Raw genomic sequence first — 227,926 nt, 5'->3', positions numbered from 1 at the left:
GAACTGCGCCGCCTCACGGACTCCTTCAACACGATGGTGGGCGTGGTGCGCCGCGCCCTGGAACGCCAGCGCTCCTTCGTCTCCGAGGCCTCCCACCAGCTCCGCAACCCCCTGGCCAGCCTGCGGCTCTCGGTGGAGAACCTGGCCCCCTACCTGAAGGGGGCGGACGCCCGCGAGGCGCACGAGATCGCCATCGACGAGGCCACCGCCATGAACCGCATGCTCAACTCGCTGCTGGCCGCGACCCGGCTGGAGAGCGTGACCGGATCCGAGGTGGTGGAGGTCGCCGGACTCGTCGACACCCGGGTGGCGCGCTGGAACGCGCTGGGGGAGTCGCGCGGGATCGAGGTGACCACGGACCTGCCCGACCTGCTGTGGGCGCACGCCCCGGCGGGCGGCCTGGGCAGCATCCTGGACGAGCTGGTCAGCAACGCGCTGCGGCTGTCCGGCGGCACCCGGATCGAGGTGCGCGCGGAGGACGGGGAGCAGGTGCGCGTGGGTGTGCTGGACAACGGTGTGGGCCTGCCGAAGGAGGAGCGGGAGGCCGCCCTGGACCGGTTCTGGCGGTCCCCGACCCAGCAGAACACCGAGGGCACCGGCCTGGGCCTGCCGATCGTCGCCGAGCTGGTCCGTGAGTCGGGCGGTCAGCTCAGGCTGGGCGACGGACTCGCTGACGGGGACCGGCCCGGGTTCGGTGTGGTGATCACACTGCCCTCGGCCCCGCCGCCGTCGGTGGAGGACCGGCCGGGCTGACCCCGGCCGCCTCGGACGCGGGTTTGTTGTGCCGGTACCACCGTTCGGCCCCGGCGTGCAGCGGAACGACCCCCGTCGAGATGCCGGTCCGCACGTTGATCTGCGCGGCCTCGGGGCGCTGCTCGGCCAGGCGTGACGCCCCGGTGTAGACCGTGTCCGTCACCGCGTACACGAGCTGTTCGGGCAGGTCCTCCCGGCACAGGAGCAGGTTCGGGATGGACATGGTGGGGCAGGCCGGGATCCCGGTGTAGGTGGTGGCGGGGATGGTCGCCGGGAAGTAGGACTCCGGGTACACGGTGACCATCTCGTTGGCGGGTCCGGTCAGGTCGACCAGGCGCAGCGGCAGCTGGTCCGCGAGGTCCGCGATGGCCGGGGTGGGCAGCCCGGTCAGGGAGAACATGGCGTCGATCTCCCCGGCGGCGAGCGCCTCGGCGGAGCTGGCCTGGTTGATCCGGACCGCCTCGGGGCGCACGCCCGTCACCTCCGCGATCTGCCGGGCGGTGAACTCGGTCCCGGAGTTGACCGCGCCCACGGAGACCCGCAGGCCCTCGATGTCGGAGAGGGAGCGGACGGGGGAGTCGGCGGGCACGAGCAGGTGCACGAAGCTGTCGTAGAGCCGCCCCACCGCCTGGATGGTGGAGCCCTGCGTGACGACGTCCGTCGCGAGGATCGAGTCCAGGTTGGCCAGCCCGAGGTCGGCGTCGTCCGAACCCAGGAGGGTGAGGTTGTCGTGTGAGGCCCCGGTCTCGACGGTCTCGACCCTCTGGTCGGGCAGCCGTTGGTCGAGGAGCCGGGCCAGGGCCCCGCCGATCTCCCGGTAGACGGCGCCGGCAGGGCCGGTGGCGACCACGATCCGGTCGATCCCCGGCGCGGGGTCTTTTGTGCAACCGCTCACGGCCGTGGTGGTGAGCGCCCCGAGGGTCCCCAGGAGCACTGCACGTCTGGTCGGTCCGGTCGATCGCATACCCGCAGCTTAGGCGGGGTCGTGTAGGGGGAGGGAGGCCGAGGGCACCTCACCGCGTGTTCCAGGACACATACCCAACGTCGTCCTATGTCAGAGGAATCCCAAGAAATGGAGAGTTACTTTGCACACATGACGGTGTGAGCTCACCATCTGGGGAGTTGAGAGGTAACTCGGAGGTCATCCTGCGGCAATCCGCAGATCACACCTCCGAATACGGGCACTCCGCAGCGTCGGCGCCCAATGGAGGAGGTACCCATGACTGTCCAGAAGGACGTCGAAGCTCCCGACGGTCCGTCGGTCCAGAACGAGGAGGACTCCTCGTCGGGCATGACCCGAGGCCGTCTGATCGGGCTCATCGCCGGTCCGCTGGTCGGCCTGGCGATCTTCCTCGCCATGCCGGAGATGCCGCTTCCGCTGGGTGAGGGCGAGACCGAGGCGGTCCTGTCCGTCAACGGCGCCGTCGTCGCCGCGATCACCGCGTGGATCGCGATCTGGTGGGCCACCGAGGCCCTGCCGATCCCGGTGACCTCGCTGCTCCCGCTGGTGCTCTTCCCGCTGATGGTCGAGGGCGCCGCGATCGGGGATGTCGCCTCCTCCTACGGTTCCGACACGATCTTCCTGTTCATGGGCGGCTTCATGCTGGCCCTGGCCATGCAGAAGTGGAACCTCCACAAGCGCATCGCGCTGACGATCGTCTCGAAGGTCGGCTCCAACACGGTCGGTCTCATCGCGGGCTTCATGATCGCCACCGGGTTCATCACCATGTGGGTGTCGAACACCGCCACCGCCGTGATGATGCTGCCGGTCGGCCTCTCCGTGATCGCGCTGATCACCCAGTTCCGCGGCGGCCGCACGGACGCGAACTTCGCCACCGCCCTGATGCTGGGCATCGCCTACTCGTCGTCGATCGGTTCGGTCGCGACCCTCATCGGCACCCCGCCCAACGTCCTGATGGTCGGTTACCTCAAGGACAACCACGACATCAGCATCGGCTTCGGCCAGTGGATGATGGCCGGTGTGCCGCTGGCCGCCGTGTTCATGCTGATCGCCTGGTTCGTGCTGACCCGCCTCTTCAAGCCCGCCGTCAAGAAGGTCGAGGGCGCGCAGGAGCTCATCTCCGAAGAGCTGGCCAAGATGGGCCCGATGTCCAAGGGCGAGAAGCTGGTCCTGGCCGTCTTCGCCTTCGCCGCGCTCTCCTGGATCTTCATCCCGATGATCGCGGACCTGGGCCCGGTCGCCTCCGTCGCCCCGTGGCTCGGCGGCGTCACCGACGCCGGTATCGCGATGACCGTCGCGGTCCTGCTCTTCCTGATCCCCGTGAACCGCAAGACGCAGCTGATGGACTGGGAGACCGCGGTCAAGCTGCCCTGGGGCATCCTGCTGCTGTTCGGTGGCGGTCTGGCCATCTCCGCGCAGTTCACCGCGACCGGCCTGAGCGCCTGGGTCGGCAGCCAGGTCTCCTTCCTGTCGGGTGTCCCGGTCTGGGTGCTGATCCTGGCCGTCACGGCGCTGGTCCTCTTCCTCACCGAGCTCACCAGCAACACGGCCACCGCGGCCACGTTCCTGCCGATCATGGGCGGTGTCGCGATGGGCATGGACATGGACGTCCTCGCCCTCGTGGTCCCGGTCGCGCTCGCCGCCACCATGGCGTTCATGCTGCCGGTCGCCACCCCGCCCAACGCGATCGCGTTCGGCTCGGGCTACGTCAAGATCGGGGAGATGATCAAGGGCGGCCTCTGGCTCAACCTGACGGCCCTGTTCCTGGTCCTGGGCACCATGTACGGCCTGATGACCTGGGCCCTGGGGATCTCCCTGTAGCCGTCACAGCCACGGGCCGCCCGGAGCTGAGACCGGGCGGCCCCTTCCCCGGGACGGTGGCTCCGCCTCCCCGGAACCGTCCCGGAACTCCCGAGAGCGCCCCTTCCCACCCCGTCACCGTTCACCGGGGTCAGGGAGGGGCGCTCCCTTCGTCGCTCAGATCCTCCGGTCCCGGCCCGCGCCGAGCGCGACCCCCGTCTGGACCAGCGCCAGGCCGCCCACCAGGACCAGCACGAGGTCCGTGGCGCCGGTGAGCTGGATGAGGACACCCGCCGCGATCGGCCCGCACGCGGCGAGCAGGTAGCCCATGGACTGCGCCATCCCGGACAGCCGGGTGGTCTCCGCCTGGGTGCGGCCGCGCAGGCCGATCAGGGACAGCGCCACCACGATGGAGCTCCCCGTGCCCGCGCCCGCCACCATGATCCACAGCGGCCCCCATGCCGGGAACCACAGCAGACCGGCCATGGCCACCACGATGAGCAGGCTCACCGCCAGGCAGGCGGGGCGCTGCTCCGAGCGTCGGCCCATCAGGGTCGTGATGGCCAGCCCGGCCACCACCCCGGTGATCTGGAACGCGAACAGGTGCCACCCGGCGGTCTGCGCGCTCACCCCGCGCGCCGCCTCCACGCTCGGCAGCCAGTTGATCAGGGTGAAGTAGGCGGTGGACTGGAGCCCCATGAACGCGGTGACCAGCCACGCGGTCGGTGAGCGCCACACCGACCCGGCCGGTTCGGCGGGGGAGTCGGCTGAGGCGGCGACGGGCACGGGGGAGGGGACCCAGCGGACCCGGGCCGCCCAGACCAGCAGGGCGAGCACCACCGGAACCGCCCACAGGGCCAGCGACGCCCGCCATCCGCCCGCGAGCGCCGCGAGGGGTACGGAGAGCCCGGCGCCCAGGGCGGCGAACCCGGTCATCACCGAGGAGGACACCCCGGTGAACAGGGCGATCCGCCTCGGGTGGTCGCGCCGCAGGATCACCGGGACGAGCACGTTCCCGAACGCCACGGCCGCGCCGATCATCGCGGTGCCCAGCCACAGGGTGGCCAGGGTCGGGAGGGAGCGGACCACGATCCCGGCGGCCAGGAGGGCCAGGGCGGCCAGGACGACGCGGTCCACCCCCCACCGGGCCGTGGGGCCGTGGACGACCGACGAGAAGAGGGCGAAGCCCAGCAGCGGAAGCGCGGTGAGCATCCCCAGGGCGCCGTCGGAGAGCCCGGTGGTGGTGCCGACGGCCTCCAGGACGGGACCGACCGAGGTCAGGGCCGGGCGCAGGCAGGAGGCGATCACCAGCACCGAGCCCAGAGCCAGGGCGGCGCGCGCCCAGGAGCGGGTGGGGGACTGGGTGGCGGGGGCGCTCACGCGGTCCCGCCCGGCCGGGTCTCGTCCTCGACGACGGCGCTGATGAACCCGAGCTCGTCGGCGAGCTCGACGGCGATGGCGCGGGCGTGCTCGGGGGAACCGTCCTCGACCGCGGCGAGCAGGCCCTCGTGCAGGTCGTTGAGGCCCTGCACCTCGGGCAGGGAGGTGGTGCGCCGGATGGACTCCACCACGTTCTCCCGGAGCGCGTCGTAGAGCCGGGTGAGCAGCGGGTTGTGGGCGGCCTCCACGACGGCGCGGTGGAAGCGGGAGTCGGCGGCCACGTAGGCGTCCACGTCGTCGGCGCGCTCGGCCTCGGCTCGGGCGGCGACGGCCTCGCGCATGGCGTCCAGGTGGGCGTCGGTGCGGTGGCGCGCGGCGCGTTCGGCGGCGGCGACCTCCAGTACGGCGCGGACGTCCAGGACGTGTTCGAGGTCGGTGCCGCCGCTCTGGGCGAGCAGGCCGGTGAGCTCGTCGCTGGCCCGGACGTAGGTGCCGTCGCCCACGCGGGGCTCCAGCAGCCCGGCGGCGGTGAGGGCGCGCAGGGCCTCGCGGACGGTGCCCCGGCTGACCCCGAGCTCCTCCGCGAGGTGCTTCTCGCCGGGGATACGGCTGTGGACGGCCCAGGCCCCGGTCGTGACGCGCTCCCTGAACTGCCTGCTGACCTGCACGACCAGGGGTTCGGCCCGGGTGGGCTGGGTCATGGACGTCACGGTGGCCTCCTGGTTGTCCGACATTTGCACGGGGAGTCTAGGGATCCGGTGTCCGCGCCCACAAGGGTGCCCCGGGGCGTTCGTCCCGGGACGGGGGTGTGCGACAATCGCCCCGGCCGCACACCACTCTCCACCTTGGAGGTCTGTGTGCTGCCCGCACTCGGAACCGACGCCGTGCCGCCCGCTCGCCGGGCCCCGACCGAGTGCCCGGACCGCCCGCCGCGCCGAGGGCTCTGACCCCGGACCGGCCGCGCCCGTCTCCCCTTCGCCGCCCGACGGCCCTTCCGCACGCGAGCCCTCCGGGGCGGTCGCCGCCGTGCCCGGACCCGTATTCATCCGATGATCCGAAGGAGTGTCCACCAACGTGACCAGTACCGAGCCCGAAGAACGGACGACCGCCCCCCGAGGGGCCGTGTGGTGGGGGCCGCTCCTGGCGGCGGCCGCCACCCTCATCTGGTCCGGGAACTTCGTCATCGCCCGGGTCGTCTCCGGGGAGATCCCACCCGTCCAGACCGCCTTCTGGAGGTGGGCGATCGCCCTGGTCGTCCTGCTGCCGTTCGCGGCCAGGGGGCTGTGGGAACACCGGCGGACCATCCGGGAGCGCGCCCCCTACATCGCCCTGGTCAGCCTGCTCGGCGTCACGCTCTTCAACACCCTGATCTACGTCGCGGGGCACACCACGTCGGCCACCAACCTCGCGCTCATCGCGGCGGCCTCCCCGGTGGCGATCGCGGTCTTCGCCGTGATCGGCGGGGAACGCCTGTCCCCGCTGCGCGTCACGGGCATGGCCGTCGCCCTGGCGGCCGTGGTCGGCCTGATCACCAAGGGCGACGTCGGGGTGCTCCTCACCATGGACCTCGCCACCGGCGACCTCTGGATGCTCGCGGCCATGTTCACCTTCGCCGGGTACTCCGCGCTGCTCAGGCGCAAACCCCAGGGGCTGCCCGCCGTGGTCTTCCTCGCCGCCACGGTTCTCTTCGGGCTGGTCATGCTGCTCCCCGCGCAGATCGTCTCCGTGACGACGCAGGGCGGCTTCACCCCGACACCGGGGAACCTCGCGGCCCTGCTCTACATCGGGGCCGCCTCCTCGGCGCTGGCGTTCTTCCTGTGGAACAGGTCCGTGGAGATGATCGGCGCCACCCGCGCCGGGGTCCTCTACTACCTCCAGCCGGTCTGCGTGGCGGCCCTCGCGTACCTGACCATCGGGGAACCCGTCACGGGAGCCCAGGCGGTCTGCGCGGTGCTCATCGTGGCCGGGGTGGCGCTGTCGTCAGCGCGCAGGTGACACGACGGAGCCCCGCCACGGGTGTGACGGGGCTCGTGAGGTCGGTGCCTAGTCCTGCGGGGCGCGACGCGGACGGCGCGGGCGGGAGGACCCACCCGAGCGCGGGCCGCCGTAGCCGCCACGAGGACCGCCCTGACCGCCGCGCGGACCGCGCTGACGGTTCTCCCGGCGCGGCTCGGCGGGCAGGCTCACCGGCACACCGGACGGGGTGCGGGCGCCGGTCACGCGGGCCAGCTCCGGGTCCTCGGCGTGCACCTGGGCGATCTGCGGCTCGATCCGCGCGCGGTACATCAGGCGGGTCATGTCGCGGCGCTGGTTGGGCGTCACGAGCGTGACCACGTTGCCGGACTCGCCCGCGCGGGCGGTACGGCCGCCGCGGTGCAGGTAGTCCTTGTGGTCGGTGGGCGGGTCGATGTTCACGACCAGGTCCAGGCCGTCCACGTGGATGCCGCGCGCGGCGACGTTCGTGGCGATCAGCGCGGTGACCGTGCCCTCCTTGAACTGCTTGAGGGTGCGGGTGCGCTGCGGCTGGGAGCGGCCGCCGTGCAGCGGTGCCGCCCGGACGCCGCTGGCCAGCAGGTGCTGCGCCATCCGGTCCACGGCGTGCTTGGTGTCCAGGAACATGATGACCTGGCCGTCGCGGGCCGCGATGTGGGTGGCGGTGGCCTGCTTGTCCGCGTGGGACACGTGCAGGACGTGGTGCTCCATGGTCGAGACCGCGCCCTCGGACGGGTCGACCGAGTGCACCACCGGGTCGTTGAGGAAGCGGCGGACCAGCTGGTCCACGTTCCGGTCCAGGGTGGCCGAGAACAGCATGCGCTGACCGTCGGACGGGACCTGCTCCAGGATCGCGGTGACCTGCGGCATGAAGCCCATGTCGGTCATCTGGTCGGCCTCGTCGAGCACCACGGCCTCGACCTGGTCCAGGACGCAGTCGCCGCGCTCCATGAGGTCGCGCAGACGGCCGGGCGTGGCCACGACCAGTTCGACGCCCTGGCGCAGGGAACGGGCCTGGCGGTGGATGGGCATGCCGCCCACCACGGTCGCCATGCGCACCCGCACCGAACGGGCGTAGGGCGTGAGGGAGTCGGTGACCTGCTGGGCGAGCTCGCGGGTCGGCGCCAGCACCACGGCCAGCGGGTGCCGCTCCTCGGCCTTGCGGCCCTCCAGCCGGGCCAGCAGAGCCAGGCCGAAGGCGAGGGTCTTGCCCGAGCCCGTCTGGCTGCGGCCGAGGACGTCCCGCCTGGCCAGCGAGTTCGGCAGCGTGGCCGCCTGGATCGTGGAGGGCGTGGTCAGCCCCTGGCGGGCCAGCGTCTCCTTGAGCGGAGCGGGCATGTCCAGGGCCTGGAAGTCGTCCACCGGGTCGAGCCCGGGGTTGACGGTGGTCGGCAGCGCGAACTCGCCGCCGGAGAAGCGCGAGCCGCCGCCGGGGCGGCCCTGGTTGCCGCCGCCGCGACGGGGACCGTCGAAGGAACGACGGGGACGCGGGCGGCCGTAGGAGCCGGAGCCGCCGCGGGAACCGTTGGAAGTGCGGTCGCGACGTGCGTTGGTACGGGGATGGTTCACAGATGACCTTTCGCCGACGACATAGGCCGGGTCGGAAGTCCACAGCAGTGCTTCGGCGAGTGACACCGAGACTGCGTGGGGGAAAATACTTCGATATCCACGGCCCACACGTAGCGCTGGGGGTCGTGGCGGACGAACCGGTGCCTGTCGGAGAACGACTGCCAGATGACCGGCTCTGGAACGGCAACGCGGAGAACGCCCGAGAACACGGGCACCGCGATGGCAACCTCACGAACCTAGCACACGGCCTCCGAGCCGACGGGTACCGCGCCCTGTGGGACTGCGCACCATACGACGGAGGGCCCCGCCGTCCGCTCGCGCGGAGGACGGGGCCCTCGGCCGTCGACTAGGAGTCCTTCTCCGTGGCGGCCAGGTCGTCGAACCTCGTGTTCTCGGTGGGTCGCACCCCGGTCAGGTAGCCGGCCCGGGCGATGGCGTTGCCGCCGACCGCCGCCGTGGCCAGCTGGATGAGCAGGGCCAGGCCGATCTTGACCGCGTTCTCCACGGACGGGTAGTGCAGGAGCAGACCGAGCAGCACCAGCGCCGTCCCGAGTCCGCCCGCGATCCCCACCCCGCTGAGCCGGGCGTAGAAGTCCTGGAGGCGGAGCAGACCGACCGCCCCGACCAGGAACACCAGGCCGCCGGCGACCATGCAGGCCACCCCGGCGACGTCCAGCGGGTTCATCGCTTACCTCCGGTGATCAGGCGGGCCAGGGACAGGGCGGCGAGGAAGCCGGTCAGCGCGCACACCAGGACGATGTCCACGACCAGCTCGGTGTCCAGCCGGAAGCCGAGCATGGCGACCAGCCCGACGAAGCCGAAGAAGATGATGTCCGAGGCGGCGCCCCGGTCGGCGGCCGAGGGGCCGGTCAGGATGCGGTAGGCGGCGATGGCCATGGCCAGCACGATCGCGGCCAGGCCGATGTCGATGAGCTGCATCAGTTCCGTTCCCCCTCAACAGGGACGCTCTCCGGCGGGCCCGCCGGGCGGGTGACTCCCAGGACGCGGTCCTCCATGGCGTGGATCTCCTGCTGGAAGGACGCGCGGTCCTCCACGTACAGCCCGTGCACCCACAGGGTGGCGGGTGAGCGGCGCACGGCCACCGTGACCGTTCCCGGTGTCAGGGAGATCAGGTTGGCCAGCAGGGTGAACTCCAGGTCGGTCCGGCAGCGCACCGGGACCTCCACGAAGGCCGGGGTCGCGGAACTGCCCGGGGTGACGATGTCCCACATCACCTGGAGGGAGGTCTTCACGATCTCGGCGCCCGCGTAGAAGGGGAACCAGAGCACTCGCGGTGCCCACATCGGGTGGATCATCGTCCCAGCACCGCCTCGACGTATCCGGAAGTGTCCATGAGCCCGTTCGCGGCCTGTGCGCTGAGGTCGAGCAGGACCTGGGCGCCCAGACCGATGCCCAGGGTCGTGGCTGTCAGGATCAGGCCCGGCACGATCAGCGCCGTCCGGATCCTCGGTGTGGTGCGGGTCGCGGTGGCGACCGCACCGTTGGGGTCGGCCGAGACGGGGGAGACGTCCTCGTCCGGGGCCTTGCCCCAGAACACGCCGCCCCAGATCTTCAGCATCGACATGAGGGTGATCAGGCTGACCGCGATCATCACCGCCATGGCGGTCCACTGGGCGTCATCCACGGCCGCCACGACCAGGGTGAGCTTGGCGACGAACCCGGAGAACGGCGGCAGTCCGGCCAGGGACAGGGCCGCGCCCATGAACACCAGGGCCAGCAGCGGCTCCCGCTTGGCGATGCCGCCGAGCCGGTCCAGCGCGCCGGTTCCGTAGGTGTGCTCGATCGCGCCCGTCGACAGGAAGAGCGACGCCTTCACGATCATGTGGTGGATCAGGTAGAAGATGCCCGCCATGAGCCCGAGCTCGGTGAACAGGGCGACCCCGAGCAGGATGTACCCGATCTGGCTGATCATGTGGAACACCAGGATCGAGCGGGTGGTGCCCTCACCGACCGCGCCCATCACGCCGATGAGCATGGTGAGGGTGAAGGCCACGACGCCGATCCACAGGAACTTGGCGTCCCCGTCGAAGACCAGCGCGTACAGGCGGTAGATCGCGTAGATCGCCACCTTGGTGTGCAGGCCGGAGAACAGGGCGGTGATCGCCGGGGAGGCGGCCGGGTAGGTGCGGGCCAGCCAGCCGTGCACCGGGACGACCGCGGCCTTGATCGACAGGGCGAGGATGACCACGCCCATGCCGACCGCGACCATCGGGTCGTCCTTCGCGGCCCCGGCCAGCTCGCCCATGTGCACGGTTCCGGCGGCGGCGTAGACCAGCGCCACACCCGCGAGGAAGATCGTGGACGTGAGCAGGTTGACCGTGACGTAGATCCGTCCGGCGCGCAGCCTGCCCATGGCACCGAGCATCGCCAGCAGACCGTACGACGGCAGCAGCATGACCTCGATGAACACGAACATGTTGAAGATGTCGCCGGTGAGCAGCGCACCGGACACACCGGCCGCCAGCACCAGGACCAGCGGGGAGAAGAACGACCGCCGGTCGTCCCCGGTGGCCATCGCGAACGCCGAGCACACCAGTGCCAGGAGCGAGGTGGTCCACAGCATGAGCGCGCTGAAGACGTCGGCCACGAACGGGATGGCGACCCCGTTCTGCCACAGGCCCACGTTGTGGGCGAACACGGCGCCGTCGCGGGTGAGCCAGACGAGACCCGAGGCGCCGAGCAGCGACACCGCGGTGGGCAGGAGCAGCAGGGTCCGGCGCAGCCACAGGGGCCCGCGCAGGACGATCAGCAGTCCGGCGCCGACCAGCGGCACCGCGACGAAGAGAGGCAGCAGCGCCGCGTTCATGAGGCGTCCTCGGTGTCGTCGTCGCTGCCGGAGGCGGCGAGGGTGAGCATGTAGATCGCGATGGAGAAGGCGATCACGATCGCGGTGAGCACGAACGCCTGGGGCAGCGGGTCGGCGGCCGTCGGCGCGGTGCCGAACTGGAGCAGGGGCAGGTCACGGCGGAAGATGCCGCCCGCCGACATGATCAGCAGGTTCACGGCGTGGCCCACCAGGATGAGGCCCAGGACGATACGCACCATGCCGCGCTGGAGCATCAGGTAGACGCCTCCGGCGACCATGACGCCGATGGTGATGGCGAGGGTCATCGCTTGCCTCCCGTGGTGGAGCCGTCCAGGTCGTGTGCGTCGGTGTCCGGGGACACCCCCGTGTCGGACCCGGGCGGGGCCGAACCGTCGGAGCCAGGGCTGCCGCGTTCGAGCCCCAGCTCGTTGAGCGCGGTGAGCAGGACGCCCACGACCGCCAGGTAGACGCCGATGTCGAAGACGAACGCCGTCGTGAAGTGGAAGTAGTCGCCCCAGGCCAGCGGGATCTCCGCGTGCAGCGGCTTGAGGAACGAGCCCTCCAGGTAGCCCAGGAACCCGGAGAACGCGGCCACCAGCACACCGGTGCCGATGATCGCGGGATAGGCCAGGCGGATACGCGCCGCCTTGTCGCTGGCCGCCGAGAGGTAGGTCAGCGCGAAGCCCGCACCGCCGACGAGACCGGCGATGAACCCGCCGCCGGGTTCGTTGTGGCCGCGGAACAGCAGGTACAGCGACCAGATGACCAGGAGCGGCATCAGGAAGCGGCCGACCGTGCGCATCAGCACCGTGTTGTCGGCGGGGTCGTGCGCGGCGTTGGTCGGGCCCACGACCACCTGGCGCGAGGAGTGCACCGGGAGCAGGTCGCTGGACCGGATCACCGCGATGATGATCAGGCCCGCCACACCGAGGACGGTGAGCTCGCCCAGGGTGTCCAGGGCTCGGTAGTCGACCAGGATCGTGTTGACCACGTTGGTGCCGCCGGTGTCCTCCGGGGCGTTGGCCAGGAGGTAGTCGGCCACGGGCGAGAGCTCGCGCCGACCGGTGAGGGCGTAGGCGCCCAGACCGGCGGCCAGACCGGCGCCGATCGCGATCGCGGCGGTCAGGACGGTGCGGCGGCGCCGGACGCTGTGGAAGCGGCGCGGCAGGCGGCGCAGCACCAGCACCGCGACGACCACGGTCAGGATCTCCACCAGCAGCTGGGTGAGGGCCACGTCGAAGGCGCCCAGGAAGAACAGCCACAGGGCGACGGTGAACCCGGCCACGCCGACCAGGGCCAGACCCGCCATCCGGGAGCGGGTGACCACGGCGGCTCCGACGGCCACCACCATCAGGCCCACGAGGAGCCAGTCCAGGCCCAGTGAGGTCTGCCCGGCCGGTGGCGGCAGGTCCAGGCGGAACACCACGGCGACCAGGGCCAGCGCGATGATCAGCACCATCGGCACACCCAGGTGGAAGGCGGGGGAGTCGGTGCGGGTGAGGTCGCCGGTGCGCCTGCCCACCCGGATGACGCCGTCGTACAGGGCCTCGAAGACCCGCACACCGGTCACCGGTACGAGGTCGCGTCCGGCCAGTGCCTCACCGGAACGGCTCCGCCAGGACAGCAGGGCGCCCAGGCCGATCGCCAGCGCGGACATGCCGAGGGCGGCGTTGACCCCGTGCCACAGCAGCAGGTGCGCGTCGGCCGCCTGGTGGGTGGCGTTCAGGGCCACCTCGTTGACCAGCGGGTCCAGGGCCGGGACGGTCAGACCGAGCAGCACACCGCCCAGGGACGCGAGGATCGCCGGGAACCAGAAGCTGGAGCGCGCCTCTGTCGCGGCGCGCTCCTGGGAGTCGCCCCTCGGCTCACCCCCGAACGCCCCGTACACGAACCGGAAGGAGTACGCGAAGGTGAACGCTGCCGCGGCGACCGCGACGGCTCCGGCCACCGGGCCGAACCACGCCGGGCCGGGTGCGTGCAGCAGCGACTCGAAGAGGTTCTCCTTGCTGATGAACCCGAGCAGCGGCGGGATGCCCGCCATGGAGAGCGCGGACAGGGCGGCGACGGTCGCGGTGACCGGCATCCGCCGACGCAGGCCGCCCAGCTGGCGCAGGTCACGGGTGCCGGTCTGGATGTCGACCAGGCCGACCACCATGAACAGCGCCGACTTGAACAGGGCGTGCGCCACGGTGTGGACCGCGGCCGCGACCAGGGCGGCGGGGGTGCCCACACCGATCACCGCCACCAGGAAGCCGAGCTGGCTGACGGTGGAGAAGGCGGCGAGCCTCTTGAGGTCGTGCTGTTGCAGGGCGAAGACCGCGCCGATGACGGCGGTGGTCAGACCCAGGGTGATCAGCAGCGTGTTCCACACCATCAGGTCACCGAAGGCGGGCGTGAAGCGCATGGCCAGGTAGATCCCGGCCTTCACCATCGCCGCCGCGTGCAGGTAGGCGCTGACGGGCGTGCTCGCCGCCATGGCGTCCGGCAGCCAGTAGTGGAACGGGAACTGCGCCGACTTCGTGAACACGGCGACGGCGACCAGGACGGCCACCAGCGACGCGAACCCGGTGTCCTGGGTCCAGGAGGTGTCCGCCAGGATCGCGCTCAGCTGGGTGGTGCCGGTGCGCACGATGAGCAGCACGACCGCCGCGAGCAGCGCGAGGCCGCCCATGGCGGTGAGCAGGAACGTGCGGATCGCCGGGCGGCTGGCCGACACCCCGGACAGGCCGATCAGGTAGAAGGACGCGATCGTGGTGAGCTCCCAGAACACGAAGAGCAGCACCACGTCGTCGGCCAGGACCAGGCCCGTCATCGCCAGGGCGAAGAGGGACATCAGGAAGTAGAAGCCGAGGCGGCGGCCGGGCGGGAAGTACCGGGTCGAGTACGCCATGATCAGCGCGCCGATGCCGGTCACCAGCATGGTGAACAGCCAGCCGAGGCCGTCCATGCGCAGGTGGAGGGAGACCCCGATCTGGGGCATCCAGGGCCGGGAGAACTCCAGCGGGACCCCGGCGCCCAGCACCTGCGGGGCCTGGGCGGCCACGAGCACGGTGAGGCCGAGGAACACGGCGGCGACGGGCCAGCCCGCGTTACGTCCCAGCAGTCTGTCCAGTAAGGGTGTGCTCGCCACGGTCAGTGCGAGCACGATCATCAGAAGCAGCAGCACCACGCCACTGTCCTTTCACGGCGTTGTGCCGCGCGACGGAGGCATGGCGGGCCCAGGGGGCGACCGGTGCGGTACGCGCGGCGACACGGATGGGGAGCGGTTCGGAACGCGTCGGAGGGACGCGGTCAGCCGGGTCCCGGCGGGCAGGAACTGAGTTCGCCGTGCGCGTTGGTGCCCCACGAGGTGGTGTAACCGTTGGTGCCGTGCGGGCGGGGGTTCCCGACCGGGAGCTTGTGGCGCTCACCGAAGCGGCTTCTGCGCAGCGCGCGCGAAGGAATCGCGCTGGTCCTCGTCATTACGGTGTGCTCCGGACATGGGTCGTAGGGACGCCGACCAGTCTTCCCGGCACACCATTGGCGCGTGTGGCGCCGCGCCCATGTTCGTCGATGGTGCCGCATATGTCCAGTTCCGGCCATGTTTCACCAGGGACAGACGGTGCCGACGAGCTCGGAGCGCTCCGGTCAATATAGCCCCTGAACAGGTACTATGCCCAGGGCTGTCGAATCGGAGGTCGAAGCCCCGCCCACGGTTGGCCGGACCGGGGGAACGCGCGTAGAGTGCCGGTCAGGTGTGCCGGGAAGACTGGTCGGCGAAGCGCTCATCCCTACCCGAAACCAGGTGCGCCCATGCCGGAGACCACTCCCCACGGAGCTCGTGTCTACCGTTCCGAACTCGCGGAGCGGACCGTCCGAGGATGGTGCAGGGAGCGGCTCGACGAGTACCCCGACCTGGTCTTCCTGCCGGAGATCGCCACGTCGATCGGCCCCACCCGCGCCTTCCGGATGCCCGGTGGGCCCGGAACCCCCGTGGTCGTGCTCAGCGGCACCAACTTCAACAGCGCGCTCAGCGCCTCACCCGCCTCCGACATGACGGAGGAACGGGACGTCTACCTCGTGGACCTGCCCGGGCAGCCCGGGCTCAGCTGCGGCGTGCGCCCCCGGGGACACCGCGCCGAGGCGTACGGCAGATGGTTCGACGAGGTGCTGCCCGAACTGGTGGACCGCCCGGCGGTGGTGCTCGGCCACTCCCTGGGCGCGGCGGTCGCCCTGGCCTCGAAGCCCCGTGACCTGGTCAAGGGGATGGTCCTGGTGAACCCGGCCGGGCTCACCAACGCGGCGACCCCGCCCGAGCTGATGCGGGTGACCCTGCCCTGGATGATCGGTCCGCGCGACGACAAGAGCACGAGGCTGCTCAACTTCATGAGCGGACCCGACTTCCGCCGCCCCCTCCACCCGTTCGCGGCGTGGATGACGATGGTCGGCAGGTACTGCCGCACCAGCCTCGCGCCGGGGCCGCTCCCCACCGAGTCCCTGCTGGCCTGGCAGCAGCGGAACGTCACCGTGGCCACCGGTTCGGACGACGTGTTCTTCTCCCCGGCCCGCCTGCACGGCCCGGCCCGCCGGTTCCTGGACACCGATCTGCACGTGCTGGAGAAGGCCGGTCACCTGGCCCCCTACGAGTTCCCCGAGCAGGTCCGCGAACTGGTCCGCCGGGCCGCCTGACCCGGGTGGAACCGTCCCGGTTCGGGGAAGACTCACCGCATGGGATTACGGAACCACATCGTCGGACTGGACGAGATCCGCCGTGACATGGGGACACTCGTGGGAGGCAAGGCGGCCAACCTCGGCGAGATGGCCGCCGCCGGGGAGCGGGTCCCCGCCGGATTCTGCGTGACCACCGCCGCGTACGCGTCCGGCACGGTCCCCGCCGAGCAGGTCACCCGCGCCTACGAGGCACGGGGCGGGGGCAGGGTCGCGGTGCGCTCCAGCGCGACCGCCGAGGACCTGCCCGACGCCAGCTTCGCCGGACAGCAGGACACCTACCTCGACGTCGAGGGCGCGGACGCCGTCGTGGACGCGGTCCGCCGCTGCTGGGCCTCCCTCGACAACGAACGGGCCGTCGCCTACCGCCGGGCCAACGGGATCGACCGGGCCGACGTGGGCATGGCGGTGGTCGTGCAGCGCATGGTGGACTCCGCCACCGCCGGGGTCATGTTCACCGCCGACCCGCTCACCGGCACCCGTACCCGCACCGTGGTGGACGCGGTGCGCGGTTCGGGCACCGCGGTCGTGGACGGCTCGGTCGAACCCGACCACTACACGGTCGACGACGGGCACGGCCCGAACGAGGACGGGGGCTGCCTCACCCGGGCCCAGGTCGTCGAGCTGGCCGCGACCGGGCGGCGCCTCCAGACGCTCTTCGGCTCCCCGCAGGACGTCGAGTGGTCCCACGACCGCGACGGCACCCTGTGGCTGCTCCAGTCCCGCCCCGTCACCACCCTCTTCCCGCTGCCCCCGCAGGGCCTTCCCGACCTGCCCCGCTTCTACATGGAGACCGGGCACATGCAGGGCATGCTCCGCCCCTTCACCCCGCTCGGCCTCTCCCTGCTCCAGCAGGTGTGGACCCGCTGGTGGTCGGGGGCCGGGGGCGCCGCCGGGACCGTCGACCCCGACCCCGACCCCCTGATGGTCGGCGTCGGTGGTCGGCTGTACGCCGACCTGTCCCCCCTCCTGAGGAGCGCTCCGCTCCGGCGGAGGGTGGCCCGGGGCATGGACGTGTACGGACCCCGGGTGCGCGCGGCGGTGGAGCACGTGCTCGACGACCCGCGCTTCGCCCCCCGCCCCGGACTGCCGTTCTCCGCGTCCACGGGGCTCAGGGTCGCCGCCACCCTCCTGCCCGCCGCCGTGCTCGGCGTCGGGTACGCCCTGGCCCGGCCCCGCGCGGCCCGGGACCGCGCCCACGCCGCCGTGGCCCGTCTGCGCACCCTGCGCGGCCCGGGAGCCGGGACGAGCCCGGCACGACGGTGGGACTGGATCCACGGACCGGCCTTCGACGCGATGCTCGGCCGGGACCTCATGGCGGTGATCGGCCCGGTCTTCGCCGGGATCGTCACCGGCACGGCCCCGGCGGCCCTGCTCGGCGGCGTCGCCACGAAGGCGGAGACCGACACCGTCCTGGGCGGTCTGGCGCACAACGTCACCACAGAGATGGACCTGGCCCTGTGGCGGGTCGCCGAACGGGCCCGCACCCATGGAGACCTGTTCACCGGCACGCCCCCGGAGGAGCTCTCCGCCCGGTACCTGCGCGGAGAGTTGCCCGACATCGGCTTGGACGCGTTCCTGGACGCCTACGGGCACCGGGCCGCCGCCGAGGTGGACATCGGTGTCCCGCGATGGCGCGAGGACCCCGCGCCCGTGTTCGGGACGGTCGCCAACTACCTCCGGCTCAAGGACCCCGACCAGGCGCCGGACCGCAGGTTCGAGCGGGCCCGGGCCGTCGCCGAGACCAAGCTCGCGGAGCTCGGTTCCCGGGCCGTGCGGAGCCGCCCGGTGCGCGGGACGATCGCCGTCTTCCTCATGCGCCGCTCCCGTGAACTCGCGGGCATGCGCGAGTACGCCAAGTTCGCCTGGCTGGTGCCGTTCGCGGAGATACGCCGCCAACTGCTCCTGGTCGGGGAGGACCTGGCGGACGAGGGACTGCTGGCCGGGGCCGACGACGTCTTCTTCCTGCGTGTGGACGAGGTCCGAGCGGCCGTGGAGGGCGCAGACCAGCGGGAGCTCGTGGCCGGGCGCCGCCGCGTCCACGGACGGGAGCTGCGCCGCCGCACGGTGCCGGGGACCCTCCTGACCGACGGCACCGACGTGGAGGCCACGCTTCCCGCTCCGGCCTCGGAGCGGGGCGGGCTGCCGGGGATGCCGGCCGCGCCGGGCCGGGCCGAGGGGCGTGCCCGCGTGGTCCTCGACCCGGTCGGCGCCCGGATCGAACCCGGCGAGATCCTCGTGGCCCCCACCACCGACCCGGGCTGGACCCCGCTGTTCATGACCGCCGCAGGGCTGGTCTCCGAGACCGGTTCACCGATCGCGCACGGCCCCACGGTCGCCCGCGAGTACGGGATACCGGCGGTGATCTGCGTCCGGAACGCCACCACCGTGATCCGCACCGGGGACCTGCTGCGGGTCGACGGCGCCACGGGGACGGTCGTCGTGGTCGACGGGACGGCGGACCCCGGCGCGGGGTGAGGGACCCGACCGCGTCGGTACCGGAAGATGACGTGGAGTTGGCGCGGCGCCGGGGGTCCGTTAGGGGACCGGTGCCGACCATGGAGGTCGGGCCGGTCGGCCCGACGCACGAGCGCTCAGACGGAGGGACGGCCATGACAGAGCCCGGCTACGAGGACGGGACGGACTTCGAGGACGCCGACCGGGGGTTCGTCGGCGCGCTGGTCCCCGGGGTGGTGCGCGACGACCGGGGCCGGGTGGTGTGGGACGGTGACGCCTTCGGGTTCCTGGAGGGCGAACGCCCCGACTCCGTCCATCCGAGCCTGTGGCGCCAGGCCCGGCTGTGCGCCCGGCAGGGCCTGTACGAGGTCACCGAGGGCGTCTACCAGGTCCGGGGCCTGGACCTGTCGAACATGACGCTGATCGAGGGCGAACGCGGTGTGGTGGTCGTCGACCCGCTCGTCTCGGCGGAGACCGCCGCGGCCGCCCTGACCCTGTACCGGGAGCACCGGGGCGAGCGGCCCGTGACGGGACTGCTCTACACGCACTCGCACCTCGACCACTTCGGCGGCGCCCTCGGGGTGATCGACCCGGAGCGGGACGACGTGCCCATCCTCGCGCCCGAGGGTTTCCTGGAGCACTCCGTGGTGGAGAACGTGTACGCGGGCCCCGCCATGCTGCGGCGCGGCATGTACTACTCGGGCGCCAACCTGGGGGTCGGGCCCGACGGGGCCGTCGGCATGGGGCTGGGGGCGGCGGTCTCCACGGGCACGCCCAGCCTGGTGCCGCCCACTGTGGACGTCACCCGCACCGGCCAGGAGGAGGTGGTGGACGGGGTCCGGTTCGTCTTCCAGATGACGCCCGGGACCGAGGCGCCCTCGGAGATGAACTTCCTGCTGCCCGACCACAGGGCCCTGTGCATGGCGGAGAACGCCACCCACACCATGCACAACATCCTCACCCTGCGCGGCGCGGTGGTGCGCGACGCCCGTGTGTGGTCCCGCTACCTCAACGAGGCCGTCCAGCTGTACGCGGACCGGGCGGACGTGCTGTTCGCCTCCCACCACTGGCCGACCTGGGGCCACGACCGGATCGTGGGATACCTGTCCGAGCAGCGCGACCTGTACGCGTTCATGCACGACCAGACCCTGCGCCTGCTCAACCGGGGACTCACCGGCCCGGAGATCGCGGAGGAACTGCGGTTGCCGGAGGGGCTGGAACGGGCCTGGAGCACCCGTGGCTACTACGGTTCGCTCTCCCACAACGTGAAGGCGATCTACCAGCGCTACCTGGGCTGGTACGACGGCAACCCCGCCTCGCTCTGGGAGCACCCGCCGGTGGAGAGCGCCCGCCGGTACGTGGACACCATCGGGGGCACGGACACCGTGGTGGCCAGGGCCCGCGCGTACGCGGACGACGGGGACCCGCGGTTCGCCGCCCAGCTGCTGCGGCACGCGGTGTTCGCGGACCCGTCGCACACCGGGGCGAGGGAGCTCCTGGCCTCGGTGTTCCAGCGGCTCGGGGAGGGCGCCGAGAACGCGACCTGGCGCAACTGCTACCTGACCGGCGCGAGCGAGCTGCGCGAGGGCGTGGTGCACACCGGCCTCGGGTCGTCGAGCATGGCCGCCATGCTCACCGTCACCCAGCTCTTCGACACGGTCTCCATCCGGGTGGACGGCCACCGTGCCGCCGCGCTGTCCGTGGTCATCGACTGGACCCTGACCGACCTGGGGGAGTCGTACCGGACCCGGGTGTCCAACGGGGTCTTCGTCCACTGGCCCACCGAGGGGGAGGGCGACGGGGACGCGGACCTGACCCTGCGCCTGACCAAACCCCGGCTCCTGGCCCTGCTCGCGCACGGGGACACGGAGGGGATCGACCACGACGGGGACCTGGACGCGGTCCGGCGGGTCATGGAGGTGCTGGACCGGCCCGACCCCGACTTCGCGATCGTCACCCCCTGACCTCCTCGGGCCACGCGAGGACACCCGGACACGACGTTCCGGGGGAGGGCGGCGCCGGTCCGGGCCGCCCTCCCCCGTGTGCGGTCAGACCCCGGAGTCGGTCGTACGGGCCAGGTGGCGGTCCTCCACGTCCGAGATCCGGTGGGCGAAGGACACCGCGACGATCGAGACCACGGCGGTGAGGCTCAGGTACACGGCGATCGGCACCCACGAGTCGTCGAACCGGGACAGCAGCCAGGTCGCGATCAGCGGCGCGGTGCCGCCCGCGAGCGCCGCGCCGATCTGGTAGCCGAGGGTCACCCCCGTGTAGCGCACGCGCGTGGAGAAGATCTCCGAGCTCAGGGTGCCGATGGTGGCGGTCACGGGCGCCCACAGGACACCCAGGCCGATCACGGTGGCCAGGATCAGCATGAGGTTGCTGCCGGTCCCCAGCATCAGGAAGTACGGGGCGGTGAACAGGCCCAGGGCGGCGGCGCCGACCAGGTAGACGCGCTGGCGGCCGAACGTGTCGGAGAGCCGTCCCGCGAGCGGGATGCACACGGTCGCCACGACCGCGCCGATGGTCACCGCGTTGAGCGCGGTCGTGTTGTCGAAGCTCAGGGTCCCGGTCGCGTAGCTGACCACGAAGGTGCCGAAGACGTAGAAGGGCGCGGTCTCCACGATCTTCGCGCCCACGGCGACGAGCACCGCCCGCCAGTGGTGGCGGAAGGTCTCCGCGACGGGCAGCTTGGCGACGTTCCCCTCCTCCTTGGCCTGGCGGAAGGTGGGGGTCTCGTCGATCCCGGAACGGATCCACAGACCCAGCAGCACCAGGAGGACGCTGGCCACGAACGGGACCCGCCAGCCCCAGGTCTCGAACTGGTCGTCCGGCATCAGCGACATGAGGGTCAGCGCGAGGCTGGCCAGCAGCATCCCGGAGGTGATGCCCATCTGCGGCACGGATCCGAAGAAGCCGCGACGGTTCTCCGGGGCGTACTCGTAGGCGAGCAGCAGCGCCCCGCCCCACTCCCCGCCGATGCCCAGGCCCTGCACGATCCGCAGGAACACCAGGAGGACCGGCGCGAGGATCCCGATGCTGTCGTAGGTGGGCAGCAGCCCGATGAGCATCGTCGCGCCGCCCATGAGCGACAGCGTGATGATCAGCGTCTTCTTCCGGCCGATCCGGTCACCGATGTGCGAGAACAGGACGCCGCCGAGCGGTCGGATGAAGAACGTCAGCGAGAAGGTCAGGTACGACAGCATCAACGAGACGAGCGGGTCGTCCGAGGGGAAGAAGAGCTTGTTGAAGACGAGGGCGGCGGCCGTGCCGTAGAGGAAGAAGTCGAACCACTCGATCGTGCTTCCGGTCAGACTGGCCACCAGGACCTTGGCCCTGGGTGGGCGGGCCTGCGCGTCGGACGCGCTCGTGCTCTCGGGACTCATGGACGGGGCTCCAGACGGGGACGGGTTCCACGGGCGGAAGGCAGAGCCCGTGAGTACGGCCTGGAGCCTAGGAGCGGGTGGCGCCCGTCACCGTTGTCCGAACCGACGACAAGCCGGGCGGGGCGGTGTCGGCCGCGACAACGCGGCCTCGCACGGGGATCACCGCAGGTCGGCCGTGATCTCGGGGAGACCTGAGGGCGGCCGGACCGCGACCCGTCGCCGGTCACACCCGCAGGCTGACCGACGCCAGGAGCCGCTGGTCGGCGTCGTCCAGGTCGAGCCCGGTGAGCGCGCAGATCCGCCGGATGCGGTGGCGGAGGGTGTTGGGGTGGACGTGCAGACCGGTCGCCGCACTGGTCACGTCACCGAAGGCGTCCAGGTAGGCCGCGAGGGACCTGCGCTGCTCGTCGTCGAGGGAGTCCAACCGCTCGTCGCGCAGGTGGGGGCGCTCCGCGAGGTACTCGACCACCTCACGCAGCACCACCGAGGAACGCGTCTCCTCGTAGTCGGCGACCAGCCGGTCGGGGTCGTCCGCGATGACCTCCAGGACCCGGCTCGCGTGCTTCTTCAGCGCGGGCACCCCGCGCATCCGGGGCGCCACCCCCGCCACGGAGCCCTGCACCGGGGTGCCGTGGTGCTGGCGCAGCATCCCCACCAGCTCCCGGACCCACGCGAGCGGCGCCTGCCCGGAGGGCGTGGGCAGCAGGACGTAGAGGAGGCCGCAGGCCGGGATGACCAGCGCGTTCCTGCGGTAGGCCGCCGCGTACACCGAGACCACCTCGGCGGCCTGGTGCAGCCGCCACGGCTGGTCCACCTCCTCCTCCCGCAGGGCCAGGGCGATCACCGAGACAGGAGTGGCGGGGTCCACGCCCAGGTGCCGGGCGAGCGCGTCGGTGTCGAAGGCGCCGGTCAGCAGCCCCATGGACAGTTCTCCGGTGTCGTGGCCGGTGGCGCGGGCCCCGCTGTTCACGCGTGACACGTGGACGGCGGCCAGGCGAGCCGCGCCCCGGAGCACCTGGTCGCTGGTGGGAGACAGGGGACGGTCGGCCTGCTGCACCCAGATGCTCCCGAGGGGCCGCTCCCCGGCCCGGATGCCCACCACCCTCCTGCGGGAGGCGCCGAGGTCGGGGCGTTCCGCGACCTCGACGACCTCACCGGCGCGGATGCGCTCGTCCACGCCCCACGCGCGCAGGTGCGCGATGAAGGACGCCGGGCAGTCGCGGCCGAGGATGGTCTGCTGGCGCAGCTCGTCGGCGCCCTCGTGGGAGGCCGAGTAGGCCAGCACCCGGTTCGCGCCGTCCTCGATGCTGACGATCCCGCCGGTCAGCGTCGCGACGGTCTGGGCGAGGGAGAACAGGTCCCGGTGCCGGTCCTCGGGGTCGAAGGAGTCCAGCGCGGTCCGGGCGAGGGCCGCGAACTCCGCGGCGGCCAGGGCGGGGTCCACGGAGAGTACGGCGAGGTCGAGGTCGCGCAGCCCGTCGTCGGGCGTCCCGGGTACGGCGACGGCGCTCGCCCCGCCCCGCACGGCCCGCCGGGCGAGCGTGACGGCCTCGGCGCCACCGGCCGGGGCGACGACCAGGGACCCCGGGGGCACCGGGTCGTCGGGGTGGGCCACCACCACGGAGTGCACCAGGGCGTCCAGCCCCCGGGGCGCCGAGACCAGTCCGTGGACCGGGCCCTCCAACGCCTCCATCAGGGACTTCACGGTCGGTCCTGGTCTGCTCACGATCATCACCTGTCGGGTCCGGGTGGGTTTCGGACCATTGTGCGCCTCCGCCGGACCTGGTCTGACCAGGCCCCCGCCCGGATCGGGCCCGGTCGGCCTACGCGTCCAGCAGCTGGGTGACCGTGTGCTCCCCGATGGCACCCAGCAGCGGGTGCTCCGGGGCGCTGGCGCACAGCAGGGTGGAGTACAGGAGCGCCCAGGCGCGGGCGCGGTCCCAGGTGGGGGAGTCGATCCCCCGGCGGCGGTCCAGGCGGGCGCGCAGACGGGCGCGGTCCTCGGGGCCGAAGGCCAGCCAGGCGGCGGCGAGGTCCGAGGCGGGGTCGCCGGAGGTGAGGTCACCGAAGTCCAGGACCGCGACGAGGTCGAGGCGGCCCCGCTCACGGGTGCGGTCGACCGAGCCGACCAGGAGGTTGGCGGGGTGCGGGTCCCCGTGCAGCCAGAGCGCCGGACCGGCCCACTCGGGGGTCGGGAGCAGCTCCTCCCACAGGGCGAGCAGTTCCGGGGCGCGCGGGTCGGGGCTGGCGGCCAGGCGTTCGCGCACCCGGGCGTCGCGCTCGCGCAGGGGCACCCCCCGGACCGGGTTGCGGGGAGCGTCGACCGGAGCGGGCACGTGCAGCCGGGACAGGAACAGAGCGAGGGGTTCGACCAGGTCGGAGCGTTCGTCCACCGGGACCTCGGCGGCGGTGCGGCCCTTGAACCACGGGACGACCGACCAGTGCCAGGGGTAGCCGTGCCCGGGTCGGCCCACCCGCACGGGCACCGGGACGGGGACGCCCACGCGCCCGGCGATCCCGGGCAGCCAGCGCTGTTCGTTCAGGACCAGCGCGGCGGCCGCCGCCCGCCGAGGCATGCGCACGCACAGGTGCTCGCCCAGGCTGAGGAGGGTGTTGTCCCAACCGTGGGAGACGGGGGCGACCGGCAGATCCGCGAGGTCGGGGTGCTGCTCCCGCAGGAGCCGGCGGACGAGGTCGGGGGTGACGGTCACTTCGGCCGGAGGGGTGCTCACCACCCCAGTATCCCGGGATCAGTAGTAGACGGCGAGCGGTCCGTTCGGGCCGTCGACGACGGTCACCGGGGTGTCGAACACCCGGGTGAGGACGTCGTCGGTCATGATCTCCGCCGGGGTGCCGAACTCGACGACCGCCCCGTCCTTGACCGCGCAGATGTGGTCCGCGTAGTGGCCCGCGAAGTTGATGTCGTGCAGCACGATCACGATCGTCCGGTCGAGCTCGGCCGCGGCCCGGCTCAGGTGCTTCATCATCTGCACCGAGTGGCGCATGTCGAGGTTGTTCAGCGGCTCGTCGAGCAGCACGTACTCGGTGTCCTGGCACAGCACCATCGCCACGTACGCGCGCTGGCGCTGGCCGCCCGACAGCTGGTCGAGGTAGCGGCCCTCCAGCTCGGTGAGGTCCAGGAAGTCGATCGCGCGGCTGACCACCTCCTCGTCGGCCACCGTCAGCCGCCCCCTGGAGTGGGGGAAGCGGCCGAAGGCGACGAGCTGGCGTACCGTCAGCCGGGTGATGAAGTGGTTCTCCTGGCGCAGCACCGAGACGACCTTGGCCAGGTCCTTGGAGGGCGTCCTCGCGACGTCGTACCCGGCGATCTCGATGGTGCCGGCGTCGAGGCCGAGCAGCCGCCCCACCATGGTGAGGAGGGTGGACTTCCCGGCGCCGTTCGGGCCGACCAGGGCGGTCACACCGCCCCGGGGGATCTCCAGGTCCACGGGGCCGATCGTGACCTCGCCGCCGTAGTCCTTGCGCACGCCTTCGAGGGTGATCACAGCCGACCCTTTCTGAGGATGACGAACAGGAACACCAGGCCGCCGACGAACTCGATGATGATCGAGACCACCCCGTTGGCGTAGAAGACGTTCCGCATGACGAAGTAGGCGCCGCTGAGCACGACGAAGCAGGTCAGCGCGGCGACCGGGAACACGTACCGGTGGTCGTACGTGTCGGCGAACTGGTAGGCCAGGGTCGCGACGAGGAAGCCGAGGAAGGTCATCGGGCCCACGAGGGCGGTGGAGACCGCCATGAGCACCGACACCAGGAAGAGCACCCGCATGGTCTCGCGCCGGTGGTTCAGGCCCAGCCCGGTGCAGGCGTCCCGGCCCAGCGCCACGATGTTCAGGCGCCGCGAACCCAGCACCAGCAGGGTCGCGGCCACCAGGCACAGCGGGATCGCCACGGGCAGGTACGAGGCGTCGGCGTTGGAGACGTTGCCGAACAGCCGCGCGGCCAGCACGTCGAACTCGCTGGGGGTGAGCAGGCGCTGCATGAACGTGGAGACCGACGCGAGGCCGCCGCCGATGATGATGCCGATGAGCAGCATCACCTGGAGGTTGCCGTAGCGGCCGGACAGCAGCCAGCCGTACAGCAGCATGGCGAACCCGACCATCAGCGCGATCTGGAGCAGGAACTGCGGGAGGCCCGCGACGGCGAGGACGCCCGCGACGCCCAGGAAGTACACCGCCGAGGTCTGGACGGCGACGTAGAGCGCCTCGAACCCCATGATCGACGGGGTGATGATGCGGTTGTTGGTCACGGTCTGGAAGCTCACCGTGGCGATGGCCTGGCAGATCGCCACCACGGCCATGACCACCACGTTGGTGGCCCGCAGCTCCGCGATGCGCCAGAACCCGTCCGAGCCCACCGGCATCGGGTTGTCCCAGGCCAGCAGTCCGAAGGCGAAGCCGACCGTGAGGACCACGAGGACCGAGACGACGATCCGGTAGCGGAGGCGGGCGCGCGGTGTGGGCAGGGTCCGGGAGGTCCGCGCCCGGGGAACGGTCGACTCAGCCACGGCGGCGCTGCCTCAACAGGAGAAGGATGAACACCACGGCGCCGACGACGCCGAGGATGAGGGACACGGGAACCTCGAAGGGCATGACGATGGTCCGGCCGACCAGGTCGCACACCGTGACGATGCCGACTCCGAGCAGGCACACCCACGGCAGGTTCCCGCGCAGGTCGTCGCCACGGAACATCGAGACGATGTTGGGGACGATGAGCCCGAGGAACGGCAGGTTGCCCACCACCACGGTCACCACGCCGGTCGCCACCGCGATGAGGGTGGTGCCGAGCAGGATGACCCGGTTGTAGTTCAGGCCGACGTTGGTGGAGACCTCCTCGCCCAGACCGGCGACGGTGAACCGGTCCGCGACGACGAACACCGCGACGGCCACGACGGCCACGATCCACAGCGGTTCGTACTGTCCGCGCAGGACCGAGGTGAAACTGCCCGCGAACCACACGCCGAGGTTCTGGAGCATGTCGGTCTGGAGCGCGACGAAGGTCGACACCGAACTGACGACGGCACCGAGCATGATGCCCACGATCGGGACGATCAGGGAGGAGCGCAGGGTGACGCGGCGCAGGAAGAGGAAGAACACCATCGTGCCGACGAACGCCGCGAGGATCGCCCCGGCCATGCGGGTGCCGATGCTCGCGCCCGGCATCAGGATCATCACCGTGAGCAGGCCGAGGCCCGCCCACTCGGTGGTCCCGGTGGTGGTCGGCTCGACGAAGCGGTTCTGGGTCAGCAGCTGCATGACCAGTCCGGACATGGCCATGGCGGCGCCCGCGAGGACGAGGGCGACGGTGCGCGGGATCCGGGTGATCGCGAACATCTCGCCGCCGTCGTCGGCGCCTCGGATGTCGTACACACCGGTGGCCAGGGACAGCGCGAGGAGGGCGCCCACGACGGCGACGCCGATGAGCAGCTTCCAGTCGAACAGCCGCCCCTTGTGCCGGGTGCGCGACGGGGACGGGGTCGCGGGTGTCACGTCCGGGCACCCCCGGTGCGGGGGCACGCGCCGACGTACCCGGTGGCGTCGGCGCGTGCTCCGGGGTCGAGCGTGATCAAGCCCGGGCCTCCAGGGCGTCCGCGAACGCGTTGAAGAACTCGGTGTAGGTCTGGATGCCCTCGTTGGTGTAGGTGTCCACGGGCATGTGGACGATCTGCTCGTCCTTCACGGCGGACACGCCGGAGAGCGCCTCGGAGCTCGACAGGATGTTCTCGGCGGTCTCGTACCCGGCCTCGTCGGCGGCGACGGCGGCGTCGCGGTCCATCACGAGGATCCAGTCGGGGTTGGAGTCGGCGATGGCCTCGACGGAGATGTCGTCGCCCTGGTGGTCGTCGCTGGCGCCGTCGACCTCCAGTGCGGGGGTGAGTCCGAGGATGTCGAAGGCCGGGCCGAGGGTGCGGCCGACGCTGGGAGCCAGGTAGCCGATCTCGCCGCCGGAGGTGGTGACGGCCATGACGGTCAGGTCCTCGTCGTAGGCCGCCTGGACGCGCTCGACGGCGGCGTCGAAGTCGTCCGTGAGCTGGGCGGCCTCGTCCTGCTTGTCGAAGACCTCGCCGAGCACGGTGACCTGGCGCTTGAGCTCGGCGTCGAAGGGCTCGCCCTCGCGCGGGTCGAGGTCCAGGACGGCGGCGTCGGGGACCAGGGAGGTGATGTCGTCCTGGTACTGGGTGAAGCGCTGGCCGTTGACGACGAGGTCCGGCTCGGCGGCGACGATCGCTTCGAGGTCGGGCTCGTTGTGCGTGCCGATGTCGATGATCGAGTCGTCCTGCGTGTAGCCGATGGTGTCGGGCATGAGCGACACGGCGGCGGCTGACAGCTCGACGTCCCAGTCGGAGAGGGTCTCGAAGGTCCGGTTGTCGAGGGCGACCACGGACGCGGCGGGGGAGTTCACCGTCTGCGTGCCGTTGTTGTCCTCGATCTCGACCGTGGCGCCCCCGGCGGAGGAGTCGTCGGTGTCCGGGGTCTCGTTGGAGCAGCCCGCGATGACCAGGGACGACGCGAGAATGAGTGAGAGCGCCGTGACGGGACGGCCGGGGGACTTCATGGTGGTTCTCCTCCAGGTCTAGGGATGAAGGAGAGCCTAACCTAACCTTTATTTTGGAATGTACTCGGGTGTCCCTTTTGAGAGGTTGACCTCAGTCTTACGCGCCCGTGACCTGCGTTTTCCCGGAGGGGCGGGGTCTAGCGCTGGCCGCGCTCCCGGGACCGCGCGGACTCGGTGTGTGAGTCCGGTTCGCGCTCGGGCAGCGGTACGGCGGCCAGGATCTCCTTGGCCTCGTTGTACTCGGCGTTCGGCATGGCCCGCAGGGCGCTCACCATCTCCTCGTCGGCGCCCGCGTCCAGGGCCGCCGCGACCGCCTCGTCCCGGGTCAGGGGAAACCCGAGCCCGTCCAGGACGTTCCGGAGTCCGTCGAGACCGCGTTCGACACCCATTGTTCGTCCCCCCGAGACCGCCGTGCCCCCTCGGGGTGCGCGGCTACCCTGACCTGCTCGGACACAGGTGGGACTACCCGGCGGCGCGGGGCCTCAACCGTGGGCGGCGGCGAGCGGGGTTGAGCTGAACAATGGTTGAGGTTCTAGGGTCGGCCACACGGCACCGAACCTGGAGGACACCGTGACCACCGAAGCCCCCCGACGCGCGACCTGGCGGGACTGGACGGCGCTCGCCGTGATGACGCTCCCCCTGCTGATGGCCGCCACGGACATGTCCGTGCTGTTCATGGCGCTGCCCTCGATCGCCGCCGACCTCGCCCCGGGCAGCACCCAGATGCTGTGGGTCCTGCACGCGGGGGAGTTCGTCGGGGTGAGCCTGGCCCTCACCATGGGCTGGCTGGGCCGCCGGGTCGGGCGCCGCCGCCTGCTCATGGCCGGTGTGGCCGTCTACGGGCTCGCCTCCCTGGTCGCGGCCTTCGCGCCCACCCCCGAGGTCCTCATCGCGATGCGCGCCCTCATGGGGACGGCGGCGGCCACGATGTCACCGAGCATCTTCGGACTGCTCCGGGTGGTCTTCACCGACGCCCGACAGTTCTCCGTGGCCGTCGCGGTGGTCATGAGCTCGTTCTCCGGCGGGATGGCCCTGGGGCCGCCGCTCGGCGGAGCGCTCCTCGAACACTTCTCCTGGGGCGCCGTCTTCCTGATCAACGTGCCGGTCGCCGCGCTCCTGCTGCTGGCCACGCCCCTGCTCCCCGGGGGCCGTGAGCGGGTGGAGGGGAGCGTGGACCTGCCCAGCGTCGCGCTGTCCATGGGCGCGATCATCAGCGTGGTCTTCGGACTCCAGGAGATCGCGGACCGGAGCGCCTCCGGATCCGACACCGCCGTGTGGCCCCACCTGCTCCCGGTCGCGGCCGGACTGGTGCTCGGCGCGCTGTTCGTCCGCAGGCAGCTGCGCCTGCCCGAACCCCTCATGGACGTGCGCCTGTTCGCGACCCCCGCCTTCACGGTCTCCCTCGGCGCCCTGCTGCTGATGCTCCTGGGCTACGGAGCGGCGGACATGCTGCTGGTCCAGTACCTCCAGACCGCCCTCGGCCTGTCACCCGCCGAGACCGGCGCGCTGATGGTCGTGCCCGCGCTGGCCTCCATCGCGGGCGGTCTGGGCGCGCCCGTGCTGACCCGCTGGATGCGGCCCTCCGTCGCCATGGGAGGCGGCCTGCTCGTGGCCTCCGTCGCGGGTGCGGCCCTCGCGCTCATGGTGGGCCGGGTCGGCGTCGCCGCCCTGGTGGCGGCGGCCACCGTCATGGCCCTGGCGCTCGGACCGCTCTTCACCCTCGGCGTGAACCTCATCGTGGTGAGCGCCCCGGTCAGCAGGGCCGGGTCGGCGGCGGCGATGTCCGACGTGTCGGGCGGTCTCGGCGGAGCGCTCAGCATGGCCCTCCTGGGCAGCATGGCGGCTGTCGTCTACCGGCGCGGTCTCGACGGCGCCGGTCCGGACGGGGTTCCCGGACCCGCGCTGGAGGCGGCCGGTGAGAGCGTCGGCGGTGCCGTGGGGGTGGCCGAGGGCCTTCCCGCGGACCAGGCGCAGCAGCTCCTGGAGGCGGCCTTCGGGGCCTTCACCACGGCGGTGCAGACCGGCTACGGCTTCGGCGCGGCCCTGCTCGCCCCGACCGGGCTGGCCGTGCTGTGGCTGCTGCGCCGTACCCGGCTCGACGCCTCCGAGGACGTCCCGGAGAAGAGGGAGAAGGCCCCGGACCCGGCCTAGGGCCGCGAGGCGGCGCGGATCAGGCGGAGCTGACCCACCTCGGAGACGTTCTTCATCAGCTCGCTGTTGACCCACGCGGCGGTGTGCGCGTTGGTCTTGCCCTCCGCGCCCTGCCAGGGGAACGAGGCGGGCCGGTCCAGGTCCATCTCGGACAGAGCGTCGATCCAATCCAGCCCCATCCCGCGCAGCCAGTCCGCGGCGCCCTCCTCGCCCGGCCACCGGATCTCGGCGCGGTCCTGCGGGGTGCGTCCCAGGGTGTGGTCGAGGGTGACCGTCCACCACCAGCCGATGTGCCAGGTCAGCCAGGCGATGGTGGGTACCGGTACGGGGTCCGGCTCGCTGTCGGCCCAGTCCGGGGTCCACATGCCGCCGGGCCCGCGGCGCAGCGTCCAGCAGAGTTCGGCGGGTTCCCAGAGGTAGTCCTCCGGCTCCAGGCGCTCCAGGTGGTACTCGAAGAGCGCCCAGGTCAGGTCGTACTGGTCGCGTAGAAGGTCGCGGCGGTAGTCAGGCATGCGCCCAACCTGTCACACCCGTCACCGGGCGCACACTCCTTTTCCCGCCCTCCGTCAACCCGGGAGTCGTTCCGGGTACGGGGGCGGTCGGGGACCGGTCCGCCGGGGTCCCCGACCCCGGGTCATCCCTCGGCGGCGGCGGTCTCGACCCCGGCCAGCAGGCTCGCGCGCTCCTCGGGGCCGATGTGGCGCCCCCGGATCACCACGGCGTGGATCCGCGTGGTGTTGCGGATGTCCGCCAGCGGGTCGGCGTCCAGGACCAGCAGGTCCGCGACCCTCCCCGGCTCGACCGTGCCCGACCACGACTCGCGCCCGAGGAACCGCGCCGGTTCGACGGTGGCCGTCTGGAGGGCGCGCAGGGGGGAGAGCCCGGCCCCCACCATCAGCTCCAGCTCCTCGTGCAGTCCGAACCCCGGGAGGACGCCCGGGGTCTGCGGGTCGGTCCCGGCGAGCAGGCGGACCCCGGCGTCGTCCATCGCGGCGACGGCGGCCCGGCGCAGCTCGAACAGCACACGGCGCCGCGCCGACTCCTCCGTGCCGCGGCCCTTCAGGTACATCGACTCCAGCACGTACTCCCACATGGTGGTGGTGTCCGGCGGCATGTACCGCAGGCGGGGATCGGTCAGCCGCACCCGCTCGGGCAGGTCCAGGGCCTGGTGCATGGCGAGGGTGGGGCAGTAGGCGACCTCGTTGGCGGCCATCCGCGCGAACACGGAGGCCGACTCGGCCGGGCCCTGGGTGTGGGCCGCCTCCCACTCGACCTCGGTGACCTGGTGGAACCAGCTGGAGTAGTAGGTGTCGGGTTCGAGGCGGATCCGGGCCATCGCGGCCTCCATCGCCTCCGGGTTCCGCGAGAGCGAGGGCCAGAGACCGTGGACGTGCTCGAAGGAGCGCTGCCCCGACTCGATCTGCTCCACGAGGGGCACGTGGTCGGAGCGGTGCCCGGCCACGGGGAGGTCGAGTCTTCGGGCCTCGTCGATGATCGCGTGGTAGCACTCGGCGTCGAGCCGGGAGTACACCTTGACGAAGTCGGCCCCCGCGTCCCGGGACTCGTGGACCGCGCGCCTCGCCTCCCGGGCGTTGGCGACGACGGTCGGCGGCTCCGGGTTGGGGGCGTCGTCCCAGAGCGAGGGCGCGCCGTCGATCAGGTTCCCGGCCATGGTCCAGCGCGGCCCGAGCAGGTCGCCCGCCTCCACACGGTCGCGGAGCCGCCGCAGCTCGTCGGAGCCCCACATCTCCCGCACGGCGGTGACGCCGTTGAGGACGTACAGGGCGGGGATGACCCGGTCGGCGCCGTTGCTGTGGGTGTGCGCGTCGGTGAGGCCGGGGAGCAGGTACCGGCCGGTGAGGTCCACGACCTCGGCCCCCTCGGGGACCGGGGTCACGGACGTGGGGGCGACGGTCGTGATCACGCCGTCCCGGACCAGCACGGTGTGGTCGCGGAGCGGCGGGGCCCCGGTCGCGTCGATGACGGTGGCGTGGGTGTAGGCCCTCATGGGCGCTCCTGTGGGGTCGCGGGTCAGCGGGGCGTGCGCAGCATCGGGAACATCGGCGGGCCGTCCGGGAAGTGGACCGGGTCGCCGAAGGGCGTGAAGCCGTGGCGGAGGTAGAGGTCCCGGCTGCGGGGTGAGCTCGCCTCCAGGTAGACGGGCAGGTCGGCGTCGTCGAGGCGCTGGCGGAGCATGGCGCTCCCGACACCGCGCCCGCGAGCCCGGTCGAGGACGCCGATCATCGGCAGGTACAGGTGCGGTTCGGTCGGGTGCCGCGCGGACACGAGCTCGCCCATGACGGTGAGCCGGTCCGCGTAGGGGGCGAACTCCTCCGGCGGATCCTCGTCCCAGGGGGCGCCGTGGCCGGTCCCGTCCTCGCGGATCCAGGCGGACACGCCGTCGCCGGAGGAGTCCACCAGCACCCGGTCGGTGGCCATGGCCTGGTCGACGAAGGCCCGCGTGACCAGCGGGAGCGCGCGGGCCCGGCCCTCGGGGTCCGGGAAGAGCCAGACGCTCACCGGGTCGAGGTCCATGGCGCGGGCGAGGAGGGAGGCGGCGTCGCCCTCCCGCCCCTGGTCCAGTTTCGTGATCTCCATGGCGTGATCATACGTATGTATATGACGTTTGTACAAGACGCTTGTATGAAAAATGGCTAGTATCCAGCTATGGGACACAAGGAACAGCTGCTCGAAGGGGCCAAGCGGTGCCTCTACGACAAGGGGTACGCCCGCACCACCGCCCGGGACGTCGTGGCCGCCTCCGGTGCCAACCTGGCGTCGATCGGCTACCACTACGGCTCCAAGGAGGCCCTGCTCACCGCCGCGATGATCGAGGCCGTCGGTGAGTGGACGGAGCGGGTCCTGGGGTCCCTGCGTCCCGAACGGACCACCCCGCTGGGCCGCTTCGAGGAGACGATGAACCAGCTCGCCCGCGCCTACCCCGAGGTGCGGACCATGGTGGCCGCCAACTTCGAGGCCCTCGCGCAGCTGGAGCGCCAGCCCGAACTGCGGGAGCGCCTGGTCCGGGGGCACGCGCTGGCGCGGCGGGCCCTCGTCGCCCTGGTGCTCGACGTCCCGGAGGCGGAGGTCACGGCGGAGCAGGAGAACGGGCTGGGTTCGCTGCTGCTCACGATGATGCCGGGCACGATGGCCCTGTTCCTGGTCGACCCGGACGGGGTGCCCGACGGCACCGGCCTCGTCGAGGGCATGCGCACCCTCGTCGGATCGGAGGCGGGGGCGGCTTCTTGACCCCATGTGTAAGTCTCTGCTTACATGTTCGCCGTGGATGTCATGGAGGCGATCGGAGAACCGAACCGTCGGCGCGTGGTCGAGGTCCTGTCGGCGGGCGAGCGCTCGGCCGGTGAGATCGCGGCCGGGTTCGACATCAGCCGACCGGCCGTCTCGCAGCACCTCGGGGTGCTGGTCGAGGCCGGGGTGCTGCGCGTGCGCAGCCAGGGGCGGCGCCGGCTCTACTCGGTCAACGCGTCCGCGCTGGACGAGGTGGGTGACTGGCTCGAAGCCCAGCGCGGCCGGTGGAACACCGCACTGGACGCCCTGGAACGGGCGATGGACGAAGGAGAGTCATGACGGCCCAGGTCCCGAACCCGCTGCGCGGCACGCTGGGAGTCGGTCCGGAGGGTGTGTTCCGGATCCGCTTCGAACGGGTCCTCGCCCACTCCCCGGAGCGCGTCTGGGCGTGGATCACCGACCCCGAGCGGCTGGAGCGCTGGCTTCCCGGCTGCGCGGTCGACGCCCGTGTCGGGGGTGCGGTCCGCTTCGACTTCGGTGACGAGGGCGCCGCCACCGGAGTGGTCAGCGAGGCCGTTCCGCCGGGAGACCCCGGGGTGCTCGCGCACAGCTGGTGCTGGGAGGGGGTCCCCGACTCCGTGGTCCGCTGGACCCTGGAGGCCGCCCCCGAGGGAACGCTGCTCACGCTCGTGCACGGCGAGCTCTCCCCGGAGCCCGCCGCCGACTTCGCCACCGGCTGGCACGTCGTGCTCGACGCCCTGGCGCTGGCCGCCGGTGGCGAGCCCACCGACGCCGCCTGGGGTGCGGCGGGCGAGGTCGCGGCGCTCTACGCGGATCCCTCCGCGTCCCCCGGTCCGACCGGCTGAGTGGTCGTCCGCTCGCCCCTCCTTCGGTGTGCGATTGACGATAGTGTGTGAGGCACACTATCGTGTGACGCATGAAGGACGATGAGCTCCTGGCCGGACACCTCCAGGAACTGCGGAGGGGCACGGTCGTGCTGGCCTGCCTCTCCACGCTGGAGCGTCCCCACTACGGATACGCCCTGCTGGAGACCCTGGAGAGGAACGGGTTCCCGGTGGACGGCAACACCCTCTACCCGCTGCTGCGGCGGTTGGAGAAACAGGGGCTGCTGACCAGCGAGTGGAACACCGAGGAAGCCCGGCCGCGCAAGTTCTACGAGGTCAGCGCGGACGGCCTCGCGGTGCTGGAGCGGATGACACACGAGTGGCGGGTGCTGGACGACGCGATCCGCGCCCTCGGACAAGGGGAACACCATGAGTGAAAGCGGTACCGCACCCACCCTCACGGACCGCTACGTCTGGTCCGTGACCCGCCACCTGGGTCCCGACACCGGACCGGACGTGGCCCGTGAACTGCGCGGCTCCATCCAGGACTCGGTCGAGGCCAGGATCGGAGCCGGGGAGGACCCCGAGCACGCCGAACGGGAGGCGCTCACCGAACTGGGCGACCCGGACCTGCTCGCCCGTGAGTACGGGGACCGGCCCCGCCACCTCATCGGCCCGGGCGTGTACCCGGAGTACGTGCGCCTGCTCCGGGGACTCCTGGCGGTCCTGCTGCCGCTCACCCTCGGCCTGGCGCTCGCGGAACGGTTCGTGTCCGACTCCGGTGACCCCGGTGACGCCCTGCTGGGCCCCCTGGTGGCGCTGATCGCCGTCACGGTGCACGTCTGCTTCTGGGTGACCCTCGTCTACGCGGTCGTCGAGTGGGCGCGCCCGGCCGAGGCGCGGGACCGGCCCCTGCTCCCCTGGGACACCGGGCAGCTGCCCGAGGAGACGCCCGGGCGCCGGGTCGGAGCGGCGGCGACGCTGTTCCACGTGGCCGTCACGGCCCTGATGATCGCCCTGCTGAACTGGCAGTTCCTCGGCGTCTCGAACCCCGCGCAGCAGGTGCAGGTCCTCAACCCGGAGCTGGGCCTGCCCTGGGTGGTGCTCCTGGTGGGCCCGCTGGTGGCCGAGATCGTCGTGGCCCTCGCGGTGTGGCGGACCGGCCGCTGGACCCCGGCGCTCGCGGTGGGCCACGTGCTCGCCAGCGCCACCTGGGCGGTCGTCGCCGTGTGGCTGCTGCTCCAGGAACAGCTGATCGTCCCCGACCTCCCCGAGCGGTTCGGCGCGGTCTTCGGTGTGCCGGCCGACTGGTCGGTGGCGCCCCTCCCGCTCGCCGTCGCGGTGATCGCCCTCAGCGTGTGGGACATCGTCTCCTGCCTGCGCGGGATCCGCCGCTGATCCGGCCCCGCACACACGGAGGGGCCCGGGTGGACGGCGAACGTCCACCCGGGCCCCTCTCGGTCTGACCGCCTGCACCCGGCCAGCTCCGCCGAGGCGGTCTACAGCAGGAACAGGCCGATCACCCAGATGGTGACGAAGGCGGCGACACCCTCGATGGCGGTGGCCAGCGTGAGCGTCCGGTACGCGGTCGCGACCGGGATGCGGCTCAGCTGCGAGGCGACCCAGAAGAAGGAGTCGTTGGCGTGCGAGACGACCATCGCGCCGGCGCCGATCGCCAGCACCGAGAGGACCATGCCCTCGGTCGAGTCCAGACCCAGCGAACCGAGCATGGGGGCGAGCATCGCGGACGTGCTCACGATCGCCACCGTCGAGGAGCCCTGGGCGGTCTTGAGGGCGGCCGCGATCAGGAACGGCACCGCGAGGCCGAGGCCCAGGGTGCTCAGGTTGTCCGACAGGAACTCGGTCAGCGGGGAGGCGGCCAGCACGCCACCGAAGGCGGCACCGGCACCCGTGATGAGCAGGATCGGACCGGCCAGACGGACCGCGTCGTAGATCTGCTCGTTGAAGCGGGCGAGCTTGCCGTGGCCGCGCAGCAGCGTCACCGAGGCGAGCAGGCCGAGCGCGAGCGCGATCACCGGCGTGCCGAGGAACGCGACGACGTCGAACAGGGTGCCGTCACCGATGGGCTGGGACGGCAGCTTCACGACCGAGCCGACGCAGATGAGCACCAGCGGGAGCAGGATCGGGAAGAAGGCCAGGAACCCGTTGGGCAGGCGGCCGTAGCTCGCGCGCAGCTCCTCGTAGGACTGCCCGGAGATGTCGGTCTCGGTCTCGGCGGGCAGCGGCGTGAACTCCTTGCGGGAGTGCATGCTCGCGAAGATCAGACCGGCGATGGCGGCCACCGCGGCGACCGGCAGACCAATGGCGATGATCATGCCGAGGTTCTCGGTGACCCCGATGTTCTCGGCGGCGGCCAGCGGACCCGGGGTCGGCGGGACCAGGGTGTGCGTGGCGTACAGACCGGTCATCAGCGCGATCGAGGTGGCCAGCGCGGACACCCCGGTGCGCACGGTGATGGCCTTGCGCAGCGAGTTCAGGATGACGTAGCCGGAGTCACAGAACACCGGGATGGAGACGATGTAGCCGATGAGGGACATCGTCAGGTTCGGGAACCGGGTGCCCAGGACCTTGATCAGGCCCTCGGCCATCGCGATCGCGGCGCCGGAGCGCTCCAGGATCACGCCGATCATCGTGCCGAACAGGATCACCAGACCGATGTTGCCGAGAGTGCCACCGAACGACTCGGTGATGGTCGGAACGATCTCGGCCAGCGGCATCCGGTACATGAAGGCGCCCAGGATGGCGGCGCCCATCAGTGCCAGGAAGGGGCTGATCTTCCACCTGGCGGTGGCGAGCACGATGCCCGCCACGAGCAGGAGGAGGATGGCGAGGTTAATCACGGAAGTTGTTCCTTAGGGGTGGCCGAGTCAGGTCGGCCTGGATGGTGAGGGAGGACTCGACAGCAGTTGAACGCTGTCCAGGTGATGGCGGAGACGGCCTCGTCCCGCATCTCGGCCAGGGTCCGGGGCCCCTGGGCGATCGAGAACGCCGCCGTGATCCCGGAGCGGCGGAGCTCGTCGGGGCCGACGGAAACACTTCCGGCGATCACCACGACGGGCACGTTTTCTGGGGTGAGGCGGCGGACCGCGTCGACGACCTTCCCGCCCAGGGACTGACTGTCGAAGCGGCCCTCGCCGGTGAGCACGAGGTCGGCGCGGGAGAGCAGCTCCTCGGCGCCCAGGACCTCCGCGACCATCCGGGAACCGGGCAGGACCTCGGCACCGAGCAGGGCCGTGAGCGTGACGGGCATGCCGCCCGCCGCGCCCATGCCGGGCACGTGCCGGAGGTCGTCGCCGGTGCTTTCGGCCAGGACGTCGGCCAGCCGGTCCAGGCCCGCGTCGAGGACGCGCACGTCCTCGGGGTCGGCGCCCTTCTGCGGACCGAAGACGGCGGCGGCGCCCCGGGGGCCGACCAGCGGGTTGGTGACGTCGCACGCCACCCGCCAGCGGACGGAGCGGGCGCGCGGGTCCAGCCGGTCCAGGTCGAGGGAGGCGAGGTCGCCGAGGCGGCCGCCGCCGTCGGGCAGCTCGGAGCCGTCCTCCGCGAGGAAGCGCGCGCCGAGCGCGCTGAGCATGCCGGTGCCGCCGTCGGTGGAGGCCGAGCCCCCGATGCACAGGAGGATCTCCGCCACGCCCCGGTCCAGGAGCTCGGTGACGAGGCGGCCGACCCCTCGGCTGCTGGCGGTGCGCGCCTGGAGGGGGACGTCGGCGACGCCGGGCAGGCCGTTGGCCTCGGCGGCCTCGATGACACCGGTGGTGCCGTCCGGGGAGACACCGAAGCGGGCCACGGTGGGGCGGCCGAGGGCGTCGGTGGTGTCCACCGTGAGGGGTTCCGTGCCCCAGGCGCCGAGCAGGGCGTCGAGGGTGCCCTCGCCGCCGTCAGCGAAGGGGAGGGTGTCTACGGACACGGGCAGGCCGCGGTCCGCGTACGCGTCGCGGACCCCGTGGGCCATGGCCTCTGCGACCTCGACGGCGGAGGCGCTCCCCTTGAACGAATCGGGGATCACCACGACCCGGACGGCCGGGGGCTCGTCAACGGTCTCGTCATGCTCATGCAACTCGGTGGACATGAGCGAGATCATAGAATCGGATTCGGTGCATTTCGACGGTGTAGCGCCCAGACTTCCTGCGGCTTTATCCGGGAATTATAGGCGAAATGCCCAGTGCTGCCTCGGCGTACAGGCAGATGTGCACTGTGGTCAGGTCATCGGGCCGCCGGATGTCCAGGCCCGTTGCCTCCCGGATGCGGTCCACACGCTGGAGGAGTGTGTTGCGATGCACAAAGACGGCGTCGGCCGCCTCGCGCATGGACACCGCCGAGGCCATCGCGGAGACGGTCCGGCGCTGCGCCGCGCTGAGGGGCGCGGTCCGGGCCGACATGCGGGAGAGGGTCCGCCGGGACAGGTGCGCCACGGCCACGGCCACCTCCCGCGACCAGGGCTCGGAGCGTTCGATGCTGGGGATCAGCCCCGCGTACCGGCACAGCGCGCGCGACTCCTCGGCGTGGGCCATCAGCGTGTCCACGTCGTCGGTGGCCGGGGTGCGCGTGTGGCGGCTGTCCCGGGGCAGTTCCAGGGAGTCGGCGGCGGGGAGGCGGCCGGTACCGATGATCCAGAGCGCCCCGTGCAGGACGGCCGCCCGCCGTCCGCTGACGCCGTTCACCCTGGCCGCGGCGGTCTCGGCCAGCTGCGGGGGAGCGACCCCGCCGCCCGGCCTCGGGGTGGCGGACGCCCACAGGGCCAGCGACCACGGCGCCGGGAGCCCGGAGGCGGCCAGCCGCGCCCTGGCGTCGTCCGAGCGGGTCGTGCCGGAGCTCAGCGCCGCCACGAGATCGCGGCCCTCGGTGTGCCTCCTGCTCACCGCGTCCTGTTCGTACTCCTGGGAGATGAGCAGCTGCACGGTGAGCGCGACCACCCGGGCCAGGTCCTCGACCTCCCTCGGGTTGCCGGTGACCCCGACGACCCCGCGCAGCTCTCCGTCGATCATCAGCGGCTCGTTGGCGCCGGGACGGTCGGAGGTCCCCGGCTCGGGGACCGTCACCAGCACGCTGCGCCGTTCGGCGATCACCCGCTGGGCGCCGTGGTGCAGGCTGCCGACCCGTGAGGGGTCCATGCACGCGATGATCGTGCCGTGCTCGTCCATCACGTTGATGTTGTGGCTGATGGTCGGCGCGATGAGGTCGACCACCCGTTGCGCGAGGTCGCTGCTCAGCGGAGCCCGCCGACGGTCTTCGGTCATGTCCGCAAGACTATCCCCGCGAGCCCCGAACGCCCCGGTACGCGCCACCTTCGACCCGTTGGGGACGCTCTCGCCACGATGGTGCGCGAAGCCCCGCCCTCAGGGGGCTTCCGAGCTGAGCGAACGGGTCCACCGGAGCCACCGGGTCCACAGCAGGGCCTGGCCCACGGGCACGGCCAGGGAGGCGCAGAGCAGGGCCAGCGAGAACAGCCACTCGCGGGAGCCGTCCGGGCCGTAGACGCGGTGGGCGGCGCCCGCGTCCGTCGCCGCGACCGGCTCGCCCACCAGGCAGGTCCCCGGCCCGGCGGCGTGCAGGTCGACGCTCCGGGGCGCACCGCCGGAGTCCGGGGCGAAGCTCCCGCGGCAGACGCACGACGTGTGCCCGGGGTGCTGGACGCAGGTGAGGTCGGCGGCGGTGAACACCCCCGGCGTCCCCTCTCCGCGCGCGGCCCTCAGCCCCTGGTCGAGCCCGGACACCCCCACGTGGGCCAGGGCCGCCGCCAGGAGCAGCAGGACCAGGGCGAACGGGACGGAGGGGCGCCGGGGCGCACCCGTGACGCCGCTCGGCACGGTCATCCCTCCTCCCCGCGCGCGATCCGGAGGGCGAGCGGCACGGCCGTCGCGCACAGCGCCGCCGCGACCAGCCACACCGCGCCGTAGCCGCCGGTCAGGTCCCGGGTGAGGCCGCCGAAGACCGCCATGGCGCCCGCCCCCGCCTGGTGGGCGGCGCCCACCCACCCGAAGACGACGGCTCCGTCCACCCCGAAGATCCGGCGGCACAGCAGGATGGTCGGCGGCACGGTCGCCACGTCCAGGAGGCCGAAGACCACCACGAAGGCGACGAGCGCGGCCCCGGCCTCCGGGCCGAACAGCGCGGGCAGCGCCACCAGCAGCAGGGCACGGCCGCCGTAGTAGAGGGCCAACAGGCGGCGGGGATCGACCCGGTCGGTGAGCCAGCCGGACAGCACGGTGCCGACCAGGGAGAACACACCGACCAGCGAGACCAGCGCGGCGGCCGTCGTCACCGCCATGCCGTGGTCCCGCGCGGCGGGGACGAAGTGGGTCCACAGGAGCCCGTTGGTGCTGGCCCCGCACACCGCGAACGTCGCCGCGACCACCCAGAACCGGCGGTCCCGCACCGACGCGAACAGGACCCGGACCGTCCGCCGCGCGGCCCCGTGCTCCGGCTCGGGCCTGGGCACGTCCGCCGTGGCGCCGTAGGGGCGCAGCCCCACGTCGGCGGGGTGGTCACGCAGGACCAGGGCCACGAGGAGCGCCGTCGCGGCGGCGGCCAGGGCCAGCGTCACCACGGCCGGACGCCACCCCTGCTGGTCCACGACCCACGCCAGCGCGGGCAGGAAGACCAGCTGGCCGAAGGCGCTCGCCCCGGTCAGCGCGCCGACCACCAGGCCGCGCCGCTCCGAGAACCAGCGGTGCGTGACGGTCGCGGCGAAGGTCATCGCCAGCGAGCCGGTCCCCGCGCCGACGAGCACCCCCCAGAGGAGGGTCAGCTGCCAGGGCGCGGTCATCACCGTGGTCAGCCCGGCCCCGACCACGACCACGCCCAGCGCGGCCACGGCGACCCGGCGGAGGCCGAAGCGGTCCATCAGCGCCGCCGCGAACGGCGCCACCAGGCCGTAGAGGAGCATGTTGACCGAGGCGGCCAGTCCGATCGCGCCGCGCGACCACCGGTACTCGGCGTGCAGGGGATCCACGAGGAGCCCCGGCATGGCGGCGAAGGACGCGGCGGCCACGATGGTCAGCCCCGCCACGAGGGCGATCACCCAGGCGCGGTGGACGGGGGCGTGTCGGCGTCGGTTCCGGGCGGCGTGCGGGCGGTGGGGAGCGTCGGTCCTGGAAGGCATGACACCAGGCTCGTGCCCCAGGTCAGAGACGGACAGTGACCCGAAGGACAACAACCGAAAGAATCGGGCCATAGGATCGCGGTATGAGCGTCTTCGTCCGCCCCGGCCGCCACCGCGTGGCCGTGTTCGTCCGGCACGGGGTGCTGCCCATGGAGGCCGGGATCGTCCACCGCCTGTTCGGCCGGGCCCGGGGCGCGGACGGCCAACCGCTCTACGAGGTGGTCACCTGCGCCCTGGAACCCGGGGTGGTCACCACCGACACCGACCTCACCCTCAACGTCCGCCACGGTCCCGAGGCCCTCGACGACGCGGACACCGTCGTCCTGCCCGCCGCCGAGGAGGACTACGCCGAGCGCCCGCACGACCCGCTCCGCCCCGAACTGGCCGCCGCCCTCGCCCGCGTCGGAGCGCGCACGAGGGTGGCCTCCGTCTGCTCGGCGGCGTTCGTACTCGCCGCCGCGGGCCTCCTGGACGGCTGCCGGGTCACCACGCACTGGATGTCCGCCGCATACTTCCGCGCGATGTACCCGCACGTCGAACTCGACCCTGACGTGCTCTACACCGACAACGGGCGGGTGCTGACCTCTGCGGGGGTCGCCTCCGGCACCGACCTGTGCCTGCACATGATCCGTACCGACCACGGCGCCTCCGTCGCCAACGAGGTGGCCCGCAACACCGTGGTGCCGCCGCACCGGGACGGCGGCCAGGCCCAGTACGTCCGCCTGCCCGTGCCCGACCCGGAGCGGTCCGCCACCGCCCGCGCCCGCGCCTGGGCCCAGGAGCACCTGCACCTCCAGCCGAGCCTGGCCGACCTCGCGGAGCGGGAGTCGATGAGCGTGCGCACGTTCACGCGCCGGTTCCGGGAGGAGACCGGCCTGTCCCCGGGCCGGTGGATCGCCCTGCGCAGGCTGGACCTGGCACGCGAGCTCCTGGAGGGGACGGACCTGCCGGTGGAGCGGGTCGCCGTCCGCGCCGGGTTCGGCACCGCCGTCTCGCTGCGCCAGCACACGCACGCCGAACTCGGGGTCTCGCCCAGTGCCTACCGCCGTACCTTCCGGGGCCCCGGCACCGCCCCCGCGCGCCCCTGAACCCCGGGCTCCGCGAACCCGGAACCGCCGTCTTCGGTTCTGATCCGCGAAGACGTGCGGGGTTGCCGACGAGAGTGGGCATGATCCCGACATGGATCGACTCCTGCCCCCGACATGGCGTCCCGCCAGCGAAGCCGAACTAGAGGCCGCCCTGAACGAGGGCGCGTTCACCGAGACCCCCAAACGCGAGGCCAAGCAGCAGCTCCGCGGCTCCAAGGACCAGGCCAAGGACATGGCGTCCTTCGCGATCGACGGCGGGCTGATCGTGGTCGGCGTGCGGGAGGTCAAGGCCGAGGGGCGCTTCGAGCTGGCACCGGTCGAGTGGGTCGACCAGATCCTGGAGACCCCGGCCCGGATCGCCGCCTCCTCCTGCGACCCGCCGCTCCAGGTGTCCGTGGAGTGGCTGGAGAGCGAGCTGCCCGGCCACGGGTACCTGCTCATCGAGGTGCCCGCCTCCCCGCTCGCCCCGCACATGGCGGGCGGCGCGTACTACGGGCGCGGCGACCGGGAGAAGCGGCGCCTGCCCGACACCGAGGTGGAACGGCTCATCCGGGCCAGGGACACCTCGCTGGACGTGGTGCGCACCGCGCTGCGCGAACAGGTGGAGAAGGACCCGTTCCCGGAGGGGGCGCTGGCGCACCTGCACGTGGTCGCGCTGCCCTCGCGGCGCATCCCGGGGATGTTCAAGGCCTGGACCGCCGCCGAGGACGCGCGGCCGCTGCTGTTCGACCTGGTCCGTGACGGGGTCTCGCGGCGGACCCGGGAACGGGCCGGTGCGGCCGCCCGGGTGTCACCGGTCTTCGGGGAGCTCGTCTCCGGCTTCCGCACCGCGGGCGGCGTGGGGATCGCCACCCAGCTGTCCACGTCGTCGATGGTGGTGCGGGAGGAGCGGGACCTGCGCTTCGTCGTCCGTGAGCGCGGCGAGGTGTCCCTGTACTGCGGGCGGGCCGCCGACCGGCACGACGGCCGGTACCTGTTCTTCGACGGCGCCCTGGCCTTCCGGGTCCGGGCCTTCCTGGACCTGGTCGCGAGCCTGTCCGAGGACGCCGGGTACGGGGGCAGCTGGGACGTGGGAGTGGCCGTCACCAACACCCACGGGGTGTCCTCGTGGGACGGGGAGCGCGCCTCCTCACCGGGCACGGAGTACGACGCCGAGCGCTACGAGCAGGTCACCCGGGTGCCGCAGCTGGAACTGGAGAAGCCCGGCAGCGCCACCGACCGCCTCGTCGGGGAGCTGCTGCGGTCCCTGGGCAACGCCTCGGCCCACACTGACCTCCTCGCTGATCCGGAGTGACATTCGTGGGGTGAAGTCATGACACTCCGTCACTGTTGGTCGTCCGGAACACGGTGGATCCTGGAGGCGGACGCGCAGGCAGGGTCCGGCCCCCCGGCACCCGGCCTCCGGAGAGCAACGAGAGGAACGACATGGCCCCGCTCGCCACGGACCCCATCGAGACCACGTCCCGCACCGCCGAGGCGGAGACCCCCGCCGAACCGTCCGTCGACCTCAGGCAGGAGGTGATGAAGGGGGTCGGAGGTCCGGTCGGGATGCTGTGCTCCGTCCTGCCGGTCGTGGTCTTCGCGCTGATCGTCCCCTTCTTCTCCCTGCTGGCCGCGATCGGGGGCGCGTTGGCGGCCGCCCTGGCGCTGACCGTGTTCCGGATCCGGCGCGGCGAGAAGCTCATGTCCGCGCTGGGCGGGGTCTTCGGCGTCGCCGCGGCCGGGGGTGTGGCCGCCGCGACCGGGTCGGCCAACGACTTCTTCCTGATCGGGATCTGGGCGTCCCTGGTCGGCGCGGTCGTCCTGTTCGTCTCGCTCGTCGTCCGCCGACCGCTGACCGGGGTCGTCTGGAACGCCGTGCACGGGGGCGGCCACGCCTGGCGCGAGGACCGGTCCGCGCTGCTCGTGCACGACCTCGCCACCGTCGCGGTGACGGTCATGTTCGCGGGCCGGTTCGCCGTACGGCAGTGGCTCTACGTCGCCGACTCCACGACCTGGCTCGCGGTCGCGGACACCGTGACGGGCCTCCCGCTGACGGCGCTGGCCGTCGTCGTGGTCGTCTGGGCGTTCCGCCGCTCCAGCCGTCGGCTCCTGGACTCCGGGGTACGGGGCTGACCGGACGCCGCTCAGAGCTCCGACAGGGGCAGGGCACGGGTGGCGGTGATGGTGGGCAGCGCCCCCGGGGCGGACCGCCGGACCCGCCCGTGCACGGCGAGCAGTTCCGAACCGAACACCGCGCCGGCGGAGCGCCGCTGGGCCTCGGAGAACAGGACCACCTCGATGACCCCGCTGCGGTCCTCGATGCTGGTGAAGACCACACGCCTGCCGGAACGGGTGGGCGGGGTCTGGGTGCAGACCCGCACCCCGGCCACCAGGACCCGGGCGCCGTCCGGGAAGCGGTGCAGGTCCCGGGCCAGGACCAGGTTCCGGGTGGAGGCCAGCCTGGCGAAGTCCTCCGCGTGGGCGTCCAGCCGGTGCCCGGAGAGCTCGTAGCCGAGGGCACGCAGCTCCTCGGTGACGCGGTCGGCGTGGGTCATCGGGGCGGCCGCCCCGGCGGGCACGGTCTCGGGGGTCTCGTCCAGGGAGAGCTGCCCGGGGGCGTCCCCGCGCCGGTGCTGGGCCTGGGCCAGGGAGTGCGCGTGCACGAGGACGTCGCGCCGGTCCGGGGCCCCCGGGGCGCCGGTGACCCCGGCCAGGGCGTCCAGCCCCCCAGCCAGGACGAGGTTGTCCAACGCCTCACGGGACAGCGACCCCCGCGCGAGGAGGTCCCGCAGACCGGTGAAGGGGCGCCGCGCCAGCAGGAGGTCGAGTTCGGCCCCGGTGACGGCGCCGAGGTCGGCCAGGGCCGGGCGCAGCCCCCAGCGCTCCCCGACCGGTTCCACGCCCCAGTGCCGCTGGGAGGCGTTCAGGTCCAGGCCGAGCACCCGCACCCCCATGCGGCGGGCGTCGTTGAGGAGCACCCGGCGCGGGTACATGCCGGGGTCGTGGGTCATCACCCCGGCGAAGAACGCGGCGGGGAAGTGCCGCTTGAGCCACGCGCTCTGGTACGTGGGCAGGGCGAACGCGGCCGCGTGGGCCTTGCAGAAACCGAAGTTGCCGAACGCGGCCACCAGCCGCCAGGTGTCGTCGACGGTCCGGGCGTCGTGCCCCCGCTCGGACATCAGGGAGCGCACCTGTGTCTCCACCTCACGGCGGCCCTCCTCGGTGCCCAGCGCGCGCCGCATGGCCTCGGCGCGGTCCAACCCGCATCCGGTCATGGTGTCCACGGCGTGCAGGAGCTGTTCGTGGAAGAGCAGGGCCCCGCCGGTCTCGGCCAGCACCGGCGCGAGGTCGGGGTGGGGCAGCCGGGGCGGCTCGGAGCCCTCCCTGGCCCCGAGGTAGGCCGAGACCATGTCGGTGCCCATGGGTCCGGGGCGGAACAGGGAGATGTCCGCGATCAGGTCGGGCACCCCGTCCGGGCGCAGCCGGGACACCAGCTCCCTCTGCCCGGGGGACTCGATCTGGAAGCAGCCGAGGGTGTTCGAGGCCGCGACCATGTGCGCGGTGGCGGGGTCCCCGTCCGGCAGGGCCTCCAGGTCCGGGCGCCGCCCCGAGGTGCGGTCGATCTCGTCCAGGGTGTGCGCCAGGGCCGACTGCATGCGCACCCCGAGGACGTCCAGCTTGAGCAGCCCGAGGTGTTCCACGTCCTCCTTGTCCGCCTGGACCATCGGGTACCCGGCGCCGGAGGGCTGGGTGGGGACCCGGTCGCCCATGGCGTGGTCCGAGAGCACCAGCCCGCACGGGTGCATGGCCACGTGCCGGGGCAGGCCCGACAACCGCTCCGCGAGGGAGAAGAGCCTGCGCACGTGCTCGCTGTCCAGACCGTCCAGACTCCGCAGCTCCGGGAGCTCGCGCGCGGTCTCGCTGATGCGGGAGGCCCGCACCCGGGGGAAGACCGAGGCGATGCGGTCCACCTCCACCGAGGGCAGCGACAGCGCCGCCCCGGCGTCCCGCAGGGCGCTGCGGGCGCGGTAGGTCTCCATCATGGCCACCGTCGCGCTGGCCCCCGGGTGGGAGGCGATGACCGCGTCGTAGGCCTCCAGCCGCCGGTCGGACTCCACGTCCAGGTCGATGTCGGGCAGGCCGGGGCGGCTCGGGGTGCAGAACCGTTCGAACAGCAGGCCGTGCTCCAGGGGGTTGATCGCGGAGATGCCCAGCAGGTGCACGACGAGGCTGCCCACCGCGGAGCCCCGGGCGAAGCAGCGGATCTGCTTGTCCCGGATGGCCTGGGCGGCGTCGGCCACGGTCAGGAAGTAGCTCTCCAGCCCCAGACGGGAGATGACCTCCAGCTCGTGCCGGACCCGTTCGTCCGCGCGGCGGTCCCCCTCCAACCCGAGCAGGGCGGCGCCCCCGGTGACCCGGCCGCGCAGGTCGGCGGCGGCCTGGGGGCGTTCCGGCAGGTGCAGGCGGCCCCAGCCCAGGTCGGCGACGGGATCCAGGGCACAGGAGCTGCCCAGGGCGAGGGTGTGCGCGACCAGACGCCGGGCGCGTGTGCGGTCCCCGCCGCACACACCGACCGCGATCCGGAACATCTCCTCACCGGTGGCCAGGTGGGCGCTCTCGGTGCGCGGCGCGGGGCGGTAGCCGCCGGGGGCGTGCTGGCGGATGCGGTCCAGGGCGAGGGCCACCCCCGCCGCCTCGGAGGTGGGGTAGCGCACGGCGTTGGTCAGCACGGCCAGGAGGTGCTCCTCGTCGGCCAGGCGCACCATGTCCCGGGCGGTGCGGCGCTGCCCGGAGGCGCCGTGGTCGTGCGGGGCCAGGGCGAGTTCCACACCCACCCTCCGCCAGGCGGTCACCAGGGCACGGGCGTGCAGGGGGCGGTCCTGGGCCACGGCGCGGCCCACGTCGGAGTCGGGCCCCAACAGGACCACCAGGCCCTCGTGGTGCTCGGCCAGCTGCTCCGGGAGCACGGCCACGGGCCCGGGAGCGCGGTGCACGGCGGTGACCAGGCGGCACAGGCTCGTCCAGCCCGGTGCGCCCCGGGCCAGCACCACGATCCGTCCGCCCTCGGGGGAGGCGAGCGCGAGGTCCACCCCCAGAGCGGGGCGCACCCCGGTCCGCTCGCAGGTCCGGATGTGCTCGGCGACACCGAAGAGCCCGTCCCGGTCGGTGAGGGCCAGCACGGGCTGGCCGTCGAGCGCGGCGCGCTCGACCAACGCGGCGGGAGGGGCGGTGCCGTGCCGGAAGGAGAACGACGAGGCGGCGCGCAGGTGCGTGAACACCGGTCCTCCCCTCTCTGCGTGTGTTCACAGTCAGAGGGGAAGGCACTGCGATCGAATGCGTGTTCGATAACTGTAGCCTGAACTGGGCCAACGACAAGTCAAGAGGTTCCTGGGGGTGGGCCTGGCAGGATGGCCGCGAGGGCGGAACCGCCCCGTGAGACCGGAGGTCCCCGTATGGCTGGCAAGTTCACCGAGCTCGCGTTCGACTGCGCCGACCCGCACGCGCTCGCCCGGTTCTGGTGCGCGGTCCTCGACTACGAGGTGAAGGACGACGACGAGGAGGAGGGCTTCGTCTCCATCGGCGCCCCCGGCGAGGCCGGGGCGGGCCCGGTGGCCCCGATGCTGACCTTCGCGCGCGTGCCCGAGGGCAAGACCGTGAAGAACAGGCTGCACATCGACGTCAACCCCACCGACAGGGAGCAGGACGAGGAGGTCCGGCGGCTGCTCGACCTGGGCGCCCGGCGCGCCGACGTGCCCCAGGACGACTTCAGCTGGGTCGTGCTCCTCGACCCGGAGGGCAACGAGTTCTGCGTCCTCTCCACCCGCCGCCCCTGAGGGACACGTCGGCCCCTCCCGGCCCGGGGCACGTCGCCCCGGGCCGACCGCCCGCACTAGGCGGTCGAGGACCGTCCACCCAGGTGGCGGGCCAGGAAGCGTTCGAGCGTGCCGTACAGCTCGACGTTGCTGTCCGTGTTGACGAACCAGTGGCCCTCGGTCTCGTTCAGCAGGTACTCGACCTCGGCGCCCCGGGAGCGGAGCGCGTCGGCCACGCGGTCCGAGTGGCGGCGGTCGACCCGGACGTCGTTGGCTCCGTGGACCAACAGCACCGGAGCGGTGATGTCGTCGACCCGGCTGATGGGCGAGCGGGCGAGCATCTCGGCCTCCTGGCGGGGATCGTCCGGATCACCGATGTAGCGCAGGTAGCTGTTCTCGACGCCCCGGCGGGCGAACGGGACGACCGACCGGACCAGGTCGACCAGATCCGACATCCCGGTGTAGCTGACCGCGGCGGCGAACCGGTCGGGTGTGAACGCGGCCCCGACGAGCGCCGCGTAGCCCCCGTAGGAGCAGCCGTAGACGGCGACCCGGTCCGGGTCGGTGTGGCCCTGCCCGACCGCCCAGTCGAGCGCGTCGATCAGGTCGTCGTGCATGCGTCCGGCGAACTGCCCGATCGCGGCCTGCGTGTGGGCCTTGCCGTAACCGGTGGAGCCGCGGAAGTCGACCTGTAGGACCGCGTAACCGCGATTGGCCAGGAACTGGACCTCCGGGTCGTAGCCCCAGCTGTCCCGATACCACGGTCCGCCGTGTACCAACAGCACGGTGGGTAGGGCACGCTGTTCGACCCCGGTCGGAAGGGTGAGGTGGCAGGGCAGGGGCAGGCCGTCGCGGGCCGTCAGCGTGATCGGGGCGACCGGGGCGAGTCGGTCCGGGTCCAGGTGCGGGAACGGCCGGAACAGGCGGCGCGCCCGCCCTGTCCCGTGGTCGTAGGACCAGGTGACCCCGGGATCGCGGTCGTGGGTGAAGTCGACGACCCAGCGCTGGGCCGTGGTGTCGCAGGACACGTGGGCCGGGTCGCCGTCGGACAGCTCCTCAAGTCGGGGCAGCACCGCGGCGAAGTGCGGGTCGAGCGCGTGGATCTCCTGACGTGCGCCGAGGTAGCGGGCGCCGAGGAGGTCCCCGGTGCCCGGGTGCAGGATGAGCGAGGACGGGAAACGCGGGTCGGCCTCGGGGCGGGGGGTGTCCAGGTCGAACTCGGGGTGGCCGTCCACCTCCGTCTCCTCGCCGGTCTCCAGGTCGATCCGGACCAGGCGGGTGCGGTCCGATCCGCGCGCGGATCCGGTCCACAGTCCCTCGCCGTCGGGGGTGAGGGCCACGGGCAGGAGCCCGAAGGGGGCGTCGGTGCCGGAGAACCGCGCGATCGGGCGCCGGTCACCTCCGAGCCATTCCGAGAGCACGTGGTCGCCCCCCTCCTCCATGGTGAAGGCCAGCAGCCGGTGCGGGGTGCGCAGCCAGCCCAGGACGTCGCCGGGGTTCTCCGCCACGCCGGTCAGTTCTCCGGTGTCCAGGTCGAGTTCGAAGAGGTCGATCAGGTCGGGACGGCGCAGGTTGAGCTGGACGTGGGCCGTGCCGGGCCGACCCGGCGAGAGTTGCGTGCCGAGCAGCCGTACGCCCTCGTAGGGGGTCAGGTCGACCGGGGGCTCCTCGGGCCGGGTCGTGTCGACACGGTGCAGGTGCCAGTTCTCGTCGCCGTCGGCGTCCTGCTGGAACAGCAGGTAGCGGCCGTCGGTACTCCAGTGGAAGGTCCCGACGTCGCGCCGGGTGTCCGAGGTGACGCGTCGGGCCCCCGGGGCGTCGGGGTCGGCCCAGTCCGAGTCCAGGTCACGGACGAACACGTTGAGCCGGTCCCGCCACGGGGCGAGGTAGGCGACCTTCGTGCCTCCCGGCGACAGCACGGCACGACTCCGGGTCGGCGGGCCGAAGAACTCCTCGACGGCCAACAGGGTGGGAGCGGTCATGGTGGATCCCTACGGTCGGGTGGGTACGGGCACCACCCAGTCCAGACCCCGACGTCGCGTCCGACTCAAGCCCCTTCGTCGTGGCGTGGGTCACGTTGGGGCCCGTTGGGCTGGTTCAGTCGCTGCTGGAGCTGGCGCAGTGCCCGCAGCTGCACGGGCCCGAGGTTCCGCTCGTTCAGCTGCTCCAACAGCTCCGGGGCCCGGGCGTCCAGCTGGGGCAGGTCCGCGAGTTCGGCCATGATCGGTTCGACGTGCGTGAAGAGCGCGTCGACCACGGACGCGACCTCGTCGTCGGGGGAGTCGGGTTCCAGCGCGTAGAAGCGCGCCGTGACGTGCGGGGGCACGGTCAGACCGCCGAACAGGGAACGGAACGCCGCCGGGCCGAGCAGGTGCGCGGCCAGGACCAGCTGTTCGTGTTCGTGCCGGGCCATGTCCGTTGGCGTCCCGGCCTCGGGGGCGGGGTGCCACGCCGAGAGCTCCGGGGGCAGGTCCGGCGGGGTGCCGCCGCGTCGCAGCACGGCGATGTCGGCCCGGCGTCGGGTGAGCCGTTCGATCTCCGCCGAGGCCCGGTCGTCGAGCTCGTCCAGGAGCTCCTCCCCGGCCGCCGGGTCGTCCAGCACTGAGGGCAGGACGGACAGGGGGACACCCAGCGAGGCCAGCCTCGTGACACGCAGGAGCCGGACGAGGTGGCCCACCTCGTAGCGCCGGTAGCCCCCGCTCGATCGCGGCGGCTCGGGCAGCAGCCCGATCTGGTGGTAGTGGCGCAGCGTGCGGACGGTGACCCCGGCCAGCGCGGCGAGCTCGCTACTCAGCAACGGGCGGCTCCTTCGCTGAGGGTGGGTCCCCGGACACTGTCGCGCGGCCTTTCCCGGAAGCCGTCGAGCCCCGCTGGGAAGATCGCACACGATCCCGAGCGGGGTCCTCCCTGTCTCCCGACGAGGTTTGACTCTCGATCACGCTGTGGGAACGAACAGAGGACCGATGCGGCGATGGTACGGACACCGGGGGGGCTGACTTTCCGTCGGCTCGGCTGTTCACCAGACCTACGTGCACCGCTCACCTCCCCCGACCTGGCACTCATCGGAGCCGAGTGGTGGTCGCGGCGGGTGGCCGTGACCGGACGCCGCAAGCGCCTGCCGCTGCGGTAGAGTTGACCCGGCGACGGCCGGGAGTCAGGCTCCAGGTCGCACGCGGGCCTCTAGCTCAATTGGCAGAGCAACGGACTTTTAATCCGTGGGTTCAGGGTTCGAGCCCCTGGGGGCCTACAGAGAAACCTCAGGCCGAGCGTATGTGTCCCGCTCGAACCTGGGGTTTTTGATTACCCAGGACCTGGCAGAGGTGAATGCGCACCACACCGTGGCCAGAACTCCCGTCCTGCGGAGGACTATTCGTCGTCCTGAGGCGTGTAGAGCATGATCCAGTGGTCACGCTCGGGGTCATGGAGCATCTCGATCTCGAATCGGGCCCACCCGTGGGCCGGGTGGCGCATCTGTTTGATCTCGGATCTCGAAACGCTGACTTCCCCGTTCTCCCAATGGTCGCGAAAGCTCTGGCTGGTCGCGGTGAGCTCGGCGAACAACGAGCGAAGGTAGTCGTCCTCGGGGTACCGTCCGAGCGCCGTGCGGAGTTCGGAGGCCGCGACCCGCAGGAACCGCTCCCCACCGTCGCTTCCGAGCACGTGCGACAGAACGGTGGTCGTGAAGGCCTGGTAGGCGATGTTGCGCTCGAACCGACCGACGCCGGTCAGGGGCCCGAGCAGCTCTTCCGCGGCCTTGTTGCGTGCCAGGAGATCGAGTCGTCCGTCATGCACGGTGACCGGCATCGTTGCGTCGAGGCCACGCAGGAGACGCAGCAAGCCGGGTCGAATGACGGAGGCGGGAGAGGGCGGTTCCGGCGGGGGCTCACCACCCAGCCGGAAGAGGTGATCGCGTTCGGCGTCCGAGAGCGCGAACGCCTGTGCCAACGAGGTGAGTGTCTCGCGCGACGGACGGGGCACCCTCCCCTGTTCGAGGCGCGTGTAGTACTCCACCGAGATACCCGCGATATCGGAGACCTCCTGGCGGCGAAGCCCCGGAACCCGCCGACGGGACGCCCGCACACCGCCTCGCGGCTCCGGCGGACCCATCGCGGCCCTGCGCCGCCTCAGGTACTCCCCGAACTCGGTCCGATCGCTGCTTGACATACCACCCATTGTCCCCGTCGTCCCGCCCTGTGCGGTGGTACAGCATGGCCCTGCCGGTACCAGCCTCAACGTGGCCTTCCTCCCCGGTTCGATGTTCCGCATCATCGAGAGTGCACCCGGTTCGTACGGAACCCGCTCCCGCGTGGAACACCATGATCGGAAATCCTCATGAATGACGAGACACGAGCACCCGCCACCCACACCGGGCTCGACACCGCCCGGGAGTTCATCCGCGCCGTCGAGGCCAAGGACATCGAAGCCGTGGCCCGAACCCTGGCCGACGACGCACGGCAGTTGTTCATGCACACCCGAAGTGCCACGGCCCCCGACGGCGTCGCGGACGTCATCGCTGGTCGCAGACGGGGCTTCTGCGTCGCGGACGTGAAGGGCAGGAGTGAGGTCCTCGCTTACACGCGCGCCATCTTCGACAAGTTCACCCCGCTCCTGTGGCGCGACCACACATGGCGCGTCTCACCCGATGGCGGCGAGCTGTTCTTCCACGGCATCGGTGACATGGTCGTCGCACGCACGGGCCAGCCCTACCGCAACACCTACGTGATCCGGTTCGACATCGAGAACGACCGGATCGTTCTCATGGCCGAGTACGGAAACGCCTTCATGTACGCCGGTCTGGGTGTCCGCCCCAACGGGGCCGAGTTCCGGGGCCTGCTGCGCGCGATGGGACGTATGGTCTCGCCACGACTCTCCGCCCGGTCGGGCCGATGATCCTCCCGTCCTGAACAGCTCGGTGTCCCCCGCCCCAAGGAGGCCCTCGACCTACAGCCCACACCCCTGACCAGCAAAGGTGTCGCGGCCCAGAGAAACTTCCTCCAAGAAAAAAGCCGTGTTATCCCAGATCAGGTCCGGATTCCGCGCTCCAGGGAGATGAATTGCGCGGAGCGGGGGCTTTCAAGGCTGGAGAGTGGGCACAGGAGTGTCGGTGCCGATCGCTTCTACGAGAACTGACGACTTCCTGTAGATTTGGCTCGAGTACCAGGATCACCGTGGGCCAGAGAGGAACGGCTGCCCCCTCACGGCGTCCGTCGGCGACGACGCATCTCCATCCCCGACCAGCACCGCTGGAATGGCGAATTCCACTCGAAGGACGAGGAAGAACGATCATGGCACGTATCAGCAGAGACAACTTCCACGGCGGGTACCGGGTCACCGGGCTGGAGCACGACATCGCCAAGGCACGAGCGAACGCCCAGTACGAGCAGGATATGAGCCACATCGCTGGACGGGTGGTCAACGCCCCAGGCGACGCTTTTGTAGGCGCTGTACGAACGACCGGAGGCATTGCTGCCGGTGGTGTCGGTTTCGGGGTCAGAATGGTACGCGATCTGCGCTTCCGCTACATCATGCAGGCGGTGCTCCACTTCCCCATGGCGTTCATCGTGGTGTTCTTCCTCGCCTCCACCAGGATGTCCCAGACGTTCGGGCAGGGTGCCCTGGTCGGGTTGATCGTGGCCGTGGTGTGGACCGCTGCGTACATCATCCTGCGCACGCGCCCGAAGCTGCGCCGACTGAACCAGTACTGAGGTCCGGGGAATCTCTCCGGACCGGCGCGGCAATACCGCGGCCGACGTAGGACATCCCAGTTCTTGGGCTGGGCTGTGGACCGCTCTCCGGGAGGGCGGAGTTTTGGCGTGGGCGGCGTTGTCGTCTCTTTCTTGCGCAAAATCATCACACATTGGCGAGAAGGGCCATTTGGGGCACGATAAAAGCCGTGGAATATCGCTTGAAATAGAGCGACAGGGGCTCGAACCCCGAACCCGCGGACTGAAAGTCCGCTGCTCTGCCGGTTGAGCCCGGGCCCTGTGGCGTGCCCCGCTGATCGGGGGAACGTCACGCAAGACGGGAGCCGTGCATCAGAGGATTCGCCTGTCACCACACGCATATGGGCGCCCCGGTGGTCCCGCCTCGAAGGTCGTAGGGGAGTGAGATGATCACCGGGCGTCGGCGGGGTGTGTCCCTGGGCGAACCCGGAGGGTCCGACCCTGAGGGGTCCCTGGGGTGCGTAAAAATACACATGGAGAAATATTGCGCGGACTGCAACCGTTGTTCGTGTAAGGGGAGGACCTATGGGGCTGCGAGAACGCAAGAAGCTGGCCACGCGCCGGGCTCTGCGGGAGGCCGCCGTGCGCCTCACCCTGGAGCGCGGTCTGGAGAACGTCACCGTGGAGGCGATCTCGGCCGAGGCCGACGTCTCGCCCCGGACCTTCTTCAACTACTTCGCCACCAAGGAGGACGCGCTCCTCGACGACGTCCCCGTCTCCCTCGACGAGGAGGCGCGTGCGGCGTTCGTGTCCGGAGGCCCCACCGGCGTGTTCACCGAGGACCTCGGTTCCCTGCTGATGGCCTCCCTCCTCGTCTCGGGCGACCTCGGCAAGCAGCGCGCCGACATCGCTCTGCGCAGACAGCTCGTGGACCGCGAACCCCATCTCCTGCCCGGTCTGCTCAGCCGTTTCCACGACGTCGAGCGGAGTGTGGCCGCGGCGATGGCCGAGCGCGAGGGGGTCGCAGCCGAAGACGCGCGCTCCCAGGTGGCGGCGGCCGCCGCCATGTCCGCCATGCGGCACGCCATGAGGATGGTTCCGGAGCAGGCGGAGGACGGGATCGACGCGTTGCGCGTCCACCTCGAAGAGGCCTTCCGGACGCTCGGTGAGGTCTTCGCCCCCGAGCGCTGATGTGCCCCACGTCTCAGGAACGCCCCGGCGGCCGGTGCCGTCGGACCCTTCGGGGGCGGAAGTCAGGGACCGCCCAGGGCTGTCCCCGATGGGAATCGTCGGCACCGGCGGGCAAGGTGGAGGTATGAACGAGAACTTCGCCACCAAGCGACTCCAGCGCAGCGAGACCGATCGCTTCCTGACCGGCGTTTGCGGGGGCATCGCCGCCTACACCGGTGTGGACTCCACGATCATCCGGATCGTCTTCGTGGTCCTGGCCCTGCTGGGCATGGCCGGTATCCCGATCTACGTCCTCGCCTGGCTGCTCATGCCGGCCGAGAGCGAGCGGCGTTCGCTGCTGGAGCAGATCATCCGTAACTTCCAGGGAAAGTCGAGTGAGAACTGATGTGGACCCTGCGCGCACACCCGGGTTGGCAGCGGCGTGAGCTGTGTGCCCCACGGGACGAACGAGAGACCGACCAGGCCCGCGAACAGCCCGCGGAGCACCGCGGCGAGCGCTAGGCGCTCTCCGACTCGGTGGCCTCCATCCGCTCCGCGACCTCCCGGGACATCCGTGCCCACGGGACGGAGAGGCAGATCGCGGAGAGCAGGGCGAGCAGCCCCGCGGCGGCGATCACCGTGCTGGTGCTGGTGAGCTCCACGAAGTAGCTGGACAGCAGGATGCCGATGCCCTGCGCGGCCTGGAGCCCTGAGGCGACCAGGCCGAAGGCCAGTCCGCGGCCCTCCTTGGGCACACAGAGGACGAAGGCCGCGTTGGCCACGAACTGGTAGGAACCGGCCGCCCCGCAGAGGGTCAGGGCGGCGATCATCATCCACAGCGGCATCTGGAACACCCAGAGCAACAGCGGCACGCAGGTGAGTATCGCCAGCGGGCCGAGGAGACGCGTGCGGGTCGGCGGGGGGATCAGCCGGGTGAGGACGAAGCCGCCCACGAGCGCCCCGATCGACTGGCCCGCCATGATGAACCCGGCCGCGGCGGGCCCGGCGCCCGCCTCGGTGGCCATGGGGTTGGCCAGCCCGTAGGGGATCGAGTACAGGCCCGCGAGCCAGGCGAGCAGCGCCAGGACGCGCAGCTTGGGGTCGCTGAAGACGAGCTTGGCGCCGTCCCTGGTCATCGCCAGGAGGCCGGGGCCCTTCTCGCCGCCCTCCTCGCGCACCGGAGCCGGACGGGCCTTCACACCGAACCTCAGGATCAGCGCGGACAGGACGAAGAGCACGCCCGTGGACATCAGGGTGACGTTGGGGCTGACGAACGTGACGATCACACCGCCCGCGATCAGCCCGAGGAGCATCCCGATCTGCGCGGTCAGCTGGATGATCGCGGTGCTGGCCACATAGCGCTCGCCCTGGACGATCTGGCTGAGCAGGGCCGCCCGAGCGGCCGAGAACGGGATCGACGGCAGGATCGAGACGAAGAGCAGCGCCCAGACCGCCCAGACCGGCATACCCGGTATGCCGACGATGACGATGACCACGGCCCTGATCACGTCGCAGGCCACCATCACCTGGCGGCGCGGCAGGATGTCCGCGAGCCCGGAGAACAGCGGGCCGGCGAGGATCGGCGGCAGGAACATCACGGCCAGCGTGATCCCGGCCGCGAAGGCCGAGTCCGTCAGTTGGTAGACCAGGACGCTGGAAGTGATGTTCAGCAGGTTGGTGCCGATCATCGACAGGGCGTGGGCCAACCACATGGAGCGGAACTCGGCTATCGCCATGACGTCGCGGTAACTGCTACGCCATTTGTTGTCCTGCTCCTTCGGAGATTCGTGGTCTCCTCCGTCAGCGGCCTTGTCGAGGCTCGGATTGCCCACCAGGCACTCCCTTACTGTCACAGGGGTGAATCACGCTGTGTCGTGCCCCCATGACCAACGGTTCCGGAAGAGCGTCGGACTGGCAAGCGGGTTGGGGGAATTCGTGTCTGATTCGTTGCTCCGAGTAATGTCTCCCGATGTGATTCGGTATCGCCCCCGAAGCTCGCTGTCCGGATCGTTTTCCCAGGTGGATGCCGATGAGGGGGAGTGTCGTGTGCTCCCCGGGGGCGCCGGGTGGGAGGGGGCTTCCGTTACTCGCCGGAATGGTGACACGAATGTCTCGAATGCCGGAATTTATGGGATCGTCGGATCTCTATTTCTCCGAAATGTCGCTCTGGGTGAGCGTCAGCCCCATCCGAGTTGGGTGAGGCGGGCGTCGTCGATGCCGAAGTGGTGCGCGATCTCGTGGATGACGGTGATGAGCACCTCGTCCACCACCTGGTCGGGGGTCTCGCACATCGCGCAGATGTTGCGTCGGTAGATGAAGATCTGGTCCGGGAGCACCCCGAAGTAGGAGTCCCCGCGCTCGGTCAGCGGAATCCCCTCGTACAGGCCGAGCAGGCCCTCCGGAGACTCCTCCGCGACCGTGATGACCACGTTGTCCATGAGCCGGGCCAGCTCCGGCGGGATCTGGTCCAGGGCGTCGGCCACCAGTTCCTCGAAGTCCCTGCGTGTCAGTTCAACCACGCCTGCCATTGTGCTGCCTTGACGGGGTGTCGAGGAAGAGACATAACACTCTGGACGGGAGGAAACATTGGGAACGGCTCCAGTCAACGGCATGATGGTGGTGTGTTGTCTTGGGGAGAGATCCGCGCATACGACTACCGGGGGGCCCTCGAACGGTCCCGTGTGACCCTTCGCCGGTGGCGCGCCGGACGTGCGTGGCGGTGGAGCTGCGTCGTCGTCGCGGGACTGGTCGGGGGCTGGCTCGGGCTGGCCCTCGGCGGCCAGGTGGTCACACCGATCGGACCTGCCGACGTCACCTTCTCCCTCAGTCCCCAGTGGCACGGTGAGACCGTCGTCAACGTCGCTCCGCTGGGCCAGCTGGCCTTCGACACCCACACGGCGCCCCTGAGACTCGAGGCGACCATCACCGACATCCGCCTCTCGGCGGCCGAGGAGATGTTCGCGGACCCCGACGCCATCAACCGCATGGCCGCGGGGATCGGTGCCGACCTCACCAGCGGTGTGACCGCCCTGCTGCTGCGCTCGCTGCTCGTGGCGACCCTCGGCGCGGCCCTGATGGGCCTGCTGCTGTTCCGCAGCGGCTGGCGCGCCCTGGCGAGCGGGGCGACCTCCCTGCTCGTCCTCGTGGGCTTCGGCGGCCTCGCGGGGCTCACCTTCAACCCGAGCGCCATCGCGGAGCCGCGCTACACCGGGCTCATCGCGGGCGCCCCGCAGGTGGTGGGCAGCGCCGACGACGTGGTCAGCAGGTTCAGTGAGTACCAGGAGCAGCTGGCCGGGCTGGTCGGCAACGTGTCGATGATCTACGAGGCCACGTCCTCGCTGCCGGTGTACGACGACGACGAGTCGGTCATCCGGGTGCTGCACGTGTCCGACATCCAGCTCAACCCGGCGTCCTGGAGCATCATCAGCACGCTCCGGGAGCAGTACGGGGTGGACGTGGTCGTGGACTCGGGCGACCTCACCGACCGAGGCAGCGCGGCGGAGGACGTCTTCGCGGAGGAGATCGGGAAGCTGGACGTGCCCTACGTGTGGGTGCGCGGCCAGCACGACTCCATGGGCACCCAGCGCGCGGTGGCGGCCCAGTCCAACGCGGTGGTGCTGGACGGGGACGTCGCGGAGGTCGGCGGCCTCACCTTCTACGGGGCGGGCGACCCCCGGTTCACCCCGGACGCCACCCGGCTCAACCCCGACGCGGCGGGGGTCGCCGCGCTGGGTGAGGAGCAGGCGGCGTCGGTCAGGGGCGGCGGGGACGACGTGGACGTCGCGATCCTGCACACACGCACCCAGGCTCGGCCGTTCGACGGAGTGGTGCCGCTGGTCCTGGCGGGCAACGAGCACCTGCGCTCCACCGAGCTCACGGACCTGGGCACCAGGTTCCTCGTCCAGGGTTCCACCGGCGGCGCCGGACTGCGCGGCCTGGATCACGGATCCGGTCGGCCGACCCCGTACCAGGCCTCGGTCCTGTACTTCGACGCCGAGACCGGTCGCCTCCAGGCCCGTGACGACATCGACCTCGGGGGGATCGGGCTCACGTCGGCGCAGGTCGAGCGGCACATCGAGGCGGACCCCGACCGGCGGATCGGTGAACCGGAGGAGGAGGACGAGGACGCGACACCCACGGAGGAGGCCTCATAGGCCCGCGTCGTCGCAGGTCACGAAGGGTTTCGGTCGGCGGGGGCATTCGCTTTGGCGTTGGTGGGAATCTCCCCTATGCTTAGGCTGTCTACACGGGCCCCCATCGTCTAGCGGCCCAGGACGCCGCCCTTTCAAGGCGGTAGCGCGGGTTCGAATCCCGTTGGGGGTACGAAGCGGTTCAGAGCACTGCCGGGCGTCTGGCAGAATGAGAACCGCAGCGACACACACGGCCGCGAGGCCGGGTGTGACAACTGAACAAGGTCCTGTGGAGCAGTTAGGAGTGCTCGCCACCCTGTCAAGGTGGAGGCCGCGGGTTCAAATCCCGTCAGGACCGCGTGCGTCGCCGAGGGAATCGGCGCCGCGGCTAGGTAGCTCAGTTGGTACGAGCGTCCGCCTGAAAAGCGGAAGGTCGGCGGTTCGACCCCGCCCCTAGCCACAGCGCTTCGACATGTGAAAAGGCCCCGCCACCTGTGAGAACAGGTGGCGGGGCCTTTTGTTGCGTCGGTGGGTGCCTACGGCCAAGGCGCGTCCACGTCCACCCCGCCCTTGTCCCTAGGTCCTGTCGGTGGACGCCGATAGCGTGCACGGCGAACACGCCCCCGGAGCCAGGAAGCGGGAACATGCAGCGGATCGAGCGCCACAGCGTCGACGAGGACAGGATCGTCCGAGCTCTCGACGACTTCCACGAGCGGGTCCGCGATCACTACATCGGCCTGAGGGACGGTTCGGGGCTGAAGGCGATGCGGACCATGGCTCTCGACCTCCACGGCCACGTGGCCGCCCGCTCCGTGGCGGACCCCGCACTCGGATCCGACCGGTCCTTCACCCAGGAGGTACTGACCACCGCGGCCGAGGCCTACTTCGGTGTGCTCAGCCTGGGCATCTGCCCCGAAGGCGATTTCGACGTCCCCTTCCCGCTCGTCGCCGGCAGGCTCACCAACCTGGCCGACAACTCCGAGGACAACGTCGACTACGAGTGCGGGATCGACCTGGCCCCCGGCCCCGACGCCTGGGTCGAGGCGTTCACCATGCTCGTGGTCAGCGGACACATCTGGGAATCGTCCCGGGTGTTCGGGCCCATGTTGCGAGGGGACCACGCACCGGAGATCCGCGACGGAGTCCCCGGCTCCTGGTTGGAGACCGACCTCGACCCGGCGGACCTGGCGCAGATGGACGCGCTGTGCGTGTACCTGAACGACACCTTCCCTCGGCACCCCTGTCCCGTGCTGTGCAAACCCGGCGCCGAAGAGCGCGGTCAGGCGGCCCGGGGGCTGGACGCCGTGGGTGAGCTGGGACCCGAGCAGCGCCTGCTGCGCGTTCTGTTGGAGGACGACCAGTCGGCGTTCGAGCGGGCACTGGCCGAACACCTGGAGAGCCACCGCGAACTGATGGAGGCCGACGCTGACGCCGTACCCGGCACCCTGCTGCCGGTCGGGGTGATCGCACTGGCCGCACTGGCGGTGCAGGTACACGGCTGGAAGCTGGCAATCACCTCGGACTACCTTCCCTCGGCTCTGCTGCACGCTCCCGAAGGCGCCCCCGAGGTTGCGGCCCTCTGAGGTGACGGCGCTGCCCGCCGGTCACCAGGTGACGCCGTGCCAGCTCACGTGGTGGTCGGTGTGGTCGGAGTCCTTCGTGCACCAGTAGGTGGTGCCGTCACGCAGCAGGAAGCGGTCGCAGGCGATCCCGGCGGCGCGGTCCTCGGCCAGCACGTCCAGGAGGTGCTCCGGGCTCTCGGGGAGGCGCCCCGGCTCTCCGAAGCTCTCCAGGCCGTCCAGGAGGAGCTCCTGGCGGGTCCGGTGCGGGGCCGGGTCCCGGTCCGTCAGGATCACCAGGGCGGTGGCGTTGTCGGTGCTCTCCGCCTCGCGGGCGGCGTCCACCAGGACCCGCACCAGGGTGTCGGGGTCGTGCGCGTGGTCGGCCACGAGTTCGGCCATCAGCCGTTCGTCCACGTAGTCGTGGACGCCGTCGCACGTGAACAGCGTGAGGTCGGCGGCGGGCGCGGTGGTGGTGCCGACGTCGTCGACGTCGGCGGTCGCCACGGAGGTGGTGACCGCGTGGTCGCAGGTCCGGGCGAGGTCGTCCGAGGCCCACCGGTCGCGCAGCTCCTGGCCGCGCGTGTGGTCCCGCGTGTGCTGGCGCAGGCCCTGGCCGGGGCTCCAGGTCCAGACCCGGCAGTCACCGACCCACGCGATGTCTATGGGGTCGTCGGGGGCGTCCTGGCGGGCGTGCGCCATCACGCAGTCGGTCCCGGGGTGGATGCGGGTGATCGCCCGGGCGGCGGCCAGGACGGCGTCCACGGCCTCTCCGGGAGCGGAGGTGGCGGTGTCGGCGGCGAGCTGCGCGGCCAGTGCGGTGTCGGGGTGGTCACCGAACCCGTCGGCCACCGTGGCCCGCCAGCCGTCGGAGGCGGACTCGACCTGGTGGGCGCAGGCGTCCTGTTGGCACGGCCGAGGGCCCTGGTCGGTGTCGGTGGCGATGACGGGGGAACTCATGCGCGCTCCTTCAACCGGTTCGGGTGGCCCTCACCCAAGGACGATGGGACCTGGGAAGATGCTCGCAGACGGGGGTTTGGTTCGCGGAGGAAGGTCACGAACGGATGAGGGCCGGTCCTCCGCCGGGATTGTCGGGTAGTGTCCGTTGACGTGAACCACGCGACCGCCGCAGACGGAACCCGAATCTGGTACGACGTCCACGGTGCGGGGGAGCCCCTGGTACTGATCCACGGGCAGTCCCTCGACCACGAGATGTGGGACGGGGTGTACGAGGACCTCGCCGAACGCCACCGGGTGGTGCGCGTGGACCTCAGGGGCACCGGGGGGAGCGACGCCCCGCTGGACCGCGCGTACAGCATGGAGCTGCTGGCCAGGGACGTCCTCGCGGTCCTGGACGACCTCGGGGTCGGGCGCGCGCACGTCTACGGTTTCTCCATGGGCGGGAAGGTCGCCCAGACCCTCGCCGCGATCGCCCCCGAACGGGTCGGCGCACTGGTGCTCGGCTCCACGGCTCCCGGCGGGGAGCACGAGGTGGAGCGTCCCGAGCACGCGTCCCTGGCGCTGCGCAAGGCCAGCGGTGACGAGGGGCGCGGACTCATCGGTCCGCTGTTCTACACGCCCGAGTGGGCGATGGCGCACCCGGAGACGGTCACCCGTGTGCTGCCCCGCAACCCGCTGCGCGCGCAGCGCCGCCACTACGAGGCCAGCCTCAGGCACGACGGCTGGGACCTGCTGCCCCTGGTCCAGGCCCCGACCCTGGTGGTGCACGGCGAGGACGACGAGCTCACCCCGGTGGGCAACGCCGAACTGCTCGCCGAGCGCGTCCCCGACGCGGAACTGCTGGTCCTGCCGGGCGTCCGCCACGGCTACCTGCACGAGGCCGCGCCCAAGGCCACCGAGGCCGTCCTGGCCTTCCTCGCCGCGCGCCCCCTGGCCCCCGCCGACCGCTGACGCCGGGGCCTCAGTGTCCGCGGCGGACGAGGGCGGCGGCGCGGGGGAGCAGGGCGACCTCCTCGGCGGAGAGGTTGGGATCGTCCCGGCGCAGGGCGACGGCGTCGTCGACGAGCCGGGCCGGGTCACCCTCGGCGCTCCGGAGGTAGGGGTCGAGGCAGGCCTCGGCCAGGTCCGCCAGAGGGCGGGGGCCGCAGAGACCGGTGAGAGCCAACAGGAGGGCGGTCACCGCCAGGTCGAGATCGGGCTCCCCCTCACGGGCGTTGGTCCAGTCGATGACCACGGGGCCCCGTTCGGTGAGGACGACGTTGCCCGGGTGCAGGTCCAGGTGCAGCAGGCGGCCGTTCCCCGTGCCGGGCAGCCCGTGCAGGCGGCCGTGGAGCTCGGCCAGTGCCTCGCCGGTCTCCTTGGCCGAGAGTCGCCCCTCCAGGGCAGCGTCGAGCATCGTGGGTCCGTGCAGGCGCTCCATCTCCAGTTCGACGCCAGCAGCCCGGTGCACCTCGGGCACGGGGAAACCGTGCCCGGCCGCGTGCGCCATGGCGGCGGCCTCGGGTGCCGTGTCCTGCGCTTCGCGGTACCGGCGCAGCACCCGGTGCTCGTCGAGTGCGAAGACGTCGGCGTCGCGTCCTGAGGCCAGAGGGGTGGGAGAGGACACTGTGACTCCTGGGTCAGGCGGGTGGGAACTCCGTGCGGAGCCGGTCCAGTTGGCGGCGGTCCCGCTTGGTGGGGCGGCCCGCGCCGCGGTCCCGGCGGATCACCGGGGCGGTGGCCTGCGGCGGCTGCGCCGGGGTGCGGTCCACGTAGCAGCGGGCCGCGACCGGGGCGCCGACCCTCTTCACGATGACGTGGCTCACGTCGACGATCCGTGTGGTGCCGTGCAGGCGCACCCTGATCTGGTCGCCGACCTTCACCGCCATGGCGGGTTTGGCGGGGCGGTCGTTGACGCGCACGTGCCCTCCGCGGCAGGCCTGAGCGGCGTCGGCGCGGGTCTTGGTGAGGCGTACCGCCCACAGCCAACGGTCGACCCGCGTGGAGTCGGGGCCGGAGGGAAGGGGGGCGGACGAGTCGCTCACGCGGGGTCCTCTCACGGGTTCGGGTGGGTCGTGAGCCACTCTAGGTCGACCTCGGTACGAAGTGCTCCAAAGTCGCGCTAGAGTTGTTCTTGCAACGAGGTCCTGTGGAGCAGTTAGGAGTGCTCGCCACCCTGTCAAGGTGGAGGCCGCGGGTTCAAATCCCGTCAGGACCGCATCATCGAAGGCCCGGTGTCCCAGACACCGGGCCTTCGTCGTTGTCTGGGTGACAGGGGGGACAGTTGTGAGCTACCGGTACGCCACCGAGCGTGCGGACCACTCGGCCTTGGCGAGCGGGCAGGTGTTGCGGTCCGCGCCCGGATACCCGGGGTTCCCCGTGAGACTGGCGAGTGAGCTCCTCCAGCGGGCGATGGTGCACGTGGAGGGCGACCGGGTGCGGCTGTGGGACCCCTGCTGCGGCAGCGGCTATCTGGTGGCCGTGCTGGGGCTGCTCCACCGCGACCGGCTCACACACGTGCGCGCCACGGACGTGGACGGTGACGCGGTGGGTATCGCCGCGCGCAACCTGGAGCTGCTGACCGCCGAGGGCCTGGCCGAGCGGGAGCGGGAGCTGCGCCGCTCGGCCCGGGACTTCGGCCGGGTGGCGTTCGTGGAGCGGGCCGAGGCCGCCCGCGACCTGGCCGCCGGGTTGGCCGCCATGGGCGGCGACCTCCCGCACGAGTCCGGGGTGGCCGACGTCTTCACGGCCGCCGACCCCGTGGACGCGGACCTCGTGATCACGGACGTCCCCTACGGGGAGATGACCCACTGGGAGGGGAGCGTCCCCGACGACCCGATCCGGGCGCTGCTCGCCTCGATGGGGAGGGTCCTGCCCCGGAGCGCGGTGGTGGTCGTGACGGCGCGGACCCGCCGGGTGCCGCTGCCGGAGGGCGTACGGGCGCTGGAACGGGTGAAGGTCGGCAACCGGTCGGCGGTCCTGGTCCGCGCCCGGGACCTCGCGGCGCTGTGAACCTCAGGTGACGTCGCGGAAGGCCCGCGTGGTGTACAGCGCCACGACCAGCGCGACCACGGCGAGCAGCACGAAGCCCAGCGTGTACGCGCCCGTGGCCTGGTACACCACGCCCATGAGCAGCGGCGGGAAGTAGCCGCCGAGGCCTCCGGCGGCGCCGACCAGGCCGGTGACCGTACCCACGCGGGACGGGTCCACGAGCTTGGCGACCAGGGCGAACACCGCGCCGGTGCCCAGGCCCAGGGTCAGCGCGATCAGCACGAACGACAGGCCCGCCGGGAACTCCGCCGGCGGGTGCAGCGCGAGGACGACGGCGAAGGCGCACGTGCCGAAGAAGGAGATCAGACAGACCCTCACCGGTCCGATCCGGTCCGAGAGGACGCCGCCGACCGGACGGGCGACGACCGCCGCCACGGCGAACCCGGCGGTGCGCATGCCCGCGTCGGTCTGCGCGAAGTCGTAGGCGGTGGTCAGCAGGGTCGGCAGGTAGGTGGAGAAGGCCACGAAGCCGCCGAACACCAGCGCGTAGAGCGCCGAGGCCTGCCAGGTGGCCCTGAGGCCCAGCGCCTCCCGTAGGCGGGGCAGGGCGGGTTCGGTCCGCGGACTCCACTCGGGTGAGTTCCGGGCGAACAACCACATGACGGCGGCCATCGCGGCGAGGGCCACGCACATGAGCAGGTGGGTGGTGAACACGCCCATCGCCTCCACCAGGCGCGGGGTCAGGAAGGCCGACAGCGCGGTGCCGCCCATGCCCGCGCCGAACACGCCCGTGGCGAACCCGCGCCGGTCGGCCTGGTACCAGGCGTTGACGAACGGGATGCCGATGGCGAAGGAGGTGCCCGCGATCCCGAGGAAGAAGCCCCAGACCAGCAGCATGGGGTACGAGTTCGCGGACAGCCCGACCAGGAGGGTCGGGACGACGCTGAGCAGGCAGACGGCCGTGAACATCACCCGGCCGCCGTAGCGGTCGGTCAGGGTGCCCACCGGGATACGCCCCAGAGAGCCCACCAGCACGGGGAAGGCCACCAGGATCGACGTCTGCGTGGGCGTCAGGCCCAGGTCCTCGCTGTAGCTCCGTGACAGCGGGCCGATCAGGTTCCAGGCCCAGAAGGTCAGCGCGAACGCCGCCGTGGCCAGGGCGAGGTTGCCGCCCGCGGTTCCGGAACGGGTCGTCCGCTCCCCAGCTTCCGCACGCATTACGGCTCCTTCGTCAGTCGGTCTGCGGCGATTGTCGCCCCCTGCGGTGTGGGAAACGTGACATCCGTGCCGGAACAGGCATATTCATTAACGGAATGTGGTCGGAGCTGGGCTTTGACTCCGTGCTCCGGGCAACGGTCGGGCAAACGAGGTGTTTTCCTTATGGCGGCACGGAGTAAACGCACGGGAGCGGGCGACAGCCTTCTCCGGTTGGGAAACTACCTGACCCGTTCGGAGCCCCTGGACGGGGACCGTGCCCAGGTCAGACACGGTGGGCGTGAAGGTGACGTGTTCTACCGGGACCGCTGGAGCCACGACCGGGTGGTGCGTTCCACGCACGGCGTGAACTGCACGGGATCCTGTTCCTGGGATGTTTATGTCAAAGACGGAATCATCACCTGGGAAACCCAGGCGACGGATTATCCGTCGGTCGGTCCGGACCGCCCCGAGTACGAACCCCGGGGTTGTCCGCGCGGCGCCGCCTTTTCCTGGTACACGTATTCTCCGACCCGGGTGCGCTACCCCTACGCGCGCGGCGTGCTCGTGGAGATGTACCGGGAGGCGCGCGAGCGGCTGGGCGACCCGGTCCTGGCGTGGGAGGAGATCACCACCGACCCCGAGCGGCGCCGCCGCTACCAGCGGGCGCGGGGCAAGGGCGGCCTGGTCCGCACCACCTGGGAGGAGGCCCTGGAGATCGCGGCGGCCGCACACGTCCTGACGATCAGGGAGTACGGCCCCGACCGGATCGCCGGGTTCTCGCCCATCCCCGCGATGTCGATGGTCTCCCACGGCGTGGGCGCCCGGTTCGTCAACCTGCTCGGCGGCTCGATGCTGTCGTTCTACGACTGGTACGCGGACCTGCCGGTGGCCTCCCCGCAGGTGTTCGGTGACCAGACCGACGTCCCCGAGTCCGGGGACTGGTGGGACGCCGCCTACCTGGTGCTCTGGGGTTCCAACGTCCCGGTGACCCGCACCCCGGACGCCCACTGGATGGCCGAGGCCCGCTACCGGGGCCAAAAGGTCGTGGTGGTCGCCCCGGACTTCAACGACGCCGCCAAGTTCGCGGACGAGTGGCTGGCACCGCACCCGGGCACGGACGGCGCCCTGGCGATGGCCATGGGGCACGTGATCCTCAGGGAGCGCTTCGTCGAGCGACCCACCCCGCGGTTCACCGAGTACGCGCGCACCTATACGGACCTGCCCTTCCTCGTGGCCCTGGACCGCAGGGACGGCCGGTTCGTGCCCGGCAAGTTCCTCACCGCCTCGGACCTGCCCGACAACACGGACGGGGCCAACCCCGACTGGAAGCCCGTGTTCTGGCCGGAGGGGGAGGACGGGCCGGTCGCCCCCAACGGCACCGTCGGCCACCGCTGGGGCGAGGACGGTGCGGGGAAGTGGAACCTCGACCTGGAGGGCCGCGTCCCCGAACTCACCTTCTACGCGGAGGGGGCCGAGGCGGCGGAGGTCGCCCTTCCCCGCTTCGACACCCCCGACGGCACGGCCGAGGTCGACACCCGGGGCGTCCCCGTCCGCAGGGTGGGCGGCCGCCTGGTCACCACCGTGTTCGACCTGGTCCTGGCCCAGTACGGGGTGTCCCGCCCCGGCCTGCCCGGGGTCTGGCCCTCCGGGTACGACGACCCGGAAGCCGCCTGCACCCCGGCCTGGCAGGAGGCCCTGACCTCCGTCCCCGCCGAACGGGCGGTGCGCATCGCCCGCGAGTTCGCGGACACCGCCGAGGCCAGCGGCGGCCGGGCCATGATCGTCCTGGGCGCCGGGACCAACCAGTGGTTCCACGGTGAGAACGCCTACCGCGCCTTCCTGTCCCTGCTGCTGCTCACCGGCTGCCAGGGGGTCAACGGCGGCGGCTGGGCGCACTACGTGGGCCAGGAGAAGTGCCGCACGGCCACCGGCTGGGCCGCCTACGCCTCGGGCATGGACTGGTCGCGCCCGCCGCGCTTCATGGCCGGGACCGCCTACTGGTACTCCCACACCGACCAGTGGCGCTACGACACCTACCGGGCCGACGCCCTCATGTCGCCGCTCGGGCCCGGGCGGGTCCGGGGGCAGCACACCGCCGACCTCGTGGCGGCCTCCGCCCGCATGGGCTGGATGCCGTCCTACCCGACCTTCAACCGCAACCCGATCCGGCTCGGCAAGGAGGCCGCCGAACGGAACAGGGACCCCGCCGAGTACGTGGCCGACCAGCTCCAGGACGGCACGCTCCGGTTCGCGGCCGAGGACCCGGACGACCCGAAGAACTGGCCCCGCACCCTCACGCTGTGGCGGTCCAACCTGTTCGGGTCCTCCGCCAAGGGCAACGAGTACTTCCTGAAGCACCTGCTGGGCACGCACTCCAATCTCCGGTCGGAGCCCGCCGGACCGGACGACCGGCCCGAGGACGTGACCTGGCGGGAGGAGGTCCCCGAGGGCAAGCTCGACCTGCTGCTCACCCTGGACTTCCGGATGACCAGCTCCACGCTGCTGTCCGACATCGTGCTGCCCGCCGCCACCTGGTACGAGAAGCACGACCTCTCCACCACGGACATGCACCCCTTCGTGCACGCCTTCAACCCGGCGATCGACCCGCCCTGGGAGACCCGCACCGACTTCGACGCCTTCCACGCGCTGGCGAAGGTGTTCAGCGAACTGGCCGCGGACCACCTGGGCGAGGTCACCGACCTGGTCGCGGTGCCCCACCAGCACGACACCGAGGGGGAGCTGGCGCAGCCGCACGGGGTCCCGACGGACTGGAAGGCGGCGGGGGAGCGGCCGGTCCCCGGGAGGACCATGCCGAACATCGTCCCGGTCCGCCGGAACTACTCGGCGGTGGCCCAGAAGCTCGCGGCCCTCGGCCCCCTGGCCGAGGGGAAGGGGCTCCCCGTCAAGGGCGTGTCCTTCACCCCCGACGAGGAGGTCGAGTGGCTGCGCCAGCGCAACGGGACCGTGCGCGGCGGGGTCGCGGACGGCCGCCCCTCCCTGGACACCGACGTCAAGGCCTGCGAGATGATCCTCGCGCTGTCCGGCACCAGCAACGGACGCCTGGCCGCGCAGGGGTTCGAGCGGCTGGCCGCGCGCACCGGCACCGACATGGACGAGCTGATCCACCACGCGGAGGGGCGCCGGGTGGTCTTCGACGACGCCCGGCACGGTCCGACCCCCGTGGGCACCAGCCCGGAGTGGTCCGGCAAGGAGGCCGCCGACCGCCGGTACTCGCCCTTCACCATCAACGTCGAGCACGACAAGCCCTGGCACACGCTCACCGGACGCCAGCACTTCTACCTGGACCACGACTGGATGCACGAGTTCGGTGAGGCCCTGCCGGTCTACCGGCCCCCGCTGGACATGGGCCGCCTGTTCGGGGAGCCCCGGATCGGCCCGACCGGGCAGCGCGAGGTGGTCGTGCGCTACCTGACCCCGCACTCCAAGTGGTCCATCCACTCGGAGTACCAGGACAACCTGCTCATGCAGACCCTGTCCCGGGGCGGCCCCACGATCTGGATGAGCGTGGCCGACGCCGAGGCGATCGGGGCGGCCGACAACGACTGGGTCGAGGCGGTCAACCGCAACGGGGTCGTCGCCGCACGCCTGGTGGTCTCGCACCGTATGCCGACCGGGACGGTGTACATGCACCACGCCCAGGAGCGCACCATCGACGTGCCGAAGACGGAGACCACCGGCCGTCGGGGCGGCATCCACAACTCGCTCACCCGCCTGCTGGTCAAGCCGACGCACCTGATCGGCGGCTACGCCCAGTTCACGTACGCCTTCAACTACCTGGGACCGACCGGGAACCAGCGCGACGAGGTCACGGTCGTGCGCAAACGGACGACGGAGGTGCGTTACTGATGGCGGGGCGGAGCAGGGAGCGGACGGGCGGAGCCACCCGGGACTCGGCGGGGCGGCCGATCGGCCGGGTCATGGCACAGGTCGCCATGGTCATGAACCTCGACAAGTGCATCGGGTGCCACACCTGCTCGGTCACCTGCAAGCAGGCGTGGACCAACCGGAGCGGCGTCGAGTACGCGTGGTTCAACAACGTCGAGACCCGGCCCGGACAGGGGTACCCGCGCACCTACCAGGACCAGGAGCGGTGGAAGGGCGGCTGGGTCCGGCGCCCCGACGGTCGGCTCGTGCCGCGCGCGGGCGGCCGGATCAGGCGGCTCGCGACCATCTTCGCCAACCCGGTGATGCCCTCCATCCAGGACTACTACGAACCCTGGACCTACGACTACGAGACCCTGACCAACGCGCCCCTGGGCGACGACTTCCCGGTGGCCAGCCCGCGCTCGGCGCTCACCGGCAAGCCCATGCGGGTGAGCTGGAGCGCCAACTGGGACGACGACCTGGGCGGCGGCCCCGAACTCGCCTCCCAGGACCCGATCGTGCGCAGGCTCGGGGACAGGGTGAAGCTCTCCTTCGAGGAGACCTTCATGTTCTACCTCCCGCGCATCTGTGAGCACTGCCTCAACCCGACCTGCGTGGCCGCCTGCCCGAGCGGGGCGCTGTACAAGCGGGTCGAGGACGGCATCGTGCTCGTGGACCAGGACCGCTGCCGGGGCTGGCGCATGTGCGTCACCGCCTGCCCGTACAAGAAGATCTACTTCAACCACAGGACGGGCAAGGCCGAGAAGTGCACCTTCTGCTACCCGCGCGTGGAGGTGGGTATGCCCACCATCTGCTCGGAGACGTGCGTGGGGCGCCTGCGGTACCTGGGGGTCGTGCTCTACGACGCCGACCGGGTGGGCGAGGCCGCCGCCGTCGAGGACGAACGCGACCTGTACGAGGCGCAGCTGGACGTGTTCCTCGACCCCGCCGACCCGGCCGTGCGCGCGGCCGCCCGGCGCGACGGCGTCCCCGACCGCTGGGTGGAGTCCGCCGGCCGGTCCCCGATCCTCGCCCTGGCCAAGCGCTTCCGGGTGGCCCTGCCGCTGCACCCGGAGTTCCGCACGATGCCGATGGTCTGGTACGTCCCGCCGCTGTCGCCCGTGGTGGACGCGCTCACCAGGACCGGCCACGACGGCGAGGAGGCCGACCACCTGTTCGGGGCCATCGACGCCCTGCGCATCCCGATCGAGTACCTGGCCGAACTGTTCACGGCTGGGGACACCGGACCCGTGGACCTCGTGCTGCGGCGGCTGGCGGCCATGCGGTCGTACATGCGCCGGATCAACCTCGGCCAGGAGCGCGACGAGTCGATCGCCGAGGCGGTCGGGATGACCGGGGCGGAGATCGAGGACATGTACCGGCTGCTGGCGCTGGCCAGGTACGACGAGCGCTACGTCGTGCCGACGGCCTTCGGGGTGGACGAGGCCGACAAGGGGGTCATCGAGGAGGTCGGGTGCAGCCTCGACTTCGACGGCGGCCCCGGGATGGGCGGGATGGGCGACGTCCCCTTCGGTGAGGCCTCAGGGCGCCCGGACGCGGCCACGGTGGAGACCTTCCACGCCCTGCGCGACCGCCAGACCGGCGAGGGCGGGCCCGAGGGGCCCGCGACGGACGGCCGCGTCAACCTGCTGAACTGGGACGGCAACGGTCGTCCGAGAGGACTCTTCCCACCCCGACCGGGTGGCGGTACCGACGACGGCGGCGGGCGGGGCGGGGTCCCCGGGCCGCTCGAAGGGGGTCGACCATGAGCACCAACACCAACACCAACACCGACGGCACGGACGGCGTGTCCGGCGAGGGTCGGGTCGGGGACGCGTTCGGCGCCCGTCCGGTGATCCCGAGCCAGGACGGCCGCGACCCGGACGGGCCGGGGCGGACGGGCTGGCTCGGCGCGGGCCGGGCCACACGCAGGGCGCACGCCCGGGCGGTCACCCACCAGGCGGCGTCGGTCCTGCTCGGCTACCCGGACGCCCTCTTCTTCGAACGGCTCCCGCTGGCCGCGCGCGCCGCCGCCGAGCTCCCGAAGAGCCAGTCCCGGACGCTGCTGCTGGAGTTCTGCGAACACGCCTCCAGCACTCCCGAGCTGGAACTGGCCGAGCACTACGTGGACGTGTTCGACCTGCGCCGCCGACGCGCGCTCCACATGACCTACTACACGGACGGCGACACCCGGCGCCGTGGCCACGCGCTCGCCGAGATCAAGCGGGTCTACAGCGAGGCGGGGTGGCGGGTGCACGCCCGCGAGCTGCCGGACCACCTGGCGGTCATGCTGGAGTTCGCGGCCCGGGGGGACGCCGAGGCCGGGCAGGAGCTGCTGGTGGACTTCCGCTCGGGCCTGGACCTGCTCTCCCGGTCCCTGGAGGAGCACGGAACGCCCTACGCGCGGGTGGTCGACGCGGTCCGGTACACCCTGCCGGCGCCCCGGCGGGCGGACGAGGAGCGCGTGCGCCTGCTCGCCCAGGAGGGTCCGCCCGCCGAGGACGTGGGCATGGAGCCCTACGGCGCGCGCCCCCGGGTCCCGCTGCCCCTGACCGACGTGACCAGGCGACCGCGGTGAACCCCGGGACGACCGGGCCGGTGGACCTCGTCCTGTGGGGCGTGCTGCCCTACGTGGTGCTGGTGCTCGTGGTGGGCGGGCTGGTCTGGCGCTACCGCTACGACCGGTTCGGCTGGACCACCCGCTCGTCGGAGCTGTACGAGTCCCGGCTGCTGCGGATCGGCAGCCCGCTCTTCCACTTCGGCCTGCTCGTGGTGATCGTCGGGCACGTGGTGGGCCTGCTGGTCCCGGCCACGTGGACCAGGGCGCTGGGGGTCTCCGACACCGCGTACCACGTGACCGCGCTGTCGATGGGGATCGTGGCGGGCGTGTGCACGCTCGCCGGGATCACCCTGCTCATCTGGCGCAGGCGCACCACCGGACCGGTCTTCAGCGCCACCACCCGCAACGACAAGCTCATGTACGTGGTTCTGGTGCTGGCGATCGTGACCGGTCTGGGCATGACCGTCTACTTCGCCGGGGTGGCGCTCGCGGGCGGGCACTCCGGCGACTACCGGGAGACGGTGTCGCCGTGGTTCCGGTCGATCTGGATCCTGCGTCCGGACGTCGCCGCGATGGCGGCCGCCGAGGCGCCCTACAAACTGCACGCGCTGATGGGCCTGGCCCTGTTCGCGCTCCTGCCGTTCACCCGGCTCGTGCACGCCTTCAGCGCGCCCGTCGGCTACCTGTTCCGTCCCTACGTCCTCTACCGCACGCGCGACCCGCACTCGCCCGCCTCCGGGCAGGCCGTGCGGACCGCCCGTCGGGGCTGGTGAACCGGCCGTTCCACGCCGCGCCGCCCATGTGAACCGACCAGGAGAACCGTCATCATGGAGCTGTTCCCCGCGTTCCCGCTCGACGAGTGGTACGACACCAAGCAGACCCTGCACCGCTTCGAGCAGATCGTCGGCAAGGTCCGGCTGGCCCACAGCCCGCGCCGCAACCACTGGTGGAACGTGCCCTTCCACCTGACCGGCAGCGGTGTGACGTCCCGTCCGATGGGGCTGGTGGACGGTAACCCGGTCTTCACCGTGGACTTCGACTTCGTCCGACACGAACTGGTGGCGTCGAACCTGGAGGGGCACACCGCGACCTTCCCGCTCCAGGGACACAGCGTGGCCTCGTTCTACCTCCAGTTCCAGTCGGCCCTGGACAGCCTGGGGGTGGACGGCAGCATCCCGCGGGCCACCCCCTTCGACCTCCCGGACTCCGGCCGCCCCTTCGTGACGGACCACCAGCACGCCACGTACGTGCCCGAGCACGCCAACCGGTACTGGCGGATCCTGAGTCAGGTGAACCTGGTGCTGGAGGAGTTCGCGTCGTCCTTCTCCGGCAAGACCAGCCCGGTGCACCACTTCTGGCACACGTTCGACATCGCGGTCACCCGGTTCTCGCCGCACCGGATCCGGCAGCCGGAGGGTGCGGGCGGCCTGGTGCGCGAGGCCTACTCGCGTGAGGTGGTCAGCTTCGGGTTCTGGTTCGGCGACGACGCCGTGCCCGAACCCTGCTTCTACGCCTACGCGGCGCCCGAGCCGGAGGGGCTCACCGAGGAGCCGCTCAGCCCCGTCGAGGCGGAGTGGCGGACGAGCGGGCAGGGGCACCTGGCGCTGTTGCGCTACGCCGACGTCCGCGAGCAGCCCGACCGCCGGGCGGCGGTCCTCGGGTTCCTGGAGAGCGCCTACCGTGCCGGGGCGGGGCGGCTGGGGTGGGACGTGGACGCCATGGCCTGTCCGGGCGGGGTCACCGACCCCCACCTGGCGGGGCACTGACCTCCTCGGGAGGGTGTACGCGGGTGGGTCCGGCAGGGAACATGACATCCTGTGGGGCCCACGACGCGCGCACCACGCGCGTGTGACACGCACGAGGCAGGGGAAGTGGCCATGGAGTTGTCCGTCGTCGACGTGCCGGAACGATCCCGCTACGAGGTGAGCGCCGACGGCAGGGTGGTCGGCTTCTCCGCCTACCACCTCATATCCGAGGGGGTCCTGGCCCTTCCGCACGTGGAGGTCGAGTCCGCCTTCGAGGGCCGGGGCGTGGCCAGTGAGCTCATGCGCCGGTCCCTGGACGAGATCCGGGAGCGGGGGCTGAGGATCGTGCCCGTCTGCCCCTTCGCGCGGGCCTTCCTCAAGCGCAACCCGGAGTACGCGGACCTCGTTCACGAGGGCTGATACGACCGGGACAACCGAATAACGGAAGTATCACCATCCGGGTACAGTGCGGCCCGGATGGTGTTTCGTGCCCTTTCCGGGGCATGGGTCGGCGGTTGTCCTCGTTTGGAGCGAAGGAGCCCCACCCCCGTGCTACTGGCAGACGCAGTACCCACCCTCGATGCCCGCGTCACGGACGCGATCGGCACGTTCAACGACGACTTCTTCTGGGCCTGGGTCCTGATCCCGCTCCTGATCGTGGTGAGTGTCTACATCACCGTCCGGAGCGGCCTCGTGCAGTTCCGGATGTTCCCGGAGATGTTCCGGGTGCTGAAGAGCAAGCCCGAGGTCGCGCCCGACGGCAAGAAGGCCGTCTCCTCGCTTCAGGCCTTCTTCATCTCGGCCGCCGCGCGGATCGGCACGGGCAACATCATCGGCGTCTCGATCGCCATCTCCCTGGGAGGCCCCGGAGCGGTCTTCTGGATGTGGGTGATGGCCCTGGTGGTGTGCGCCGCGAGCTTCGTGGAGTCCACGCTCGCGCAGCTGTACAAGGTCCGCCACTCGGCCGGGTACCGGGGTGGGCCCGCCTACTACATCGAGCGCGGGCTGGGGCAGCGCTGGCTCGCCGTGGTCTTCGCGGTCATCCTCATCATCACCTTCCCGATGGTGTTCAACGCGGTGCAGAGCAACACCATCACCAACACGATCGCCAACTCGGCGGGTGAGCTGGGCGCGGAGACCAACCTGGTGTTCTCCGTGGTCGTCGGTGCCCTGCTGGTGGTCCTCACCGCCCTGGTGATCTTCGGCGGCGTCCGCCGGATCGCCAACACCGCACAGGCGCTGATCCCCTTCTTCGCCGGGCTCTACATCGTCATCGGCCTGATCGTCATGGCGCTGAACTGGCAGCTCGTGCCGGGCATGTTCGCCTCGATCATCCAGAACGCGTTCGGCCTGGGCGAGTTCGCCGCCGCCGCTCTGGGCGTGGTGATCATCCAGGGCGTCCGACGGGGCATGTTCTCCAACGAGGCCGGTCTCGGTTCCGCGCCGAACGCGGCGGCCAGCGCCTCGGTCACGCACCCGGTCAAGCAGGGCCTGGTGCAGACCCTCGGCGTCTACGTGGACACCCTGGTGGTCTGCTCGGTGACCGCCTTCATCGTCCTGCTCGGCTACCAGGGGACCCTCGACGGCACCATGGAGGGCGACCTCACCCAGATGGCCCTGATGGCCATGCTCGGGCCCTGGGCGATGCACCTGATGACGCTCATCATCTTCCTGGTGGCGTTCACCTCGGTGCTCGGCAACTACTACTACGGCGAGTCCAACGTCGAGTACCTGACCGGCAACGGGAACGTGCTGTTCGGCTACAAGGTGGTCTTCCTCGTCGCCACCTTCCTGGGTTCGCTGGGGTCGATCGACCTGATCTGGACGCTGGCCGACACCACGATGGGCCTGATGGCACTGGTCAACCTGATCGCCATCGCCCCGCTGACGGTGATCGCCTGCCGTCTGCTCAAGGACTACACGGACCAGCGCAACCAGGGGCTGGACCCGGTCTTCACCAGGGACCGGATGCCGGACGTGCGCGGGGTGGAGTGCTGGGAGCCGGCCGAGGACGCCGAGGCCCGGGAGAAGGAGGGCCTCTCCTCCTGACCGGGTGCTGACGGGGGGCTGACGGGGGGCGCGTCCGAGCGGTTCGGGCGCGCCCCCGCGTTGTTTCCCAGGGGCCCCTGACGGCTCAGACGGCGCTTGGTTCACTCCCGAAAGCACACAAATCCCTAACGGTAGGAGCTTTCAGGCATCCGTGTTCTTTCGGTCACCGCGGATCATCGCTAGTGTGCTGGATCACAGTTGTGGCGGTCAGAGTTGTGCCTCGCGAGGGAGTCCGATGTCCATCGTCTCAATCGAGCCCGCCACCGCCGAGCGGTGGGATGACCTGGAGAACCTGTTCGGACCGACCGGAGCGTACGGGCACTGCTGGTGCACGTTCTTCCGAAGACGCGCCAAGGACCACACGGCGAGCGTGTCCTGCGACCGGTCCACGCGGGGTCTGGACAACAAGGAGGAGTTGCGTCGACTGACCCTGGACGGACGGGTTCCGGGGCTGATCGCCTATGACGGGGACGGCCCCTGCGGCTGGGTCTCGGTCGCTCCGCGGGAGGACTTCATCCGCCTGTCCCGCTCGCGGACGCTGCGTCCCGCCGATCCCGACGAACCCGGGGTGTGGTCCCTGGTGTGCTTCTGGCTGCCGCCGCGCAGGCGCAAGCGCGGGATGGGCAGCCGTCTGCTGGACGGCGCGATCGAGTACGCCCGCGCGGGCGGGGGGAGGGTCCTGGAGGCCTACCCCGTGGACACGGCGGGCGGGCGCGCCCCCAGTGCCGAGGTCTACACCGGCACGGTCGAGATGTTCCGCAGGGCCGGTTTCACGCTGGAGGGGCACCACCTGAGTGAGCGGGTGGTGGCCCGGCTGGAGCTCAAGGCCGAGTAGTCCACCCACGTTTCCCCGTCCCCCACGTTCCCCCGTCCCCGCCTGAGTCCCCCGTCCCCCACGTTCCCCCGTCCCCCCTGAGTCCCCCGTCCCCCACGTCCCCCCTTCCGTTCCTTTCCTCCTCCGGCCGCCCCAGGCGGTGGCCGACAAACGGGGGGAGGGTATCCGGAACACGACTTCTCCCGGTCAGCGCGGGTGTGTCGCCGTCGTGGCGGCCCCGGGGTGTCCGATGATCCAAGGGGTCCCCGCGCGCGTCGCGGGGCCCCTTCGCGTGCGCCTGCCCGCCCGTGGCAGGGGTTTGATCGGCGCTTGGTACCCCCCTGGGGTAAGCTGGGCTGCGCGTTCCGAGTCGAGGCGTCGCCGGTGTTTGACAGATGCATACCCCAGGGGGGTATATTGGGCCTCGTTGGAACGCGAGTCCGCGCACCGGCGCGGCAGAACCCACCAGGAGGCAGGAATGGCCAGCACCGCCGTCTACACCGTCGAGGGCATGAGCTGCGGACACTGCGTCAACTCGGTCACCGAGGAGGTCAGCGGGGTCTCCGGAGTCACCGACGTGCAGGTCGACCTGGAGAGCAAGAAGGTCACCGTCACCGGCGAGAGCCAGATCGACGACGCGGCCGTGCGCGCCGCGATCGACGAGGCCGGGTACGAGGTGGCGAGCTGACATGGGTGTGACCACGAAGCTCGCGCTGTACGCGGTGGGTCTCGTGGTCGTGTTCGTCGCGGCGTTCGGGGCCGGCACGCTGGTCGGCCCCGTCCTGCCGGACCAGACCGGAGGGCACGCGGAGAGCGTGGAGTCCCCGGTCCCCGCCGAACAGGACCACGACGGCACCGAGCGGGACCGCGTCGACGACGGCGTCGACCACTAACCATCCTGGAGCGGCATATGAGTAGCAGCAAGACGGCGTCCGCCGCGGTGGAGCCGGTGGAACTGGCGATCGGCGGGATGACCTGCGCGGCCTGTGCCAACCGGGTGGAGAAGCGCCTCAACAAGTTGGAGGGTGTCACCGCCACCGTCAACTTCGCGACCGAGAAGGCCCGCGTCACCTTCGAGGGCGCGGCGATCCCGGTCGAGGACCTGGTCACCCAGGTCGAGAAGGCGGGCTACACCGCCGCCGTGCCCCGGACCGACCCCGAGGCCGCCGCCGGGGCGTCCGAACCGGCCGACCCCACCCAGGCCCTGTGGAACCGCGCCCTGGTCTCCATCGTGCTGTCCGTACCCGTCATCGCGATGGCGATGGTCCCCGCGCTCCAGTTCACCTACTGGCAGTGGGCCTCGCTCGCGCTGGCCGCGCCGGTCGTGGTCTGGGGCGCGCTGCCCTTCCACGTCGCCGCGTGGAAGAACCTCAGGCTGGGCACCGCCACCATGGACACCCTGGTGTCCCTGGGCGTCACCTCGGCCTTCCTGTGGTCCCTCTACGCCCTGTTCCTGGGCACGGCGGGAACCCCGGGCATGACCCACCCCTTCGAGTTCACCATCGCCCGCACCGACGGGTCGGGCAACGTCTACCTGGAGGTCGCGGCGGGCGTCACCTCCTTCATCCTCCTCGGCAAGTTCTTCGAGGCGCGCTCCAAGCGGCGCGCGGGGGCCGCGCTGCGCGCGCTGCTGGAGATGGGCGCCAAGGAGGTCGCCGTGCTGCGCGGCACGGGCGCCGCCGCCCGTGAGGAACTGGTCCCCGTGGACCAGCTCGCGGTCGGTGACCGGTTCGTGGTCCGCCCCGGCGAGAAGATCGCCACGGACGGCGCCGTGGAGGAGGGCACCTCAGCCGTCGACATGAGCATGCTCACCGGCGAGTCCGTCCCGGTCGAGGTGGCGCCCGGCTCCGCCGTGGTCGGCGCCACCGTCAACGCCGGCGGCCGCCTGGTCGTGCGGGCCTCGCGGGTCGGCTCCGACACCCAGCTCGCGCAGATGGCGCGCCTGGTCGAGGACGCCCAGAACGGCAAGGCCGCCGTGCAGCGGCTCGCCGACCGGGTGTCCGGGGTGTTCGTCCCCGTCGCCATCATGATCGCCGTCGCCGCCCTCGGTTTCTGGCTCGGCACCGGCGACCCGGCCGGGGCTGCCTTCACCGCCGCCGTGGCCGTGCTGATCATCGCCTGCCCCTGCGCCCTCGGCCTGGCCACCCCGATGGCCCTCATGGTGGGCACCGGGCGCGGTGCCCAGCTGGGCATCCTGATCAAGGGCCCCGAGGTGTTGGAGAGCACCCGGCGGGTGGACACCGTGGTGCTGGACAAGACCGGCACCGTCACCACCGGCAAGATGGCCCTGGCCGGGGTCACCGTCGCCGAGGGGGAGGACGAGGCCGAGGTCCTGCGCCTGGCGGGCGCCCTGGAGAACGCCTCCGAACACCCGATCGCCCGCGCCGTCGCCACGGGGGCCGTGGCGCGGGTCGGGGACCTGCCCGTCCCGGAGGACTTCGCCAACGTCGAGGGCCTGGGCGTGCAGGGCGTCGTGGAGGGCCACGCCGTCCTCGTGGGCCGGGCGGCCCTCCTGGAGGAGTGGTCCCAGCCCCTGACCGACGACCTGACCCGGGCCATGCGGGCCGCCGAGGCCGAGGGCCGCACCGCCGTCGCGGTCGGCTGGGACGGACGGGCCCGGGGCGTGCTGGTGGTGTCCGACACCGTCAAGCCGACCAGCGCCGAGGCGGTGCGCCAGTTCCGCGACCTCGGGCTCACCCCGATCCTGCTGACCGGCGACAACGAGGCCGTGGCCCGCTCGGTCGCCGCCGAGGTGGGCATCGACGAGGTCATCGCGGAGGTCCTGCCCAAGGACAAGGTGGACGTGGTCACCCGGCTCCAGTCCGAGGGCCGCACGGTGGCGATGGTCGGTGACGGGGTCAACGACGCCGCCGCGCTCGCCCAGGCCGACCTGGGGCTGTCCATGGGCACCGGCACCGACGTCGCCATCGAGGCCAGCGACCTCACCCTGGTCCGGGGGGACCTGCGGGCGGCCGCCGACGCGGTCCGGCTGTCCCGGCGCACGCTCGGCACCATCAAGGGCAACCTGTTCTGGGCCTTCGCCTACAACACCGCGGCGCTGCCCCTGGCCGCGATGGGCCTGCTCAACCCGATGCTCGCCGGGGCGGCGATGGCGCTGTCGAGCGTGTTCGTGGTGACGAACAGTCAGCGGTTGCGCCGGTTCCGTCCACTGACCGGAACCGGTCAGATCGACACTTAGTAGTGGCAATGTGACGCAGGTCTCGCATCCATCGCGGGCGGGCCGCTAGGGTTGCGCCGAGTCCCACCCCCTGTGGGGCTCCGCGTCGATCCGGGCGGCCCGCCCGCGCGTTGTCGTCCCCCAACCGAACACGAGAGAGGACGTCCGCTCCGCAGCCGCCCCCGCACAGCCGAGGTCCCTCCCGTGACATCTGGATGCCCCCGCGCGAAGCTGTACCACCACGAAGCGCGACCCGACCCCTACGCCGTGTACGAACGCATGCGCGCCGAGCACGGACCGGTGGTCCCGGTGGAGCTCGAACCCGGTGTGCACGGGTGGCTCGTCACCGACTACACCACCCTCATCGCGTGGTCGCGGGACACCACCACGTTCGGGCACGACGCCCGCCTGTGGAAGGACTTCCACGAGGGCCGCGTCAGCGCCGACGCGGCGGTCCTGCCCATGATGGCCCCCCGCCCCAACGCGCTCTTCGTGGACGGGACCGAGCACCAGCGCTACCGCAGGGCGATCACGGACAGCCTCGGCGCGATCAGCTCCGACCGCTGGGTCGAGGTCACCGCCCGCTACGCCAACGGGCTCATCGACCAGTTCTGCGAGCGCGGCCGGGCCGACGTCCTCAACGAGTACGCCCGGATGCTCCCGCTCCTCGTCATCAACGAGCTGTTCGGGTTCGACCGCGACCAGGGCGTGCGCTTCGTCGAGGCCATGCGCAACCTGTGGCTGGGGGTCGACACCGAGCGGTCCAACTCCCAGGCCGAACTGGCGCTCTCCGAGGTGGTCACCGCCAAACACCGCGAACCCGGCGACGACGTCACCACCCGCCTGATCCGGCACCGCGCCGCGCTCACCGACGAGGAGGTGATCATGCAGCTCCTGCTGGTGGTCGCCGCCGCCAACGAGCCGACCGCCAACCTCATCAACGCGGGCGTGCGCGAGGTCCTGGCCGACCCCAACGCTCCGACCGACCGCGCGCCCTCCCCGACGATGCTGGCCGACATCGTCGACCGGGTGCTGTGGCGCGACCCGCCCATCACCAACTACCCCGTCATCTACCCGCGCGTGGACGTGCCGCTCGGCGGCGGCCGCACCATCGAGGCGGGTTCCCCGATCCTGCTGGGCTTCGCCGCGGCCAACCGCTTCTACGTGGAGGAGAACGCGGAGCGGATGGAGGAGTCCCGCAACCGGGCCCACGTGGCCTGGGGCGCCGGGCCGCACCGCTGTCCGGCGCGCGAGGAGGCCACCACGATCACGATGGTCGCGCTGCGCACCCTCCTCGACCGCCTGCCGGGGCTCAGGGTGGAGGTGCCGCCGGAGGACCTGCGCTGGCAGCTGTCCGCCCTGTCCTGGATCCCCGTCACCCTTCCCGTGCAGTTCACCCCCCAGATCCCCCCGCCCCCCACCCCCGTCGAAGGAACTCCATGGACCGCGTCAGACTCGCGCCCGGAAACCTCCGCGCGCAGAGCACCCACCTCCGGAAGATCGCCCCTGTCGTCCCTGTCCGCCTTCCTGGTGAGGTTGACGCGTGGGTCGTGACCACCCACGAGGCCGTCAGCGCGGCCCTGGCCGACCCGCGCGTGCAGAAGGACAAGAAGTACTGGACCGCCTTCAACGCCGGGGAGATCCCGGCGGACTGGCCGCTGATCTCGTGGATCATCAACGAGAACATGCTGTCCAAGGACGGTGAGGACCACACCCGTCTGCGTCGGCTGGTCTCCAAGGCCTTCACCCCGCGCCGGGTCGAGCTGCTCCGCGAGGGGGTCGTCGCCATCGTCGAGTCGCTCCTGGACGACCTGGAGAGGGCGGCCGAGGAGAGCCCGGACGGGGTCGTGGACCTGCGCGCCGTCGTCTCCCAGCCGCTGCCGCTCACCGTGATCAGCGAGCTGTTCGGGGTGGACGAGGCGACGCGGCCCCGGCTGCACGGGCCGGTCGGCGTCTTCTTCGACCAGAGCGTCACCCCCGAGGAGGCGATGGCCACCTTCTTCGAGCTGTGGGGCGTGCTCACCGAACTGGTGGAGACCAAGCGCGCCGCACCCGGCGACGACCTGACCACCGCCCTCATCGCCGCCCGCGACGAGGAGGACCGGCTCACCGAGGACGAGCTCATCTGGAACCTGGTGCTGTTCATCAGCGCCGGATACGAGACCACGATGAACCTGATCTCCAACGCGGTGCGGGCGCTCACGAACCACCGCGACCAGCTCGACCTGGTCGTGGCGGGAAAGGTGGAGTGGTCCAGGGCCGTCGAGGAGGTGCTCCGCTGGGACCCGCCCGGCCAGTACGTGCCGATGCGCTACACGACGGAGGACCTGGAACTGGCGGGGGTGCCGGTCCCCAAGGGCGAACCGCTCCTGCTCGGCTACGGCTCGGCCAGCCGGGACGACGCGCGCCACGGGCCCACCTCCGAGGAGTTCGACGTCACCCGTGAGGACAGCTCGCACCTGTCCTTCTCCCACGGCCGCCACTACTGCCTGGGGGCGAGCCTGGCCCGGATGGAGGTGAACGAGGTGCTGCCGCGCCTGTTCGCGCGCTTCCCGGACCTGGACGTGGCGGTGGACGACGCCGACCTGGTCCCGGCCCCGTCGATCATCGCCTCCGGGGTCGACGCCCTCCCGGTCCGGCTGCGCTGACCCTGCCCCTCGATCCCGTCGGAGGTCACCCCGGTGGCCCCGGCGGGATTCGCGCATGTCAGGGATGATTCCGGGGGATGTGTGACCGACGGCAACGGGGTTGGCACCTCCGGGAGAGCACCGAGGAGCGGGTCCCGCCTCCTAGACTCGGCAGGGTCCCCCGACCTCCTCCCGACGACCCCCTGCCCTGTCCCGCCCTCCTCCCACGGAAGGCCCCCTCCCCCGAAGAGGATCGCGCGCACATGAACAGTTCGGAATCCGACCCCGGCCGTGTCCTGGTCAACCGGTACCGCCTGGACGAGGTCATCGGCGCGGGCGGCATGGGCCGGGTCTGGCGCGGCACGGACACCCTGTTGGACCGCCCGGTCGCGGTCAAGGAGCTGACCACGCCGCCGAGCCTGCCCCCGCACGAGGTCGACGTCCTGCGCACCCGCATGATCCGCGAGGCCCGCAGCGCCGCCCAGCTCAGCCACCCCTCCATCATCACCGTGTTCGACGTGGCCGAGGAGGACGGCCGCCCGTGGATCGTGATGGAGCTCGTCCGGGGGCCCTCCCTCGGGGACCTCATCAAGGACGAGGGAGCGCTGGAGGTCCCCCGCGCCGCCAACGTCGGTGAGCAGATGGCCGCCGGTCTGGCCGAGGCGCACGACCGCGGCATCGTGCACCGCGACATCAAGCCCGGCAACGTGCTCATCGCCGGGAACGACCGCGCCGTCCTCACCGACTTCGGCATCGCCCACCTGGACGGTTCCACCCACCTGACCAGCACCGGACTGCTGATCGGGTCACCGAGCTACCTCGCCCCGGAGATCGCGCACGGCCGCGCGGCCACCCCCGCCTCCGACATGTGGGCGCTGGGCATCACCCTCTACCAGGCGGTGGAGGGCGCGCTGCCGTTCGACCGCCCCACCCCGATGGCCACCCTGACCGCCATCGTCACCCAGGACCTCCCGGAGACCCCCAACGCGGGCGCGCTCCGTCCGGTCCTGGAGGCCCTCACGGAGAAGCGGCCCGAGGACCGGCCGTCGGTCAACGAGGTCCGTGCCCTCCTGCGGGAGATCCGGGACTCCGGTTCGACGAGCACCACCATGCTGGCTCCCTCCCTGGGACCGGCTCCGGAGGACCCCTCGGAAGGGAACCGGGTCACCGACCAGGGCACCGCGCACCGCGCGGTCGGCGCCGCCGAGGCCGCTCCCGCACCCGCGCCGCCGCTCGCCGACATCCCCCGGCGCCCCCGGGAGCACACGGCCGGATCACGGGGCCGGACGCTGCTGGTCGCGGCGGCCGCCGTCGTCCTGCTGCTGGCGGTCGGCGCGACCACGCTGTTCGTCAGCATGAACCGTTCGGACGACGCCGACGCCGGGCTGGCCGGTTCCAGTGAGGAACAGGCCGCCGGAGGCGCCCCGGAGGAGGATCCCGCCGAGGAGGGCTCCGAGACCCCCGCCGAGGGCGGGGACGGCGCGGACGAGGAGGCGGCGGAGGAAGAGGAGGAGCAGGAGGACGACCAGTGGGACTTCCTCGACCGCCACGAGGACTCCAGCGGCTTCTCCGTGGACGTCCCCGGGAACTGGGAGGTCGACCGCCAGGGCCACATGGTCTACTTCCGCAACCCGGACGGCGGATACCTGCTGGTCGACCAGACGGCCAACCCCAACGACGACGCCGGTGACGACTGGCGCGACTTCGAGCCGACCGGCCGTCAGAACTTCTCCGGCTACTCGCTGATCGGTATCGAGGACGTGGACACGGCCTGGGCCGACGACTACGTCAGCGCCGCCGACTGGGAGTTCACCTTCAGCGGCCGCGACGGCGAGATGCACGCCATCAACCGAGGCTTCCACACCGAGGACGTCGGATACGCCCTGTTCCTGGTGAGCGCCGACGAGCAGGACTACAACCACGAACTCCTCGACCGCATCTCCGAGTCCTTCGAGCCCGCCTCCTAGGAGCCCGGGGGCAGGACGGCCGAACCGGCGCCATGGTTGAAGCCGCCCGCCTCGTCCCGCGTGAGCGAGGGCGTGGGCGGGTGGCCGCGCAGGTGTTCGATCGCGCGCTCCAGGTCGGCCAGGAACAGGTCGGCCATGTCGTGGCTGAAACCGTGCCGCACCAGTACGCGCTGGATGACCTCGTCCTGGCGGCCGGCGGGCAGCGGGTAGGCCGGGACCAGCCAGCCCCGGGTGCGCAGGCGGTCCGCCAGGTCGTACAGGGTGAAGGGCTCGTCGCCGACCATCCGCCACGCCACGGCGCTGATGCCCCGGTCCGGGTCGCCGCCGTGGATGATCTCGAACGGACCCATCGCGGCCACCCGCTCGGCCAGGTGCCGCGCGGTCTCCAGCTGGGCCCCGTGCACGAGCCGGTAGCCCTCGTGGCCCAGACGGACGAAGTCGTAGTACTGCGAGATCACCTGCCCGCCGGGGCGCGAGAAGTTCAGGCTGAAGGTGGCCTCGGTCCCGCCCAGGTAGTTGACCTGGAACACGAGGTCCTCCGGCAGGTCCTCGGCGGTGCGCCAGACCGCCCAGCCCGCGCCGAGCGGGGCCAGGCCGGTCTTGTGCCCGGAGGCGTTGACGGAGCGGACGCGGGGCAGCCGGAAGTCCCACACCAGGTCGGGGTTGGAGAACGGGGCGACGAACGCGCCGTTGGCGCCGTCCACGTGGATGCGGATGTCGTGGCCGGTGCGCTCCTCGAACCGGTCGAGGGCGGCGGCGATGCCCCGGACGTCCTCGAACAGCCCGGTGAAGGTCTGACCGAAGTTGCAGACCACCATGATGGTGTTCTCGTCGCAGTGGCGGTCGACGTCGTCCGGTTCCATCAGGTACCGGTCGCCGCGCAGGGGGACCTGGCGGAGCTCGACGTCGAAGTAGCGGGCGAACTTCTCCCAGCACACCTGGACCGGACCGCAGACGAGGTTGGGCCGGTCGGCGGGTTTGCCCTCCGCCGCGCGGCGCCGGCGCCAGGCGAACTTGGCCGCCAGGCCGCCGAGCATGGCGGCCTCGCTGGAGCCGGTGGTGGAGGTGCCCGGGGCCCCGGCCGGGTCGGGGGAGTGCCACAGGTCGGCCAGCATGCGCACGCAGCGCTTCTCCAGCTCCGCCGTCTGCGGGTACTCGTCCTTGTCGATCATGTTCTTGTCGAGCGACTCGTCCATGAGCCGGTGCACCTCGGGCTCCACCCAGGTGGTGCAGAAGGTGGCGAGGTTCATCCGGGAGACGCCGTCGAGTATGAGCTCGTCGTGGACCAGCTGGTAGGCCACCCGCGCCTCGGTGCCCCGCCGGGGGAAGCCCTCCTTGGGCGCGCCGTGGCGCATCAGCCGCTCCGCGTAGACGTCGGCGTCGCCCTCGTGATCGCCCATCGATCCCCCCTGTCACCGTGACCGGTCACCAGTATGCGATCCGGAACCCCGATGAGCTGGGAGGACCCGCGCGGGGTCACCCCTCGTCGATGAGTCTGGCGTCGTGCACGAGGAGGGCGATCTGCACGCGGTTGTTCAGGTCCAGCTTGGTCAGGACACTCGACACGTGGGTCTTGACCGTCGGCACGCTCAGGAACAGCCGCGCGGCGATGTCCGCGTTGGACCGCCCCTCGCCCACCGCCACCGCAACCTCGGTCTCCCGCGCGTTCAGCAGTGACAGGCGGGCCCGGGCCCGGTCCGCGCGCCCTCCCTGGTCGCTCTGGGCGACCCGGTCCATCAGCCGCCGCGTGACGTTCGGGGACAGCACGGGAAACCCCCGGGCCACCCGCCGGACCGACTCCACGATCTCCTCCGGCGGGGTGTCCTTGAGCAGGAACCCGGCCGCCCCCGCCCGCAGGGCGCGCAGCACGTGTTCGTCGGCGTCGAAGGTGGTGAGCACCAGCACCTCCGGCGGGTCGGGCAGCGCCCGCAGCCTCTCGGTGGCGGTCAGCCCGTCCACCGTGGGCATGCGGATGTCCATCAGGACCACGTCCGGGGCGTGCCGCTCGACGAGCTCCTGGACCGCCGCCCCGTCCTCGGCCTCCGCGAGCACGCGCACGTCCGGGGCGCCGCCCATCATCATCACCAGGCCGACCCGCACCAGGGCGTCGTCGTCGACGATCACCACACCGATCCGACGGTCCACGTCCCGCTCCGTTTCGCTCATGAGGGCCACGGTAGCCAGGCGGACAGGCGCCAGCCACCACCGGCGGTCGGGCCGTACTCCAGGCGGCCGGAGGCGAGGGAGACCCGCTCGGTCAGGCCGACCATGCCCTGACCGCCCCCGGGCGCCTCCGGGGCGCGGACGGCGGGTCCGTTGCCCACCTCCACGTTCAGCCCCCGGCCCGGGGACCCGGAGATCCGCACGGACGTGCGGGCGCCGGGCGCGTGCTTGCGGGCGTTGGTCAGCCCCTCCTGGACGATCCGGTACGCCGCGCGCCCGGTGCGCTCGGGGACCTCGCCCGAGTACTCCTCCACGAAGTCCACCCCGGCTCCGGTGTCCCCGGCCTCGGCCACCAGCTGGGCCAGGTCGGCCATGGTGGGCTGGGGGAGCTCGCCCACCGGGGCGCGCAGCACGCCGATCACCTCGCGCAGGTCCTGGAGGGCCTGGTGTGCGCTCTCCCGGATCACCCCGGCGGACCGGGCGACCTCCTCGGCGGGGGCGTCCGGCCGGTACTCCAGGGCGCCAGCGTGCACGCTGAGCAGCGACAGCCGGTGCCCCAGGACGTCGTGGATCTCCCGGGCGATGGACTCGCGGACCCGGTGCTGGGCCTGCTCGGCGCGCAGCTGCGCCTCGGCCTCGGCGTGCGCGGCCCGCTCCCGCAGGGAGTCGAACAGCTGGCGCCGGTGCTGCACCGACAGGCCCCACCCGGCGGCCGCTCCCTGGAACACCGCGCCCAGCAGGAACGTGGTCACCACGGGGGTCCCGTACGGGTCGGGGTGGACCAGGGCGCCCACGTAGGAGGAGAGGAAGCTCAGACCGAGCACCGTGAGCCCCACCCTGGGAGGGCGGTGGACGCACAGGGAGAACAGGGCGACGAGCATCGCCCCTCCGGCCAGCGGGAACACCCCGGAGACCACGACCAGGCCCACCGCGATCCCCACCGGCCAGCGGCGCCGCCACCACAGGGACGCGCAGCAGGCCAGGGCGACCAGCTGCTCGGTGACGCGCAGGGGGTCGGGCGGGGTCGGGGGCGGGGGTTCGCCGGGCAGGGTCACCGCGCCCAGGAGCCCGAAGCCCAGGGCGGTCAGGAACATCAGGGTGTCCACGACCCAGTCCCGCGCGCCGCGCCGGTACCGCTGCCGGGAGGAGGTCGTCTCGTTCATCGTCTCGGAGTCTAGGGAGTGGAGGCCGCGCAGGTGGGGGGACGGGGCGGACTCGATACCGAAGGCCGCGCGGGACGCTACTTTGGTCGTGCGGGGACCACCCCCGCGGCCGATCCGCCGGAGGGGAGCCGCTGCCTAGGGTCGTGCCATGCGCACCGCACTCCAGGGCCTGGGCGCCCTCCTCACCCTCATGGGGATCAGTGGGGCCGTCGACCACCTCTGGACCCAGCCGATCCTCGGGATCGTGCTCAACTCCTTCAACCGCCTGGTGGTCCGGAACGTCGCGGCGCTCCAGGAGAACGCCCTGCTCGCCAACCTGGGGCTGGCCGCCTGCGGGATCGTCCTCGTCGTCGCCGTGGAGTCGCTGACCGCCTCCCGGAGGCGCGGCTGAGGGGACGGTGTCCGGGTGGTTCCACCGTTTCGCGCTCGTTCCGCCCCCGGGAGTGGGTACCGTCAGCAGGCGGAGCACCCGCGCGTGAACCTGGGGGATCACCCGATGAGCACACTGGTCACCGGCGCCACCGGACAGGTGGGTCGACGTGTCCTGACCGAACTGCGCAGACGCGGCCTGCCCGCCGCCGGTGCCTCCAGGGACGGTGAGGTGCGGCTGGACTGGACCGACACCACCAGCTGGGAACCGGCGCTGAAGGGGGTGGAGAGCCTCTTCGTGACGGTTCCCATGGCCAGCGGGCTGGCCGACCGGGCCGGGGCCTTCCTGGAGAGGGCGGCCGGGGCGGGGGTCCGGACGGCGGTGCTGACCACCGCGATGGGGACCGAGGACGGGCCGCCCGACTCCGAACAGCGCGTGTTGGAGCGCCGGGTCCGCGAGCTGTTCGACCACTGGACGGTGGTCCGCCCCAACTGGCTGGACCAGGACTTCACCGAGGGCCTCTTCGCCCGGCTGGCGCGCTCGCGCAACGGGCGGCTGGAGCTTCCGCTGCGCAAGCGCGCGGAGGTCAGCTTCGTGGACGCGCGCGACGTCGCCCACACCGTCGTCGCGGCCCTCACCGACGACTCCCTGCACGGGCGCGAGTACACGCTCACCGGCCCCGCCCCCGTCTCCTTCCGCGACTTCGTGCGGATGACCAAGGGGACGGAGAGCCCCGTGTGGCGGTACAAGAAGGTCGATGAGGCCGGGTTCTACTTCCGGGCCACCAACATGGGCTGGTCGGACCGGTACGTGGACACCCTCAACGAGCGGTTCCGGGCCGTCGCCAACGGCCGGGCCGCCGTGGTCACCGAGGACGTCCGCCGAGCCCTGGGCCGCGACCCCGTCCCCGTGGCCAAGTTCGTACGCGAGTCCGTGCACTGACGCGCCGGACGCCCGCCTCCCCGGTGCGGGAGACGGGCGTCCGGGCGGGGCGGCGGCCTACTTGAGGAGCTGGCGGGCCATCACCATGCGCTGGATCTGGTTGGTGCCCTCGTAGATCTGGGTGATCTTGGCGTCGCGCATCATGCGCTCCAGCGGGAAGTCCTTCACGTAGCCGGCGCCGCCCAGCAGCTGCACGGCGTCGGTGGTGATCTCCATGGCGGCGTCGGAGGCGAAGCACTTGGCGGCGGCGCCGTAGAAGGCGAGGTCGTCGTCCCCGCGCTCGGACTTGGCGGCGGCCACGTAGACCATCTGCCGGGCGGTCTCCAGCTTCATGGCCATGTCCGCGAGCATGAACTGGATGCCCTGGAAGTCGGCGATCGACTTCCCGAACTGCTTGCGCTCCTTCACGTAGGCCACGGCGTGGTCCAGGGCGCCCTGGGCGATGCCGACGGCCTGCGCGCCGATGGTGACGCGGGTGTGGTCCAGGGTGCGCAGGGCGATCTTCAGGCCCTCGCCCGGCGCGCCGACCATGCGGTCACCGGGGAGGTGGACGTCGTCGAAGAACAGCTCGCGGGTGGGGGAGCCCTTGATGCCGAGCTTGCGCTCGGGCTCGCCCAGGGTGAACCCGGCGTCGTCGGCGTGGACCACGAACGCGGAGATGTTGCGGCCGCGCCTGCCCTCGGGGTCGGTGACGGCCAGGACGGTGTAGTACTCGCTGACACCGGCGTTGGTGATCCAGGACTTCTGGCCGTTCAGGACCCAGTCGTCGCCCTTGGGGGTGGCCAGGCTGCGCATGGAGGCCGTGTCGGAACCGGCCTCGCGCTCGGACAGGCCGTAGGAGAACATCGCCTCGCCGCGCGCGACCGGCGGCAGGTAGCGCTGCTTGACCTCCTCGGAGGCGCCGAGGATCAGCGGCATGGTGCCGAGCTTGTTCACCGCCGGGATGAGGGAGGAGGAGGCGCACACGCGGGCGACCTCCTCGATGATGACGCAGGTGGCGAGCGCGTCGGCGCCCACGCCCTCGTAGTCCTCGGAGATGTGCGCGGCGTGGAAGTCGGTGGCGACCAGGGCGTCCAGGGCGTCCTGCGGGAAGGCGGACCGCTCGTCCACCTCGGCGGCGTGCGGGGCGATCTTGTCCTCGGCCACGGAGCGGACCGCCGCCCGCAGTTCCTCGTGCTCCTCGTTGGTCTTGAACAGGTCGAAGTCGCCCATCACGCTCTCCTCGGTCTGGCACCGCGTGCCTGAATATGGCATTCGGTGCCAGGGTAGGAGATGATCGGGACGAAGTACACAGACGGGGTCGGATACCTTGGCGCCGGGAAGGGGAGGTGGGCGTGGCGACGACACGTGTGTCGACCCGCGAGGCCGTGCTGGCGGCCGTGCGACTGTTCACCGACGAGGGCTTCGACGGCACCACCATGGACGGCATCGCCGCCGCCACGGGCGTGAGCCGACGCAGCCTCTTCCGCAGGTTCGGCTCCAAGGAGGACCTCCTCTTCGCCGAGCACGACGAGCTCTTCGAGACGGTCGTGCGCTACATGGACGCCTCCCCCGCGCCCCCCGCGGACACGGTGGCCGCCGCCGCGCGCCTGGTCTTCCAGGGCTACGTCCGCGACCCCGAGATCACCGTCCCCCGGTACCGGCTGGTCCGCGCCCACCCCCGGCTGCGGGACCGGGAGGTGGCGATGACCGCGCGCTACCAGGCCGCGTTCAGCCGCTACCTGGCCCACAGCGCCGGGGAGGACCGCCCGTCCCTGGAGGTCGAGATGGTCGCCGCCGCCGTCATCGCCGCCCACAACCACGTGCTGCGCGGCTGGCTGCGCGAGCCGGACGACGGACGGGTGTGGGACCGCTTCGACGCGGCGATGACCAGGGTCACCGACCTCGCCGCGCCCCTGCTCGGCGGCCCCGGCGGCGCGCGTGGGCGGGCTGCCGACGCCCGAGGGGAACGGGTCCTCGTGGCGGTCTACCCGCGCGGAGCGGACACCTCCGACCTGCTGCGACGGGTCTCCGAGGCGGTCGAGCGGGACCGCTAGCCCGATCGGGTCCCAGCCACGTCCGCGCGCGCGTAGGCTGGACGGGGCCGAAAGCAGGGCAGCGAACGAGGCGGGGCGGACAGCGCAGATGAGCGTGGACACGGCGGGAGCGACCAAGCAGGAGTCCGAGGTCGCCCATGAGGCGGAGCGGCGGCGGACCTTCGCGGTCATCTCGCACCCCGACGCCGGTAAGTCGACGCTCACCGAGGCGCTGGCGCTGCACGCCGCGGCCATCTCCTCCGCCGGCGCGGTGCACGGCAAGGGCGACCGCAAGGGCGTCACCTCGGACTGGATGGACATGGAGCAGGACCGGGGGATCTCCATCACCTCGGCCGCGCTGCGCATCGACTACGACGACCGCGTCCTCAACCTGCTGGACACCCCCGGCCACGCCGACTTCTCCGAGGACACCTACCGGGTGCTCTCGGCGGTCGACTGCGCGATCATGCTGCTGGACTCGGCCAAGGGCTTGGAGCCGCAGACCCTCAAGCTCTTCGACGTGTGCCGCGCCCGCAGGATGCCGGTCATCACGTTCGTCAACAAGTGGGACCGCCCGGGCCGCGAGCCGCTGGAGCTCCTCGACGAGATCGAGCAGCGCATCGGCCTGCGCCCGACCCCGCTGAACTGGCCGGTCGGCATCGCGGGCGACTTCCGCGGCCTGGTCGACCGCACCAGCGGCACGTACACCAAGATGACCCGGACCCCCGGCGGCGCCCAGAAGGCGATCGAGGAGGTCCTGGACGCCGACCGCGCCGCCGAGGTCGAGCTGGACGCCTGGGAGCAGGCCCAGGAGGAGATCGAGCTCCTGGAGGCGCTGGGCGCCGACTTCGACCACGAGTCCTTCATGGCGGGCGAGTCCTCCCCGGTGCTGTTCGGCGCCGCGCTGTCCAACTTCGGGGTGGGCCAGCTGCTGGACACGGTCGTGGGCCTGGCCCCCGCGCCGTCGGCCAAGGTCGACGACAAGGACCGGCCGCGCAGGGTGGAGCAGCCCTTCTCCGGCCAGGTCTTCAAGATGCAGGCCAACATGGACAAGAACCACCGGGACCGGATGGCGTTCGTGCGGGTCAGCTCGGGCCGGTTCGACCGGGGGATGGTGCTCACGCACGCGCCCACCGGCCGCCCCTTCGCCACCAAGTACACCCAGGCCGTCTTCGGCTCGGACCGCTCCACCATCGACACGGCCTACCCGGGTGACGTGATCGCCCTGGTCAACGCGCACGCGCTGGCGGTGGGGGACACCCTCTTCGACGGCCCGAAGGTCGCCTTCCCGCCGATCCCCAGCTTCGCTCCCGAGCACTTCGTGGTGGCGCGCGCGGTGGACGCGGGCAAGTACAAGCAGTTCCAGCGCGGTATCGCCCAGCTCGACGCCGAGGGCGTGGTGCAGGTGCTCACCTCCGACGTGCGAGGCGAGCAGGCCCCGGTGCTGGCGGCGGTCGGCCCGCTCCAGTTCGACGTCGTCAGGCACCGGATGGAGCAGGAGTTCCGCAGCCCGATCGAGGCCTCCCCGCTGGAGTACTCGGTGGCGCGGCGCACCGACGAGGAGTCCGCGCCGACCCTGCACTCCCTGTCCGGGGCCGAGGTCCTGCGCCGCCGCTCGGACGGTGAACTGCTGGTGCTGGTCCACAACAAGTGGCGGCTGCGCGTGATCGAGCGGGACCACCCGTCGCTGTTCATGCAGGCGTTGCTCGCCGGTGGTGTCGACGAGGGCGAGTAACGCCCCGTCACCCGCTGTCAACGCGGGGGTCGGATTCTCCGGCATTGCGCGAAGTCATTGTTTACCGGCGGTGAATGCCGGTCACCCGTTGTCGACTTCGGTCACGTTCGGTGCGCCATTCGCGGTGCCTCGTTCGGGCCCCTCGGCCCGGACGTGACGAGAGGGACGAATACCACGTCGGGGAAGAGTGTGAACTCTCGTGCGCGGGGCACATACCGAGGTCCCCGGAGCGCCGGGGGACGGCGCCCGCCGAGTCGCCGCCGCACCCGGACCGGGGCGGCAGAGGCCAAGATCACCGAGTCGGGGGTGCCCCGCCTCAGCCCTTGTGATCAGGGCGAAGGTACTCTGATAGCAGGCCGCTAGGGCGTGTTCGAACACCTGGCCGCACCGAGTTCTGTTCGGGTATGTCCGCATCTGTGAAGTGCGGGCCGAAGGACGGGCCCACGTGCGTCCCGCGTGGGGTTCGGTGCGCCCAGGGGACCGGTTCAGGAGACCAGGGACGGGTGGCGGGAGAACCCCGCCGGCGTCCGTGAAGTCTCAGGGCGATCACGGCGTTATCGACGTTCGGCAAAGTCTGTAAATCTTCACTCGGTGGTAATTCTGATCACGTCTGGGTATGTGTTGCATGTCACCTGTTCGTGAATCGGTGAAACTTATATGATTTTGCTTAACCGTCGTTTAACAAAACAGAACAATAACGAGTGAACAAGTCGCGGCGGCGGATCGCCTCGCGTCTGACGCACCTCACGTATCCCCCGCCTGGAAAGGTTGACCTCGGGCATGAGCGATGACAAAGAGCGCACGGTGGAGCTCCACTACGAGGGCGGCGTGCTGAAGCTGCCGGTTTTCACCGGTACCGAGGGTGAGAGCACCATCGAGCTGAAGACCCTGCTGGGGTCGACCGGTATGACGACCCTGGACCCGGGGTTCGGCAACACCGCTTCGTGTAGCTCGAAGATCACCTACATCGATGGGGCCGCGGGCATCCTGCGTTATCGCGGGTACCCGATCGAGGACCTCGCGGTGCACAGCACCTTCCTTGAGACCGCCTACCTGGTGATCTACGGCGAGCTGCCGGAGCCCGGCCAGCTCAAGGAGTTCTCCGAGAAGCTGCGCGACAACGCCGACATCCCGGCCGAGATGGGCGCCTTCATCGACGCGATGCCCCGCAACGGGCACCCCATGTCGCTGATCGCGAGCGCCGTGAACACCCTCGCCGCGTACTACGACGACAGCGTGGACCCGGACGACGAGGACCAGGTCGAGCTCGCCACGATCCGGCTGATGGCCAAGCTGCCGACGATCGCGGCCCGCATCTACCGCAACTCCATCGGTGAGACGCCGATCGAGCCGGACTCCTCGCTCGACTACGTCGACAACTTCATCCGGATGACCTTCGGCGACAAGGCTCCCACCGGTGAGCTCGGCGAGCTGTTCAACAAGGCCGTCGGCATGCTGCTGGTGCTGCACGCCGACCACGAGCTGAACTGCTCCACCGCCACCGTGCGCGTGGTCGGTTCCTCCAAGGCCGACATCTACGCCAGCGTCGCCTCGGGCGTCAACGCCCTGTCCGGCCCCTCCCACGGCGGCGCCAACCAGGCCGTCCTGGAGATGCTGGAGGAGATCCGCGACTCGGGCATCTCGATCGAGGACTTCCTGGAGAAGGTCAAGGCCCGCGAGATGCGTCTCATGGGCTTCGGCCACCGGGTCTACAAGAACTTCGACCCGCGCAGCAAGGAGATCAAGGTTCTGGCCAGCCAGATCCTCGACCGCCACGACAACCCCGACGAGCTCTTCGCGCTGGCCCTCAAGCTCGAGGCCGCCGCGCTCCAGGACTCGTACTTCACGGAGCGCAAGCTCTACCCGAACGTCGACTTCTACACCGGCGTCATCTACCGCACCATGGGCTTCCCGAGCAACATGTTCACCGTGCTGTTCGCCATCGGCCGCCTGCCCGGCTGGGTCGCCCACTACCGCGAGCAGCTGACCGACCCGGCCTTCCGGATCGCCCGCCCGCGTCAGCACTACGTCGGCTCCGCCGAGCGCCGCTACCCCGGCCAGGGGTAGCCCCCGCCGCAGTGCCCCGACCGCCCGCCCACGTCACCGACGAGGGCGGGCGGTCGTGTGTCCGGGCCGACTCGGCGCGTACTCCGCACCACCTCGTGCCAGGTGAAGAACTTCCCTTTCCGTGTATTTTGCGTACTTTCTGTCATCCGTATGCGACGTTGAGGGAAGTTGCAGAGGGTGACCCCGCATCGCGCGGGACCCACACGAGGAAGGGGGCCTGGTCATGGTCCGGTACGCGTTGACAGGCGACATACTCGGAGAGCTGAGCCGGCACTGGTGGGTCCTGGTCGTACGCGGTGTGCTCGCGGTGGTCTTCGGTCTGGTGGCCCTCGTCTGGCCGGGCGCGAGCCTGCTCGCCCTGGCGATCATCTTCGGTGTCTTCGCTCTGGTGGACGGGGTCGCGCTCGCGTTCACCGCCTACCGCGCCGCCCCGGGGAGCCGGATGCCGCTGGGCGTCCAGGCCGGTCTGAGCATCGTCCTTGGTCTGCTCGCCCTCACCTGGCCGATGGCCGCGGTCATCGCCATCGTCTTCCTGATCGGTGCGTGGGCGATCGTCACCGGTGTCGCGGAGATCGTCACCGCCGTGCGCCTGCGCGCCCGCATCAGCTCCGAGTGGCTGCTGATCTTCGTCGGCGCCCTCTCGGTGATCTTCGGCCTGCTGATGTGGTTCTGGCCGCTGGCGGGCGCCGAGGCGATCATGCTGGTCGTCGGTGTCTACGCCATCGTGTTCGGTGTGGTCATGGCGGTCGCGGGCTTCCAGCTGCGCGGTGCCTCGGACGGCGCGGTGACCACCGGTGAGCAGGACACCGTCGCGGACGCCGGCCTCGACGACGCCGACGACGCCGAGGACGGGACGGAGGCCGCCGAGCGGCCCGGAGCGGAGGCCACCGGTGACGCCGACCGCCCGGTGAGCGCGTTCGACGAGGGGTACGCGGGCGGCTACACCGACGGCTACCGGGGCGAGGGACGTGACACCGGGCAGGAGCCCGGGGACGACGAGACGGCCGCGCCCCGCACGGGACGCCACCGGGCCCCGAAGGACGGCCGGAACGACCCCGGGACCCCGTAGGAGGGACGGAGCGGCTCAGCCGCCGCTGACGAGGAGGGGGCCGCGCCGGTCGACCTGGCTACCAGGGACGACCAGCGCGGCCTTCTCCTTCTGCCATGCCAGGAAGTGCGGGCTCCGCCGGTGCTCCGCCAGCGCCGCCTCGTCCGCGAACACCTCGTACACCCAGAAGGCGTCCGGGTCGTCGGGGGAGCCGACCACGTCGAAACGCAGGCATCCGGGCTCGCCCCGCAGGGCGTGCGCGGCGTTGCGGGAGATTCCGGCGAGGAAGTCCTCGCGGCGGCCGGGCAGGGCCCGGACCGAGATGACCAGTACGACGGGGGACGGGGACACGTGGGGCCCTTCCTGCTGGGGGGCGCCTCGAAAAGGCGCTGGACGCCCGGGGGAGGGCTGCCCTAGCCTAGGCCGCATGTACTTCCAGCAGATCTACGGCTAGGACCGGGCGTCCCCGACGCTCCGCGCCGCCCCCCGAGGGGACCGGCGCCCCTCAGGCCTACCCGTAGACGACCCCTGGAGAAGTACCTTGACCCGCCGCCTTCACATCGCCATGGTCGGCGTCCCCGCCGTGAGCCACGTCCTGCCCAGCCTGGAGATCATCCGGGAGCTGGTCGCCCGGGGCCACCGCGTCACCTACGCCAACGACCCCGTGGACCGCGTCGGCGAGCTGATCGCCTCGACCGGCGCCGAACTCGTCCGCTTCACCACCACGCTGCCCACCGGGGACGAGGAGTGGTCCGAGGATCCCGTCGAGGGGATGGACACCTTCCTCGACGACGCGATCAACGCGCTGCCGGTCCTGCGGGACGCCTACGACCACGACCGGCCGGACCTGTTCCTGTACGACATCGGCGGGTACGCCGCACGGGTCCTGGGCCTCGAATGGGGTGTTCCCTCCGTCCAGCTCTCCCCGACCTACGTGGCCTGGGCCGACCACGGGGACACCGTCATGACGTGGCTGCGCGGCCTGCCCGGAGCGGCCGAGCACTTCGCGAAGTTCGACGCCTGGCTGGCCGAGAACGGCGTCACGGGGCTGGACCACGCGACCTTCGCCGGGGCCCCGGACCGGGCCCTGGCCCTGATCCCGCGCGAGATGCAGCCCTTCGCCGACACCGTCCCGGACACGGTCACCTTCGTGGGACCGTGCCTGGGGGCGCGTGAGGACCAGGGCACCTGGCGGCGGCCGGAGGGGGCCGAGCGGGTGCTGCTGGTGTCCATGGGATCGGCTCTGACCCGGCTGCCCGCCTTCTACCGTGAGTGCCTCCGGGCCTTCGGTGACCTGCCCGGGTGGCACGTGGTGCTCCAGGTCGGCCGGTTCGTGGAGGCCGAGGAGCTGGGGGAGGTCCCCGCCAACGTCGAGGTGCACCCCTGGGTGCCGCAGCTGGACGTCCTCCGCCAGGCGGACGCCTTCGTCACCCACGCGGGGATGGGCGGCTCCAGCGAGGGCCTGTACACGGCCACGCCGATGATCGCGGTGCCCCAGGCGACCGACGGCTTCGACAACGCCGACCGCCTCCAGGCGGCCGGTGTGGCCCGCCGGATCGACGCCGCCGACGCCACCGCCGAGGCGCTGCGCACCGCCCTGCTGGAGCTGACCTCGGACCCGGAGGTGGCCGCGCGTCTGGCCGCGATCAGCGCCCGCCTCCGGGAGGGTGGTACCTCGTACGCGGCCGACCTCGTGGAGGCCGAGGCCGGGGTCACGGCGTAGCCCCCACCCCCTCCGTCACGGCGGTGCGCCGCGCCCCCTCGGGCCCGGCGCACCGCCGTGTCGTTCCACTCCGTCCGCCTCGCGGCCGCTCCTCACCGGCCGCGCTCACCAGGAGGAACCACCATGGACCACCTCGTCGTCGTCACCGGCGGCCCGGGTTCGGGCAAGACGACGCTGATCGACCACCTGGCCGGGCTCGGCCACCGGCGCACGGTCGAGGCGGGCCGCGCGATCATCCGCGACCAACGGGAGATCGACGGCCCCGGCCTGGCCTGGCGGGACGACGCCCTCTTCGCCGAGCTCATGCTGGCCTGGGAGATGCGTTCGCACCGCGAGGCCGCCGGGCTCGACGGGCTGGTCCTGTGCGACCGGGGCGTGCCCGACCTGGTCGGCTACCACCGTCTGCGCGGGCTGCCGGTCCCCGACCACCTGTGGGAGGCCGCCCGCAGGTTCCGCTACCGGCGCACGGTGTTCGTCGCGCCGCCCTGGCCGGAGATCTTCACCGGTGACGCCGAGCGCCACCAGTCCCACGAGGAGGCCGAACGGACCTTCGAGGCGATGTGCGCCGCCTACCCGGACTGCGGGTACGAACTGGTCACCCTGCCCCGCGTCCCCGTCGTCGACCGGGCCCGCTTCCTCCTGGACCACCTGGCCGCGCCGGACCGCTAGGGCTCCAGGGACATGCCCCGGGCGTTCAGGAGATCGCTCAGGATGTCGGTCCCGGTGGGGCCCATACCGTGCAGTCGCAGCAGGTCGGTCTCGCTCACGCCGTCCAGCTGTTCGAGACGCGTGTACCCGGCCCGGTTCAGGGCCCTGCGGGCCGGGGCGCCGATACCGGGGAACTCTTCCTCTGTTCTGTCCATGCCGTTGTCGTACCCATCGCATGGGATGCCTGAGATGACATGTGTGTTGCGTTTGTGGCCGCTCGTGGCCGTAAAACCCTGAGTCCCTTGTGGTTCCGGAAGGGCGCGGCCACACTCTTGTCTAGACCAAAGGAGATGACGGAGCGGCTCACGGTCCGCTGGAGGTGATTCGTCGGGTGGGGTGGGACGCGGAGCCGGGTGCGACGCCGATGAGCTGGGAGGTGCTCGACCACGCTCTCAACGGCGTGCGGGGCGAGGCGGACCGCATCAGGCTCCGCCTCGCGGACCTGGAGCAGCACGTGGGATACCGGCTGCTCAGGGACGCCGACCTGGTGGGCGGGACCCGCGAGCGGTGGGAGCGCGCCGACGTCCGCCTCCACCGGCTGTGGACGGTCCACGACGCCTTCGCGCTCGTGCTGGACCGCGCGAACCACGTCCGTGAGCTCGGCGGCGAGGACCCCCAGAACGAGCTCGCCTTCCTGCTCAGGGGCGAATCCGTCACCCTGTCGCTGGAGCCGCGGTCCCTGGCCGAACGCGGCCTGCTCGACCCCGACACCGAACGCATCACCACGGCCGACGCCGTCGCGCGGATGTCGGCCGACTACGAGGCCGCCACGGAGGTCATCTCCGCGGTGGAGACCGCCTGGGACGTCCTGCACCCACGGCTCGCGGAGCTGGAGAACATGTGGCAGGAGGTCTGCACCCTCTCCGACCAGGTGGAGCTGGACGAGGACGAGCACGAGGAGCTGCGCGAACAGCTCTTCCGGGTGGGGGAGACCGTCCGCCGCGACCCGCTCTCCCTCGTCGTCGGCACCCGCGTGGACACCTCGTCGCTGGGCCACCTGAGGGGACTCCTGGTCCGCACCCGGGGCGAGCTCCGCGACGCGCTGAGGATGCGCGACTCCTACACCCAGAGCGTCGCCCACCTGGTCTCGGCCATCGACGACGTCGAACAGGTCCTGCGGCACGCCCGTGAACTGCGCGCGAGGGTCGTCGCGAAGATCTCCGAGCCCGTGGCCGCCGACGTCCCCGACCCGGTCCCGGGGCTGCGCGCCGCCCTCATGGAGATGGACGTCCTGCGCTCCCGGAGCGACTGGCGGGAACTCGGCGCCCGCCTGGGCCGGGTCCAGCACGCCGTGCACGAGGCCAGCGACGCCGCCCACGGGTGCGAGGCGAACCTGTCGGAGCTCTTCGCGCGCCGGGCCGAGCTCCGGGGCCGCCTGGACTCCTACCGGGCCCGCGCGGTCCGCCTCCGCCTGGCCGAGCACGAACGGCTCACCGGACTCCACGGACGCGCGCACGGGGAACTGTGGAAGGCCCCCTGTGACCTGAGGGAGGCCACCAGGGCACTCAACGCCTACCAGAGGTCGCTCGGCGAACTCTCGGGAGACGAGACCCCGGAGGACAGAACCACACCCGGCGTCGGAGCGTCTGACGCCGAGACTGATGGTGGTGTGACCTAGATGACGATGTGCACTTCCCCCGACTGCGAGGGCCGGATCGAGGACGGCTTCTGCGTGGTGTGCGGCCTGGCTCCCGTGGACGTACGTGCGTCCTCCTCGCCCGACCCGTCGGCGCCCCGCCAGCCGGTGGGCGTCGCGCGGGGCCACGCCGTCTGGACCCCGGACCCCCGGGACGAGCGGACCCAGCCCTCCTTCGGGGCGCCCCACCGCGCGCCCGGCCCGCGGCGGCGCTCGGGTGGCTCCCGCGCGTCGTCCGGTCCCACCTCCGGACCCACGTCCGGGGCCTCCTCCTCGGGAGGTTCCTCACGGGGCTCCGGCAGCGACACCGTGCACTCCCACCCGATCGGCTCGGGTGACATCCGCCTGTCCGGCCGGTCCGGCCCGTCCGGCTCGGGAACCCTCGGAACGTCCGCGGCCGAGGGCGACGGCTCCGGCCGTGGTGCCCGGCGCGGCATGCTCGGCGCCGGTCTGATCCGGGTCCCCCTGGTCCCGACGCACGACCCCTCCGAGGCGATCATGACCAACCCGGTCGTGTCGGAGAAGAACCGGTTCTGCGGCAACTGCTCCGAGAGGGTCGGCCGGTCGCGCGGCGAGCAGCCGGGCCGCACCGAGGGGTTCTGCCGCCAGTGCGGCACCCACTTCTCCTTCACTCCCAAGCTGGTCGCGGGTGACGTGGTGGGCGGCCAGTACCGGGTGGTCGGCTGTCTGGCCCACGGCGGCCTCGGCTGGATCTACCTGGCCCGGGACCTCAACGTCAACAACCGCTGGGTGGTCCTCAAGGGCCTGCTCAACGCCGGTGACGCCGAGGCACACAAGGCGGCCGCGGCGGAGCGCGCGTTCCTCTCCGAGGTCGAGCACCCCAACATCGTCAAGATCATCAACTTCTCGCAGCATCCGGACCCGCGCACCGGCATCCCCGGCGGCCACATCGTCATGGAGTACGTGGGCGGCAAGTCCCTGCGGCAGCTGCTCGTCGAACGCCGGGAGAACGGATCCGCCGACGAGGTCCTCCCCCTGGGGCAGGTGATCGCCTACGGCCTGGAGTGTCTGCGGGCCCTCGGCTACCTGCACTCCAGGGGCCTGCTCTACTGCGACTTCAAGCCGGACAACGTCATCCAGAGCGAGGAGCTGATCAAGCTCATCGACCTCGGCGGCGTCCGGCGCATGGACGACACGCTCAGCCCCGTCTACACGACCCCCGGCTACCGGGTGCCCGAGGACGAGCTGCGCGGACCGGGCCCCACGGTGAGCGCCGACCTCTACTCGGTCGGCCGGGCCCTGGCGGTGCTCAGCTTCCACTTCAGCTTCATGCGCCAGTACCCGCACAGCATCCCGGCCCGGCACGAGGTGCCCCTGCTCCAGCGGTACGAGTCCTACGACCGCTTCCTGCGCCGGGCCACCGGCATCGACCCGGAGGCACGCTTCCACGACGCCGGGGACATGGCCGAACAGCTCACCGGTGTGCTCCGCGAGGTCCTGTCCGACGTCGAGGGCGCCCCGCACCCGGCGGCCTCGGTGCTCTTCGGCGGCGAGAGCTTCACCCTCGTCTCGGGCGTGGGGAGGCACGACGCCGACCGCATGCTGAGCCCGCCGCCGCCCGGCGAGTCCGCCAGGCTGCTGCCCGCCCCGCTCATCGACCAGGCCGACCCGGCCGCCCAGCTCCTGGGCAGCCTCGAGGGCATGTCCCCGGCCGAACTCATCCCGACCCTGCGGGCCGCCCGAGCCCCGAGCCCCGAGACACTGCTGAGGCTGGTCCGGGCCCTGATCACGGTCGGCTGGCACAACGAGGCCCTGGACACGCTCCAGCAGTTCAGCACGGCGGCCCCCGGCGACTGGCGGACCATGTGGTACCTCGCCGTCACCGAGCTGAGCATGGGCGGTTTCGAGGGAGCCAGGGGCCACTTCGACGAGCTCTACGACCACCTCCCCGGGGAGGTGGCGCCCAAGCTCGGCCTGGCGCTGGCATGCGAGCGGACCGGGGACCTGGAGACCGCCGCCCGCCAGTACTCCACGGTGTGGTCCACCGACCACTCGTACGTGAGCGCCGCCTTCGGCCTGGCCAGGGTCAGGCTGGCCCAGGGCGACCGGGCCGCCGCCATCCGGGTCCTGGACGCCGTGCCCGAACTGTCCAGCCTGTACGTGCACGCGCAGACCGCGCTCATCGCCACGCTCGCCACGGGGGCCACCGACGGCACTGACCACGTGCGCGCGGGGGAACGGCTCGACCGGATCGGGTTGGACAGCGAGTCCGCCGACCGGCTCGCCGCCCGCGTCCTGGAGGCGGCCCTGGGCTGGCTCCGCGCGGGCGGCGCGGGCCCGGGGGACCAACCGCTCCTCGGCGGTGACTTCACCGAGGAGGGCGTCCGCGCCAACCTGGAGCGGCGGTACCGGGCCCTGGCCCAACGCTCCAGCCACCAGGCGGAACGCCACGAGCTGATCGACAGGGCGAACTCCCTCCGCCCCGTGACACTGCTGTGAGAAGTGAAGGAACGGCGATGACCAAGGTACGGACCTGCCCTGCCTGCGCCGACACGGTCTCGGAGGGCGACCTCTACTGTGAGGGCTGCGGGCGTACCCTCCCGGCCGACGTGCGCTCCGGAGCGGGGGAGGGGCGTACGCCCGACCGCGTCCCCACCGCGCCCCAGGCCAGCATGTCCGGGACCTTCCGCAGGGAGGTCTCCCCGGAGGACGAGACGGTGACGATCGAACGACCCGGGCTGGTCCCGTCGGAGGGAGCGCCGACCGCGCCGCAGGTGAGCCTGCACGGCGCGGTCCCCGAGAGGCCCGACTCCCTGACCACCCAGCCGGTGGTCCGGGCCTCCGTGTCCGCCGTACCGTCACCCCCGCCGGGTACGGCCCGTGCCCGGCCGACGCCCGCGAAGGGCGGCGACCCGGTCGCCGCGGACGGCCCCGACCCGTGCGTGTGGTGCCCCGGTCGGGTGGTGGACGGGTACTGCGAGAAGTGCGGCTTCCTCCAGCCCACCGGTCGGGACCACGTCGAGGTGCGCACCCGGCGCGCCTTCGGGGTCAGTGACAGGGGTCTGAGGCACAGACGCAACGAGGACGCGATGGCGATCCGGGTCGTCGAGGACGACGCCCCGCACGCCGCCGGGACCGTCGTGGCCGTGGTCTGCGACGGGGTCTCCAGCTCCCCCCGCTCCGACGAGGCGTCCCGGGTCACCGCGGAGACGGGCGCGACCGTGCTCGTCGAACGCGTGCGCCAGGGTGCCAACCCGCGCGAGGCCACCGCCACGGCGATGACCCGCGCGGCCGAGGCGGTGGCCGGGATCGCCGACTCTCCCAGCTCCGCGCCGGCCTGCACCTTCGTGTCCGCCGTGGTCGACCCGCGCACCGGAGCGGTCACGGTCGGCTGGGTCGGTGACAGCCGCGCCTACTGGATCTCCGGCGGGCCCGCCTCCAGCGCCTCCGCCCTGCTCACCCGGGACGACTCCTGGAGCGAGGCGATGGTGCAGATGGGCGCACTCTCCCGTGAGGAGGCCATGCGCTCGGCCAACGCCCACGCCCTCATCGCCTGGATGGGAGCGGACTCGGGGGAGATCGACGCGCACATCTCGACGGTCACCCCGACCGGCCCCGGCGCGATCCTGTTGTGCAGCGACGGCCTCTGGAACTACTACCCGGAGGCCCGTGACCTGGCCGAGGCGGTGCCGGGGGCGTCGGGCGCACCGTGGGAGGCCTCCCGCTCCTACGTCGGCCTCGCGCTGAAGGCCGGAGGCAAGGACAACATCACCGTCGTCGTCATCCCCGTGCCCACCGACCAAGGGGGTCCCCGTGCCGAACGGGTCTGAACGCACCGCCGGGCCCGGGTTCCGCGTCGAGGTCGACCAGAACCCGTACCTCCCCCTGGGCGGCACCGAGGTGCACGCCGTGGTGAGCGTGGCCTCGAACAGCCCGGTGCGCGTGGGGGCGTCCGTGCGGGCCTCGGAGGTGATCATCGTCGACACCTCCGGCTCGATGTACGGCGAGAAGATCAACGCCGCCAAGCGGGCGGCGCGCGCGGCCGTCGAGACCCTGCGCGACGGGGTCCGCTTCGCCGTGGTCGCCGGGCACCGCGAGGCGGAGATGATCTACCCCGAGAGCGCCCGCCTGGCGGAGGCGGACGCCACGACCAGGGCGGAGGCCCTGGCGGCCGTGGGACGGCTGCGCGCGGACGGCGGAACGCGGATCGGCGCGTGGCTGCTCAGGGCGGCCGAGCTCTTCGACACCGCGGGCGACGGCATCAGGCACGCCATCCTGCTCACCGACGGCCAGAACAACGAGGTGCCCGACGTCTTCGAGCGGGTCCTCCAGCGGGTCGCGGGCAGCTTCGTGTGCGACTGCCGGGGCGTCGGCACCGACTGGAAGGTGGAGGAACTGCGCCGCGTCGACGCCGCGCTCCTCGGCGGCGGCCCCGGCATCGTGGCCGACCCCGCCGACCTGGAGGCCGACTTCCGGGCGATGGCCCAGGCCTCCATGGGCAAGGCGGTGGCCGACGTGGCGCTGCGCCTGTGGACCCCGCCGAACGCCGTGGTGCGCTACGTCAAGCAGGTCGCGCCCACCGTCCAGGACCTCACCCACCGCTCCGTGGAGCGGGTCGCGCGGTCCGGGGACTACCCCACCGGCTCCTGGGGGACGGAGAGCCGCGACTACCACGTGTGCGTGGAGGTGCCGCCGGGCGACCCCGGCCGCCAGCTGCGCGCGGGCTGGGTCCGGGTGGTGCTGCCCGGCGAGGGCGGCGCGCAGGACCAGGTCCTCGCCTCCGGGAACATCCTCGCCGAATGGACGTCGGACGAGGACCGGGCCACCGAGATCAACCCCCGGGTGGCCCACTACACGGGCCAGGTCGAACTGGCCCAGGCGATCCAGGACGGGCTCGACGCCCGTCGCGAGGGGGACGACGCGACCGCCACCACCAGGCTGGGCCGCGCCGTCGCACTCGCACACGAGTCGGGCAACGAGGAGACCGCGAGGCTCCTCGGCCGCGTGGTCGACGTCGTCGACGCGGCCACCGGAACGGTCCGGCTCAGGCCCAGTGTCGACAAGGTCGACGAGATGACCCTCGACACCAACTCGACCCGGACCGTACGGACCCGACCCCACCCGGGCGAACCGGGACCCGGCGGCGACCCAGGACCCGGGTAGGAGGGACCATGCCGCGTTGCCCATCAGGGCACCACTCCACGGCCGACGACTTCTGTGACACCTGCGGACTGCGCCTCCAGGCACCGTTCGCGCCGCCCCCCACCAACCCCCCGACCGCGACCCCGCCCGTACCCCTCCGAACGCCCCCCAGGCCCCGGCCGACGACTCGTGGAGGCCCCTGCCCCGAGTGCGGCACCTCCCGGGCGGGCCGCTTCTGCGAGGAGTGCGGCTACGACTTCGCCTCCCAGTCCGGGAGCCACCACCGGCCGGGCTCCGCGCCCGACGGCGCGGCCCCGGGCGCGCGCTGGCGTGCCGTCGTCGCGGCCGATCCCGCCTACTACCAGTACATGGTCAACCAGGGCGTGCTCGACCCGAGCCGGATCACCTTCCCCGCAGGGGGAAGGCCGCGCAGGGTGAGCCTCCAGGGCGACCGCGTGCACGTCGGACGGCGCAGTCAGTCCAGGGGGTTCACCCCCGAGATCGACCTGGGCGGGCCCGGGGGCGACCCCGCGATCTCCCACATCCACGCGATCCTGCTGGCTCGCCCCGGTGGCACCTGGTCGCTCCTCGACCCCGGGTCGACCAACGGGACCACCATCAACGGGACGGCCAACCCCATCCCCCACCACGTGGAGGTTCCCCTGAATGACAGCGACCGGATCTACGTCGGCGCATGGACCGTCATCATCATCCAGAAGGGGTGAACCCCGTTGATGCCCCCCGACCCCGAGCACGACCCCACGCCCGCACCGGCCCCCGGACGGCGGACCCGCGCCTGGTGGCCGCGCGTGCGCGCGTCGGCGCGGACCACCCCTGCCCGGGTGTGGGCCCTGACGCTGCTGTGCGTGGTCACCGTCGCGGGACTGTTCGGCTCCGCGACGGTGACCCTCAACCAGGCCCGTGACGGCCTGGCCGTCCTGGGCGAGGGCGCCGGACAACAGGCCCTGAACACCACGGGCCTCTACCTGAACCTGGCCGCCATGGACGCCAGCGTGGCGGACATGCTGCTCATGGGCACCGACCGCGACCTCGGTTCCGGGCGCGACGCCGCACAGCTTCGTTACGACCTCAACCGGGAGAGGGCCGACGAGGTCCTCCTGGAGGTGGTCTCCCTGACGAGGGGCGAGGACCCGCGTGAGGGGGCCGTCGAGGGGGAGGCGGGCGACGACGCGGGTGAGGGGGCCGCTGACAACGGCCAGAGGAACGTCCACGCGCTCCTCAGCAACCTCGGCGCCTACCACCAGGAGGTCGAGCGGGCGCTCCAGGCCAACGATGCTGCGGGGGCCCCGCCGGGCGAGGTGGATCCCGAAGCGCTCGCGGCGTACCGGGACGCCACCCGACTGATGCACACCGAACTGTTGCCCAAGGCCTTCAACCTGGGGCTGGAGTCGTCGGCGATCGTGCGCGAGAGCCACGAGGAGGGTCGGTTGGCGGTGACGTCCGGGCGCGCGTGGGTCGGCGCGGCCGGTGCGGTGACGGTGGGGTCGCTCCTGGCCCTCCAGCTCTACCTGCGGGTGCGCTTCCGTCGCCGGTTCAACGTCGCCCTGCTGGTGGCGACGGCCGGTGCGGTGATGCTGACCACCGGGGTCGTCCTGGCACTGGGTGGCAGCGAGAGGTATGAGGTGGCCGCCAAGGAGGACGGGTTGGACCCGGCCATGGCACTCTCCCGGGCCGGGGCGATCGCCACCGACATGCAGGCCGACCAGAGCCGGTACCTGATCGACGACGAGAGGGCCGACACCTACCAACAGGTGTACCTGGAACGGGCCCAGCAGGTGCTGTTCCGCAACGTCCGCACGTTGCCGAACTACTACGGGGCGGTCGGGGAGATCCCGGGCGCCTATCCGGCGTTGCCCGGGCCTCGCGGGCCGGACAAGGACGACCCGGAGGGAGACCCCGGCACCCTCGGCTATCTGGGGAGGAACGCCCAGGAGGCGCTGCTGGAGGGCGAGGAGGACTCCCTCGGGAGAGTGCTCACCACCTTCGTCGCGGTCCAGGAGGCGGACGAGCGCATGCGTGCGGCCGCCGCCGATGGTGACTCGGCGGGGGCCATCGGTATCCGCATGGAGGTGGCGGACACCGAGGACGGGCTGTTCCGCCAGCACGAGGACGCGTTGGACACCCTGGCCGAGACGCACAGGAACGAGTACGAGGAGGGCATCCGCAAGGGTCAGGCGCTCCTGTCCCCGTGGGTCTGGGGGCTGCCCCTCGGCGCCCTGGCGCTGTTCGCCCTGGTCGTGGCGGGGGTCCGACCCCGGTTGGCGGAGTACCGGTGAGCCCGGCGGGCGCGGAACCGTCCGTGCGCGAGGAAGCCCCCCGAGAGAGGAACGGGACCATGTGGTTGCGAGGAGGCCGGGGCAGGGCCGTGGCGGCTCTGTCCGGCGTGGCGATCCTGGCGCTGACCGCCTGCTCGGCGGCGGGGGGAGGGGAGACGACCGTGGACACCCTGCTCGACAAGGAGTCGATCACGATCGGGGTCAAGGCCGACCAGCCCGGGGTGGGGTTGGAGGACGGCGGTGAGTTCCGGGGGTTCGACGTGGACGTGGCGAACCACATCGCCGAGGAGCTGGAGATCAGCGACGTCGACTTCGTGCCCATCACCTCCGACGTGCGTGAGGAGAAACTGAGGAATGGGGAGGTGGACATGGTCGTGGCGACCTACTCCATCACCCCCGCGCGCAGTACCCAGGTGACCTTCGCGGGCCCCTACTACGTGGCCAAACAGGACATCCTGGTGCGCAAGGGGGACCGGCGTGTGCGGGGGGTGGCGGATCTGGAGGGGAAGGTGATCTGTCAGGGAGACGGCTCCAACTCCGCGATCCGGGTCCAGGAGGAGTTCGACGTCGCTGTCGAGGAGGTCAAGAAACCGAGGACCTACAGCGACTGCGTCGACCAGCTCAGGGACGGGGACATCGACGCGGTGTCCACGGACGACCTCATCCTCGCCGGGTTCCTGGACGAGGACCCCGACGCGTTCCAGTTCGTGAACAGCCCGTTCACCGAGGAGAGGTACGGGGTGGGCCTGCCCAAGGGCGACGTGGCGGGCTGCGAGGCCGTGAACAGGGCGATCGACGGGATGTTCCAGAGCGGCAAGGCCGAGGACAGCCTGGAGGCGTGGTTCGGTGACACCGACCTGGATCTGGTCATGTCCGTGCCCCAGTTCGAGGGCTGTGACAAGGAGGGCCCACGCCCGGAGGAGTGACGGGTGGGAGGGTTGCGCCGAGTGGCCCGAAGGGGGAGGTTTGCCGGATACTGAACCCCGTACGGGACTTTGGGGGCAGAGAAGAGGAGTTGTCCGTTGACCATCGTCGAGTTCCTGAACGCGCGCCTGGACGAGGACGAACGCGCGTCCAGGGCCGTTCCCGTGGGCTCACGCGGGCGGGAGCGGGCTCTGGCCGAGGTCGCGGCCAAGCGCGGGATCGTCCGCGGCTACACCGAGGCGCACGACGCGAGCATGCGCATCGTCGACCCCTCCGCCCCGGCTCCGGTCGTCGGCGGCGACCCCTGGTCCGAGCTGCTGGCCTGGCGGCTCGCGGTGAAGTACCTGGCCTCCGTGTACCGGGGCCACCCCGCGTACGACCGGAGCTGGGAGGAGTAGCCGCCTAGGCGGGACCGGGGAGGTCGAGGAGGCGTTCCACGGTCTGGACCAGGTCCCGGCCCTCGACGTCGGGGCGGGGGAAGACCGACGGGAAGCGCCCCTCCAGGTGCGCCGACCACCCCGTCACCAGCCCGGCCCGGCGGCCCCCGGCCGCGTCCCAGCCGTGCGCCGTGACCAGGCCCAGCCGGTCCGGGGGCACCCCGAGTTCACGGGCGGCCGCGAGGTAGGGCCCGCGGGCCGGTTTCCACGCCGACGGGCCCCCGACCCCGATGAGGGGTTCCAGCGGAAGCCCGGAGCGTTCCAGCAGCAGGCGGAGCCGTCCGCCGTCGCCGTGGCCGAGCACCGCCGTCCGGACACCCGCCCGGTGGGCGGCCTCCAGCGCCGACGCGGCCTCCGGGCGGGGTTCGAGGCGGGTGAGCCCGTCGATGATCACGTCCTCGGCGGCCGGGGCGATCTGGTGTCCGGTGATGTCCCTCAGGGAGCCCCGGGCCACGTCCTCGAAGGTGCGTTCACCTCCCAGCAGGGACAGCGCGAACGCGTCCCGCAGCAGGTGGTCGCACCAGCGGGTCATGAGCACCCGGGGGATGCCCGCCTCACGGAAGCGCCACTCCAGCGGTCCGAGGGGGAAGAGGGTGTCGAGGGCGTCGAGGACCAGGGCGGCGGGACGGACGGGGACGTGCGCGTGAGGGGGCATACGGTGCGCTCCATCTCGGAGGGGGCGGGCGATCCGTATCTACCCCGTCGCCCGGTCCCAGAAGACGGCGTAGCCCGGGAACGCGTCCCGCAGCGGCCCCGCCGAGGACTCAGGAGGCCGCGTCGAGCCGCGGGATCTGCTCCGCCGCCCACGGGCTGATCGCCCAGGGCGTGCGTGCGGCCAGCGTGACCACGTCCGGCCAGGAGGCCCAGGTGAACTCCGCGACCTCGGCCGGGTCCGGCGACGGGGTGTCCTCGGTCCGGGCCCAGAAGACCGGGCAGAACTCGTTCTCCACGATCCCCTCGGCCGACACCGCGCGGTACCGGAAGTCCGGGAGTGCCTCGGTGACCTCGGTCAGCTCGATCCCCAGTTCCTGGCGGACCCTGCGGCGCACCGCCTCCTCCAGGGACTCCCCGGGGGCGGGGTGGCCGCAGCAGGCGTTGGTCCACACACCGGGCCAGGTGGTCTTGCCGAGGGCGCGGCGGGTGAGCAGCACCCGACCCTCCGGGTCCAGCACATAGCAGGAGAAGGCCAGGTGGAGCGGGGTGTCCTCAGTGTGGACGAGGGCCTTGTCGGCCACCCCCACCGGCTCGTGCGCCTCGTCCAGCAGGACCACGAACTCGCGCCCCGCGTCGTCCCCGGCGGACGTCTGCTGGCTCACGGATCTCCCCCTGCCCGTGGCGCCACCGGCGCCACGCGTCGATTCCCAGTGCTGGCTCACCTCCCATGGTCGCCGGTCCGGGGACCGGTTCGCACCGACCGTCCGGTCCCGGAGTGCGCATAGGGTTCCTGATGGCCCGGCAGGAGGCCACCAGGAACAGCGGCGGGATGCAGTGGTGACGGAAACGGTGACGCGGACCACGGTCGACGGGATCGACCCGGACAGGCTTCGGGTGTGCCTGGAGGTGTTGGCCGAGGCGGAGGGGCTGCCCGCCGACCACGACGACTCCATGGCCCTCCAACGGGGCACCGCCCGACTGTTCAAGGCGCTCAAGGAGCGGCGGCGCAAGGAGCGCAACGCCGCCCGCAGGGCCCACGACGAGGCCGTGTTCGCCGCCACCGCCACGGCCGCCCCGGACCGGATCGACGACGAGACCAACGGGCGCGCGCTCACCAGCCGCGCCCTGGCCTCCGGCGAGGACGGCGAGGCGGACGAGGGTCCGGCGGAGGTCGGCGGTGACGACGGGGGCCGACCCCTCGCCGGTGTGCTGCGCAAGGCCCGTCCCTGCTACGTCTGCAAGCAGAAGTACCAGGAGGTCGACGCCTTCTACCACCAGCTCTGCCCGGAGTGCGCCGTCTTCAACAGGCAGCGCCGCGAGGCCCGCACCGACCTGACCGGGCGGCGGGCCCTGCTCACCGGGGGCCGCGCCAAGATCGGCATGTACATCGCGCTGCGGCTGCTGCGCGACGGCGCCCACACCACCGTCACCACGCGCTTCCCCAACGACGCCGTGCGCCGCTTCGCCGCGATGCCCGACAGCGACCAGTGGCTGCACCGTCTGCGGGTGGTCGGCATCGACCTGCGCGACCCCGGCCAGGTGGTGCGGCTGGCCGACTCGGTGGCCGCACAGGGGCCGCTGGACATCCTGATCAACAACGCCGCGCAGACCGTGCGCCGCTCACCGGGCTCCTACGCCCCGCTGATCGCCGCCGAGGCCCAGCCGCTGACCGGGGAGGGCCTGCCCGAACCCCTGGTGCTCGGCGGGGTCCGCCCCCGCGAGCTGGAGGGCGCCACCGAGTCCGAGGTGGCCGAGGTCGCGCCGCACACGCTGACCCCCGAGATGCTCACGTCCCTCGCTCTGACCACCGGGGCGGCGCACCCGGACCGGGCGCACCAGGCCGGGGCGATCGACGCGGGCGGTCTCGTGCCGGACCTGGCTCCGGTCAACAGCTGGACCCAGCGGATCGGCGGGGTCGACCCCGTGGAGATGCTGGAGGTGCAGCTGTGCAACGTGAGCGCGCCCTTCCTGCTGGTGGACCGGCTGCGCCCGGCGATGGCCGCCTCCTCCGCGCGGCGCACGTACATCGTCAACGTGTCCGCGATGGAGGGCGTGTTCGGCCGCGGGTACAAGGGCCCCGGCCACCCGCACACCAACATGGCCAAGGCCTCGCTGAACATGCTCACCCGGACCAGTGCCCAGGAGATGCTGGAGACCGACGGCATCCTCATGACCAGCGTGGACACCGGGTGGATCACCGACGAGCGGCCGCACCCGGACCGGGTGCGGATCGCCGCCGAAGGGTTCCACGCGCCCCTCGACCTGGAGGACGGCGCGGCCCGCGTGTACGACCCCATCGTGCGGGGTGAGCTCGGGGAGGACCTGCACGGCTGCTTCCTCAAGGACTACCGGCCCTCGAACTGGTAGCCGCCCGCCGGGTCCGGCGCCTCAGGGCGTCAGGACCAGGCGGACCGGCGCGCCGATCCGCCTCTCCAGCCGGTCCACCGCCTGGGGCGCCTCCTCCAGGGTGAACGTCCCGCTGACGGAGCGGCTGAACTCCAGGCGGCCCGCCCGGACCAGGTCCACCAGCTGCACCACGTGCTCCGGTTCCGACCCGTAGTGGCCGAGGACCTGCTGGCGCAGGTAGCTGAACCGGGTGCCGTCCCGGACCTCCAGCGGCTTGTCGGTCAGCCCGACCAGGACCAGGCGCCCGTGCTCACCGAGGACCTGGACGGCCTGTTCGCGCACGATCGGGACCCCCGCGAAGTCGAAGGCGACGTCCAGTCCGCGCCCGTGGGTGAGCTGACCGATCCGGGTGAGGAAGTCCGGCGCCGTGGAGTCCAGCGCCACGTCCGCCCCGTAGTCCAGGGCACGGGCACGCGCGTGTTCGTCCGGGTCGGCGGCGATGATCGGCGCCGCGCCCACCATGCGCAGGAGCTGGACGGCGTGCGCGCCCAGCCCGCCCACGCCCCACACGGCCACGGCCTCGGCCGGACGCACGTCACCGGTGGCGGTGACGGCGGCCCAGGGCGTGGAGACGGCGTCGGGGATGATCGCGGCCTGCTCGAAGGGCAGCCCGTCCGGTAGGGGCACCAGGGTGGACTCGCCGGCCACCGCGTACTCGGCCCACCCGCCGTCGTAGTCCACCCCCCGGGTGAGCAGTCGGCCGTGCCGGTCGTACTCCCCGGCCTGGAGCGCCACCCGGTCCCCGACACCGACGTCGAACACCTCCGGGCCCAGTTCCTCGACCACCCCGGCCACCTCGTGGCCCAGGGTGACGGTGTCGCCCTTGAGGTGCAGGGGGGTCAGGGAGCCCTCGATGAGGTGGACGTCGGACAGGCACACGCCCGCCGCGCGGACCCGGACGAGGACCTGGCCGGGGCCCGGCGCGGGGCGGGGGACGTCGGTGACCGTGAGGGTCCGGTCGGTGATGTTCAGCCGGGCCGCGCGCATGGTGGCCATAGGTCGTTCCTCGCAGTCGTGTCGCAGGTGCCCATTTCCTCACCGATCATCACGGTTGGTGTGGGTGTGCCCTCGGGGGCGACACGGACCTCACGGGTCAGAACCCGCTCACTTTTTCGTCAAGCGGGCGGGGATCAGTCCATGAGCCCGCTCCGGTACGCCCAGGCGGCGACCTCCACCCGGTTGCGGGCACCGAGCTTCTCCTGGACGCGGGCCAGGTGCGTCTTGACCGTGCTCACCGTGACGTGCAGCTCCGCCGCCACCTCGGTGTTGGTGAGACCCCGCGCGACGGTCCGCACGATGTCCAGCTCACGCGCGGTCAGCCCGCCCCCGGTGTGGTCCCGCCGGGGTGCCCGGGCCGTCGCGAAGTGCTGGAGCAGGCGCACCGTGATCTGCGGAGAGACCATCGCGTCGCCCCGCGCGGCGGCCCGTACGGCCTCGATCAGCAGCGCCGGGCCCGCGTCCTTGAGCAGGAACCCGACCGCGCCGCCGGTCAGCGCGGCGTGTACGTACTCGTCGAGGTCGAAGGTGGTCACCACGACCACCCGGAGCGGGTCGGCCACCCCCGGCCCCGCCAGCCGACGGGTGGCCTCCAGCCCGTCGATCCCCGGCATCCGGATGTCCATGAGCACCACGTCCGGGCGCAGCTCCTCGGCGAGCCGGACCGCCGTGAGGCCGTCACCGGCCTCCCCGACCACCGTGATCCCGTCCTCGGCGTCGAGCATGTAGCGGAAACCCGTCCGGACCATCTGCTGGTCGTCGGCGAGCAGCACCCGAATCGTCGACCCCGTCGTCGCCCCTGTCGTCAACCCCGACCTTCCCCTCCGCGCTGGGCGGGGATGGTTCCCCGCACGGTCCAACCCTGCCCCACGCCGTCGGGTCCTGCGGACAATTCGCCACCGAGGAGGCGGGCGCGCTCGGCCATGCCCACCAGCCCGTGGCCGCCGCCCACCGGGATCCCGGCGCCCCGGCCGTCGTCCTGGACGCGCAGCTCCACCTCGCGGTCCTGGGCCGTCACCACCACGCTCACCCGGGTGGCGCCCCGGGCGTACCGCAGCGCGTTGGTCACCGACTCCTGGGCGATCCGCAGCACCGCCGTGCCGACCTCCGGAGGTAGGTCCGCGACCGGTCCGGACACGTGCACGGCCACCTCGGGCCGTCCGGGCGCGGCCGGGGCGGCGAGCGCGTCCAGCCCCTCGGCCGGTCCGGGGGCCAGCGGGGCCTCGCCCGGGTCCCGCAGGCGGGTGACCATTCCCCGCATGGACTCCAGGGCACGGGTGCCCGCCGCCTCGATCTCCGGCAGGGCCGCCCGTACCGCTCCCGGGTCGCGCTCCGCGATGTGCCGCAGGGCCTGTGTCTGCACCACGATCCCGGTGACCTCGTGGGCCACCACGTCGTGCAGGTCGCGGGCGATGGCCAGCCGCTCCGCCGCCCGGACCCGCTCCACGTCGGCCGTGCGCTCGGCCCGGCGCCAGCGCAGGTACAGGCCGGGGGCCAGCCCGGCCACCATCGCGAGCAGCGCGGTGGACGGGTCGAGGTTGAAGGGGTCCCTCAGGTAGTCGGAGTAGACGGCGACGAAGGTCAGGATCATGACCACGACGACCTGCCAGCCGCGACAGCGGTACGCGGCCAGGGCCAGGAGCACGAGCATGCCCACGGCCTCGGACATGGTGATCGGGTAGCCGAACATCCCCTTGGGCAGCGGCCACAGCAGCACCGACACGACCGTCACGGCCACCGGCGCGACGACCCCGGCGGCCAGGGTGGCGCGCGGACCGGCCGAGGGGCGCGCGACCAGGGCGACGAGCAGCACGCAGAGAGCGCCGGAGACGCAGCCCGCGAGGTCCATCGCGGAGGTCGGCGGCCCCATCCAGTCCGGGAGCGTCGGGATGCGCAGCGCCGACCGCAGGTCCATGAGCCACAGCACGAGCACCCCCGCAGGCAGGGCGAGCGCCACCAGGGAGCGAAGTGCCCGCGCACGACCGTCAGCGGTGGCCAAGGGCCTGGTCAGAGCGGAGAAGTGGAGCATGCTGACCAGGCTAGGGCGCGGCCCGGCGGCCGTACATCAGTCAAAGGGACGAAGCGGGGGGCGGGGCCGGGGCGGGGATGGGCCAAAAGGCTGACCCCGGGCCCGTGGGGGTTCGGCTGTTCGGTCGATGCGCGGTGAGGGGCCGCCGGGGGACGCTGGTTCCGTGACCATGAGGGAGGAACCAGTGACCATCGCATCGACCCCGGCCGGGTCCCCGGCCACCGCACCGTCAGGGGGTGTGCCCGACGGCGGCCCCGCACGACGGGTCGCCTTCCTGGACGTCGCCCGCGCACTCGCGATGATCGGCGTGGTGGCCATGAACGTCACCGTCGTCGTCTTCCCCGCCGAGCGCTCCGGGGACGTCCAGCAGAGCACGCTCGCCTCGGTCGTCGACGGGGCGATGGGCCTGTTGATGTCCGGCAAGGCCCGCGCGCTGCTCATGGTGCTGCTGGGCGTCGGCGCCGTCCTGGCCTGGCGGGCCGCCACCCGTCGCGGGGGACGCCCGATGGCCCTCATGGCGCGGCGCTACGTGTTCCTGGGGCTGCTCTTCGGGGTGCCGCACGTGCTGGTGTTCTCCGGCGACATCCTCGTCCACTACTCGCTCGCCGCGCTGCTGCTCGCTCCGTTGATGCCGTTCCTGCTGGCCGGTTCGGGGAACCGGCCGCTGTGGTTCGCGGGGGCGCTGTTCGTCACGGCCCCGGTCTTCGAGTACGGGCTGCGCTCGGTGTTGTCAGGCCACGAACTGGACATCCTGGTGACCCTCGTACCGCAGACCCTCGGGTTCTTCTGCGTGGGCGTCTGGCTGGCCCGCAGACCCGAACTCGACCCGGCGCACGCCGACGACCCCACCCGTCTCCCCACACGCATGATCTGGACGGGGCTGCTGGGACAGGCGCTCGGCCTGCTGGCCCTGTTCGGCTCCGACCTGTTCTTCCCCATGGAGTTCGACGCCGAGGGCATCCCCGTGATGAACGCGGACGGCATGCCGGTGATCCACCCCGGCTCCGACATGATGACCTCGTTCGGGGCGGCCCTCGGCGGACTGGGCGGCGCCCTGTTCTACCTGGGCCTGGTGTGGTGGTTGGTGCGGCGCGGCCGCACCGGCGCGCGCGCCCTGGGCGCCCTGGCCCCGCTGGGACGGATGACGCTCACCGTCTACCTGGGCAGCACCGCCGTGTTCCTGCTGACCATGAAGCCGTTCGAGGGCGGGATCCCGATCCTGGCGCAGTACGGGATCGCCGCCGCCTACTTCGCGGTGATGGCCCTGTTCGCCAGCTGGTGGCTGGGCCGCTTCAGGCTGGGGCCGCTGGAGTGGATCTGGCGCAGCCTGACCTACCTGCGACCCATGCCGATGCGCCGCGCCCCGGAGACGGTCGCGTCCGCGCCCTCGCCGGTGACCGGCCCGCGGTACGCGCACCAGGGCGGATCCGCGCCCGTGCCGACCGGTCCCGTGGAGACGGTTCCGCGCACCACAGGGGCCACGTCCTCCGGTGGTTCCGGCACCCACGACGACACCGCCGACCCGGCCGGGGGCTCCACCCCCTGACCGGGAGCCGGGAGGCGACCCGCGGCGGACGTCCGTCCGCGGGGCCTCTCTCCGTCGGCCCGTGCCGGAGCACGTCCTCCGGTGCGGGCCCCCGGTCGTTCAGCCCCCGGTCGTTCAGCCCCCGGCCACCGAGGGCAGCAGGCGGACGTCCGATCCGTCGAGGACCACGGCGTCCAGGCCGCCCACGGAGCGGCACTCGTCCTGGTCCACGAACACGTTCACGTACCGGCGCAGGGCGCCCTGCTCGTCCCTGATCCGGCGATCCAGACCGGGGTGGATCGCGGCCAGCGCGTCCAGCACGCCGCGCAGCGCGGTTCCGTCCTCGACCTCCACGGGAACGTGGGTGGCGCCCTCGGCGTCGGCCCGCAGCACGCTGGTCAGGTGCACGGTCACCCGCATCTCACACCTCCGTGGCCCGCACGCACAGGACGTCGGGCAGGTGGGCGGTGACGAGGTGCCAGCGGTCGTCGTCATCGGTGGTCGCGTAGACGTCCCCGGAGCGGGTGCCGAAGTAGAAACCGGGCACCCGGGCCCCGTCCGTGCAGGCGGCGTCGCGCAGGACGATGCCGAAGTACGGCTCCTGGGGGAGGCCCTCGTTGATCGCCCGCCACGTCCGGCCGCCGTCGTCGGTGCGGTAGACGCCCAGCCGGTGCTCCGCCGGGAGGTGGACCTCCTGGCTGATCACCGGGAAGTTCAGCGCGGTGTCCGGGGTGTGCGGGTGGGCGACGATCGCGAAGCCGAAGTCGGTGGGCAGACCCTCCTCGATCCGGCTCCACCCGTCTGCCGCGGGGTCGGCGCTGCGGTAGACGCCGTGGTGGTTCTGCGCGTAGAACGAGCCGTCCGGGGCGGCGGCGACCTTGTGCACGCACTGGCCGTACTCGGGCTCCTCGTCCGGGAGGAACCCGGCGGAGATACCCCGGTTGGTCGGCGTCCAACTCGCCCCGTCGTCCTCGGTCTGGTAGACACCCCCCGTGGACATGGCCACGGTGATCGCCTCGGGCGACTGTCGGCCCACACCGAGAGTGCCGGGCAGGACCGTGTGGATGGCGGCCCCGCCGGCGCCGGGCATCCAGTTGACCCGGTGCGGGTGGTCCCACAGCGCGCGGACCAGCTCGAAGCTGTCACCTCCGTCCGAGGACCTGAACAGGGCGTGCGGCTCGACCCCGGCGAACACGGTGTCGGGGTCGGCGCCGAAGGCGAACTGCCAGGCACGGGTCAGTGAACCGTCCGTGTCCTCGGGGAACGCGATGGGCGGGGCCGGGGGCTCGGCCCAGGTGGCGCCGAGGTCGTCGCTGTGCCAGACGCTCGGACCGAAGTGCCAGCTCTCCGTACCGGCGAGCAGGCGTCCGGTGTGCGGGTTGATCCCGACCGTGTAGACGGGACTCATCCCGGCGTCGTTGGCCTCGTCGAGCCGGTGCGGTCCGGTCACGTCCCATGCGCGCCGATCCTCGCTCCGGGCCGTGAACAGCCCTTTGCGCGTGCCGATGACCAGGAGGTATGCCATGACGAACTCCAAGATGTGAGCCAGGTCTCCACTCTGGCACAGGGGTGCGGCGAACGCCGGGAGCCACGGGGGCGAGGGTGCGGGGAGTGTCAAGGAGGCGTCAGGAGAGGGTTCCGGACGTCTCGGGAAGTGAATAGTTAGGAACCCGAACGATTTACCGTGGGTGGAGAATTCGACCCTCGGGGAAATGGTGGCCCTGTTGGAGGGATAACTTCCGTGAGGAGGGAACCCTTTCCGGGCAAGGGTTCTGCGGCGAGTGGAAGGCGGTTGTCGGTACCAGATCACTTTGCAATAAACTCCCGGGCTACCGGTGTTCGCTCCGAGGCTTCCCCCCAGGCCCCGGAACGCCGGTCACATCCCGTCATCCAGCCCGGAAGACATCCCGCTCCTTCGGTCTCTCGGTCCGTTTCGGGACCACCGTCCCAATGGCCGGTCCCGCGTACCATCGAGAACCGGGTTCCCACTCGATAGGGTCGCCTCATGCACCACCCCCCGGACACGCTCCACGCTCGCAAACGCCGTAAGGCGAGGGCCACGATCGTGTCAGCAGCCTTCCAACTCTTCGCCGAACACGGATTCGACAACGTGACGGTCGCGGCCATCGCGGAACGCGCCGAGGTCGGCCGCACGACCTTCTTCCGGTACTTCGGCGACAAACAGCAGGTGCTGTTCGCGGATGACGGAGCCGAGGTGGACCGCATGTGCTCCTACGTGCGGGAACGCGCGGACCTGAAGCCGGGGACCGGCCTCGCGGACGCGCTCGCCCTGCTCCGTGAGGCCGCGGACGCCAGCGGACCCACCGCCCTGTCTCCCGCGCACTCCGCCGTGCTGGTGCGGCTCCTCAGGGAGAGCATCGACCTCAGATCCCGCTACCTGCTCACCCGGCAGCAGCGGGCGCTCCGCCTGGCCGCCGCACTGACCGAGGCGGGCGCGGCGGAGAACGTCGCCGTCCTGGCCGCCCACACCGCCATGGCCTGCGACCTCACGGCGATGCGGCTCGCGGAGAGTCCCGAGGCCTACCCCGCCCACGTGGACGAGGCCCACGGGATGCTCCGCACCCTCGGGGTGTCCGGGGACTGACCGGATCGGGGCGCGACCCTCCTGCCCCGATCCCGTGCTCACCGGTCGTGCTCGCGCACCAGACCGACGAGCCCGCGGCCGAAGAGCACCACCACCGTCAGACTGACCGCGCCCACCAGTGCGTAGGGGACACGGAGCGCGTCAGCCTGGCCCAGGGTGGGTGCCAGGGCGGCCACCAGGACACCGCCCGCCGCCATGCCCACGGCGCTCATGCCCCAGCTGACCGTGCGCATGGCGGCGTTCACGCGCCCGAGCAGGTGGTCCGGGGTGAGGCGCTGGCGGAGGGAGGTCATCGCGACCCCGTAACCCAGGACCAGGCCCCCACTGAGGAAGTACACCCCGGCGACCACGGGGGTGAGCGGGAACAGGGCCACCACGAGGTACAGCAGCCCGCTCCCGGCCAGGCAGAGCGTCGGCAGGGTTCCGTGCGGCAGGACCGGGCGCAGTCGGGAGACCACCTGTCCGCCGACCACCCCGCCGGTCGCGGCGAAGGCCATGAGCAGGCCGAACCCGGCCGCGCCCAGTTCCAGGACGTCCCGGACGAACAGCACCTGGGTGGAGAGCAGCGTGGCGTAGGCGGTGTTCACGAACACCGCGATGATCGCCACCGCGCGCAGCAGCGGCTGGTTCCACAGCGCCTTGACACCCTCGACCACGTCGCCCCACACGCCGCGCTGCGCCCGCCTGACGGGGGTCGCGGGGGTGGTCGCGCGGACCCGGAGGAGCGCCGCCACCGACACCAGCAGCGCGGCGGCGTTGAACAGGAACGGGGCGAACAGGCCGAGGGACAGCACGAATCCGCCCAGCGGGCGCCCCGCGAACTCCTGCGCCACGATCGCCCCGGACCTGACGTGCCCGTTGGCGCGCTCCAGGCTCTCCTTGGGGACCAGCGCGGTCACCGTGGTCTCGGCGGCGGTGTCGTGACAGACCTCCAGGGCGCCGAAGCAGAACGCGAAGGCCGCGAGCAGGGGGATCGAGGCCCACCCGGAGGACACCACCAGGGCCAGCAGCGCCCAGAGCAGCAGCCGCAGCGCGTTGGCGGAGACCATCAGCGTGAACCGGGGCAGGCGGTCCACGAGCACCCCGGCGGGCAGCGCGAGGAGGAGCCAGGGGAGTCGGCCCGCTGTGGCGACGGCGGCCACCAGCGCGGCGTTGTCGGGGGCCAGGGAGGAGGCCAGCCACGGCACGGCGATCATCGCCACGCCGTCGCTCAGGTTCGAGGCCAGGGACGCGGACCAGAAGGCCCGGAAGCGTCCGCCGAGCGGCGCGTTCGACGCCCGGGCGGTGGAGTCGGACACGGGGGGACCACCGACTTTCCCGAGCCGGTGTCTCGGGCGGTTCCCGAGCGGGGCACCGGCACACGGCTTCACGCTAACGGCCGCCGGGCCCCGAGACGGGTCGCGTGGGGGGCTGGATTTAGTAGGACGTCCAACTATATGGTGAGGGTGCCGAGAGCGGGGAAGCTGGTGCGAATCCAGCGCGGTCCCGCCACTGTGACCGGGGCGAACACCCGGAAGTCAGGCCACCGCTCGCGGCCCGAGATTCGTGTGGTCCACGAGGATGGAGCGAACACGCATGGTCAGCGAGCTGACGCATTTCGTGCATGGCAGGAACGTCCCGGGCCGGAGCGGCCGCTTCGGTGACGTCCACGACCCCAGCACCGGCCGGATCCAGGCGAGGGTCCCCCTGGCGGACCGGGCGGAGACCGAGGCGGTCATCGCGGACGCCGAGGAGGCACAGGTCGCATGGGGCTCCTGGAGCCCCCAGCGCAGGGCACGGGTCCTGCTCAGGTTCCTCCAGCTGGTCGAGCCCGAGCGCGAGTCGATCGCCCGCGCCCTGTCCGCCGAACACGGCAAGACCGTGGCCGACGCCCACGGCGACCTCCAGCGCGGCCTGGAGGTGGTGGAGTTCGCGGCGGGGATCCCGCACCTGCTCAAGGGCGAGTTCACCGACAACGCCGGGGCCGGGATCGACGTCCACTCCCTGCGCCAGCCGCTGGGCGTGGTCGCGGGGATCACCCCGTTCAACTTCCCCGCGATGATCCCGCTCTGGAAGGCCGCGCCCGCGCTGGCCTGCGGGAACGCCTTCATTCTCAAGCCCTCGGAACGCGACCCCTCGGTCCCGCTCCGGCTGGCCGAGCTCTTCCTGGAGGCCGGGCTGCCCCCGGGCGTGCTCAACGTGGTCAACGGCGGCAAGGAGACGGTGGACACCCTGCTCACCGACCCCCGCGTGGCCGCCGTGGGCTTCGTCGGCTCCACCCCGATCGCGGAGTACGTCTACTCGACCGCCACCGCGCACGGCAAGCGCGCCCAGTGCTTCGGCGGGGCCAAGAACCACATGGTCGTCATGCCCGACGCCGACCTGGACCAGGTGGCCGACGCCCTGATCGGCGCCGGGTACGGGTCCGCGGGCGAGCGCTGCATGGCCATCTCCGTCGCGGTCCCCGTGGGCGAGGAGACCGCCGACGCCCTCGTCGCCAAGCTGACCGAACGCATCGCCGGGCTGACCGTGGGCGCCTCGGACGACCCCGACGCCGACTTCGGACCGCTGGTGTCCAGGGACGCCCTGGACCGCGTCGACGCCTACGTGGCCCTGGGCGTGGAGGAGGGCGCCGAACTGGTGGTCGACGGCCGCGGCCTCAAGGTCAGAGGCCACGAGGAAGGCTTCTTCACCGGGGCCTCCCTGTTCGACCGCGTCACCCCGGACATGCGCGTCTACCAGGAGGAGATCTTCGGCCCCGTGCTGTGCGTGGTGCGCGCGGCCGACTACGAGGAGGCCCTGCGCCTGCCCAGCGAGCACGAGTACGGCAACGGCGTCTCCGTCTTCACCCGGGACGGCGACACCGCCCGCGACTTCTCGCAGCGCGTCAACACCGGCATGGTCGGCGTCAACGTGCCCATCCCGGTGCCCGTCGCCTACCACACGTTCGGCGGCTGGAAGAGGTCCGGCTTCGGTGACCTCAACCAGCACGGACCCGACTCGATCCGCTTCTACACCCGCACCAAGACCGTCACCTCGCGCTGGCCCTCCGGGGTCAAGGAGGGCGCGGAGTTCACGATCCCGGTCGTCCGGTGACCGCCGCGATCACCGACGAACAGCGCGCGCTGGCCGAGACCGCGCGCGGGTTCGCGGACGAACACCTCGCACCGTTCGCCGTCGGCTGGGACCAGACCAAGCACTTCCCGGTCGACGTGCTCCGCAAGGCCGCCGAACTCGGTATGGGCGGCCTCTACGTCTCCGAGGACACCGGCGGAACCGGCCTGACCAGGCTCGACGGCGCCCTGGTCTTCGAGGCCCTGGCCACCGGCTGCCCGTCCGTGGCCGGGTACCTGTCCATCCACAACATGGTCGCCTGGATGGTCGACCGCTACGGCGACACCGACCAACGCGCCCGCTGGTTGCCGGGCCTGTGCTCCATGGAGTCCCTGGGCAGCTACTGCCTCACCGAACCCGGCGCCGGTTCGGACGCCGCCGCGCTCAGCACCCGGGCGGTCCGCGACGGGGACTCCTACGTCCTCACCGGGTCCAAGCAGTTCATCTCCGGCGCGGGCGTCTCCGAGGTCTATGTGGTGATGGCGCGGACCGGAGGCGACGGCGCGGCCGGGATCTCCGCGTTCGTCGTGCACCGCGACGACCCGGGGGTGTCGTTCGGCGCCGACGAGGCCAAGATGGGCTGGAACGCCCAGCCCACCCGCCAGGTGCTCATGGACGGGGTCCGGCTGCCCGCCGACCGCCTCCTGGGAGCCGAGGGCGACGGCTTCCGCATCGCGATGAACGGGCTCAACGGCGGCCGCCTCGGTATCGCCGCCTGCTCGCTCGGCGGCGCCCTGGCCGCACTGGAGCGCAGCACCGCCTACCTGGGGAGCCGTGAGGCCTTCGGCGCCCCGCTGATCAACGCGCAGGCGCTCCGGTTCCGGCTCGCGGAGATGGCCACCGACCTGGAGGCCGCCCGCTCCCTGCTGTGGCGGGCTGCGGGCGCCCTGGACGAGGGGGACCCCGAGGCCGCGCACCTGTGCGCGATGGCCAAGCGGTTCGCCACCGAGGCCGGGTACACCGTCGCGGACCAGGCCCTCCAGCTCCACGGGGGGTACGGCTACCTCACGGAGTACGGCATTGAGAAGATCGTGCGCGACCTGCGGGTGCACCGAATCCTGGAAGGGACCAACGAGATCATGAGCCTCATCATCGCTCGACGACTCACCGGGGCCGCCTGATGACCGGCGAAGACGACGCCACGGTGCTGCTGCGGGTGGAGGGCGCGCTCGCCCGCGCCACGCTCAACCGGCCGCGCGCCATCAACGCACTGGACCACGCGATGGTCCGCACGTTCGCGGACGCCCTCACCTCCTGGGAGAAGGACGAGGGCGTGGCGGTGGTGCTGCTCGACGGCGCCGGGGAGCGCGGTCTGTGCGCGGGCGGCGACATCCGCGCCATCCGGGCCAGCGCGGTGAACGGCGACAGCCAGGCCGCCGACTTCTGGCGGGACGAGTACCACCTCAACGCGCAGATCGCCCGCTACCCCAAGCCCTACGTGGCCCTCATGGACGGCGTGGTCATGGGCGGCGGCGTGGGGGTCTCCGCACACGGCGGGGTCCGCGTGGTCACCGAACGCTCCAAGGTGGGCATGCCGGAGACCACCATCGGGTTCGTGCCCGACGTCGGCGGCACCTTCCTGCTGTCGCGGACGCCCGGCGAGACCGGCACCCACCTCGCGCTCACCGGGACGCCGATCGGCGCGGCGGACGCGGTGTACACCGGGATGGCCGACCACTACGTGCCCTCCGAGCGCCTGCCCGACCTCGTGGCCGCGCTCTCGGAGGCGGGAACGGAGGCCGACGTCACCGAGGCCGTGGGCCGCTTCGCGGAGATCGTCCCGGCCGCGCCCCTGGAGGCCCTGCGCGGGTGGATCGACGCCTGCTACTCCGCCGACACCGCCGAGGAGATCGTGGCGCGGCTGCGCGCGCACGGCGACCCGGAGGCGGCGAGGGCGGCCGACACCATCGGGGCCAAGTCCCCGACCGCCGTGAAGACCACCCTGGCCGCGCTGCGCCGGGCCCGCGGCCTCGCCACCCTGGAGGAGGTCCTGGAACAGGAGTACCGGGTGTCCACGGCCGCGCTGACCTGGCCCGACCTCGCGGAGGGCATCCGCGCCCAGGTGATCGACAAGGACCGTGACCCGCGCTGGTCCCCGGCCACGCTGGCGGAGGTCACCGACGCCGACGTCGACCGCGCCTTCGCGCCCGCCCCGGACGGACCGGTCGGCCTCGCCGAACCGGCCGCCACGACCGACGGGGGTGCGCGATGACCGCGATCGCCTTCGTCGGACTCGGCAACATGGGCGGGCCGATGGCCGCCAACCTCGTCGCCGCCGGGCACGACGTCACCGGGTACGACCTGGTGCCCGAAGCACTGGAGCGGGCCGCCGGGGCCGGGGTCCGGGTGGCCGCGTCCGCCGCCGAGGCCGTGGCCGGGGCCGACGTCGTCATCACCATGCTGCCGAGCGGCCGCCACCTGCTCGCCGCCTACCGGGGCGGCGATCCGGCGGACGGCCTGCTGGCCGCAGCCCGCCCCGGAACGCTCTTCCTGGACTGTTCCACGGTGGACGTGGCCGACGCGCGCACGGCCAACGCCGCGGCCGTCGAGGCCGGGCACCGGGCCATGGACGCCCCCGTCTCCGGGGGCGTGGCGGGGGCCGAGGGCGGGACGCTCACCTTCATGGTCGGCGCGGAGGAGGCCGACCTCGCCACGGCGCGGCCGCTGCTGGACGTGATGGGCGGCCGGGCCGTGCACTGCGGCGGCCCGGGCGGCGGCCAGGCGGCGAAGATCTGCAACAACATGGTGCTGGGCGCGTCGATGCTCGCCGTGAGCGAGGCGTTCGTGCTGGGCGAGCGGCTGGGCCTGACCCACCAGGCGCTGTACGACGTGATGTCCACGGCCTCCGGGCAGTGCTGGTCGCTCACCTCGTACTGCCCGGTCCCGGGCCCGGTGCCGACCAGTCCGGCCAACAACGACTACCGGCCGGGGTTCGCGGCCGCGCTGATGGCGAAGGACCTCGGGCTGGCGGCCAACGCGCTGGAGGAGACCGGGGTGGAGGCGCTGATCGGCGGCCGGGCCGCCGAGGCCTACCGGGCCTTCGTGGACGGCCTGGACGGGGAGCCCCGGGACTTCTCCGCGATCGTGGAGTCGGTGCGCGAGCGCTCCGGCCGGGCGGAGCCCGTCACCGAGTGAGTCCGACGCGGCCCGGGTGACCCGAAGGGGGCGCCCGGGCCGCCCGCGTCCGCCCGCCGCCCGCGTCCGCCCGCGCACCGGTCCGGAGGGAGGAACCACCGCGCTCCGGGAGGCGTCTGACGGAGAGTCGGACTTCCGGGACGCAAGGGTTCCGGAAGGTCACCACAGCACGGAGCTGAATCCCCCATGAACCCCAAACCCGGCGCGCTCACGGCCGTCCAGGTCATCCTCTTCATCATGTCCGCCATCGCGGGCCTCGCCCTCCTGCTGGCCATGGTGGGGGTGAGCGCCGTGAGCTCGGGGGAACTGGAGCGCGCCACCGGGGTGAGCCCCGGGGCCTTCTGGCTCCTGATGCTCGTCGCCCTCGCGACGACCGTCTTCTACGTCTACGTGGCCTCCACCATCGGCCGGGGCGGGTACCGCACCCGGACCCTGGTGCGCGTGGTGGTGGGGGTCGGCGTCACCTCCGCACTGGTCAACATGCTGACCGGGGAGAGCGGGCTCGTCGGCCTCGTGCTCATGGTCGTCGTCCTCATCCTCAACGAGGGCGAGTCCGCCAAGCGCTGGTACGAGGAGACCGAGAACCCGCAGCCGTACCGGAGCAGCTGAGCGGGACGCCCCTCCCGGCGGCGTCCCCTGGCGGTCGATCCCGTGGGGGCGACGTCCGAGCCGGTCGTTAGGCTCCTGAGCTGGCGAGGACGGGCCCGCTCCGGGGCCCGCCGCCCTCTCACCAGGAAGTCCCCCATGAGTACGAGCCGTATGCCCCTGGCACTCAGAGCCCTGCGCAACATCCTGTGGATCATGGTCGTCCTCGGAGGACTGGGGATCGTCCTCGGTCTGGTCGGGTTCTCGGTCATGACGGAGGAGGAGATCCACCGGGAGGCGGGGGTGGGCCGGTCCGCCGCGATCGCGCTCATGCTGCCGAGTGCCGTCATCCTCCTCATCGAGGCGTACGTGGCGGCGTCCCTGAGCCGGGGAGGCCGGGCCCAGCGGTGGTGTGTGCGCGTGCTGGCGGTGCTGACCCTGCTCCCCGGGCTCCTGGGACTGCTCTTCCTCGATGTCACCGGACTGTTCGAGGTCGCGACCGGCCTCCTGTACCTGGCGCTCAACGAGAGCCGGTCGGCCCGGGACTGGTACCGGTCCAGGGCGACGGCCGCGGCACCGGAGGCGGTTCCTCCGGGGGAGGTCGCGGACGCGGCTTCCCCCGCGGGAGGCCCTCCGGTCCCCGACGCCTCCGGCCCGACCCCCTGACAGGAGTGCGCGCCCCGGCCACCCGGCCTCCCATCAGACCGGGTGTCCGGGGCGCGCGCCTGTGGGGCCGCCTCGGCGGCTTCCTAGAACGGCGTCAGGGTGATCTCCAGCCCCGAGGGGCCGTGGTCCTGGATGTAGGACGCGAAGTCCTCGACGTCGTCGAAGGCGAACCCGTACGCCTTGCCGTCCTCCGTGTGCTCGTGGAAGGTCCCGGCGTAGCGGTTGGCGATGTCGGCCAGGTAGAACTCGGCCGGGTCGTTGGTGGGCTGGGCGGCGTGGTCGAGCAGGGTGGCGCGGTTGAGCGCCGCCCCCACGATCGCCGCCACGGGGCCGGTGATCCCGTCGTTGGGCGCGGCCAGGGCGCCGTCGCAGAAGAACACGTCCCGGGTGCTGGGCCGGGCGATGGGGGAGACCCCGCCGTCGAACAGCAGCTCGTCGCCCTGCACCCGACCGGTGAAGGTCCCGGCGTTGGTGGTGACGCTCAGGTCGGTGCCCGCGTAGTGCGACCACACCTGGTCCACGTACGGGTCGAAGTAGTCGCCGGGGAAGATCCCCGCGTCGAGCCCGTGCCCGGGGGCGATGATCCGGTGGCCGTCGTAGACCAGCGGCGAGAAGTCCGGATCGGCGGCGAGGGTCTCGAAGATCGCGTCGCGTCCGCCGGGCAGCAGGAAGCCGGTGCTCTGGTCCTCGTTCCCGGTGAGGCGGATGCCGATCGGCACGCTGAACTGGTCCACCATCGAGGTGTTGCAGAACATGCCGTCCTCGTTGTGGGTGAACTCCACCGAGTCGTGCAGGACGTCGAAGCCGTGGTCGTCCTCGACCCAGCCGGCGGGGAGCTGGAGGGCCGGGTTGCCGTTCCCGTCCTCGACGATCCGGATGCCGAGCTTGCCGCCCATGGCGAAGTAGATCCGGCCGGACATGTACGGGAGCGTCATGTCCGAGAGGGCGCCCAGGGGGATCGAGTAGTCCGTGTAGCCGTCGTCGGTGTTGTCGTCCACGCTGACGGGGTGGGGCGTGCCGTTGGCGTCCACCCGGCAGTGGACGTCGTCGACGAGGTCGGTGCCGACGACGTACACGAGGACCTCGTCGTCCCCGAAGCGGCCGCTGTTGTTGGTCACGCTCACCGGGAGCGCTCCCAGGTTGGCCGTGTTCGAGACGGGGGTGATGCTCTGGGGCCTGGTGGCGCAACCGGTCGCGCCGAGCAGGGGAGCCCCGGCGGCGATCGAGGCGCCGCCCAGGAAGAGCCTGCGGTTGATCATGTGCGAACTCCTCAGTAGCGGGTGTGAAGAGGTGCGCACCATGGAGCCAGCCCGGGGGTACCCGCGTCAACGGGGTCAGCGACGGGGATTCGCGTGGCGACCGCGTTACCCGTGGTGACGAAGGTGCATGTGGCATAGATCACATGGGTCGGCCCGGGGTCAGCTCCATCAGGGCGACCCCCCTGTGCCGGTGGCTCCCCGCCACGCACAGCCCCGCCCTCTCGGCCAGGGCCGCCAGTTCGTCGGTGCCCCGTTCCCGGCCCTGGAAGAAGGCCAGCATCCGCAGGTCCAGCTCGCTCACCACGTCCTCGGCGGCGTGCTCGGCCACCAGCACCGTTCCCGTCGGACCGGCCGCCTCCGCGCACCGCCGCAGGATGGTCTCGGCCGACGCGTCGTCCCAGTCGTGCAGGATCCAGCCCAGTACGAAGGCGTCGCCGGTCACCGGCAGCGGATCGAAGAAACTGCCCGCGACGGCGTCGGCGCGGTCGGCCAGACCGGCCTCCCGGAAGTTCGCGCGCGCCGCCGCCACCGGACCGGGCAGGTCCACCACGGTCCCGCGCGGCCGGGGAAAGCGCTCCAACAGGGTGAGCAGCAGTGAGCCGTTGCCGCCGCCCACGTCCACGACGTGGTCCAGCGCCTGCCACTCGTACATCTCCGCGATGGTCTCGGAGTGGTTGACCATCCGGCCGCTCATGAGCTCGTCGAAGGAGCGGGAGAGCTCCGGGTCGGCGGACAGGTCCTCCCAGAAACCGGCGCCGCCGAAGCGCAGGGAGTAGGCGCTCCGGCCGGTGCGCAGCGCCTCGGCCAGTTCGGACAGGCAGAGGTCGGCGCGCCCGTGCGCCCCGTCCCCGGCGAACCAGGGGAGCCGGGAGTACGGGTGGTCCGTCCGCAGGCACGCACCCACGGCGGTGAGCGCGAACCGGTCGCCCTCCAGGGTGAACAGGCCCTCCCCGGCCAGGTACCGCAGCACCCTCGCCAGGCCGTCCGGGTCCGCTCCGACCGCCGTGCCGAGCTCGGCCGCCGTGCGCGGCCCCTCGACCAGGTGGTCCGCGACCCTCAGGGTGGCCACGGCCCGGATCGCCATCGGTGTGACCGGGCTGGCCAGCGACCAGAGTCGCGCGGACGCCTCCCTGGCCCCGTCGGTGTGTTCCCCACGCTCTGCGCTCATCCGGCACGCTCCAGTCCTCGGGCCGCGGTCTCCCTCGGACACTACCCAGGAAGGGGCTCCCCCATGGGCGGAATCCTCCCCATAACGGTGATCCTGAGGCGCTGCCTGGGGTTGGCCGCAGGCGGACCGGAGGGCTGGCCGCATACCGGTCGGCGGCGCGGATTCCTAGCGTCGGAGCATGAACTCCCCACGCGCGCACACCGAGCGGCCCCTCCGGGAGGCCGTGGTCTTCGTCCTGCTCGCCCTCGGGCTGGCCTGGCTCGTCTTCACCCCGCTCCTCCTGGACGGCACCCCGCCGAGCGACCCCGCCTTCGGTGTCGCCTCGCAGATCCTCATGTTCACTCCGGCGGTCGCGGCGCTGCTGCTGACCTTCCTCCTCCGGCGTCCGGAGCGCCCCTGGCGGTCGCTGGGCCTGACCCCCCTGCGCCCGGTCCGCCGGGTCGGCGGGTACACGCTGCTGGCCTTCGCCGTGTTCGCGTTCCTGCCCGCGGTGAGCCTGCTGACGGCCGCGGCCTTCGGGGTGGTCCGGCTCGACCTGGAGAACTTCTCCGGGCTCCGCGAGGAGCTGGCCGTGCTGGTGCCCGGGACCGTCCTCCCTGACACCGGCTTCCCCCTGGACGCCTACCTGGTGGCCCTGGGCTCCGTCGTGATCGCGTCCCCGCTGGTCCTGCTGATGTGCTTCGGTGAGGAACTCGGCTGGAGGGGGTACCTCCTGCCGCGCCTGACGCCGCTGGGGGTGTGGCCCGCGCTCCTGGTCAGCGGGCTGGTCCACGCCCTCTGGCACGGCCCGCAGCTGTTCCTCCACGGTGTGACGGGCGGCTTCGGGCTCGCGGAGATCCTGTCGTTCCTCGCCGCCGTCGTCCTGCTCGGGATCATCCTCGGCTGGCTCCGGCTGGCGTCCGCGTCGGTGTGGCCCGCCGTGGTCGGGCACTGGGCCAACAACGCCTTCCTGATGGTCGTCCCCCTCACCCTGACGCACGCCGACGGCTCCGCCGACCCCGCCCTCTACCCCGGGGGCAACGGCGGTCTGATCGGTCTGGCCGTCACGGCGGCGGCCGCCCTCGGCGTCACCCTGCTGCTGCGCGGACGCGTCACGGGGCGGTGACACCACCGGCCCGGCCCCGAGGGAGACCGGGCCGGGCCGACGGTGTCGCGGCGGGTGGTCAGCCCGCCAGGCGCTGGGCGGGCAGCGGCACCGGGCGGCGCTCACGACCCGTGTAGCTGCTCAACGGACGGATGAGCGCGTTGGCCTCCTGCTGCTCCAGGATGTGCGCGGTCCACCCGGTGATCCGGGCCATCACGAACAGCGGCGTGAACGTCGGGACCTCGAACCCCATCAGGTGGTAGGCGGGGCCCGCCGGGTAGTCCAGGTTCGGGTGGATGCCCTTGCGGTCCGCCATCGCCGCCTCCAGGGACGCGTACAGCTCCATGAGTTCGTCGGCTCCCTTGAGCGCGGCCATCCGGTCCAGCGCCGCGCGCATGGTCGGCACCCGGGAGTCCCCGTGCTTGTACACGCGGTGCCCGAAGCCCATGATCTTCCGCTTCTCGGCCAGGGCGGTGTCCAGCCAGTCGGAGGCGCGGTCGGCCGAACCGATCTCCTGGAGCATGTGCATGACGGCCTCGTTCGCGCCCCCGTGCAGGGAACCCTTCAGGGCGCCGATCGCGGCCGTCACGGAGCTGTAGATGTCCGACAGCGTCGAGGTCACCACCCGGGCGGTGAACGTGGAGGCGTTGAAGCTGTGCTCGGCGTAGAGGATCATCGACACCTCGAAGCAGCGCACCACCTCGGTCTCCGGCACCTCCCCGAAGCACATGTGGAAGAAGTTCTCGGCGTAGTCCAGGCCCGGGTCCGGCTGGATCGGGTCCAGGCCCTGACGGCGCCGGTGGTCGGCGGCGACCACCGTGGGCAGCCTGGCCAGCATGGCCTCGGCCTTGACCCGGTTGGCCTCGACCGAGTTGTCGTCCTCGGTGGGGTCGTCGGCGCCCAGGTAGCTGATGGCGGTGCGCAGCACGTCCATGGGGTGCGCGGTCTCGGGGAGGCGGCGCAGCAGGTCCAGGGTGTGCCGGTCCAGGGCGCGGTTGGCCCGCTCCCGGGCGGTGAACTCGCGCAGCTGGCCCGACGTGGGCAGCTCCCCGTACCAGAGCAGGTACGCGACCTCCTCGAACGTGCACGAGGCGGCCAGGTCCTGCACCGGGTAGCCCCGGTAGGTCAGCGAGTTGGAGGCCTCGTCGACCATGGAGATCTCGGTGGTGTCGACCACCACCCCGGCCAGTCCCTTGCGGATCGCCGTGTCGGTCATGCTCACCACATCCGTTCAGATCGTGAAGTTGTGGACGTCTTCGTCGAAGGCGTTGTACGAGGCGTAGTCGATGAGTTCGTAGAGTCGGCGGCGGGTCTGCATGCGGTCCACGACCCCCGCCTGCGTGCCCTCGTCACGGAGGACGCGCAGCCCGTCCTCCACGGCGCCCATGGCCAGGCGCAGGCTGGTGACCGGGTAGATCACCATGTCCATGCCGAGGGACTCCAGCTGCTCCACGGTGAGCAGCTCGCTCTTGCCGAACTCGGTCATGTTGGCCAGCAGCGGCACGTCCACCGCCCTGCGGAAGGCCTCGAAGTCCGCCGGGCCCCGCATCGCCTCGGGGAAGACCATGTCGGCCCCGGCGTCCACGTACGCCTTCGCCCGCTCGATCGCGGCGTCCAGACCCTCCACGGCGGCCGCGTCGGTGCGCGCGCAGATCACGAAGTCCTCGTCGCGGCGGGCGCTCACCGCGGCGCGCACCCGGCGCACCATCGTGCCGGTGTCCGTCACCGACTTGCCGTCCAGGTGCCCGCAGCGCTTGGGGTTGACCTGGTCCTCCAGGTGGCACCCGGCCAGCCCGGCGTCCTCCAGGGACCGCACGGTGCGGGCGGCGTTCATCGGTTCCCCGAAGCCCGTGTCGGCGTCGATGATCGTCGGCAGGTCCGTCACCCGCGCGATCTGGCCTCCGCGCCCGGCCACCTCCGTCAGGGTGGTCAGGCCGATGTCCGGCAGGGCGAGGTCGGCGGCGATCACCGCCCCGGAGACGTACACGCCGTCGAAGCCGAGCTCCCGGACGAGGACGGCGGTGAGCGGGTTCATCGCGCCGGGCACCCGCAGGAGCCGGTCGGACGCGAGCCCCTCCCGAAGGAGCCGCCGCTTGGCGCCGGGTGACGCGGTGGAGTGCGACATCAGAAGATCCCCTTGGAGGTCGGCAGGTCGCCGGGCGCGGTGGCGGGGTCCTCCACGAAGGACAGCTGGCGCACCTCGTCGGCGGTGAGCTCGGGCAGGCGCTCGACCAGGCCCAGGAAGCGGTCCTGCTCGGCGCCGGAGACGACCCCCTCGGCGAGGGCGCGGAACTTGGCGACGTAGTCCGGGCGGGTGAAGGGGCGGGCGCCGAGCGGGTGGGCGTCGGCCATCGCGATCTCGTCCTCGATCACGGACCCGTCCGCCATCTCCACCACCACACGGCCGCCGAACGCCTTCTCCTTCGGGTCCGTCGCGTGGTAGCGGCGGGTCCACTCCGGGTCCTCGACCGTGCTGATCCTGTGCCACAGCTCCACCGTGTCCGGACGCTGCGCGCGCTCGGGGGCGTAGGAGCGCTCGTGGTGCCACTCGCCGTCCTGGAGGGCGACGGCGAAGATGTAGGGGATGGAGTGGTCCAGGGTCTCCCGGCTGGCCCGGGGGTCCATCTTCTGCGGGTCGCCCGATCCGGTGCCGATCACGTGGTGCGTGTGATGGCTGGTGTGGATCGTGATCGAGCGGACCCGCGAGGTGTCCCCGACCTTCGGGCCCAGCCGCCGGGCCAGGTCGATCAGGGCCTGGCTCTGGTACTCGGCCGAGTGCTCCTTGGTGTAGGTGTCCAGGATGCCGCGCTTCGCCTCGCCCGGGCCCGGCAGCTCCACGACGTACTCGACGCCCGGCCCGCCCAACAGGTAGGCGACGAACCCGTCCTCGCCCTCGTAGGCGGGGGAGGGGGCGCCCTCGCCCCGCATGGCGCGGTCCACGGACTCCACGGCCATCTTCCCGGCGAACGCGGGCGCGTACGCCTTCCAGCTGGAGATCTCGCCCTTGCGCGACTGCCGCGTGGTGGTGGTGACGTGCAGGGCCTGCTGGACCGCCTGGTAGACCGTCTCGGTGTCCAGCTCCAGGAGGGTGCCGATCCCGGCCGCCGCCGACGGGCCCAGGTGGGCGATGTGGTCGATCCTGTGCTCGTGCAGGCAGATGCCCTTCACGAGCGCGACCTGGATCTCGTACCCGGTGGCGATGCCCCGCACCAGGTCACGACCGTCCCGGCCCAGGTGCTGGGCGACGGCGAGGACCGCCGGGATGTTGTCGCCGGGGTGCGAGTAGTCGGCGGCCAGGAAGGTGTCGTGGAAGTCGAGCTCCCGGACGGCCACGCCGTTGGCCCAGGCGGCCCACTCGGGGGAGACCCGCGTGGACGGCGGGGTGCCCATGATCGCCGCACCGGGGTTCAGCGGGTGCCGGGTGGCCTGCGCCCGGGCGCTGCGGACGGGGCGGCGGCGCAGTGAGGCGGCGGCCACGGCGGCGTTGTCGATGATCCGGTTGCCGATCATCTCCACCACGGCGGGCTCGACCCTGACCGGGTCGGTCGCCACGGACGCGATCCGGTGGGCCAGCTGCTCCTCCTTGGCGGGCCCTTCGGAGCTCCGGTGGACCCGGACGCGGTGCTGCACCATGTTCATCCCCTCGACGCGGTATCTGTGCAGCCGAGGTTCGCACGGAGGAAAAGCCTGGTGGAAGGCCCGAAACCTGCTGAGTCGTGCCAACCCGAAAGCGTGATTCCGCTAAGGGTGCGAAGGTCGTCGGGAAGCGGATCGCCAGTTTGCTAGTTTGCCCTCAGACTTCCCTCAGATTCCCTCTCCGTTGGGTACCGTTGCGTGCATGCACCGCACACTGCACTTGGCCGTCACCGTGACGCCCGACCACGAGGCCGGTGGCTACGTGGCCCGCGCGGTGGACGTCGAGGTCGCCTCCCAAGGTGAGACGGAGCAGGAGGCCTTGGACGCTCTCACCGAGGCTCTGGAGCTGTACTTCGAGGACGACGAGGACGCCGTTCGGCAATTGGCGGAAACCCCCACCAGGGTCACGGAGATCGACGTACGCTTGCCCGCGTGAGCCCTTCCCACATCCCGATCTCCTCCGGCGCCAAGGTGGTGGCCGCGCTCCGGAGAATCGGTTTCGAGCACGTCCGGACCAAGGGCGACCACGCGAAGCTCAGGAAGGGCTCCAGAGTGGTGATCGTCCCGCTGCACAAGGAACTCAAGCGCGGGACCACGGTGTCCGTCCTCAAACAGGCGGGTCTCACCCCGGACGAACTCCGTGACCTCCTCTGAGCGGTCCGCTCGCCAACGACGGCCCCGGGCGGGCGCGAAGCCTGGATGCGCACAGATATCGAGCCGGTGACCCCTGTCGGGCTCCTCGCACACAAGTGGCCCGCGTGCTGAGGCCCGCTAAGGCCTCCCGACGTTCCCGCTAAGTCTGCTAACGCCTGGTGAGACGCCTTCGGGTTAGCCTGGCGGGGACGGAAGGGGCCATCGTGCGCAAGGTCTTCGCGGGTCCGCGGCTGCGCAGGCTGCGGCAGGAGCACTCGCTCAAGCAGTCCGAGCTCGCCCGTGAGCTGGGCATCTCCGCCGGTTACCTGAACCAGATGGAACACAACCAGCGCCCGCTGAGCGTTCCCGTCCTACTGAGGATCACCGAGGCGTTCGGGGTCGATCCCAGCTTCTTCGCGACCAGTGACACCTCGCGGCTGATCGCCGAGCTCCGGGAGGCCCTGACCGACGTCCCCACCGGGGATCAGGTGAGCCCGGACGAACTCGACGAGCTGGCCTCGGGCATGCCCTCCGTCGCCCGGGTCCTGGTGGACCTGCACCGCAGGTACCGGGACGTCTCCGGGCAGGCCGCCGCCCTGGCGGAGGGCCGGGACGACGGGGGGTCCTCCGTGGCTCCCATGGCCTACGAGCAGGTCCGCGACTTCTTCTACGAGCGCCAGAACTACGTGGGGGAGCTCGACGAACGCGCCGAGGAGCTCGCCGGGCGGCAGGGCGTCGAACCGGGACGCGCCCACGTCGTCCTCGCGCGTCTGCTGGAGGAGCGCCACGGCGTCAGGGTGGAGAGCGAGGCCCCCGGCAACGAGGGCGCTCGCAACCGGGTCTTCGACACCGAGCGGCGGGTCCTCACCCTGGCCGCGCACCTGCGCCCCGGCCAGCGCGCCTTCCAGCTCGCGACCCAGCTGGCCTTCCTCGAACACGGGCCCCTCCTGGACGAGCTCGCCCGGGGAGAGGAGCTCACCACCGAGCAGGCGGTCCGGCTGGCGAGGATCGGCCTGGCCAACTACTTCGCGGGCGCGTTCATCCTCCCCTATCGCGAGTTCCAGGCGGCGGCGGAGGCCGAACGCCACGACATCGAACTCCTCGCGGACCGCTTCGGTGTGGGCTTCGAGACCGTCTGCCACCGCCTCTCGACACTTCAGCGCCCCCGGCGGCGGGGCGTGCCCTTCTCGTTCGTGCGCGTGGACCGGGCGGGCAACATGTCCAAGCGCCAGTCCGCCACCGGCTTCCACTTCTCCCGCTCGGGCGGCACCTGCCCGCTGTGGAACGTCTACGCCGCCTTCTCCGCCCCGGGCGTCATCCAACGGCAGATCGCGCAGATGCCCGACGGCCGCTCCTACTTCTGGGTCGCGCGCACGGTGACCAGGGGATACGGCGGTTACGGGGCCGCCCGCAAGACCTTCGCGGTCGGGCTGGGCTGCGAACTCCGGCACGCGAACCGGCTCGTGTACTCGACCGGACTGGACCTGGCCGACCCGGGCTCGGCCACCCCGATCGGCCTGGGCTGCAAGGTCTGCGAACGCCCCGCCTGCCCGCAGCGCGCGTTCCCCCCGGCCGGTCGCTCCCTGTTGGTCAACGAGAACTCCAGCACGGTCTCGCCCTACCCGGTCGCGGACCACCCGGCCTGAGGGGGCTCAGTACCGGGGCGGGCCCTGGTGCCGTGCCCAGGCCTGGTGGGCCCGGACCTGGTGCTCGCGGACCAGCCGGTTCCGGTGCTCGCCGCGCCGCACCGCGACCGTGATCACGGCGACCAGCGACACGACGAAGCCGAGGAACCCGGACAGCATCAGGATCCCGAACCCGGCCAGCATCCGGTCGTCGTAGGCGACGGCGACGTCGGTGTCAGCGACCACGTACTCCAGGTTCGGCGGCCCCTGGCAGGTCAGGACGTACTCGCCCGGAGCGTTGAAGGAGATGGACCGGACCAGCCGCCAGTCCCCGTGGCTGTACCCGACGACCTTCTCGGTGAACCTCGGGGCTCCGGCGCCCTCCAGGCCACAGAAGATCGCGTCGCCGTCCTCGTAGGGGGCGGTCGAGTACAGACCCAGGGACCCGGTCTGCTCCTCCGTGACCTCGAACGTGACCGTGTCGGAGCCCCGGACCACCTCGCTGGCGTGCTCCGGGGGCAGATCGTGGGAGAACCCCGTCACGATGGCGGTCACCCCCACGACGATCCCGAGCGGCAGGGCGAGGGCCCCGATCACCAGCCAGCGGCGGCGCGGACGGATGTCCTTCGCGGGGATCTCGATCCGGGGCGGGGGCGGGGCGTACCGGGGGTGGAACACGGGCGCCCCCAGGGGCGCGCCCGTGGCCGCCGCGTGCTCGCGCTGGGCCCGTTCCCCGCGCTGGCGGGCGATCCGGCTGGACCGGATGACGAGCACGGTCACGCAGGAGACCAGCGAGACCAGGAAGGCCAGCATCGGCGTGAGGACACCGCCGACGACCAGCCCCGGTGAGGCGTCGGGGTTGTCGCTCAGCAGAAGGATGCTGACCAGCAGACTCACCGGGAAGAGCGCACCCGTCCAGTACCAGTGCCGGGAGGGACTCACGCCCGGCGCCGGTTCCCCGTCCCCCGGCGGTCCGGGGGCGGCCGCGGGTGGCCGGGGTGGCAGGTGGTGCGGGGGCGGCGGGGGCGGTGCGCCCTGCGGGGACCCGGGCAGCCGCAGGTCGGGGGCGACGGGCGGCGGCGTCTCGGGGGTCGCACCGGCCTCCGGGGTCGCACCGGCCTCCGGGGTGGGGCCGGTCTCCGGGGTGGGGCCGGTCTCGGGGGTGGGGCCGGTCTCGGGGGTCGACATGTGGGGGCCTCGTGCTCTCGCGGTCAGTTCCGGTGTGGGGGCTGCTCGGAGGCCACGGCCGACCCGTGGAGCAGCACCGGGGCGAGGGCCGGGGCACCGGACCGCCGGTGGCCGCGTCCGCCGGGGGTCCGGTGCGCGGGTGGAACGGGGAACGGGTGCGGATGCTGAGGGGGATGGGTCATACACGCAGTGTCCCAGAAACCCGTGACAGAGGATGATTCGTGGGGATCGCGGCCCCCGGGAAGGGGCGCGTTCGGGCACGGACGTGGCGTGAGCGGGACAACTCGCCAGTAGTTCCGCCCGCAACCCTTGTCAGGACCCGTCCGCGCGGATTGACTCAGGGCCCGGGCCGGACACCCGCCGGGTCCAGCCGTCGCGACGAAGGGACACGCCGATGTCCGGGGCATGGAACGCGTGGTCATGGGAGACCGACCCCGACGCCCTGCGCCGGGACGTGGCCGTCGCGCACGAACGCTTCACCTGTTCCGGTCGGCTCAGCGGACGGGTCCGGCCGGTGGTGGGGGAGTCCTGGCGGCGCAGCGCCCTGCACGGGGTGGACCCCGACCGCAGCCTGCCCCGCCTCGAACTCACCGGCCCCGCCCTGCACGCCCACCGCGGCGCCCACCCGCTCGCCGCGGCCATGCCCCTGCTCCGGCGCCTCCTCCTGGACACCGCGCCCGGGCCGCAGATCGTGGCGGTCGGTGACGCCTCCGGCCGCCTGCTGTGGGTGGAGGGCGACCACCACCTGCGCGGCAGGGCCGAGGCCATGCACTTCGTCGAGGGCGCCGACTGGCGTGAGAGCTCGGTCGGCACCAACGCGCCCGGCGTGGCCCTCACCCTCGACCACGAGGTGCAGGTCTTCGCCAGCGAACACTTCAGCCGGGGCGTCCAGCGCTGGAGCTGTTCGGCGGCGCCGCTGCACGACCCCGACACGGGAGCGCTGATCGGCGTCCTCGACCTCACCGGAGCGGACCCCCTCGCCTCCCCGCAGGCCCTGGCCCTGGTCAGGGCGGCCGCCACGGCCGCCGAGATGGAGATCCGCGCGCAGCGGGCCAGCGGGTTGCTCCCGGCGCCCCGTGCGTCCGGAGACCCCGGTCAGGCCCGCCTGCGCGTCCTCGGCCGCGACCACGGACTGTTCGAGGCGGACGGCCAGACCGTCGAGCTCAGCACCCGCCACTCCGAGATCCTGCTGCTCCTCGCCCGCCACCCGCGCGGCCTGACCGGCGACGCCCTCGGTGCCCTGCTGCACGAACGGGACGCCGCCCCGGTCACCGTCCGGGCGGAGATGTCCCGGCTGCGCCGCCTGCTGGGATCGGGGCTGCTGGCCTCACGTCCCTACCGGCTGTGCCGCCCGCTCACCACCGACCTCGACGAGGTCCGCCGCCACCTGGCCGAGGGCGCCTGCCGCCGGGCCGTCCACCTCTACGAGGGGCCGGTGCTGCCCCGGTCCGAGGCGCCCGGGGTGGCGGAGGCCCGGGAGGAGCTCCAGGCCGAGGTGTGCGAGGTGCTTGCCACCGGGGCCGACCCCCAGGCGCTCCTGACCTGGTCGGAGCGGCCCGAGGGGCGTGAGGACCCCCGTGTCCTGACGGCGGCCCTGCGTGCCGTGGACCCCCACTCGCCCCGCCACGCGGCGCTGCGGGGGCGGCTTCGCAGGCTCGGCGCCTGACCGCGCAACGTGGTCGCAACCTGCCGGTCACTAGCGTCACTGCTCCCGGGCGCCCGGCGCCCGCGCAGCGACACGAGGAGGCAGAGCGCCATGGTGATCTACGCACCCCCCGGCGAGTCCGGCGGCGTCGTCGAGTACGCGCCCCGCTACGAGAACTGGATCGGCGGTGAGTGGGTCCGGCCGGTCCGGGGCCGCTACTTCGAGAACCCCAGCCCGGTCACCGGCCGCACCTTCACCGAGGTCGCCCGTAGCGGGGCCGAGGACGTCGAACTCGCCCTCGACGCCGCCCACGGGGCCGCGCCCGCCTGGGGCCGCACCCCGGCGGGCGAACGGGCGTTGGTCCTCAACCGGATCGCGGACCGGATGGAGGAGAACCTGGAGCGGCTCGCGGTGGCCGAGAGCTGGGAGAACGGCAAACCGGTCCGCGAGTGCCTGGCCGCCGACATCCCCCTCGCCATCGACCACTTCCGGTACTTCGCCGGGGCCATCCGCGCGCAGGAGGGCCACAGCTCCCAGATCGACTCGGACACCGTCGCCTACCACTTCCAGGAGCCGCTGGGCGTGGTCGCCCAGATCATCCCGTGGAACTTCCCGATCCTCATGGCGGTCTGGAAGCTCGCACCGGCCCTGGCGGCGGGCAACGCCGTGGTCCTCAAGCCCGCCGAGCAGACCCCGGCGTCCGTCCTCGTGCTCGTCGACCTGATCGCGGACCTCCTCCCGCCCGGGGTGGTCAACATCGTCAACGGGTTCGGGGTCGAGGCGGGCAAGCCGCTGGCCGCCAACCACCGGGTCCGCAAGGTCGCCTTCACCGGTGAGACCACCACAGGCCGCCTGATCATGCAGTACGCCTCCGAGAACCTCATCCCGGTCACCCTGGAGCTGGGCGGCAAGAGCCCGAACGTCTTCTTCGCCGACGTGGCCGCCGAACGCGACGCCTTCTACGACAAGGCGCTGGAGGGCTTCACCATGTTCGCCCTCAACCAGGGGGAGGTGTGCACCTGCCCGTCGCGTGCCCTGGTGCAGGGTTCCGTCTACGACGGCTTCATGGCCGACGCCCTGGAGCGGGTCGGCCGGATCCGGCAGGGCAACCCCCTGGACACCGAGACCATGCTCGGAGCCCAGGCCAGCAACGACCAGCTGGAGAAGATCCTGTCGTACGTCGACATCGGTCGGCGGGAGGGCGCGCGCGTGCTCGCCGGAGGCGGCCGGGCCGAGATGGAGGGCGACCTCGCGGGCGGCTACTACGTCAGCCCGACGGTGTTCGAGGGCCAGAACAGCATGCGGATCTTCCAGGAGGAGATCTTCGGCCCCGTGGTGGCGGTGACGCGCTTCGACGACTACGCCGACGCCGTCAAGACGGCCAACGACACCCTGTACGGGCTCGGCGCGGGCGTGTGGTCCCGGGACGGCAACACCGCCTACCGGGCCGGCCGGGACATCCAGGCCGGGCGCGTGTGGGTGAACAACTACCACGCCTACCCCGCGCACGCCGCGTTCGGCGGGTACAAGCAGTCCGGGATCGGCCGCGAGAACCACAAGATGATGCTCGACCACTACCAGCAGACCAAGAACCTGCTGGTCAGCTACTCGGAGCAGGCTCAGGGGTTCTTCTGATGGGCGACTGTCCGGAGGCGGCGGGTGTCGAGCGGGTCGCCGTCACCGAGGGCGCGGCCGCCCTGCTCCGGGAGCTCGCCGCCGACCACGGGCCGCTGATGTTCCACCAGTCCGGCGGCTGCTGCGACGGCAGCTCCCCGATGTGCTATCCGGTGGGGGAGTTCCGGACCGGCGCCTCCGACGTGCGCCTGGGCGACCTCGACGCCGGACTGCCGGACCCCGTGCCGGTGTGGATGTCGCGGGCCCAGTTCGAGCTGTGGAGCCACACGCACCTGACCATCGACGTCGTCCCCGGCCGCGGCTCCGGCTTCTCCCTGGAGGCGCCGACCGGCCACCGGTTCCTGATCAGGTCGCGTCTGATGACCGACGGTGAGGCGGAGCCCCCGGAGTGAGGCCGGGCCCCCGCCACGGGAACGGCCGGGGCCGGAGGAACACCGTTCCCCCGGCCCCGGCCGCGCTCTCGTCTCCCCGCTACGAGGTGCTTCCGCCGCTCCTCCGCGCCTCCTCGGCCCGGCGCTTGGCGTCCAGGCGGTCGGCCAGTTCGTCGGTGACCACGAGGTCCTCGCGGATGCGGCCGGTGCGGTACCCCACGCGGGCGGCGATGTGACCGGCGACCGGGACGGTGACCACCTGGAAGAGGCCCACCAGGATGAGCGTGCCGACGCTGAAGGTGCCGGTCTCCTCCTGCGGGACCAGGCGCAGGGCGATCCCCACCAGCACCAGCAGCAGGCCCAGGACCTGCGGCTTGGCGGCGGCGTGCATGCGGGAGAGCAGGTCGGGGAACCGGATCAGACCCACGGCCGCGACCAGGGACAGCATGGCCCCGGCCAGGATGCACAGGATCGCGATCCAGTCCAGGACGTTGACGAGCTGGTCACTCACCGTTCTCCCCTTCCCCCTTGGTGCCCGGGTGGATGGTGTCCTCCGGGCGGACGTGCTCCTCGGGGCGCCGGGCCACGAACTTGGAGATGCTGATCGACCCGACGAAGCCCAGCAGCGACAGCACCAGCAGGATCGGCAGGATCGTGGGGTCCCGGAAGAACGCCGCGTAGGCGCCCAGCCCGGTCAGGGCCGAGGCCAGCAGGACGTCCACGGACAGCGCCCGGTCGAGGATGCTCGGCCCCAGCAGGAGCCGGGCGGTGCACAGCAGCGCGGCCACCCCGAGCAGGACGGCGACGATGACCCACAGCGCGCTCACGTGTTCCCCTTCCCGGCGGCCAGGGCGGCCTCCAGATCGGCGATGTTCTCCCGGGTGCCGAGCGCCCGCACGATGCGCTCCTCCAGGTCGAGGATGTCCGCCTTGGCCTTCTCCGCCTCGGCCTCGCTCTCCGCGCCCAGCACGTGCACGTACAGGACGTGCTCCGGCTGCGCGACCTCGACGATCACACTGCCGGGGATCACCGACACGGTGATGGAGGTGCACACCAGCATCAGGTCGGAGTCGGTGCGCAGGCGCACGGACACCACCGAGCTCCGCACCGGCGGGCCCGGGCGGAACACCTGGGTCGTCACCTGGAAGCTGGCGACGACCATCTTCCCCAGGACGTAGAAGAACATCCGCACGCCCTGCACCGGCCAGAACCGGAACCCCGGCACGATCGGCGGCAGCGGGAAGACGAGCATGACCGCCACGGACACCACGAAGCCGAGGAGCGCGATCCCCAACGACTCCGTGCGGAGCTGGAAGCCGTCGAAGAGCAGCATCCAGACCACGGTCATCCCGAGGGCGACCGGGACCTGCACCTTTCCCAGGCGGTGCCGGATCGCCCGGGCGCCCTGCTTCTTCCTGGTCTTCAGATCGTTCACTGTGAACCTCCGGCTCCGAGGACCGCCTCGATGTAGGGCGTCTGCGCGATCAGCTCGACCGCGGCCTCGGAGGAGTAGGCGATGAGCGGACCGGCGAACACGGTCATGGCCAGCCCGAACGCGACCAGCGCGATGGTGGCGCCGACCATGCTCTTGGGCAGGACCACCGAGGTCACCACGGGGGCGGTCGCGGTGGTGGTGTCACCGAGCCGGGACGACGGGCCGACCGCCTCGCCGGACGGGCCGAGCGCCGCCGTCGAGGTGTCGTCGGCCTCGGAGTCGTCCAGCACGGTGCCGGGCTCGGCCACCATGCCCTCGGCCGGGGTCCGCCAGAACGCGTAGTTCCAGACCCGGGCGATGACGTACAGGGTGAGCAGGCTCGTCAGGACCGACGCGCCGACCAGCGTGTAGGCCAGCGGGGTGCCCGACTCCACACCGGCCTGGATGAGGCCGATCTTGCCAAGGAAACCGGACAGCGGCGGGATGCCGCCCAGGTTCATCGCCGGGATGAAGAAGAGGATGGCGAGCATCGGCGCGATCTTGGCCAGGCCGCCGAGGTGGTCCAGGGAGGTGGACCCGCCCCTGCGCTCGATCAGCCCCGTCACCAGGAACAGCGTGGTCTGCACGGTGATGTGGTGCGCGATGTAGAACACCGCGCCCGCCATACCGAGCTCGCTGCCCAACGCCACACCGAACACCATGTACCCGATGTGGCTGATCAGGGTGAACGAGAGCAGACGCTTGATGTCCGTCTGCGCCACGGCGCCCAGGATGCCCATGATCATCGTGGCCAGCGCCACCCACATGAGCATCTCGTTGAGCTGTGTGCCGTGGAACATCAGGGTCTCCGCCCGGATGATCGCGTACACGCCGACCTTGGTCAGCAGGCCCGCGAACACGGCCGTGACCGGTGCTGGCGCGGTCGGGTAGGAGTCGGGCAGCCAGGCCGCCAGCGGGAACACCGCCGCCTTGATGCCGAAGGCCATCACGAGGATGACCTCCAGGACCAGGGCCAGTTCCGTGGAGATCTCCGGGATGCGCTCGCCCAGCTGGGCCATGTTCACCGTGCCGGTCGCGCCGAAGATCAGCGCGATGGCGATGAGGAACAGCACCGAGGAGACCAGCGAGACCACCACGTAGATGGCGCCCGCCCGCATCCGCGACTGCGTGCCGCCGAGGGTCAGGAGCACGTAGCTGGCGGTCAGCAGGATCTCGAAGCCGACGTACAGGTTGAAGAGGTCACCGGCGAGGAAGGCGTTGGAGACACCGGCCACCAGGATCAGGTAGGTCGGCTGGTACACCGACAGCGGCGCCACCTCGGCCTTGCCCGCCATCCCCTGGCCGATGGAGTAGACGAGGACGGCGAGCGTGATCGCCGCCGACACCGTCACCATCAGCGCGGACAGCCGGTCGGCCACCAGCGTGATGCCGATCGGCGTCTCCCAGCCGCCCACCTGGACGGCCTGCGGGCCGAACATGTCGGCGCCCACCATCAGCGCGGCGCCGATCGCCAGCACCAGCGCCAGGGTGATGACGCTCAGCCACTGCTGAACCCGGGGCCAGCGGATACCGAGGGCCAGCTTGACCCCGGCCGCGAAGAGCGGCAGTACCACCGGCAGGGGAATGAGGTAGTGGAGGATTCCGGCGAAGTAGTCCCATCCCATGGTCAGTCGTTCCCTTGCAGATCGCTGTCCTCCGCGCGAGCCAGGCGTTCCCGCTCGGCGCGCATGGTCTGGCTGGCCTGGCGCCGCTGCGAACGGATGCGGCGGCGCAGTTCACGCCACAGCTCGCGTTCGGCGGCGCGGTCGGCGCGCCGGTGCTCACGCAGGCGCTTGCGGCCCAGCCGGATACGACCGCGCAGCTCCGTGACCTGGTTGACCATGCTCTGCTGACGGTCGGTCAGGCGGCGCACGGTCTCCTCGGAGCGTTCGTCGCCCTGGCCGTCCTCGGCCTCGACCTCGAACCGGGCCAGCTCGGCCTGGGCCGCCGCGATCTCCGCCTTGATGCGGGCCTGTTCGGCCAGCTCCTGGGCGTCGGCCGCGGCGATGGTCGCCTGGAGTTCGGCGCGCTGGCGGCGGATGTCCGCCCGCAGCCGTCGGCGCTCCTGGAGGAAGCGCTGCCGCACGGCGCGGCGGCCCTCGCCCTGCACGATCCGGAGGTCCTCGGCGTCGTCCTGGACCTCGTCGTTGCCCTCCAGCTGCCAGCTCCGGTAGGCCAGCGCCAGCAGGAACGCCGTGATGCCGAGGGTGATGACGATCGCGGTCAGGATCATCGCCTGGGGCAGCGGATCGGTCATCTCGTCGTTGGTCGGCGTGAACCACAGGACCGGCGGGCCGCCGGCCTGCCCGGCCATGGCCAGGATCATCAGGTTGACGCCGTTGCTCATCACGATGAAGCCCAGCAGCACACGGGTGAGGCTGCGCTCCAGCAGGAGCACGACACCGACCGCGACGAGGACGCCGATGACGATGACGAGGGTCAGACTGGGTGACTCGCTCACGAGGTGACCTCCTCTGCACGGGCGGCGGCTCCGGGCGCGGAACCCTCCTCGGCGTGTGCGGCGTCCCGTTCGATCTGTTCGTCGATACGGGCTCCGAGGCTGCGCAGGATGTCCAGGATCAGGCCGATCACCAGCAGGTACACGCCGATGTCGAAGAACAGCGAGACCGTGATGTGCGGGCTGCCCAGGATGCCGAGGTTGACGTACCAGTCGTTCCCGGCGAGCACGTCGCCGCCGAAGATCGCGCCGCCGATCGCCACACCGGTGGCGAGGGCCAGCCCGGCGCCGATCAGGGCGCCCGGCTGCACCCACGCGGTGGCGTACAGCTCGAACCTTCCGCCCGCGAGGTAGCGGACGATGAACGCCAGGCCCGCCACGATGCCGCCGGCGAAACCGCCGCCGATGTCGGTGTGGCCGGTGAGCATCAGGTACAGCGAGATGATCATGATCACCGGGAAGAGGAAGCGCGAGACCACCTCGAAGATCAGTGACCGGCGTTCGGTCGGCAGGCTGTCGGCGCCCGGCAGCCAGGTGCGGTTCCACTGCGGCTTCACGTGCATGTTCTGCGGTGCGACCCGGAGGTCGCCCAGGTCCACGCGCCCGTGCCCGTTGGTGGGCTCGGGGGGCTGGGTGACGGACAGGGCCATCACGCCGCCCGGGGCCTTGCGGGGCTGGGCCCGGCGCCGGACGAACATCAGGCTGGCGACACCGGCGGCCGCGGCGGCGAGCACCGAGATCTCACCCATGGTGTCCCAGGCACGGACGTCCACCAGCAGCACCGAGATGATGTTGTAGCCGCCCGCCTCCTTCGCCGCGGCGGGGTAGCCCTCGGAGATCGAGGGCTCCAGCCGTCCGGCCAGCGCGAACCAGGTCATGGTGGCCACCATGAGGCCCGTCGCCAGGCCGATGATCATGTTCCAGATCCGGCGGCCCTTGAGGGCCGGTGCCGAGAAGTGGGACGGGAAGCGGCGCAGCACCAGGACGAAGACCACCAGGCTGACGGTCTCGACCAGGAACTGGGTGAGCGCGATGTCCGGCGCGCCCTGGAGGAAGTACAGCGCGGCCACGCCGTACCCGCCGATCCCCACGAGGATCACCGCGAACAGGCGGCGCCGCACGAACAGGATGAGCAGGCAGGTGATGACGATGATCAGGGCCGGGATGATCTGGACCGGGGTGTCCCAGAGCCGGAGCTCCGGCTGGGGGCCGTCCCAGATCCTGCCGGTGATCATCGGGATCCCGGCCGCCACGACCAGGACGATCAGGATGGTGCCGAGGTAGACCGGGAGCGAACCGCGCTGGGTGCTGCCGGTGACCTGGAGGGCCAGGTTCTCCAGCCCGGCGAGCATCCGCCGGTAGTTGCGCTCGGGGTTGACGAAGGCCAGACGGGTGCCCAGCCACACCACCCGGTTACGGAAGGAGAAGAGGACCAGACCGCCGACCACGCAGATGGCGGACATCAGGAGCGGAAGCTCCCAGCCGTGCCACAGGGCCAGGTAGGTCTGGTAGGTCTCGTGCTCCCCCTGCGGGACCGTGTCGGCGTAGACCGCGAAGAGGGGGTCGGTCCAGTAGGAGAGGAGGCCGCCGAACAGGCTCAGCGCCGCCAGGACCACGGCCGGGGCGAGGAAGAGCGCGCCGGGGGCGTGGACCGGGGTGGGCTGGACGCCCTCCTTGTCGAAGAAGGAGCCCCACAGGAAGCGGAGGCTGTAGGCGACCGTGAGGGTCGAGCCCAGGACGAGCCCGGTCAGGACCACGGTGTCCAGGGTGCCGCCGTGGGTGTAGGCGCCGAAGGCCAGTTCCTTGGCCACGAAGCCCGCGGTGGGAGGCAGACCGGCCATGGAGGCCAGGGCCACGACCGAGACCCAGTAGGTGGTGGGCATGGAGCGGCGCAGGCCGGACAGTTCGCGCAGGTCTCGTGTGCCGGTGCTGTGGTCGATGATGCCGACCACGAGGAACAGCGGGGCCTTGAACAGCGAGTGCGCGACCAGCATCGCGATACCGGCGAGGGCCGCGGCGCGGGTCCCCGTGCCCAGCAGGGCGATGAGGAAGCCGAGCTGGCTGATGGTGCCGTAGGCCAGGACGAGCTTGAGGTCGTACTGGCGCAGCGCCTTCCAGCCGCCGAAGACCATGGTGGCCACGCCGAAGAACAGGGCCATGCCCTGCCAGACGGCGACGTCGCCGAAGGCCGGGGTGAGGCGGGCGACCAGGTAGACGCCGGCCTTGACCATCGCCGCGGCGTGCAGGTAGCCGGAGACCGGCGTGGGCGCCTGCATGGCGGCGGGCAGCCACAGGCTGAAGGGGAACAGCGCCGACTTGGACATGGCGCCGATCATGATCAGCACCAGGGCCGAGGTGACCACGGTGTCCGCGGGGGGCGGGTCCGCGACGATCTCGGAGATCACGTAGGTCCCGGCCGTCTCGCCGAGCATGATCATGCCGACGAGCATCGCCAGACCGCCGAAGGTGGTGACGGTCAGGGCCGTCATCGCCGCCCGGCGGCTCTCCTTCATCTCGGCGTTGTGGCCGACGAGGAGGTAGGAGAAGACCGTGGTCAGCTCCCAGTAGATGAAGAGCTGGATGAGGTCGTCGGCCAGCACGAGGCCGAGCATGGCCCCGGCGAAGGCGACGAACACACCGGCGAAGCGCCCGAGACCGGGTTCGGAGTCGTTGAAGTAACGCGCGCAGTAGATCAGGATCAGCGTGCCCACGCCCGCGGCGATGAGCGTCATGACCAGGCCGAGGGCGTCCATGTGGAGGCCGAGCCGGAGCGAGAACTGGGGTGCCCACGCGACGGACTCGGAGAGGCTCTCGCCGTTGAGCACGGCGGGGAGCTGGAAGAGGGCCCACACGGTGGCCAGACCCGGGACGATCGCGAGCGCGTAGAAGCCGTTACGGCCCCAGAGGCGCACCAGTAACGGTGCGACCGCAGCTGTGATGAAATGCGCGACCAGCACTGTTGTCAATGCGCCCCTCCCGGACCGGTCCGGGCCCACCCGGGTGTTCGGGCGGACGTCCACACCCCCGCAGCAGACAACTCCGCCACAACCGGATCGGTGGACGGGGTGTCGTTACCGTTTTGAGGGGGCATGGATTAACTTGAACTTGCGTGCGCTAGCTATTTAATAGCTAGACTACACAAACGTCAAACCTCCGCGCGGGTCGAGGACCCGCGTCACTGCCCAGCCTGCGAGGACCGTTTCGTGCCCGACGAGACCCCCGAGCCCTGTTCTGATCAGCAGGAATCACTCGAGCCCAACGCCGCCGAACTCGAGGAGTTCCAGCGTGTGTGGACCGAACTGATCAACGCCGCGCTCCATGCCCGCTCGCGGGGCGGACACGGGCATCGGGGTGCCGAAGAACTCACCCTGACACAGTCGTTGCTGATGGAAGCGGTGCGCGGCATGGACAACCCGAGTGTCGGTGCTGTTGCTCACATCGTCGGCGTGTCGTCCCCGTCGGCCACCCGGATGATCCAACAGCTCGAACGCAAGGGAATGATGGTCCGGCGCCGTTCGGAGCGTGACGAACGCAGCACCGTGGTGGCCATCACCGAGGAGGGCGAGCGGGTGCTGGCCGAACGGCGCAAGTACATGGAGCGCAAACAGCGCCAGGTCTTCGACGCGATAAGGCCCTCCCTGCGCCCGATGGTCCTCGACGTCCTGCGTGACCTGCGTGAGGCCATAGACGACACCTGAGTCGCCCCCGCTCTGCCCGTGGCAGATCTGCCCCGGGCCGAAAGTGTGGAGGTCAGAGCCCTCCCCGGCCCAGGCTGGGAGGACCGGCGGGAACGGACGAGTGTCCGTTCCCCGGACGCCGGACCGAGGAGGGCCCATGCCGATCCACCAACAACTCGTCGCGGAGCACGCGCCGACCGGGAGCTTCGACGACCAGCTCGCGGCGCGGCTGCTGGGCAACCGCGTCGTGCTCCTGGGAACGCAGGTCGACGAGGAGAGCGCCAACCGTGTCTGCGCCCAGCTGCTCCTGCTCGCGGACGAGGACCCGCACCGGGACATCACCCTGGCGATCAACAGCCCCGGGGGTGTGGTCTCCGCCGGGCTCGCCATCTACGACACGATGAACTTCGTCCCCAACGACGTGTCCACCCTCGTCATGGGGTTCGCCGCGAGCATGGGCCAGTTCCTCGCCTGCACCGGCGCCTCCGGCAAGCGGTACAGCCTGCCGCACGCGCGGATCATGATGCACCAGCCGTCCGGCGGTCTGGGCGGCACGGCGGCGGACATCGCCATCCAGGCGGAGAACCTCGCGCACACCAAGCGGACGATGATCGAGCTGATCGCGCGGCACAGCGGTCAGAGCGAGGAGACCATCACCGCCGACCAGCACCGGGACGCCTGGTTCACCGCCGAGGAGGCGCGCGACTACGGGTTCGTCGACCACGTGGTGGAGTCGATCGACCAGATGGAGGGCGTGATGCGCCTGGGTCGGGGCTCGACCGGCTTCGGAGCGCGGGGGGCCACCCGATGAGCGGGCGCTACACGGTACCGATGGTCGTCGAGCGGACCCCCAACGGAGAGCGTTCGTTCGACGTGTTCAGCAGGCTGCTGTCCGAGCGCATCGTCTTCCTGGGCACGCCGCTCGACGACGACGTGGCCAACGTGGTCATGGCGCAGATGCTCCACCTGGACTACGAGAGCCCTGACCTGGACATCCAGCTGTACATCAACTCACCGGGCGGCTCGAACACCGCGCTGACGGCCGTCTACGACACGATGAGCTTCGTCCGCGCGGACGTGGCCACGGTCTGCATGGGACAGGCCGCCTCCGCCGCGGCCGTGCTGCTCGCCGCCGGGGCCCCGGGCAAACGGGCGGCGCTGGAGCACGCCCGGGTCCTGCTGCACCAGCCGTCCACGGAGGGTCGGGGCGAGGCCGCCGACCTGGAGATCCAGGCCGCCGAGATCCTGCGGGTCCGGTCCCAGGTGGAGGAGATCCTGTCGCGGCACACCGGCCAGACCCAGGAGCGGCTGCGGGCCGACACCGACCGGGACAAGATCTTCACCGCGTGGCAGGCCCGGGAGTACGGCCTGGTGGACGAGGTCATCACCACCCGCGACCTGGCGCAGGTCGCCGCCTGAGTGAGCGCGGCCCCGGGTGCGCCCGGGGCCGTTCGCGGCTCGGACGCGGTGGTCAGGCCGCGAGCGACACCACGCCGGTCCGGCGGCCCGGCGCGGGCGTCTGGACGCGCACGCCCCCGAGCGTCGACCGGTTCCGGACGACCATGCCCGAACCCGTGCCGATGCTGTTGACGACGCGGGGCGACGCGGGCTGGGTGACGGCCCCGTACCGGGCGAGGAGGGTGCGCCGGTGGAGCTCACCGAGGACGTCGATGATGCTTAGGCCCAGTGAGCGGTAGATCGCGGCGAGGACCTCGGAGGAGGCCTCCTTGCGGCCGCGTTCGACCTCCGACAGGTAGGGCAGGGAGACCTGGGCGTCCTCGGCCACCTCGCGCAGGGTGCGGCCCTGCTCCACCCGGGTACGGCGCAGCAGGTCACCGATGAGGTCGCGCATCAGGGGCTCCGCGGGACGCGCCCGGGAGCGGTCGCCCTCGCGGGCCTCGTCCAGCGCGCGCAGGACGCCTTCGGACATCGGTGCCTCCCGTGTTGCCGTGTCCCGACCCTGCGAGCCTACGCCGCGCGAGCGCCGGAGCGGGAGGGGTCGCGGTGGCCTTCTGCGGACGGCAGAACCCCGGCGAAGCGGACTCCGCCCCGGGAGACGGGGGTCCCGGGCTCCCGGTTCCCGGTGCGGCTCCTCCGGCCGAATTCCGAGGTGACCGGGTTCCCCGTGCCAGAGAGGGTCCTTGGTCCCGATGGGCTTGGGCAGGCCGTTCTGATGCACGTGCGAAGGAATGTGATTTCGCCTTTTCCTCTTTCCTGTGCAGTCTCTCCGAGAATGGTATCGCTCTGGCGAAGCGATGCCTACGCCACCGTTCCCTCTCCTGGTCTCCTGTGTGTTTCTGCTGGTCAGGTGGCTCCTGTTGTAGATGTCCGAATCCATAATCCTGGAAATCCATAATTGCGGATGGCACTATGGTAGGGAGTTGGGTGGTGACAGGTTGGACATACAGCTTCTGGCCCAGAGTCCGCGGATACTGGTGGCGAACCGACCAGTGGAAACCGGAACCCCCAAGGAGAGCCTGATCCTCTCGATCCTGGCGGAATCCGCCGACCGGATCGTCTCCGCATCGACCCTGATCGAGTCCGTGTGGGGCCGGAACCCTCCCGAGACCGTGCGGGGAAGCCTGCACTCACACGTCAGCAGGGTGCGCCGCCGCCTGCGTGAGGCCGACGCGGACGCCACCATCGTCCAACGGGCCCACGGCTACCGGTTACGGACGGCCCGGGAGAACGTCGACTGGCACCGGGCGAGGGGGTGGGCCGAGCAGGCGGGGCGGTTGACCCGTCAGGGCCGTCGCGCCGAGGCCGTCGAACTCCTGGACCGGGGCCTGGCGCTGTGGCGGGGCGAACCCCTCGCCGGGCTCGACGGCGCCTGGGCCGAGGGCGCGCGCCACCGCATGGCGGCCGACCGGGCACGGCTCCTCGCCCAGTGGTCCGAGTGCCAGCTCGAACTCGGAGCGTTCGACGAGGTCCTGGCGCGCTTGGAGGACCATCCCCCCGAGGAGAGGTTCGTCTACCTCCGCATGCGGGCCCTGGCGGCCACGGGTCGTACCGCCGAGGCGATCAGCGAGTACAACGAGCTGCGCGACCGTCGCAGGCGTGAGGAGGGCGTGGAGCCCAACCGGGCGACCAGCGCCCTCTTCCAACAGTTGGTCGAGGGCGGGGAGGGCACCTCCTCCGCGCCCCCCGGAGGCGGGCGACCGTTCCGGCGGAACGACCGGCCGGAGGTTCGGGACACCCTGCGTGCGGCCGCCCCGCTCTTCGTGGGCCGTGGCGAGGAGACGGACCTCCTGGTGGGGCGCGCCAGGGCGGCGGGGAGTTCGACGGTCGTGCAGGTGATCTCGGGCATGGGCGGGGTCGGGAAGACCTCCCTCGCCGCGCACGTGGCCCATCTGCTCAGGGACGAGTTCGACGTCCGGCTCCAGATCGAACTGCGCGGTGTCACCTCGCAGCAGGCGCTGTTCAGCCTCTTGCTGATGACGGGGGTCCCGGGTGAGCGCATCCCCCGTGAGCCGGAGGCGCGCCTGGCCCTGTGGCACGAGCGGCTGATGGGCCGACGCGTCCTGTTGCTCCTGGACGACGCCAAGGGAGGGCAGGTGGGGCCCCTGATCCCCGGGACACCCCACAGCGTCGTGCTGGTGACGAGCAGGCAGATCCTGCTGGACGTGGAGGGGGCCCAGCGGATCAGGCTGGAATCGCTCGGCCAGGAGGAGGCGGTGCGGATGTTCTCGGCCTTCACCGGTCTCGCCCCGGAGACCGAGGGCATGGACCGGGCGGTGCGGCAGATGTGGAACCTTCCCCTCGCCCTGCGCGTGGGGTCGGGATACCTCCAGAGTCATCCCTCGTGGACTCCGGCGTACCTGGCGGACCAGATCGCCGACAGCGCTCGGGGCGTGACGAGGACCCTGATGCGCGGGGTGTCGACCGTGTTCGCCCTGTCCTACGACGAACTCAGTCCTCGGGCCCAGCGCACCTTCCTGTGCCTCGGACTGCACCCCACGGCCCTGGTCTCCGACTACGCGGCGGCGGCCGCCGTCGGAGACTGGGACGAGATGGAGTCCGCCATCGAGGAACTGTTGGACCACCACCTCGTGGAGGAGGTCGCCCCCGGGCGCTTCCGGATGCATGACTCACTGCGGGACTTCGCCGCGCTGCGGTCCCGGATGGTGACGTCCGAAGGGGAGCGCCGGGCGATCGACGGCCGGATCCTCGACCACTACCTGGCCGCCCTGGACCACGCCGACCGGGTGGTCCAACCGGGTCGCTACCGGCTGTGGGACCTGCCGCCGTTCAGCTCGGCGCTGCCCCGGTTCCCGGGACCGAAGGAGGCCCACGCCTGGTTCACCGAGGTCTTTCCCACCATCGAGGCCGCTCTGGCCCACGCGCGACGCCACGGGTTCGTCGAGCACGCCGCCCGGATCCCTCTGGCGATGGCGGGGCTCCTGGGCAACGCGGGCCCCTGGGACCGTGCGGAGAGGTTCCTTGAGGACGCGGTGGGGGCGTGGCGTGAACTCGACTCGGCGACCGGTCTGGCGCACGCCCTCTACGAACTCGGGTGTGTGCGGGCCAACCTCGCGGATCCGGAGGCCGCGGACGGCCTGGAGACGGCCATCGCCTTCTGGACCCGGGAGGGGAACGACCTCGGGGTGGCCCATGCCCGGGTCCGGATGGGGACGTTGCGGGCCCGTGCGAGCGATGAGCCGGGGGCGATGGAGCACTACCGCTTCGCCCTGTCCGAGTTCCGGCGCCTCGGTGACCGGTTCGGGCAGGTACGCGTCCTCACCCATATGGGCGGTCTCCACAACGAGACGGGGGACTTCGAGGCGGCCGAGGCCTCCTTCGAGGAGGCCCTGCCCCTCTGCCGGTCGCTGGGCGACCGCCGGATGGAGGGCGCCGTCCTGATGGGCGTCGCCCGGACCGGTTTCGAACTGGGATACCACCGCAGGGCCCTGGAGTCCTGCCAACAGGCGCTGCGGATCTTCCAGGCACTGGGCGACCTCTACGGAGCCACGCAGGCGCGACTCAACCTGGGATCCATCGCCAACTACCTGTGTCGCTACCAGGAGGCGCTGGAGCACTTCCTGGCCGCCCGCGAGGGTTTCCGGGCGATGGGCGCCACGCCAGCCGAGCTCAACAACGAGAACGGCCTGGGCCTGGCCCTGCTGGAGCTGGGGCGGGTGGGCGAGGCGGAGGAGGTCCTGGCCAACGCGCTCCACCGGATCCGGACCTCGGGGATCGCGAGCCTCATCCCCCAGGTCCTGAACGTCCTGGGGGACGTTCACGTCGCCCAGGGACGCCTGTCGTCGGCGCGTATGAGGTACCAGGCGGCCCGGGAGGAGGCACGGGCGAACCTCTCGGTCCTGGACGAGGGACTGGCCTGGAACCGGCTGGGTGACCTGTGCCGTACGGAGGGGGACGAGGAGGCGGCCCTGACCAACTGGAGGCACGCGATACAGCTGCTCGAACCCCTGCGCACCCGCCATCTACCTCCCATAATGCTCAAGTTGGAAGCAAGCACCAGCTTCGGGATGCCGGGACACTGAAGCAAGATTTCTTCTTTACCCCTCAATTTCTCCACATCTTCTGCTTGGCGTCGGTAATCTACGGGCGTCCGTGACCGCAGTGTCCACTGCGGTCACTCTTGTTGCGGCCAGAACGTCTGCTGTCGCCTTCGCGAAGATGGGATTTTCATCCGTGTCCGTTGTGGTTGTCCTGTTCGATTGCGCCGTTCGCCTCGATGCCGATGACGTCAAGTGGGGTGACGTCACCTCCCGGGTGGCGGTCGGCAAGGCGGAGGCACTCGACTCCGGGCTCCTCGACAGACGGCCATAGGAATCCCGCAAGGTTCCGCAAGGGAGTCGAAAGCGGTCCTCCAGGATTGGATCAGACATTTCGCCCAGAGTTGGTTCTGGTCAGACAGTAAAGATCAGAAGGAGCGAAATGAGCAGATCCTGGATGCGGGGTGACACCGGCCCGGTCTTCCCGCTGACGGTGCGCCCCGAGAGGACCGTCCTCGCGGTCGTCCACAGCCAACAGTCCGGCGACCGCCTCAGCGAGTTCATGGGGACTCTGCTGGAGACCGACCGTCGGGTCCAGGTGGTCTGGACCCTCGCGCCCGGCTCACAGTTCGAGTCGAGCGGACGGGCGTTCCTGCACGGGTTGGACGCCGCGGTCCTGTCGTGGTCGGAGGCCACCTCCTTCGACTACGACCTGGCGGTCGCCGCCAACCACGGACTCCTGGAACAGGTCAGGGCGCCCGTGCTGGTGCTGCCGCACGGAACCGGCTTCTCCCGGCATCCGGCGCGCGGGAACGGCTACGGCCCGGCGGTCGCGCGGCCCGTGGGCGGTGCCGTCCCCGGTGCGCTCACCCGGTACGGGCGGCTGGTGCCCTCCGCCATCGGCGTGGCGCACGGTGCCCAGAGAGCGGCCCTCGTCTCCACCGTCCCGGAGACGGCGGAGATCATCCACGAGGTGGGTGACCCCTGCTACGACCGGGCCGTCGCCGCTCTCCCCGAACGGCGGTGGTTCCGGCGTGCGGCGGGGGTCGGGGAGGGCCAGAGGCTGGTGGTCGTGACCAGCACCTGGGGACCCGCCGGGGTCTGGGGTCGTCACCCCGACCTCGTGGACCGACTGGTGGACGAGATGCCGCGCGGGTACGCGGCCGCCGTGATCCTGCACCCGGGGATCTGGTGGGGTCACGGCCCCCGCCAGGTCCTGGGCTGGTCCTCCGCCGCCCGGCGTCGGGGACTGCGCGTCCTCGCCCCGGGGTCGCCCTGGCTCGGGCTCCTGGTCGCCGCCGACGCGGTGGTCGGTGACCCCGGCTCCGTCACCGCCTACGCGGCGGGACTGGGGGCCGCCCCACTCCTGGCCGGGGGTGTCGCGGACATGGCCTCCGGCTCGACTCCGGAGCTCCTCCACCGGTTGGCCCACCACTACAGGGAGGGGGAGCCGATCTGGCCGCAGGTCGAGGACGCCGTCGGGCGGTGGGGGAGCGAGAACGCCTCGGCGGTGCACACCCGGCTGACCTCCGCTCCCGGGCGGTCCGCGGAGCTCCTTCGCCGCGTCATGTACCGGATCATGGACCTGCCCGAGCCCGCGGAGCCCGCCCGCCTCCAGCCGTTGCGTCGCCCGGTGTTCGTCTCCGAACGTCCCGGGTCGCGGGGAACCGGTGAGGGGAGGGTCGCGTGAGGAGCACACGAGAGCGGGTGATCCGCTGCCAGGTGGGCCTGGTGCGGGACGCCGGAGGTCCGAAGCCGCTCGACGATCACCTGACGGTCATGCTGGCACCCGGTGTCCCCGCGCGTTGGCTGCACGTCGCCGACGTCGTCGACATCACGGACGCGGGCGGTGGGTGCGCCTTCGACGTCCTGGCCGCCCTGCCCGGCTCCCGGGCCGCCCTCGACCTTCGGCGGGGGGCGGCCGTGTACGTGCGCGGCTTCGCCGAACCGGTGCGACTCTCCGGACCCGTGATGGCGGGGGTGGTCGCCGCCCTCGCCTGCTCCTGGCCGGAGGCGTGGGGCGGGACCGGTGCGGTGGTCGCCGCGGCCAGGGACGGGGCGATCAGCGTGGTCGCGTGTACGGCGGCCGGTCCAACCTCGACCGCGTCCGTGCGGCTTCAGGGGAGGACAGCCCTGTATAGACGGGCAGCGCTTCTCTGAGCAGCTCGCCGGCCTCGTCGAACCGCCCCTCGGTCTCCGCGAGGTCAGCGAGCATGACCAGGGCACCGGCCCTCTCGGCCCGCGCCCCGACCTGATCGCTGAGTCGCAGGACCTCGACCAGGACCGCCCGGGCCCGATCCGGCTCGGCGGCGGCCATGTGTGTCCTGGCCAGCCCGGCCAGGACCCGGGTCCTGGCGTAGGGCTCCTCGGACTCGACGAAGAAGTCGAGGGCGCGCTCGAAGTAGTCGACGGCACCGACGTGGTCGTCGAGGTCCCGGCACACCTCACCGAGTCTTCGCAGCATCAGTGCGATCCCCCGGTTCCTGCCGAGCCTGGTGTGGATGGCGAGCGCGCTCTCGAAGTGGGGACGCGCCCTGGCGGGACGTCCCTGCGCGAGCTCGCACACTCCGCAGCCCTCCAACGACGAGGCCGTCCCCAAGGCGTGATCGGCGGCCCTCCACAGTTCCAGGGCCTGGATCTGGAGTTCTCCGGCCTCCGCGGGTTCGTGGACGTTGAGACGCTGGATCGCCAGCATGGAGAGCATCCTGGCCTGGGCCCCGGGGTCGGAGAGCAGGCGCGCGGAGGCCAGGCCGTGCCGACCGACCTCCCGCCACACGAGCAGGTGTTTTCTCAGGATGAAGAAGCTGAGCAGCGCCTCACACAGCTGCCAGCACGTGGAGTGCCTGCCCGTCGACTCACAGAAACGCACGGTCGCGCGGAGGACCTCCAGCTCGGACTCCAGCCAGTCCAGAGCCTCGGACCTCGAACCGAACTCGCGTTCCGGTGGCCCGTCGAAGACGGGTGCGAGGTGCCAACGGCCGGGGTTCAGGGCGCGGTCGGCCGCGGCGGCGGTGGTGAGGTAGTACTCCAGGACCCGGTCCAGGGCCGCGTCGGACGAGGCCCGTGGCTCCTCCGCCTCAGCCAGGGCGCGGGCGTGCAACCGGACCAGGTCGTGCTGGCGGAACCTCCCTCCCGGGGTCTCCTCCAGGAGATTGGCCGCGACCAGGTCGGTGAGCAGGTCCTCGGCTTCGGTGGGTGCGCGGTCGAGCAGCGCGGAGGCGGCCTCGGGGGTGACGTCCCGTCCGGGGAGGAGACCGAGCAGGCGGTACAGGCGTCGCGCGGGCTCGGGTAACAGGTGGTAGGAGGTGGTGAAGACGGTGTCCACTGACAGCTCCCGGTCGCGGTTGAGCCCGGCGAGGCGGTCCTCCTCGCTGCTCAACCTGGACACCAGCCGACTCAGGGGTTGGTGCGGCCGCAGCGCCAGGCTGCTCACGGCGGCCTTCAGGGCGAGCGGGAGGCGGCCGCACAGGGACACCAGGCGGCGGGCGGACACGGGTTCGGAGCGGGCCCGGTCGTCGCCCAGCATGCGGGACACCAGATCCACGGCCTCCGCCTCACCGAGCGGCCGGACGTCCAGCACGGTCGATCCGTCCAGTCCGAGGCCGGACAGGCGCAACCTGGTGGTCACGATGAGCAGGTGGGCACCCTGGCCCGGGGTGAGGGCGCGGACCTGTGCCGCGGACACGGCGTTGTCGAGCAGGACCGCGATCCGCTGTCCGTGGGTGTGGCTGCGAAAGGCCGCCGCGCGGGCGGAGAACTCGTGTGGGATCGAGGCGGGATCCGCGCCCAGGGCCCGTAGGAACACGTCCAGGACGTCGGAGGGGTCGGCCGGTCCCTCCTGGGTGAAACCGAGCAGGTCGGCGTAGAGGGCTCCGTCCGGGAAGGACGTCCCGACGTCGCCCAGGAAACGCGTGGCCAGGGCGGTCTTGCCCACTCCACCGGTCCCGGTCAGCACGACGGTCCGGCCGCTGCCGTCACGGGTGACGTCGTGGAGCAGGTCCTCCAGGTGCTGGAACTCGGGCTCCCGGTTGGTGAACAGCCGTGGCGGGACCGGGAGCTGTCGGGGTACGGGTGAGCGGGGACCGCCGTGCAGGGTCACCGGACCCCGGACGGTGCCGACCTGGACCACCGTGCCGCTCACGTGACGGGCGGACGACACCGTCCCCGGGGGGTGTTCCGTCTCTGGGCGCTCATCGTCAGGAGGGGGCATGAGGGGACCTCTCTCGACGTCGACAGAGGGAGTTCTGCCCCCTGGCGGTCCGTGTACACACGGATGGCAGTACGTGGCCGCCCAGAGTTCAAAGTGCACAATGCGGGGCAAAAGCTTTGTCTGGTCCGGTGTCCACGGCTCGCGGAGCGGGAACGGGGAGAACGCGTCTACCTGGGGAGGGACTCGTGGAGATCACTGGAATCATCACCGCGATCATTGTTGGTCTGATCATCGGTGCGCTCGGACGTCTCATTGTTCCCGGAAAGCAGCACCTGCCCATCTGGCTGACCCTGCTCCTGGGCATCGTCGCCGCCTTCATCGGCGGCTGGATCGCGAGCCTCTTCACCGGGTTCTGGTTGTTCGTGCTGATCGTTCAGGTCCTGGTCGCCGCAGGCATCGTGTACCTCGCCGACGGCATGTACTCCAGGAACAACACCAGTACGGCCTGATCCGCCGCACGACGACTCACCCCGGGGCCACCGGACGCGTTCCGGCGGCCCCGGGAACGCGCACCGTTCTTCCCGCGCTCGCGGACTCCTCCGCGGCGGCGAGGACGGCCACGACGTCCCGGCCGAACCGCACGTCACACGGGTCACCGGGGCGGTCGCGCAGCTGCGCCAACAGGCGGTCGACGGCCGAGCCGAAGGCCTCGACCGCGCTCCGGTCCCCGCCCGGGACCGCCCGCCACCCGTGCTCGCCGTAGAGGTCGACGGAGAAGGCCCCCGACTCCGGTGCGGCGTCGAGGGTCACCGAGAGGGAGCCCACCGCCCCGCCCCGGTGCCGCGTGAGCACGTGCACGCTGTTCCGGGGACCCGTGACCGCCGTGACCTCCTCGACCGGTCCCAGGACGGGCAGCACCACCGAGAGCACGTGCGGCCCCACGTCCCACAGGCCTCCCCGTTCCCGGCGCCAGGGTGAGGCCCCGTACGGGTTGCCCGGCTGGAAGATCGACGCGAAGAGGGTCGCCCGCACCCCGTCCCAGCCGCCGTCGTCGGCGGCGCGGGCCAGGAAGTCGTTCACCGAATCGGAGAAGCGGCTGGTGAAGAAGACCACGGAGGCCAGGCCGCGCGCCCGTGTCTCGGCCACGATCGCGTCGGCCGCCCCGACGGACAGGGCGAGCGGCTTGTCCAGCAGCAGGTGTTTCCCGGCCCGGGCCGCGCGCAGGGCCAGGTCGCCCTGGACGTCCGGGGGGAGGGCGATCGCGACGGCGTCGACGTCGCCGAGGAGCGCGTCCACGTCCTCGTAGGGCCGTGCGCCCAGTCCCTCGGCCAGCTCCGCCGCCTTCGCCGGGTCACGCCCCCACACCCCGACCAGGGTCACCTCCGGGTGCGCGGCCAACGCCGCGCCGTGGGTCGCGGTGGCCCAGAAGCCCGTGCCCAACAGTCCGAACCGCACTCCCATGGGACCCTCCGGCGTCAGTGGTCTTGCCGTGCACCAGCAACCCTCGCCCACGGGAACGCCCTCGGCAAGACCCGGGGCGCGAGGCCCGGTCCTCCGCAGCACCTGGCGCCCCAGCGACGTGGCCAGGTCCGGACGCGCGGTCCGGAGCCCCGTTCTGCGTCCTCCCTGGTGGCCCGGGCTTTCCCTCGCGTCGGTCCACTGTTCGGGTCCCGGAGCGGCCCGTGAAACTCCTGGTGGATTCCTCCGGTCTCGACCATCATGGGCACCCGAGCACCGGGCGCGGTTCGGCCAGCGGAGACGTCGGCGGCGTGGTGACCGCCCGGTGTGCGTGTTCGCCACGAAGGGGGCCAACCCGTGGACACCGATCAGAAGAAGGACACTCCTCAGAACACCGTCCTGCTCGACGTCGAGGGGCCGGAGGAGGCCAACGCCTGGATGCGCACCAACATGGACTCCCTGCGGGCCTGCGCGCGATGGGCCGAGCACGAGTCCGGGACGGTCGACGGCCGTACCGACCTCCTCGAAGCGAGCCTGCGCGCGGCCCGGGCTCTCGGTGACACCGGGTTGGAGGCCTGGGTCCGCCACCTCCTGGGCCTGGTCCTGCTCGACGCGGGGGACCTGGTGGGCGCCGACCGTGAGTTCGTCGCCTCCCTCATGCTGGCCGAGGCCGAGGGAGACGACCGGGCGCGCGCCGCGTCCCTGGAGGGCCGGGGCGTCGTCGCCCAGCGGGACCGGCGCGACCAGGAGGCACTGGACCTGTTCGACCTGGTCGAACCGCTCCGGAACCCGGAGGGTCGACCGGGCGGGGCGGCGGTACTGGACCTGCTGCGCGGACGGTCGCTGGTGACCCTGGGCCGCTTCGACCACGCCCTGGAGCGGCTGGACACGGCTCGGGGGGTCTTCGCCGCCCCTCCGGCGGACGAGGTCAACCTCGCCAGGGTGCGCCTGGAACGGGGGCGCGCGCTCAACGGCAAGCGCCGCGGCGGGGAGGCCCGGGGCGAACTGGAGCTCTCCCTGGCGGGTTTCGAGGCCGGGGGCCACACCGTGCAGATGGCCCGGGTGCGTGAGGCGCTGGCCGGTGTGACCCAGTTGGCCGGGGAGCGGAACTGGATGGACCACCTGGTGGAGGCCGAACGGCTCTACCGCGAGGTCGGCAGCGAGACCGAGGCGCGGCGTATCCGGACCTTCCTTCCCTAGATCGTGCTCTGTGGATCGTTCCTCCCGCCCGTCGCCGCCACCCCCAACGGACTCCTGCGGCGCCGCGTCCCCGCGTTGCCACCAGACTGCCTCCGGCCGCGCCGATGAGGCTCGGACAGCCAACCCCGGGCGGGCCCCGCTGTGCGAGGCTGCGGAGCCCGCGTGGCAGCGCACAGTAGGGGCGAGTCCGCTCGCACCGGTGACGGCTCCGCCGCCACCGGGGAAGCATCCGAAGCACACTCCCTAGCCCAGGCGGCGGGCTCCGGCGGAGGGCAGGGCGGTGAACACCACCGGTTCGGTGTGGCCGCGCTCGGCGAAGGCCGCCCGTACCGCCTTGCCGCAGTCCGCCTCGGCCCCGGACTCCACCAGGGCGATGACACAGCCGCCGAAACCGCCGCCGGTGATCCGGGCCCCCAGCGCACCGGAGGAGAGCGCGGCGGTGACCGCCGTGTCCACCTCGGGCACGCTCACCTCGAAGTCGTCCCGGAGGGAGGCGTGTGAGGCGGTGAACAGCGGGCCCGCCTCACGTGGCCGCCCGGCCCGGAACAGCGCCGCCGTCTCCAGGACCCGCGCGTTCTCGGTGACCACGTGCCGCACCCGGCGGCGGACCACGGGGTCGGGCAGCGCGGCCAGCGCCGGCGCCAGACCCCCGAGGGAGACGTCGCGCAGCGCCCGCACCCCCAGGGTCCGGGCGGCCTCCTCACAGGCGCGCCGCCGCTCGCCGTAGGCGCCCTCGACCAGTCGACGCGGCGCCCGGGTGTCCACCACCAGCAGCGACAACCCGTGGGCGGCCGGGTCGAACGGCACCTGCTCGGTCTCCAGGGAACGGCAGTCCAGGAAGAGCGCCCGACCCTCGTCGGCCAGCATGACCGCGGACTGGTCCATGATCCCGCAGGGCATCCCGACGAAGTCGTTCTCCGCCCGCTGGGCCAGCCGCGCCACCTCCGCCGGAGCGGGCTCCGACCCGTACAGGCCGGTGGCGGCCAGGATCGTCGCGCAGCACACCGCCGCCGAGGTGGACAGCCCCGTCCCGGTGGGGATGCCGCTCTCCACCATCAGGTCCAGTCCGCCGATCGGGTGCCCCTCGTCGGCCAACGCCCACAGCGCGCCCGCCTGGTAGGCGGCCCAGCCGGGCACCGTACCGGGGGAGAGGTCGGCCAGCCGTGCCTCGAAGACGTCGGGGAACTCCCGTGAACGCAGCCGCACCCGGGCGTCCGGGCGGCGCGCGGCGGCCACGGTCAGTGCGTGGGGCAGGGCGATGGGGAGCGCGAAGCCGTCGTTGTAGTCGGTGTGCTCACCGATGAGGTTGATCCGTCCCGGTGCGGTCCACACTCCTTCGGGATCCGCGCCGAACGCCTCCCGGAACCCCGTCGCGGCGCTCACCGGGAGGACTCCCCGGCGCGGGCGGACTCCCACGCGTGCGCCACGATCTCGTCGAGCCCGCGGGTGGGTTCCCACCCCAGCTCCTGGCGGGCCCGCTCGACGGCGGCGACCAGTACCGCCGGGTCACCGTCCCTCCGTGGCCCCTCCACCACCGGAACCGGGTGTCCCGTGACCCGCCGCACGGCGGCCAGGACCTCGCGCACCGAGGAACCGCCGCCACCGCCCAGGTTGAACACCCGGTGGGAGCCGGGCGCCGCGTGCTCCAGTGCCGCAAGGTGGGCGTCGGCGAGGTCGGCCACGTGCAGGTAGTCGCGGACGGCGGTGCCGTCCGGGGTGGGGTAATCGGTACCGAAGACCGAGGCGTGCGGGACCTTCCCGGAGGCCACCCGGAGCAGGTTCGGGATGAGGTGGGTCTCGGGCTCGTGCCGTTCACCGAACCCCAGGTGGGCCCCGGCGACGTTGAAGTAGCGCAGGCTCACCGCGCCCAGCCCGTGTGCCCGTGTCCACCCGGCCAGCATGTGGTCCACGGCGAGCTTGCTCGCGCCGTAGGGGTTGGTGGGCAGTGCCGGGTCGGTCTCGCGCAGCGGCGCGTCCGTGGGCGGGTCGCCGTAGGTGGCGGCGGTGGAGGAGAAGACCAGACGGCGCACCCCGTGGGTCCGCGCGGCCTCCAGCAGGGCCAGGGTGCCGCCCACGTTGGTGTCCCAGTACGGCCCCGGGTCCCGGACGGACTCGCTGACCAGGGACTTCGCGGCCAGGTGCACGACCCCGTCGAAGGACGGGTCGAGCACGTCGGCGGCGGTGCGCAGGTCCCCCTCGACCAGGGTCGCCTCCGGGGCGACCGCGTCCCGGTGCCCCGTGGAGAGGTCGTCGAGCACGGTGACCCCGTGCCCGGCCCCGGTCAGGAGGGCGGTGACGACGCTGCCCACGTATCCGGCTCCGCCGGTGACGAGGAGTTTCACGGATCAGACCTCTCGGAGTCGTCGGGCCGTGGTCTCGGGGGCCACGTCGTTGCTGAACACACCCGCGCCGGACTCGGTCCCGGCCAGGTACTTGAGTCTGCCCGGGGCGCGGCGCACGGAGAACAGTTCGAGGCGCAGCCGGGCCAGCCCGCGCGCCTCCGGGTCGTGGGCGGGCGCCTGGTGCCAGGCGGAGACGTAGGGGAGCGGGGTGTCGTACAGCCGGTCCGCGCGGCCGAGGAGGTCGGCGTAGAGCTCCGCGAGGGCGGTGCGTTCGCCGTCGTCCAGGGCGGGCAGGTCGGGCACGGCCCGATGGGGGTAGACGTGGACCTCCACGGGCCAGCGGGCCGCCTCGGGGACGAAGGCGGTCCAGTGTTCGTTGCGCAGCACCACGCGGGGACCCGCGCTCTCGGCGGCCAGGATGTCGGAGAACAGGTCCCCGCCGGTGGCGGCGCGGTGCCGACGGGCCGAGTCGAGGTCGCGTTCGGCCCGGGGCGTGACGAAGGGCAGCGCGTAGATCTGCCCGTGCGGGTGGTGCAGGGTCACCCCGATCTCCCGGCCCCGGTTCTCGAAGACGTACACGTGGGCCACCCCGGGCCGGGCGGACAGCTCCTCGGTGCGGTCGGCCCAGGCGTCGACGACGGTGCGCACGCGCCGGGGCCCGAGCGCGGCGAGCGAGGTGTCGTGGTCGGAGGAGAAGCAGACCACCTCACAGCGGCCCTCGGGCCCGCTCAGGGCGGGGAAGCGGTTCTCGAAGACCGCGACGTCGTAGGAGGCGGAGGGCACCTCGGAGCGGTGGTCACCCCGGGAGGGACAGAGCGGGCACTCGTCGCTGGGCGGCAGGTGGGTGCGGTCCTGGCGGTGCGCGGCGATGACCACCCACTCGCGCCGGAGCGGGTCCCAGCGCAGCTCGGAGCCGGAGGCGGTGGGCGGCAGGTCGCGCCGGTCCGGGACCTCCTCGCGGGCGCCGTCCTCCTCGTCGTAGTAGATGATCTCGCGGCCGTCGGCCAGTCGCGCGGCGGTCTTCCTCATCCGTCCTCCCCGGGGACGTCGGTGACCACGAGACGGCCCACGCGGTCCTGGAGGGTCTCACGTGCGGCGCCGGAGATCCGGTCGTCGGTGACGAGCACGTCGCAGCGGTCCAACGGGGCGATGGTGCTGAGTCCGACCGTGCCCCACTTGGTGTGGTCGGCGGCGACCACCAGGGTCCCGGCCGCCTCCACCAGGGCCCGGTTGGTCTCTGCCTCCATCAGGTTGGGCGTGGTGAACCCGGCCCGGTCGTGGATGCCGTGCACGCCCAGAACCAGGGTGTCCAGGTTGATCCCGCGCACGGAGGCCAGGGCGATCGGGCCCACGAGCGCGTCCGAGGGGGTACGGAACCCGCCGGTGAGCGCCACGGTCTGGTCGGTGCGCGCGGAGCGGTAGAGGACCTCGGCCACGTGGACCGAGTTGGTGACGACGGTCAGCCCTGGGGTCTCCCGCAGGTGCTCCGCGACCAGGGCGGTGGTGGTCCCGGCGGACAGCCCCACGGCGCTGTGCGGCTCGACCAGCGCGGCGACGGCACGGGCGATCGCGTGCTTCTCGTCGGACTGGAGCGTGGACTTCGCCTCGAACCCGGGTTCCGCGGTCCGGGCGCCCTCGGCGGCGACGGCCCCGCCGTGCACCTTGACCAGCGACCCCCGGTGCTCCAGGGCGTCGAGGTCGCGTCGGATGGTCATGTCGGACACCTCGAAGGCCTCGACCAGCTCGGTCACGCGGACTCCGCCGTCCCGTCGGACCTGTTCGAGGATGAGCTCCCGCCGTTGCGCGGCCAGCATCGGCCCTCCGGTGATCGGAAATGTGTGAACGTGTTTGTTTACGGTGCCCTGTGATCGTGTTCACTGTCAACGGTGCGGGTCGAACTGAAGGATTCTGTTGGTTTCTGTCTGGAGGGCGCGTTCGGTTCGGCTCGACCGCGCGGACCGAGGTCAGGTCCGGTCTCGGCCTCGCGGAGAGGCGCGGCCCGCATCCTCGGCCACCGGGCACGCGTGGGTGCATCTCCGGAACGCTCGGCTCACCGGTGGTGCCCGCATCCTCCACCTCCGGCTCACCCGAACCCGACCGGGCCGAGAGTGCCGGGGCGGTCTCAGTGAAGCCCGGCTCACCCGCGCCCGGACCCGACCCATGGATCGGGGATCCGTCAGGACACCGGTTCCTCGTGGGGCTCCTCCGGTCTGGCTCCGGACCGCCGGAGGGAGCCGCGCGCGGGCCCGGCGGGCCGGTACGAGGTGAGCTGGACCAGCAGCACCGCGCCGATCGCGGCGAGGGCGCCCAGGCCCTGGACGGGGGTGAGGGTCTCGTCGAGCACGAGGAACCCCAGGAGGGTCGCGGTGAGCGGGCTGGCGAAGGACAGGAAGGACGCGGCCAGGGCGGGCAGCCGCTCCAGCCCCCGGAACCAGATCACGTAGGAGAGCAGCGCCCCGACCAGCCCCAGGTACCCGTACCCGGCCAGGTTGGCGGCGCTGAGGCTCGCGGGCAGCCCCTCCAGGAGCAGGGTGGGGGGCAGCAGGACGAGCCCTCCGGCGGTGAGCTGCCAGCCGGTGGCCCCCAGCAGGCTCACCCCCTGGGGGCGCCCCCAGCGTTTGGTGAGCACGAGACCGGTACCCATGGAGACGGCGGCGGCCAGCCCGGCCAGGACCCCCACGGGGTTCAGGGCGGCCTCCGGCCCCACCACGAGCAGGCCCACGCCGGACGTGCCGAGCAGGCAGGCGAGGAGGTGCGTCAGCCGGAGACGGTCACCCAGCAGGAGGGCGGCCAGGAGCATGACGATCACCGGTTGGACCGCCATCACCAGGGCGGCGACCCCGCCGGGCAACAGGTAGGCGGCCACGTAGAGGAGATAGAGGAAGGCGCCGATGTTGAGGGATCCCAGGACCAGTGAACGCCACCACCACACCCCCGAGGGCAGCGCCCGGGCGAACAGCACCAGGAGGAGCCCGGCGGGCAGGGCGCGCAGGAGCGCGGCCAGCAGGGGGCGGTCGGGTGGGAGGAGTTCGGTGGTGACCAGGTAGGTGCTGCCCCACACCATGGGTGCCAGGGCGGTGACCAGTGAGTCGCCGAGCATGCGCCCGCGCCCGCCGGTCGCCGTGACGGGGGGTGCCATCGGCCGACCCTTCGATGTCGAAGTGTTCGATGCCGAAAGATTACGTGAAGTGTGCGGGGGAGGTCAAGACCGCGGCGCTATGATCGCCGGATGAACGACGCCGTCGACCTCTTCCTCGCCCAGTGGGCCCGCGAACGGCCCGACATCGACGCCTCCCCGATGGCGGTGATCGGTCGGATGAACCGCTTGCAGCAGCTGCTGGGGAGGAGGGTCTCCGACCTCCTGGCCGAGTACGACCTGGAGCGCTGGGAGTTCGACGTGCTGGCCACGCTGCGGCGGTCCGGGGAGCCGTACCAGCTGACCGCCAAGGACCTGGTCCGGATGATGATGGTGGGTTCGGCCGCCATGACGAACCGGGTCGACCGCCTCGTGCGCAAGGAGCTGGTGCACCGCCAGGTCGACCCGGCGAGCAGGCGCCGTGTCCTGGTCACCCTCACTGACAAGGGCCGGGAGCTGGTGGACGGCGCGGTGGCCGGACACGTGGACAACGAGGCGCGCCTGCTCGACGGCCTGAGCGGGGAGGAGCAGGAACGTCTCGCCGCCCTGCTGCGCACGCTGCTGCTCTCCCTGGGCGACACCGCCCCCGAGGTGCCGTGAGCCCGCGGACGTGACGAGGGGGAGGCCCCGTGCGGGACCTCCCCCTGTGTCTGTGGTGCGACCCGGGCGAACCTAGTCGCGTTCGGGCTTGTGGTCCGGTGTCAGGGCGTCCTTGACCTTCTCGCCCGCCTGCTTGAGCTTGGACTTGGTCTGTTCGGCCTTGCCCTCGGCCTGCCACTGCTCGTTGCCGGTGGCCTTGCCGACGCCCTCCTTGGCCTTGCCCTTGAACTCGTCGAACTTGTTCTCGGCCTTGTCGCTCTCGGACATGCGAGCCTCCTTCGATCGGATTCACCCACAGCCCTGTCCGATTCAGCCGGAATCAATCATGATCGGGGCGACGCATGTGGCGGGAGTGACCGAGGACACCCTCTGAGACTCAGGACTGGGCGGGCGAGACCGGAACGACGGAGGCGAAGGGCGCGTGGGTGGTCAGCCGCTGGGAGATGCCCTCGCGGACCATGGCCTTGGCGGTGCGCACGGCGTCGCCGACCTCGGCGCCCTTGGCCAGCTCGGCGGTGATCGCGGCGGCGAAGGTGCAGCCCGCCCCGCTCACACGCTCCTCACCGATCTTCGGGGCGCTCAGGACGGTGACCTCCTCACCGTCGAAGTAGACGTCGACGGCGTCGGGGCCGGGCAGCTCCGTGCCGCCCTTGACGACCACGTGCCGGGGGCCGAGCTCGCGGATGCGGCGGGCCGCCTCGACGAGGTCCTCGACGGTCTCGATCGACTCCATCCCCGCGAGGGTGCGGGCCTCGAAGTGGTTCGGGGTGATGACGGTGGCCAGCGGCAGGATCTGCGCGGTCAGGGCCTTGTCGGTGTCCAGGGCCGCGCCGGGCTCCTGACCCTTGCAGATGAGGACCGGGTCGAGGACCACGTGCCGCCACGTCTGGCGCTGGAGGACCTTGGAGACCACGTCGATGGTGTCGGGGGTGCCGAGCATGCCGATCTTGACGACGTCGAGGTCGTGGCAGGTGGTGGCGGCCTCGATCTGGTCGGAGATGACGCCCGGGTCGACCGGGACGAACCGGTGGCCCCAGCCGTTCTCGGGGTCGAAGGAGACGATGCAGGTGATCGTCCCCATGCCGTAGACGCCCAGTTCCTGGAAGGCCTTGAGGTCAGCCTGGATACCGGCTCCGCCGGTGGCCTCCGACCCTGCGATCACGTACGCGCGGTTGGTCATCGCCAACCTCCCTCTAACTTGCTGTGCAGATGCGCGGTGTCGGGGCCCTCGCGGGTCACGAACCCACTGGTTATTGCATCACAACTGCCCATTTCCGGCATAACGTTCACGGTGTGGTTCTCGGGACACCCGGCCCGGACGGGGGCGCGCGTGCCTCATCCGTGGGCGAGCAGGGCGTCCGTGGTGTCGTAGCCGCTCGCGTAGGCGCCGTCCACGGTGTTCTCACCGGTGGTCGGTTCTCCCGCGAAGTACAGCACGCCCTCCAGCGGCCGGGCGAGGGCGTCCGGTGCGTCGTGCGCGCCCGGAGGGACGAAGAGGTAGGCGCCCCGGCTGAACTCGTCGGCCGCCCAGTCGTGCGTGGTCCGCGCGACCGGTGCGGGCGGCCGCTCCCCGAGCGCCTCGGACAGCGCCGCCAGCCCCGCGTCGAACCGCTCGTCCAGCGGCAGTTCCAGGAGCTCCCGGGCGGGCTCTCCCGCGGCCCAGGCCACCACCACCTCGGGGGAGTTCCGGGACAGGCACCAGAACACGAAACCGGTGTCCTCGTCCCAGCCGAGGGCGTCCTCGTCGGCGGGGAAGACCGCGCGGTCGAACTCGTACACGAGCTTGAGGGCGTCGGTGCGGTCCAGTGCCTCGACCGCGTCCCGGTGGCCGGACGGCAGCGCCGGCTCGAAGGCGACGTCGCCCGCCTTGAGGACCCCGATCGGCAGGGTCACCACGCACCGGTCCGCGCGTACCGCGAGGTCGCCCTCGGGCGCGGCCACGCGCAGTTCCACGCCGCGTCCCGACCACCGCACGCGGCGCACCGCGTGCTCCAGCCGTACGTCCAGGCCGTGGGAGAGCGGCGGCAGGAGGCCGTCGTAGCCGCCGACCACCCGGAAGTTGTCCCGGGGGACGGACCACCAGTCGAAGATCCCGTACTCGTGCATCCACACGGCGCTCCACCGCTCCAGCGACTCGTTGTCGATGGCCACCGGGGGCCACCGGTCCTCGGGTACGCCCATCCGGCGCAGGTACGCGGCGGCGTCCTCGTCGGCGCGGGGCGCCCCGGGGGTCGGGACGGGGGCGGAGACCCCCTCCCCGGCGCGCATCCGGACGGTCTCGGCCCCGGCCTCCGCCACGAGTTCCCAGGTGTGGGCCTCCCGGCCGTGGATCAGCCCGGCGCCCAGCTCGACGGGGACGGAGCTGAAGGAGTGGTCGGTGTACAGCTGGCCGCCGATCCGGTCACGGGCCTCCAGGACGACCACGGAGAGGCCGTGGTCAGCGAGGTTGCGTGCCGCGGACAGTCCGGTGACCCCGGCGCCGATCACCGCGACGTCCCAGCGTTCCCTGGCCGCGTGGACCGAGGCGCCCAGCAGGGCGGTGCCGCCCAGGAGCGCACCCCCGCCGACCAGCAGGGACCTCCGGCTCACCGCTGGTCGCGGTGTGCCCTCCGCGCCCCGCCCGTCCGCTCCCACGTCGCCTCCCGCTCGCCCGGCCTCGGCTCCCTGTCGCGGGACGCCGTCACCGCATTATCGGGCGGAACCGGACACGGCGCTTACGTGAGCCTCCGGAGCCGGGGGTGGCCGGATGCGGCCACCGCTTGCGAAAATAAAAATATGTTCCTAATATTTTTATATGCCACGTACCGCTGACCACGACGAGAGAAGGCGCCAGGTCACCGAGGCCCTGCTGTGCACCATCGCCCGGAAGGGCCTGGCCGCGACCACCTTCGCGGACGTCGCCGACGAGCTCGGGGGGTCCGTGGGGCTGGTCCAGCGCTACTTCCGCAGCAAGTCCGACCTCCTGCGCTTCGGTGTCGAGCACCTCTACGAGCGCGGCAAGGAGAGGATCGAGGCGGTGGAGCGGGTCGCGCCCGTCCGCGACCTCATGTTCCGGATCGCGCACACCCTCCTGCCCATGGACGAGGAACGGCGCATGGAGCTGACCGTCTGGCTGGAGTTCCTGCCCAACGCCGTCCGCGAACCCGAGATGGCCGAGCTGCACCGGACCACCACACGCCAGCTGGTCGACGGACTCGCGGAGGGCCTGGCCGCCGCGCAGCGCCTGGGCGAGCTCTCCGCCGACCTCGACCCCCACACCGAGGCCGCCGCCCTGGTGGCCCTGGCCGACGGGCTCAGCATGCACCAGCTCGCCACTCCGGACCTGTTCGACGACGCCACCGCCGAGCGCCTGCTCCGGCGGCACTTCGACCGTCTCTTCGCGGCGCCAACGGAGGACGCCTGACATGACCGGAGACGACACCGCGCTCCAAAGGACCCCACCCGGCGGACGCGCCGCCAGCGGTCGGCTGCCCCTGCTGGACGTCCTGCGGGGCGTCGCCATCCTCGGCACCCTCGCCACCAACGTGTGGCTGTTCGCGGGGCCCGGCGGCGACGCCGCGATCCTGTACGGCTCCGGCGAACTGAACCCGTTCACGCCGTTCCACACCGACCCCTCCGCCGCGACCCTGGCGGAGGGAGTCTTCCGTACCGTCGCCAACGGCAAGTTCCTCGCCCTGCTCACACTGCTGTTCGGCGCCGGCCTGGCCATCCAGTTCCAGTCGGCCGCCCGACGGGGCGCGCGCTGGCCGGGGCCCTACCGATGGCGGGCCCTGTTCCTGTTCGTCGAGGGAACGGTGCACTTCACGCTGGTCTTCGCGGGTGACGTGCTCATGGGGTACGCGGCGGTCGCCCTCCTGGTCGCCTGGCTGCTCACCCGCTCGGAGCGTGCCCGGAACAGGGTCATGTGGGTGTCCGTCTCCCTGCACGTGGCCCTGATGGGCCTGGTCACGGCGGCGCTCGTGACGGAGCCCGGGGGGTCCTCGTCCGTGCCGCCCGAGGCGGTCGAGCTCTACGCCCACGGCTCCTACTGGGACCAGGTCGCCTTCCGCCTGGACAACTTCCTGGGGCTGCGCCTCGAACCCGTCTTCACCTTCGGCCTGATGGTGTTCATGTTCCTGCTGGGGGTGCGGCTCCTCCGGGCCGGTGCCTTCGCGGACGACGCCGTCGGGAGAAGCGTCCGCACCCGTCTGCTCGTCTGGGGGCTCGGCCTCGGCGTCCCGCTCACGGTGGTCACCGCCCTGGCCGGACCGGACTGGCTCCTCATGGACCGCTACGTGGTGGCGCCGCTGGTCGCCGTGGGCCTGATCGGACTGATCGGCCGCCTGCTGGACCGCACGAACGGTACCGGGCCCGTGGTCGCGGGGGTCTCCGCCCTCGGCCGGATGGCGATGACCGGCTACGTGGCCCAGAACGTCGTCCTCATGTTCGTCTGTTACGGCTTCGGCCTCGGGCTGGCCGAGCGGATGGCGGACACGGGCCGGTGGTGGGTGCTGGTCCTGTGGGCCGTGGTGTCGCTGGTGCTGGTGGTGTCGTCCCTGCTGTGGCTGCGCGGCTTCCGTCAGGGGCCGCTGGAGGCCCTCCAGAAGAAGGTCCTGTCACCGGCCCGTTAGCTTCCGGGGCGCCAGCCTCCGGGAGTCCGCCAGCCTCCGGGAACCCACCGCCGTCCGAGGTGCCGAAGGGCCGCCAGCCTCATCTCGCGCACCGCCCCCGCTTCGGTCTCTCACCGGATGTCCGCCGCGCACGCTAGTGTCCGGCGCGTGCAGAACACACCTACCCTCCACGATCTCCTCAACGACGCCGCGATCCTCTCCCTGGAGCACCAGCTCCACATGGAGACGGTCGTCGGGAACTCCCACTGGAACGTGGACCTGGCCGAGCCCAGGTTCGAGTTCTCCGGTGAGTCGGAGCTGGTCTGCGACCGGTTCCACCTGCTGGGCAGTGCCGCCCCGGGCCCCGGGTCCTGGATGTGGGCCTGGGCCAACCCGTCCGGCTTCTCCCCCGAGGTCACCGAGCTCGCCGCGACGGTGCGCGACCTCGGCCGCAGGTACGGCATCGCCGAGCTGGCCGAGCCGGAGGTGCCCTTCAGCGCCCTGCCCGGCTCCCCGGAGATGCCGCACCAGGTCCTGTCGCTGCTCACCGACGCCGCCAAGGTCCTCACCGGACGCTGGTCCGCCTACAACGGCCCGGTCGGCGGTGGTACGCGCGCAGGCTTCCTCCTCGAACACCCCGGCTTCCTGCTCCCCGCGCCCACCGCGCTCCACGTCATCAGCGTCATCCAGCAGGCCGTGTCCGGAGTCCCCTCCATCACGGACCACCGCAGGGCCGCCCACAGCTACGCCCGACTGCGCGGGCTCGACCCCCGGTTCTCCGCCGACGGCCGGATCCTCGTCCTCGGGGCCTTCGGGATCGAGCTGGAGTTCGACGAGCGGAACCGGCTCGTCAGGGCCGAAGGCACCCTCACCCCGGGCTCGGTCTGACAGAACGGTCAACTCTGCTCCCTCGCGTCCTGAGGCCCCGGCCCTGCGTCAACGCCCCGGGCCGGGGCCTCAGCCCTGGGGGAACTGGCCGGGACGGCGTCCCTGGCCGGGGCCGCCCGCGTAGGTCTGGCCCACCTCCAGCCACTCCCGGGCAGCGGGGCCCTCGGCGGTCAGCGACGTGTCGGCGGGGTGGCGACGGCGGGTCAGGACCAGGCAGAACTGTTCGGCGTCGCCGCGCACCACGTCCTCGGCCCCGTCCGGGCCCATCCTCCACAGGCCGCCGTCCGGGGCGGTGAGCTCCACGCGGACCTCCGTGTCCGGCGCGGGCAGCCCACGGGCCAGGTAGCTGTAGGACCGGGTGCGCAGGGCGAGGTGGACGACGTGGCGCAGGCGGTCGGTGGGCTGGCGGATCGTGCCCAGCGCGTCCACGACGTCCTGGCCGTGGGCCCAGGTCTCCATCAGCCGCGCGGTCGCCTTGGAGGGCACGCTCATCGGAGGCCCGAACCAGGGCACCCGCGTCCCGGCGGGGGCGTCGAGGAGGGCGGCCCGGAGCGCCGCCGAGGCCTCACACCAGCGGCTGAGCAGGACACCCGGGGGCAGGGCGGCCAGCGGGGCGGCGGCCGTGTCCACGTACCCCTCCGGGTCGGCCAGGGCCGCCTCGACCATCGCCGCGAACCCGTCCGGGTCGGTGACGGCGGTCAGCGCGGACTCGTCGAAGAAGGCCAGGTGGGCGACCTGGTCAGCGATGCTCCAGCCGGGGGAGGGGGTCGGCCGGGACCAGTCGGCGGGGTCGGTGCCCCGGAGGAGGGCGGCCAGTTCGTCCTGTTCGGATCGCAGGTCCTCGACGAGTGCGGCGGTGTCGACCACGGGGGCTCCTCACGGGGCCGCCGGTCCTCCGACTCCCCAGATGTTGACTGACTTGTCATGTTCCGCGCACCATAACAAAGTGTGAGCTGGATCTCCCAGGGGTCCGGCCGAACCCCTCCGCGACACGGATTGCGAGTGTGCGTACATGACCGCGACCGACACCCCCCGGGCCGACCGGTGGAACACCCCCGAACGCGCCGCGCTCCGGGAGACCGTGCGGACCTTCGCGGCCAAGGAGATCCTTCCCCACGTCGAACAGTGGGAGGACGAGGGCGAACTGCCCCGGGACCTGCACCGCGCGGCCGGTCGGCTCGGGCTGCTCGGCCTCGGCCAGCCCGCGTCCGTGGGCGGCGAGGGGGAGATGCTCGACCAGTTGGTCGTCTCCGAGGAGGCGGTCCTGTCCGGGGTGCCCACCGGGGTACTGGCCTCGCTGTTCACCCACACCATCGCCCTGCCCGCCCTGGTCGAGGACGGTCGTGAACACCTGGTGCGCGACTACGTCCGCCCCGCGCTGGCCGGAGAACTGGTCTGCTCGCTGGGCATCACCGAACCCGACGCCGGTTCGGACGTGGCCCACCTGCGCACAAGGGCGGTCCGTGACGGCGACGCGTGGGTGCTCAACGGCGCGAAGACCTTCATCACCTCCGGGTACCGGGCCGACTTCGTGACCGTGGCGGCCCGCACCTCCGGCACCGGGCACGACGGCATCTCGCTGTTCGTCGTGGACCGCGGTACCCCCGGGTTCACCGCCGCCCGCAAGCTGGACAAGATGGGCTGGCGCTCCTCGGACACCGCCGAGCTCTCCCTGACGGACGTCCGGGTCCCCGCCGACCACCTCGTCGGCGGCGTGGACCAGGGCTTCCTCCAGATCATGCGCCAGTTCGCCAGCGAGAGGATCGGCCTGTCCGTGCAGGCCTGCGCCACGGCGCGCCGCTGCGTGGACCTGTCCGTCGCGTGGGTGCGGGAGCGCGAGGCCTTCGGCGGCCCGCTGTCCCGCCGCCAGGTCCTGCGGCACCGGCTGGTGGAGATGCACCGCCGCACCGAGGTCGCCACCGCCTACGTGCGGGGGATCGCGGAGCGGCTCCAGGACGGCGAACCGCTGATCTCCGAGGTGGCGATGGCCAAGAACACCGCGACCGAGGCCATGGACTACGTGGTGGACAACGCCGTCCAGCTGCACGGCGGCATGGGATTCATGCGCGGCACCGAGGTGGAGCGCCACTACCGGGACGCCCGGGTGTTCAGCATCGGCGGCGGCACCTACGAGATCATGAACGAGGTCATCGCGAAGTTTCTCCCCCTGCGGTGACCGAGGGGGACGAGGGGTGCCAGTGGGAAAACAGACGCTGACCGGGCGACCGCCCACGGAACGCGGGCGGCGCAAGCGGGGCGCCCTCGTCCAGGCGGCCCGTGAGGAGTTCGAGGAACGCGGGTTCGAGGAGACCAGGATCGCCCAGATCACCGGCCGTGCCGGGATCGCCTACGGGAGCTTCTACACGTACTTCGACTCCAAGGACGAGGTCTTTCACGAGGTCGCCAAGGGGGTGGCCGGGGAGATGTTCGACGCCGCCCGCTCCGCCGCGCCCCCGGGGACCGACCCCGTGGACCGGATCCGGCACGCCACCGTCCGCTTCCTGGCCGCCTACCGGGACAACGCGCGGATCATGCAGGTCATCGAGCAGATCTCACCGCGTCACCCGGACTTTCGGACCCTCTTCCTGGAGATCCGGGGGCTCTTCGTGGAGCGCATCAGCTCGGGGACCCGCCGCCTCCAGGAGGAGGGGCTGGCCTCGGCCGACATCGACGTGGAGGCCACCGCGAGCATGCTCGGCGGCATGGTGGAGCACACCGCCCGGATGCTGTTCCTGTACGGCGAGGAGCACGACCCCGACGTGGTCGTGGAGACCGCCACCCGCCTCTGGGCGCGCGGCATCGGCCTGGAGTACGAGCCACCCGCCAAGGGACCGCGGGAACCAGGGTTCGGGTGACCGATCGTGCGGGTCGGGACTGTCGGCGGCCACACACGCACGGGGATCGGAGGGGGTCGCGGAGCGGGGACTGGGCGGTGTCGACGCGGGTGAGGAACGTACAAGACTCCGGTCGCCTCCGCTGGCGAGGATGTGACGCATGGAGACCACAGACGCCCCCGTGCGCTTCGACACCAAGATCGCCGTCCTGCTCCGTGACGACCTGGCCGTGTGGCAGCGGCTCAACGTCACGTCATTCCTGGTCAGCGGGTTGGGAAGCCGAGTCCCGGAGCTCATCGGCCAACCCTACGCGGACGCCGACGGCACCGCCTACCTGCCGATGTTCCGCCAGCCCGTCATGGTGTTCGAGGCCGACAAGGAGACGCTGACCGAGGCGCACGCCCGGGCGGTGTCGAGGGAGGCCGAGCTGGCGGTGTTCACCTCCGACCTGTTCGCCACCGGTAACGACCGGGACAACCGCGCCGCCGTCCGCGCGGTCGGCCGGGACTCCCTGGACCTGGTGGGCCTGGCCGTGCACGGACCCAGGAACGGCGTGGACCGGATCGTCAAGGGCGCGCGGATGCACCGCTGAGACCCGGTGGGGCGCCCTTCCGCCGCGCACGGGCGTACCGCCCGGGAGGCAGCCCGAGGACCCGGGTGAAGTGCCGGTTCAGGTGGGCCTGGTCGTAGAAGCCCGAGGCGGCCGCCGCGTGCGCGGGCGCCCGCCCTTCGAGGATCAGCCGCCGCGCCAGGTCCACGCGCCGCCCCACCAGGTACTGGTGCGGGGGCATCCCGAACCTCCTGGTGAACACGCGGGTCAGGTGGGCGGGGTGGGCGTGCAGGATCCGGGCGGCCTCGGTCAGCGGCACCCCCTCGACGGTGCGGGCGTCCAGGAGGTCGCGCAACCGCTCGGCCAGGCCGGGGTCGTCGGAGTCTGCGGAAGCCCCCACCGTGCCGCGCAGGTGCTGACGGAGCCGTTCGGAGACCAGTTCGAGCCGGCTCTCCGCCTCCAGGCGGTCTCCCTGCCGGAACAGGGCGCCGTGCAGTTGGTGGACGCGGTGGCGCAGGAGGGGGTCGTCGAACATCGGGTGGTCCACCGCCCGGCCGACCAGCCCCGGGTCGATCTGTTCCGGCTCCAGGTACAGCACCCGCTTGCGCAGCCCCTGCGCGGTGGTGGGGGTGCCGTTGTGCGGGACCCCCGGAGGCAACAGGGTGACCGTGCGGTCGAGCGCGCCGTGCTCGTGGCGGCCCAGGTCGTAGCGGACGGTTCCGGAGTCGATGATGAGCAGCGTCCACGACCGGTGCGTGTGCATCGGGTAGGCGTGTTGGCGCAGGTGCGTGTGGAACACCTCGGCGATGCCGTCGATCCCCGGTCTGAGGACCACCGTGTCCGCGTGGCCGTCCATGCCAGAACTCTACGCCGCGCCGCAGCCGGGTCGTCCTCCGCTACCCGGCCGGTCACGAAGGACGCCGTGACCGGGTTCCAGACCGACGTGGACTGTGACGAGGCCGGGCCGCGTCGGGGACGTCCCGGCCCGCTTCGAGCTTGGGGAAGCTCCGCTAGGGCGATCGAGGCGCAGGGATCATGTCACTGAGGTGGAACGCACAGGAATCCATCTCGTAGGGGGCTTTGGAGATGCGCTCCACCAAGGGCTTCGAATGACCGTAGTCAGGGTTGATCTGACGTGCCAGTACGAGCACGACCACCTTGTGGGCCCCAGCCTGTTTGAGGCAATAGGCTGCCGACTGTGCGCGGGCACCGGTCACCCATGTGTCGTCCAGCAGAAGGACGGCAGTCTGTGAACCCTGCTCCGGGATGACGCCGACCTCGAACCAGTCCTTGTGAAAGGAGCGGGATTCCGACGGGACCTGCTGATTGACCGAGAGCCGGATGTCGCGCAGACTCCGCACCTTGTCACCGAGGGTCTCCTCCAGGGGATGCACATCCTGCGATGGATTCTTCGTGCTTGGAACGAAACAGACATGCGTGAATCAGTCAACATCCGCCGCTGCCTTCACGCAATTGATGTGGTGAAGACAGAAATAAGCGAAAAGCGCGGTCAGGTTTCTTCTCGCAGTCCTGTTGTGCGGCTCCTGCTTGTACATACGAAGATTCTGACTGTGCTGTCCGCCGAGCCCTTGCGGTAGGTGATAGGAACAACGAGGTCAGCCGCCATGTGCCCGGCCTGGTAGACGACTTCCCCACAGGGAACACAGCGGGCGGAGGAGGGGCGGCAGGCGCCGAAACACACCTGGCAGACCCCTGCCCCCGGGGTTGGGGGTCCGTGTAGGTAGGCGAGCTGAACCTCGACGTGGGTACGGACCGAATACCGGCGCGACTCACCAGACAAGTTCGGCTTCCCCTACCAGTTCCTCCGGCTTCACCTCGGCATCAGCCATGATCGATCGCACAGCGCACATCAGCTCCTCGATACCGCTGACCAGATGAACTCCAGGGCGCTTCTCATAATCACGCACCCACTGGTTCCGCAGCAACTCCCGAGGCAGGATGACAGGTCGACCGTGTTTGAGTGCCATCCGCGCTTGAATACGGGCTCCGCTGTGTTCTCCGGCCTCCACGACAATGGTCGCGGCGGCGTAGCCGCTCATGACCGCGTTGCGCATGGGGAAACTCTTCTTCGTGGGAGCGGCATCAGGAAGGAACTGGCTGATCAACAGGCCCTTGTCAGCGATCTCACCCTGGAGAGGACGATTCTCCGAGGGGTAGAACCGGTTGATCCCCGTGCCCAGCACGGCGACGGTTCGGCCACCGTGGTCCAGGGCCGTCCTGTGCGCCACGGTGTCGATTCCGGCCGCGAGTCCGCTCACCACGGTGATGTTCTCCCGGGTGAGTCGGTGGGCGATGCTGCCGGCGACCGCCAGACCGTGCTCGGAAGCCTTCCGTGAGCCGACTACGGCGATCGACCGCTGCTCCTCGGCCAGGACTGTTCCGCGGGTGAAGATCAGCGGCGGCATCTCGTGTACGTCGCGCAGCTGGGTCGGGTACGAGCCGTCCCAGAAAGCGTGTGTCCCGACCCCGTCAGAGGCGCAGCGTGAGAGCAGCTGGCGTGCCTCTGCCAGGGCCACTTCCATCGGTCCCTGGTCCACGTCGAAGAGTGTGTCCTGGCTCCCGAAGGCGTCACGCAGAACATGAGTGGCGCCAGTCGAGTTCAGGACTCTCTCAGCCACGTCACGCCATCGGACCTGCTTGCCCAGGAGAAGGGCGAGAAGGGCCGCCTGTTCCTCGCTCTGCCTCATACCCTCCAGGTTAAGACTTCCGTCACTACCGCATGTCCACGACACAGAACTCACCCCTTCCCCCATCACTCCAACGCCCGACTAGTACACATGTTCCAATACGGGTCTGACATTGTCCATGGTGCCCCGTGTGGGCGTGCGGCTCGGATGGCCGCGGCCAGGATCCCGTCCGACCGGAAGTGCGCCGCCGTCCACGAGCACCGGTGTCTTGAGACCTGATGTGCCGCGGTCGACATGGCTGCGGCCGGTGACACCCCAGGGGGTGGTTGATGTTCCGTTCGGGAAGCAGCGCTTGGAACTGCTCCCACAGAGGGTCAGCGGTGAAGGTGGGCAGGTCGGGCAGGTGGTCTTCCGGCCGTCGTCGGTGGAGCGAAGGGGAGGGGCTGCCGCGCCGCGACCGTCCGGGCGCGGCGCGACAGCCTGCTCTGCTACCCGGCCTGCGGCTGCCCCACCGCGGTGGCCGGCGAGCGGGAGATGACCACGGCACCGACGATCAGCCCGATGACGGCGAGCACCGAAGCGATCACGAACGGGTCTCCGGCGTGCAGGGCCGGGGCGAACCCGAGACCTACGTAGACAGCCACACCGGCTGCTCCGCCGAGCTGGTCTGCTGCCCGCTGGACACCGGAGGCGATCCCGGCGTCCTCGTCAGTGGTCCCGCTGACCGCGATGTACTGCAGCCCCACGATCCCGAAGCCCATGCCCGCTGCGATCAGCAGCATCGCCGGGAGCAGCCATGCCGCCCCGCCGCCCTGGACGGCCACGAGAGCGACCACAGCCATGGCGCCCGCAGCAGCCGCGAGCCCGGCCAGCACGCACGCACGCGCGCCCCAGCGTCCCAGCAGCCGGGGCACGAGCACCGATGCCGCGATCAGAGCCACGGCCAGGGGCAGCATCGTGAGGCCTGCCCCCAGAGGCCCGATACCGAGCCTGTCCTGCAGGTAGAAGGTGAACAGCAGGAACGAGGTCGACAACGCACCGCTGAGCAGCATCGTCGTCAGGTTCGCACGCAGCCGGGCGCGGTCCGCGAAGAACGTCAGCGGGACCAGCGGGTTCGGCGACCTCGACTCGACCCGCACGAACCCGACAGCGGCCAGCACCGCGCCGACCAGCGCGGCCACGCTCACCCACGGATCGGTCGCAGGCTCGCCCGCCTCGACCGCGGCGTAGACGAACAGCAGCGGGCACGCGGTCAGCAGGAGCGAGCCCGGAAGGTCCAGTCGGGCCCGCTCACGGGACGCGGACCGGTCCGCCGGGACCAGGACGAGCGCGGCCACGATCACGACCAGGATGAACGGCACCGAGATCAGGAAGATCCAACGCCAGCCCAGCTGGGCGGTGATGATCCCCGACAGGGCGAACCCGAGAACCAGGCCGCAGCTGGCCACGGCGGCCCACACGCTCAGAGCGCGCGACCGGCGCGGGCCCTCAGGGAAGAGCAGCACGATGGTCGCCATCGCCGCGGGCAGCGCGACGGCCTCACCGGCTCCCTGGAGCAGGCGGGCGGCGACCAGAACCGGGAAGGAGGGGGCCAGGCCCGCCAGCAGGGAAGCCGCGCCGAAGAGAGTCGTGCCGACCAGAAGGGTGCGGCGGCGGCCGAGAAGGTCACCGAGCCGGCCGCCGAGCATCAGCAGCCCGCCGCCGGTGATGGTGTAACCGACCACGGCCCAGGTCAGGGAGTGGCCCTCGACGCCGAAGTCCGCGCCGATCGAGGGCAGCGCGATGTTGACCACGGTCACGTCGACCGCGATGAAGAACTGCAGCATGGACATCGCGCACAGCACGAGCCGTGCGCGCATGGGGGACGGGCTTTGCCCGCGGGAAGAGGAAGTGCCTGAAAGCATCGATTGCTCCGTCGATCTGAGGAGATACCGAGCAGCACGAAGGGCCGCTCCGGATGGATCACGAAGCGGCTGGACGTTCCAGGTGGATGTTGCTGTGAGTTGGACGTCCCGCCGCTAGCGGGACGTCCTGGTCACTGCCGCGCAAGCGGCCGAGCACGAAGCGGCTGACATGCCGCACATGCTAGCAGCGAGAGCCTGTGCCTCCGGTCCTGTGCCCCTTATTCGAGCGAGCGCTCAGATCGGGAATCCGGCTGACTGGAAGAGCGACTGGCCGATCTCCTCCGCGGTGGTCAGGGCGAGTAGGAGTGTGGTGCTCACGGCCAGTGCGGGCCAGTGCTTCCAGCGGCGCGGGGCGCGGTGGCGTCCCCGGGAGGTGTCCGGGGGTTGGGCGGGGGTTGGGCGGGGACTCCACGGCCCGGCGGGCTTGCCCGGCCTCTCGTTCGGCCTTTTCCCGCTGCTGTCGGGCCACATGCATCCAGTGGGGGAGTTCGCCGTGTTCGAGCATGTAGGCGATGCGGGGGTTGCCCTCCATCTGGCGGAGCAGCCGTTCCCGCCGGGCCTGGGGCGTTTCCGGCATGGTGGGCCGGGTGTGCTGGTTGCGCTGAGAGGGCCGGGGTGTGGGGCGGTTCAGCGTGGCGCCGGGTCGGGAGAACCGGTGTCCTCGGGGTTCGGCGAGCACGGAGCGCACCCTGGTGTTCGTCGTCGTCATCGCTGAGACCCATCGTTCAGGGTGAACTCGGCCCAGGTGACGGTGCCCAGCCCGGCGCAGAAGGGGAAGTCCAGCACCGAGCGGGTGCCCCACCGCTCGGCGAGGTGGTGGATGATCAGCAGGCCCCGGCCGCGTTCGGCCAGCTCCCATTCCTCCACCGTGCGCTGGTGGGGGATCTGCGGCCCCGTGGGTTCGACGGCGTCGGTGCGGGTGCCGTCGTCCACGATCGCGACCTGAATGCTGCTCGCGGTGGGGGTATGTCCCTGGCGAACCTCGTCCGGCTCAACGTCTACACCACCGACGTGGACCGGCTCTTCGAGCACTACGGCGAGCTGGCGTCGAGGCTGGGCGCCGTCCGGGTCGCACCGACCTCCACGATGCTCGGGGTGACACGGCTGGCCGTCCCCGACCTGATGGTCGAGCTGGAGGGAACCGCCGTCGCGGGACGCCGCCCGGCCGGGCGGTCCTGGCCGACTCGGCCGGCTCCGGTGGTCCGGGTCGCCCCCGCTCGCCTGCTGACGCCCTGGATCACCGGCGGGCACGTGACGCGGAGACCGGACGTGCTCCGCGACAGCGATCGGCAACTGTGATCCACACCCAGGACCGGACGAAGGAACCAGAAGGCCGGGTGGGCACAATGAGGGCATGACGACCGATCCCAGCGGTACCCAGAACCCCCGCGGCACACCGGACGTGGCGACAACCCAGGCGTGGCAGGCGATCGGAGGGTCGGCGGACCTGGTGGAGCGGGTCTCCTACCGGGGTGCGGGGGAGGTGCTCCCCGCGAAGCTGCCGGTACGGGAACTGGCCAGGGCCACCGTCGGGGCGTGTTCGCTGGCCGCAGCCGAACTTCTGGCGGCACGCAACGGCGGCCCGGTGCCGCAGGCGCTGATCGACGAGGGCGCCGTGGCCACCGCCTTCATCAGCGAACGCCACCTGCTGGTGGACGGCCGGAAGCCGACCCCCTTCGCGTCGCTGTCGGGGTTCTGGCAGACCGCTGACGGCTGGGTGCGCACCCACGCGAACTACCCCCATCACCGGGCCCGGCTGCTGGCCGCGCTGGGGCTGAGCGAGCGGACCGGCCCGGAGGAGCTCGCGAAGGAGCTGGCCGCCCGGTCCGCGCACGAGGTCCAGGAGGCGGTCTACGCCGGGGGAGGGCTGGCGGTCGCCGTGGCACCCGAAGCCGGTCCTGACGGGGAGCCCGGCAGGCCGGGGGACTTCCAGGCGGAAGGGCTCCCGCTGGCAGAGTCCGAGGCTGTGGGTCCGGCGGGTGAGCGTCGGCTCCCCTCGGGGGAGCTGCCCGCTGGCGGGGTTCGGGTCCTGGACCTGACCCGGGTCATCGCCGGTCCGGTCGCCACCCGGACCCTCGCCCTGCTCGGCGCCGACGTGTTGCGCGTGGACTCCCCGGGGTTGGAGGAGGACCCCGACAGCCACACCGACACCGGGATGGGCAAGCGCTCCACCCTGCTGGACCTGGACACGGCGGAGGGCCGGAGCACCTTCGCGGAGCTGCTGGAGACGCCGACGTGGTGGTGACCGGCTACCGTCCGGGCGGGCTCGACCGGCACGGGCTGGCCGCTGAGGAGCTGATCGCCCGCCGCCCCGGCCTGGTCGTCGCGCAGTTGTGCGCCTGGGGCTGGTCGGGTCCGTGGGCCGGGCGCAGGGGGTTCGACAGCCTGGTGCAGGCGGCCAGCGGGATCGCGGCCCTGGAGGCCCGTTCCGACGGCCGTCCGGGGGCGCTGCCCGCCCAGGCCCTGGACCACGGCACCGGCTACCTGCTGGCCGCCGGGGTGCTGCGGGCCCTCACCGACCGTCAGAAGGACGGCCGGGGGAGGCACCTGCGGTTCTCCCTCGCGGGTACCGCCGGTTGGCTGATGAACGACATCGCCCCCGTCCCGGCCGAGGGCGAGGGGTACGACCCCGCCGACTGGCTCACGGAGTCCCCGTCGGCCTACGGCTGGCTGCGCCACGCGGTCCCGCCGGTCTCCTACCGGGGCGGCCCCGGCGACTGGGCCCACGCCTCCACCCGGTGGGGCGGGGACCCCGCCGTCTGGCTCTGACGTGTGGGTCGGAGGTGATGGCGGAGGTCTTCGCTGGTCAGGTGCTGCCCCTCATGTCGCGAACAGGGAGTACGACAGCCACCGGTTGAAGGGCGGGTACGTCGCGGAGGAGCTCAGCCACACCTCGGCGCCGCCGGGCGAGCGGGACATGCGGCCCCGGTCGTCCAGCGCGACCTCTTCCAGGTCGAGGTTGACGAAGGGCAGCTGGAGCGCGGTCGCCAGCGCCAGGGCGTCGTGCTGGATGCTGCCCGGGTGGAAGGAGGCGAACCACAGGTCGAGGTGGTCGCGCAGCAGGCCCTGCCAGGTGTCGCTCCCGTGCTCGGCCAGGCTCCGGTAGAGGTCGCTCTCGCGACGGACCTCGATGTCGGGCCGGAAGGTGACGTCGGAGGTGACGAGCTGGACGTCCGAGAGCCGACCCCGTCCGATCGCGGCGAGGACCGCGTGGGCGGCACCGACGTCCATACGGATGTTGTGCTCGGCCCGGGACGGGTCCCGGTAGTTCAGGGCGCCGCCCATCTGGGTCACGCGCAGGCGCTCCCCGGCCTCGGGGACCTCCGCGAGGACCAGGGCGAGGTTGCTCATCGCGCCCATGCCCACCCAGCGCACGGCCCCCTCGGTGCGGTCCAGGAGGGCGCGGACCGCTCCGGCCACGTCCCGGGGCTGCTCGGGTACCCCGACCGGGATCAGCGGGTCGGCGCAGAAGTACCGGGTTCCGCCGACACCGTGGCCCGACACGACCGGGACGTCCGGTCGGCCCGACCGGTCCAGGAGCGACCGGGCCAGACGCGCCCGCCGCCCGTGTCCGGCCGCTCCACCCGTCTCGTCGTTGGTGAGCACCAGGGACAGCTCGGGGACGGAGCGGGCCGCGGCGGCCACCGCGATCGCGTCGTCCGGGTCACCCCCGATGTCGGTGTCGAGGACGAGCGCCGCACCGCGCTCACCGAGGGGCCAGAGCCCACCCCGTTCGATCTCGGCCGCGATGATCCCCAGGGCGCTGTCCGGGGGCATCCGCCTGCCCCTGGCGATCGCATCCACCTGGGCGGCACGGAGTTCGTCCCTCGTGCGGTCGTCGTCTTCGGGGTACGGCATGGTGTTCCGTTCCTCTCGGGCTGCCCGTACGCGTCAGGGGCGGCGGGTCAGCGGGTGGGGACCGTGAACTCCTCCACAGACTCCAGGTTCCCGTCCAGGAGCGTGAGCTGCGCGGGGAGAGCGGATCAGTCCCACGCCGTGGATCGCCGCCAGGGCTTCGGCCAGGCCCGCCGCCAAGACCCGGAGCGAGTCCTCGGGGAACGGGCCGCTGTCGCGGACCGCGCCGTGCAGGGAGGGACCGGGGACGTACTCGGTGGCCAGCCAGGGGCGCGCACCGTCGGTGTCGGCGTCCAGGACGCGCGCGGTGTAGGGGCCCCGCACCCGGCGGGCGAGGTCGACCTCGCTGGTGAAGCGCGCCCGGAACTCGCGGCCTCCGGCGTACTCGGGGCGGATGACCTTCACGGCGGCCGGGTCGTCCCCGTCGGAGACGGCGAGGAACACGACGCCCATGCCGCCCTCGCCCACGCGGCGGAGCAGGCGGAAACGGCCGAGCTCTCGGGGGTCGTCGGGGCGCAGCTGTTCCACAGGCGTCGCTTCCGTGCTCGGGGGATGCACGCCGAAGGGTAGCGGACGCGGTCAGTCGCCGGTCGCCTCCGGGGGCGGCCAGGCGTCGCCCCACTCGGCCTTGCGGGCCGCGCGGTAGGTCTGTCCCTGGCGCTTGGAGACCACCCGCTCCTCGATCCCGGGGCCCGGGGTGCACAGGCTCAGCGAGACCAGGCCCTTGCGCTTCTGGGGGTGGCGCAGGACCCGGTTGGCGGGGCGGTCCACGGGATCGGCGGTGGCGGCGACGAAGGAGTACTTCTCGTCCTCGAAGCCCAGCGTGCCGAACTTGAGCCTGCGCTGGATGCCGGAGCGGTTGAGCCGCTCGGAGAAGTGGCACCAGTCCTCACCCGGGGCGATGGGGCAGGCCTCCCCGTGCGGGCAGGGCGCCGCCACGGTCATCCCCTCCGCCAGGAGGTGTCTCCGGGCGTTGATCACGCGTTCGTACCCCTCGGGGGTGCCGGGCTCGATCAGCACGACCGTCCGGGCCCGTCGGGCCAGGGAGCGCACGACCTCCTCCTGGACCTTCGGCGTGAGCTCGTTGAGCACGTACGACATGGTGGCCAGGTCCACGCGCGGGCCGTCCGGGACGGCTCCGGTGAGCCGGAAGCGTTCCCACTCGGATCCGCTGACCGCTGGCGCCGTGGACCTGCGGGCGATCCGCTTGCCCAGACTGATGGCGGGGGCGGACTGCTCCAGCACGGTGGTGGAGCGCAGGGACGGCCAGGCGGAGGAGGCCGCCCACACGGCGGCGCCCATGCCGCCGCCGACGTCCAGGTGGGTGGCGGGGGCGAACCCCGGGATCGAGGCCGCGGCGGTCTCGAAGGCGGCCTCGGCGGCGGTGAAGGTGGCGGGGAGCCGGTAGGCGGCGTAGGCGACGACATCGGTGTCCGAGGCCAGGACCAGGTCCTGGGGGTCCACCCTGCCCCGGTACTTCTTCATGAGTTCCTGGACCGACGCGGCCAGCGCGTGTTCGTTGGCCCCGCTGGCGACGCTGTCGATCGCCGCGAAGAGTTCGCTGTTCAGATTCCCCATGCGTGTTTCTTCTCGATCGCCGTTACCAGCGCATCCTATCCGCCGCCCCCGCCCGGACCGGGGCGTTCGGGACAGGGGCCACCGGGTTCAGGTGCGGCGCCGGGACTCGGCTCGGGAGATGGCGGAGCGGCAGGTGCGGGCGAGGGAGCGGTGGTTGGCGAGGCGTTCCAACAGCCCGTAGGGGGACAGCGGGCCGGAGGGGGAACCGCCGGTGGGGCCGCCCTCGGCCTCGGTGACCAGGAGGGTGTCACCGGTGAGAGGGCCCACACGGGACCAGCGCTCCCAGCGTTCGAAGTCCGGGCTGTACTGGTGCGCGAACACGAAGGCCGGTTCGCCCTCGCCTTCGATCGGGGCGCCGCCGCGCGACCACAGGGTGACGTCGCCCCGGTCCGGCCAGGTCTCCGCCGTGACCACCTCGACCTCCGGGCGGCCCGAGCGGTCGCGCACCAGCAGGGCGTCCCGCGCGCGGGTCCGGGGGTGCAGGGCGTGCTCCTCCTCGACCGCGGTGAGGGAGACGAGCAGGCGCGGCACCCACCACCAGTTCTCCCGGCGGGCGATCAGGCTGTCCGCGCGCAGCCGTGTGGGCGGGTGCTTGATCGCCTCCTGCTCCACCAGGTGCTCCACGAACTCGGCGCCGTCGAGGTCCTCGACCACCTCGACCGGTCCGGTCCCGACCACCGCCGTACCGCCGCCCGCGTCCTCCGCGCTCACGCTGAGGGCCACGGTGCGCCCCCGGAGCTCCAGGGCGGTCCCGGCCATGGAGTAGGGCAGCGCGACGCACGGGGAGTCACGCCACATGAGGGGAACCACGGGAATACCCGAAGGGCCGGAAGGAGTGGTCCAGGAGAGTTCGGCGACGGTGGATCGCTGCCAAACCGTGATCAGGTCCGTCAAGGTCAGGCCTTATATGTGAGGAATGCCGCATGTTAATTTCTGGTGACTTTAACCCATACTCCGAATCGGCCGCGACCCCCCAGGTGACGAGCACGGACAGAGGGGACGCGGTGACGACTTGGACCCGGAGCGTGAAAGGTAGGCCTCGGCCATGCCCGCAGCCCTAGTCCTACTCGCGTCGGTGGCGGTGTTCGCCGTTGGCTACCGTTACTATTCGCGATATTTGGCAGAGAAGGTGTACGCGCTCGACCCCGGGTACATCACCCCGGCGCACACCTACAAGGACGGCGTCGATTTCGTTCCGACCAATCGGCACATCGTTTTCAGCCACCACTTCATCTCGGTGGCGGGTGCCGCGCCCATCGTCGGTCCGGCCGTCGCGGTCTTCTGGGGCTGGGGGCCCGCCCTCGCGTGGATCCTGCTCGGCACCGTCTTCGCGGCGGGCGTGCACGACTTCGGCGCCCTCGTGGTGTCGGTCCGGCACCGGGCCCGCAGCATCGGCACCCTCGCGGGCGAGGTCATCAGCAAGCGCTCGCGAGCGCTGTTCCTGGTGATCATCTTCTTCCTGCTGACCATGGTGAACGCGGTGTTCGCGGTGGTCATCTCGAACCTGTTCGTGGCCTACCCGGGGTCCGTCCTGCCGGTCCTGGTGACCATCCCGCTGGCCATCGCGGTCGGCCAGTTCGTCTACAGGCGCCGCACCGCGGCCCTGGTGCCCTCGCTCGTCGCGCTGGTCCTGGTCTACGTGTGCATCCCGCTCGGCGTGATGTTCCCGATCGACATCACCGGTGTCTCCGAGGCCATGGGGATGACCCCCAACACGGTGTGGATCGTCCTGCTGTTCGTGTACGCGTTCATCGCGTCCCGCATCCCGGTGTGGATGCTGCTCCAGCCGCGCGACTACGTCAACCTGCACCAGATGCTGCTGGCCTTCGCGGTCATCGGCGTGGGTGTGATCGTCGGCTGGGACACGATCGTCGCGCCGATGATCAACAGCGATATCCCCGCGGGTTCCCCGCCCTGGTTCCCCCTGCTGTTCGTCACCATCGCCTGCGGTGCCATCTCCGGCTTCCACAGCCTCGTCGCCTCGGGGACCACGGCCAAGCAGATCGACAAGGAGACCGACACCCGGATGGTCGGCTACCTGGGCGCGGCCGGTGAGGGCGCGCTCGCGGTCTGCTCGATCCTGGCCTGCACCGCCGGTGTGGTCGCGGCCTCCGCGTCGCCGCTCGCGGACTGGCGGGGCCTGTACGGCGACTTCGGATCCGCCTCGGCCGGGGCGACGGGAAACTTCGTCGAGGGTGTCGGCCAGTTCGCGAACAACATCGGTGTCCCGCTGCAGATCGGTGTCATCTTCGCGGTGGTGGTCGTGGTCAGCTTCGCCGCCACCACCATGGACACCGGCGTGCGCCTCCAGCGCTACATCGTCCAGGAGATCGCCGAGATCGTCCGCTTCCGTCCGTTGGCGCGCAACCTCACGGTGGCCACCCTGATCGCCACGGTCGTCCCGCTGGGCCTGGCACTCATCCCGGGCGACTTCGCCTTCGGCACCCTGTGGCAGCTGTTCGGCACCACCAACCAGCTCACCGCCGGGCTCGCGCTCGCCGTGATCGCGGTGTGGGTGACCAAGCGCGGGCGCAACCCGCTGGCCATCCTCGTTCCGCTGGTCTTCCTGCTCGTGATGACCTCGTGGGCACTGATCGTCAACCTGGTCGCGTTCCTCAAGTCGGACTCCCTGATCGACCTCTTCCTGCTGGCCCCGCTGGACTTCGTCATCTTCGCGCTGGCGGTCTGGCTGGTCGTGGAGGCCGGTCTGGCGCTGCGCAAGGCCTTCGCCGCCCGCCGGGCGGGGGAGCTTCCGGAGGCCGAGGACGCCCCGTCCGAGGAGACCGTCGCCGACCCCACCGCCGCCGACCCGAAGGAGAAGTAACGCGATGGGTGCGCTCTCCCGCGTGCGTGACGCCTGGAAACGGGTGGAGGCCTTCCACGACGAGGTCTTCGCCTCGCGCTGGCGGCAGGAACTGCGCAGGGAGGCGCGCACCCAGGAGGACACCCTGCGGGCCCTGCTGCTCCTGGAGACCCTGGGAGTGGAGGGGCCCGTCTCCTATGAGACCCTCGACCTCGTTCCCCACATGGTGGCCGACCTGCACGAGTGGCACCAGCGCATGGGTCGGGACGATCTCGGTGGACCGGGGGTGTGCTGTTGAGGTTCGGCAGAGGGCGCCGCGCGCGGGCGGGGAGCCCCGCGCCCGTTCCGGCGGAGGCCCCCATCGTCTTCTTCGGCGGCAAGGGCGGCGTCGGCAAGACCACCATGGCCGCCGCGCACGCGCTGGGCCTGGCCGACGCGGGCCTGCGCACCCTCCTGGTGTCCACCGATCCCGCGCACTCGCTCGGTGACGCGCTGGACCTTCCCCTGGGTGACCGCCCGGTGCTGGTCAGCGACAACCTGTGGGCGCGCGAGCCCGACGCGGACGCCGCCCTGCGCCGCAGGGTCCGGCAGATCGGTGACGACGCCAGCGCGGCCCTGCCCCGGGAGATCCTGCCCGCCGTCACCCGTCACCTGGACCACGCGGCGGCCGGTCCGGGCATGGCCGAGTCCGCCCTGGCCGACCTGCTCATGGACGCGATGGAGGAGGTCCCGGGCACGTGGGACCGGCTCGTGGTGGACAGCGCCCCGACCGGCCACCTGCTGCGCCTGCTCGACCTGCCCGAACTGCTCACCCCGTGGGTCCGGGGGCTGGTGCGCCAGCGTGAGCGCGCCGTGGACGCCGACCGCTTCGCCGTGGGCGTCGTCGGCGGCGCGGGCGACGGCGCCCCGGACGATCCGCTCCTGGAGAAGCTGCACGCCCGCCGCCGGAAGCTGGAGCGGGCCGCCGCGCGTCTGCGGGAGGACGCCGAGGTCAGGCTCGTGCTGGTGCCGCGCCGGATGGTGCTGGCCGAGACGGACCGCGCCGCCGCCCAGCTGGTGGCCACCGGCTTCCGTCTGGGCCGGGTGATCGTCAACCAGGTCCCGGAGGACGCGGACCCCGAGATCCTGGGTGCCGTCCGTGCCCGCTTCGCCGACCCCGGCACGGTGGAGCTGCCGCTGAGCGCCGCGGAACCCATCGGCCCCGAGGCCCTGCGCGCGCTCGCCGCCCGGCTCGGCTGACCCGAGCCCCCCCGTCCCGAACGCCCCCGGCCTCGCCGGGGGCGTTCTCCGTTGCCCCGGAAACCCTCCTTGGCCCCCTGGCCACGCTCTGTTCTTTTGCGCTAACAGAGATCGGATCATCACTGACTTTTGTCGATTGCCATCAAAAAGGTTATTGACGGTCGCCACAAGGATGCGTAGATTCGTGACTCAGCTCACAGGATGGAGGTCCCCCCGATGGGTTCGACGAGGCACCGGAACATGCTTGGGCGACGTTGGCGCGGGTCGCTGGCACTGGGCGCCGTAGCCGTGGCCGGGACACTGATGGCCACCGCGTGCAGCACACCCGAGGGCGGCGGCGGAGCCGGCGAGACCGAGGGCCCGTTCACGATCGGGGTCAGCAACGGCTTCATCGGCAGCGAGTGGCGCGAGCAGATGCTGTCCGAACTGGAGACGGCCTTCGGTGAGTACGAGGCCGAGGGGATCGTCGACCAGCTGGTCGTGGAGAGCGCCGACGTCGACATCAACGGCCAGATCCAGCAGATCCGCAACCTCATCCGCTCGGACGTGGACGCGATCATCGTCAACCCGAACTCGCCCACCGCCCTGGACCAGGTGTTCGCGGAGGCGGCCGAACAGGGCATCGAGATCGTCGCCATCGACCAGGCCGTGGCGTCCGAGGACGTCGTCAACGTGGTCATCGACCAGGCCGAGTGGGCCTCCCTCTCCGCCCAGTGGCTGGCCGACGAGGTCGGTGAGGGCGGCCGGATCATCGCGGTCAACGGCATCGACGGCCACCCCGCCAACGAGGACCGCTGGTCCGGGGCGAGCGAGGTCTTCGACGCCGCCGGGGTCGAGGTCGTCGCCAACGACTACGCCGAGTGGGACCAGAACCAGGGCCAGACTGTCACCCGCGACCTGCTGGCCAGCAACCCCGACGTCGACGGCGTGTTCGTCCAGGACGGCATGGCGCTCGGCGCCTTCCGCGCGTTGCAGGCCGAGGGGCTCGTGGACGACGTCGTCATGACCGGCGAGGCGCGCGTGGGCTACATGCGCGAGTGGGACGCCCTGCGCTCGGAAGGCGACTTCACCAGCATCGGCGTCCCCAACCCGCCGTCGGTCTCCGTGTCCGCGCTGCACGTGGTGATCCGCATGCTCCAGGGCGAGGAGTTCACCGCCGACGGGCTCGACGGCAACAACGCCTGGCTGCCCATCCCCGAGACCATCACCGACGACACCTTCGACGAGCGCTTCGCGGAGGTCTCCGACGAGAACGACGCCTACGCCGTGGACCACGCGCTCAGCCCGGAGGAGGCCGACGCCTACTTCGAGTAGCCCGCGCGGGCGGAGCCGGGCGTACCCACCCGTGGCGGAGGCCGCGAACGGACAGGAGCAGGGAGAGAACTCGTGGACTCACCGCCGTTTCTGCGCATGAGCGGAGTGCGCAAACGCTACGGAGGGGTCACCGCGCTGGACGGTGCCGACTTCGAGGCCCGCGCCGGGACGGTGCACGCCGTCCTCGGCCCCAACGGCTCGGGCAAGTCGACCCTGTTGAAGGTGCTCACCGGGGTGGTCGGGCCGGACGCCGGGGAGGTGCGGCTGGACGGCGCGCCGCTGCGGCCGCGCGGGCCCCGGGACACCCTGGCCGCCGGGATCAGCTCCGTGTACCAGGAGCTGTCGCTGGTCGAGGACTTCACCGTCCTGGACAACCTGGTGCTGGGCGTGGAGCCCTCCCGGTTCGGGCTCCGCGACCGCCGCGCCGCCCTGGCCCGGTCCCTGCCGTGGTTGGAGCGGTTCGCCCCGGCCTTCGGCGGCAGGGTGCCCGCCCGCGAACGGGTGGGCGACCTCGACCCGGGCGAACGCCAGGTGGTCGAGGTGTGCAAGGCGCTGGTCCGCGACCCCCGCCTGCTCGTGCTGGACGAGGCGACCGCCTCCCTGCGGCGCGGCCAGGTGGAGGTGCTCTTCGAGGTCGTCGACGAACTCCGCGCGCGCGGCGTGCTGGTCCTGTTCATCACCCACCGGCTGGCCGAGATCTACGCGGTGTGCGACCGGGCCACGGTCATGCGCAACGGGACCGACGTGGCCACGGTGACCGTGGCCGGGACCCCGGAGGCCGAACTGCTGGAACTGATGTCCGGCCGCCCGAGCGCCGGGCCGTCGGGCGCCCGGAGGACGGGCCCCGTGGCGGAGACCGGGACCCTCCCCACGGCCGCGGAGCCGGAGGAGGCGGACAGGGGCGCCGACCCCGCCACACCGCCGCGCCTGGAGGTGCGCGACCTGACCGGGGACCGGCTCCACGGGGTCTCCCTGCACGTCCGCGCGGGCGAGGTGCTGGGGCTCGGCGGCCTCCAGGGCCAGGGGCAGTCCGAGCTCATGGCGGCGCTCTTCGGCGCCGGTCGCCGGACCGGCGGCACCGTGCTGCTGGACGGTGCCCCGGTACGCCCCCGCTCGCCCAAACAGGCGGTCCGGGCCGGATTCTGTTACGTGCCCGGCAACCGCGGCGTCCAGGGACTGGCACTGGGCCGACCCATCCTGGAGAACCTCGCCCTGCCCTCGGTGGGCCGCCGCGCCTTCCTGGGCGTGGGCCTGTCGAGGCGCCGTGAGGTCGCGGCCGCCCGCGAGGTAGCCGAACGCGTCAACACCCGCTACGGCTCCCTGGACGACCCGGTCTCCACGCTCTCCGGCGGCAACCAGCAGAAGATCGTGGTCGGCAAGTGGTTCCCCACCGAACCCGCCGTGGTGCTGATGGACGACCCCGCCAAGGGCGTCGACGTCGGCGCCAAGGCCGAGATGTTCGACGTGGTGGCCGAGCTGGCCGCGTCCGGTGCCGCCGTGCTGGTCGGCTCCAGCGACGACCGCGAACTGGTCGAGGTCTGCGACCGCGTGCTCGTGATGTTCGAGGGCCGGGTGGTGGACGAGGTGTCCGGGGACCGCCTCACCGAGGACACCCTGATCGCCAGCGCCATGCACGTCACCGGAGCCGACGTCGCCGCCGCCCGCGAGGGCCACGCGAACGAACTCCCCGACCCCGAACCGCGCCACGCCGAGGAGGGCGGAGCATGAACCTCCTGAGGGGCACCGGAACGCGGGACCTGCCCGGTCCGGTGCGGTCCGTGATGTCCGTACACATGCCGGCCCTGGCCGTGGGACTCCTCCTGCTGGTCACGGTGACGGCCTCCGCGATCCTCCAACCGGGGTTCTTCTCGCCCTACGGCCTCAGCGCCAGCTTCGCCACCTTCCTTCCCCTGGCCACCATCGCGGCCGCGCAGGCCATCATCGTGCTCGGCGGCGGTATCGACCTGTCCATCGGCACCATCGTCACGCTGTCCTCGGCGGTGTCCGTGGTGCTCATGCAGGGGGACGACGCCCGCCTGCCGCTGGCCCTGGCCGCCGGACTCGCCACCGGCGCCGCCTGCGGCCTCTTCAACGGCCTGGTGGTGGCGGTCCTGCGCCTGCAACCCATCGTCGCGACCTTCGCCACGAGCTCGGTGTTCGGCGGGCTGGCCCTGCTGGTGCTGCCCACCCCCGGCGGCGAGGTGTCGCCGGTCCTCACCGGGACCTACCGGATGGTCCTGGCGATGTACGTCCCGATCCCCGCCGTACTGCTCGTGGTCCTCTTCCTCGGCTGGCGGCTGCTGCGGGGGACCCGCTACGGCCAGCACCTGTACGCGGTGGGCGGCAACCCCGAGGCCGCCTACACCTCGTCCGTCCCGGTGTCGAGGGTGCGCGTGCTGTCCTACACCCTCGGCGGGGCGGTGGCCTCCCTCGCGGGGGTGGCGCTGCTGGCCGACGCCGGGGCGGGGGACCCCACCCTCGGCACCGAACTCACCCTGGGGTCGATCGCCGCGCTCGTGATCGGCGGCACCCGGCTGCGCGGCGGTTCCGGCGGGGTCGGCGGAGCCCTGGTGGGCGCGGTGGTGCTCTCCCTCATCCAGGGACTCGTCTTCTTCGCCGGCGTTCCCACCAACGCCCGCGAGTTCGTCTACGGCTGCGTCATCATCGCCGCGATCGCGCTCGCCGGGCTCCTCACCGCCCGCGACGGTACGGCGTCCGGAGCATCAGGAGGCACACGATGACCACCACCCTCACCGCGCGCCGCCTGACCACGGACCCGGTGGTCATCTCCGGCGCGGTCACCCTGCTGCTGTGGGTCGTGGCCAGCTTCTACTCGCCCGCCTTCGCCACGTGGGGCCACATCGTCACCACGCTGACCGTCGCCTCGTTCCTCGGTGTGATCGCCATCGGGCAGACCCTGGTGATCATCGCCGGGGGCGAGGGCATCGACCTGTCGGTGGGGTCCGCGGCGACCCTGTCCGCGATCGTCGCCTCGCGCTTCATGGACGGCAGCGACGACGGCTTCCTCTTCGCGGTGCTGGTGGCCCTGGGCTCGGCCTGCGTGATCGGGGTGGTCAACGGGATCGGCGTCCTGCTGTTCCGGGTGCCACCCCTGGTGATGACCCTCGGCATGATCGCGGTCGTGGCCGGGTTCATCCGCCTCTACACCGGCGGGCGCCCCGAGGGGTCGGCCGCGCCCCTGCTCAACCAGCTGGTCACCGGCGACACGGTGTTCGGCGTCCCCGGGGTCCTGTGGCTGTGGCTCGCGCTGTCGGTCGTGGTGATCTGGCTGCTCCGCCGCACGTCGTTCGGGTGGCGGCTCTACGCGGTCGGCGCCAACCGGACCACGGCCCACCTGTCCGGGGTCAACCCCTCGGCGGTCCGGTTCAGCGCGTACGTGCTGTCCTCGCTGTTCGCCGGGGTGGGCGGGCTGCTGCTCCTCGGCTACTCCCAGAACGTCTACACGAACCTGGGCGCCGACTACATGCTCAACAGCGTCGCCGCCGTCGTGATCGGCGGGACGGCGCTGATCGGAGGGGTCGGCGGCTACCTCGGCACCATCGTCGGCGCCGTCCTGCTCACCGTGCTGAGCGCGCTGCTGCGCACCATGCAGATCGGCGGCGGCGAGTGGGGAGACGCGCCGCGCCAGATCCTCTTCGGCCTGGTGCTGATCATCGTGCTCACCGCCTACGGCCGCCAGAGACACCTGCGCGCCTGACCCCCCACGGCCGTGACGCGGACACCCCCCGTGCCGTCACGGCCCCACCACCTCAGTACCGCCAATTCGATGGGGAGACTCCAACGTGACTTCACAGGTGAACGGTCGGCTCGGCGTCGGCGTCGTCGGCAGCGGGTTCATCGCCGACTTCCACACCCGTTCCTTCCGGGGCGTGCGCGACGCCGACGTCGTGGCCGTGTGCGGCCGGACGGCGGAGACGGTGCGCCAGGTGGCCGACCTCGCCAGGGAGCTGCGCGTGGGCGACCCCACCGCCTACGACGACGTGCGCGCGATGGTGCGCGACCCCGCCGTCCAGGCGGTGTGGGTGACCACGCCGAACCACGTGCGCCTGGAGACCGTCCGGGCGATCTGCGAGGAGGTCACCTCCGGCCGGGCCGACCTGCGGGGGATCGCGATCGAGAAGCCGCTGGGCCGGACGCTGGTCGAGGCGGAGGAGGTCCTGAGCCTGGTGGAGGGGGCCGGGCTGCTCCACGGCTACCTGGAGAACCAGGTCTTCGCGCCCGGGGTGACGCGCGCCCACGAACTGGTCTGGGCCCGTGGCGCCGCCGCCTCCGGCTCCCCCTACCTGGCACGGTGCGCGGAGGAGCACAGCGGCCCGCACCGGGCGTGGTTCTGGCAGGGGGAGCACCAGGGCGGCGGGGTCCTGAACGACATGATGTGCCACAGCGTGGAGGCCTCCCGGTACCTCCTCACCCCGCCCGGGACCCAGGCCAGGGACTGGCTGCGGCCGGTGAGCGTGGAGGCCACCATCGCCTGCCTGAAGTGGGCGCGCCCGCACTACGCGGACGAGCTGGTCAACCGGTACGGGCCCGAGGTGGACTACCGCAGGAGCCCCGCCGAGGACTACGCGAGGGCCACCGTGGTCTACGTCAACGGCGACGGCCACCAGGTGGTCGCGGAGGCCACGACGTCGTGGAGCTACGTGGGCGCGGGGCTGCGGCTCAGCTACGAACTCCTGGGTCCGGAGTACTCGATGTCCTCCAACACCCTGGACACGGAGTCGAGGGTGTTCCTCAGCCGTGAGATCGCCGGCGGGGTCGGTGAGGACCTGGTGGAGAAGCAGAACGCCGAGGGCGGGCTCATGCCGGTGGTGCCCGACGAGGCGGCGACCTACGGCTACACCGAGGAGAACCGCCACATGGTCGAGCGCTTCCTGGACGGGAAGCCGCCCCGGGAGGACCTGCGCGACGGCAGGGACGTGACCCGGCTGCTGATGGCCGCCTACCTGTCCGCGCAGGAGGGCCGCAGGGTCGACCTCACCGACCCCGCCACCCTGGAGCGGCTGACCGCCTTCGTGCCCGACGTCGCCCAGGGGACGTGGCGCGCCGGGGTCTGAACCCCGCCGGAAGCACGAGGGGCCCTCGACCCCGGCACGGTGTCACCGGCCGGGGTCGAGGGCCCCGTGTGAGGCCGCGGTCAGGAGACCACTTCCTCCGCCAGCGCCTGGGCCCGCGCCTCGATCCTCTCCCGGATCTTCGCCATCTCCAGCGGCACGCTCTCCTCGAAGTGCTGCTCCATCCGGTCCTCGGACCAGGGGCACTCCGGCTTCACCGCGAACTCGTAGTTCCAGGTCAGGCGCACCCCCTCGGGCTCCTGCTCGTAGTCCCAGACGATGCGCATGAACTCGAACGGGCCGGTCTCCACACGCTCCGCCCGGGTCCGGCCCGCCTCACGGTCCATCGTGCGGTCGGAGACCCAGGTCATCATCCGGCCCTCCTCGTCGGGGACCTTCGTGATCCGGAAGCGGATCGTGTCGCCGTCCTGGTGGATGACGTCGACCGACTCGTAGCTCGGGGCGAACAGGTCGGCCCACGAGGCCACGTCGTTGGTGACGTCCCAGACCAGGTCGTAGGGGGCGTCGATGAGGGTGTCGTACTCGACCTTGACTGTCATCGGGGTCACACACCTTCCACGAGGGTGGGGGCGTCGTCGTTGACGAACGCGATCAGGGCGTTGGGGGAGGGCGACAGCTCGGCCTCGCTGCCCAGCTTGCGGCCGACGCGGCGCTCGATCTCCGCGACGATGCCGAGCACGCCGAGCGAGTCGACACCCAGCTCCTCGAAGGTCTGGGCCGCGGCGGTCTCGGTGTCGGTCCGGACCCCGGCGCTGGCGGAGATCAGCTCCACCAACTCCTCCAGCGTGATGTGTTCCTGTGCCATGTTTCTCCTCGAATCTCGTGTTCAGACGTGGTGTGGGCTGGTGAGGACGACCGCCGAGGCCCCGCCGCCCATGCCCCGGGACAGGACCAGCGCGGTGCGCAGTGGTGCGGGCCGGGCCACCCGGACGACCAGGTCGAGCCCGGCGGGCGGGTCGGGGACGCGGGGTGTGGGCGGGATGACCTGGTGTTCCAGGCTGAGGACCGCGGCGGCCACGTCGAGTGCTCCGGACCCGGCGTGGGCACGGCCGAAGCCCGCCTTCGGAGCGGTGACGGCCACACCGTCGGGGAAGAGCTGGCGCAGGGCCGCGGCCTCGTCGGCGTCGGCCTTCGGCATGCCCAGGGCGTCCGCGAAGACCACGTCCACCTGGTCCGGGGTGACACCGGCGCGGTGCATCGCGCCCCTGGCCGCGTGCAGGAGGCCCTCGCCGCCCGGGTCGTAGCCCCCGACCGACCCGAAGGTGCTCGCGTGGCCCGCGACGACGGCCCGGACCCGGGCGCCGCGCGACCTGGCCAGGTCGTGGTCCTCCACGAACGCGACGGCCGCGCCCTCGGCGGGAACGTAGCCCACCGTCCGTTCCGTGAAGGGCAGGTACACCGAGTCCGGGTCGTCGCCCTCCGCGAGCGTGCCCGAGACCGCCTGGCAGGCCAGGGAGTAGGGCGCCCCGAGGGCCGACTCGCTGGCGCCGACCAGCATCGCGGAGCCCCCGCGGCGCAGGGCCTGGTCTGCCTGGCCCAGAGCGTCGAGCATCCCCGGTTCGTCGGTGACCAGGACCCCGCACATGCCCTTGAGGTCGTTCCGGATCGACACCTGACCGGTGCTGGCCGCGTAGAACCACGCGATGGACTGGTAGGGGCCCACGTGGCTGGGGCCCTTCCCGTACAGCTCGGTCAGCTCGCGCTGGCCGAACTCGGCCCCGCCCGCGCCGGAGCAGATCAGCACCCCGGTGGCGTACGGGTCGGCCGTGACGTCGAAGCCCGAGTCCTCCAGCGCCTCCTCGGCCGCGACCATCGCGAACCAGGTGAACGCGTCGGTCTGGACGACGTACCGGCCGTCCAGGTGTTCGCGGGGGTCGAACCCCCGGACCCGCCCGGCCAGGCGGACCGGGAACCCGCTGGTGTCGAAGTCGGAGAGCGGGGCGATGAGCGACCGGCCCTCCACGAGCGCCGCCCAGTAGTCGTGGGTCCCCGTCCCCGCGGGGGAGACCGTTCCCAGGCCCGTGATCACCAGGTTCATGACCGCACCTCGCTTCCTCGGTCCAGGACGACCGCCGACTGGAACCCCCCGAAGCCGCTGCCGACGGACAGGACCACGTCGATGTTCCGCTCGCGCGCCGTCACGGGCACGTAGTCCAGGTCGCACTCGGGGTCCGGGGTGGTGAGGTTCGCCGTCGGCGGCACCACCCCGGTGTCCATGGCCAGCACACAGGCGGCGAGCTCGATGGAGCCGATCGCGCCGAGCGAGTGCCCCACCATCGACTTGATCGACGTCATGGGGGTGCGGCGGGCGTGCTCGCCCAGGGCCCGCTTCACCGCGTCGGTCTCGTGCCGGTCGTTCTGCACGGTCCCCGAACCGTGCGCGTTGACGTAGTCCACGTCGGTCGCCGGGCGGCGCGCCTGGTCCAGCGCGGTCGTGATGGCCCGGGCCATCTCCGTCCCCTCGCGGCGCAGTCCGGTCATGTGGAAGGCGTTGCCGTGGTTGGCGAATCCCGCGACCCGGCAGCGCGTGCGCGCGCCCCGGCGGCGCGCCGCCGACGCCTCCTCCAGGATGAGCACGGCCGCCCCCTCGCCCATGACGAAGCCGTTCCTGTGCCGGTCGAAGGGCCGGGACGCGTGCTCGGGGTCGTCGTTGGTGTCCGACGTCGCCCTGATGGCGTCGAAGCAGGCCATGGCGATGGGGGAGATCGGGGACTCGGCCGCTCCCGCGACCACCACGTCCGCGAGGTCGTCCTCGATGGCCTGCGCCGCGTAGCCCACGGCGTCGAGGCCGGACGTGCAGCCCGTGGAGACGGTGCGCACCGGTCCGCGCGCGCCGACCCGCTGCGCGATCTCCCCGGACAGCGAGCTCGGGGACAGGGCCAGGTCCAGGTGGGGTCCGGCGGCGCCGGGGTCCACCACCCAGTCCGCGCCGCCCCGGCTCATCACCGCGTACTCGCGGTCCAGCTGGGAGGTGGCGCCGACCGCGGTCCCCATGCTCACTCCGACGCGCCAGGGGGACACGTCGGCCAGGGTCACGGCGCTGTCGGCCAGCGCCTCCGCGGTGGCGACGGCCGCGAACTGGGCGTATCTGTCCATGCGTTCGGCCTCGTCGGGGTCCAGGCCGAGCGCGACGGGGTCGAAGTCGACCTCGGCGGCGATCCGGGACCGGAAGCCCGACGGGTCGAACAGGGTGATGCCCCGGGTCGCGGTCCTTCCCGCGGTGAGCATGTCCCAGAAGGCGGTCGTGTTGGTCGCACCGGGAGCGACCACCCCGACTCCGGTGATGACGGCCTCACGCCTCATGGCGCCTCCCCGGGATCGGGGCGGCGGGGCGCGGTGCGGCGGCGAGGGAGTCGGTGGTCCCCGTGGGGACGTGCCGAGTGGGGTCGGGTGGAAGGGCTCGGTGCCCTGGGATCACGGAAGGACGGCGGGTCAGGGTCAAGGGTGTCTTCTCCACGGTTTCGGGCATGCAGAGGCCGACAGCCGAGTGGCTGAGCGTGCCGCGCGGCGCCTCGGGCGGGGTCGGGCGTCGGTCGGCGGTCGAGGTCGGACACGAGGGCGTCGGGGACGGCACGGTTCAGTACGGGAAGACCGACTGCGGTCCGCATGATTACTTTCGGTACATGTGATATCACGCTAAGGATCGACGTCCCTCATGCGACGCGGCGGCGTGCCACCTGGCTGGCCAGCTTTGTCGGCGGCGGATCCGCGGGGGCGGGTGTCCGTTCCGGTGTCGGGTGCGCCCGCTCCGCGGGGTGGCGGCCGCGACCCCCGAAAACGTCGGCCGAGTTCACGTTACGCAATGGTTAAATAGGCTGGCACGATCCATTAAACGGTGCCAAACATTGAAATTCGAAACATACTGCCCGGATCGGTCAGTTTGAAAACCGTGCCTTGGCCCCTTGTCCGTTCTCACTGTGCGTTATAGCTTGTATCCGTATCTGAATGAGCATCCTCGCGAAACGGGTTGTATGGACGCTCAGCAGGCGTTGGCATCTTTTGTCGTGTTCTCGCTCATTGTCACCGTCACCCCGGGCCCCGCCACCGTGATCGTTCTGAGGAACGGCATCGTGCACGGGGTCCGCCCCGCTCTCTCGGCGGCCATGGGCGCGGCTCTGGGATCCCTCGCCTGGGGGTTCGCGGCCGCGGTCGGGGTCGCCGCGTTCGTGGCCCGTTCGGACGCCGCCTTCGAGGCCCTCCGCTACGCGGGCGCGGCCTACCTCGCCTACCTGGGGGTGCGCACGGCCGTCGAGCGCCCTCCCGCCTACACCCCCGAACCCGAACCGGCGGCCGCCACGGCCCCCTCGGGCCGCACCCGTGTGCGGCCCCTGGCCGGTCGGAGGTGGTTCCGGCAGGGACTCCTCGCCGACCTGCTCAGTCCCAAGGCCGGGCTCTTCTTCCTGGCGGTCCTCCCCCAGTTCGTGCCGCAGGGGTGGGCGCCCATGCCCGCCATGATGCTCCTCAGCCTCGTCGACTGCCTCCTGGTGGCGGCCTGGCTCGGATTCCTCTCGTACTTCTCCCACTACGCACTCCGACGCCTCCACCAACCCGTGTGGTACCGGACGGTCCAGATCGTCTGCGGGCTGACCCTCGTCCTGCTCGCACTGCACGTCGTCACGGCCGACCCGGGCCGATAGCCGCCCCGGGGCCCAGGGAAATCACGCGCAATTGTCGTGAAGGGATTCGCCATGCCTGAAACCATGAAATCCGGTCTGGAGATCAGGCTGGTGGAGGCCTTGCAGCCGGTCAGGTACTTCGTATTGGCGCAGGTGCTCCACCAGTTCATGGAAACCGGACTCCACGAAGAGCTCGACGCGGGTCCCCGCACCGTGGAGGAGTTGTCGGAAAGCCTTTCCCTCCAGCCCCGGCGCCTGGTGGGGGTGCTGCACTACCTCGCCAACGAGGGCTACCTCAGTGAGAACAACGGTGTCTTCTCCCTGGAGGAGAAGGCACGGGAGACCGTCGTGTTCTCCTCCTGGTACAAGCTCCTCGTCGGCGGCTACTCCCAGACCTTCGAACAGCTCGGCCGGACCCTCCAGGAGGGGGCGGGCTTCGCCTCCCGGTCCGGGCTGGACGTGGGCGTCGGCAGCTGCGGCATCAGCCAGTACGACGCCTACCCCGTCATCGTGGGCCTGCTCCAGGCCGTCCGCGACGACGTCGAGTCCGTGGTCGACCTCGGGTGCGGCGACGGCAGCTCCCTGGCCGACCTCATGGAGCTCCTGCCCGGGCTGTCGGCCATCGGGGTCGATCCGGAGCCCGCGAGCGTCCGCGCGGGGGAGGAGCTCATGCGGCGGCGCGGACTCGACCAGCGCGTCCGGCTGCGGGTGGCGGGGGCGGAGGACGCGCCCGAACTGGACCTCGGGCCCGGACCCGTCTGCTTCATCTCCGCCTTCGTGCTCCAGGAACTCCTGGAACAGCAGGGGAGGGAGGCAGTGGTCGGCCTCGTACGCGAGGTGTTCACCCACCACCCGGACGCGCACTGGGTGGTGATCGAGGTCGACAACCGCATCGCCGACCGTGCCGCGATGGCCCACCGACTGGCCCTGTCGTACTACAACCCGTACTTCCTGGTGCACTACCTCACCGAGCAGCGCCTGGAACGCGACGCGTTCTGGCACGAGCTCTTCACCGAGGCGGGGGCCGAGGTCGCCCAACAGCTGACCGCCGACCCCCGCGTCGACTCCACGGGCTTCCTGCTCGGGTACCGCCTGCGGGTGGCCACCGGGGGGCGACGTTGATCGAGACGCGCGCGAAGTCCGAGAGGGAACCGGAGCCCGGGAGGACGGCGGAGCTGAGCTCCAACGAGTCCCCCGCGGGGCCGCCGCCGTCCGCCGTGGACCGGCTGCTCGCCCTCCAGCACTCCCTGCACCGCTACCCCCGTGGGGCCAGCGCCCTGCTGCGCAAGGAGATCGCCGCCCACTGGCGGGTGCGGCCGGACTCCCTGGTCCTGACCAACGGTGTCGACGAGGCCATTGACCTGCTCGCGTCGCTCACCGACCGGGTGTGGTGCACCGTCCCCGGGTTCGACGCCTTCTGGACGCGCCCGGAGACCCAGGGGCTGCCCACCACGCGGCTGCCGCTGAGGGAGGACGGACAGCCCACGGTCGGCCCGGAACGGGTCGGACCGCACGGGGTCGCCTTCGTGGCCCGGCCCAACAACCCCACGGGAACCGTTGTCTCCAGCGAGTGGCTGGACGCGCTGCCCGCCCGGGTCGACCTCGTCTGCGTGGACGAGACCTACGTCGACTTCTCCGAGGAGAGCGGATACGTCCCGAGACTGGGGGAGTGGGAGAACCTCTGCGTCTTCCGCAGCCTGTCCAAGGCCCTCGGCCTCGCGGGCCTGCGGCTCGGGGTCCTGGCCGCCCCTCCGCTGCTCGCCGCCCGCCTGCGGGAACGGCAGCGGTTCTACTCGGCGGACGCGGTCAGCCTCCACCTGGCCGCCGCCGCCATCACCGACGACGCCTACCTGGAGGGACACCGCGCCCAGGTGGTCCGGGGACGTGAGCGCCTGGTGGACCTCCTCGGCGCCTCGGGCCTGTTCGTCGAGGTCCTGCGCACCCAGACCAACTTCGTCATCGCGCGGTGCCCGGACCCGGCCGAGGCCGTGCGCGTCGAACAGTGGCTGGCCGAACGCGGAGTCTACGTGCACGAGTGCTCGCTGCTCGGCTACCCGGGGCGGCTGCGGATCTCGGTCGGCACGGACGAGGAGACCGCGCTCCTGGGCGGCCTCCTGGCGGAGCTGGCCCGGCAGGGCTCCCCAGGGCCTCCCGCCCTGGAGTGAACCCCGGGACCCCGGCCGCGACGACGGGGGATCCCCAGGTCACTGACCTGGGGATCCCCCGGGAGGCGGTGCGGGTCAGGCCACCGCGTTGATGCACCACACGATCCACGGCAGCGCCACGATGTCGATCAGCACCGCCCCGGCCAGCGGGACGATCAGGAAGGCCTTCTCCGAACGGATCCCGAAACGCCGGTTGAAGGCGTCCATGTTCGCCATCGCGTTGGGCGTGCCGCCGAGTCCGTGGCCGACCATGCCCGCCGCCATCGTCGCGGCGTCGTAGCCCTTCCCCAGCAGGCGGAACACGACCAGCGCGACGAACAGCAGCAGGACGATCACCTGGACCGCGAGGAGCAGCACCAGCGGCAGGGCCAGCGCGTACAGGTCCCAGATCCGCAGGCCCATCATGGCCATGGTGAGGAACAGGCCGAGCGACAGCGACGACACCAGCGACAGGGCGCCCTGGTGCATACGCAGCCCGAACCGGTCACCGACGTTGCGCGCGACGGCCGCCACCACCATGGCGCCCACGTACGCGGGCAGCACGAACCCGGTCGTCTCGCTGAACCACGTGCCCAGCGCGACCCCGGCCACCATCACCACGCCGATCAGCACGGCGGTGTTCAGCAGCGGGCCGTAGCCCACCGGCTGCTCCTTCTCCTCCGCCTCGACGGCGGCGGACGCGGCGGTGTCAGGGGCCGACGGCACCTCCACCTTGTGGCGCCGCATCAGCCAGGAGGCCATCGGACCGCCCAGCAGACCACCCGCGACCAGGCCGAACGTGGCCGCGGCGATCGCGATCGCGGTGGCGCCGTCGGTGCCCAGGGCCTCAGCGGTGGGCCCGAACGCCGCCGCGGCGCCGTGGCCGCCCTCCAGGGCGACGGCACCGGCCATCACACCCAGCACGGGGTCGATGCCCAGGGCCTTGGCCATCCCGATGCCCACCACGTTCTGGAGGATCGCCAGGGTCCAGCAGGCCAGCAGGTAGACGATCAGCAGCTTGCCGCCCTTGCGGAGCAGGCTGACGCTGGCGCCCAGACCGATGGTCGTGAAGAACGCGATCATCGCGGGCTCCTGCAGCGTGGTGTCCAGCTCCAGCTGGGCCACGCCGGTCTCCCGCAGGGCCAGGACGGCCAGCGCGAACGCGAAACCGCCGATCACCGGGCCCGGGATGCTGAACCGCTGGAGGAAACCGACGTGGCGCCGGGCGAACTCGCCCAGGAGCAGCAGGACCACGGCCAGGGTGGTGGTCTGGATCAGGTCCAGGGAGATGTTCATGAGCTCCGTCCTCTGGCCGCGCGTACGCGGTCCACCATGCGCGCGGCGACGCGCGCGGTCCGGCCGTCCACGTCCAGGGACGGGTTGAGTTCGGCCACGTCGAACAGGGCCAGCCGTCCCGAGGCGGCGACCTCCTCGACCACGGCCTGCACCACCTCGGTCGGAACGCCGAGCGGCGAGGGGGCGCTCACCCCGGGCGCCACCCACGCGGGCAGGGCGTCCAGGTCGAGCGTGAGGTAGACGTCGTCCACCGTGTCCAGGAAGGAACGGACGAACTCCAGCACCCGCCCCAGGTGGGCGGCGGTGCACTGGTCGTCGGTGAGGTACTCGACGCCGAGCCGGTCGGCGCGGTCGAACAGCACGGGGGTGTTCCCGGCCTCGTTGATCCCGACGACGGCGTACCGGAAGTCGCGTCCCCGGGCCCGCTCGTCCTCGGAGATCTGGAGGAACGGTGTTCCGGAGGTGGGCTCCGGCTCCTCGCGCAGGTCGAAGTGGGCGTCGATGTTGAGCACGCCCAGGGTGCGGGTCCGGTCGGATCCCAGGCCCTCGTCCAGGCCCAGGTAGCTCGCGTAGGCGACCTCGTGGCCGCCGCCGAGCACGACGGGGAAGTGCCCGGCCCTCATGGCCCCGGCCACCACCGAACCCAGCGCGCGCTGGCCGGCCTCCAGGTCGCCGTCGTCCACGCGGACGTCCCCGGCGTCGTAGAGCGCCTCGTCCCGGTGCAGGGCGAGCGGGGCGAGCGCGCGGCGCAGGGCGGCGGGGCCCTCGGCGGCACCGGTGCGGCCCCTGTTCCTGCGCACGCCCTCGTCGGAGGCGAATCCGACGATCGCGGTTCCGGCCCGGCCGGCGTCGTCGAGCGGGCGCACGGTGCCGTGCCAGCGCCGGTGTTCGGCGCCGGGGCCGTCGTCGCGCCCGGTCCAGACGGGGGGATCCACCCTGTTCAAATCGTTCCTCCACTCAGGTCACGCGCCGCCTCTTTGACGAGGCGGACGTAGTAGGGGCGTCGGCGCTCGGTCAGCGCCGCCGGGGCCATCACGGTGACGACCCCGTTCAGGGAGCCCGAGTCACCGAGCACGGGGGCGCTCGCGCCCCACACGCCCTCGTCGAGGGCGCTCTCACTGACCGCCACACCCTGGTCCCGCACCAGGGAGTGCGCTGCCTCCAGGGCCCGCACCCGTTCGGCGGGGAGCCGGTAGGCGGCGTACACCTCCTGGCGCCGTGACTCGGGAAGGTGGGCCAGCAGCGCCTCGGCCGTGGCCCCGCGCAGCAGCGGCCGCACGGCTCCGCGGGTGTAGCAGCAGCGCAGCACCCGGGCCCCCTCGACCGCGTCCACGCACAGGGCCTCGGTGCCGACCGGCACCATGAAGGCCGCCAGCTCTCCGGACTCGTGCGAGAGCCGTTCCAGCCGCGGGCTGATGGCGGTGCGCTCCAGCGCGCCGTTGCGGTACTTCTCCGCGAACCGGACCGCCACGGGACCGGCTCCGTAGGCGGTGCCGTCACGCTGCACGAACCCGGTCGCGGACAGCCGGTCCAGCATCCGGTAGACGGTGCTGACCGGGATGCCGGTGGCCTCGGAGACCTCCGAGGCGGTGGCGTGTTCCGTTTCGGCGAAGACCATCAGCACGCCGAGCAGGCGATCGGTGGTCCGCCCCGAGTTGCCGGACGTCGCGTCGGCTGACATGGCGCCCCCTCTCCCGGACCGGGCCAGCTCCGAGCGGCGCTCGGGACCGGCTCACTCTATGGATCGGACAAAAGGGATGAAAAGGGCAAATTCTCACCCAATGAGAAGGCTACGGTCCGATCCGCGCCCCGGGCATCGGCCGGTTCTGTGAGGTTGCGCTCACGCCGCACCCTGAGGGCGGGCACGAAAAAAGGCCCTGCTGAGCAGGGCCTTCGTCGGTGCGAGAGGGGGCGCGAGCCGTCCCCCCTCGTACGCCCGGTTCTAGAACTCGGTGATCGACTCCGCCATGCCGTCGGCGATCTCGACCTCGGCCATGACGGTGGTCCCGTTCGCGAGGGTCGCGTCGAACTCGTCGAAGTCGCACGCCACGTCGCCGGTGTCGGGGTCCTGGACGCCCCCGGCGCAGGCGTTGACGCCGCCGATGATCACGGTGTCCTCGGAGACGAAGAACGCCGTCCCGTCGATCATGTACTCGCCCGGGGCGATGTACTCCATCTCGCCCACCACGTACTCTTCGTCCCCGCCCGCGGCGCCCTCGTCGGTTCCCCCGTCCGCCGGCTCCTCGGGCTCCTGGTGGCTGTCGTTGTCGTACTCCGTGATCGACTCGGCGTTCCCGGTCTCCAGCACCTCGGCCCTGGCGTAGACGTCCGTGCCGCTCTGGGTGGCGGCCTCCAGCGTCTCCAGGTCGCAGTCCACGACGCCGAAGCCGTTGTCGTCGAGGCCGTTCTCGGCGGGGCAGGCGTTGTGGCCGCCCAGGATCCGGGTCTCCTCGCTGACGAAGAAGGCCTCGCCGTCGATCATGAACTCACCCGGCGCGACGAACTCCAGCTTGCCGGACCGCGGCTCCGTGACCACCGCGGCCTCGTTCCCCTCGCTCTCCTGGGGGGAATCGCCCGACACCGCGCCGATCACGTCCCCGGTGGAGCAGGCCGCGGAGCCGAGGACCACCAGGCCGGAGGTCGCGAGGGCCAGGACGGTGGTACGGAAATTGCGCTTCATGCGATTCCTTTCTCCCCGAAGAAGGAGATTTCTCAATGCGGGTGAGTGGTTTCGGGTATAAGTCGGCAGGGGTTTCCGTGGGTGGGAGAACACGCGCTACGGGGGATGTGCGGTGTTTTCCAGAACCCGGAGGAAATGCGCCTCACGAGGCGCGCCAGTGCCGGTGGTCCGGGTGGAGAGGTGCTGTGACCTCTAGCTGCGCCTCATCGGCGTCGGGAGCTGTGGCGTCGGGCGAGTTCCGTCATCGACGCGTGCCCGAGTTCGTGTGTATCGGTCGCCTGGCAATGCGTTTCGCCCTTTCTCCTCTGCTCGGCGGCGGCCTCTTGTGCCGCGCCTCCTGTGTCCGTGGTTTCTTTCTGTGCGTTCTGATGGCGGCGGGGGTGGAGGAGTTCTCCTGAATGGCGAAGTTTTTTGGGTCCCGGGCCGGGGCGGCCGTGCGTCGGGGCGAACTTCCTGGTCATCGAGGTCGTCATGTTCGGAGCGATCCTCACGTCCATCAACCTGGACCCCGCGTGGCCGACCGCGTACCGGCGCGACCGCCGGGGCCGCGGCGAGGAGGAAGAGCGCTCCCGGGCCTCCCGGGAGCGCTGGAGCACCGAAGCGGGGATGTCCCGGGAGGGCGCGCCGGACAGGCCGTACTCCCCGACACCCGGCTGGGCCCGTCGGGAACCGCCCGGTGGGAGAGGGGCGGGACCCCGTGAAACACGAAGTGCGGGCCGAGATTCGCTCTCGACCCGCACGGAGTTCCTGCTGGTGTCCGAGGGGGGACTTCAACCATTCCCCCACAGGGTCCGAGTCCCCTGGTCCTGAGCACCGACCCCCTGGACGGGCGGTGACCTGCGATGGATTCTTCCCGTTGGTCCCGCTGGACCACCATCGCGCTGCCCTGGTGTGACGCGACCCGCGTTGACCGGCAGACCACAGCAGCCAGGAGCCGAGGTACTCCGGGACGATCGCACGCCGCCCTGAGCCCGAACCGCTGAGGCTTCGATCGCATGAGGAAACCTTGACCGACGCTTCGATCTATAGCGTTTGAGCGGCGGAGCGCAGTTATGCCTCCGAGGCGGCATCGTTGCCGGAGTCGAGCGTGTCAAAGGCTGCAGCGGGCGTCGGCGGGCGGGGATTCGAGGTCGAGGAGATAGGCGTTGACCACGTCGTCGACGCACTCGCTGCCGCCGAGGAGGTAGGCGCCGTGCTGCTTGCCATCGACGGTGAGCAGGCTTCCGCCGAGAGCTCGAGCCATCGCGACGCCACCCTGGTGCGGCGTCGCGGGGTCGCCGGTGACCGACACGACGAGCGTCTCAGGGAGGCCTTCGACTTCGGCGAGCCAGGGCTCGTCGCTCGTGGGCGGTGCGGGCCACGCCTCGCATTCGCTGTGGTAGTTCCCCGCCGTGAACACGTCGAGGTCGAACATCGGCGCGGCCTCCCCGAGCTCGCGTGCGAGCGCGGTCTGTTCCTCCGGCGTCAGGCGGGGCCAGTCCATGCAGCGCACGGCGAGGTTCGTGTCGGTGTCCAGGCCGTAGGCGCCGTCCGGCGTGCGGGCGTAGAAGGCGTCGCGCAGGGCGAGCATCTCGTCGGGGTTCCCTGCCTCGAGCGCGGTCAGGGCGGAGATGACGTCGGGCCAGCTCGCCTCCGAGTACAGTCCGCCGGAGATGGCGAGGTAGACGTCCCAGACGTTGAGGGCTCGGCCATCGGCGGTCGCCGCTGGTGTCTCGATGATCGGCTGGACGATCTCGTGCAGACGATCGTTCGCAGCCGCGGGATCGGCACCGAGTATGCAGCCGGGTGATTCGGCGCAGAGCGCGGCGAGGTCGTCGAACCGGGCCTGCATGCCGGTGAACTGGGAGATGCGGAACTCGCTCGCCGTCAGGTCGGGCGGGACGGCGCCGTCGAGCACGATCGCACGGACCTTCTCCGGGTAGGTCGCGGCGTACATGGCGCCGAGCTCGGAGCCGTAGCTGTAGCCGAGGTAGGTGAGCTTCTCGTCGCCGAGCACCTTGCGTATGAGGTCCATGTCGCGCACGACATTCGCCGACCCGGCGTTGACGAGGTTCTCGACGCCGCCGGAGCCGTCGGCGCAGCGCTGCGCGATCTCGGCCGCCTGCTCGGCGCTCGTGACCTCGTACACCGCGCCGAACCGCAGCGCGTCGCCCGCGTCGTACTCCTCGTCGGTGTAGCAGTCGAGGGCGGGGGTGGACGACCCGACCCCGCGCGGGTCGAAGCTGACGATGTCGAAACGCTCGGCGACGGGGCTGGCCTGCCACAGCGGCAGGGTGGACGCGACGAGGGTGGTGCCGGAACCTCCGGGGCCTCCCGGGTTGATCAGCAACGAGCCCTCGGCCTCGCCCGTGGCGGGCAGGCGCAGGAGCGCGACCCGCGCCCTCTCCCCGTCCGGCTCGTCGTAGTCGAGTGGAACCTCGACCGAGGCGCACTCCAGCACCGGGTTCGCGAACAGCTCAGCGTCCGCCGCGCTCGTCGCGGTGTCCTCGCATCCGCCCCAGTCGAGCTCTTGTTCCAGGTAGGCGCCGAGGTCCGTGTCCGCTCCGGAGTCCGGTGGGGGAGAGGCGGACGCGCATCCGGCGAGCGGGAGGAGTACGGCCGTGGCGGCCGCCGCGAGCGCGGCCTCCAGGCGTCGGGATCGATGTGGGCGTGGAAGATGTGATCGCATGCGTATCTCCTTTGTCGAGCCGCAGGCATGTACGAGGGTGCGGCGACGGTTGGCCCGGTGTTCTTGGTCGGGCGCACTGAGCTGCTCGATCAGGCAGCGACCCTGACCGGCTGGTGCGGGGATGTCAGCTCCCGATCCCGTCGGTCTCGGCGTCCAGGAGCCGGTGATGGCGGAAGGTGAGTGCTCGTTCGATCCCCGCGAGGCCCGCGGTGATGGTGAGCGCCGTGTTCGCCCATGTCGGCAGGTCGACGGGCGAGACGAACGGGGTGAAGCGATTCGCCCAGAGCGGCAGGTGGGTGACCAGTTCGAGTAGCTGCGGCGCGAGGAGGATCAGATTGACCGTCAGCACGATGACGGCGCCGACGGCCAGGGCGCGCCCGACCCTGGGGTGTTGCCGGGAAAGTTGAGCGCGCCGGTGCTCGGGCGTCCCCGGTACGGGATCGAGACAGCGCTGGCCGCCGTCCGCGCTGATCAGGTGGATCCGCTGCATGCCGTACCTGCTCGCGGCGACCTCGATGCTGTCCGATCCGAGCGGGAACCGGACCGGCATGTCGCAGGTCCGCACGTGCCGGGCGTCCCTGTAGAGCGAGGCGCGGCCCGACAGGTGATCGACATCGACCGTCGCCGTCGACGCATCGGGAAGGTCGATCGCGAATCGTGTGCGCTGCAGTGAGAGGGAGGGGCGGAACGGTGGCAACGGCGCTCCCGGATCCGGAGCGGGTGTCGACCATGCTCCCGCGTCGCCGTCGAGCCCGTCGAAGCCGTCGATCCGGCCGTCGCCGTGAGGCCTCTTCCGCGCCGCGCCGGTCCAGGGGTCGTGCCAGTCGCTCACGTCTGATCCCGTCCTGGGTCGGGGCGGGAGGGAACACCACCACGAAGTCTTTTTGGCATGCTCATGCTAGATAAAATAGCACAGGCATGCCAAAAAATGGCTAGGATGGTGTCATGCCTAAGAGAGTCGACCCGGAGGTCCGCCGGGAGCAGGTCGCCGATGCCGTGATCGACGAGATCGCCGAGCACGGGATCCGCTCGGTGACCCTCACCCGGATCTCCGCACGCACCGGCCTGGCCATCGGGAGCATCCGGCACTACTTCGGCGACAACGTCCGCGAGGTCATGCGCTTCACGCTGGGCGTCCTCATGCAGCGCGCCGCGCGCCGCGACGCGAGGATGTCCGACGACCCGGTGGCGCGAATCGCGGATGTGATCGTCTTCGCCACGCCGACCGACGAACAGGAGCACCGGGAGAACATCGCCCTGGTCGAATACCGTGTCATGGCGCGCACGGACCCGGAGCTCGCGGCCGACATCGCCGCGACGTCCCTCGCGGCCGAGGAGCTGATCCGCTCGCTGCTGCGCGAAGCGCTGGCTGACCGTGTTGTCGACGAGGAGGCGCTGCACCGCGAGGCGCTCCTGCTGTTCGCCCTGATCGAGGGTCTCTCGTTCAGTTCGGCGCTGTTCTCCGCCCCGTTGCAGGAGACGGACGCCCGCGCCGTCGTGACGGCGACCATGCAACGTCTACGCGACGCCTATCCGCCTTCCGAGAAAGCCGTCGGGGGAGCGGCTGGAGAATCCTGAGGCCGCCGAGGAGTCACGGAACTACGGCTGGCACGTCATGGACACAACGCTCATGTCCGAGCGGAACCGCGTGAGGATCGCCCGGAGGGGGGAGTGTCCTCGCGCAGGAGCAGGTGCTGCGGACGGCAGTTCCTAGCCTCCCTGTTCGAAGCCGATCTGGTCCGCAACCGCGGGCCCTGGAGGAACCTGGCCACTTGGAGATCGCGGTGGCCGAGTACGTGGGCTGGTTCAACCACCGCCGCCTGCACGGCGAGATCGGCCTGGTCCCGTTGGCGGACCCGGTGCTGTCCGCCCGGTGCTCAGCGGCTGCCCTGATCGTTCATCGCGTGACGCCCCGGCCTGCGTTGCGGGGATATCGGGAGCGTCCGAGGGGGCCGGGGGAGCCGAATCCCCGAGCCTGTGACCTGCGGACCCTCGTGGAGGCTCTTCCGCGGGCATGAGAAAACCCCTGCTCGTGGCAGGGGTTTCACTGGTGATCCGGTGTCCGAGGGGGGACTTGAACCCCCACAGCCTTAACGGCCACTAGCACCTCAAGCTAGCGCGTCTACCTATTCCGCCACCCGGACTGGGCTGTTCGGCGTGTGTCGCTCCGAACAGGTTTAACCATAGCAAAGGTCTGGGGCCGCCCGAACCAGTTTTCCGGCGGGGGGTCACCGTGACAGGCTCTAGGCCAAAAGGTGCGTCCTGAGATGGGAGAACCAGATGGTGGAACCAGGCAGGGAACCGAGCGCGGGCGAGGTCGAGGTCGTCGACCTGTGCCGGGAGCTCATCGAGATCGACACCTCCAACTACGGTGACCACTCCGGGCCGGGCGAGCGCAAGGCGGCGGAGTACGTGGCGGCCAGGCTCGACGAGGTCGGGGTGGAGTCGCGGATCTACGAGAAGCACCCCGGGCGCAGCAACGTCGTGGCGCGGATCTCGGGAGAGGACTCCTCTCGTCCGCCCCTCCTCATCCACGGCCACCTGGACGTCGTCCCCGCCGCACCCGAGGACTGGACCCACCACCCCTTCGCCGGTGAGGTCACCGACGGCTGCGTGTGGGGGCGCGGCGCCGTCGACATGAAGAACATGAACGCGATGGTGCTGGCGATGCTGCGCCAGCGGCTGCGCGAGGGGCGCAGGCCCCCGCGCGACATCGTGCTGGCCTTCCTCGCGGACGAGGAGGCGGGCGGCACCTGGGGCGCCCAGTACCTGGTGGACGAGCACCCCGAGCTGTTCGCCGACTGCGACTCCGCGATCAGCGAGGTCGGCGGCTTCTCCTTCACGGTCAACGAGAACCGGCGCCTCTATCTCGTGGAGACGGCGGAGAAGGGCATCGCGTGGATGAAGCTGACCGCGCGCGGCACCGCCGGGCACGGTTCGATGACCAACAGGGACAACGCCGTCACCGAACTGGCGGCGGCCGTCGCCCGGCTGGGACAGCACGAGTTCCCCGTGCAGCTGACCCCGACCGTGCGGACCTTCCTGGAGGAGATCTGCGAGGAGTTCGGCATCCCCTTCGACGAGAGGGACGTGGACGCCACGGTGGCCCGGCTGGGTCCCATCGCCAAGATGATCGGCGCCACCCTGCGCAACACCCTCAACCCCACGGTGCTCGGCGGCGGCTACAAGGCCAACGTCATCCCCGGTGAGGCCACCGCGCAGGTGGACGGGCGCTTCCTGCCCGGGACCGAGGACGCGTACTTCGCGAAGATCGACGAACTGCTGGGCCCGAAGGTCAGCCGCGACTTCATCCACCACCTGCCCGCCGTGGAGACGCCCTTCGACGGCGGCCTGGTGAACGCCATGTCGGAGTCGCTGCTGGCCGAGGACCCGGGCGCCAAGGCCGTGCCCTACTGCCTCTCGGGCGGCACGGACGCCAAGAGCTTCTCCCGGCTGGGCGTGCGCAACTACGGTTTCGCGCCGCTCAGGCTCCCCCCGGAGCTGGACTTCGCTGGCATGTTCCACGGGGTGGACGAGCGCGTTCCCGTGGACGGCCTCCAGTTCGGCGTGCGGGTGCTGGACCGGTTCGTCGGCATGAGCTGACCTGCAAAACCGCCCATAGCGGGACGGGACGAAAGGCCGCGCCGAGAAGTTCTCGGCGCGGTTCTCTTTTTCGCCCATGGTCACTCACGGTGATGCTAGTGTTGCTTTCAGTTCAGCGGGGCCTCTGTTTACCGGGGCTTCGCGGTGCGACCGTCAGCGGCGTCGCCGCGCGGGACCGTCCAGCAGCAATGACACGAAGGGGCATCCATGGTGCTCGCGAGCCGAGGGTGGCTGGTTTCCTCCAGTCGCGCTGCTCGCAACGCCCGTGGTGCCTACGCTCGGTTGCTGCTCCTGTCCGGCATCGTCGCCGTCGCCTGGCTGGCCGGAGGAATGGGTGTCGCGCACAGCGAGACCGCCTCCGAGTCCGGCGGGCTCGGCGGAAGTGTCCTGGGCGTCGGTGAGCTCACTGACCGCACCGGTCAGGCCGCCGACGAGCTCCGGGACTCCAAGCTCTCCGACACCGCGAGCCGGGCGGCCTCCTCCACGGAGGCCCTCACCGGCGGCGTCGTCCCCCAGGCCTCCTCGCTTTCGAGGAACGCGCTGCGGGAGACCGGCGCGGCGCTGGAGGAGAGCTCGGTGGGCGCCGTCGTCCACGACACCGGTCAGGCCGTCGACGACACCGCTCGCGGGGCCACCGGCCTCGTCGCCGGGGTCGCTCGCACCGGTCAGGGGGTCGTCGACTCCACGGACCAGTCGTTGCGCGAGTCCGCGCTGGTCGACAGTGTGGCCACCAGCCTGAACGACACGGTCGGGCGCGGTGGGATCGACTCCGTGACCGAACCCGGCGGTCCCCTGGGACTGCCGATCCTGGGCTCCGAGGAGGAGCCCGCCGTCTCCGCGCCCACCGCCGAGCGTTCCGACGCCGAGAAGCGGGAGCGCGAGGAGAGGGTGGCGCGCGTCAAGGACGAGGTCGCCGCCCACGTCGCCCAGACCTCGTGGCGTGTGGCCAACGAGGTCGCGGGGAACGCCGGTGACACGGCCTCCGACGACGACTCCGCAGAGCGCATCCGCCTCATCGGCGGTGGCTCCCACCACCAGGTCGGGCCGGACACCACCGGTGCCTCCGCCCCGTCCTTCCCGGCACCCGGTGCCGCTGGTTTCCTCATGGCCCGCGCCGGTCACATGGCGCTTCGGGCCCAGCGGGTCGCCCTTCCCGGCGACCCCACCCTGGTCGTTCGCGATGCCGCGGACGACCCCTCGTACTCTCCCGACTAGCCGCGCTCCCAGACCGCGGCCGGTCCGTGCGCCCTGCGCACAGCCGCCCAGCCGATTCCCGGTGGGCGCGCTCCCTTCCCAAGGCTCCATAGCCGGGAACTCCGTCCGCGGTCACACGAGTAGCCAGCAGGACCTCCTCGTCGACCAAAGGACAGCCGATGACCCAGTCAACCCACCTCCGTTTCGCGGCCCTCGTGGCCACCGGATTCTTCGTCGCCGCCAGCGGCATCGCCCACGCCGACACCACGACCAGCGGTAACGGATCGCTCGGCGGCGGCAACCAGCTCGTCGTCGACGGTGACCTTCCGATCAACCTCTGCGGGAACGCCATCGCGGTCCTGGGCGTCGCCGGTGCCAACTGCACCGACGGCGGGGCCAGCGTCACCGAGACCGGCACCCCGAAGAACCCGCACCCCGGCTACGACGGCCACGAGCCCGGGGAGCCGGGCAAGCCCGGTGAGCCCGAGGAGCCGGGCACGCCCGGAGAGCCCGGCCAGCCCGGTGAGCCGGAGGAGGACAAGCACGAGCAGCAGAACCCCGACGACGACCCCGTCGTGGGGGACCCCGAGGAGCCCGCGGGGGAGCAGGACAAGGGGCGGGGCGAGGACGGGCAGTCGCCGTCCGAGGAGCCCTCGCCCGCCGCCCCGGGGACCCCCGAGCGGCCCGCCGACGCCGCCTCGCCCTCCGCTCCGTCCGCCGACGAGCAGCGCCTCGCCGTGACCGGCACGGACCAGAGCGGCCTCGCCGCGCTGCTCGCGGGGGCGGTCCTCACGGTCGCCGCAGGCATCGGGCTCCTGCTCTTCGGCAAGCGCCACAGGGCCCGGGCCTGATCAGCTCCCCGGGCCCCCGGGCCCGGGGGTTGACGCGAGTCCCGCAGCACCGGCCGAGGCCATGTGCTCGGGGTTCACGTCAGCCGCCGCTCAACCAGAGCGGAGCTGATCGACGGGGTGTGGACGTCCGCACGCAGCCAGCGCAGACGGACGCCGACCACACCCACCAGACCGGCAGACCACGCACCGCCCAGGTGCGGAGCCGACCGGATGATCCCCGGCCTCAGCCAAAGGCCCGCATCCCACCCAGGGGTGTGGAACGGCCTGTGGGCCCGCACAGACACCTTCTCATCAACTCGTTATCTCGAAAGGACTTCCCACATGCGTAAGTGGGCTAGCACCTCCGCGAAGTCCGTGCTCCTCGCGGCCGGCTTCGTCGCTCTGGGCACCGGCGTGGCCTTCGCCGACAGCGACGTCGCCACCAGTGGCAACGGCTCGGTTCTCGGTGGCAACCAGGCCGTCCTGAACGCGGACGTCCCCGTCAACCTCACCGGTAACGCCGTCGGCGCCGTCGCCGGCATCGCGGGTGCCTCCAGCACCGGCAGTGACGCGAAGGTGATCGACCACCACCACAACGAGGTCCACACCTCGGGCAACGGCTCGATCCTGGGCGGCAACCAGCTGGTCGTCGACGGCGACGTGCCGATCAACGTCACCGGCAACGCGATCGGCGCCGTCGGCGGCGTCGCGGGTGCCTCCAGCACCGGCAGCGACTCCAAGGTCCTCCAGGGCGGGCACGGCCACAAGCACAAGCACGGCGAGCCCGACGTCGCCACGTCCGGCAACGGCTCCCTCATCGGCGGTAACCAGATCGTCGGTGACCTGGACGTCCCCGTGAACATCTCCGGCAACGCGATCGGCGCCGTCGGCGGCGTCGCGGGTGCGGCCGCCACGGACGCGGACGCGATCGTCCGCCAGAGCCACGAGGCCCCCGGCGTCGAGCACCAGTCCGCTCCGCTGACCACGGCCGACCTGCTCAGCGAGGCCGTCGGCAACGCGCAGATCCTGCCCGACACCTCCGGCATCGACGCCGGTGTCCTGCGTCAGTCCGCCCCGGTCCGTGAGCACCAGTCGATCGCCACCTCCGGCAACGGCTCCGTGCTCGGCGGCAACCAGGCCGTCGTGGACCTGGACGTCCCCGTGAACGTCGCGGGCAACGCGATCGGCGCCGTCGGCGGTGTCGCGGGTGCGGCCGCCACCGACAGCGACGCCGTCGTCAAGGAGGCCCACCGCGACATCGCGACCTCCGGCAACGGCTCCGTGCTCGGCGGCAACCAGCTGGTCGCCGACGCCGACGTCCCGGTGAACGTCGCGGGCAACTCCGTGGCCGCCGTCGCGGGCATCGCGGGCGCCAGCGCCACCGACGCCGACTCCAAGGTCGTGCACCAGAGCGCGGAGACCGAGCCGCAGGCCTCCGCCCTGGACAGCGTCCCGCTGGTGGACCAGCTGCCCGAGGTTCCCGTCTCCGAGATGCTGCCGGTCGGCTACGACCTGAGCGAGACCGCCGCGCAGTCGGTCGAGGAGCACGCCCCGGAGCGCGCCTCCGAGCTGCCCGACGCCTCCGAGATCCCGTCCGTCGACCCGGTCGGTGACCTGCTGGGCGCCGCCGGCATCGGCCTGTAGCTGACAGAACAGGTTCCAGGGTCCGTACGGCGGACGCCTCCGGGCGTTCCTCCGGACACGGTCCGAAGGACCTGCGTGGGGGGTGAGCCCGTACACGGCCACCCGCCGGACCAGGGGGAGTGCGGCCTCCCGTTCCGTTATGGAACGCGGTGGACTGCGGGAAGCCGGACCTCCCTGGCACGGCGGAGGCGGTGCTGCGGGCGGTGTCCCCGCGACCGGCGCCGAAAGAGGTGCCGTGCACGTCCGAAGTGAAGTGGTGGTGAGTCGCCTCCGCGCTCCCGTTCCGTTATGGAACGCGGTGGACTGCGGGAGGGTGGGGGTGACGACCGCCGAGCTCAGGACGTGAGCCGAGTCCTCCCGGGAATATCCGGGAGGACTCGCCGCATTCTGGGGGCGAGGACACCCTGAAGCCCCGAAGTGTGATGCAAGTCACTTTGGTGGGGTGTTCCAGGTGCTCGCCAGAGCAGGAAAAGACGTGAGGGAGAGCGGCGCCACGGCCGGTAGTGCAGGTTACGGGCCGGTACCGGCCCGTGTTGCGCTTATTCTGCGGGTGCCGGTGGGAGACGGCCCGACGTCCATGGAGGGCGAGCCCCGAACGAGGGACCAGGCCCGCTCACCGACGGGGGAGAGCCTGTAGTTCGGTTACTGTCGGTTCCCACGGGAACCGAAGGACCGCGGCCGACAGAACACGTAAGGCTAGACGTAGGGGAAACAGCGTGCCACCCACGAAGGGCAGCGCCGGCAAGAACGGCTCGAAGGACAAGGCAAGCCAGGGGGCGGGTACCGCTCTCGTCATCGTCGAGTCACCAGCCAAGGCGAAGACCATCGCCGGATACCTGGGGCGCGGCTACGTCGTGGAGTCCAGCATCGGTCACATCCGTGACCTGCCCACCAAGGCCGCGGAGATCCCCACCAAGTACCGGGGACAGCCCTGGGCACGGCTCGGTGTCGACGTGGACAGCGACTTCGAACCGCTCTATGTCGTCAACTCCGACAAGAAGGCGCACGTCAAGAAGCTCAAGGAGCTCATGGCGGACGCCGACGAACTCCTCCTGGCCACAGATGAGGACCGCGAGGGCGAGGCCATCGCCTGGCACCTGCGCGAGGAACTCAACCCCAGGATCCCCGTTCGCCGGATGGTCTTCAACGAGATCACCAAGGACGCCATCCAGCACGCCGCGAACAACACGCGGGACCTGAACACCCGCCTGGTCAGCGCGCAGGAGACCCGACGCATCCTGGACCGCCTCTACGGCTACGAGGTCTCACCCGTGCTGTGGAAGAAGGTCATGCCGAAGCTCTCGGCGGGCCGCGTGCAGTCCGTGGCCACCCGTCTGGTGGTCGAGCGCGAGCGTGAGCGCATGGCGTTCACCTCCGCCGAGTACTGGGACCTCAAGGCGCTCTTCGACGCCACCGAGGCCGGTGTCCCCGACGGCCCCTCCACCTTCCCCGCCACGCTCTTCTCCGTGGACGGCAAGCGGATCGCCTCCGGGCGCGACTTCACCCCCCAGGGCACCATCCGCTCCGACCGCGACGTGCGCCAGCTGGACGAGGCCACCGCCCGCGGTCTGGCCGAGCGCCTGGCCGGTGCCGGGTTCGCCGTGCGGTCGGTGGAGCGCAAGCCCTACCGCCGTTCGCCGTACGCCCCCTTCCGCACCACCACCCTCCAGCAGGAGGCCTCCCGCAAGCTCAACCTGTCCGCGAAGCAGACCATGCAGGTCGCCCAGCGGCTGTACGAGAACGGGTACATCACCTACATGCGTACCGACAGCACCACGCTGTCGGACAGCGCGATCAAGGCCGCCCGCAACCAGGTGCGGCGCCTGTACGGCGGCGACTACCTGCCGGACAAGCCGCGTGTGTACGCCAAGAAGGTCAAGAACGCGCAGGAGGCCCACGAGGCCATCCGCCCCGCGGGCGACACCTTCCGCACACCCAACGAGACCCCGCTGTCCGGTCCCGAACTGCGCCTGTACGACCTCATCTGGAAGCGCACCGTCGCCTGCCAGATGAAGGACGCGGTGGGTGAGTCCGTGTCCGTGCGGATCGAGGGGACCTCCGCCGACGGCGAGGTCGCGGAGTTCGCCGCCAGCGGCAAGGTCATCACCTTCCACGGCTTCCTCAAGGCCTACGTGGAGGGCTCCGACGACCCGGCCGCCGACCTGGACGACCGCGAGCGCCGCCTGCCCGCGATGTCCGAGGAGGACCCGGTCAAGGCGCAGAACCTGGAGGCCGAGGGGCACAGCACCCGGCCGCCCGCGCGCTACACCGAGGCGACCCTGGTCAAGGAGCTGGAGGAGCGGGAGATCGGCCGCCCCTCCACCTACGCCTCGATCATCGGCACGATCCTGGACCGCGGCTACGTGTTCAAGAAGGGCACGGCGCTCGTGCCGTCCTTCCTGGCCTTCGCCGTCGTCCAGCTGCTGGAGCGCCACTTCGGCAACCTGGTGGACTACGAGTTCACCGCGCGCCTGGAGGAGAGCCTCGACGACATCGCCCGGGGCGAGGCCGAGAGCCTGCCGTGGCTGCGCCGGTTCTACTTCGGCGGCGAGGACGCCGAGGGCAACCAGGAGACGGGGCTCAAGGAGCTGGTGGGCGACCACCTCTCCGAGATCGACCCCAAGGAGGTCAGCTCCCTCCCGCTGCCCGGGACCGACATCATGCTGCGGGTGGGGCGCTACGGCCCCTACCTGGACCGCGAGGGCGTCCGGGTCAACGTGCCGGAGGACCTGGCCCCGGACGAGCTGACCGAGGAGAAGGCGGAGGAGCTCTTCGCCCAGCCCAGCGGGGACCGCGAGCTCGGACCCGACCCGGAGACCGGCCGCATGATCGTGGCCAAGACCGGGCGCTACGGCCCCTACGTCACCGAGGTCTTCCCGGAGCCGGAGGAGCCCGAGGGCGAGACCAAGCCCAAGGCGAAGAAGGCCGCCAAGGTCAAGCCGCGCACCAGCTCCCTGCTGAAGGACATGGACCTGGACACGGTCACCCTGGAGGACGCGCTGCGTCTGCTGTCCCTGCCCCGCGTGGTGGGTCAGCTCGACGGCGAGGACGTCACCGCCCAGAACGGCCGCTTCGGTCCCTACCTCAAGAAGGGCACCGACAGCCGCTCCCTGGAGACCGAGGAGCAGATGTTCACGGTCACCCTGGAGGAGGCGCAGGCGATCTTCGCCCAGCCCAAGCAGCGCGGTCGCCGGGCGGCGGCCCCGCCCCTGCGCGAGCTCGGGGAGGACCCGGCCTCGGGCGCCAAGATGGTGGTCAAGGACGGCCGGTTCGGCCCCTACGTCACCGACGGGGAGGTCAACGCCTCCCTGCGCAAGGGCGACGAGGTCGAGTCGATCACCGACGAGCGCGCCGCCGAGCTGCTGGCCGAGCGCCGGGCCAAGGCCCCCGCCAAGAAGAAGGCACCGGCCAAGAAGCCCGCCGCCAAGAAGGCACCGGCGAAGAAGCCCGCCGCGAAGAAGACCACGACCACCACGGTCAAGAAGGCGGCGGCGAAGAAGCCCGCGGCCAAGAAGACCGGTGAGCCGAGGACGACCACGAAGAAGGCCTCCGACGAGTAGTCCCGTCCGGACCCGACCGCGCACGCCCGGGTGCTCCCTCAGGGGGCGCCCGGGCGCGCGGCCTTCCGGCGGCGCCTCCGCCCGTCGCGGGGCCGCCGGAGAGACGTGACGGATACGCGACGCGGGATCCCTGTTCGGGGATGATCTTCCGTACTACGCTGTGCGTGACGGATGGGGACACGAAAACGTGTGTGAACCCTGAACGTTCCCCCCGAATCACCTGGACAGGCGAGCACGCCTGTCAGTTCCTATCCCCCTCGTAGATAATCTTGAGCGCTATGAGCAGATCTGCACCCCTGGGAGCGCCGGCCGAGGCGCAGAACGTCCTCGCGATCACACCCTTCAGAAGGCTGTGGATCTCGCTTTCCCTGTCCAGCCTGGGTGACTGGCTGAGCCTGCTGGCGTTGGTGTCCCTCGCGGCCATCTTCACCGCCGACGGCTCCCCCCTGGCCCAGTACCTCGCCGTCAGCGGCGTCGTCGCCATCAAGCTCGCCCCGGCACTCCTGCTCAGCCCCCTGGCCGGGGCCGTCGCGGACCGCCTGGACCGGCGGTGGACGATGGTCGGCGGCGACGTCCTGCGCGGCCTCCTGTACGTGTCGATCCCCGTGGTCGGCCTGTTGTCCTCCGGTTTCACGCTGCAGTGGCTGCTGATCGCGAGCCTCCTCGCGGAGATCGTCGCGCTCCTGTGGACCCCGGCCCGGGACGCCACCATTCCGACGCTCGTCCCCAAGCGGATGCTCGGCCAGGCCAACAAGCTGACCCTGCTGGCGACCTACGGAGCCGCCCCGGTCGCGGCCCTGCTGTTCGCGGTCCTGGCGTCGATCAGCAATCTGCTGGGCGCGCTCGTGCCGTCCATGGCCAACCCCGAGGCGGACGTCGCCCTCTACCTGAACGCCCTCACCTTCTTCGTCGCGGCGATCGTCGTCGCCGGTCTGCCGCTGCCCAGGCACGCGGTGTCCAAGGGGTCGCTGAGCCCCAACCGGGACGCGAACGTCCTCCACGCGGTCGTCTCCGGCCGCGCGGCGGTCGGCGGCGGTTCGCTCGTGCGCGGTGTGGTGGTCGCACTGGCCGTCACGGCCGCTGCCGGTGGTCTGGTCGTCGGTGTGGGCCGGGCGCACGTGGAGAACCTCGGCGCGGGCAACGCCGGGTTCGGTGTCCTGGTCGCCGCGCTCTTCCTGGGCCTCGGGCTGGGGCTCGTCTCCGGTCCGCGCGTCCTCAAGCAGTTCAGCCGACGCCGCCTGCTCGGGCTGGCCGTCGGCCTGGCCGCCCTGGCACTGCTCTTCACCGGCGCCATCGGTGACATGGTGCTCTCCGCCGTCCTGGCCCTGGTCCTGGGGACCGGCGCGGGGCTGGCGTGGGTGACCGGGACGTCCCTGGTCGGCGTGGAGGTCGAGGAGGAGCAGCGGGGCGCCGCGTTCGCCCTCCTGCACGGCACGGGCAGGCTGGCCCTGCTCGCTGGCGCCGTCCTGGCTCCGCTGGTCGCCGGGTTCGCCGGGGACCACGTGATCCCGCTCGGCGGCCCGCTCAGCTACGACCTGCACGGCAGCGGCCTGGTCCTGATGGCGGGCGGCCTGCTCGCGGTTATCGGCGCGGTCGTCGCGTACCAGCAGGTCAACCGGGACGACCCGGAGGCCGGGCCCGGCCTGGTCCCCGAACTCTTCGCGGCCCTGCGCGGGATCACGCCCACCGCCGACGAGGAGGAGGACGCCCGGATCACGGGAGCCTTCATCGTCCTGGAGGGCGGCGAGGGCGCGGGCAAGTCCACCCAGGTGCGCGAGCTGACGGTGTGGCTGCGCGACCAGGGCTTCGAGGTGGTGGGCACCCGCCAGCCGGGAGCCACCAAGCTCGGCATGCGGCTGCGCGGCATCCTGCTCGACCGCGAGAACTCGCACATCACCAACCGGGCCGAGGTGCTGCTCTACGCGGCGGACAAGGCGGACCACGTCGAGCAGGAGATCCTGCCCGCGCTGCGCCGGGGCGCCGTGGTGATCAGCGACCGCTACGTGGACTCCCTGCTCGCCTACCAGGGCGCCGGGCGCGACCTGGAGGTCGGGGACGTCGGCCGGATCAGTTCGTGGGCCACCCAGGACCTGGTCCCGGACCTGACGGTGCTGCTCGACGTGCGCCCGGAGGACGGGCTGTCGCGTCTGGGCGGACCGGCCGACCGCATCGAGTCGGAGTCGGTGGAGTTCCACGCGCGGGTTCGCAAGGGCTTCCGTGAGCTGGCCGAGCAGGACCCGGACCGCTACCTGGTGCTCGACGCCCGTGAGCCGCAGGAGAAGATCACCCGGGAGATCCAGCGCCGGATGCGTCCGCTGCTGCCCGACCCGGTCGACTCCAGCTCCGAGGCGGTCACCGGGATGATCCCGGTGATCCGTCCCGAGTAGGACCCGGCTCCCGGACGTGTGCGGGCCCCTCCCCGACGGGAGGGGCCCCTTCTCTGTCCGGGGCGGCTGGCGGTGGGCGACGCCAGCCCCCCCCGGGAGCGGGTGCCGCCCCGGGCTCAGGGGAACGCGTAGCGGGTCTGGCTGAACACGGGCGCCTTGCCGAAGGCGAAGGCCTTCACCGGGGTGACCCGGACGGTCAGGATCACGGCCCCGCGCACCGCGTCGGGGAGCCCGAACCAGGTGCCGGTCTCGGAGGTGACGGCGGGGCCGTACTTGACCTCGTAGGCGGTGGCGACCCGGTCCAGCTCGGCCGGGTCGTCCACCGGGGCGCCGGTGCCCTCGACGATCACGTCCGGGCCGCCCTCCAGCGCGTTGTCGCCCGTGCTCATGGCGCAGTGCGGGTTCGCGGCCAGGTTGAGGGCCTTCCGTTCCTCCCGTCCGGTGCAGAAGTACGGGGCGCCGTCCGCCCACACGCCCAGCAGGGGGGTCGCGTGGGGGCGGCCGTCGGGGCGCACGGTCGTCACCCAGTACAGGGGCGCCCCGGCCAGGACGGCGCGGGCCCGCTCCCAGGGAACCGGTGGCGCGTCGGGGCTGCCGAACTCCGGGCAGACCTCGGTCAGGGGTGTTCGTTCGTTCACGGAGACCACCTTCTTCCTCTCACCGGAACAGACTCTCCGAGGAGCGGGGACTCATCGGGGTGCCCCGCCGGTGCGCGGCGCCGGGGCCCGACCGCGGAGGAGGGCCTGTGGAAAACGGCCACGGCGTCGGTGGGGACTCCTATTCTGGAACCAGACATTCCATGTGCTCCGGGGGGCAAGCTTGACGGTCTTCGACGACCTCGTCGGCCAGGAGGCGGCGAGCGCACAGCTGGGCCGGGCGGTCGCGGGCGCGGCCGACCTCCTCGCCGGGGGACGCGGCGCCGGGATGACCCACGCCTGGCTGTTCACCGGCCCGCCGGGGTCCGGTCGGGAGGAGGCGGCCCGCGCCTTCGCCGCCGCCCTCCAGTGCCGGGACGGCGGGTGCGGGCACTGCGACTCCTGCCACCAGGTGCTGACCGGGACCCACCCGGACGTGCTGTACGTGCGGCCCAGCGGGTTGAGCTTCGGTGTGGCCGCCACCCGCGACCTCGTACTCCGCGCCGGGTCCAAGCCCTCCGGCGGGAACTTCCGGATCGTGCTCTTCGAGGACGCCGACCGCGCCACCGAGGCCGCCTCCAACGCCCTCCTCAAGGCGGTGGAGGAGCCCTCCCCGCGCACGGTGTGGCTGCTGTGCACGCCCACCCCGGACGACCTCCTCATCACCATCCGCTCCCGGTGCCGCCTGGTGACGCTGGCCACCCCCGGCACCCGCCAGATCGTGGACGCCCTCGTCCAGCGCGACGGGGTGGACCGGGCGGCCGCCGAATCGGCCGCCCGGGCGGCCGCGGGCCGGGTCGACCGGGCCCGGCAACTGGCCACCGACCCGGAGGCGCGGCGCAGACGGGCGGAGGTCCTGTCCATCCCCGCCGGGCTCGACGGGCTCGGGGCCTGTGTCACCGCCGCCGCGCGCCTGTTCGAGATCGCGGAGGAGGAGTCCAAGGCGCTCACCACGTCCCTCAACGAGAAGGAGAAGGACGAGCTCAAGGCGGCCTTCGGCGAGGGTTCCACCGGCAAGGGCGTGGCCAAGGCGGTCCGTGGCGCGGCGGGGGCCCTCAAGGACCTGGACGAGCGGCAGAAGCGCAGGGCCACCCGGATCAAGCGGGACTCCTACGACAGGGCCCTGCTCGACCTGGCCGCCTTCTACCGGGACGTGCTCACCCTCCAGTTGGGCGCGGCGGTGGAGCGGTCCACGGCCGAGCGCTCGGGGGACCTGGAACGGATCGCCCGCTCCGGCACCCCCGAGTCCACCCTGCGGAGGATCGACGCGATCATGGTCTGCCGTGAGCGGATCGCGGCCAACGTGCATCCGCAGATCGCCATGGAGGCCATGACCTCCGCGCTCCTGGCCGGATAGGGCCGGGGGCCGGGCCGCCGCGGCGACCGGGAGAATGGTTCGGTCACGTGTCGGCGCGACCGTGCACGGTGACGGCGCCGTCCAGGGGCGGGCGCGGGATTCGAGTGAAGGCGGTTACGGGTGGGCACGAGGTATCGGGGTCCGTTGGCGGCGCTGCTCGCCGGGACGGTGCTGGTCTCCGGTTGTACGAGCGACGGCGACGGCGACGGTGACGCGTCCGGTGACGGCGACGCCACCCGGGTGGAGGTCACCGATCAGGAACTGGCCTGGGGCGAGTGCGAGAGCGGCCTGCCCGACAGCGAGTGCGCCGTCTTCGAGGTGCCGCTGGACTACGACGAGCCCGACGGCGAACGGATCGAGATCGCCGTCAAGCGCCTGCCCGCCACCGGTGACGACGTCACCGGGTCGCTGCTGGTCAACCCCGGCGGCCCCGGCGGCTCCGGGCACGACTTCGTGGACCACGCCCCCTACACCGTCAGCGAGTCGGTGCGCGCGAGCTTCGACGTGGTCGGCTTCGACCCGCGCGGTGTGGGCCGCAGCACCCCGTTGACCTGCCTGGACGCCGAGGAGATCGACGTCTTCCTGGGCACGGACTACGGGGACGGCGAGGGGGCGGACGACCTCGCGGACCTCGGCCCCGAGGGGCTGGCCGAGATCGAGGCCAACAGCCGGGCGTTCGTCGAGGCCTGCGAGGAGAACGACCCGGAGCTGATGCGCAACATCGGCACCGCCGACGTGGCCCGCGACATGGACGTGCTCCGCGGCCTGCTCGGGGACGAGCGGCTCACCTACCTGGGCGCCTCCTACGGCACCCACATCGGCGCGCAGTACGCCGAGCAGTTCCCCGAGCGCGTGCGGGCCCTGGTGCTCGACGGCGCCGTCGACCCGAGCCAGGACCAGCTCAGCGTGAGCGTGGAGCAGGCCACCGGTTTCGAGACGGCGCTGCGCTCCTTCGTCGAGGACTGCTTCACCCTGCCCGACTGCCCGCTCGGTGCCCGGGGCAGCACCGTGGACGAGGGCATCGCCACGCTGGACTCCTTCCTGGCCGAGGCGGCCGAGGAACCCCTGTCCAACAGCACCGGCGACGGCCGGGAGGTCAACCGGGCCCGCGCCGAACTGGGCGTGCTCGCCGCCCTGTACACGGAGAACTGGTGGCCGCGCGTGCGCGAGGCGCTCACCGACGCGATGGAGGACGGCGACGGCACCGGCCTGCTGCTGCTCGGGGACGACCTGTACGGGCGCGGGGACCTGGCCGAGTACGAGAACTCCACGGCCGCGCTCACTGCGGTCAACTGCTCGGACTCGGTCGCGCCCCGCGAGGTGGAGGCCTACGCCGAGGCGGCGGCCGAAGCGGCCGAGGAGTCTCCGATGTTCGGGCCGATGCTCGCCTGGGGCGCTCTGACCTGCGCGTTCTGGCCAGAGGAGGCGGTGGCGCCGCTCGGGGAGCTCAACGCCGTCGGCGCCGACCCGATCATGGTGGTGGGCACCACGCGTGACTCCGCCACCCCCTACGCCTGGGCCGAGGCGCTCGCGGGCCAGCTGGACTCGGGCTTCCTGGTGACCCGTGACGGCGACGGCCACACCGGCTACCGGATGGGCGACACCTGCGTGGACACGGTCGTCGACGAGTACCTGCTGGACCTGGCCGTGCCCGAGGACGGGATGGCCTGCGCCAGCCATCTGGCGGACGACGCCGGATAGCGGGGACCGGTTCGCGCCACTCGCCGGAGGCGCTAGACTGGTTTCTGCTTCGCCACGCGCACAGTCGTGGCGGTGTGCCGCCTTAGCTCAGTCGGCAGAGCGATTCACTCGTAATGAATAGGTCATCGGTTCGATTCCGATAGGCGGCTCCGGCCAGAACGCCACCCCGAACGGGGTGGCGTTTCTCGTTGGTGGGATCTGACGGTGCGGGGCGTTACGGTACGTGTCAGCCACCCACCCCCCCACACCGGGAGCCCTCGGATGTACACCGCCCGGATCTCACCGTCCGACCCGCACGCCTTCGCCTCGTTCGGGGCGGTGCTGCACGACCCGCGCCATGCGCACACGGACCTCTACCTGCACGCGGAGCCGGGCGTCTACACGGAGCCCCGCTGCCTGGAGATCACCACCAGGGTCACGGTCGTCCCCGTCGCCGGTCCCGGCAGCGTGGAGATCGTCGCCGAGGGGGGCGACAGCGTGTTCGCCGTGACCGGCGAGCGGGCGGCACTGGAGCTCTACGGCGTCCACGTCCGCGGCGCGTCGGGGCATCCCGGGGTCCGCACAGGGCCGGGGACCCGGTTCAGGGCGATCGACACCGTGTTCTCGTCGGGCTCCCAGTTGAGGATCCACGGGGACGGCACGGAGATCGTCAACTGCCGGTTCGAGGGCGGAGGGCTCCACTGGTTGGGCGGGGCGGGCGGTGTCCTGAGGGACACCCACTTCCGGAACGCGTACCTCGCCTTCAAGGACGCCGACGGCCCGGCCGTCAGCTCGGTCGCGTTCTCCAACCTCGTGATCGGTGCCTTCGGCATCGTCGGGTCCACGGTCACGGTCACCGACTGCACCATGGTCAACGCCGAGGTGGACGCGGACTTCACCCTGGGGATCACGCGGGGGTCCGACGTCCGCGTCACCGGTCTCTCGATCAGCGGGGGCGGCAGTTCCGGGGTCATGGTCACGGGC

The 227,926-nt window shown here is 71.7% G+C and carries 201 protein-coding genes, 8 tRNA genes, 3 pseudogenes and 1 riboswitch (2 of these 213 cut by a window edge); of the genes and pseudogenes, 114 read left to right on the top strand and 98 right to left on the bottom strand.

The annotated features are described in order from the left end of the window. Window positions 1-753 carry the 3' portion of a sensor histidine kinase gene (locus AC0VYL_RS26305; protein ID WP_475456936.1) on the top strand. The gene continues 663 nt to the left of window position 1, outside the view, so 753 of the gene's 1,416 nt are visible here — the last part of the coding sequence; the start codon falls outside the window, past its left edge; the stop codon is at window positions 751-753. On the opposite strand, the gene AC0VYL_RS26300 is transcribed toward AC0VYL_RS26305, so the two are convergent. Then, window positions 704-1,717: a TAXI family TRAP transporter solute-binding subunit gene (locus tag AC0VYL_RS26300; protein WP_475481762.1), complete on the bottom strand. Its 1,014-nt coding sequence runs from the start codon at window positions 1,715-1,717 to the stop codon at window positions 704-706. The genes AC0VYL_RS26305 and AC0VYL_RS26300 overlap by 50 nt on opposite strands. A gap of 255 nt (window positions 1,718-1,972) precedes the next feature. On the opposite strand from AC0VYL_RS26300, the gene AC0VYL_RS26295 reads away from it, so the two are divergent. Next, window positions 1,973-3,535, top strand: coding sequence for an SLC13 family permease (locus AC0VYL_RS26295; protein ID WP_475456932.1), 1,563 nt, complete (start codon window positions 1,973-1,975; stop codon window positions 3,533-3,535). Window positions 3,536-3,691: 156 nt separating this feature from the next. Here the strand turns inward: AC0VYL_RS26295 and AC0VYL_RS26290 are convergent, their stop codons facing one another. Both AC0VYL_RS26290 and AC0VYL_RS26285 read right to left on the bottom strand, forming a co-directional pair. Then, window positions 3,692-4,894, bottom strand: a complete 1,203-nt coding sequence (locus AC0VYL_RS26290; protein ID WP_475481761.1) for an MFS transporter — start codon at window positions 4,892-4,894, stop codon at window positions 3,692-3,694. Further along, window positions 4,891-5,628: a FadR/GntR family transcriptional regulator gene (locus AC0VYL_RS26285; RefSeq protein ID WP_475481760.1), complete on the bottom strand. Its 738-nt coding sequence runs from the start codon at window positions 5,626-5,628 to the stop codon at window positions 4,891-4,893. Before AC0VYL_RS26285 ends, AC0VYL_RS26290 begins: the two co-directional genes overlap by 4 nt. A gap of 340 nt (window positions 5,629-5,968) precedes the next feature. Here AC0VYL_RS26285 and AC0VYL_RS26280 point away from each other — a divergent pair, with 340 nt between their 5' ends. After that, window positions 5,969-6,889, top strand: a complete 921-nt coding sequence (locus AC0VYL_RS26280; RefSeq protein WP_475456926.1) for a DMT family transporter — start codon at window positions 5,969-5,971, stop codon at window positions 6,887-6,889. 48 nt (window positions 6,890-6,937) lie between these two features. Here the strand turns inward: AC0VYL_RS26280 and AC0VYL_RS26275 are convergent, their stop codons facing one another. The 8 genes from AC0VYL_RS26275 to AC0VYL_RS26240 form a co-directional block, all read right to left on the bottom strand. After that, a complete protein-coding gene (locus AC0VYL_RS26275; protein ID WP_475481759.1) occupies window positions 6,938-8,455 on the bottom strand; it encodes a DEAD/DEAH box helicase in 1,518 nt (505 codons plus the stop codon). A gap of 346 nt (window positions 8,456-8,801) precedes the next feature. Beyond that, a complete protein-coding gene (gene mnhG / locus AC0VYL_RS26270) occupies window positions 8,802-9,140 on the bottom strand; it encodes a monovalent cation/H(+) antiporter subunit G (protein WP_475456922.1) in 339 nt (112 codons plus the stop codon). Next, window positions 9,137-9,394 carry an MrpF/PhaF family protein gene (locus AC0VYL_RS26265; protein ID WP_475456920.1) on the bottom strand — a complete coding sequence of 86 codons (258 nt, stop codon included), beginning with the start codon at window positions 9,392-9,394 and terminating at the stop codon, window positions 9,137-9,139. The genes mnhG (AC0VYL_RS26270) and AC0VYL_RS26265 overlap by 4 nt, the downstream gene beginning before the upstream one ends. Next, complete coding sequence (locus AC0VYL_RS26260; RefSeq protein WP_475456918.1) at window positions 9,394-9,771, bottom strand: Na+/H+ antiporter subunit E; 378 nt, start codon at window positions 9,769-9,771, stop codon at window positions 9,394-9,396. The genes AC0VYL_RS26265 and AC0VYL_RS26260 overlap by 1 nt, the downstream gene beginning before the upstream one ends. Further along, window positions 9,768-11,282: a monovalent cation/H+ antiporter subunit D family protein gene (locus AC0VYL_RS26255; protein WP_475456916.1), complete on the bottom strand. Its 1,515-nt coding sequence runs from the start codon at window positions 11,280-11,282 to the stop codon at window positions 9,768-9,770. Before AC0VYL_RS26255 ends, AC0VYL_RS26260 begins: the two co-directional genes overlap by 4 nt. Then, the gene (locus AC0VYL_RS26250) at window positions 11,279-11,587 is read right to left on the bottom strand and encodes a sodium:proton antiporter (RefSeq protein WP_475456914.1); all 309 of its coding nucleotides are present in this window, start codon (window positions 11,585-11,587) and stop codon (window positions 11,279-11,281) included. Before AC0VYL_RS26250 ends, AC0VYL_RS26255 begins: the two co-directional genes overlap by 4 nt. After that, window positions 11,584-14,451 carry a DUF4040 family protein gene (locus AC0VYL_RS26245; RefSeq protein WP_475481758.1) on the bottom strand — a complete coding sequence of 956 codons (2,868 nt, stop codon included), beginning with the start codon at window positions 14,449-14,451 and terminating at the stop codon, window positions 11,584-11,586. Before AC0VYL_RS26245 ends, AC0VYL_RS26250 begins: the two co-directional genes overlap by 4 nt. A gap of 122 nt (window positions 14,452-14,573) precedes the next feature. Next, on the bottom strand, window positions 14,574-14,744 hold the full coding sequence (locus AC0VYL_RS26240; RefSeq protein WP_475456910.1) for a hypothetical protein: 171 nt from the start codon (window positions 14,742-14,744) through the stop codon (window positions 14,574-14,576). A 330-nt stretch (window positions 14,745-15,074) separates the two neighbouring features. Here AC0VYL_RS26240 and AC0VYL_RS26235 point away from each other — a divergent pair, with 330 nt between their 5' ends. The 3 genes from AC0VYL_RS26235 to AC0VYL_RS26225 all read left to right on the top strand — a co-directional run bounded on the left by AC0VYL_RS26235 (window position 15,075) and on the right by AC0VYL_RS26225 (window position 20,410). Continuing rightward, window positions 15,075-15,950, top strand: coding sequence for an alpha/beta fold hydrolase (locus AC0VYL_RS26235; protein WP_475456909.1), 876 nt, complete (start codon window positions 15,075-15,077; stop codon window positions 15,948-15,950). Window positions 15,951-15,989: 39 nt separating this feature from the next. Next, a complete protein-coding gene (locus AC0VYL_RS26230; RefSeq protein WP_475481757.1) occupies window positions 15,990-18,467 on the top strand; it encodes a PEP/pyruvate-binding domain-containing protein in 2,478 nt (825 codons plus the stop codon). A gap of 134 nt (window positions 18,468-18,601) precedes the next feature. Further along, on the top strand, window positions 18,602-20,410 hold the full coding sequence (locus AC0VYL_RS26225; RefSeq protein ID WP_475481756.1) for an alkyl/aryl-sulfatase: 1,809 nt from the start codon (window positions 18,602-18,604) through the stop codon (window positions 20,408-20,410). 84 nt (window positions 20,411-20,494) lie between these two features. On the opposite strand, the gene AC0VYL_RS26220 is transcribed toward AC0VYL_RS26225, so the two are convergent. The 8 genes from AC0VYL_RS26220 to AC0VYL_RS26185 form a co-directional block, all read right to left on the bottom strand. Then, the gene (locus tag AC0VYL_RS26220) at window positions 20,495-21,832 is read right to left on the bottom strand and encodes an MFS transporter (RefSeq protein WP_475456903.1); all 1,338 of its coding nucleotides are present in this window, start codon (window positions 21,830-21,832) and stop codon (window positions 20,495-20,497) included. Between the two features lie 223 nt (window positions 21,833-22,055). After that, window positions 22,056-23,558: a PucR family transcriptional regulator gene (locus tag AC0VYL_RS26215; protein WP_475481755.1), complete on the bottom strand. Its 1,503-nt coding sequence runs from the start codon at window positions 23,556-23,558 to the stop codon at window positions 22,056-22,058. 97 nt (window positions 23,559-23,655) lie between these two features. Beyond that, window positions 23,656-24,564 carry a phosphotransferase gene (locus AC0VYL_RS26210; protein ID WP_475481754.1) on the bottom strand — a complete coding sequence of 303 codons (909 nt, stop codon included), beginning with the start codon at window positions 24,562-24,564 and terminating at the stop codon, window positions 23,656-23,658. An 18-nt stretch (window positions 24,565-24,582) separates the two neighbouring features. Further along, window positions 24,583-25,338, bottom strand: a complete 756-nt coding sequence (locus AC0VYL_RS26205) for an iron ABC transporter ATP-binding protein (RefSeq protein WP_475456897.1) — start codon at window positions 25,336-25,338, stop codon at window positions 24,583-24,585. Next, a complete protein-coding gene (locus AC0VYL_RS26200) occupies window positions 25,335-26,360 on the bottom strand; it encodes an iron chelate uptake ABC transporter family permease subunit (protein ID WP_475481753.1) in 1,026 nt (341 codons plus the stop codon). Before AC0VYL_RS26200 ends, AC0VYL_RS26205 begins: the two co-directional genes overlap by 4 nt. Beyond that, window positions 26,353-27,342: an ABC transporter permease gene (locus AC0VYL_RS26195; protein WP_475456893.1), complete on the bottom strand. Its 990-nt coding sequence runs from the start codon at window positions 27,340-27,342 to the stop codon at window positions 26,353-26,355. Before AC0VYL_RS26195 ends, AC0VYL_RS26200 begins: the two co-directional genes overlap by 8 nt. A gap of 76 nt (window positions 27,343-27,418) precedes the next feature. Beyond that, on the bottom strand, window positions 27,419-28,408 hold the full coding sequence (locus AC0VYL_RS26190; protein WP_475481752.1) for a siderophore ABC transporter substrate-binding protein: 990 nt from the start codon (window positions 28,406-28,408) through the stop codon (window positions 27,419-27,421). 137 nt (window positions 28,409-28,545) lie between these two features. Next, entirely contained in the window at window positions 28,546-28,797 is a 252-nt protein-coding gene (locus AC0VYL_RS26185) for a DUF2795 domain-containing protein (RefSeq protein ID WP_475456889.1), read from the bottom strand. Window positions 28,798-28,978: 181 nt separating this feature from the next. Here AC0VYL_RS26185 and AC0VYL_RS26180 point away from each other — a divergent pair, with 181 nt between their 5' ends. After that, complete coding sequence (locus tag AC0VYL_RS26180; protein WP_475481751.1) at window positions 28,979-30,559, top strand: MFS transporter; 1,581 nt, start codon at window positions 28,979-28,981, stop codon at window positions 30,557-30,559. Here AC0VYL_RS26180 and AC0VYL_RS26175 read toward each other — a convergent pair. The 3 genes from AC0VYL_RS26175 to AC0VYL_RS26165 form a co-directional block, all read right to left on the bottom strand. Then, window positions 30,556-31,071 (bottom strand): DinB family protein, encoded by a 516-nt coding sequence (locus tag AC0VYL_RS26175; protein WP_475456885.1) that lies wholly within the window; start codon window positions 31,069-31,071, stop codon window positions 30,556-30,558. The two genes, AC0VYL_RS26180 and AC0VYL_RS26175, sit on opposite strands and share 4 nt — an antisense overlap. A 122-nt stretch (window positions 31,072-31,193) precedes the next feature. Next, window positions 31,194-32,567 carry an amidohydrolase family protein gene (locus AC0VYL_RS26170; RefSeq protein ID WP_475456883.1) on the bottom strand — a complete coding sequence of 458 codons (1,374 nt, stop codon included), beginning with the start codon at window positions 32,565-32,567 and terminating at the stop codon, window positions 31,194-31,196. A gap of 23 nt (window positions 32,568-32,590) precedes the next feature. Then, the gene (locus AC0VYL_RS26165; RefSeq protein WP_475456881.1) at window positions 32,591-33,157 is read right to left on the bottom strand and encodes a GNAT family N-acetyltransferase; all 567 of its coding nucleotides are present in this window, start codon (window positions 33,155-33,157) and stop codon (window positions 32,591-32,593) included. 69 nt (window positions 33,158-33,226) lie between these two features. Here AC0VYL_RS26165 and AC0VYL_RS26160 point away from each other — a divergent pair, with 69 nt between their 5' ends. From AC0VYL_RS26160 to AC0VYL_RS26140, 5 genes are all read left to right on the top strand, one after another. Further along, entirely contained in the window at window positions 33,227-33,808 is a 582-nt protein-coding gene (locus AC0VYL_RS26160) for a TetR/AcrR family transcriptional regulator (RefSeq protein WP_475456879.1), read from the top strand. Window positions 33,809-33,832: 24 nt separating this feature from the next. After that, complete coding sequence (locus AC0VYL_RS26155) at window positions 33,833-34,147, top strand: ArsR/SmtB family transcription factor (RefSeq protein WP_475456877.1); 315 nt, start codon at window positions 33,833-33,835, stop codon at window positions 34,145-34,147. Continuing rightward, window positions 34,144-34,674, top strand: a complete 531-nt coding sequence (locus AC0VYL_RS26150) for an SRPBCC family protein (RefSeq protein ID WP_475456875.1) — start codon at window positions 34,144-34,146, stop codon at window positions 34,672-34,674. The genes AC0VYL_RS26155 and AC0VYL_RS26150 overlap by 4 nt, the downstream gene beginning before the upstream one ends. 71 nt (window positions 34,675-34,745) lie before the next feature. Next, window positions 34,746-35,090, top strand: a complete 345-nt coding sequence (locus AC0VYL_RS26145) for a PadR family transcriptional regulator (protein WP_475456873.1) — start codon at window positions 34,746-34,748, stop codon at window positions 35,088-35,090. Then, window positions 35,083-36,051: a permease prefix domain 1-containing protein gene (locus tag AC0VYL_RS26140; protein ID WP_475456871.1), complete on the top strand. Its 969-nt coding sequence runs from the start codon at window positions 35,083-35,085 to the stop codon at window positions 36,049-36,051. Before AC0VYL_RS26145 ends, AC0VYL_RS26140 begins: the two co-directional genes overlap by 8 nt. A 101-nt stretch (window positions 36,052-36,152) precedes the next feature. Here AC0VYL_RS26140 and AC0VYL_RS26135 read toward each other — a convergent pair whose 3' ends face one another. From AC0VYL_RS26135 to AC0VYL_RS26115, 5 genes are all read right to left on the bottom strand, one after another. Beyond that, on the bottom strand, window positions 36,153-37,514 hold the full coding sequence (locus tag AC0VYL_RS26135) for a GntP family permease (RefSeq protein WP_475456869.1): 1,362 nt from the start codon (window positions 37,512-37,514) through the stop codon (window positions 36,153-36,155). Then, window positions 37,511-38,755 carry a glycerate kinase gene (locus tag AC0VYL_RS26130; RefSeq protein WP_475481750.1) on the bottom strand — a complete coding sequence of 415 codons (1,245 nt, stop codon included), beginning with the start codon at window positions 38,753-38,755 and terminating at the stop codon, window positions 37,511-37,513. Before AC0VYL_RS26130 ends, AC0VYL_RS26135 begins: the two co-directional genes overlap by 4 nt. A gap of 52 nt (window positions 38,756-38,807) precedes the next feature. Beyond that, a complete protein-coding gene (locus AC0VYL_RS26125; protein ID WP_475456865.1) occupies window positions 38,808-39,911 on the bottom strand; it encodes a CdaR family transcriptional regulator in 1,104 nt (367 codons plus the stop codon). Window positions 39,912-40,010: 99 nt separating this feature from the next. Then, on the bottom strand, window positions 40,011-40,487 hold the full coding sequence (locus AC0VYL_RS26120) for a hypothetical protein (RefSeq protein WP_475456863.1): 477 nt from the start codon (window positions 40,485-40,487) through the stop codon (window positions 40,011-40,013). After that, on the bottom strand, window positions 40,484-41,776 hold the full coding sequence (locus tag AC0VYL_RS26115) for an MFS transporter (protein WP_475481749.1): 1,293 nt from the start codon (window positions 41,774-41,776) through the stop codon (window positions 40,484-40,486). Before AC0VYL_RS26115 ends, AC0VYL_RS26120 begins: the two co-directional genes overlap by 4 nt. An 83-nt stretch (window positions 41,777-41,859) precedes the next feature. Between AC0VYL_RS26115 and AC0VYL_RS26110 the strand changes: the two genes are divergently transcribed. From AC0VYL_RS26110 to AC0VYL_RS26100, 3 genes are all read left to right on the top strand, one after another. After that, window positions 41,860-42,864, top strand: coding sequence for a GlxA family transcriptional regulator (locus AC0VYL_RS26110; RefSeq protein WP_475481748.1), 1,005 nt, complete (start codon window positions 41,860-41,862; stop codon window positions 42,862-42,864). 91 nt (window positions 42,865-42,955) lie between these two features. Further along, window positions 42,956-44,158, top strand: coding sequence for an AlbA family DNA-binding domain-containing protein (locus AC0VYL_RS26105; protein ID WP_475456857.1), 1,203 nt, complete (start codon window positions 42,956-42,958; stop codon window positions 44,156-44,158). 131 nt (window positions 44,159-44,289) lie between these two features. Further along, the gene (locus tag AC0VYL_RS26100) at window positions 44,290-44,979 is read left to right on the top strand and encodes a DUF3159 domain-containing protein (protein WP_475481747.1); all 690 of its coding nucleotides are present in this window, start codon (window positions 44,290-44,292) and stop codon (window positions 44,977-44,979) included. An 11-nt stretch (window positions 44,980-44,990) separates the two neighbouring features. On the opposite strand, the gene dnaE is transcribed toward AC0VYL_RS26100, so the two are convergent. Further along, complete coding sequence (gene dnaE / locus AC0VYL_RS26095) at window positions 44,991-48,125, bottom strand: DNA polymerase III subunit alpha (protein ID WP_475481746.1); 3,135 nt, start codon at window positions 48,123-48,125, stop codon at window positions 44,991-44,993. Window positions 48,126-48,299: 174 nt separating this feature from the next. On the opposite strand from dnaE, the gene AC0VYL_RS26090 reads away from it, so the two are divergent. Next, the gene (locus AC0VYL_RS26090; RefSeq protein ID WP_475481745.1) at window positions 48,300-48,680 is read left to right on the top strand and encodes a VOC family protein; all 381 of its coding nucleotides are present in this window, start codon (window positions 48,300-48,302) and stop codon (window positions 48,678-48,680) included. Between the two features lie 56 nt (window positions 48,681-48,736). On the opposite strand, the gene AC0VYL_RS26085 is transcribed toward AC0VYL_RS26090, so the two are convergent. Then, a complete protein-coding gene (locus tag AC0VYL_RS26085) occupies window positions 48,737-50,641 on the bottom strand; it encodes a S9 family peptidase (protein ID WP_475481744.1) in 1,905 nt (634 codons plus the stop codon). A gap of 65 nt (window positions 50,642-50,706) precedes the next feature. Next, on the bottom strand, window positions 50,707-51,456 hold the full coding sequence (locus AC0VYL_RS26080) for a MerR family transcriptional regulator (RefSeq protein ID WP_475481743.1): 750 nt from the start codon (window positions 51,454-51,456) through the stop codon (window positions 50,707-50,709). 377 nt (window positions 51,457-51,833) lie between these two features. Between AC0VYL_RS26080 and AC0VYL_RS26075 the strand changes: the two genes are divergently transcribed. Then, window positions 51,834-51,906: transfer RNA gene (locus tag AC0VYL_RS26075), tRNA-Lys, on the top strand. Between the two features lie 119 nt (window positions 51,907-52,025). Here the strand turns inward: AC0VYL_RS26075 and AC0VYL_RS26070 are convergent. Then, window positions 52,026-52,823, bottom strand: a complete 798-nt coding sequence (locus tag AC0VYL_RS26070; protein ID WP_475481742.1) for a helix-turn-helix transcriptional regulator — start codon at window positions 52,821-52,823, stop codon at window positions 52,026-52,028. Window positions 52,824-52,991: 168 nt separating this feature from the next. On the opposite strand from AC0VYL_RS26070, the gene AC0VYL_RS26065 reads away from it, so the two are divergent. Together AC0VYL_RS26065 and AC0VYL_RS26060 are read left to right on the top strand one after the other, a co-directional pair. Then, a complete protein-coding gene (locus AC0VYL_RS26065) occupies window positions 52,992-53,549 on the top strand; it encodes a nuclear transport factor 2 family protein (RefSeq protein WP_475481741.1) in 558 nt (185 codons plus the stop codon). Between the two features lie 395 nt (window positions 53,550-53,944). After that, entirely contained in the window at window positions 53,945-54,364 is a 420-nt protein-coding gene (locus AC0VYL_RS26060; RefSeq protein ID WP_475481740.1) for a hypothetical protein, read from the top strand. 206 nt (window positions 54,365-54,570) lie between these two features. On the opposite strand, the gene AC0VYL_RS26055 is transcribed toward AC0VYL_RS26060, so the two are convergent. Beyond that, window positions 54,571-54,643, bottom strand: a tRNA-Glu gene (locus AC0VYL_RS26055). A 264-nt stretch (window positions 54,644-54,907) separates the two neighbouring features. Here AC0VYL_RS26055 and AC0VYL_RS26050 point away from each other — a divergent pair. Further along, on the top strand, window positions 54,908-55,513 hold the full coding sequence (locus tag AC0VYL_RS26050; protein WP_475456840.1) for a TetR/AcrR family transcriptional regulator: 606 nt from the start codon (window positions 54,908-54,910) through the stop codon (window positions 55,511-55,513). Between the two features lie 124 nt (window positions 55,514-55,637). Further along, on the top strand, window positions 55,638-55,898 hold the full coding sequence (locus AC0VYL_RS26045) for a PspC domain-containing protein (protein ID WP_378736091.1): 261 nt from the start codon (window positions 55,638-55,640) through the stop codon (window positions 55,896-55,898). Between the two features lie 112 nt (window positions 55,899-56,010). Here the strand turns inward: AC0VYL_RS26045 and AC0VYL_RS26040 are convergent, their stop codons facing one another. Continuing rightward, window positions 56,011-57,324, bottom strand: coding sequence for an MFS transporter (locus tag AC0VYL_RS26040; RefSeq protein WP_475456837.1), 1,314 nt, complete (start codon window positions 57,322-57,324; stop codon window positions 56,011-56,013). A gap of 345 nt (window positions 57,325-57,669) precedes the next feature. Continuing rightward, the gene (locus tag AC0VYL_RS26035) at window positions 57,670-58,020 is read right to left on the bottom strand and encodes a metallopeptidase family protein (protein WP_475456835.1); all 351 of its coding nucleotides are present in this window, start codon (window positions 58,018-58,020) and stop codon (window positions 57,670-57,672) included. Window positions 58,021-58,116: 96 nt separating this feature from the next. Between AC0VYL_RS26035 and AC0VYL_RS26030 the strand changes: the two genes are divergently transcribed. The 5 genes from AC0VYL_RS26030 to AC0VYL_RS26010 all read left to right on the top strand — a co-directional run bounded on the left by AC0VYL_RS26030 (window position 58,117) and on the right by AC0VYL_RS26010 (window position 61,205). Next, the gene (locus tag AC0VYL_RS26030; protein WP_475483580.1) at window positions 58,117-59,646 is read left to right on the top strand and encodes a metallophosphoesterase family protein; all 1,530 of its coding nucleotides are present in this window, start codon (window positions 58,117-58,119) and stop codon (window positions 59,644-59,646) included. A 96-nt stretch (window positions 59,647-59,742) separates the two neighbouring features. Continuing rightward, a tRNA-Glu gene (locus tag AC0VYL_RS26025) sits at window positions 59,743-59,815 on the top strand. 90 nt (window positions 59,816-59,905) lie between these two features. Beyond that, window positions 59,906-59,980 (top strand) — tRNA-Asp (locus AC0VYL_RS26020). 28 nt (window positions 59,981-60,008) lie between these two features. Beyond that, window positions 60,009-60,082, top strand: a tRNA-Phe gene (locus tag AC0VYL_RS26015). Between the two features lie 184 nt (window positions 60,083-60,266). Beyond that, the gene (locus AC0VYL_RS26010; RefSeq protein WP_475481739.1) at window positions 60,267-61,205 is read left to right on the top strand and encodes an immunity 49 family protein; all 939 of its coding nucleotides are present in this window, start codon (window positions 60,267-60,269) and stop codon (window positions 61,203-61,205) included. Window positions 61,206-61,226: 21 nt separating this feature from the next. On the opposite strand, the gene AC0VYL_RS26005 is transcribed toward AC0VYL_RS26010, so the two are convergent. Then, window positions 61,227-62,141 carry a PP2C family protein-serine/threonine phosphatase gene (locus tag AC0VYL_RS26005; RefSeq protein WP_475481738.1) on the bottom strand — a complete coding sequence of 305 codons (915 nt, stop codon included), beginning with the start codon at window positions 62,139-62,141 and terminating at the stop codon, window positions 61,227-61,229. 150 nt (window positions 62,142-62,291) lie between these two features. Between AC0VYL_RS26005 and AC0VYL_RS26000 the strand changes: the two genes are divergently transcribed. After that, window positions 62,292-63,092: an alpha/beta fold hydrolase gene (locus AC0VYL_RS26000; protein ID WP_475481737.1), complete on the top strand. Its 801-nt coding sequence runs from the start codon at window positions 62,292-62,294 to the stop codon at window positions 63,090-63,092. A gap of 10 nt (window positions 63,093-63,102) precedes the next feature. Here the strand turns inward: AC0VYL_RS26000 and AC0VYL_RS25995 are convergent, their stop codons facing one another. Continuing rightward, window positions 63,103-63,747, bottom strand: coding sequence for a phosphotransferase (locus tag AC0VYL_RS25995; protein ID WP_475481736.1), 645 nt, complete (start codon window positions 63,745-63,747; stop codon window positions 63,103-63,105). A gap of 13 nt (window positions 63,748-63,760) precedes the next feature. Beyond that, the gene (locus AC0VYL_RS25990; RefSeq protein ID WP_475481735.1) at window positions 63,761-64,165 is read right to left on the bottom strand and encodes an RNA-binding S4 domain-containing protein; all 405 of its coding nucleotides are present in this window, start codon (window positions 64,163-64,165) and stop codon (window positions 63,761-63,763) included. Between the two features lie 98 nt (window positions 64,166-64,263). Between AC0VYL_RS25990 and AC0VYL_RS25985 the strand changes: the two genes are divergently transcribed. Further along, window positions 64,264-64,338 (top strand) — tRNA-Asp (locus AC0VYL_RS25985). Between the two features lie 68 nt (window positions 64,339-64,406). Next, entirely contained in the window at window positions 64,407-65,132 is a 726-nt protein-coding gene (locus AC0VYL_RS25980; protein ID WP_475456823.1) for an rRNA methyltransferase, read from the top strand. A 3-nt stretch (window positions 65,133-65,135) separates the two neighbouring features. Here the strand turns inward: AC0VYL_RS25980 and AC0VYL_RS25975 are convergent, their stop codons facing one another. Then, window positions 65,136-66,329 carry an MFS transporter gene (locus AC0VYL_RS25975; protein ID WP_475481734.1) on the bottom strand — a complete coding sequence of 398 codons (1,194 nt, stop codon included), beginning with the start codon at window positions 66,327-66,329 and terminating at the stop codon, window positions 65,136-65,138. A 162-nt stretch (window positions 66,330-66,491) separates the two neighbouring features. On the opposite strand from AC0VYL_RS25975, the gene AC0VYL_RS25970 reads away from it, so the two are divergent. From AC0VYL_RS25970 to AC0VYL_RS25905, 14 genes are all read left to right on the top strand, one after another. Then, window positions 66,492-70,175, top strand: a complete 3,684-nt coding sequence (locus tag AC0VYL_RS25970; protein WP_475481733.1) for a nitrate reductase subunit alpha — start codon at window positions 66,492-66,494, stop codon at window positions 70,173-70,175. Further along, entirely contained in the window at window positions 70,175-71,962 is a 1,788-nt protein-coding gene (gene narH / locus AC0VYL_RS25965) for a nitrate reductase subunit beta (RefSeq protein WP_475481732.1), read from the top strand. The genes AC0VYL_RS25970 and narH overlap by 1 nt, the downstream gene beginning before the upstream one ends. Beyond that, the gene (gene narJ / locus AC0VYL_RS25960; RefSeq protein ID WP_475481731.1) at window positions 71,959-72,771 is read left to right on the top strand and encodes a nitrate reductase molybdenum cofactor assembly chaperone; all 813 of its coding nucleotides are present in this window, start codon (window positions 71,959-71,961) and stop codon (window positions 72,769-72,771) included. Before narH ends, narJ begins: the two co-directional genes overlap by 4 nt. Next, window positions 72,768-73,526: a respiratory nitrate reductase subunit gamma gene (gene narI / locus AC0VYL_RS25955; RefSeq protein WP_475481730.1), complete on the top strand. Its 759-nt coding sequence runs from the start codon at window positions 72,768-72,770 to the stop codon at window positions 73,524-73,526. The genes narJ and narI overlap by 4 nt, the downstream gene beginning before the upstream one ends. A 54-nt stretch (window positions 73,527-73,580) precedes the next feature. After that, a complete protein-coding gene (locus AC0VYL_RS25950; protein ID WP_475481729.1) occupies window positions 73,581-74,519 on the top strand; it encodes a DUF5996 family protein in 939 nt (312 codons plus the stop codon). A gap of 111 nt (window positions 74,520-74,630) precedes the next feature. Continuing rightward, the gene (locus AC0VYL_RS25945) at window positions 74,631-74,918 is read left to right on the top strand and encodes a GNAT family N-acetyltransferase (RefSeq protein WP_475456809.1); all 288 of its coding nucleotides are present in this window, start codon (window positions 74,631-74,633) and stop codon (window positions 74,916-74,918) included. Between the two features lie 129 nt (window positions 74,919-75,047). After that, window positions 75,048-76,547: an alanine/glycine:cation symporter family protein gene (locus tag AC0VYL_RS25940; RefSeq protein WP_475481728.1), complete on the top strand. Its 1,500-nt coding sequence runs from the start codon at window positions 75,048-75,050 to the stop codon at window positions 76,545-76,547. Window positions 76,548-76,782: 235 nt separating this feature from the next. Further along, the gene (locus AC0VYL_RS25935) at window positions 76,783-77,382 is read left to right on the top strand and encodes an N-acetyltransferase family protein (RefSeq protein ID WP_475456805.1); all 600 of its coding nucleotides are present in this window, start codon (window positions 76,783-76,785) and stop codon (window positions 77,380-77,382) included. Between the two features lie 457 nt (window positions 77,383-77,839). After that, complete coding sequence (locus AC0VYL_RS25930; RefSeq protein WP_475456803.1) at window positions 77,840-78,049, top strand: heavy-metal-associated domain-containing protein; 210 nt, start codon at window positions 77,840-77,842, stop codon at window positions 78,047-78,049. 1 nt (window position 78,050) lies between these two features. Further along, the gene (locus AC0VYL_RS25925) at window positions 78,051-78,254 is read left to right on the top strand and encodes a hypothetical protein (protein WP_475481727.1); all 204 of its coding nucleotides are present in this window, start codon (window positions 78,051-78,053) and stop codon (window positions 78,252-78,254) included. A gap of 17 nt (window positions 78,255-78,271) precedes the next feature. Continuing rightward, window positions 78,272-80,560 (top strand): heavy metal translocating P-type ATPase, encoded by a 2,289-nt coding sequence (locus tag AC0VYL_RS25920; RefSeq protein WP_475481726.1) that lies wholly within the window; start codon window positions 78,272-78,274, stop codon window positions 80,558-80,560. A 246-nt stretch (window positions 80,561-80,806) separates the two neighbouring features. Continuing rightward, window positions 80,807-82,093, top strand: coding sequence for a cytochrome P450 family protein (locus AC0VYL_RS25915; RefSeq protein WP_475483579.1), 1,287 nt, complete (start codon window positions 80,807-80,809; stop codon window positions 82,091-82,093). Beyond that, window positions 82,090-83,187, top strand: a complete 1,098-nt coding sequence (locus AC0VYL_RS25910; protein WP_475481725.1) for a cytochrome P450 family protein — start codon at window positions 82,090-82,092, stop codon at window positions 83,185-83,187. The genes AC0VYL_RS25915 and AC0VYL_RS25910 overlap by 4 nt, the downstream gene beginning before the upstream one ends. Before the next feature lie 242 nt (window positions 83,188-83,429). Then, on the top strand, window positions 83,430-85,133 hold the full coding sequence (locus AC0VYL_RS25905) for a serine/threonine-protein kinase (RefSeq protein ID WP_475481724.1): 1,704 nt from the start codon (window positions 83,430-83,432) through the stop codon (window positions 85,131-85,133). Here AC0VYL_RS25905 and gad read toward each other — a convergent pair. From gad to AC0VYL_RS25890, 3 genes are all read right to left on the bottom strand, one after another. Next, entirely contained in the window at window positions 85,130-86,533 is a 1,404-nt protein-coding gene (gad, locus tag AC0VYL_RS25900; protein WP_475481723.1) for a glutamate decarboxylase, read from the bottom strand. The genes AC0VYL_RS25905 and gad overlap by 4 nt on opposite strands. Window positions 86,534-86,609: 76 nt before the next feature. Next, window positions 86,610-87,299: a response regulator transcription factor gene (locus tag AC0VYL_RS25895; protein WP_475456791.1), complete on the bottom strand. Its 690-nt coding sequence runs from the start codon at window positions 87,297-87,299 to the stop codon at window positions 86,610-86,612. Then, a complete protein-coding gene (locus AC0VYL_RS25890) occupies window positions 87,296-88,459 on the bottom strand; it encodes a sensor histidine kinase (protein ID WP_475456789.1) in 1,164 nt (387 codons plus the stop codon). Before AC0VYL_RS25890 ends, AC0VYL_RS25895 begins: the two co-directional genes overlap by 4 nt. 148 nt (window positions 88,460-88,607) lie before the next feature. Here AC0VYL_RS25890 and AC0VYL_RS25885 point away from each other — a divergent pair, with 148 nt between their 5' ends. Both AC0VYL_RS25885 and AC0VYL_RS25880 read left to right on the top strand, forming a co-directional pair. After that, window positions 88,608-88,850 (top strand): hypothetical protein, encoded by a 243-nt coding sequence (locus AC0VYL_RS25885; RefSeq protein ID WP_475481722.1) that lies wholly within the window; start codon window positions 88,608-88,610, stop codon window positions 88,848-88,850. 105 nt (window positions 88,851-88,955) lie between these two features. Beyond that, on the top strand, window positions 88,956-89,771 hold the full coding sequence (locus AC0VYL_RS25880) for an NAD(P)H-binding protein (RefSeq protein WP_475456785.1): 816 nt from the start codon (window positions 88,956-88,958) through the stop codon (window positions 89,769-89,771). Between the two features lie 57 nt (window positions 89,772-89,828). Here the strand turns inward: AC0VYL_RS25880 and AC0VYL_RS25875 are convergent, their stop codons facing one another. Next, window positions 89,829-90,983: an acyl-CoA dehydrogenase family protein gene (locus AC0VYL_RS25875; protein WP_475456783.1), complete on the bottom strand. Its 1,155-nt coding sequence runs from the start codon at window positions 90,981-90,983 to the stop codon at window positions 89,829-89,831. Between the two features lie 116 nt (window positions 90,984-91,099). Here AC0VYL_RS25875 and AC0VYL_RS25870 point away from each other — a divergent pair, with 116 nt between their 5' ends. From AC0VYL_RS25870 to AC0VYL_RS25855, 4 genes are all read left to right on the top strand, one after another. Next, window positions 91,100-91,807 carry a TetR/AcrR family transcriptional regulator gene (locus tag AC0VYL_RS25870; protein WP_475481721.1) on the top strand — a complete coding sequence of 236 codons (708 nt, stop codon included), beginning with the start codon at window positions 91,100-91,102 and terminating at the stop codon, window positions 91,805-91,807. Window positions 91,808-91,895: 88 nt separating this feature from the next. Then, complete coding sequence (locus AC0VYL_RS25865; RefSeq protein ID WP_475456779.1) at window positions 91,896-93,521, top strand: peptide chain release factor 3; 1,626 nt, start codon at window positions 91,896-91,898, stop codon at window positions 93,519-93,521. Between the two features lie 780 nt (window positions 93,522-94,301). Beyond that, on the top strand, window positions 94,302-95,588 hold the full coding sequence (locus AC0VYL_RS25860; RefSeq protein ID WP_475456777.1) for a citrate synthase: 1,287 nt from the start codon (window positions 94,302-94,304) through the stop codon (window positions 95,586-95,588). A 223-nt stretch (window positions 95,589-95,811) separates the two neighbouring features. Beyond that, window positions 95,812-96,657 carry an HdeD family acid-resistance protein gene (locus AC0VYL_RS25855; RefSeq protein WP_475456775.1) on the top strand — a complete coding sequence of 282 codons (846 nt, stop codon included), beginning with the start codon at window positions 95,812-95,814 and terminating at the stop codon, window positions 96,655-96,657. A gap of 15 nt (window positions 96,658-96,672) precedes the next feature. Here AC0VYL_RS25855 and AC0VYL_RS25850 read toward each other — a convergent pair whose 3' ends face one another. Beyond that, window positions 96,673-96,987, bottom strand: coding sequence for a putative quinol monooxygenase (locus tag AC0VYL_RS25850; RefSeq protein ID WP_475481720.1), 315 nt, complete (start codon window positions 96,985-96,987; stop codon window positions 96,673-96,675). Window positions 96,988-97,201: 214 nt separating this feature from the next. On the opposite strand from AC0VYL_RS25850, the gene AC0VYL_RS25845 reads away from it, so the two are divergent. After that, window positions 97,202-98,359, top strand: coding sequence for a macrolide family glycosyltransferase (locus tag AC0VYL_RS25845; protein WP_475483578.1), 1,158 nt, complete (start codon window positions 97,202-97,204; stop codon window positions 98,357-98,359). Between the two features lie 123 nt (window positions 98,360-98,482). Then, entirely contained in the window at window positions 98,483-99,028 is a 546-nt protein-coding gene (locus tag AC0VYL_RS25840; RefSeq protein WP_475481719.1) for an AAA family ATPase, read from the top strand. Here AC0VYL_RS25840 and AC0VYL_RS25835 read toward each other — a convergent pair. Beyond that, complete coding sequence (locus tag AC0VYL_RS25835) at window positions 99,025-99,222, bottom strand: helix-hairpin-helix domain-containing protein (protein WP_378739030.1); 198 nt, start codon at window positions 99,220-99,222, stop codon at window positions 99,025-99,027. The two genes, AC0VYL_RS25840 and AC0VYL_RS25835, sit on opposite strands and share 4 nt — an antisense overlap. 209 nt (window positions 99,223-99,431) lie before the next feature. Between AC0VYL_RS25835 and AC0VYL_RS25830 the strand changes: the two genes are divergently transcribed. The 8 genes from AC0VYL_RS25830 to AC0VYL_RS25795 all read left to right on the top strand — a co-directional run bounded on the left by AC0VYL_RS25830 (window position 99,432) and on the right by AC0VYL_RS25795 (window position 109,425). Next, entirely contained in the window at window positions 99,432-100,685 is a 1,254-nt protein-coding gene (locus AC0VYL_RS25830) for a hypothetical protein (protein ID WP_475481718.1), read from the top strand. After that, on the top strand, window positions 100,686-103,163 hold the full coding sequence (locus tag AC0VYL_RS25825; RefSeq protein ID WP_475481717.1) for a serine/threonine-protein kinase: 2,478 nt from the start codon (window positions 100,686-100,688) through the stop codon (window positions 103,161-103,163). A 17-nt stretch (window positions 103,164-103,180) separates the two neighbouring features. Beyond that, on the top strand, window positions 103,181-104,494 hold the full coding sequence (locus AC0VYL_RS25820; RefSeq protein WP_475481716.1) for a PP2C family protein-serine/threonine phosphatase: 1,314 nt from the start codon (window positions 103,181-103,183) through the stop codon (window positions 104,492-104,494). Next, window positions 104,478-105,827 (top strand): vWA domain-containing protein, encoded by a 1,350-nt coding sequence (locus AC0VYL_RS25815; RefSeq protein ID WP_475481715.1) that lies wholly within the window; start codon window positions 104,478-104,480, stop codon window positions 105,825-105,827. Before AC0VYL_RS25820 ends, AC0VYL_RS25815 begins: the two co-directional genes overlap by 17 nt. Window positions 105,828-105,835: 8 nt before the next feature. After that, window positions 105,836-106,531, top strand: coding sequence for an FHA domain-containing protein (locus AC0VYL_RS25810; RefSeq protein WP_475481714.1), 696 nt, complete (start codon window positions 105,836-105,838; stop codon window positions 106,529-106,531). A gap of 9 nt (window positions 106,532-106,540) precedes the next feature. Then, complete coding sequence (locus AC0VYL_RS25805; RefSeq protein ID WP_475481713.1) at window positions 106,541-108,103, top strand: hypothetical protein; 1,563 nt, start codon at window positions 106,541-106,543, stop codon at window positions 108,101-108,103. Between the two features lie 59 nt (window positions 108,104-108,162). After that, complete coding sequence (locus AC0VYL_RS25800) at window positions 108,163-109,029, top strand: glutamate ABC transporter substrate-binding protein (protein ID WP_475456756.1); 867 nt, start codon at window positions 108,163-108,165, stop codon at window positions 109,027-109,029. A gap of 96 nt (window positions 109,030-109,125) precedes the next feature. After that, complete coding sequence (locus tag AC0VYL_RS25795; protein WP_475456754.1) at window positions 109,126-109,425, top strand: DUF6221 family protein; 300 nt, start codon at window positions 109,126-109,128, stop codon at window positions 109,423-109,425. Window positions 109,426-109,429: 4 nt separating this feature from the next. Here the strand turns inward: AC0VYL_RS25795 and AC0VYL_RS25790 are convergent, their stop codons facing one another. Next, the gene (locus AC0VYL_RS25790) at window positions 109,430-110,119 is read right to left on the bottom strand and encodes an HAD family hydrolase (protein WP_475481712.1); all 690 of its coding nucleotides are present in this window, start codon (window positions 110,117-110,119) and stop codon (window positions 109,430-109,432) included. Window positions 110,120-110,228: 109 nt separating this feature from the next. Continuing rightward, the gene (idi, locus tag AC0VYL_RS25785; protein ID WP_475481711.1) at window positions 110,229-110,780 is read right to left on the bottom strand and encodes an isopentenyl-diphosphate Delta-isomerase; all 552 of its coding nucleotides are present in this window, start codon (window positions 110,778-110,780) and stop codon (window positions 110,229-110,231) included. A 175-nt stretch (window positions 110,781-110,955) separates the two neighbouring features. Between idi and AC0VYL_RS25780 the strand changes: the two genes are divergently transcribed. Continuing rightward, window positions 110,956-112,485 carry an SDR family NAD(P)-dependent oxidoreductase gene (locus AC0VYL_RS25780; RefSeq protein ID WP_475456748.1) on the top strand — a complete coding sequence of 510 codons (1,530 nt, stop codon included), beginning with the start codon at window positions 110,956-110,958 and terminating at the stop codon, window positions 112,483-112,485. A gap of 21 nt (window positions 112,486-112,506) precedes the next feature. Here the strand turns inward: AC0VYL_RS25780 and AC0VYL_RS25775 are convergent, their stop codons facing one another. From AC0VYL_RS25775 to AC0VYL_RS25765, 3 genes are all read right to left on the bottom strand, one after another. After that, the gene (locus AC0VYL_RS25775) at window positions 112,507-113,520 is read right to left on the bottom strand and encodes a zinc-binding dehydrogenase (RefSeq protein WP_475456746.1); all 1,014 of its coding nucleotides are present in this window, start codon (window positions 113,518-113,520) and stop codon (window positions 112,507-112,509) included. A 134-nt stretch (window positions 113,521-113,654) separates the two neighbouring features. Further along, entirely contained in the window at window positions 113,655-114,329 is a 675-nt protein-coding gene (locus AC0VYL_RS25770; protein WP_475481710.1) for a response regulator, read from the bottom strand. Continuing rightward, on the bottom strand, window positions 114,326-115,549 hold the full coding sequence (locus tag AC0VYL_RS25765; RefSeq protein ID WP_475481709.1) for a sensor histidine kinase: 1,224 nt from the start codon (window positions 115,547-115,549) through the stop codon (window positions 114,326-114,328). The genes AC0VYL_RS25770 and AC0VYL_RS25765 overlap by 4 nt, the downstream gene beginning before the upstream one ends. 169 nt (window positions 115,550-115,718) lie before the next feature. On the opposite strand from AC0VYL_RS25765, the gene AC0VYL_RS25760 reads away from it, so the two are divergent. Then, on the top strand, window positions 115,719-117,095 hold the full coding sequence (locus tag AC0VYL_RS25760; RefSeq protein ID WP_475483577.1) for a DUF418 domain-containing protein: 1,377 nt from the start codon (window positions 115,719-115,721) through the stop codon (window positions 117,093-117,095). Between the two features lie 114 nt (window positions 117,096-117,209). Here AC0VYL_RS25760 and AC0VYL_RS25755 read toward each other — a convergent pair whose 3' ends face one another. Next, window positions 117,210-117,494, bottom strand: coding sequence for a MoaD/ThiS family protein (locus tag AC0VYL_RS25755; protein WP_475456740.1), 285 nt, complete (start codon window positions 117,492-117,494; stop codon window positions 117,210-117,212). Between the two features lies 1 nt (window position 117,495). Beyond that, window positions 117,496-118,599, bottom strand: coding sequence for a WD40/YVTN/BNR-like repeat-containing protein (locus AC0VYL_RS25750; protein WP_475481708.1), 1,104 nt, complete (start codon window positions 118,597-118,599; stop codon window positions 117,496-117,498). Between the two features lie 480 nt (window positions 118,600-119,079). On the opposite strand from AC0VYL_RS25750, the gene AC0VYL_RS25745 reads away from it, so the two are divergent. Further along, on the top strand, window positions 119,080-119,679 hold the full coding sequence (locus tag AC0VYL_RS25745) for a TetR/AcrR family transcriptional regulator (RefSeq protein ID WP_475481707.1): 600 nt from the start codon (window positions 119,080-119,082) through the stop codon (window positions 119,677-119,679). A 38-nt stretch (window positions 119,680-119,717) separates the two neighbouring features. Here the strand turns inward: AC0VYL_RS25745 and AC0VYL_RS25740 are convergent, their stop codons facing one another. Continuing rightward, complete coding sequence (locus AC0VYL_RS25740; protein ID WP_475456734.1) at window positions 119,718-120,977, bottom strand: MFS transporter; 1,260 nt, start codon at window positions 120,975-120,977, stop codon at window positions 119,718-119,720. Window positions 120,978-121,109: 132 nt separating this feature from the next. Then, a riboswitch (adenosylcobalamin (AdoCbl) riboswitch) is annotated at window positions 121,110-121,256 on the top strand. On the opposite strand from AC0VYL_RS25740, the gene AC0VYL_RS25735 reads away from it, so the two are divergent. The 6 genes from AC0VYL_RS25735 to AC0VYL_RS25710 all read left to right on the top strand — a co-directional run bounded on the left by AC0VYL_RS25735 (window position 121,255) and on the right by AC0VYL_RS25710 (window position 127,158). After that, entirely contained in the window at window positions 121,255-122,754 is a 1,500-nt protein-coding gene (locus AC0VYL_RS25735; protein WP_475481706.1) for a CoA-acylating methylmalonate-semialdehyde dehydrogenase, read from the top strand. (Overlaps the previous riboswitch by 2 nt.) After that, the gene (locus tag AC0VYL_RS25730; RefSeq protein WP_475456730.1) at window positions 122,751-123,893 is read left to right on the top strand and encodes an acyl-CoA dehydrogenase family protein; all 1,143 of its coding nucleotides are present in this window, start codon (window positions 122,751-122,753) and stop codon (window positions 123,891-123,893) included. Before AC0VYL_RS25735 ends, AC0VYL_RS25730 begins: the two co-directional genes overlap by 4 nt. Beyond that, entirely contained in the window at window positions 123,893-124,984 is a 1,092-nt protein-coding gene (locus tag AC0VYL_RS25725; protein ID WP_475481705.1) for an enoyl-CoA hydratase/isomerase family protein, read from the top strand. The genes AC0VYL_RS25730 and AC0VYL_RS25725 overlap by 1 nt, the downstream gene beginning before the upstream one ends. After that, entirely contained in the window at window positions 124,981-125,907 is a 927-nt protein-coding gene (mmsB, locus tag AC0VYL_RS25720; protein WP_475481704.1) for a 3-hydroxyisobutyrate dehydrogenase, read from the top strand. The genes AC0VYL_RS25725 and mmsB overlap by 4 nt, the downstream gene beginning before the upstream one ends. A gap of 186 nt (window positions 125,908-126,093) precedes the next feature. Then, window positions 126,094-126,516: a hypothetical protein gene (locus AC0VYL_RS25715; RefSeq protein ID WP_475456724.1), complete on the top strand. Its 423-nt coding sequence runs from the start codon at window positions 126,094-126,096 to the stop codon at window positions 126,514-126,516. A gap of 135 nt (window positions 126,517-126,651) precedes the next feature. After that, the gene (locus tag AC0VYL_RS25710; protein ID WP_475481703.1) at window positions 126,652-127,158 is read left to right on the top strand and encodes a hypothetical protein; all 507 of its coding nucleotides are present in this window, start codon (window positions 126,652-126,654) and stop codon (window positions 127,156-127,158) included. An 83-nt stretch (window positions 127,159-127,241) separates the two neighbouring features. Here AC0VYL_RS25710 and AC0VYL_RS25705 read toward each other — a convergent pair whose 3' ends face one another. Together AC0VYL_RS25705 and AC0VYL_RS25700 are read right to left on the bottom strand one after the other, a co-directional pair. Next, window positions 127,242-128,417: a beta-1,3-glucanase family protein gene (locus AC0VYL_RS25705; protein ID WP_475456720.1), complete on the bottom strand. Its 1,176-nt coding sequence runs from the start codon at window positions 128,415-128,417 to the stop codon at window positions 127,242-127,244. Between the two features lie 139 nt (window positions 128,418-128,556). After that, on the bottom strand, window positions 128,557-129,585 hold the full coding sequence (locus AC0VYL_RS25700) for a methyltransferase (protein WP_475481702.1): 1,029 nt from the start codon (window positions 129,583-129,585) through the stop codon (window positions 128,557-128,559). A 178-nt stretch (window positions 129,586-129,763) separates the two neighbouring features. Here AC0VYL_RS25700 and AC0VYL_RS25695 point away from each other — a divergent pair, with 178 nt between their 5' ends. Continuing rightward, complete coding sequence (locus AC0VYL_RS25695; RefSeq protein WP_475456716.1) at window positions 129,764-130,690, top strand: lysostaphin resistance A-like protein; 927 nt, start codon at window positions 129,764-129,766, stop codon at window positions 130,688-130,690. A gap of 58 nt (window positions 130,691-130,748) precedes the next feature. Here the strand turns inward: AC0VYL_RS25695 and AC0VYL_RS25690 are convergent, their stop codons facing one another. Genes AC0VYL_RS25690 through AC0VYL_RS25680 form a run of 3 tightly spaced genes read right to left on the bottom strand, consistent with a single transcriptional unit; the run spans window position 130,749 to window position 134,302 of the window. Continuing rightward, the gene (locus AC0VYL_RS25690) at window positions 130,749-131,885 is read right to left on the bottom strand and encodes a bifunctional 2-methylcitrate synthase/citrate synthase (RefSeq protein WP_475481701.1); all 1,137 of its coding nucleotides are present in this window, start codon (window positions 131,883-131,885) and stop codon (window positions 130,749-130,751) included. Window positions 131,886-131,900: 15 nt separating this feature from the next. Further along, complete coding sequence (prpB, locus tag AC0VYL_RS25685) at window positions 131,901-132,794, bottom strand: methylisocitrate lyase (protein WP_475481700.1); 894 nt, start codon at window positions 132,792-132,794, stop codon at window positions 131,901-131,903. After that, window positions 132,794-134,302 (bottom strand): MmgE/PrpD family protein, encoded by a 1,509-nt coding sequence (locus AC0VYL_RS25680; RefSeq protein ID WP_475481699.1) that lies wholly within the window; start codon window positions 134,300-134,302, stop codon window positions 132,794-132,796. The genes prpB and AC0VYL_RS25680 overlap by 1 nt, the downstream gene beginning before the upstream one ends. 205 nt (window positions 134,303-134,507) lie before the next feature. Here AC0VYL_RS25680 and AC0VYL_RS25675 point away from each other — a divergent pair, with 205 nt between their 5' ends. The 3 genes from AC0VYL_RS25675 to AC0VYL_RS25665 all read left to right on the top strand — a co-directional run bounded on the left by AC0VYL_RS25675 (window position 134,508) and on the right by AC0VYL_RS25665 (window position 136,584). After that, window positions 134,508-134,741, top strand: coding sequence for a type II toxin-antitoxin system HicB family antitoxin (locus AC0VYL_RS25675; RefSeq protein ID WP_475456708.1), 234 nt, complete (start codon window positions 134,508-134,510; stop codon window positions 134,739-134,741). Further along, the gene (locus AC0VYL_RS25670) at window positions 134,738-134,959 is read left to right on the top strand and encodes a type II toxin-antitoxin system HicA family toxin (RefSeq protein WP_110049586.1); all 222 of its coding nucleotides are present in this window, start codon (window positions 134,738-134,740) and stop codon (window positions 134,957-134,959) included. Before AC0VYL_RS25675 ends, AC0VYL_RS25670 begins: the two co-directional genes overlap by 4 nt. Before the next feature lie 203 nt (window positions 134,960-135,162). Further along, complete coding sequence (locus tag AC0VYL_RS25665; RefSeq protein WP_475481698.1) at window positions 135,163-136,584, top strand: short-chain fatty acyl-CoA regulator family protein; 1,422 nt, start codon at window positions 135,163-135,165, stop codon at window positions 136,582-136,584. Between the two features lie 6 nt (window positions 136,585-136,590). On the opposite strand, the gene AC0VYL_RS25660 is transcribed toward AC0VYL_RS25665, so the two are convergent. Further along, the gene (locus tag AC0VYL_RS25660) at window positions 136,591-137,751 is read right to left on the bottom strand and encodes a hypothetical protein (protein WP_475481697.1); all 1,161 of its coding nucleotides are present in this window, start codon (window positions 137,749-137,751) and stop codon (window positions 136,591-136,593) included. A 23-nt stretch (window positions 137,752-137,774) separates the two neighbouring features. Further along, window positions 137,775-137,933 (bottom strand): hypothetical protein, encoded by a 159-nt coding sequence (locus AC0VYL_RS25655; protein ID WP_475456698.1) that lies wholly within the window; start codon window positions 137,931-137,933, stop codon window positions 137,775-137,777. Between the two features lie 212 nt (window positions 137,934-138,145). On the opposite strand from AC0VYL_RS25655, the gene AC0VYL_RS25650 reads away from it, so the two are divergent. The 3 genes from AC0VYL_RS25650 (at window position 138,146) to AC0VYL_RS25640 (ending at window position 141,423) form a co-directional block, all read left to right on the top strand. Next, complete coding sequence (locus AC0VYL_RS25650; RefSeq protein WP_475456696.1) at window positions 138,146-139,417, top strand: GAF domain-containing protein; 1,272 nt, start codon at window positions 138,146-138,148, stop codon at window positions 139,415-139,417. A 90-nt stretch (window positions 139,418-139,507) separates the two neighbouring features. Continuing rightward, window positions 139,508-141,031, top strand: coding sequence for an acetaldehyde dehydrogenase ExaC (gene exaC, locus AC0VYL_RS25645; RefSeq protein ID WP_475481696.1), 1,524 nt, complete (start codon window positions 139,508-139,510; stop codon window positions 141,029-141,031). Further along, window positions 141,031-141,423 (top strand): DUF779 domain-containing protein, encoded by a 393-nt coding sequence (locus tag AC0VYL_RS25640; protein WP_475481695.1) that lies wholly within the window; start codon window positions 141,031-141,033, stop codon window positions 141,421-141,423. The genes exaC and AC0VYL_RS25640 overlap by 1 nt, the downstream gene beginning before the upstream one ends. Window positions 141,424-141,502: 79 nt before the next feature. Here AC0VYL_RS25640 and mnhG (AC0VYL_RS25635) read toward each other — a convergent pair whose 3' ends face one another. From mnhG (AC0VYL_RS25635) to AC0VYL_RS25610, 6 genes are read right to left on the bottom strand one after another with little or no spacing between them, the layout of a single operon-like run. Further along, window positions 141,503-141,913: a monovalent cation/H(+) antiporter subunit G gene (gene mnhG, locus AC0VYL_RS25635; RefSeq protein ID WP_475481694.1), complete on the bottom strand. Its 411-nt coding sequence runs from the start codon at window positions 141,911-141,913 to the stop codon at window positions 141,503-141,505. Continuing rightward, window positions 141,906-142,229, bottom strand: a complete 324-nt coding sequence (locus AC0VYL_RS25630) for a monovalent cation/H+ antiporter complex subunit F (protein WP_475456688.1) — start codon at window positions 142,227-142,229, stop codon at window positions 141,906-141,908. The genes mnhG (AC0VYL_RS25635) and AC0VYL_RS25630 overlap by 8 nt, the downstream gene beginning before the upstream one ends. After that, window positions 142,226-142,837, bottom strand: a complete 612-nt coding sequence (locus tag AC0VYL_RS25625; protein ID WP_475456686.1) for a Na+/H+ antiporter subunit E — start codon at window positions 142,835-142,837, stop codon at window positions 142,226-142,228. The genes AC0VYL_RS25630 and AC0VYL_RS25625 overlap by 4 nt, the downstream gene beginning before the upstream one ends. Further along, window positions 142,834-144,501, bottom strand: coding sequence for a Na+/H+ antiporter subunit D (locus AC0VYL_RS25620; protein WP_475456684.1), 1,668 nt, complete (start codon window positions 144,499-144,501; stop codon window positions 142,834-142,836). Before AC0VYL_RS25620 ends, AC0VYL_RS25625 begins: the two co-directional genes overlap by 4 nt. A gap of 2 nt (window positions 144,502-144,503) precedes the next feature. After that, entirely contained in the window at window positions 144,504-145,337 is an 834-nt protein-coding gene (locus AC0VYL_RS25615; RefSeq protein WP_017542826.1) for a Na(+)/H(+) antiporter subunit C, read from the bottom strand. Further along, window positions 145,334-148,291: a Na+/H+ antiporter subunit A gene (locus AC0VYL_RS25610; RefSeq protein ID WP_475463259.1), complete on the bottom strand. Its 2,958-nt coding sequence runs from the start codon at window positions 148,289-148,291 to the stop codon at window positions 145,334-145,336. The genes AC0VYL_RS25615 and AC0VYL_RS25610 overlap by 4 nt, the downstream gene beginning before the upstream one ends. Before the next feature lie 246 nt (window positions 148,292-148,537). On the opposite strand from AC0VYL_RS25610, the gene AC0VYL_RS25605 reads away from it, so the two are divergent. The 3 genes from AC0VYL_RS25605 (at window position 148,538) to AC0VYL_RS25595 (ending at window position 150,430) form a co-directional block, all read left to right on the top strand. Further along, window positions 148,538-149,032 carry a MarR family winged helix-turn-helix transcriptional regulator gene (locus AC0VYL_RS25605; protein ID WP_475456682.1) on the top strand — a complete coding sequence of 165 codons (495 nt, stop codon included), beginning with the start codon at window positions 148,538-148,540 and terminating at the stop codon, window positions 149,030-149,032. 136 nt (window positions 149,033-149,168) lie between these two features. Beyond that, the gene (locus AC0VYL_RS25600) at window positions 149,169-149,822 is read left to right on the top strand and encodes a ClpP family protease (protein WP_475456680.1); all 654 of its coding nucleotides are present in this window, start codon (window positions 149,169-149,171) and stop codon (window positions 149,820-149,822) included. Beyond that, entirely contained in the window at window positions 149,819-150,430 is a 612-nt protein-coding gene (locus AC0VYL_RS25595; protein WP_475456678.1) for an ATP-dependent Clp protease proteolytic subunit, read from the top strand. The genes AC0VYL_RS25600 and AC0VYL_RS25595 overlap by 4 nt, the downstream gene beginning before the upstream one ends. Before the next feature lie 52 nt (window positions 150,431-150,482). On the opposite strand, the gene AC0VYL_RS25590 is transcribed toward AC0VYL_RS25595, so the two are convergent. Next, entirely contained in the window at window positions 150,483-150,941 is a 459-nt protein-coding gene (locus AC0VYL_RS25590; RefSeq protein ID WP_475481693.1) for a helix-turn-helix domain-containing protein, read from the bottom strand. A gap of 520 nt (window positions 150,942-151,461) precedes the next feature. Between AC0VYL_RS25590 and AC0VYL_RS25585 the strand changes: the two genes are divergently transcribed. Beyond that, window positions 151,462-154,512, top strand: a complete 3,051-nt coding sequence (locus AC0VYL_RS25585; protein WP_475481692.1) for an AfsR/SARP family transcriptional regulator — start codon at window positions 151,462-151,464, stop codon at window positions 154,510-154,512. A 397-nt stretch (window positions 154,513-154,909) separates the two neighbouring features. Next, on the top strand, window positions 154,910-156,157 hold the full coding sequence (locus tag AC0VYL_RS25580; protein WP_475481691.1) for a hypothetical protein: 1,248 nt from the start codon (window positions 154,910-154,912) through the stop codon (window positions 156,155-156,157). A 372-nt stretch (window positions 156,158-156,529) separates the two neighbouring features. On the opposite strand, the gene AC0VYL_RS25575 is transcribed toward AC0VYL_RS25580, so the two are convergent. Next, complete coding sequence (locus AC0VYL_RS25575) at window positions 156,530-158,608, bottom strand: tetratricopeptide repeat protein (protein WP_475481690.1); 2,079 nt, start codon at window positions 158,606-158,608, stop codon at window positions 156,530-156,532. Window positions 158,609-158,862: 254 nt separating this feature from the next. On the opposite strand from AC0VYL_RS25575, the gene AC0VYL_RS25570 reads away from it, so the two are divergent. After that, window positions 158,863-159,126 carry a GlsB/YeaQ/YmgE family stress response membrane protein gene (locus AC0VYL_RS25570; RefSeq protein ID WP_475456666.1) on the top strand — a complete coding sequence of 88 codons (264 nt, stop codon included), beginning with the start codon at window positions 158,863-158,865 and terminating at the stop codon, window positions 159,124-159,126. Between the two features lie 16 nt (window positions 159,127-159,142). Here the strand turns inward: AC0VYL_RS25570 and AC0VYL_RS25565 are convergent, their stop codons facing one another. After that, a complete protein-coding gene (locus AC0VYL_RS25565; protein WP_475481689.1) occupies window positions 159,143-160,078 on the bottom strand; it encodes a Gfo/Idh/MocA family protein in 936 nt (311 codons plus the stop codon). A gap of 354 nt (window positions 160,079-160,432) precedes the next feature. On the opposite strand from AC0VYL_RS25565, the gene AC0VYL_RS25560 reads away from it, so the two are divergent. Then, window positions 160,433-161,275, top strand: a complete 843-nt coding sequence (locus AC0VYL_RS25560; RefSeq protein WP_475481688.1) for a hypothetical protein — start codon at window positions 160,433-160,435, stop codon at window positions 161,273-161,275. 243 nt (window positions 161,276-161,518) lie between these two features. Here AC0VYL_RS25560 and galK read toward each other — a convergent pair whose 3' ends face one another. The 5 genes from galK to AC0VYL_RS25535 all read right to left on the bottom strand — a co-directional run bounded on the left by galK (window position 161,519) and on the right by AC0VYL_RS25535 (window position 166,756). Then, the gene (gene galK, locus AC0VYL_RS25555; RefSeq protein WP_475481687.1) at window positions 161,519-162,658 is read right to left on the bottom strand and encodes a galactokinase; all 1,140 of its coding nucleotides are present in this window, start codon (window positions 162,656-162,658) and stop codon (window positions 161,519-161,521) included. Continuing rightward, window positions 162,655-163,617 carry a UDP-glucose 4-epimerase GalE gene (gene galE / locus AC0VYL_RS25550; protein WP_475481686.1) on the bottom strand — a complete coding sequence of 321 codons (963 nt, stop codon included), beginning with the start codon at window positions 163,615-163,617 and terminating at the stop codon, window positions 162,655-162,657. The genes galK and galE overlap by 4 nt, the downstream gene beginning before the upstream one ends. A gap of 3 nt (window positions 163,618-163,620) precedes the next feature. After that, on the bottom strand, window positions 163,621-164,646 hold the full coding sequence (gene galT, locus AC0VYL_RS25545) for a galactose-1-phosphate uridylyltransferase (RefSeq protein ID WP_475456656.1): 1,026 nt from the start codon (window positions 164,644-164,646) through the stop codon (window positions 163,621-163,623). After that, window positions 164,643-165,431 carry a DeoR/GlpR family DNA-binding transcription regulator gene (locus AC0VYL_RS25540; protein ID WP_475481685.1) on the bottom strand — a complete coding sequence of 263 codons (789 nt, stop codon included), beginning with the start codon at window positions 165,429-165,431 and terminating at the stop codon, window positions 164,643-164,645. The genes galT and AC0VYL_RS25540 overlap by 4 nt, the downstream gene beginning before the upstream one ends. 362 nt (window positions 165,432-165,793) lie before the next feature. Further along, complete coding sequence (locus tag AC0VYL_RS25535; protein WP_475456652.1) at window positions 165,794-166,756, bottom strand: EamA family transporter; 963 nt, start codon at window positions 166,754-166,756, stop codon at window positions 165,794-165,796. A 90-nt stretch (window positions 166,757-166,846) separates the two neighbouring features. Here AC0VYL_RS25535 and AC0VYL_RS25530 point away from each other — a divergent pair, with 90 nt between their 5' ends. Then, a complete protein-coding gene (locus tag AC0VYL_RS25530; RefSeq protein ID WP_475481684.1) occupies window positions 166,847-167,353 on the top strand; it encodes a MarR family winged helix-turn-helix transcriptional regulator in 507 nt (168 codons plus the stop codon). 72 nt (window positions 167,354-167,425) lie between these two features. On the opposite strand, the gene AC0VYL_RS25525 is transcribed toward AC0VYL_RS25530, so the two are convergent. From AC0VYL_RS25525 to AC0VYL_RS25515, 3 genes are all read right to left on the bottom strand, one after another. Beyond that, complete coding sequence (locus AC0VYL_RS25525) at window positions 167,426-167,620, bottom strand: CsbD family protein (protein WP_475456648.1); 195 nt, start codon at window positions 167,618-167,620, stop codon at window positions 167,426-167,428. 109 nt (window positions 167,621-167,729) lie between these two features. Continuing rightward, on the bottom strand, window positions 167,730-168,533 hold the full coding sequence (gene thiD / locus AC0VYL_RS25520; protein ID WP_475481683.1) for a bifunctional hydroxymethylpyrimidine kinase/phosphomethylpyrimidine kinase: 804 nt from the start codon (window positions 168,531-168,533) through the stop codon (window positions 167,730-167,732). 155 nt (window positions 168,534-168,688) lie between these two features. Further along, a complete protein-coding gene (locus AC0VYL_RS25515; protein WP_475481682.1) occupies window positions 168,689-169,987 on the bottom strand; it encodes a flavin monoamine oxidase family protein in 1,299 nt (432 codons plus the stop codon). A 160-nt stretch (window positions 169,988-170,147) separates the two neighbouring features. Between AC0VYL_RS25515 and AC0VYL_RS25510 the strand changes: the two genes are divergently transcribed. The 3 genes from AC0VYL_RS25510 to AC0VYL_RS25500 all read left to right on the top strand — a co-directional run bounded on the left by AC0VYL_RS25510 (window position 170,148) and on the right by AC0VYL_RS25500 (window position 172,830). After that, window positions 170,148-170,756, top strand: coding sequence for a TetR/AcrR family transcriptional regulator (locus tag AC0VYL_RS25510; protein ID WP_475481681.1), 609 nt, complete (start codon window positions 170,148-170,150; stop codon window positions 170,754-170,756). Between the two features lies 1 nt (window position 170,757). Next, entirely contained in the window at window positions 170,758-171,963 is a 1,206-nt protein-coding gene (locus AC0VYL_RS25505) for a DUF418 domain-containing protein (RefSeq protein WP_475481680.1), read from the top strand. Between the two features lie 147 nt (window positions 171,964-172,110). After that, window positions 172,111-172,830, top strand: coding sequence for a DUF6882 domain-containing protein (locus AC0VYL_RS25500; protein WP_475481679.1), 720 nt, complete (start codon window positions 172,111-172,113; stop codon window positions 172,828-172,830). A gap of 69 nt (window positions 172,831-172,899) precedes the next feature. Here the strand turns inward: AC0VYL_RS25500 and AC0VYL_RS25495 are convergent, their stop codons facing one another. After that, window positions 172,900-173,697, bottom strand: a complete 798-nt coding sequence (locus AC0VYL_RS25495; RefSeq protein ID WP_475456636.1) for a TIGR03084 family metal-binding protein — start codon at window positions 173,695-173,697, stop codon at window positions 172,900-172,902. Between the two features lie 145 nt (window positions 173,698-173,842). Between AC0VYL_RS25495 and AC0VYL_RS25490 the strand changes: the two genes are divergently transcribed. From AC0VYL_RS25490 to AC0VYL_RS25480, 3 genes are all read left to right on the top strand, one after another. After that, the gene (locus AC0VYL_RS25490) at window positions 173,843-175,006 is read left to right on the top strand and encodes an acyl-CoA dehydrogenase family protein (RefSeq protein ID WP_475456634.1); all 1,164 of its coding nucleotides are present in this window, start codon (window positions 173,843-173,845) and stop codon (window positions 175,004-175,006) included. A 22-nt stretch (window positions 175,007-175,028) separates the two neighbouring features. Beyond that, window positions 175,029-175,685 (top strand): TetR/AcrR family transcriptional regulator, encoded by a 657-nt coding sequence (locus tag AC0VYL_RS25485; RefSeq protein WP_475456632.1) that lies wholly within the window; start codon window positions 175,029-175,031, stop codon window positions 175,683-175,685. A 139-nt stretch (window positions 175,686-175,824) separates the two neighbouring features. Continuing rightward, complete coding sequence (locus tag AC0VYL_RS25480; RefSeq protein ID WP_475481678.1) at window positions 175,825-176,256, top strand: DUF2000 family protein; 432 nt, start codon at window positions 175,825-175,827, stop codon at window positions 176,254-176,256. Here the strand turns inward: AC0VYL_RS25480 and AC0VYL_RS25475 are convergent. The 5 genes and pseudogenes from AC0VYL_RS25475 to AC0VYL_RS25455 form a co-directional block, all read right to left on the bottom strand. After that, entirely contained in the window at window positions 176,231-177,070 is an 840-nt protein-coding gene (locus AC0VYL_RS25475) for a helix-turn-helix domain-containing protein (RefSeq protein WP_475456628.1), read from the bottom strand. The genes AC0VYL_RS25480 and AC0VYL_RS25475 overlap by 26 nt on opposite strands. A 154-nt stretch (window positions 177,071-177,224) precedes the next feature. Then, window positions 177,225-177,608 carry a hypothetical protein gene (locus AC0VYL_RS25470; protein WP_475481677.1) on the bottom strand — a complete coding sequence of 128 codons (384 nt, stop codon included), beginning with the start codon at window positions 177,606-177,608 and terminating at the stop codon, window positions 177,225-177,227. 396 nt (window positions 177,609-178,004) lie between these two features. Next, the gene (locus tag AC0VYL_RS25465) at window positions 178,005-178,922 is read right to left on the bottom strand and encodes a DNA-processing protein DprA (RefSeq protein WP_475481676.1); all 918 of its coding nucleotides are present in this window, start codon (window positions 178,920-178,922) and stop codon (window positions 178,005-178,007) included. A 428-nt stretch (window positions 178,923-179,350) separates the two neighbouring features. Beyond that, window positions 179,351-180,721 carry an MFS transporter gene (locus AC0VYL_RS25460; RefSeq protein ID WP_475481675.1) on the bottom strand — a complete coding sequence of 457 codons (1,371 nt, stop codon included), beginning with the start codon at window positions 180,719-180,721 and terminating at the stop codon, window positions 179,351-179,353. A 750-nt stretch (window positions 180,722-181,471) separates the two neighbouring features. Then, a pseudogene (locus tag AC0VYL_RS25455) lies at window positions 181,472-181,738 on the bottom strand (ATP-binding protein); the annotation flags it as partial. On the opposite strand from AC0VYL_RS25455, the pseudogene AC0VYL_RS25450 reads away from it, so the two are divergent. After that, window positions 181,727-181,918, top strand: a pseudogene (locus tag AC0VYL_RS25450) (Rid family hydrolase); the annotation flags it as partial. The pseudogenes AC0VYL_RS25455 and AC0VYL_RS25450 overlap by 12 nt on opposite strands. Before the next feature lie 202 nt (window positions 181,919-182,120). Continuing rightward, window positions 182,121-183,535, top strand: a pseudogene (locus AC0VYL_RS25445) (CoA transferase). A gap of 51 nt (window positions 183,536-183,586) precedes the next feature. On the opposite strand, the gene AC0VYL_RS25440 reads toward AC0VYL_RS25445, so the two are convergent. From AC0VYL_RS25440 to AC0VYL_RS25425, 4 genes are all read right to left on the bottom strand, one after another. Next, window positions 183,587-184,624, bottom strand: coding sequence for a nucleoside hydrolase (locus AC0VYL_RS25440; RefSeq protein WP_475481674.1), 1,038 nt, complete (start codon window positions 184,622-184,624; stop codon window positions 183,587-183,589). 33 nt (window positions 184,625-184,657) lie between these two features. Continuing rightward, entirely contained in the window at window positions 184,658-185,149 is a 492-nt protein-coding gene (locus tag AC0VYL_RS25435) for a protein kinase domain-containing protein (RefSeq protein WP_475481673.1), read from the bottom strand. Between the two features lie 51 nt (window positions 185,150-185,200). Beyond that, window positions 185,201-186,199: a small ribosomal subunit Rsm22 family protein gene (locus tag AC0VYL_RS25430; protein ID WP_475481672.1), complete on the bottom strand. Its 999-nt coding sequence runs from the start codon at window positions 186,197-186,199 to the stop codon at window positions 185,201-185,203. 87 nt (window positions 186,200-186,286) lie between these two features. Beyond that, entirely contained in the window at window positions 186,287-187,093 is an 807-nt protein-coding gene (locus AC0VYL_RS25425; RefSeq protein WP_475481671.1) for a hypothetical protein, read from the bottom strand. Between the two features lie 151 nt (window positions 187,094-187,244). On the opposite strand from AC0VYL_RS25425, the gene AC0VYL_RS25420 reads away from it, so the two are divergent. The 8 genes from AC0VYL_RS25420 to AC0VYL_RS25385 all read left to right on the top strand — a co-directional run bounded on the left by AC0VYL_RS25420 (window position 187,245) and on the right by AC0VYL_RS25385 (window position 196,630). Next, window positions 187,245-189,023, top strand: a complete 1,779-nt coding sequence (locus tag AC0VYL_RS25420; RefSeq protein WP_475481670.1) for a carbon starvation CstA family protein — start codon at window positions 187,245-187,247, stop codon at window positions 189,021-189,023. Window positions 189,024-189,027: 4 nt separating this feature from the next. After that, window positions 189,028-189,300, top strand: a complete 273-nt coding sequence (locus tag AC0VYL_RS25415; protein WP_475456608.1) for a cory-CC-star protein — start codon at window positions 189,028-189,030, stop codon at window positions 189,298-189,300. After that, the gene (locus tag AC0VYL_RS25410) at window positions 189,291-190,241 is read left to right on the top strand and encodes an ArsA family ATPase (RefSeq protein WP_475481669.1); all 951 of its coding nucleotides are present in this window, start codon (window positions 189,291-189,293) and stop codon (window positions 190,239-190,241) included. The genes AC0VYL_RS25415 and AC0VYL_RS25410 overlap by 10 nt, the downstream gene beginning before the upstream one ends. 240 nt (window positions 190,242-190,481) lie before the next feature. Then, entirely contained in the window at window positions 190,482-191,555 is a 1,074-nt protein-coding gene (locus AC0VYL_RS25405; protein WP_475456604.1) for a substrate-binding domain-containing protein, read from the top strand. A gap of 72 nt (window positions 191,556-191,627) precedes the next feature. After that, window positions 191,628-193,283, top strand: a complete 1,656-nt coding sequence (locus AC0VYL_RS25400; RefSeq protein ID WP_475456602.1) for a sugar ABC transporter ATP-binding protein — start codon at window positions 191,628-191,630, stop codon at window positions 193,281-193,283. Next, window positions 193,280-194,296, top strand: a complete 1,017-nt coding sequence (locus AC0VYL_RS25395) for an ABC transporter permease (protein ID WP_475481668.1) — start codon at window positions 193,280-193,282, stop codon at window positions 194,294-194,296. The genes AC0VYL_RS25400 and AC0VYL_RS25395 overlap by 4 nt, the downstream gene beginning before the upstream one ends. Continuing rightward, complete coding sequence (locus AC0VYL_RS25390; protein ID WP_475456598.1) at window positions 194,293-195,273, top strand: ABC transporter permease; 981 nt, start codon at window positions 194,293-194,295, stop codon at window positions 195,271-195,273. The genes AC0VYL_RS25395 and AC0VYL_RS25390 overlap by 4 nt, the downstream gene beginning before the upstream one ends. An 85-nt stretch (window positions 195,274-195,358) precedes the next feature. Then, complete coding sequence (locus tag AC0VYL_RS25385) at window positions 195,359-196,630, top strand: Gfo/Idh/MocA family protein (protein ID WP_475481667.1); 1,272 nt, start codon at window positions 195,359-195,361, stop codon at window positions 196,628-196,630. A gap of 80 nt (window positions 196,631-196,710) precedes the next feature. Here AC0VYL_RS25385 and AC0VYL_RS25380 read toward each other — a convergent pair whose 3' ends face one another. From AC0VYL_RS25380 to AC0VYL_RS25365, 4 genes are read right to left on the bottom strand one after another with little or no spacing between them, the layout of a single operon-like run. Continuing rightward, window positions 196,711-197,187, bottom strand: a complete 477-nt coding sequence (locus tag AC0VYL_RS25380) for an SRPBCC family protein (protein ID WP_475456594.1) — start codon at window positions 197,185-197,187, stop codon at window positions 196,711-196,713. Between the two features lie 5 nt (window positions 197,188-197,192). Further along, window positions 197,193-197,453 carry an acyl carrier protein gene (locus AC0VYL_RS25375; RefSeq protein WP_475456592.1) on the bottom strand — a complete coding sequence of 87 codons (261 nt, stop codon included), beginning with the start codon at window positions 197,451-197,453 and terminating at the stop codon, window positions 197,193-197,195. Between the two features lie 21 nt (window positions 197,454-197,474). After that, complete coding sequence (locus AC0VYL_RS25370; protein ID WP_475456590.1) at window positions 197,475-198,686, bottom strand: beta-ketoacyl synthase N-terminal-like domain-containing protein; 1,212 nt, start codon at window positions 198,684-198,686, stop codon at window positions 197,475-197,477. Further along, on the bottom strand, window positions 198,683-199,951 hold the full coding sequence (locus AC0VYL_RS25365; protein ID WP_475481666.1) for a beta-ketoacyl-[acyl-carrier-protein] synthase family protein: 1,269 nt from the start codon (window positions 199,949-199,951) through the stop codon (window positions 198,683-198,685). The genes AC0VYL_RS25370 and AC0VYL_RS25365 overlap by 4 nt, the downstream gene beginning before the upstream one ends. 164 nt (window positions 199,952-200,115) lie before the next feature. On the opposite strand from AC0VYL_RS25365, the gene AC0VYL_RS25360 reads away from it, so the two are divergent. From AC0VYL_RS25360 to AC0VYL_RS25345, 4 genes are all read left to right on the top strand, one after another. Continuing rightward, complete coding sequence (locus tag AC0VYL_RS25360) at window positions 200,116-200,277, top strand: hypothetical protein (protein ID WP_475456586.1); 162 nt, start codon at window positions 200,116-200,118, stop codon at window positions 200,275-200,277. A gap of 342 nt (window positions 200,278-200,619) precedes the next feature. Beyond that, entirely contained in the window at window positions 200,620-201,285 is a 666-nt protein-coding gene (locus AC0VYL_RS25355) for a LysE family translocator (protein WP_475456584.1), read from the top strand. A gap of 51 nt (window positions 201,286-201,336) precedes the next feature. Further along, a complete protein-coding gene (locus tag AC0VYL_RS25350) occupies window positions 201,337-202,386 on the top strand; it encodes a 2-ketoarginine methyltransferase (RefSeq protein WP_475481665.1) in 1,050 nt (349 codons plus the stop codon). Next, a complete protein-coding gene (locus tag AC0VYL_RS25345; RefSeq protein WP_475481664.1) occupies window positions 202,383-203,429 on the top strand; it encodes a pyridoxal phosphate-dependent aminotransferase in 1,047 nt (348 codons plus the stop codon). Before AC0VYL_RS25350 ends, AC0VYL_RS25345 begins: the two co-directional genes overlap by 4 nt. A 75-nt stretch (window positions 203,430-203,504) precedes the next feature. Here the strand turns inward: AC0VYL_RS25345 and gltS are convergent, their stop codons facing one another. From gltS to AC0VYL_RS25315, 6 genes are all read right to left on the bottom strand, one after another. After that, entirely contained in the window at window positions 203,505-204,704 is a 1,200-nt protein-coding gene (gene gltS, locus AC0VYL_RS25340; RefSeq protein WP_475456578.1) for a sodium/glutamate symporter, read from the bottom strand. Next, window positions 204,701-205,639, bottom strand: coding sequence for a formimidoylglutamase (gene hutG / locus AC0VYL_RS25335; RefSeq protein ID WP_475481663.1), 939 nt, complete (start codon window positions 205,637-205,639; stop codon window positions 204,701-204,703). The genes gltS and hutG overlap by 4 nt, the downstream gene beginning before the upstream one ends. A gap of 5 nt (window positions 205,640-205,644) precedes the next feature. Beyond that, window positions 205,645-206,385, bottom strand: coding sequence for an IclR family transcriptional regulator (locus tag AC0VYL_RS25330; protein ID WP_475456574.1), 741 nt, complete (start codon window positions 206,383-206,385; stop codon window positions 205,645-205,647). Window positions 206,386-206,646: 261 nt separating this feature from the next. Beyond that, window positions 206,647-207,384, bottom strand: a complete 738-nt coding sequence (locus AC0VYL_RS25325) for a hypothetical protein (RefSeq protein ID WP_475481662.1) — start codon at window positions 207,382-207,384, stop codon at window positions 206,647-206,649. A 1,090-nt stretch (window positions 207,385-208,474) separates the two neighbouring features. Next, a complete protein-coding gene (locus AC0VYL_RS25320) occupies window positions 208,475-210,052 on the bottom strand; it encodes an alpha/beta hydrolase (protein WP_475481661.1) in 1,578 nt (525 codons plus the stop codon). 124 nt (window positions 210,053-210,176) lie between these two features. Continuing rightward, window positions 210,177-210,884, bottom strand: a complete 708-nt coding sequence (locus AC0VYL_RS25315; RefSeq protein ID WP_475481660.1) for a hypothetical protein — start codon at window positions 210,882-210,884, stop codon at window positions 210,177-210,179. Window positions 210,885-210,997: 113 nt separating this feature from the next. Here AC0VYL_RS25315 and AC0VYL_RS25310 point away from each other — a divergent pair, with 113 nt between their 5' ends. Continuing rightward, window positions 210,998-211,630 (top strand): TetR/AcrR family transcriptional regulator, encoded by a 633-nt coding sequence (locus tag AC0VYL_RS25310; RefSeq protein ID WP_475481659.1) that lies wholly within the window; start codon window positions 210,998-211,000, stop codon window positions 211,628-211,630. 481 nt (window positions 211,631-212,111) lie between these two features. Here AC0VYL_RS25310 and AC0VYL_RS25305 read toward each other — a convergent pair. Further along, window positions 212,112-212,196: transfer RNA gene (locus AC0VYL_RS25305), tRNA-Leu, on the bottom strand. A gap of 136 nt (window positions 212,197-212,332) precedes the next feature. Between AC0VYL_RS25305 and AC0VYL_RS25300 the strand changes: the two genes are divergently transcribed. The 6 genes from AC0VYL_RS25300 (at window position 212,333) to tmk (ending at window position 223,270) form a co-directional block, all read left to right on the top strand. Then, entirely contained in the window at window positions 212,333-213,655 is a 1,323-nt protein-coding gene (locus tag AC0VYL_RS25300; RefSeq protein ID WP_475481658.1) for a M20/M25/M40 family metallo-hydrolase, read from the top strand. Window positions 213,656-213,862: 207 nt separating this feature from the next. Beyond that, window positions 213,863-214,870 carry a hypothetical protein gene (locus AC0VYL_RS25295; protein WP_475456563.1) on the top strand — a complete coding sequence of 336 codons (1,008 nt, stop codon included), beginning with the start codon at window positions 213,863-213,865 and terminating at the stop codon, window positions 214,868-214,870. Between the two features lie 158 nt (window positions 214,871-215,028). Beyond that, complete coding sequence (locus AC0VYL_RS25290) at window positions 215,029-215,700, top strand: chaplin family protein (protein ID WP_475481657.1); 672 nt, start codon at window positions 215,029-215,031, stop codon at window positions 215,698-215,700. 321 nt (window positions 215,701-216,021) lie between these two features. Then, window positions 216,022-217,323, top strand: coding sequence for a hypothetical protein (locus AC0VYL_RS25285; protein ID WP_475481656.1), 1,302 nt, complete (start codon window positions 216,022-216,024; stop codon window positions 217,321-217,323). A 716-nt stretch (window positions 217,324-218,039) separates the two neighbouring features. Continuing rightward, window positions 218,040-220,883 (top strand): type I DNA topoisomerase, encoded by a 2,844-nt coding sequence (gene topA, locus AC0VYL_RS25280; protein WP_475456557.1) that lies wholly within the window; start codon window positions 218,040-218,042, stop codon window positions 220,881-220,883. Between the two features lie 278 nt (window positions 220,884-221,161). After that, window positions 221,162-223,270 carry a dTMP kinase gene (gene tmk, locus AC0VYL_RS25275; protein WP_475481655.1) on the top strand — a complete coding sequence of 703 codons (2,109 nt, stop codon included), beginning with the start codon at window positions 221,162-221,164 and terminating at the stop codon, window positions 223,268-223,270. Window positions 223,271-223,386: 116 nt separating this feature from the next. Here the strand turns inward: tmk and AC0VYL_RS25270 are convergent, their stop codons facing one another. Next, window positions 223,387-223,908: a pyridoxamine 5'-phosphate oxidase family protein gene (locus AC0VYL_RS25270; protein ID WP_475481654.1), complete on the bottom strand. Its 522-nt coding sequence runs from the start codon at window positions 223,906-223,908 to the stop codon at window positions 223,387-223,389. Window positions 223,909-224,089: 181 nt separating this feature from the next. On the opposite strand from AC0VYL_RS25270, the gene AC0VYL_RS25265 reads away from it, so the two are divergent. The 4 genes from AC0VYL_RS25265 to AC0VYL_RS25250 all read left to right on the top strand — a co-directional run. Then, window positions 224,090-225,262: a DNA polymerase III subunit delta' gene (locus AC0VYL_RS25265; RefSeq protein ID WP_475456551.1), complete on the top strand. Its 1,173-nt coding sequence runs from the start codon at window positions 224,090-224,092 to the stop codon at window positions 225,260-225,262. 144 nt (window positions 225,263-225,406) lie between these two features. Beyond that, on the top strand, window positions 225,407-226,963 hold the full coding sequence (locus tag AC0VYL_RS25260) for an alpha/beta hydrolase (protein ID WP_475483576.1): 1,557 nt from the start codon (window positions 225,407-225,409) through the stop codon (window positions 226,961-226,963). 76 nt (window positions 226,964-227,039) lie between these two features. Beyond that, window positions 227,040-227,112: transfer RNA gene (locus AC0VYL_RS25255), tRNA-Thr, on the top strand. 112 nt (window positions 227,113-227,224) lie between these two features. Further along, a protein-coding gene (locus AC0VYL_RS25250; RefSeq protein ID WP_475481653.1) for a right-handed parallel beta-helix repeat-containing protein crosses the window boundary here: on the top strand, window positions 227,225-227,926 show its 5' portion. 939 nt of this gene lie beyond the right edge of the window; the window shows 702 of its 1,641 coding nt (coding positions 1-702); it begins with the start codon at window positions 227,225-227,227; its stop codon lies off the right edge, out of view.

The sequence above is a fragment of the Nocardiopsis sp. iso_238 genome (assembly GCF_056173325.1).
The sequence above is the reverse complement of the archived record's forward strand: the minus strand, read 5'-3'. Positions and strand labels throughout refer to the sequence as shown.

Coding starts and splice junctions, on each gene's coding strand:
- AC0VYL_RS25620 (WP_475456684.1), bottom strand. CDS start 144,501: ATGGGATGGGACTACTTCGCCGGAATCCTCCACTACCTCATTCCCCTG.
- AC0VYL_RS25905 (WP_475481724.1), top strand. CDS start 83,430: ATGAACAGTTCGGAATCCGACCCCGGCCGTGTCCTGGTCAACCGGTAC.
- AC0VYL_RS26230 (WP_475481757.1), top strand. CDS start 15,990: ATGGGATTACGGAACCACATCGTCGGACTGGACGAGATCCGCCGTGAC.
- AC0VYL_RS26005 (WP_475481738.1), bottom strand. CDS start 62,141: ATGAGTTCCCCCGTCATCGCCACCGACACCGACCAGGGCCCTCGGCCG.
- AC0VYL_RS26240 (WP_475456910.1), bottom strand. CDS start 14,744: ATGACGAGGACCAGCGCGATTCCTTCGCGCGCGCTGCGCAGAAGCCGC.
- AC0VYL_RS25505 (WP_475481680.1), top strand. CDS start 170,758: ATGACCGGAGACGACACCGCGCTCCAAAGGACCCCACCCGGCGGACGC.
- AC0VYL_RS25700 (WP_475481702.1), bottom strand. CDS start 129,585: ATGAGCGCAGAGCGTGGGGAACACACCGACGGGGCCAGGGAGGCGTCC.
- AC0VYL_RS25865 (WP_475456779.1), top strand. CDS start 91,896: ATGAGCGTGGACACGGCGGGAGCGACCAAGCAGGAGTCCGAGGTCGCC.
- AC0VYL_RS25680 (WP_475481699.1), bottom strand. CDS start 134,302: ATGGTGCAGCACCGCGTCCGGGTCCACCGGAGCTCCGAAGGGCCCGCC.
- AC0VYL_RS25310 (WP_475481659.1), top strand. CDS start 210,998: ATGCCTAAGAGAGTCGACCCGGAGGTCCGCCGGGAGCAGGTCGCCGAT.
- AC0VYL_RS25295 (WP_475456563.1), top strand. CDS start 213,863: ATGGTGCTCGCGAGCCGAGGGTGGCTGGTTTCCTCCAGTCGCGCTGCT.
- AC0VYL_RS26045 (WP_378736091.1), top strand. CDS start 55,638: ATGAACGAGAACTTCGCCACCAAGCGACTCCAGCGCAGCGAGACCGAT.
- AC0VYL_RS26225 (WP_475481756.1), top strand. CDS start 18,602: ATGACAGAGCCCGGCTACGAGGACGGGACGGACTTCGAGGACGCCGAC.
- AC0VYL_RS25595 (WP_475456678.1), top strand. CDS start 149,819: ATGAGCGGGCGCTACACGGTACCGATGGTCGTCGAGCGGACCCCCAAC.
- AC0VYL_RS25675 (WP_475456708.1), top strand. CDS start 134,508: ATGCACCGCACACTGCACTTGGCCGTCACCGTGACGCCCGACCACGAG.
- AC0VYL_RS26085 (WP_475481744.1), bottom strand. CDS start 50,641: ATGACCGCTCCCACCCTGTTGGCCGTCGAGGAGTTCTTCGGCCCGCCG.
- AC0VYL_RS25510 (WP_475481681.1), top strand. CDS start 170,148: ATGCCACGTACCGCTGACCACGACGAGAGAAGGCGCCAGGTCACCGAG.
- AC0VYL_RS25380 (WP_475456594.1), bottom strand. CDS start 197,187: ATGACAGTCAAGGTCGAGTACGACACCCTCATCGACGCCCCCTACGAC.
- AC0VYL_RS26035 (WP_475456835.1), bottom strand. CDS start 58,020: ATGGCAGGCGTGGTTGAACTGACACGCAGGGACTTCGAGGAACTGGTG.
- AC0VYL_RS25650 (WP_475456696.1), top strand. CDS start 138,146: ATGTCCGGGGCATGGAACGCGTGGTCATGGGAGACCGACCCCGACGCC.
- AC0VYL_RS25830 (WP_475481718.1), top strand. CDS start 99,432: ATGAGCTGGGAGGTGCTCGACCACGCTCTCAACGGCGTGCGGGGCGAG.
- AC0VYL_RS25820 (WP_475481716.1), top strand. CDS start 103,181: ATGACCAAGGTACGGACCTGCCCTGCCTGCGCCGACACGGTCTCGGAG.
- AC0VYL_RS25465 (WP_475481676.1), bottom strand. CDS start 178,922: ATGAGGCAGAGCGAGGAACAGGCGGCCCTTCTCGCCCTTCTCCTGGGC.
- AC0VYL_RS25945 (WP_475456809.1), top strand. CDS start 74,631: ATGGAGTTGTCCGTCGTCGACGTGCCGGAACGATCCCGCTACGAGGTG.
- AC0VYL_RS26100 (WP_475481747.1), top strand. CDS start 44,290: ATGGCCCCGCTCGCCACGGACCCCATCGAGACCACGTCCCGCACCGCC.
- AC0VYL_RS26115 (WP_475481749.1), bottom strand. CDS start 41,776: ATGCCTTCCAGGACCGACGCTCCCCACCGCCCGCACGCCGCCCGGAAC.
- AC0VYL_RS25775 (WP_475456746.1), bottom strand. CDS start 113,520: ATGGCCACCATGCGCGCGGCCCGGCTGAACATCACCGACCGGACCCTC.
- AC0VYL_RS26150 (WP_475456875.1), top strand. CDS start 34,144: ATGACGGCCCAGGTCCCGAACCCGCTGCGCGGCACGCTGGGAGTCGGT.
- AC0VYL_RS25480 (WP_475481678.1), top strand. CDS start 175,825: ATGGAGACCACAGACGCCCCCGTGCGCTTCGACACCAAGATCGCCGTC.
- AC0VYL_RS25660 (WP_475481697.1), bottom strand. CDS start 137,751: ATGTCGACCCCCGAGACCGGCCCCACCCCCGAGACCGGCCCCACCCCG.
- AC0VYL_RS25325 (WP_475481662.1), bottom strand. CDS start 207,384: ATGAAGCGCAATTTCCGTACCACCGTCCTGGCCCTCGCGACCTCCGGC.
- AC0VYL_RS25285 (WP_475481656.1), top strand. CDS start 216,022: ATGCGTAAGTGGGCTAGCACCTCCGCGAAGTCCGTGCTCCTCGCGGCC.
- AC0VYL_RS25725 (WP_475481705.1), top strand. CDS start 123,893: ATGACCGGCGAAGACGACGCCACGGTGCTGCTGCGGGTGGAGGGCGCG.
- AC0VYL_RS26070 (WP_475481742.1), bottom strand. CDS start 52,823: ATGTCAAGCAGCGATCGGACCGAGTTCGGGGAGTACCTGAGGCGGCGC.
- AC0VYL_RS25590 (WP_475481693.1), bottom strand. CDS start 150,941: ATGTCCGAAGGCGTCCTGCGCGCGCTGGACGAGGCCCGCGAGGGCGAC.
- AC0VYL_RS26155 (WP_475456877.1), top strand. CDS start 33,833: ATGTTCGCCGTGGATGTCATGGAGGCGATCGGAGAACCGAACCGTCGG.
- AC0VYL_RS25755 (WP_475456740.1), bottom strand. CDS start 117,494: ATGCGGGTGACCGTGCACCTGACCAGCGTGCTGCGGGCCGACGCCGAG.
- AC0VYL_RS26120 (WP_475456863.1), bottom strand. CDS start 40,487: ATGACCGTGCCGAGCGGCGTCACGGGTGCGCCCCGGCGCCCCTCCGTC.
- AC0VYL_RS25360 (WP_475456586.1), top strand. CDS start 200,116: ATGCAGAGGCCGACAGCCGAGTGGCTGAGCGTGCCGCGCGGCGCCTCG.
- AC0VYL_RS26065 (WP_475481741.1), top strand. CDS start 52,992: ATGAATGACGAGACACGAGCACCCGCCACCCACACCGGGCTCGACACC.
- AC0VYL_RS25475 (WP_475456628.1), bottom strand. CDS start 177,070: ATGGACGGCCACGCGGACACGGTGGTCCTCAGACCGGGGATCGACGGC.
- AC0VYL_RS25885 (WP_475481722.1), top strand. CDS start 88,608: ATGCGCACCGCACTCCAGGGCCTGGGCGCCCTCCTCACCCTCATGGGG.
- AC0VYL_RS25970 (WP_475481733.1), top strand. CDS start 66,492: ATGGCGGCACGGAGTAAACGCACGGGAGCGGGCGACAGCCTTCTCCGG.
- AC0VYL_RS25655 (WP_475456698.1), bottom strand. CDS start 137,933: ATGACCCATCCCCCTCAGCATCCGCACCCGTTCCCCGTTCCACCCGCG.
- AC0VYL_RS25640 (WP_475481695.1), top strand. CDS start 141,031: ATGGGCGACTGTCCGGAGGCGGCGGGTGTCGAGCGGGTCGCCGTCACC.
- AC0VYL_RS25705 (WP_475456720.1), bottom strand. CDS start 128,417: ATGATCAACCGCAGGCTCTTCCTGGGCGGCGCCTCGATCGCCGCCGGG.
- AC0VYL_RS25825 (WP_475481717.1), top strand. CDS start 100,686: ATGACGATGTGCACTTCCCCCGACTGCGAGGGCCGGATCGAGGACGGC.
- AC0VYL_RS25950 (WP_475481729.1), top strand. CDS start 73,581: ATGGAGCTGTTCCCCGCGTTCCCGCTCGACGAGTGGTACGACACCAAG.
- AC0VYL_RS25600 (WP_475456680.1), top strand. CDS start 149,169: ATGCCGATCCACCAACAACTCGTCGCGGAGCACGCGCCGACCGGGAGC.
- AC0VYL_RS25880 (WP_475456785.1), top strand. CDS start 88,956: ATGAGCACACTGGTCACCGGCGCCACCGGACAGGTGGGTCGACGTGTC.
- exaC (WP_475481696.1), top strand. CDS start 139,508: ATGGTGATCTACGCACCCCCCGGCGAGTCCGGCGGCGTCGTCGAGTAC.
- gad (WP_475481723.1), bottom strand. CDS start 86,533: ATGGGCGATCACGAGGGCGACGCCGACGTCTACGCGGAGCGGCTGATG.
- AC0VYL_RS25845 (WP_475483578.1), top strand. CDS start 97,202: ATGGTCGGCGTCCCCGCCGTGAGCCACGTCCTGCCCAGCCTGGAGATC.
- AC0VYL_RS26250 (WP_475456914.1), bottom strand. CDS start 11,587: ATGACCCTCGCCATCACCATCGGCGTCATGGTCGCCGGAGGCGTCTAC.
- AC0VYL_RS25890 (WP_475456789.1), bottom strand. CDS start 88,459: ATGAACGAGACGACCTCCTCCCGGCAGCGGTACCGGCGCGGCGCGCGG.
- AC0VYL_RS26170 (WP_475456883.1), bottom strand. CDS start 32,567: ATGAGGGCCTACACCCACGCCACCGTCATCGACGCGACCGGGGCCCCG.
- AC0VYL_RS25895 (WP_475456791.1), bottom strand. CDS start 87,299: ATGAGCGAAACGGAGCGGGACGTGGACCGTCGGATCGGTGTGGTGATC.
- AC0VYL_RS26140 (WP_475456871.1), top strand. CDS start 35,083: ATGAGTGAAAGCGGTACCGCACCCACCCTCACGGACCGCTACGTCTGG.
- AC0VYL_RS26060 (WP_475481740.1), top strand. CDS start 53,945: ATGGCACGTATCAGCAGAGACAACTTCCACGGCGGGTACCGGGTCACC.
- AC0VYL_RS26160 (WP_475456879.1), top strand. CDS start 33,227: ATGGGACACAAGGAACAGCTGCTCGAAGGGGCCAAGCGGTGCCTCTAC.
- AC0VYL_RS25540 (WP_475481685.1), bottom strand. CDS start 165,431: ATGCTGGCCGCGCAACGGCGGGAGCTCATCCTCGAACAGGTCCGACGG.
- AC0VYL_RS25690 (WP_475481701.1), bottom strand. CDS start 131,885: ATGACCGACACGGCGATCCGCAAGGGACTGGCCGGGGTGGTGGTCGAC.
- AC0VYL_RS25790 (WP_475481712.1), bottom strand. CDS start 110,119: ATGCCCCCTCACGCGCACGTCCCCGTCCGTCCCGCCGCCCTGGTCCTC.
- gltS (WP_475456578.1), bottom strand. CDS start 204,704: ATGAACATCTCCCTGGACCTGATCCAGACCACCACCCTGGCCGTGGTC.
- AC0VYL_RS26165 (WP_475456881.1), bottom strand. CDS start 33,157: ATGGAGATCACGAAACTGGACCAGGGGCGGGAGGGCGACGCCGCCTCC.
- AC0VYL_RS25460 (WP_475481675.1), bottom strand. CDS start 180,721: ATGCGCGCACGGCTCGTGCTGTGCGCGATGTCCATGCTGCAGTTCTTC.
- AC0VYL_RS26130 (WP_475481750.1), bottom strand. CDS start 38,755: ATGATCTCGCTCATGTCCACCGAGTTGCATGAGCATGACGAGACCGTT.
- AC0VYL_RS25695 (WP_475456716.1), top strand. CDS start 129,764: ATGAACTCCCCACGCGCGCACACCGAGCGGCCCCTCCGGGAGGCCGTG.
- AC0VYL_RS25715 (WP_475456724.1), top strand. CDS start 126,094: ATGAACCCCAAACCCGGCGCGCTCACGGCCGTCCAGGTCATCCTCTTC.
- AC0VYL_RS25565 (WP_475481689.1), bottom strand. CDS start 160,078: ATGGGAGTGCGGTTCGGACTGTTGGGCACGGGCTTCTGGGCCACCGCG.
- AC0VYL_RS25800 (WP_475456756.1), top strand. CDS start 108,163: ATGTGGTTGCGAGGAGGCCGGGGCAGGGCCGTGGCGGCTCTGTCCGGC.
- AC0VYL_RS25750 (WP_475481708.1), bottom strand. CDS start 118,599: ATGGCATACCTCCTGGTCATCGGCACGCGCAAAGGGCTGTTCACGGCC.
- tmk (WP_475481655.1), top strand. CDS start 221,162: ATGAGCAGATCTGCACCCCTGGGAGCGCCGGCCGAGGCGCAGAACGTC.
- AC0VYL_RS25415 (WP_475456608.1), top strand. CDS start 189,028: ATGGGTGCGCTCTCCCGCGTGCGTGACGCCTGGAAACGGGTGGAGGCC.
- AC0VYL_RS25490 (WP_475456634.1), top strand. CDS start 173,843: ATGACCGCGACCGACACCCCCCGGGCCGACCGGTGGAACACCCCCGAA.
- AC0VYL_RS25290 (WP_475481657.1), top strand. CDS start 215,029: ATGACCCAGTCAACCCACCTCCGTTTCGCGGCCCTCGTGGCCACCGGA.
- AC0VYL_RS26050 (WP_475456840.1), top strand. CDS start 54,908: ATGGGGCTGCGAGAACGCAAGAAGCTGGCCACGCGCCGGGCTCTGCGG.
- prpB (WP_475481700.1), bottom strand. CDS start 132,794: ATGTCGCACTCCACCGCGTCACCCGGCGCCAAGCGGCGGCTCCTTCGG.
- AC0VYL_RS25350 (WP_475481665.1), top strand. CDS start 201,337: ATGCCTGAAACCATGAAATCCGGTCTGGAGATCAGGCTGGTGGAGGCC.
- AC0VYL_RS26285 (WP_475481760.1), bottom strand. CDS start 5,628: ATGTCGGACAACCAGGAGGCCACCGTGACGTCCATGACCCAGCCCACC.
- AC0VYL_RS26175 (WP_475456885.1), bottom strand. CDS start 31,071: ATGCCTGACTACCGCCGCGACCTTCTACGCGACCAGTACGACCTGACC.
- galT (WP_475456656.1), bottom strand. CDS start 164,646: ATGAGGAAGACCGCCGCGCGACTGGCCGACGGCCGCGAGATCATCTAC.
- AC0VYL_RS26110 (WP_475481748.1), top strand. CDS start 41,860: ATGAGCGTCTTCGTCCGCCCCGGCCGCCACCGCGTGGCCGTGTTCGTC.
- AC0VYL_RS25535 (WP_475456652.1), bottom strand. CDS start 166,756: ATGGCACCCCCCGTCACGGCGACCGGCGGGCGCGGGCGCATGCTCGGC.
- AC0VYL_RS25710 (WP_475481703.1), top strand. CDS start 126,652: ATGAGTACGAGCCGTATGCCCCTGGCACTCAGAGCCCTGCGCAACATC.
- AC0VYL_RS25925 (WP_475481727.1), top strand. CDS start 78,051: ATGGGTGTGACCACGAAGCTCGCGCTGTACGCGGTGGGTCTCGTGGTC.
- AC0VYL_RS25405 (WP_475456604.1), top strand. CDS start 190,482: ATGCTTGGGCGACGTTGGCGCGGGTCGCTGGCACTGGGCGCCGTAGCC.
- AC0VYL_RS25760 (WP_475483577.1), top strand. CDS start 115,719: ATGAGGGAGGAACCAGTGACCATCGCATCGACCCCGGCCGGGTCCCCG.
- AC0VYL_RS26185 (WP_475456889.1), bottom strand. CDS start 28,797: ATGGGTGTCGAACGCGGTCTCGACGGACTCCGGAACGTCCTGGACGGG.
- AC0VYL_RS25330 (WP_475456574.1), bottom strand. CDS start 206,385: ATGTCAGCCGACGCGACGTCCGGCAACTCGGGGCGGACCACCGATCGC.
- AC0VYL_RS25440 (WP_475481674.1), bottom strand. CDS start 184,624: ATGCCGTACCCCGAAGACGACGACCGCACGAGGGACGAACTCCGTGCC.
- AC0VYL_RS26125 (WP_475456865.1), bottom strand. CDS start 39,911: ATGACCGAAGACCGTCGGCGGGCTCCGCTGAGCAGCGACCTCGCGCAA.
- AC0VYL_RS25855 (WP_475456775.1), top strand. CDS start 95,812: ATGGTCCGGTACGCGTTGACAGGCGACATACTCGGAGAGCTGAGCCGG.
- AC0VYL_RS25320 (WP_475481661.1), bottom strand. CDS start 210,052: ATGCGATCACATCTTCCACGCCCACATCGATCCCGACGCCTGGAGGCC.
- AC0VYL_RS26145 (WP_475456873.1), top strand. CDS start 34,746: ATGAAGGACGATGAGCTCCTGGCCGGACACCTCCAGGAACTGCGGAGG.
- AC0VYL_RS26295 (WP_475456932.1), top strand. CDS start 1,973: ATGACTGTCCAGAAGGACGTCGAAGCTCCCGACGGTCCGTCGGTCCAG.
- AC0VYL_RS26260 (WP_475456918.1), bottom strand. CDS start 9,771: ATGATCCACCCGATGTGGGCACCGCGAGTGCTCTGGTTCCCCTTCTAC.
- mnhG (WP_475456922.1), bottom strand. CDS start 9,140: ATGAACCCGCTGGACGTCGCCGGGGTGGCCTGCATGGTCGCCGGCGGC.
- AC0VYL_RS25765 (WP_475481709.1), bottom strand. CDS start 115,549: ATGCTCCACTTCTCCGCTCTGACCAGGCCCTTGGCCACCGCTGACGGT.
- mmsB (WP_475481704.1), top strand. CDS start 124,981: ATGACCGCGATCGCCTTCGTCGGACTCGGCAACATGGGCGGGCCGATG.
- AC0VYL_RS25875 (WP_475456783.1), bottom strand. CDS start 90,983: ATGGGCGACTTCGACCTGTTCAAGACCAACGAGGAGCACGAGGAACTG.
- AC0VYL_RS26255 (WP_475456916.1), bottom strand. CDS start 11,282: ATGAACGCGGCGCTGCTGCCTCTCTTCGTCGCGGTGCCGCTGGTCGGC.
- AC0VYL_RS25935 (WP_475456805.1), top strand. CDS start 76,783: ATGTCCATCGTCTCAATCGAGCCCGCCACCGCCGAGCGGTGGGATGAC.
- AC0VYL_RS26010 (WP_475481739.1), top strand. CDS start 60,267: ATGCAGCGGATCGAGCGCCACAGCGTCGACGAGGACAGGATCGTCCGA.
- AC0VYL_RS25835 (WP_378739030.1), bottom strand. CDS start 99,222: ATGGACAGAACAGAGGAAGAGTTCCCCGGTATCGGCGCCCCGGCCCGC.
- AC0VYL_RS25860 (WP_475456777.1), top strand. CDS start 94,302: ATGAGCGATGACAAAGAGCGCACGGTGGAGCTCCACTACGAGGGCGGC.
- AC0VYL_RS26300 (WP_475481762.1), bottom strand. CDS start 1,717: ATGCGATCGACCGGACCGACCAGACGTGCAGTGCTCCTGGGGACCCTC.
- AC0VYL_RS25840 (WP_475481719.1), top strand. CDS start 98,483: ATGGACCACCTCGTCGTCGTCACCGGCGGCCCGGGTTCGGGCAAGACG.
- AC0VYL_RS25810 (WP_475481714.1), top strand. CDS start 105,836: ATGCCGCGTTGCCCATCAGGGCACCACTCCACGGCCGACGACTTCTGT.
- narJ (WP_475481731.1), top strand. CDS start 71,959: ATGAGCACCAACACCAACACCAACACCGACGGCACGGACGGCGTGTCC.
- AC0VYL_RS25365 (WP_475481666.1), bottom strand. CDS start 199,951: ATGAGGCGTGAGGCCGTCATCACCGGAGTCGGGGTGGTCGCTCCCGGT.
- AC0VYL_RS26105 (WP_475456857.1), top strand. CDS start 42,956: ATGGATCGACTCCTGCCCCCGACATGGCGTCCCGCCAGCGAAGCCGAA.
- AC0VYL_RS25580 (WP_475481691.1), top strand. CDS start 154,910: ATGAGCAGATCCTGGATGCGGGGTGACACCGGCCCGGTCTTCCCGCTG.
- AC0VYL_RS26220 (WP_475456903.1), bottom strand. CDS start 21,832: ATGAGTCCCGAGAGCACGAGCGCGTCCGACGCGCAGGCCCGCCCACCC.
- AC0VYL_RS25395 (WP_475481668.1), top strand. CDS start 193,280: ATGAACCTCCTGAGGGGCACCGGAACGCGGGACCTGCCCGGTCCGGTG.
- thiD (WP_475481683.1), bottom strand. CDS start 168,533: ATGACCAACCGCGCGTACGTGATCGCAGGGTCGGAGGCCACCGGCGGA.
- AC0VYL_RS26090 (WP_475481745.1), top strand. CDS start 48,300: ATGGCTGGCAAGTTCACCGAGCTCGCGTTCGACTGCGCCGACCCGCAC.
- AC0VYL_RS25930 (WP_475456803.1), top strand. CDS start 77,840: ATGGCCAGCACCGCCGTCTACACCGTCGAGGGCATGAGCTGCGGACAC.
- AC0VYL_RS25920 (WP_475481726.1), top strand. CDS start 78,272: ATGAGTAGCAGCAAGACGGCGTCCGCCGCGGTGGAGCCGGTGGAACTG.
- AC0VYL_RS25375 (WP_475456592.1), bottom strand. CDS start 197,453: ATGGCACAGGAACACATCACGCTGGAGGAGTTGGTGGAGCTGATCTCC.
- AC0VYL_RS25525 (WP_475456648.1), bottom strand. CDS start 167,620: ATGTCCGAGAGCGACAAGGCCGAGAACAAGTTCGACGAGTTCAAGGGC.
- AC0VYL_RS25300 (WP_475481658.1), top strand. CDS start 212,333: ATGGTGGAACCAGGCAGGGAACCGAGCGCGGGCGAGGTCGAGGTCGTC.
- AC0VYL_RS25370 (WP_475456590.1), bottom strand. CDS start 198,686: ATGAACCTGGTGATCACGGGCCTGGGAACGGTCTCCCCCGCGGGGACG.
- narH (WP_475481732.1), top strand. CDS start 70,175: ATGGCGGGGCGGAGCAGGGAGCGGACGGGCGGAGCCACCCGGGACTCG.
- AC0VYL_RS25355 (WP_475456584.1), top strand. CDS start 200,620: ATGGACGCTCAGCAGGCGTTGGCATCTTTTGTCGTGTTCTCGCTCATT.
- AC0VYL_RS26190 (WP_475481752.1), bottom strand. CDS start 28,408: ATGAAGTCCCCCGGCCGTCCCGTCACGGCGCTCTCACTCATTCTCGCG.
- AC0VYL_RS26235 (WP_475456909.1), top strand. CDS start 15,075: ATGCCGGAGACCACTCCCCACGGAGCTCGTGTCTACCGTTCCGAACTC.
- AC0VYL_RS26265 (WP_475456920.1), bottom strand. CDS start 9,394: ATGCAGCTCATCGACATCGGCCTGGCCGCGATCGTGCTGGCCATGGCC.
- AC0VYL_RS25735 (WP_475481706.1), top strand. CDS start 121,255: ATGGTCAGCGAGCTGACGCATTTCGTGCATGGCAGGAACGTCCCGGGC.
- AC0VYL_RS25420 (WP_475481670.1), top strand. CDS start 187,245: ATGCCCGCAGCCCTAGTCCTACTCGCGTCGGTGGCGGTGTTCGCCGTT.
- AC0VYL_RS25530 (WP_475481684.1), top strand. CDS start 166,847: ATGAACGACGCCGTCGACCTCTTCCTCGCCCAGTGGGCCCGCGAACGG.
- AC0VYL_RS25805 (WP_475481713.1), top strand. CDS start 106,541: ATGCCCCCCGACCCCGAGCACGACCCCACGCCCGCACCGGCCCCCGGA.
- AC0VYL_RS25430 (WP_475481672.1), bottom strand. CDS start 186,199: ATGGGGAATCTGAACAGCGAACTCTTCGCGGCGATCGACAGCGTCGCC.
- AC0VYL_RS25975 (WP_475481734.1), bottom strand. CDS start 66,329: ATGCGTGCGGAAGCTGGGGAGCGGACGACCCGTTCCGGAACCGCGGGC.
- AC0VYL_RS25745 (WP_475481707.1), top strand. CDS start 119,080: ATGCACCACCCCCCGGACACGCTCCACGCTCGCAAACGCCGTAAGGCG.
- AC0VYL_RS25390 (WP_475456598.1), top strand. CDS start 194,293: ATGACCACCACCCTCACCGCGCGCCGCCTGACCACGGACCCGGTGGTC.